Consider the following 226,235-nt stretch of genomic DNA (forward strand, 5'->3'; position numbering starts at 1 on the left):
CCGCACCGAAGAGGTGTCGACAATAGTCCAGTCGCTCACGGAGCGGTTGAACAAACCAATGGAGCATGACGGACGTCTGGTGGATTGCCGCGCAAGCATCGGTTTGGCGATCTATCCCGATCATGCACACACCGCCGAGCTTTTGACCCGATGTAGCGATCTTGCTTTAGCAGAGGCAAAACAGTCGCGCGGCTGTGTCGAGACCTTCCGCCACAGCATGGGTGATGAATTTGAACGCGAAAGCGCGATGTTGCAAATTGCCCGGCAAGGCATCGAGTTGCAGCGGATAACTCCGCACTATCAACCCAAGGTCGCATTGAATTCACGGAAGGTGGTGGGGTTTGAGGCACTGGTGCGCTGCGATTTGAACGATGGCCCCGCCATCTTGCCGGAAATGTTCAACTTGGCCTTTGGCGATCGCGAGCTTGCGGCTGCTATCAGCCAACAGATGATCGGCAGAGTGTTGGATGATGTCCGGAGGTGGGTCGATAGCGGGTTGGAATTCGGGCATATCGCAATCAATACCTGTGCGGCAGACTTCCGTGCCAACGATTTTGCTGAGACCTTGCTAGCCAACATTGAACGCTGCCGGCTCGATCCTCGGCTAATTGAGGTGGAGGTGACCGAAGGCGTCTTTTTGGGGCGCGGCGCACATCACGTGGCCCGCGCATTATCGGTCTTGAGTGACCGCGGCATCCGTATCGCTCTCGATGATTTCGGGACCGGATTTGCATCGCTGACACATCTGAAACAATTTCCAGTCGATGTGCTTAAGATTGATCGATCATTTGTCGCCGGGATTGGCATCAACCCTGATGACACTGCAATTGTCCGCGCACTGATCGGTTTGGGGCAAAGCCTTGGCATAGAGATTGTGGCTGAAGGCATCGAAACAAAGGCTCAAGCGGAATTTGTCGAAACTCACGGCTGTAATGTAGGCCAAGGCTTTTTGTACAGCCACGCGAAGCCTGCCAGCTGCGTACCATCTATGATCCAGCAACTGGGAGATAATCCGGCAGGTTGACCGGTACGCGCGTATTGCCATCTCCATTAATCCGGAAAATGCCACCCCATCAGTTCACTTAAACGCCGTCTGGTAACCCCGCATGATTGTGGGTGCAAGGAATCAGCGCGGCACGGCTCTGACCGCTGTCGATCACCAATACCGACAAATGAAAACGCGCGAGATAAATCGCTGCTGTTAATCCAGCCGGTCCGCGCCGATGACGAGACAGTTCACCGGGACGGGTTGCATCGGCTTGGGAATTCTACCTTGCGCAGAATTAGCCACTTTGTCTTGCCAGCGCTTCAATGGCAGATGCCACGGCTTGAGGATCGGTGTGGTGCACCATGTGGCCCACGCCTTCCATTTCGATCGCTGATGCATGTGGAAGCTGAATTGCAAGTTTTGCTGACTGGTCACCCTGCTTGACCAGCTTATCGCCATCCCCCCACACGATCGAGATGGGCAGCTTCAACTCGCCATATCGCTTTGATAGCCGAGCAGCGGAGGCAGGCATCTGTCCGCTGTCTTTGGCGGTGGCGCGCAACTGCGACGGCCTGAGGATGAGCTCGAACGGCATTTCGCTGAGAAAAGTGTCGGTTGGCGAAGCTGGAGAGAACACCATCTTGTTTCCCAGTGGTCCGGTCAGCCGCGACTGAAGGGGCGCAAGGGTGTTTCCCCATACATCGCCAAAAACGGGCGACCCCAATACCGCCATCAAGGCGGAATCGGGGCGGGATGTCGGATAGTAATAGCCCGATAGCAAGGCCAGCGAGCTAATCCGGTCGGGGTGCTCCAGCGCCCATCCAAGTGCCACGAGTGTGCCCCAGCTGTGTCCCACCACCATGGGCTTTGCAATCCCCAGCGCGGTACAGGCTCCCACCAGCAAATTGGCCTGCTCCTCTGGCGTCCAGTCTGTTTTTCGGGGCCGGGGCGTATAACCGTAGCCGGGACGATCAAAGGCGATGACACGGTGACTTTGCGCCAACATGTCCATGAGACCGCTTGTCACAAAATCCTGAATCAGCGAGCCGACGCCATGAACCAGAACGATCGGGGAACCGCTACCGCGTTCAAGATAATGTACCGGAACGCCGTCGACCCAGACCAACGAGCCGATCTGGGGATGCTTGTGCTCCGCCCGGTCAGCTAGCAATCGATTGAGAACAGCTGTGCCAGCAAGCATGCCAATGGCACCTGCAACTGTGCCGCCACGCGATGAGTTGAATTTTCCAAATGGGCTTTTGCTCATCATGCGATATCCTGACAATGTGCTTGAGGGGGCACGAGGCGCGAACGCACGCGATGCCAGAATCTACCGCGGCTCAACGAAAACGTTCCCGACGTTGGCATTATCGCTGTCAGCGATCGCTGCCCTGCAGTGTCCATCATCCCGCAGTTTCGTCATCTCGACGAGGATGATTGGTACCTCCAGCGAACTAAACACAGCTCATTTTCGGCGTCTATTTTGGTCCCGTTGCTGCGCCTGCAGCTCATAGCGAACCGCAAATTCTGCATGAACTCCGGCAACGACTGGATCGGTCGTGCTACCCTGCAGCTCACGCGCAGCGGCCGCACGTTTCAGGCAATATTCTCGATCGTTGTTTTGCGACATGATGATCTCCGGTGGATCTACTGGGCTAGCTATGCCCCACTGAAAGATTTTAAGCTGGAGGCATCTTAGCCGCTGGCGCAGGATGATTCTTAACTTGGATTGATTGCCTGCGCGATTGTGACCACGATCTGCGTGAACAGCCGCTGGGTTCAGGTGAAAATTTCTGTCGCACCAAATCTCGATCAATGCGTTCATGGTACAATCTGGCATTATGGCGGTCCTGATCGATCCTGCCCAGTTAACTCCTGAAAGCGAAATTCATGACCAATTTCGATGCCAAGGTGGCGCTGGTGCTATCCGGCGGAAACGCTTTGGGGAGCTATCAGGCCGGGGTTTATGAGGCGCTGCACGCAGGCGGGCTCTCCCCCGAATGGATCGTCGGCAGTTCCATCGGTGCGATCAACGGCGCGATCATTGCCGGCAATCCGCCTGCAGATCGGATCGAAAAGTTGAGCAGGTTCTGGCGGGCCGGGACCGCAGGCAGTATCTTCGATCTGCCGTACGCCGACACGATCCGCCGTACCGCTGCGGTCAACGCGACGCTGCTCACGGGTCGTCCCGGTCTGTTTGCACCGATCGGATCGCTGGGTCCGTGGGGCAGCGCGCATCACAATGGCGACACGCCAAGTTTTCTGGACAGCGCGCAGCTAGAATCCACGTTGGAAACATTGGTCGACTTCGACCTGCTCAACGCTGGGCCCGTGCGCTTCTGCGCCTGCGCGGTCGATATCGAGACCGGCGAAGAGGTGGTTTTTGATACCAGCCGCGAACGCGTCAATGCGAGGCATGTTCGCGCAAGTGCCTCGCTCATCCCCATGTTTGCGTCGGTGGGTATTGCCGGGCGGTCCTATGTCGACGGTGGGTTTTCTGCCAACCTGCCGCTCGATCCCGTCCTCGCTGAGCCCGGAGCAGAGCGCCTGCTGTGCATCGCTGCCGATCTGTTGCCAAAACAGGCACGTCCGCCTGCAACGCTGGGTGAATCCATCTCTCGCGCGCAGGACCTCATGTTTGCGTGTCAGTCGCGCCGAACGATCGCACGCTGGCGCTCGCAATACACCCATGATGCGGTCCTGGGTGCGCATCACGTCGCTCTGGCACGACTGGCCTATACCGACCAGGAGGCAGAGGTGGCCGGCAAGGCGATGGATTTCTCGCCGGCCTCCGCGCGCCAGCGGTGGGACGCCGGTATCGCTGACGCAGCCAAGCTGTTGCAAGCACTGCCGACCGCTTCAACTTCGGAGCCTGGTCTGACAATCCTCAACGGCTTCGATTGACCAAGCCAGCAAGCGCCGAGGGGTTACCGAAAATGCGCGGACGTGCGGTGTGAAGTAGGCACATCGTACCGCGCGATCGCCTTTAAATACCGTCGGACAGCAATCCTGCCGACCCGCTAACATGCTTAAGTGCTGGAAACCTGGCGCTGTTTATCCAGAGCCTCACAGACCCATAGGCTAGGGCGACAAACTCAGATTTGTCGCCAAATGGAGTGAGCAGCATGAACGATCAGACCTCTAGCACAGATCAGTTGAGTGGAGCGGCGGCGAAAGTCGGCGATGAGCTTCTTGGCGACGTCAAGTCGTTGAAAGGCATGGCCCAGCAGAAGGCAGGCGAGGCGGTGGACAGCCGCAAGGGTGATGTCAGCGCGCTGGCCCGTTCCACGTCGACGGCAATCGAATCGGCTGCCGACCAGATGAACGAGGATGCACCTGCGTGGTTGTCGACGGGCTTCAAACAGGTCGCCCACAAGGTGTCGGACCTGGCTGACGCGCTCGACAACAAAAGCTCCGGCGAAATCGGCCGCCTGGCCAGCGAATTTGCCCGCAACAATCCGGGCACCTTTCTGGCGGCATCGGCTGCGACAGGCTTTGCCCTTGCGCGGCTGCTGCGTGCCGGTGCCGCACATGTTTCGACGCCTGATGGCGGAACGGCCAGCGCCGTGGATTATCCGTCGCCGCAAACCACGGCCCCGGCTGCAACAAACCCGTACAATGCATCGATGGAGCAGGAGCATGATCTGGCGTCCTCGAGTTCCGGAGCGGCCATATGACGGCGGGAACCCCGGGCCAGCCGCCAGAAGACAGTCTGGTCGATCTTGTCGGCAAGCTTGCGCGCCAGGGATCGCATCTTGCGCAAGAGCAGCTTCATCTGGTGCAGGCCGAGCTGCACGAGACGAGCAACGAGGTCAAAGCGGCGGTGGCAGCGAGCCTCGCTGCAGTCACGGTGGGAGTGGCGGGCTTAGGCGTGCTGCTGATGGGCATCGCCTATTACGTGGGCGATGCTGTCGATAACATCGCGCTCGGCACCGTCATCGTCGGCGGCGTCACCCTTGTCGTCGCGGCGATCTTGTATGCAGGCGCGCGCCGCAAACTCGCCGCGACCGAACTGAAGCCCCGCCTGACCATCGAGACTGCGCAAACCATTCCCGCAGCTGCGACCGGCAGCCTGACGAACACTGGAGCTTAACATGACCGACACCCAAACGCGCGACCCCGAAGCGATCGCCCGCGATATCAAGCAAACGCAGCACGAGATGAGCCAGACCGTCGATGCGATCGGAGATCAGCTCACCCCGCGCAGCATTTTCAACGCCCTGCTCGACAAGTTTGACGAAAACGATGTGGATGCCCGGTCGCTGCTTGACGGCGCTCGGCGCAATCCGGTCGCGCTTGGCATGATCGCCATCGGCGGAATCTGGCTAATGAGCGATAACGATTCCAAGATACCGTCGTTGGGCACCGGCAGCTCCCAGCGGGACGACGGTGGCCGTGACCATCGTGGCTATGGAATGCACCGTGAATATGTGGATCACATGTCGGCTGTCGAACGTGCTGAGGACGAGGATGACCTGGCCTATGGGCGCCGCCGCGATCACGCGCGGGCCAACTATTTCATGCTCGAACGAGAGCATGGCGAGGACGATGGAGCGTTCAGGCAGCGGCTGGATGCGGCCACCGACCGGGTTCGTGAGAGCCGCGACAAGGCATTCGAAATGATCAGCGAGGCCGGCGAAAGTGCGCTCCATATGGGCGGCACGGTGGCTTCCAAAACGAAATCAGCCTATAAGGAAAACCCCATCGTCGCCGGTCTGGCAGCTGCCTTTGCAGGCGCGGTGATCGGTGCCGCACTTCCCACGACCCGGACCGAAGATGAACAGCTTGGCGCGCTGGGCGCCAAGGCGCTTGATCAGGTAGCTGAGCAGACAAAAAACCTGGGGGCGCAAGCCAAGGAAACCAAGGACGAGGTCCTGGACACAGCCGTCGCTGCAATGACACCGACCGGCGGGGCTGAGGGAGCGACTTCGTCGAGCGCTTAGTTCGACCTGGCTTCTCACCCACTGCGTACCTGTGCGCGTTGTCAGCCTGATCGCGCGACGCGATAATGCAGTTACTTGGAGCATTATCGCGTCGCGCGATCAGGAGGGACCCCCATCCTTGCTGGCACGACACCGTCTCGGGAACTGCTGGCTGCCTGGACGTCGATGCTGCACCAAGGCCCTCTCAAGTACGCGGGCCCTGCGCCTCTCGCGGCACTTCGGGCGTGAACAACCCCTCGCAATCGCGAACGACCGCTCAGCATGTATCTATGCCCAGCGTTGAGGTGCCATAGCTCGATGACACCGACCACAATGGTCGTAACCTATGTGCTGTCGGCAGAGCCGCCTTCGCAAGACAGTGCCCGTGTGTAAACAAGCGAGGCCACCGGCAATGCAGGCAAGCGATACTCTGGTGATACCCGCTCCGCTGGTGCGGGCTGGTCCCGAACCCCGCCCCACATTGTGCGGCGAACACCGCAAGCGGCTGCTCGCGATCATGACGGCACTCGATGAGCAGGATTATGATTTCGTGACACCGACACCTGCCACCCACCGCAGGGTGGTGACCCGACCGGGTCGGCAGCTTGCGGAATGTCTGGTCGACGTGCTTGGGTGGAGCCTTCCGACTGCTGCGGGAATGCTTGAACCGGGTATCGAAAGCGCGCTGCTCGATGCAGGCTTGCTGATCCGGCGGACGGATGGGTTGCTCAAGCCACTGTTACGCGCTTCGCGTGTGCAGACGCAGCTTTTCCTGCACTCTGCCTACCCCACGCATGCCAGCAATTCGGTGTTTCTCGGGCCCGACAGCCTGCGCTTCTCGCTGCTGATCAATGCCAATCTGCCGGACGAACTCGAGACCATTCTCGATTATGGCGCAGGAGCAGGGGTCGGCGGCATTCTCGCAGCCCGGCAGGCACCGGGTGCAGTTCTGACGATTGCGGACATCAACCCAAAGGCGCTGTTCCTGGCATCGGTCAACGCCGATCATGCCGGTGTTGAGCATCGCACCATCGCGGCGAACCGCCCGGCAGATGTCGGCGGATCGACCGACCTGATGGTGACCCATCCCCCGTTCCTGATCGACCGCCAGCAGCGAACCTATCGCGATGGCGGCGACCTCTATGGGGCAAGGCTTTCGCTGGAATGGGCGCTGGCAGGCGCAAAGCTGTTAAATCCAGGTGGACGTTTCATCATGCACACCGGTGTCTCGATCGTGCATGGTCACGATGTATTGCTGGGCGCGCTCGAAGAGCAGCTGCCCAAGGAATGGTCGCTTGATTATCACGAACTCGATTCGGATATTTTCGGCGACGAACTGGATACGCCTGCCTATGCAGAGGCCGATCGCATCGCCGCAGTGGCGGTGATCATCGACCGCGGCTCGATATGACCGCGCCGATGCGCGTCGTCGAGCGCAGTATCTATCGCGGGCCGCATCTGTACAGCGCACGGCCGATGATCCGCATCCGTCTGGACCTCGGGGCGCTGGAGGACTGGCCGACCAACCGATTGACGGGGTTTGCCGAGGCATTAATCGAGCAGCTCCCGGGGCTTTCCGCGCACGGCTGCAGCTACGGGCAAGCAGGCGGGCTTGTCCGTCGCATGGCTGACGGCACGTGGCTTGGCCATGTTATCGAGCATGTCGCGATCGAGCTGCAAGCGTGTGCGGGGGCAACCGTCACCCGGGGCAAGACGCGCTCGGTCAAGCACCAGCCCGGCGTTTATGACATCCTCTTTAGCTATGCCGACGAGATCAGCGGCATGGCGGCGGGACGCGCTGCGATCGCGCTGGTCGACACACTCCTGCCGCCAGGCCTGCGGGGGACGACGGGTCTGGACAGGCTGGGCAGCGCGCTGCTGACGCCCCCCACGGATACCGAAACAACGATCGCCGCGCTGCGCAGGCTGGTGATCGCCAACGGCCTGGGCCCCAGCACCGCAGCGATCGTCCGCGAAGCGCAGAGACGTTCCATCCCGGTCATGCGGCTGAACACCGGCAGCCTCGTGCAGCTTGGCACGGGCAGCCGCCAGCGCCGGATCAGGGCAAGTGTGACCGGTTCAACGTCATTGATCGGCGCAGAGCTCGCAGGCAACAAGCACGCTGCCAAGCAATTGCTGTCCGAGATCGGCCTGCCTGTCCCGAAGGGCGAACTGGTCCACAATCGGCAGGAGATCATCGCTGCCGCAATCCGACTTGGCTGGCCCGTTGTCGTCAAGCCGCTGGATGGCAACCAGGGCCGTGGCGTGACCACGCATGTCCTCAACAACGTGCAACTCGGGGCAGCGTTTGATGCCGCTGCAGCGATCAGCCGACGGGTCATTGTCGAACAGATGCTTCTCGGCACAGACCATCGGTTTCTGGTGGTGGCCGGCAGGTTGGTCGCGGTTGCCGAGCGCGTACCGGCACACGTGATTGGAAACGGTCGCGAAACGATCGCCGAGCTGATTGCCCGGATCAATGACGATCCCCGGCGCGGTAACGGTCACGAGGCAGTGCTGACCCGCGTTCGGATCGATGAAGTCTTGCATGGTTTCTTGCGCACCCACGGGCATTCGCTCTCCACCGTGCCGCACGCTGGCGAGAAGATCGTTCTGTGCGGCACGGCGAATCTTTCGACCGGGGGAACCGCTATCGACCGTACGGACCAGGTCCACCCCGAAAACGCAGCAATCGCGGTCCAGGCCGCGCTGGCATTGGGGCTGGATGTCGCCGGCGTGGACATCCTCTCGACCGATATCCGCCAGAGCCTGCGAGCGACCGGTGGCGGGATCGTCGAGGTCAACGCGGCTCCCGGGCTGCGCATGCACATCGCCCCTTCGCAGGGGACGCCACGCGATGTCGCCCGTCCGATCGTTGCGTCGCTGTTCCCCAGGGGCAGTCAGAGCCGTATCCCGATCTTCGCCATCACCGGCACCAACGGCAAGACCACCACCGTGCGCATGGTCGCCAAGATTTTGGGTGCCGCAGGCTACCGGGTGGGCTTCACGTCCACCACCGGGGTGTACATTGATGGCCACCGGCAGATCGAGGGGGATGCCAGCGGCCCGAAGAGCGCGCGCAAGGTGCTGCGCAATCCCGTCATCGATGCTGCCGTGTTCGAAACCGCCCGGGGTGGCATTTTGCGCGAGGGGCTGGGTTTCGATGCCTGCGACGTGGGCGCGGTGCTGAACGTCACCGAAGATCACCTGGGATTGAAGGGGGTGAACAGCACGGGAGATCTGGCGAGGGTCAAATCCGTGGTCGTGGAGAGCGTCAAGCGCCGCGGTCACAGCATCCTCAACGCCGACGATCCGCTGACGGTGGCTATCGCGCGCCATGCACGCGGAACCATTGTCTGGTTTTCGGGCGACAGCAGCGCGGTCGAACGCGGCCCCGTTCAACGGCATATCGCCGATGGGGGCACAGCGGTTGTCCGCTGCGCTGATTCAATCGTCCTGTGCCGCGATGGCGAACGCTTTCCGGTCATCCCGGTCGACCAGATTCCTGCCACGGTTGGGGGTGCTGCGGAGTTCAACGTGCTCAACGCGCTTGCCGCAACGGCGATGACGGCAGCCTATGGTATTCCGGTCCTGGTGATCGCCGCTGGCCTCGCGTCCTTTCATGCCTCGTTCGAGGATTCGCCGGGACGACTGAATATCGTCGAAGCCCATGGGGTTACCATCATCGTCGATTATGCGCACAACCCGGCCGCGCTTGGTGCGCTTGCCAAGCTGCTCGACCATTATCGCGGGCGGGGTCGCTTGATGGGAATGATCGGCCTTCCCGGCGACCGGCGCGACAGTGATCTTCGCGACATAGGTGCGCAGGCGGCGGGGATCTTCGATGAAATCATGTTCCGGGAAGGGCCCGACGGTCGGGGCCGGGAAGCTGGAACGATGAACGCGTTGATGGCGCAAGGTGCCTTGGCAACGGGTAAGGACCCGGCGACGATCCATTTGCTCGTCAACGAGGCTGACGCCACAGACTTCTGCCTCAAGCGCGCAAGACCCGGGGACGTGGTGGTGCTCACCCCGACCGATATCGACGGCATCTGGGCACGGGTTCAGGCTTTCGCATCCGCTCATCCTAATGAGTACTGGGGTGCGACTTTGACGCAGATGGCCAATGGTTGAGACGCGACCAGTGGTCAAAGGACGTTGGACCATCGTCGTGCATGGCGGTGCCAAAACGATCCGTGCTGATCAGGCCCAAGCCCATCGCAGCGGCTGCGCAAAGGCGGCCGCTGCGGGGGCCGAAGTGCTGCGGCGCGGCGGGTCTGCCGTCCATGCCGCCCGGATGGCGGTCTGCGTGCTTGAGGACGATCCGGTGTTCAACGCAGGCCGAGGCTCGGTCCGCAATGCGGCCGGCGGTGTGGAAATGGACGCAGGCATCATGGACGGCACGACGCTCGCGCTCGGCGCTGTCGCCGCCGTCCGGTGCATCGTCCATCCGGTGGAAGCTGCCACTGCGATGCTTGACGCAGAACCGGTGCTGCTCGTGGGACATGGAGCCGAGGTTTTTGCGCTGGATCAGGGGCTGGCGGTCCGCGACACGCCCGATGATTGCAGCGCTATCGACGCAGGGCACGATACGGTCGGGTGCGTTGCATTCGATCAACAAGGCGCCTTTGCCGCAGCGACCTCGACCGGAGGGCTGGAAGGTACATTGCCGGGGCGAGTCGGGGATTCCCCCCTTCCCGGTTGCGGATTCTACGCCGATGACGCGGTGGGAGCCGTCGCCTTGTCAGGCGAAGGCGAGGCCATTGCCCGAACGCTGCTCGCTACGCAGGTCATGCGCGCGATGGAAGCCCGGCCAGCGCCCGAAGCAGCCGGCGCCATCTTTGCTCCATTGCAGCGGCTGGGCGCCCAAGCCGGGGTGGTTGCAATCGATACCGGCGGCCGGATCGGCGTTGCCCACAACAGCGACCATTTCGCGCTCGCTTGCGCATCGAGCGCATTTGCCGGGGTAGTATCGGCGCTTCACCAGACCGAACTGAAAATGGACATTCACGATGAGTGACACCCAAGGCATCCTGATCGCAATCGGCGGTCATGAAGACAAGGATGGCGATCGGACCATCCTTAAAGCTGTCGCCGAGCAAGTGGCCGATGGTTGCCTGGTCATCGCCACAGTGGCCAGCCAGGATCCGGAGCAGTATTTCGAGGCCTATCGCGCTGCATTCGGGGCGCTGGGCGTATCGGATGTTGCCGAACTGTATGTCGACAACCGCGCCCAGGCAGATGATCCGGAACTGCGGGCGCTGATCGCGGGCGCGGGTGGCATCTTCTTCACCGGCGGGGATCAATTGCGGATTGCCAGCCAGATCGGCGATACCCCGCTCGAGGAAGAAATCCGCACGCTGCACAAGCGCGGCGGCGTGATCGCCGGAACCTCGGCGGGCGCTTCGGTGCAAAGCGATGTCATGCTGGTCGATGGCAGCGGCGATGAATCCTACCGCATCGGCGACATGCATATGGCCCCTGGGCTGGGCCTGATCCCGGATGTCATCATCGACCAGCACTTTGCCGAGCGCGGCCGGATCGGACGGCTGCTGGGTGCGATCGCGCATAACCCGCGGTTACTGGGGGTCGGCATCGACGAGGACACCGCGATTGTTATCGAAAGTAACCGCTTCAAGGTGATCGGATCGGGCGCCGTCACGGTTGTCGATGCAGGTCATGTGACCCGGTCGAACATCGCAGAAGCCAAGCCCGATCGGGTGCTGTCGATCCACGATGTGGTCATGCATGTCCTCAGCGCGGGCGACGACTTCGATCTCGGGTCGCGCCGGCCTGGCACGATCAGGAGTGAATGAGATGGTTTGGAAGGGGAGCGCGGCAGCGGAACATGGACAGCCAGCGGCGAGCTTGAGACGTGCGCTTGTGGTGGTTGCGGGGCCTGTAGTCGCGATGTTTGGCGCATCACAGGCGTTTGCCTGCACCCTGTGTCACAGCCGGACCGCGCAGGATGTCCGGGCAGCGGTCTTCGGTCCGGACTTCTGGGATAATGTCGCCGCCATGTCGGCGGTCGTTCCCGCGTTGGTCCTGGCGGTGGTGTTGGTGCGCAGGATTTCGCCATGATGGCCACAAACGTGATCGAAGGCGCAAAGACAACCCGGCACCTGACGACGGCGGGCACCGTCATCGGCATCGGCATGGGCGGGTTTTTTGATGGCATCGTGTTTCATCAGATCCTGCAGATCCACAACATGCTGTCCGCGAGGGTGCCGACCGACACGCTTGTCGGCGCAAAAGTGAACATGGTGTGGGACGGGTTGTTTCACGCGGGCGTGTGGATTGCCACCGCGATCGGCATCGCACTGCTGTGGCATGCCGTGAAGCGAAGCGATGTCCTGCTGTCCGGCAAGGCGCTGTCTGGTTCGATGCTGCTCGGCTTTGGTTTGTTCAACCTGATCGAAGGGCTGATCAACCACCACATTTTGCAGATCCACCATGTTTACGAAATACTTGGCCAATCGGCGTGGGATTATGTGTTCCTGGCATCAGGTGTCGTGCTCATCCTGTCAGGATGGAGGCTCATTCGCAGCGCAGGGTCATGACGGCGCACCCCGAAGAATCGGTCGAGCCGTTGCGCGCGAACACCTGTGTTAGTGCGCGTCTCAGGATTGAAATCGATGGTGCACAAGCAGATCGGACGACCGCTTGCCCCTTGGGCAGCGGGCCGGGATTTGCAGGACCGGCGCGAAGCATCTTTCGTCGGATGCGAAGGACGAACGATATGACCGGGCGCAGACAAAATCCCCCAAGCCTGCCTGGAACGTCGCATGAAAAGTCGTCGGCATCAGTCCCGTTGGCGCTGTCACTGATCGGGATCGCCGCGGGCGCCTGGTGGTGGAGCCAGCGTCAAGAGCCAGCGATCGAGAGCCGGACCGCAGCCCGGCTGCGCATCGGTCATGCCGGCGGGCAGCAGGCATGAAAATCCATCATCTCAACTGCGGAACGTGCTGTCCGGTGGGTGGACGCCTGTTCGACGGCAAAAGCGATAGCGCGTTCGGGCACATTGTCTGTCACTGTCTGCTGATCGAGAGTGATCGCGGCCTGATCCTGGTCGATACCGGCTTTGGCACCCGCGATGTCGATCATCCCGCGCGGCGTATTTCGCCTTTCTTCCTGACCCTCAACAACATCCAGTTGCGTGCCGAAGAGACCGCGCTGGCACAGATCCGCAAGCTTGGTTTCCAGTCGTCCGATGTTCGGCACATCATCGTCACCCATCTCGATTTCGACCATGCCGGCGGGATCGAGGATTTTCCGAACGCCACCGTCCACGTCACCTCGCGCGAAAAAGAGGTGGCCGATGCGCAAAAGGGCGGAGCCTTTGTCGGTACGCGCCGCTACCGGCCGCAGCAATGGGACGAGGTCGCCGATTGGCGTCTCTACCCCTTCGGCGGCGGTGAAAAATGGCTGGGCTTTGACAGCGTTCGCGATCTCGATGGACTGCCGCCCGAAATTCTGCTGGTCCCGCTGGCCGGGCACACCTGGGGTCACGTTGGCGTGGCGATCCGCCAGCCCGAAGGCTGGCTGCTCCACGCAGGCGATGCATATTTCTATCGCGGTGAGATCGGCGCGGAGCATTATGCATGTCCCCCTGCGCTGCGCGGATACCAGCGCATGATGGAGGTCGATCGCACCGCGCGGCTGGGCAATCAGGCAAGGCTGCGGCGGCTCTCGATCGACCAGGCCAATGAGGTGCGGATTTTCTGCGCGCATGATTCGGTGGAGTTCGACCTGCTCGCCTCGCAGGCCCCCGCCACCCACGAAAAGCCGCGATGACCGGACGCAGGCAAGCCATCGATCCTGCTGACGCGACGGCGCCGGCTGCCCCCCAACCCAAGGACGACTTATGCTGGCAATGAACTATCGCGGACCATACCGGATCCGCCTTTCGGAAAAGCCCATGCCCGAAATCCTGCATCCGCGCGACGCGATTGTGCGGGTGACGCGGTCCTGCATCTGCGGTTCGGATCTGCATCTGTATCACGGCATGGTGCCGGATACACGGGTGGGAACGACCTTCGGACACGAGTTCTGCGGGGTGGTTGAACAACTGGGACCCGAGGTCGAAAACCTGAAGGTTGGCGACCATGTGCTGGTGCCGTTCAACATCGCCTGCGGCCAGTGCCATTTCTGCCTGCAGGGGCTGTTCGGCAACTGTCACGAAGTGAACCCCGAGGCGACAGCGCTGGGCGGCATCTTTGGCTATTCGCATACCGCAGGCGGCTATGATGGAGGCCAGGCAGAGTATGTCCGCGTGCCCTACGCCGATGTGGGCCCTGTCGTCATTCCCGACTGGATGGACCTCGACGACGCGGTGATGCTGACCGATGTCGTTCCGACGGGCTATCAGGCCGCCGAGATGGGCGGCATCCAGAAGGGTGACACGGTCGTGGTGTTCGGCGCCGGGCCGGTCGGGCTGATGGCGGCGCGCTGTGCCTGGCTGTTCGGCGCGGGCCGGGTGATCGTCATCGATATGTACGATTATAGGCTCGAGTTTGCGCGAACCTATTGCCCGGCGGAAGTCTACAATTTCAAGGAAATCGACGATGTCGTCGTGTTCCTGAAAAAGGCGACCGACGGGCTCGGCGCGGACGTCGCGATCGATGCGGTCGGCGGTGATGCCAGCGGCAACGCGCTCCACACGCTGTTCGGTACCAAGCTCAAGCTGGAAGCAGGCTCGGCGATCGCGCTTCATTGGGCGATCAATTCGGTCAAGAAGGGCGGCATCGTGTCTATTGTCGGAGTATACGGGCCTACCGGCAACATGATCCCGATCGGCAATGTCGTGAACAAGGGGATCACGATCCGCGCCAATCAGGCGTCGGTCAAGCGCCTGCTGCCCCGGCTGATCGAGCATGTCCGCATGGGCCATATCGACCCCAAGGCGATGATCACCCACCGCGTTCCGCTCGATCACATCGCCGACGCCTATCACATGTTCGCGGCAAAACTGGACGGCTGCATCAAGCCGGTGCTGGTGCCCAATGGCGGATAATCAGGAGTACGACATGACCCTTCCCGTCATCATCCACACCCCCGCCCTCACCTCAGGGGCCATCGACACGTCAACCATCCCCGGCTGGGGGGTCGATGCCGATCCGCTCAACGATCCCACTTATCCGATCCGCGACCGCGCACGCGATCCGGGCCTGACTAGCGACTGGGAGCGGCCCACGATCCAGCACCCCGATGTCGAGATTCTCCAGTCGATCGAGCATATCCGCCAGCCGGCGGTGGTCGGCACTTCCGTTCCGCCCAGCGGGCTCAGCGGGATGATGCGCCGGACGGCGTTTCGCTGGAGCGAATCCAACTGGACCCATTGGCTGCTGCTGATGGGCGCCGACCGGGTCAATGTCATCGAGGGCATCGTCGACGATCTGGCGCATGCGCGCATCCCCAATATCCCGGCCGAAATGGGGATCCGTTCCGAGCTCGCGCATAACAAGCGCGGCTTTGCCAAGAAGCTTGCGGTCGGCGGACTGATCGGCGTGGTTGCAGTTGGCCTGCTCAAGCGACGCCGACAGCAGTAACCGGGCAATGAAAGCACTTATGTTCACACCGGTGATCCAGAGCAAAGGGTCACCAACGGCTTGGTGGGCGCGATGACGATCGCGGCAATGATAGCGAAACAGCCAGTGGATCACATCTGCGGCCATCCCGCTGAGGATCGCATGCCCGGCTTGCGCGGTGATAGCGCTGCCCGAAACGGCCGACGGCGAAATCTCGCCCGATTGTATCGCCATGCTGACGGCAGAGTTGACCGGTTATGACGCAGTCGTTTTCGGACCGGCAATGGTCAAAGAGACGGCCGTGGCGACATTGCTGGCAGCGCTGTAGCCGGTTTTGCCCAACAGCACCGATCAGAGGTATGCAGCGTGAGCCTTATCAGGCAAATCTTTCCATCCAGTGAGAAGGACCCGCGATAATAATACTGGCCATCGCGCCGGCTGAGGTTGGGATCTTTCTTTGACATGGTTCGTGCCACTCGTTCGACCCTGCGACACACGATAGGTCACAGGATGGGTCACACAGTTGGCGGGCGCCAAATGCGGAGCGAGAAGGCGAATTATTGTTTTTCAATAGCTTGCAGCTGAACATGGCTGGGGTGGCAGGATTCGAACCTGCGAATGCCGGTACCAAAAACCGGTGCCTTACCACTTGGCGACACCCCAATGCCGTGCTCGCGGCGCTGCCGGGCGGCATGGGCCGGGGTAGCGCGGAAGCGGCCTATATACGGAAAAGTGCGGGGCCGCCAAGCGCCTTTTTGGGGCGCCGTCCTGGGGACCCGCCCGCGATCAGCCGATGCGGTGGACCCAGCCGTGCGGATCGGCCGCATCGCCGCGCTGGATCGAGACCAAAGCAGAGCGCAGCGCTGCGGTCACCGGGCCCGACTGGTTGCCGCCGATGGTGAAGCTGCCGTCGGGGCTCTTGACCGTGCCCACCGGGGTTACCACCGCCGCGGTGCCGCAGGCGAAGGTCTCGCGCAGCTTTCCGCTGGTGGCATCGGCTTGCCACTGGTCGATTGAATAGGGCTCCTCGCGCACCGTCATGCCCTGCGCGCGCGCCAGCGTGATCAGCGAATTGCGGGTGATTCCGGGCAGGATCGTTCCGGTCAGCGGCGGGGTGATGATCGAGCCATCTTCGAACACGAAGAACAGGTTCATGCCGCCCAGTTCCTCGACCCATTTGTGTTCGGCGGCATCGAGGAACACGACCTGGTCGCAGCCTTGCGCGGTGGCTTCGGCCTGCGCGACTAGGCTGGCGGCATAATTGCCGCCGCACTTGGCAGCGCCGGTGCCGCCGGGGGCGGCGCGGGTGTAATGCTGCGAGACCCAGATCGTCACCGGTGCCGCGCCGCCCTTGAAATAGGCACCGACGGGCGAGGCGATGGTGATGAACAGATATTGTTTCGCCGGACGTACGCCCAGGAACACCTCGCTCGCGAACATGAACGGGCGCAGATACAGCGCGCCGCCATCGACCTTGGGGAACCAGTCCGAATCGATCCGCACCAGTTGCTCGACTGATTCGATGAAGACGTCCTGCGGCACGGCAGGCATCGCCATCCGCGCGGCGGATTGATTGAAGCGGCTTGCATTGGCATCGGGGCGGAACAATGCGGTGCTGCCATCGGCAAGCTTATAGGCCTTCATGCCCTCGAAGATTTCCTGCGCGTAATGCAGCACCGACGAAGCCGGATCCATCGGGATCGGCGCGCGGGCGGTAACGCGGGCATCGTACCAGCCGCCTTTGTCCTCGTCATAGCGCACCACCACCATGTGATCGGTGAACAATTTGCCAAAGCCGGGATCGGCAAGCGCGGCATCGCGCGCGTCGGCAGGCGTGGGGTTGGTGGTGGGCTCAACGGCGAAGGGCAGCATGTCATCCCCTGAAACTGCAAGATTATGGGTGGTCGTCGGGTCCCGTTCGCTGGTCTTGCTGCAACGCGGGGTTGCCAAGACCTAATCGGGCTGGCAATCAAGGTCAACATGCCTGTCCCATCTTCCCCACCTGCTTCCGCCCTGTTTCTGCGCGAGGATGAAGTCCGTCACGGCGTCGAGCTGCTGTTTTTCGGCTATACCCGCCTGACCAAGTCGATCGATGATCAGCTGGCCAAGCAGGGTCTGGGCCGTGCGCACCACCGCGCCTTGTATTTCATCGCGCGCAATCCCGATCTGACAGTGAGCCAGCTGCTGCGCGCGCTGGCGATCACCAAGCAGTCGCTGGGCCGGGTGCTGACCGAACTGCAGCGGCGCGGGCTGATCGAGACCCGCAGCGGCGAGACCGACCGGCGGCAGAAGCTGCTGCGGTTGACGCCCCCCGGAGCGAGCCTGGAGGCCGAACTGTTCGATGCGCTGCGCACCCGGCTGTCGCAGGCGTACAGGCGCGCCGGCCAGGATTCGGTGACCGGCTTCTGGCGGGTGCTCGAGGGGCTGGTTCCCGACGCGGATCGGACCCTGCTGGCCGAACTGGGCAACGAGCGGCGCCCCGGTTGATCTGCAAGGCTGATCCGCGCGCCTGACGTTAGGGCTTACTCGCATTGGCCGGTTCCGTCCGTGGTCCTGCCGACATTTCCGCTTTGCGTCTGGCGCTGCTTCTGCAATTCTGCCGAAAATCAAACAAAAAGCAGGAGCGGACACCCAATGGCCATCATGCGCAGCGTCGTGCTGAAAGCCCCGATCGCAGGCTTGCCCGAGCCGGGTGACTTCACCTTTGCCGACAGCGATATCCCTGCGCTCAAGGACCACCAGTTCCTGATTCAACATGCCATCGTCTCGGTCGATCCCGGCGTGCGCTCGCGGTTGTCGGCCACTGGCGCGAGCTATGCCCCGCCGATCCCGCCGGGGGCGCGGATCGATGGCTTCATCGTCGGGCAGGTGACCGACAGCCGCAACGAGCGTTTTCCGGTCGGCACCTGGGTAACCACGGGTGGCGGCTGGGCCAGCCACAGCATCGGTGATGGCCGCGGCTACATCATGCCCTTGCCCGACAACGGCCTGCCGCGCTCGTTGTGGCTGGGGATCCTGGGCATTCCGGGGATGACCAGCTGGTTCGGCTTGAAGCGCGTCGGTGCGATGCGGGAGGGCGCGCATGTGCTGGTGACGTCGGCGGCCGGCGTGGTCGGCGCCACCGCGGGCCAGCTCGCCAAGGCGTGGGGCGCGGCGAGCGTGGTCGGGATCGCTGGGGGCAAGGACAAATGCGACTGGCTGGTGCGCGAATGCGGTTTTGATGCCGCGATCGATTACAAGGGTACCGATGACCTCGCGGGCGCGATCGCCGCTGCCAGCCCCAAGGGGGTCGACCTGTTGTTCGACAATGTCGGCAACGCGATGATCGACACTGTGCTGCCATTGATGCGCTTCAATGGCCATATTGTCGTCTCGGGTCAGGTCGCGGACTACAGCGTGCCGCACGACCAGCGCGCCGGAATCATCAACACCGCCGAGTTCATCGCCAAAAGGCTGACGATGCGCGGGATGGTGGTGTTCGACGACATTCCGCAGTTTGCCGCCGCGCAGGCCGAGATGGGCGCCATGATCCGCGAGGGCAAGCTCGTGTATCGCGAGGAGCTGTTCGACGGGCTCGATCAGCTTCCTGAGGCGTTCTGCGGGTTGTTCACCGGCGCCAATTTCGGGCGGCGGCTGGTGCGGCTGGGAGACGCGTGATGACACAGCCTTTCCGGATCGAGGACCAGAGCTATTCGCGCTTCACCTTCGCGCGCGAGGGCCGGGTGCTCAGCGCGATCATTACCTCGGATCACCCGGTCAACGGTGTCGATGGCCCCATGCACGATGAGCTGGCGCGGGTGTTCACCGATCTGCAGCGCGATAGCGACAGCGACATCATCGTGCTCACCGCGAAGGGCCGCGCGTTCTGTGCGGGAGGCGATTTCGCCTGGTTTCAGCAGCAGATCGATGATCCGGCCAGCTTTCGCGCGATCGCCTGGGATGCAAAGCGCATCGTCACCAGCCTGCTCGAGATGGAAAAGCCGATCATGTGCCGGTTGAACGGGGCAGCCGCAGGGCTGGGGGCGACGATCGCCTTGCTGTGTGACATCATCGTCGCCGACGAAAAGGCGCTGATCGGCGATCCGCACGTCAAGGTCGGGCTGGTCGCGGGCGATGGCGGCGCGATGATCTGGCCGCAGTTAATTGGCTATGCGCGCGCCAAAGAGCTGCTGATGACCGGCGACATGCTGACCGCTGTCGAAGCCAAGGCGATGGGGCTGATCAACCATGCGGTTCCGGGCGACCAGCTCGACGCCAAGCTGGGCGAGATCATCGCCAAGCTGCAGGCCAACCCCAAATGGGCGGTGCGCTGGACCAAGACGGTGACCAACATCCCGCTGCGCGCACTCGCCGCGCAGATGATGGACGCAGCGATCGGCTGGGAGAGCGTCTCGAACTATCTCGGCGACCGCCGCGAGGCGGTGGCAGCGATGGCGCAGAAGCGCGCGCCGAAATTGACGGGGGAGTGATGGAGATGTTGGTGACCTTGCTCGTCATTCCCGCGAACGCGGGAATCCTGCTTCACTGCTCCACCGACGCGCACAAGCGGGATCCCCGCGTGCGCGGGGGTGACGGGCTGAGGTTTCTATCGCCCGGCTTGCCCCTCCCGTTCTCCGGCGAAAGCCGGAGCCCAGGAGCGAGATTGCATTATTGCCGCCCTGGTTTCCGGCTTTCGCCGGAGAACGGTCATGTGGAGTGCGCACCTAAGTGACCCTGCAAACCTTCACCGACGAACCCGAACACGTCTCCGCTCTGCGCGCGACATTGCAGCGCTTCCTCGCCGAGCACGCCCCGCGCGAGGCGCGGCAGGCCTGGGACAGGGCGGCGCGCTGGCCGCGCGATGTCTACAGCAAACTCAATGCGTTGGGGCTGACGGCTCTTACGGTCCCTGAGGAATTTGGCGGGGCAGGGCAGGACCTTGTCGCCGCGATTGCGGTGATCGAGGAGCTCGCCGCAGGTGGCCCGTGCCTCGCGGGGCCGTTCATCCACACAAGCTTCTATGGCGGCATGAACTTGTCCGAAAACGGCTCGCCCGAACAGAAGGCGCAGTTCCTGCCGCGGCTGGCAAAAGGCGAACTGTTCTTCGCTTATGGCCTTTCCGAACCCAATGTCGGCGGCGACCTTGCCAGTGTCGAGACCCGTGCGGTGCGCGAGGGCAACGATATCGTGATCAACGGGGCGAAACGCTGGTGCACCGGTGCGGACTGGGCGGATTACATCTATTGCCTCGTGCGCTCGGGGCCACCCGAAGATCGCTACAAGAACCTGTCGTTCGTGCTGGTGCCGACCGATGCACCCGGCGTGACGATGCAGGACATCGAGCACGTCAACCTGCGCTACACCCACAGCCAGGACGTCTATTTCGATAATGTCCGCTTGCCGACAAGCGCCATCGTCGGCGGCGAGGCGATGTGGAACCAGGGCTGGAAACTGCTCGCGGGCCGCGCGCTCGATGTCGAGAAGCTCGAGATTTCCGCCGTGGCGTTGGGGATTGCGCGCGCCGCGATCGATGAGGCCTGGGGCTATGCGCAGGAGCGGGTGCAGTTCGGCAAGCCGATCAGCCAGCATCAGGCGATCCGCCACAAGCTCGTCACCGCTCGCACCAAATGGCAGGCGGCGCGGCACATGCTGTACCATGCCGCGTGGCTGGCCAACGAGGGGCGGCCGTGCTCGGTCGAGACCAGCATGGCCAAATTGTTCGTCGCCGATATGGGCGTCGAGATCGCGCTGATCTGCCAGCAGGTGATGGGCTCGTACGCATTGAGCGACGCTTATGAGATGGAGCGCCATGTCCGCGATCTGCTCGGCATGCCGATCGTCGGCGGGTCGAGCGACATGCAGAAGAACAATCTCGCGAGTTTGATGAAACTGTAGGTAACGCCCTCTCCGCTTGAGGGGAGAGGGAAGAGCCGCAGAGCGGCGAAGGGAGAGGGGAAGGACGCGAGGGCACAATGCAGTCCCCTCTCCTAACCTCTCCCCTGAAGGGGAGAGGGACTTTACATGAAACCACTCGAGAGCATCGAACCCCTGGGCCATGCGGTCGCGTTGCAGCTGCCCGGGATCGCCGCGCGCGCCGACGAGATCGAGGAGGCGCGGCGGTTGCCTGCTGATATCGCGCAAAGCCTCGCCCGCGCCGGCGTATTCAACATGGTGCGTCCCAAGAGTCTGGCCGGGCTCGAGATGGCACCGCTCGATCTGGTCAGCGTGCTCCACGCGATCGCGCGCGCCGAGGCGAGCACCGGCTGGTGCGCGATGATCGGCGCGACCACCGCGATCAACGCGGCGTATCTGCCGCCCGATGTCGCGGCGGAAGTCTACGCCGACCCGCACTCGATCACCGGGGGGGTGTTCGCGCCGATGGGCCGCGCCGATGACATGGGCGATCACTACAAGGTCACCGGCCGCTGGCAGTGGGGATCGGGCAGTGCCAATTGCGACTGGCTGTGCGGCGGCGCGATGGTGTTCAAGGACGGCGAGCTTCAGCGGTTCGATAACGGCGCGCCCTACCATCGGATGATGATCTTCCCGGCCAGCGAGGTCGAGCTGCTCGATACCTGGCATGTCATGGGGATGAAGGGCACCGGCTCGGGCGACATTGCGGTCAAGGACGTGCTGGTGCCCAAGGCGCGCAGCGTTTCGTTGATCGCGGACACGCCGGTAGAGCAGGGGCCCCTGTACCAGTTTCCGGTGTTTGGGCTGCTGGCGATGGGTGTTGCCTCGGTGGCTTTGGGCAACGCGGCGGGCGCGATGGACGAGATCAAGGCGCTCGCCCGCGCCAAGAAGCCCCAGGGCGGCCAGCGCACCATGGCCGAACGCGCCGTGGTGCAGACCGACCTGATGCGCGCCGAGGCCAAGCTGGCGTCTGCAGAGGCCTTCTTTCGCGAAAGCATCGCCGAGTGCTGGGAGGGCGCGACGACGCGCGGCGAGCTATCACCCGAAGAACGCGCCAGGCTGCGGCTGGCGGCAACCTACGCCACCGAGACTGCAGCCGATGTCGCAAAGACCGCGTTCACCATCGGCGGCGGCAGCGCGGTCTACATGACCAGTTCGCTCCAGCGCCGCTTCCGCGACGCGCATGTCGCAACGCAGCACATTGCGACGGCAAGCAGCGTGTACGAGCTGGTCGGGCGTATAGCGCTGGGCCTGCCGACGGATACGGGGATGCTGTGAACTAGGCCCGCCTCTGATGGCGTAGCTTGCTTTTAACGCCTCTCCCTTGATGGGAGAGGCAGCGAGACTTGGCAGCTTGCTGCCTTAGTCGCAGCGATGAGGGTGACGGTGCGGCTGGGTGGATGCGGTGCGGTGTCGCTCCGCAAGGTCAATCCGGAGAGATCACCCCCACCCAACCCTCCCCCATCCAGGGGAAGGGCTTTAGGAAGCAGCCTCAATACGCCCCCGCCGACTCCCGCACCACGGCGATCCCCGCCTCGCGCTGGCGCTTGAGTTCCTGCTTCAGCTTGACCGGGTCCTCCGCGATCACGAAGCCGAAGCTGACTCCGCCTTCCTTGCCGATCGTCGCATGGTGCAGCTTGTGCGCCTGGACAATGCGCTTGGCGTAACCGCTTTTGGGCACCCAGCGGAAATAGCGCTGGTGAACAAGGCCATCGTGGATCAGCGTGTAGATCGCGCCGTAGATCATCACCCCGATGCCCATCCATGTCGCGGGCTCCCAAACCCAGGCTCCGATGATGAACAGGCTGATCGAGATCGCCGAGCCGACGATCGCGTATAGGTCGTTCTTCTCGAGCACATTGTCGTGCGGTTCGTGATGGTCGCGGTGCCAGTCCCAGCCCCAGCCGTGCATCACGTATTTATGGCTCCACCAGGCGACAAATTCCATGAACGCGGTGGTGGCAATCACGATGCCAAGATTGATAAGAGCCTGCATGCCCTCAAGAATAGGCGCAATCACCGCCGGTTTGAAGAGGGCATATTGTCCTGGTTGCACAGGCAACCAAATCCGCGCTGGATTTGGGCCCGGGCTTCTGCCAAGCCGCGTCCACAATAGCCGGTGAACAAGGGGTTTTTGCGCAATGGCTCAGGCACAGACGCTGTATGAAAAAATCTGGAACGCCCATGTGGTTGACCAGCGGGATGATGGCACTGCGATCATCTTCATCGACCGGCATCTCGTTCACGAAGTCACCAGCCCGCAGGCGTTCGAGGGTTTGCGCATGGCCGGGCGCAAGGTGCGCCGCCCCGACCTGACGCTCGCGGTGCCCGATCATAACGTGCCGACCACGCCGCGTATCGATGCGCAGGGCAACCGTATCCCGATCGCCGATCCGGAGAGCCGCGCGCAGCTCGACGCGCTCGAGCGCAACGCGCCCGCGTTCGGCGTGCCCTATATCGATGCGACCGACCCGCGGCAGGGAATCGTCCATGTCATCGGGCCCGAGCAGGGCTTCACGCTGCCCGGGTGCACGATGGTGTGCGGCGACAGCCACACCGCCGCGCACGGTGCCTTGGGCGCGCTGGCGTTCGGCATCGGCACTTCCGAGGTCGAGCACGTGCTGGCGACGCAGACGCTGCAGCTCAAGCGCTCGAAATCGATGGAAATCCGCGTCGAGGGCGATCTGCCCCCAAGCGTCAGCCCCAAGGACCTGATCCTGCACATCATCGGCCAGATCGGCGCTGCCGGCGGTACCGGTCATGTCATCGAATATCGCGGCGAGGTTTTCGATCAGATGTCGATCGAAGGCCGACTGACGGTCGCCAACATGTCGATCGAGGCAGGCGCGCGCGCCGGTCTGATCGCGCCGGATGATGCGACCTTCGCGTATCTCAAGGGCCGTCCGATGGCCCCCAAGGGCGCGGACTGGGACGCGGCAGTCGCCTATTGGCGCACGCTCAAGACCGATGACGGCGCGGTGTTCGACAAGAGCGTGGTGATCAAAGCCGCCGATGTCGCACCCTCGGTGACCTGGGGCACCAGTCCCGAGGATGTCGTGCCGATCACCGGCAACGTTCCCGACCCCCAGAGCTTCGCCGATGCATCCAAGCGCGCGGCGGCGGAAAAGTCGCTCGCCTATATGGGGCTGACCGCAGGCATGCCGCTCAATGAGGTTGCGGTCGAACACATCTTCATCGGCAGCTGCACCAACAGCCGGATCGAGGATCTGCGTGCAGCCGCCGCGATCCTCAAAGGGCGGCACAACGCGCCTGGCATCAAGTCGGCCTTGGTCGTACCGGGGTCGGGCCTCGTCAAGCGTCAAGCCGAAGCCGAGGGGCTCGACCGCATCTTCATCGATGCCGGGTTCGAATGGCGCGAACCTGGTTGTTCTGCGTGCCTCGGGATGAACCCCGACAAGGTGCCATCGGGCGAGCGCTGCGCCTCGACCTCGAACCGCAACTTCGTCGGCCGTCAGGGGCCGGGAGCGCGCACGCATCTGGTCAGCCCCGCCATGGCCGCCGCTGCTGCGGTGACGGGTCGGCTGAGCGATGTGCGGACGTTGATTTGACCTGAATTCGAGAGTATTTTGGTCAAAACTCCAGGAGGTCTCTATGGATGGGCGCGTAACCGAGTTTGCAGCGTCCGCAGCGAAGGCTCGCTTTTCGGAATTGCTCGACCGTGCAGAAGCGGGTGAGGAAATAACGATCCTGCGCCACGGACGCGTGGTGGCTCGCCTGGTTGCTCCCGGCCCCGCGATGACGGTAGAGGAGCGGCGGAGACGCGGTCAGGAGTTCCTGAAATGGCGCGAGCTGCACGGGCCGACATTGGGCCCTGGCATGACCGTGAAGCAGCTGATCGAAGAAGGTCGGCGGTATTGAGCGCCTTCGTCGTCGACGCATCCATCGCGCTTTCATGGTATTTCAAGGACGAGCGCTCAGAGCTTGCGTTGGCGGCATTCGAGGCATCCAACAGTCTGCGTCTGCTTGTCCCTCCGCATTGGTACATCGAGGTGGCGAACGGAATGCTGGTGGGTGAACGAAAAAACAGAATGGAGCCTTGAGATGTGGGGCCTTTCGTTTCGCGTCTGTCTGACTTGATGATCGATGTCGATGATACTGCGCGGACCGCGACGATGACGCGCCTGTTGCCGCTGGCGAGGCACTATCAGTTGACGATTTATGACGCGCTGTATCTTGAGCTCGCCGGGCGCAGGTCGGTGCCGCTTGCCACCTTGGACAAGAAGCTTGCTGCCGCTGCGCAGGAGGCTGGTGTGTTGCTTTTTGAAGGAGCGATAGAATGAAGTTTCGCAAGATACTCGCTGCTGCGACCGTGGCTCTCGCTACAACGGCACCCGCCATGGCACAGAACACCGACGTCCAACTCTGGCGGCTCGATTGCGGGACCGTTGCGGCGAACGATCTCAACGCGTTTTCGGATACACAGGCGTATACCGGCCAGTCCAAACAGCTGGTGAGCAGCTGCTATCTTATCCGCCACGGCAGCGATTACCTGTTGTGGGATACGGGCCTTCCGTCGGCCATCAAGGGCAAGCCGCTCGATCCCAAGCAGGCGATGGATGCCACGGTCACATTGACGATCAAGGAGCAATTGGCCCAGCTCAAGATTGATCCGGCGCAGATCACGCATGTGGGCCTCAGCCATTATCACTTCGATCATAGCGGACAGCTTGCCGAATTTCCCGGAGCGACGTTGATCGTGGGCAAGGGTGACTGGACCGTGCTCACCACCGACCCTGGTTCTTATGGGGCTGATCCCAAGCCTTTCACACACTGGATATCGGGCGGCGGCAAGGTCGAGCAGGCGACGACCGACAAGGACGTGTTCGGCGATGGCACGGTGACCATGCTGCGGCTGCCCGGGCACACCCCGGGGCACAGCGGATTGCTGGTCCGGCTGAAGGATACAGGTCCGGTGCTGCTGACCGGAGATCTCGCGCACTTCAGCGAAAACTATGCATCGAACGGGGTGCCGACGTTCAACGTCAACCGCGCCGAAACTCTGGCATCGCTTGACCGGTTCAAGAAACTGGCAGACAATCTCAAGGCAACGGTGATCATTCAACATGAGCCGGCAGATGTGGGCAAGCTGCCCGCATTTCCCCAGGCGGCGGAGTAAATACAGTGAGCAAGGACAAGAAAGACGGCTGGTCGAACAGCGCCATGGCGGGCGCGGCGGTAGGTTCCGCTGCGCTGGCAGCCGCGTTGCTGTATGTCGGCAAGCAGTTCAACAAGCCCAAGACCGGTGCCCCCGCCAAGCCGGAAGAACCCGGCGCCGAAGCGACCGAGGGACCCCATGCAACCGATTGATCGCGTCGAGGGCAAGGCCATCCCCTTCGGCCGCAAGAACGTCGATACCGACATCATTATCCCCTCGCAGTGGCTCAAGACGATCAGCCGCGAAGGGCTGGGCGCAGGCGCATTCGAATCGATCCGCGCAGAGCCGGACAACGTGTTCGATGATCCCGATTATGCGCGCGCGCCGATCCTGATCGCAGGCGACAATTTCGGCTGCGGATCAAGCCGTGAGCACGCCGCCTGGGCGCTGATAGATCTGGGCATCACTGCGGTGATCGCACCCAGCTTTTCGGACATCTTCTCGAGCAACGCGTTCAAGAACGGGATCCTGACGGTGGTGTTGCCGCAGGACGCGGTCGACCGGCTGATGGAGGTCGCCAAGACCGACACCATCCACATCGATCTGGAAAGCCAGACCGTGACCACGCCGTTCCAGGACCGGTTCAGCTTCGAGATCGACCCGTTCCGCAAGACCTGCCTTATGCAGGGTCTCGACGAGATCGGGCTGACCTTGGGCAAGGCCGATGCGATCAGCGCGTATGAGGCCAAGGTCGGCGTCGAGCGTCCCTGGATGGTGCCGGTCGCAGCTTAACCACGCCAGTCCCGGCTTCCCCGTTCTCCGGCGAAAGCCGGAGCCCAGGGGCCGGGTTGCACTGTCATCGCCCTGGATTCCGGCTTTCGCCGGAAAACGAAATCAAACAACAACAAACGGAGAGAGCCACATATGAAAGCCCTATTGTCGATTGCTGCCGGTGGACCCGAAACGCTTGAAATGACCGAGATCGATGCGCCAGTCGCGGGGCCGGGCGAATTGCTGGTCGCGGTCAAGGCCTGCTCGATCAACTTCCCCGACGCGCTGATCATCAAGGATATGTATCAGCTCAAGCCCCAGCGCCCGTTCGCACCTGGCAGCGAGATCGCGGGCACCGTCGAGGCGGTGGGCGAGGGCGTCACCGGCTGGTCGGTGGGGGACCGCGTGATCGCGGGTACCGGCTTTGGCGGGCTGGTCGAAAAGAAGGTCGTGCCTGCGGCAGGCTCGTACAAGCTGCCTGAGCAGTTCAGCTTCGAGCAGGGGGCGTCGTTGCTGATGACCTATGGCACCTCGATCCACGCGCTCAAGGATCGCGGCCATATCAAGCCGGGCGATACGCTGCTGGTCCTGGGTGCAGCCGGCGGTGTCGGCCTGGCTGCAGTCGAACTTGGCAAGGCCTATGGCGCACGCGTCGTCGCGGGTGTTTCGAGCGAAGCCAAGGCAGAGGCTGCACGCGCATCGGGCGCGGACGAGGTCGTGGTCTATGACCGTCAGCCTTTCGACAAGGACCAGTCCAAGGCGCTGGCCAATGCGTTCAAGGATGCGGTCGGCCCCAATGGCGCGGACATCGTCTATGACGCGGTCGGCGGTGATTACAGCGAACCTGCGGTGCGCGCGATGGCCTGGGAAGGGCGCTTCCTGGTCGTGGGCTTCCCCGCCGGGATCGCCAAGCTGCCGCTCAACCTCACCTTGCTCAAGAGTTGCGATGTATGCGGGGTGTTCTGGGGTGCATTTGCTGCCCGCGAACCCAAGCGCAACGCCGCCAACATCGCCGAACTGTTCGATCTGTGGGCGGCCGGCAAGATTTCTCCCCGCATTTCTGAAACCTTCAGCTTCGCAACCGCGCACGAGGCAATCGCACGGCTTGAAAACCGTGAGGCAATCGGCAAACTTGTCGTCACGATGTAACGCATATGCGCCCCGGTCATGCGGTTGACGCTTGCCGCTGACGCGCGCTGTGCGTATGCGCTAGGCAAACCTGCATGACCATAAGGGGCCGACATGACCACTTTCAATGACCGCGAACGCGCGTTCGAAGCCAAGTTTGCAGCGGACGAAGACCTGTTGTTCCGCATCACCGCGCGGCGCAACCGGTTGCTGGGCAATTGGGCGGCAGAGCAGATGGGCCTGACCGCTGCCGAAACCGATTCCTATGCCAAGTCGGTCGTGCAGGCCGACTTCGAGGAAGCCGGCGATGAGGACGTGATCCGCAAGCTGCTGGGTGATCTGGTCTCGGCCGGTATCGAGATCGACGAGTTGGGGGTTCGCAGCGCGCTCGAGGCCAAGATGGCCGAAGCGCGCCGCCAGTATATCGAAGAGGCGAATTGAGCCATGCCGATGGCTGCCGCCGATATCGAGGCGTTGATCAAGGCCGGGATTCCCGACGCCGAGGTGTCGATTACCGATCTGGCGGGCGATGGCGACCATTATGCTGCGCACGTGGTCGCCGAAAGCTTCCGCTTGATGAGCCGCGTCGCTCGTCAGCGCGCGGTCTATGCGGCGCTGGGTGGGCGCATGGGGGGTGAGCTGCATGCCTTGCAACTGACCACCGCACTCCCCAGCTAATTTTCATGACAGTCATTATCACGGAGCTGAACCCATGACCGAAGCCGCACACGCCCGCATCGCCGAAATCGTCCAGTCCAACGACGTCCTGCTGTTCATGAAGGGAACGCCGCTTTTTCCGCAGTGCGGCTTTTCGAGCAAGGCGATCGCGATCCTCGATCACCTTGGTGTCGACTACGAGAGCGTCGATGTGCTGCAGGACATGGAAGTCCGCCAGGGCATCAAGGAATTCTCCGACTGGCCGACCATCCCCCAGCTTTACGTCAAGGGCGAGTTCGTCGGCGGGTCGGACATCATGATGGAAATGTTCGAGGCCGGTGAGCTTCAGGCGATGATGCAGGAAAAGGGCCTCGTCGCGGCGGATTGATATTCCGTTCTTCGTTTTCCGGCGAAAGCCGGAATCCAGAGCGGCTGAAGTACAAAATCGCCTCTGGATTCCGGCCTTCGCCGGAAAACGTTAAGGTTCGTTGGGACGAACTAAGCCGCCGCTACCCGCGGGGCGCGCGATCGTTTGATGCTGTCGAAGCAGAACATCGCCACCGCAGTCCAGATCAGTCCGAAGCAGATCGCATGCGCGCGGGTGAACGGCTCGTCATAGACGAAAACGCCCAGCATGAACTGGATCGTCGGGCCGATGAACTGAATGAAGCCCAGCGTCGACAGCGGCATCTTGCGCGCGGCGCTGGCAAACAGCAGCAGCGGGATGGTGGTGATCGCGCCGCCTGCGATCAAAAAGATATCGGTATAGGTAGAATAGCCGAACCCCGGCGTCGGGTCATAATATGCCGCCCACAAGGCATAGGCCAACGCAAAGGGCAGCAGCAGCGTCGTTTCGCAGGCCAGGCCCGGAAGCGAGCCCACTGGGGCCATCTTGCGGACCATGCCGTACAGCCCGAAGCTGATACCAAGTGCCAGGCTGATCCAGATAGATGCCAGCGATTCGCTCGCCAGGACCATCACGCCGCACGCGGCCAAGGTGATCGCGATGATCTGGATGCGGTTCATGCGTTCCTTGAAGAACAATACGCCCAGCGCAACGTTGATCAGCGGGTTTATGTAATAGCCGAGGCTTCCGGCGAGGATCTGGTTGTTGGTGATCGCCCAGATATAGACCAGCCAGTTCACTGCGATGAACGTTGTGCTCATCACCATGAACCGGCGGGTGCGGCTGTCGGCTAGCGCGGCGCGGAATTCGCCAAGTCGGCTGCGCATCCACAGGATCGCGACGATCAGCACTACCGACCACATCACGCGATGTGCGACGATCTCCACCGGGGACACACCCTGCAGCTGTTTGAAGAACAGCGGCATGAAGCCCCAGATGGTATAGGCACCAACCGCTTCGGGAAGGCCTTTTAGTCGCTCGCTGTCACCGCTCATCGCGGCGGATTAGAAGATGCCGCCGCCCAGCGATAGCCGGATAATGCAGATCACAAGCACAATCAGGCACAGGTTGCGTCCGGTGTTGCTGCTCGACAGAAAGCCCAGCAACACGCCCAGCAGCGCAATCGGTACGATCAGCCAGTTAAGCGCGCCAAGCAGCGGCAGGAACGCGGGAATGGCGAGCAGAAGGGCGAAGATTCCAATGAGGATAGAGAGTATGTTCAGCATGTGTCTTATATGGATAAGACAGTGCAAGGTTGCAAGCTCTAAAACGGTTCGTCGTGTACAAGGCTCGGTTCGGCCAAAGAAAAGCCGGATTCACCTATGTTGTATTCTGTTCATGAAACCGGCAGCGGGGATGAATGTTGTTAGGATTGAGCCGGGACGAACCGCCCGGAGCATTCAGTGGAGATGACATCATGTTGAACCTTGCTCTCGCCAGCGCAGCCGCCTTTCTGAGCCCGGCGCCCGCACCCGCCACCACGCTGGCGTTCCCGACGAGCTTCCACACTCAGGAAGCGGCTGATTTCCAGCGTCGTGACGAGCGCCGCGCCTACAATCAGGGTCGTCGCGACGCCCGCCGGAATGCGCGCTATGAAGGCCGCTACTGGCGCGGAAACGATGGCCGTTATCGCTGCCAGCGCAGCAACGGCACCACCGGGCTTCTGGTTGGCGCAGGTGTCGGCGCGTTGATCGGCGATCAGGTCGCCGGTCGCGGTGACAAGACGCTGGGCGCCGTCGTCGGTGGCCTGGGCGGCGCAGCCGCTGGCCGCGCCATCGATCGCAGCCGGGTCAGCTGCCGCTAAGCTGTAACCCCCAACCCACACGAAAGGGCCTCTTCCGGGAACGGAAGGGGCCTTTTTCGTGCTTGGACGTTCAGGTGGCGAGTTCCTCGGCCAGCCGGTCGATATCGGCGTCCTCGCGCACGATCCGCCAGCTGTCGGGATGGCGGGTATCGATCAGCACCACGCCTTTTTTCGGGCAGATGTCGACGCAGGGGACCTCAAGCACCCCCAATCGCGCCTTGCGGCCCTTGCCGCCGGGCAAGCGTCGCTTGAGCGCCTTGGAGAGCGATGGGGTGCCTTCTGGGCCGAAGCTGGCCTTGGCGCGCTTTTGGCATTTCTTGCATACCAGGATGGCGTGCGACCAGTTGGCGCTGATTTCGGTTTTCATGGGTGGTGAGATAGGGGCGGGAAGGCGCGATTACACGCCCTTCCAGGTCTTTCTTTCCTCGGCGGTCCGCAGCACGGCATAGGCCGCCTGGATCGCCTGGAACCGCAAAGCGGCGTCCTTGTCGTTCTGGTTGGTATCGGGATGGTTGGCCTTGGCGAGGCGGCGATAGGCTTTTTTGATCTCATCAAACTCGACATGGGCATCGCATTCGAGCACATCGAGCGCGCGCATCTCGTCGCGGCTGCGCGATCCATCGCCCGATCCGGTCCAGCCATGGAACGCCGATTCGCGATAGCCCGAAGAATCGCGCTGCTCTTCCGCCGCGCGCGCGGCGGCCTCTTCCTTGTCGAGCCCTGCGAAATAGTCCCAGCCCTGATTGTATTCGGCCGCGTGCTTCTCACAGAAATACCAGCGGTCGGGGCTGTTGGGAGATTTGGGCGCAGGGCAGTTGCCCGCCTCGCCGCAATTGTGCCGGTCACACATCCGCACCGTCTGCGCATCACGCGACGACCCATAGCCCCGCCAGCGTGGGAAACCCCAATCGGAAGATCGTTTACCTGCCATCGGGTGGCATTTAGCTATGATGCGGGTGCAGGGCTAGCCCCTGCTGTGGATCGAGCGTGCCGGACCACTGATCGGGACGAGGAAATCGCAAGCGATCGGCGAGCGCGATCCGACCGCCGCTTTCCCCGGCCGGATAACGAATGCCGACGCTTATCGACTACAGCTGTAGACTGGTCGAAAGCCGGTTCAGCCTTGCGTGCGGATGGACTTGTCTGCTCGAACTTTGAGGAGGCTGATTGTGCGCATACGCCCGATGGTCATGTTGCTTTTTGCAGCCTGGTTTTTAGACGCGCCAGCGTACGCCAAGGACGCGCCTCTGATCGAGGAAATCACGGTCGATCGGGCAGGGATCGCCGCTCGGCTTTATCTGCCGTCGGCCGATGACACAAACGGCGCGGTGGTCCTGATGCTCGGCGGTTCGGATGGGGGCTATCCATCACCAAGGGCGGCGCTCGATCTGGCGCGTTCAGGGCATCCCGTCCTGGCTCTTGCGTACTTCAGTGGATTTTCTGCCAAGATTGATGGCGTGCCCGAACGGCTCGAAACCATCCCCCTCGAATATAGCTACGGTGCGCTCGAGTGGATCAGGCGCCGGTTCGGTGCGAACCGGACAATCGCCGTCATGGGTGAGTCGCGTGGAGCAGAGCTTGCGCTTCTGATTGGCAGTCGACGCGCGGATGTTGACGCAATCGTCGCGTTTTCGCCCTCGTCGCTTGTATGGCCAGCCGTGGGTGACAGAACGGGAAAAATTGCGGCCTGGACCGAGGCAGGCTTACCTGTGCCGTTCGTGGATATTCCGGTCAGCGATCCTTTGCATCAGTTCCGCGATGGCCTGAATGATGAAGTGCGCGCGCGCACGTCCGCGATCCCCGTCGAACAGTCCAAAGCCGCAATCTTGCTGGTTTCAAGTCGCAGTGATCGAATCTGGCCAGCCTCGCAGATGGCCGATCAGATCTCGGCGCGCCTCGTGTCGGCAGGTTTCGGTCCATCGGTGCGGAACCTGCAATATGACGACGCAAGCCATTTGCTGATGGGACCGGGGCCCGGCGTTGTGAGTTTCACGCAAGGGACATTCTCTGTCCACTTCGGCGGCAGCGAAGCAGGGACGCTCAAGGCGAGGGAAGCCGCTTGGAAGGAGACCAAGATATTCCTGGCCGGGCTTTGAGCGTTGGTGGTGCAGCTCAGTAGAGCACTTTGTCCGTACAGATGACGCATCTGCGCTCGCTTCATCGACGGCAAATGTCGTTGGTCGAACGCTAAGGGTCTTGAAAGCATTGTGCGGCTAACTATCTCGCAGCTGCAACATAGATTGCAAATAAAGACGTGTTTTGGGATGTACCGCATGAGCCGCCAGTTGATGTTCTCCGCCATGCTCTCCATCGCCATGATGGCGACATTTGCGCTCGGTTCGCAGGCGTATGCCGGTGATGACGCAGCGCAGGATTTTGCCGAGTGCACGCTGGACCAGATCGAGCAGTCGCCTGCTGCGGGCGAGCGTTTCGTGCCGTCGCACATGGTACTCGCCTCGCTCTAAGCGATGCCGACGATCGCAGATTTCCCAAGATAAAATTGCCAGAGGGTCTGTAAGCCGGGTTCTGTCCTGACCGTTGCCGGTCATGGGCAGCCATTCCTCTAGGCGGGGCATTGCTGCACCGCTCAAGCAACCAACCCGGGCGGCTCGGGGCCGAAACACCCCTGGGACGCGCCTCTGCAAGCAGAAACCGTATCACCATGTCCGCCCCTATTCGGTCTTGCTCCGGATGGGGTTTACCGTGCCGCGAACCATTGCTGGCCGCGCGGTGCGCTCTTACCGCACCCTTTCAATGTTACCTGGCCGAAGCCTTTGGCAACCTGCTTTCTGTTGCACTGTCCCTGGGGTCGCCCCCGCCGGGCGTTACCCGGCATCCTTGTTTCGTGGAGCCCGGACTTTCCTCGCGTCATTGCTGACCCGCGGCTGCCCGACCCTCTGGCAAGCGGTGCCCTAGCGGTGAACCGCACCGAACGCAATCAGCGGTAACGCCCCGCGTCGCGGTCGAGCAGCAGCGAGAACAGCAGCGCGCGGCATTCGCCGTCGATCTGGCCGTCGATGGTGCCCGGGCGCCAGCGCCGCTGGAAGGCTGTCGTCGCCGCGCGCCCGTCGCCGATGTCATAGCCGAAGCGCTCGAGTGCGAGCAGAAACGCGCCATCGCTCCAGTACGGATCGATCAGGCGTCCCTGCGGGATCGGCAATGCCAGCCGCACCCGCGCCAGCCGCTGCCAGTCGAACAGTTCGCCGGGGTCCTGCTTGCGCGCAGGGGCGACATCGCTGTGTCCCACGACGTTGGCGCGCGGAATGCCGTGGCGATCGACGATGTCCGCCACCAGCGGGATCAGCGCCGACATCTGTTCCTCGGGGAAGGGGCGATAGCCGAATTCGTGCCCGGGATTGACGATCTCGATGCCGATGCTGGCGCTGTTGACGTCGGTGATACCGCGCCAGTGCGCGCGGCCGGCATGCCAGGCGCGGTCGGCTTCATCGACCATGCGGATGATCTGGCCGTCCTCGGTGACGACATAATGCGCCGAGACCTTCGATTCCGGATTGGCGAGCCAGTCGATCGCCGATGGCGCATCCTGCATGCCGGTATAGTGCAGCACCAGCATGTTGATGGGCAGCGAACGTTCGTCAAAGTTCGGTGACGGCGTGTCGATCAAGATCCAGTTCCTTGCCTCAAGATCTGGTCCCTTCCTTCAGCAGCCGTGCCTCGGCCAGCATCCGCGATCTTTGCGCGTTGCGGATCGCCACGATAGAGACGCCAAGCAGCGCGATCAATCCACCTGCGATCATCATCGGGGTGAGCGGCGTACCGAACCACCAGGTGGCAAAGGCAACCGAGATCACCGGGGTGGGGATGGTCAGCGGACTGACCGTCGAGACGCTGTGCCGCTGCAGCAGCCACACCATCGCGCCGTGGCCGCCGATGCTCGATCCGATCGCGGCATAAGCGGTCCAGGCATAGGTTTCCATCGACAGGTATGGCAGCAGCGCCATGCCGTTGGGCTCGAGCAATACCGCGAAGGGCAGGATCACCAGCGATCCGATCAGCCCCAGCCAGCCGCTGATGTTGAGCACGCCGATACCGCTCAGATTGCGCTGGATCAGCGTCGCAATCGCCCAGATCAGCGATCCGCAGGCTGAAATCGCGATGGCGGGCATTTCGCCTGCCACCTTGGGATCGAACACCAGCAGCACGACACCGAACAACGCCAGCACGATCCCGATCAGACGCGGAATCCCGATCTTTTCCTTGAGGAAGATCACGGCAAGGATCAGCGAGAAGGGCACGCCCAGTTGCCCTGCGATCGCCAGCGCGCTGACATTGGTGCTGACCTTGAGTGACAGCCCTACCGCAACATAGAACAATCCACCGCTGAGCACGCCCAGCACCCCGATCAGCCGCATCCGGCCCGGCACGATGCGCAGGAAAGGCAGGCAGACCACCGCGACGATCGCCTGGCGCAAGAACGCGCCGGGGAGCGCGCCAGCGGCATCGACCGCAGACTTCATCGCAATGATGTTGAACCCCCACAGCAGCATCATCGCGATCGCGACCGCCCAGTCGAGACGGCCAAAGCCCCGTTCGGGCAGATCAGGCGCGGGCGATTCGTGCGTCATGCGCGGTGGCATAGGGCAATTGCCTCGCCAGAACAGCCTTTATGCTGCGTTTGCGAAGGGATAGCGGCAAAAAGTCAGAGCAACGGCGGCGGGATGATCGACTGGCCGGTGCGTCCGGCGACCGCCTTGCAATACAGCCCGCGCATTTCGCGCGTGGCCGAAAACAGATCGGTATGTCCCATCACAGTTTCGGCTGCGCCCAGCATCAGCATCCCGTCATTGGCGAGCGATCGCTCGAGCTTGGAGTACGCGATGTGGCGGGTTTCGGGGGCAAAATACATCAGCACGTTGCGGCACAGGATGATGTCGAACTGGCCCAGATCAGCGCGCGGCTTGAGCAGATTGTCTTCCTGAAAATGGACCATCGCCTGCAGCCGGGGATCGACAACCCAATCCTCGCCGACCTGCGCAAAATAGCGCAGCATGAAATCGACCGACAGTCCGCGCTGGATCTCGAACTGGCTGTAGCGCCCGGTTTTGGCGCGCGCGATGACCGATGGTGAGATATCCGTGCCGACGATCTCGATCTTCCAGTCGAGCCACTTGTCGCGCTCGGAATCGAACAGCATCGCCACAGAATAGGCTTCCTGGCCGGTCGAACTGCCCGCGCACCAGACGCGAAGCGCCTTGCGCTGCGCGCGCCGTTCACGAAGCACGGGAAACGCCTCGGCGCGCAACCCGGCGAACATCGCGGTATCGCGGAAAAAGAAGCTCTCGTTGTTGAGCATCGCATCAAGCGATTCCTGGAGCAGCTTCTCGTTTTCGGGATCGGAGAGCACTGCGACCAGTGCATCGAGATCAGGGATCCCTTGCGTCTTCAGAATCGGTGCAAGCGCGGTCTGGATACGCCAATAGCGGCTGGGCGCGATCTGCTGCCCGGTGCGGGCTTCAAGCAATCCAGCAAGAATGCGCGTGGCGCTGGCGGCGGGTTGGGAATGAATCATATAGGCTCCAGCCAGCAATCGGCAATGAACCGGGCGATGCCGGCCGGGGGAAGGATGACGCTGGCCAGGCCTGCGCGGGCAACCGCTCCGGGCATGCCCCACACGGTGCTGGTCTGCGGATCCTGAACATAGATCGGTGCGCCTTCTTCGGCGAGCAACTGCGCGCCCGCCAGGCCATCGGAGCCCATGCCGCTGAGCATCACGCCCGCGCCCGAAGCTCCGAAGCAGCGGGCGACAGCGGTGAGCATCGGATCGACCGAGGGTTTGTAGACGGTACCCGGCCAGTCGCCGATCAGTTCGATGCGGGTGACATCACCGCTGCGCTGCAGCCCCAGATGCGCATCGCCCGGTGCACAATAGATGTGCCCGCGCTGCAGCACCGCACCGTCCTTGGCCAGATGCACCGGACGCAGCCCCAGATCGCCGATATGGCGGACGAGGAAGGGAACAAAGTCGGTTGGCAGATGCTGGGTGATCAGGATCGGCGCATCGATCAGCGGATCGAGGTGGCCCAGAAGCTCGTGGATCGCGCTGATCCCGCCGGTCGACGATCCGATCGCGATGCATTCCAGCGTGCTGTGGGTAAGGACCGGGCGGGCGAGCATTGGCGGCATCGCCTGGCGCGAAAACCGCGCGGCATCGCCCAGCACACGCAGTTTGTGGTGCAACGCATCGGTGAAGCTCTGCGGATAGCATTGCCGGTCGGGCTTGGACAAGGTGTCGCTTGCCCCCAGCGCCAGGGCCTTCAAGGTGGTGGGCGCACCTTCGTGGCAGTACGAGGACAGCACGAGGATGCGCGCCTTGTTGCTCGCCGCGATCAGATCAGGAAGCGCATCGAGCCCCGAGCGGCGCGGCATCTCGATATCAAGCAGGATAATATCTGCGGCGTTGACGCCGAGAAAGTCGAGCGCGGCCTGGGCTGATGGCAGGCTGGCGCACACCGAAAAGCCCGGTGCCTGCTCGACGATCCGCTGGATGATCGAGCGCATCACCAGGCTGTCGTCGACGATCAGCACCCGGCTGACCTGCCCTCCATCGAGCACGCCGGGCGAAGCGCGCCGCGCAGCCGCCACTGGCTCAAGGCCGCTCATCTGTCGTTGTTCTCCCGCGCGCTCTCAGGCGCAGCCGACGATCTGGAGCTTGCTGTGCAGCGTCTCGCGGTCGAAGGGCTTCATCACATATTCGTCGGCCCCCGCCTCGATCGCTGCCTGAATGTGCCCGCGACCGTTTTCGGTGGTGCAGAACACGACCTTCGGCTTGCTGCCGCCTTCGACGGTGCGCAGCGCGCACAGAAACTCCATGCCGCTCATCACCGGCATGTTCCAGTCGAGCAGAACCACATCGGGCATCGCGCGACTGCACTGGTCCAGCGCCTCGCTGCCATCGGCAGCTTCGGACACGTTGAAGTCGAGAGTTTCCAGAATGTGCCGTGCGACTTTCCGGATGACCTTGCTATCATCGACTACCAGACAGGTTTTCATAAATGCGCCCTCCTCGCGGCAAGCTTGCCACGGTTCAATATTAGGCGTGATTGGTAATCAGGGTGTTAATAGCCTTGGATCGCGGGATCGGTTCACCGCAAAACACCGCGATCAAGCGGCGCGGCGCAGCGCCGGATTGACCATGTAATCGGGGTCGATCAGCAGGTAGGTCGCACCGTCGATATCGAGCAGCGCACGGCCGATGTCGCTCCATCCAGCCGGCAGTTGCCCAGGCAACGGAGTGGGGACGATACCGGTCTGCACCACATCGATGACCGCATCGACCAGCAGGCCATAATGGCATCCGCCGATGTTGACGACGATCGCAGGCTGGCCCGGGGTCAGTTCGGCAGGCTCGCCGCTGACGAAGAACTGGCAGTCGATCAGCGTCAGCACCCGGCTGCGCAGGGCAAACAGCCCCGCGATGAAGGGTGCGGCCGATGGCACGGGCACCGATTCGCGGACTTTGACCACACTGTCGATCTGTTCAGCAGGGATGGCGACTTTCTCGCCGGCGATGACGGCGATCAGGTAAAGCTCTTTCATGTGCCGCTGGCTCCCGTGCGCCCGTTGATGAGGCGGCCCAGCAGGGCGGCCCGGTCATAGCGATAGATGGTGTCGGCATCCTGGCCGCCGCTCGAAAGCGTATCGCGCAGACGGATGATCTCGCCGCGTAGGCTGGGAGGCGTATCGGCGGCGTCGCCGACGATGATGCTGATCGCCGCATCGATATCCTGGCCGCCATGGGTTCCGGCGAACACCGGACGGTAGCCTGCAGCCGATACAAGAGGCGCCAGGATGTTGCGGGTCCACGGATCGTCGGTGCCGATCAGGCAACAGGCAGGGCGCTCTGCGGACGGCGCAGGGCCGATCATGTGGCTGAACACCCAGTGCGGATCGATCACCTCGATCTGTTCGTCGTCCAGCAGCGCGATTCCTCCGACTAGCCCGGGTTGGCTCGCCGGTTCGACCTTGGCGGGAAGCCGGACGATGTCGATCACGTCGTCGACGGCATACAGCACATGGCGTGTGCCATCGCTCAGGTGCAGCAGCTTGGCGTGGCCCGATTGCGGAAGCTGGTCGAGCCCGAACACCGGGCGGCTCTCGCCATCGATGCTCAGCCTGACCTGACCGCCAGCGAGCGCCAGCCGTACAGCTTCGACATCCTCGACCCGCTCGACCGCGGTCAGCGTTATCAGCCGCAACATGCCTGCGGCCTCGCGGAACATCAGCGCAGATCCGCCATCGATTTCGGCAGCGTCCGGCCCGTCGCCCTGCATTGCTTCTTCGACGCGGGCGAATTCGTTGAGTTGCGCGCGGTTGGCAAGGCCCAAAGGATCGAGCAGCAGCATCGGGCGTCCGTTGTCGGGCAGCGTGGTGCCGGCATAAAGGCCATCGGCCATGATCACCGGTGCGCCCGGGCGAACGACCAGCTCTTCATGATCGATCACCGCCTCGACCGCGAGCGCATAGCGCAGCTCGGACGAGGCGTTGACGGTGATGATCGTGCGGTGACGCGCCGCAGGCTCCGCCGTGGGTTCGAGCCCCAGCAGCGTTTCGAGCGCGACATGCGGCAGGCACTCGCCGCGGATATAGGCAAGGTCGCGGCCGCCAACCTGCTGGATGCGCACCTGATCGTTGTTGTCGAACAGGATCTCGCGGATTGCCGAGCGCGGCATGGCAAATTCCTGGCCGCCGGCGCGCACCGTCAGGCACGGGATGATCGTCAGCGTCAGCGGCACCCGGAGGATGACGCGAAGCCCCTTGCCGGGGTGGTTTTCCAGATCGATCGATCCGCCGATCCGTTCGATGTTCGACCGGACGACATCCATGCCAACGCCACGGCCTGAAATCGCGGTGACCTGGTCCGCGGTCGACAGGCCGGGCGCGAAGATCAGTTCGAGCCGGGCGCGTTCGGATAGCGCGTGGATCTCGGATGCGGTGCGGACCTTGGCAGCCTGTGCGCGCGCCACGAGCTTGTCGACATCGATGCCGCGGCCATCATCGGCGATTTCGATCAGGATCTGGTTGCCCGATTGGCGCGCGGAAATGCTCAACCGTCCGGCGGATGGCTTTCCGGCCAGGCTGCGCGCGACGGGCGATTCAAGACCATGGTCGATCGCATTGCGGATGATATGGGTCAACGGATCGCGGATCATCTCGATCATCTCGCGATCAAGTTCGACATCGCTTCCCGAGGTGCGCAGATCGACCTGTTTGCCCAAGTCGGCGCACAGATCGCGCACCAGCCGGGGCAGGGGGGAGAAGATACGCTCGATCCGCTGCATCCGGGTCTGGCCGATGGCATCGCGCATATCGGCAATGCATGACGAGAGACGGTCGAAGGCGTTTTCGAGAACCGGGCCGTTTTGGTCGTCGCGCAGGCAGCGCGCCACCTCGTTGCGCGCCAGCACCATGTCCGACACACCGTTCATCAGATGATCGATCAGGTCGAGCGGTACACGGATCGAGCGGATCGCGGCCTGGCGACGTGCGGCAGAGCCGGTGTCGTTGGCAGGGTTGGTTGCGACATGCGCAGCAGGTCCCGCGGTGTTTGCCCTGCGGTCGAGCGCGGCGATCAGATCGGCATCCGATCCATCGGGAAGCGGTTCACCCGATTCCATCACCACGATCAACTCGCCGATCCGGTCGATGATGCCGAGCACGGCATCGACCAGCGCGGCAGATGCCTCGCGCTTGCCATCGCGGACCTGGGCCAGCACGTCTTCGGCGGCGTGGCTCAGCCGCTCGAAACGTGGGAGGTTGAGGAAGCCGCAGCTGCCTTTGACGGTGTGGACAAAGCGAAAGATGTTGTCGAGCAGGGCTGTGTCGTGCGGGTTCTGTTCCCACAGCACAAGCTCGCTGGCCAGCGCGTCCAGCGTCTCACGGGTTTCAGCGATAAATTCCTGTATCAGGTCGTCCATATCCACCGTCCGCAAGCGCTTGGGCTACGGTGTGCGCTGCCTATGGTTAAGATCAGGTTGCCAAGACAAGACTTTCAGGACGGGATCAAACCCGCAGCATGGCCCCGATGACCAGCGATTCAGGCGTGGCGGCAAGCTGGATATCGCCGCCAGAGCGGCGTGCGATCTGCTGGATCATATGAGCAGGTGCGGTGCGCGGGCTCAGTGCAGCCTGGCCCGGGTCGCCCGAAAGCGCAGCTGCGACCGCCGGGTCGATCACCACCTTGGGGCCGGTTGCGTTGACCGCGATCTCGCAGGTTCCGGCATTTTCCTCGGCCGCGATGATCAGCTGTCCGCCGCGCACCAGCCCATCAAGGCCGATCAGCGCGAGGTTGAGCAAGACCTTGACCGCAGGCTTGGCGAGCAGATGGGACGTCACATGCCATTGCAGCTCGACCCGGGGCTTGTCCGCCACCAGCCCCTCGATCAGCATCCGGGGCTCGTTGACATCGACCTTGTCGCCAAACCCACCCGCAGCACCAAAGGCCAGGCGGAAGAACTTGAGCTTGTTGGCAGAGGCGCGGGCGCTGTCGGTCAGCAACTCGATGCAGCGGGCGCGCATCTCCGGATCGGTCTCGTCGGCGAGCAGCTCGAGCCCGTTGTTCATCGCCCCGATCGGGCTCAGCAGATCGTGGCACAGCCGCGAACACATCAGGCTGGCAAGGTCGATTTCAGACAGGTCTGCAGAGCTGGACATGGGCTGGGTTTGCCTTCGTGGCGATGAACAGGAAAAGGGCACGTCGACCGGCTGGCCTCGCCTATCGGATGTGGCGAAAATGTCGCACCGGTTCAAGCCTTAATGCGGCAGATCGATCGCCGCACGCCAGCCGGTGCGCCAGATCAGGTGGCCAGATGAAGCGCAACCGGATCGAACCTGTCGAGCAGCACGCCTTGGGCCACAGCGCGCCAGGCTGTGATGATGTCGCCTGCGATGATCAGCCACAGTCGGTCATCGGCAGCAGCATCGGCAGCATCGCGCGGCGAGGGTTCGGCGCGGCCGTTGGGGTGCGAATGATAATGGCCGATTAACCGGTCGCCGCCCTGTCGCATCGCCCGCTCGGCGGCGATCAGCGCTCCGGGCTCAATCTCGAACGCGCGCGATGGATCCTGCGAGACGTTTGGGGTGGGCGCGATGCGGTGCACTGCGGCGTCATCGCCGAACAGCAGTCCGCAGCACTCGTGCGGATGCGCAGCGCGCGCTGCCGCCAGCAACTGCGCATGGAGCGCGCTTGAAAGCGAAACCTGCATCGGCCACAGCATAGCGATGAACCCTGTGCAATCCAACCTGCCTGCATCCGAGCCCCTTAGCGGCACGATCCCTGAAAGCGTCGCAGGCCAGCGGCTCGATGCGGGGCTGGCGGTGATCGAGCCGACGCTGTCGCGCGAGCGGATCAAGGCGCTGATCCTGCAAGGCGCGGTGATGATCGACGGCAAGGCTGCAGCGCGTCCATCGGTCAAGCTGACGCCGGGCGAGCGCTATGCCATTGCGGTGCCAGAAGCGCTGCCGCTCGATGCGCAGACGCAGGATATCGCGCTGGCGGTCGTCTATGAGGACGCGCATCTGCTGGTGATCGACAAGCCCGCCGGGCTGGTGGTGCACCCAGCAGCGGGGCACGCCGACGGCACTTTGGTCAACGCGTTGCTGCACCATTGCGCAGGGCAATTGTCAGGGATCGGCGGGGTGGCGCGGCCGGGGATCGTTCACCGGATCGACAAGGATACCTCGGGGCTGCTGGTGGTTGCCAAGACCGATGCGGCGCATCTGGGTCTGGCTGCGCAGTTTGCCGCGCACACGATCAACCGGCGATACGTCGCGGTCGTGCAGGGGCGACCCAGCACCGCCGACGGCACAGTGACCGGCAATATCGGTCGCAGCGACCACGACCGCAAGAAGATGGCGCTGGTTGGCGAAGGGCGCGGCAAGCATGCCGTCACCCATTACACCACCGAGGAGCGCTTGAGCGGTGCGACCCGGGTCGAGTGTCGGCTGGAGACCGGGCGAACCCATCAGGTGCGGGTGCATATGGCGAGCATCGGGCATGCGCTGCTGGGCGATCCGCTTTATTCCAAGCCGCCAAAGGGGTTGCGAGACCTGCTGAAAGCCGCGGATTTCCGCCGTCAGGCATTGCACGCGCAGCGGCTGGGCTTTATACATCCGGTGACTGGATCTGAATGCGACTTTTTTAGTCCGATTCCGGCCGACATGGCGGAACTTTTGACTATAATAAGGGTTTAGGTTGCAAGTCGAAATGCGATCCCCATGATGGGTGCTCCTTCGAGGCCCGAAATCGGATCGGCAGAAAGGGAATACATGAGCGCGACCAGAAGTGTCCCGGCAACCATCCCCGCCCTTGGCGGAGAGGCTAGCCTGAACCGTTACCTCACCGAAATCCGCAAGTACCCGCTGCTCAAACCCGAGCAGGAATACATGCTGGCCAAGCGCTATCAGGAACATCAGGATTCTGAGGCGGCTGCCCAGCTCGTCACCTCGCACCTGCGTCTCGTCGCCAAGATAGCGATGGGCTATCGCGGTTATGGCCTTCCGGTGAGCGAACTGATCTCCGAAGGCAATATCGGCCTGATGCAGGGCGTGAAGAAATTCGAGCCCGATCGCGGCTTCCGCTTGGCTACCTATGCGATGTGGTGGATCAAGGCATCGATCCAGGAATACATCCTGCGCAGCTGGAGCCTCGTCAAGATGGGCACCACCGCGGCGCAGAAGAAGCTGTTCTTCAACCTTCGCCGGATGAAGAACAACCTGCGCGCGTTCGAGGACGGCGATCTGCATCCCGATGACGTGAAGACGATCGCGACCAAGCTGGGCGTGTCCGAGACCGAAGTCGTCAACATGAACCGCCGGATGGCGATGGGCGGCGATGCGTCGCTCAACGTCTCGATGCGCGAGGATGGTGACGGTCAGTGGATGGATTGGCTGACCGACGATGCGCCTTTGCAGGACGTCGCCGTCGCCGATGCGCAGGAAGCCTCGATGCGCCACGAAATGCTGGGTGAGGCGCTGCAGGCGCTGAACGAGCGCGAGCGGCATATCCTCAACGAGCGGCGTCTGGTCGATGACCCCAAGACGCTCGAGGAACTGAGCCAGGTCTACAACGTCAGCCGCGAACGCGTGCGCCAGATCGAGGTGCGCGCATTCGAAAAGCTGCAAAAGGCGATGCACCGGCTTGTCACCGACAAGCAGATGGCGCTGGTGGGCTGATACGATGATACCGGGAGCAATCGTTCCCACAGACCTTGATTCCCCCGGGTCGCACCAGTGGAAAGAAGCGGGATGGCGATGCCGTCCCGCTTCAACCCTATCTGGTCTGCGCAAATGGACTCGGGGCGTCATCCAGAGCGCGATAAAGCGCATGCCAGCTTCACAAAACCATCTTCCCCTTTGGTCTCCTACGCATTAAGCGGGCCGCCATGGGACTTTTGGGAAAAATCTTCACCTGGTGGGACGGCGCGACCGTCGACACGCTTTTGTTCAGCTCGTTGAACGGCGAGAAAGTCGGCGAGGACCATCAGGGCAATACCTATTTCCGCTCCAAGCCCAAAAAGGGCCGGAAGGAACGCCGCTGGGTGCTGTACAACGGTGCCAATGATGCGAGCCGGGTGCCGTCAGAATGGCACGGCTGGCTGCACAACAGCTATGATGCAATTCCCGAGAGCCATCTGCCGCCGCCGCGAATCTGGGAAAAGGACTATGTTCCCAACCTGACCGGAACCACCGGCGCATACCGCCCCGCAGGCTCGCTCGAGCGTGGCGGTGTTCGCGCTGCCGCTACCGGCGACTATGAAGCGTGGACTCCCGAGGCGTGACGCGCGGGCGAATCATCGCCATCATCATTCTGATTGCCGTGCTCCTGGGGGCAGGGGTGTATGGCTGGACCCAATTCGGTGATCGCCTGATGCAAGGCGGCGAGCCCGAGGTGCAGCCCAAAGTTGCCGCAAGAGCGCCCTTGCGCCCGCCGGTCCAGCTCGTTGCCGGTGAAGCGACCCCGATGGCCGAACGCGTGGCCACGATCTCGTTCCTCAACAAGCGCAACGGCGAGACCCGCGATCTCGAAATGAAACCGGGCGAATCGCGGCGGATTGGCGATGCTATCGTTCGCCTGTCGGCCTGCGAGCGCACCGCGCCGTGGGAGCCGGTACCTGAAACCGGCGCCTTTGTTCAACTGCTGGTCCAGCACCGTGAGACCCGGTCGTCCGATCCAGTCTGGAAGCGGGTGTTCTCGGGCTGGGTTTTCAAGGAATCACCTTCGCTCAACGTTGTCGAGCACCCGATCTACGATGTCTGGGTCAAGAACTGCGCAATGGAGTATCCGGGCGAGGAGGCTCCGGCCGAGGGCGCTGGTGCCCCGGCGGGCGGGCCGACCGCATCGCCACCTGCCAATGCAGCAAATCCCGCGACCAACCCCGAATCGGCTCCGGCACCTGCGCCGGCCCCAACCCCGGCCCCAGGCCCAACCCCAGCGACCCCCTCTACCGACACCGAATAAATTCCTGGCATGACCGGGTGCGGGCGTTGCACTCGCGGCGGGGCGAACGGCGAATCGCGGATCGCATCGGTGAGCAACGCCATGTACTGCGCCTGCGGAATTTCCTGCGCCCCCAGCGACGCGAGATGCGGGGTAATGAACTGGCAGTCGAGCAGGCTCATCCCGCCCTTGCGCATCGCGGCAACCAGCCAGGCGAGCGCGACCTTGCTGGCATCGGTGGCGCGGCTGAACATGCTCTCACCGCAAAACGCGCGCCCGATCTCGACCCCATAAAGCCCGCCGACCAGCGTATCATCAAGCCAGCATTCGATGCTGTGCGCGCGCCCCTGGCGGTTGAGTGCAATGAAACTCGCCTCGATCGTGCGGTTGATCCAGGTCTGCTCGCGCCCATCGGCCGATTCCGCGCACATCGCGATGACCTGGGCAAAGGCGCGGTTGCAGGTGACGGTAAAACGGTCCGACCGGATCACCTTTTTCAGCGACTTGGACAGGTGGAAATTGTCGAGCGGCAGGATCGCGCGCATTTCGGGCTCGACCCAGAAAACGTCGATGTCGTCGCGCGCGTCAGCCATCGGAAAGATACCGATGGCATATGCGCGCATCAGCATTGTCAGGTCGATCGTTACCGGGCCGGGGGTGCCGTGCATTCCTTCAATCTAGGCGCTCGGAGCCCAAGATCAATCACGGATACCGCGCAGGGCTTTGCGATTGCCCGGCAATCAGCTAGAGCGCGACACCAAATACATCAGGAGTAACCCGCATGCGTGCCGAAGGGCAGGCCCATATCGATACCATCAACGCCGCTTTGGCGCTGGTCCGCAAGTTTCTGGATTGGGAACGCGCGCTTCGTCGTCTCGACGAACTCAATGCGCGCGTCGAGGATCCGACACTGTGGAACGACCCCAAGGCCGCCGAAGAGGTGATGCGCGAACGGCGCAGGCTGGAACAGGCGATCGGCACGGTCAACGAGATCGGCGCGGAGATGGCCGATGCGATCGAGTTCGTCGAGTTGGGCGAGGCCGAGGGCGACGACGACACCATCGCCGAGGGGCTGGGCAGCCTCAAGGCGTTGGCCGAGCGGGCCGAACGCGACAAGGTGCAGGCGCTGCTCGCGGGCGAGGCCGACAGCTACGATACCTATCTGGAAGTCCACGCCGGCGCTGGCGGCACCGAAAGCCAGGACTGGGCCGAGATGCTGCAGCGGATGTATTCGCGCTGGGCCGAACGGCGCGGCTACAAGGTCGAGCTCGTCGATTATCACTCGGGCGAGCAGGCTGGTATCAAGTCCGCGACGTTGCTGATCAAGGGCGAGAACGCCTATGGCTTTGCCAAGACCGAAAGCGGCGTTCACCGACTGGTGCGGATTTCGCCCTATGACAGTTCGGCGCGGCGGCACACCAGCTTCTCGAGCGTCTGGGTATACCCGGTGATCGACGATAATATCGATATCGAGATCAAGGAAAGCGATCTCAAGATCGATACCTATCGCGCATCGGGCGCGGGCGGACAGCACGTCAACACCACCGATTCGGCGGTGCGCATCACGCATATTCCCACCGGGATCATCGCCGCCAGCCAGAACGACCGCTCGCAGCACAAGAACCGCGCCACCGCGATGAACATGCTCAAAGCGCGGATGTACGAGGCCGAATTGCAGAAGCGCGAGCTAGAGGCTTCGGGCGAATATGCCGCCAAGACCGATATCGGCTGGGGCCACCAGATCCGATCCTATGTTCTGCAGCCCTATCAGCTGGTGAAGGACCTGCGCACGGGGGTGACCTCGACCGCGCCGGGCGATGTGCTCGATGGCGCGCTCGATCCGTTCATGGCAGCGGCGCTGTCGCAGAAGGTCACCGGCGAGAAGGTGGACGTCGAAGATGTCGACTGACCGGTTGGGTCGTCGCATGGCGGGGTTTGGTTTGACGGCAGCGGCGCTTGCCCTGTTGGGGGCTTGCCAGCTGGGGGCGGATGATGATGCAGACCGGCCCGAGACCGCGCGTGGGTTTCCCCGCGCGGACCGGCCAGTGGCTGGCGTGGTCAGCAACGAGTTTTCCAACGAGGAAGCCCGCGACGACCGCAACGAGGCGACCAAGGTCATGGATCTCGCCGGGATCACGCCGGGGATGACCGTCGCCGATATCGGCGCTGGCAACGGCTATTATACCGTCCGGTTGGCCGAAAGGGTTGGGGCGGGTGGTCGCGTATTGGCGCAGGATATCGATGATGCCGCGCTCAAGCGGCTGGGCACCCGGGTCGAACGCGAGCGGCTCGACAACGTCTCGATCAAGCCCGGCGATATCGATGATCCGCGGCTGCCCGAAAACAGCTTCGACCGGGTCTTCATGGTTCACATGTACCATGAGGTGACCGAGCCTTATGCGTTCATCTCTCGGCTGCGGCCCGCGCTGAAGCCGGGCGGGCAGGTGATCGTGGTCGATGTCGATCGCCCGACCAACCGCCACGGCATACCTCCCAAATTGTTGTTCTGTGAGTTCGAAGCGGTAGGCTACAAGCTGGTCGAATTCATCGAGAAGCCTGATATCGCAGGGTATTTCGCGCGGTTCGAGGCGGTTGGTCCGGCGCTTGATGTAAGCAAGATCAAGGGATGCGATCAAGCCTGACCGGATCAGGCAACGCACCTGACAGCGGGGCGTTTTTATTGGGCAATTGCTGCGCAGCATGTCTATACGGCTGTGCCAATGTGGGAGCTTATGCGTGTTTAAGGGTTTGAAGCCGATCATTTATGGTGGACGCGAAGTCTGGCCGGTCATCGAAGGTGGCAAGGGCGTCTCTGCGACCAACCACGCCAGTTCGGGCGCTTGGGCCGCAGCAGGCGGTATCGGCACGGTGTCGGCGGTAAACGCCGACAGCTATGACGAAAACGGCAACGTTGTTCCCCAGATCTATCACGGCCGCACCCGCGGCGATCGCCATCAGGAGCTGATCCGCTATGCCATCGACGGCGGCGTCGAGCAGGTCCGCCGCGCCTATGAAATCGCAGGCGGCCAGGGTGCGATCAACATCAACGTATTGTGGGAAATGGGCGGCGCTCAGCCGATCCTTCATGGCATTCTCGAGCAGACCCGCGGCATGGTCGCAGGCGTCACCTGCGGCGCGGGCATGCCCTACAAGCTGTCCGAAATCGCGGCGCAGTATAACGTCAACTATCTGCCGATCGTCAGTTCGGCCCGCGCGTTCCGCGCGCTGTGGAAGCGGGCGTATCACAAATACGCCGATCTGATGGCCGCGGTGGTCTATGAAGACCCCTGGCTGGCCGGTGGTCACAATGGCCTGTCCAACGCTGAAGATCCGCGCGTACCGCAAGACCCGTATCCTCGCGTCGCTGCACTGCGCGAGACGATGCGCGCCGAGGGTGTGTCCGAAAGCGTCCAGATCGTGATGGCAGGCGGCGTGTGGTACCTGCGCGATTGGGAAAACTGGATCGACAATCCCGAGCTTGGTGCAATCTCGTTCCAATTCGGCACCCGACCATTGCTGACGCAGGAAAGCCCGATCCCGCAGGGGTGGAAAGACGAATTGACCAAGATCGCTCCGGGCGATGTGCTGTTGCACAAGTTCAGCCCGACCGGTTTCTATTCGAGTGCGGTCCGCAACCCGTTCCTGCGCAGCCTCGAGGCGCGCTCTCAGCGCCAGATCCCGTTCTCGACCGAGATGGCAGGCGAACATACCGCGCAGCTCGATTGCGGCGTGAAGGGCAAGAACTTCTGGGTGACGCCGACCGATCTGCAGCACGCGCGCCGCTGGGATGCGCAAGGCTTTACCACCGCGCTCAAGACTCCCGACAACACCCTGGTGTTCTGCACCCCCGAAGAGCGTGCGGAAATCCGCAAGGACCAGACCGATTGCATGGGTTGTCTGTCGCATTGCGCCTTCTCGGCATGGAAGGACCACGACAATTTCTCCACCGGCTACCTCGCCGATCCGCGCAGCTTCTGCATCCAGAAGGCGCTGCAGAACATCGCGCATGGTGAGGATGTCGACAAGAACCTGATGTTTGCCGGCCACGCGGCCTACAATTTCGGGACCGATCCGTTCTATTCGAACGGCTTCGTTCCGACCGTCAAGCAGCTGGTCGATCGTATCCTCACCGGGGATTGATTCGGGGATTGATCCGCAGACAGGGGCCCTTCGCCTTTGCTGGCATAACTGGTGATTGACCCGGCACGCATTCTCCCGCATCCCTTTGTTAACCGGTCGGTTAAAGGGATGCGGAGATGGATTTCAATCTTTCGGACGAGCAGGTCGCCCTGCGCGAAACGGTCAGGCGATTTGCGCGCACCGAACTTGTGCCGCTGGCGGTCGAGCTGGAGCGCGACAATCGCCCGGTGCCGCGCGCCATGGTACACCGCTATGCTGAAATGGGGCTGCTGGGCATCAACACACCAGAGGCGCTGGGCGGGTTGGGGTTATCAAACCTTGACGCGTTGATCGTGCTCGAAGAGCTGGCCAAAGTCAGCTCGGCCGTCGCCTTCCCGGTGTTCGAAGCGTGTGTCGGGCCGGTGCGCGCGATCCAGCATTTTGCCCCAGCAGCGCTCAAGGAACGGATCGTGCCAAGCGTCTGCGCAGGCGACATGATCGTCGCGGTGTCGATGTCTGAGCCTGCAGCGGGAACCGCGCTCACCGATCTGACGACACGCGGCGTGATGGCCGATGGCTTCGTCATGATCAATGGCACCAAGCGCTGGTGCTCGGGAGGTGGGCATTCGGATGCCTATCTTGTCTATACCCGGCTATCGGATGCACCGGGTGCCAGGGGCATTGGCGCGGTGCTGGTGGAAAAGGGAACGCCGGGCTTCAGCTTCGGTCAGAACGAGACGTTGATGGGATTTCGTGGTGTCCCGTCGGCTGACCTCATTTTTGACGACTGCCGCGTGCCCGAAGGCAATATCGTCGTGCCGGCAGGCGGTTTTGCCAAGCTGATGGAGGCGTTCGATCTGGAACGCTGCGGCAATGCCACGATGGCGCTGGGCCAGGCATCGGGCGCGCTGGAAGACGTGCTCGCCTATGTCCAGGAACGCCAGCAGTTCGGCAAGCCTCTGGTTGATTTCCAGGCGGTGCAGATGAAGCTGGCGGAGATGCAGATCGAGGTAGAGGCGGCGCGGCTGCTGATCTGGCGCGCGGCGGCCAATTCGGACCAGGGCCTGCCGTCGATCCTCGACAGTTCATCAGCCAAGTGTTTCGCCAACCAGATCGCCCGGTCAGTGACCGGCAACGCGGTTCAGCTGATGGGCGGATATGGCTATTCCACGCAATATCCCATGGAGCGACGCATGCGCGATGCCTGGGGCTGGGGCATTGCCGGGGGTGCGATCGATATCCAGAAGGTCAACATCGCCAGCGCCATGATCGGGCGGCGTTTCGACCAAAGGCGGTGAGGCAAATGGCTGTCTCATACCGCAGTCAATCCCGGAAGCGTTGCCGCGCCTTGCGTGCCAGCCGCGACCAGTGCTTGCGCTCGCGATCAGTCAGATTGGCGTCTTTCGACCGGGCATCCAGCACATCGACCGTGGTGTCCCCGTACTTTTTGTGGATCGTGTCGAGTTCGCGATCATCCTTGCGCCGCTGTTCGGCGCTTTCAAACAAGCCCAATACCATAATGACCCCAATGGAAACGGTGCGACCCGCATTCCTTAATCAAGCCACCCCTGAGCCCGACCCGGAGGATACCCCAGTATCGGGGGCATCCGCAATGCTGCAGTTGCGAAATAGAGCCGGATGTGTCTCGATTATGGATGTTTCCCGAGGGTTTGCGGTGAACTGTGGCCATTAAGTGACGCCATTACTGACAATTGACCAAACAGGAGCCTTGCATGGCAGAATCAATCTGGAAAACGAGTGATATCGCAGCGACCGGCCCGCTGGCCGGGGTGCGCGTGCTCGATATGTCGAGCGTCGTCATGGGGCCGCTGGCGACGATGATGCTGGCGGATATGGGCGCCGATGTGATCAAGGTTGAAAACCGCGGCGGCAGCCACAGCGGCGATATGATGCGCTATGCCGGCACATCGCCGACGGGCGACCTGGGGCCGATCTTCATGGCGCTTAATCGCAACAAGAAAGCGGTGACGATCGATGGCCGTGACGAATTGGGCAAGGCGCAGCTCGAGACGCTGCTTGGGCAAGCTGACGTGTTCTTCCACAATGTCCGCATGGCCGGGATGGAACGGCTTGGGCTGGGGTACGAGGCGGTCAAGAAGATCAACCCCCAGATCATCTATATCCACTGCTGCGGCTACGGCGCCGAGGGCCCGTATGGCAAGCGGCAGGCCTATGACGATCTGGTGCAGGCGGCGTCCGGCTGGGCGGATTTGTATGCCAAGCGTTCGGGCGGGGCCCCGGGCTATACCCCCTCGCTGGTGGCGGACAAGACGGTGGGTCTGTTTGCCACCAACGCCACGCTCGCGGCGCTGGTGCACAAGGAAAGGACAGGGCAGGGACAGTTCGTCTCGGTGCCGATGTTCGAGTGCTTCACGTTCTTCAACATGGTCGAAAATCTCTACGGCCAGACTTTCCCCGGCGATGGCAAGTTCGGCTACACCCGCTCGATCAATCCCAGGCGGCGCCCGTATCCCACCAAGGATGGCTACATCGCGATCGTTCCATATGTCGATCGCCAGTGGGAGCGCTTTTTCGAGATCGGCGGACGTCCCGGCGTGTTCCAGGATCCGCGCTTCTCAACTTATGAGGAGCGCACCAAGCACACCGGTGATCTGTACGCGATCATCGAGGAGGTCGCCGCGACCAAGACCACCGACGAGTGGGTCGAATTGCTTGACCGCGAGGACATTCCCGCAATGCGCTTCAACCGGATCGAGGATGTACCCGAGGATCCGCATCTCAAGGCGACCGGGTTCTTTATCGATGCGCAGGCCGACCATATCGGGGCGTACCGGACACTCCGGCATCCGATTGCGTATGGCGGCAGTCCGGTCAACCAGCGGCTCGCTCCGCAAAGCGTCGGCGCACAGAACCACGAACTGCCGGGGGGGGCAAACGATTGAACCGGCAGATCAGACTTCGACCACGCTGGGCGCAATGGCGCTCAGCGCGGGAAGGAGGGGCTGGTTCCCAGAATGGTGCGCAGATAGCGGGGGACCTCGCCGCCTCCGCCGACCGGCTGGCGGGCCTGTTTCGGGTTGATCTCACGGTCGAAGGCAACACCGAAACGCCCGCTGCGTGCCCACGCGATCTGACCGCGCACCGGGCCGATGTTGCGCAGCGTCGCCACCACCTGCTGTCCCTGTGTCACTTCGAGATCGGATTCGATCATCATGCCCCCGGGTGACAGGTTGCGGACCTTCACCTTGTAGACTTCATCCGAGCCCTCGGATGTCATTTCCGCCAGCAGGAACAGGCTGTCGCGGGCGCGTGTCTCTTTGCTTTCAAGAGATTTCGGGCTGACGGGCATATTCATGGCTGTGGCGTCCAGATGCTTGGCGATAACAATCGACGAAGGGATCGCATCGCGTGTGCGGGCGCGAGCGGTGCTGTCGAAGGCATAGCCCAGCGTGTATCGCCAATTGGTTAAGCGATAGGGTAAACAGCTTAAAAAATCAGTCGTCGCGCGATATCTTCTCGCGGCGTTCGTGCGCTTCCTGCGCCTCGACCGTCATCGTCGCGATGGGGCGTGCAACCAGGCGTCCCAGGCCGATCGGCTCGCCGGTGACTTCGCAATAACCGTATTCGCCCTCGTCGATCCGGCGCAGCGCAGAATCGATCTTGGCGATCAGCTTGCGTTGGCGATCGCGGGTGCGCAGTTCGATGCCCCAGTCGGTTTCGCTCGAGGCACGGTCGTTAAGATCGGGCTCGCGCATCGGGCCATCCTGAAGCTGCTGCAAGGTGCCCTTGGAGGCAGCGAGGATTGAGCTTTTCCACTCCTGCAGCAGGGCTCGGAAATATTCCAGCTGTCGTGCGCTCATATAGTCTTCATCAGAAGACGGGAAATAATCCCCTTCTATACTTTTGCGCGCCTTGGCCAACACATCGATATCGTCAATCGCGGTCGAGATGGACGCCATTGGATGCTCCCAGTGGATAGCAGTACCGGCAGCGCGCGCCCAAGGTCGGACACATTCCGTCGGCCTTATGTTGATCGCGCCTATAGCCAGCGTGCAATGGCCACACAAGCTGGAAAGCTTGGGAATCGGGGAGAAATCAACAGGATCGTTGAGCATCCCGTGTTGCCGTAAGGTCAACCGGAGTCGTGGCATTGCATGCACCAATTCCGCAGCACCCTGAGGGCGCCGCTGGGATGATATAGGTTAATCTGGGTTCCGCAGATGGTTCCAATTCGGGACAGGCGGGGGAGTAAGCACAATAGAAGCGTAGTTTTTTGTCGCACAGATTGTCAAATCAAGGTTAACAGCATTGAGATTAACGCTTTGTTCTGGCTTGCCTAGCATATCGGGATGCTGACCCGACCCCGGTTTGGGTACTGGAAGGTCGAAAAGCAGCCTCCCTGCGCTGAAAGAGAAAACACAATGTCTGTACGGATGGCCTTGGCAAAATTGTGCGCCTGTACCTGCGGCGGTGCAATCATCGGCGGTGGTGCGGTGCATGTTGCAGATACGCCTCCTGCTCAGGTGAAGCAGTACCGACAGGCCAAGACCAGCAAGCCGATTCGCGGCCGCCAGGTCGCCAAGGCCCCGGTCCGTCAGATCAAGCGAGCGCGCACGGCTGTTGCGCGCACCACAAGCAGCTGCACGCCCCAGGTCGTGACCGTCAGCACCCAGCCGTCTCCGATCCCGCTGCCCTTGCCTTACCCTGCGCCTCTGCCGCAGGACACCGGCGGATTTGGTGGCGGCGGTGGCGGTTTCCCGGTCGTTGTCGGCGGCAGCGGCGGTTTTGGCGGCGGCATCGGCGGCGGCTTTTTCGGTGGCTTTTTCGGTGGCGGCGGTGGTGGTGGCGGCAGCGTCGTGATCACCTCGACCGGATCGACCAGCACCTCGACCGGCGGGTTCACCAGCACGGGCGGATCGACCAGCACCTCGACGGGCGGCGTTTCGACCGGTGGTATCTCGACATCAACCGGCGGCGTGTCCACGTCAACCGGCGGCGTTTCGACATCAACCGGCGGTGTCAGCACCTCGTCGGGCAATGTATCGACCTCGTCAGGCAACGTATCCACCTCTTCAGGCAACGTATCCACGTCATCGGGTAATGTGAGCACCAGCAGCTCGTCGTCGACCAGCTCGTCGTCTTCGACCTCGTCTTCGTCTTCGACATCTTCATCGACGTCATCGTCCACCTCTACATCGACGTCGACCTCGACTGGTGGATCCTCCAGCTTCGGCGATCCGCATCCGCCGGTCGATCCGCCGCCACCACCACCTCCACCTCCGCCGCCGCCGCCGACCGATGTGCCGGCGCCGCCTGCTGTGCTGCTTTTTGGGGCCGGCGCTCTGGCCCTGGCGGTGCGTCGCCGCTTTGCCAAGCGCAAGGACGTTACAAAGGACCGCGATGCGGATTGATCGTCCGGCAGCGTCCGTCACCGCTGCCTGATCGCCGCATTCAAGGGCGACCCCGCTCCGGCAGGGTCGCCCTTTTTCTGTCGGGCGCTGCTGGTCACCACACGCTTGGCTGCGCACACCGATTTTGCGCAGATTGGCGATTGCATCTGGCCGTCGGGGCAGGGCATAGGCTTGCCCCATGCATGACATCAAATTCATCCGCGAAAACCCCGAGGCTTTTGACGCCGCACTGGCACGCAAGGGCGTTGCTCCCGTTGCCGCCGACATCATCGCGCTCGACGCCCGGCGGCGCGAGGCGCTGAACGGCGCGCAGACCGCCCAGGCCCGACGCAACGAGGCATCGAAGCTGATCGGCCAGGCGATGGCGCAAAAGGACACCGCACGTGCCGACGCGCTCAAGGCCGAGGTTGCCGAGCTTAAGACCCGGCTGGGCGATCTTGAGGAACAGGCCAGGGCAGGCGAGGCGGCGCTGGCCGAGCGGCTGGCGCTGTTGCCCAACCTGCCTGCGGAGGACGTTCCCGACGGGCTGGACGAAGCGGGCAATGTCGAGATCAGCCGTTGGGGCGACATTCCGCAGTTCGATTTCGCTCCGAAGGAGCACGCCGATATCGGCCCGGCGCTGGGCATGGATTTCGAGACCGCTGCCAAGATTTCGGGCGCGCGCTTCACCTTCCTGCGCGGCGGGATCGCGCGGATGAACCGCGCGCTGGGGCAGTTCATGCTCGATGCCCAGGTTGAGGCAGGCTATAACGAATGCGCGACGCCGTATCTGGTGCGTGACGAGGCCGTGTTCGGCGTTGGACAGCTGCCGAAGTTTGCCGAGGACCTGTTCCAGACCACCGATGGCCGCTGGCTGATCTCCACGTCGGAAGTCAGCCTGACCAACAGCGTGCGCGAGCAGATCCTCACTTCGGCCGAACTGCCGATCCGGCTCACCGCGCTGACTCCCTGCTTCCGCTCGGAAGCAGGCTCTGCCGGCCGCGACACCCGCGGGCTGATCCGCCAGCACCAGTTCGAAAAGGTCGAATTGGTGACGATCGCCGCGCCTGAGCATTCCGACATGGAGCATGCGCGGATGTGCGCAGCCTCCGAGGCGATCCTGCAAGCGCTGGGGCTGCCCTATCGCAAGATGCTGCTATGCGCGGGCGACATGGGCCAGGCTAGCGCCAAGACCTTCGATCTTGAGGTGTGGTTGCCCGGGCAGAACGCCTATCGCGAAATCGCCAGCATCTCGAACTGCGGCGATTATCAGGCGCGGCGGATGAACACGCGTTTCCGGCCCGAGGGCGAGAAGAATACAGAGTTCGTCCACACGCTCAACGGCTCGGCGCTCGCGATCGGCCGGACGCTGGTTGCGATCGTCGAGAACTATCAGCAGGCCGATGGCTCGGTCCGCGTGCCCGAGGCTTTGGTGCCGTATATGGGTGGGCTGGACGTGTTACGGCCGGAGGGTTGACTGCGTCCAATCGCCGCTCAGCCTGAGCCAGTCGAAGGCCACGCGAATCCTGTTGCCAGATTGCTGTGCCGTTTTCCGGCGAAAGCCGGAACCCAGGGCGACCACAATACAATCCGGCTGCTGGGCTCCGGCTTTCGCCGGAGAACGGCTTGAAGCTGGGCTGGTGTCTGTGCTGGGCCTTCGACAGGCTCAGGCTGAGCGGGCGGGGTGATCGCGCGTTCGTGATCGATTGACCAATCCGGAGAGATCACCCCCACCCAACCCTCCCCCATCAAGGGGGAGGGCTCATCAGGCTAGTTGTTTCAGATCAGAACTTGGCGCCCACCTGCACGCCGTACAGCCGGGGTTCGCCCGCGATGAAGGTCGCGGTGCCGAATGCGCCGCCGGTGTTGCCGGCGTCGATCAGATATTTCTCGTTGAACAGGTTGCGCGCGAAGGCGGTGATTTCAAACGCGCCGTCGTTGAAGCGGACTCCCGCACGGGCGTGCGCCAGAAAATAGCCGTTCTCGCTGATTTCCTCGCGGTTGGGAATCTCGAAGAACTGCTTGCTGCTGTAGGTGGCCGTGGGCACGAAGAAGATCGCCGCGTTGTCACTGACGGGCAGGTTGAAGTCAATTCCCGCAGCGGCGGTGTGCTTGGACTGCAGGCGGAAGCGGTTGTCGTTGAACAGCGGATTGGGTGACTCGACCTTGGCGTCAATGAACGCATAATTGGCGAACATCCGGAAATTGGGGCTCAGTCGCAGCGCGCCTTCAACCTCGACGCCGAGGTTGCCGGCGCTCCCCGCATTTTCGCTCCTGGTTTCTCCCTGGTCATTGATGAAGCTGGTCTGGAAGTTGGAGTAATCCTGGTAGAACACGCCGACCGAGCCATTGAAGGCTCCGAACGCGCCCTTGATGCCACCTTCATAGTTCCACACCGTTTCCTGTTCGACCGGAGTGAATGCCGCCACTGGACCTGCCGTCGTGGCACGCGCGCTCAGGTTGAGCACAGGAGCACGGCGGCCCTTGGATATGGTGGCATAGACGTTGACGGCGTCGCTGATCCGGTAGAGCGCATTGAAGCGCGGCAACCACGCATCAAAATTGTCGCTCTGGCGGAAGACCTGGCCGCGCGTGTCGACCGTGCCCAGCAGCGAGACCCCGGGTGTGCCGAAGGCTGCCACGATCTGGCTGGCGCCTGCGATGGCGCTATAGGTCGAGGTACGCTCTTCGTACAGATACCGGACGCCTGCGGTCAGCTCGAAACGGTCCGAAACATCGAACGTCATGTCGGCAAAGGCCGAGTAGCTGGTGTTCTTGCCGCCGTTGGTGAACTCGCTCGAATACAGCAGTTGCGAGGCCGCGCCATTGGTCAGCAGCGCGGTGGCGCGATTGGGGAGCGCCGGGTTGTTCAGCGTCTGGCAGCTCTGTGCGGAAGGCACCCCAAGCGCAGCCGCCAGCCCGGCGCGCAACGGAGCCAGCAACGCTGCGGTCGAGCAACCGATATACGTTCCCTCTTCGGTCGCGAACGGGACGCGCTGGGTGCCCTGTTCGTGAAACACGTTGAAGCCGAAGAAGCCGCGCAATCGGTCGCTGTTATAGGCAAAGCGGGTCTCGTAGCTGAACTGCTCGCCCTTGGCGTCTTCCGAAAACTCGAGGAAGAACAGGCCCGAACCATCGGCATCGAATACCTCGAGGCTGTCGAACTTGCGATAGCCGCCGATCGCGGTCAGCGACCAGTTGTCGCTCATTTCGGTCTCGAAGGTGACGTTGGCATCATAGACTTCGCGCTTGAGGCCAAGTTCGGGCAGCCCCAGGATCGCCTCGCTGATCGCGCGGGGTGCGCCGCCGACTTCACCGACGCGGAACGGATCGGTGTCTCCGCCGCTGCGCGGCAACGTGCCCGAGATGAACGCGGTGCCAGGGTTGCGCTGCTGTTCATAGTTGAACACGAAATCCATCGTGCTGCTGTCGGTCGGCCAGATGCGCAGCGAGCCGCGCACCGCGAGCTGGTCGATGCCGTTGAGGTCGTCCTGATCCGAGCGGACGTCGCGCGCCGAGACGGTGCCGGGATTGTTGGCGATGTTGCGGATATAGCCGTCGCGCTTCTTGTACGATGCGGCGATGCGGCCTGCGATCTTGTCGTTGCCCGCGTTGATCATCGCGCGGCCTTCATACAGGTTGAAGTTACCGTAGCTGCCGCGAATGTCGGCCTTGAAACCCGGTTCGGGCTTGGCGGTAATCACCGAGATCGCGCCGATGGTGGCGGCAGTACCGAACAGGGTTGCCTGCGGGCCCTTCACGACTTCGATCCGGTCGATGTCGAACAGATCGAAATAGGAGCCGCGCGAGCGCGAGACGTCGATGCCGTTCAGATAGATGGTAACGCGCGGCGCGACCTGCGCGCTGCCCGAATCCGAGGTGATGCCGCGGATCACGAAGCCGGGGTTGTTGGCGCTCTGCTCCTGGATGTTGAGGCCGGGGATGAACGCCGACAGCTCGTCGAACTCGTCGATGCCGATGCTGTCCATCTGGTCGCCGCTGATCGCCGAGACGGTGATCGGCACGTCCTTGATCGACTGCTCACGCTTCTGCGCGGTGACGATGATCAGATCGTCGTTGGCAGTAGTGGTGTCGGCCTGGTCCTGCGCGATGGCGGGGCTGGCAGCCAGAACGGTGGCGAGCGCCAGGAGCGACGCCCGGGCAGGGCGACGGAAAAGCGATGAGTGCATCGGAGCATATCCTCGGATTGGAGTGAATGCTCGGCCATTGCCCGCGACCAGTGACGATTGTGCGTCGCAACAATTACTGATTTGTGGCGATGTTAATTTAGAACTGTCATAATCCATAAGGATTACGCGGGCCGTAAGGGAAGGGGGCAATCTTGCTGACGGCGAGGCTCGCCAGTGAAGTTCGCCTCTGCCTTGATGGGAGAGGCAGCGAGACTTGGCAGCTTGAGGCGTAGTCGCAGCGGTGAGGGTGATGGTGCGGCTGGGTGATGGTGGCTCGATAACGCACATCTTACGCAATTCGAAGAGATCACCCCCACCCAACCCTCCCCCATCAAGGGGGAGGGCTTTAGTCTGGGTAACGTCTTTTAGCGCGGACGAAACGGCAGTGTCAGCCCTGCAGAACGAGCCGGTGGTTGGTCTCGAAATCGCTGGCGAGCAGATCGGCGATCGCGTCTGCTACGACCTCGGGCTCCTTGACCGTCGACGGATCCTCGCCCGGATAGGCCTTGGCACGCATCGCGGTTCGGGTGCGGGCGGGATCAACGATTGCGGTGCGAACCTTGCCGATGTTGCGCATTTCCTCGCCATAGGATGACAGCAGCACCTCAAGCGCCGCCTTCGAGGCCCCATAGGCGCCCCAATAGGCGCGCGGGGTTGCCGCGACCGAGCTGGTGAGCGCAACGACCCGCGCCTTGCCGCTCTCGCGCAGCATAGCATCGAAATGCGCGATCATCGCCTGTGCGCTCAGCACGTTGAGTGTCATCACCCGGTTGAATTCGCTGCCATCGATCGTCGGAACCGGGCCGAGCGTTCCCAGCATAGCTGCGTTGAGCACCAGCATGTCGAGCGACTTCCAGCGCTGGCCGATCGCGACCGCGAGTCGCGCGATGCTCTCGCCATCGCTCAGATCGAGCGGCGCGATGGTGGCGTTGCCGCCAGCCTCGAAGATCGCGTCCTCGACGGCTTCGAGGTCCCTGGCGGTACGGCCGGTGAGGATGACGTGCGCGCCGCGAGCGGCGAGCGCCTTGGCGGTGGCGGCGCCGATGCCGCGGCTGGCGCCGGTGACAAGGGCAATCTGCCCTTCGAAAATCTTGTCGGTCATATCTGAAAAAGTCCTCAGCCGGCGACCCGTTCGGCCAGCAGGGTCAGCTGGTTGGGCTGCTCGCGCTCGGCCAGATCGGTCAGCGATGTGGGATAATCGCCGGTGAAGCAGGCATCGCAATAGCGCGGTTTGTTGTCCTGACGCTCGGATTCGCCCAGCGCCCGATACAGGCCGTTGATCGAGACGAACGACAGGCTGTCGGCCTGGATGAACTGGCGCATTTCCTCGATCGATTTCTGCGCGGCAAGCAGCTTCGAGCGTTCAGGCGTGTCGACCCCGTAGAAGCAGCTGTGCATCGTCGGCGGGCTGGCGATGCGCATGTGGACCTCGGCAGCACCCGCATCGCGCATCATCTGCACGATCTTGAGGCTGGTTGTGCCACGCACGATCGAATCGTCGATCAGCACGATCTTCTTGCCATCGATCAGCGGACGGTTGGCGTTGTGCTTGAGCTTGACGCCCAGGTGCCGCACGCCATCGCCCGGCTGGATGAAGGTGCGCCCGACATAATGCGAGCGGATGATGCCCAGCTCGAACGGGAGACCCGATTGCTGGGCATAGCCGATCGCAGCAGGAGTGCCGCTGTCGGGGACGGGAACAACCAGATCGGCATCGACCGGGTTTTCCATCGCCAGCTGCGCGCCGATTGCCTTGCGCACGGTGTACACCGACGAGCCATCGACAATAGAGTCGGGCCGCGAGAAATAGACATGCTCGAAGATGCAGGGGCGCGAGTTCTTCTCGGCAAACGGACGATGCGAGCGGATCTCGCCGCCGCTGACCACCACCAGCTCGCCGGGCTCGACGCTGCGCACGAACTCCGCGCCGACGATGTCGAGCGCGACGGTTTCCGAAGCGAAGATCACGGTATCGCCGATCTTGCCCATCACCAATGGGCGGATGCCCAAGGGATCACGGCAGGCGATCATGCCGCTGTCGGTAAGGCAGATCAGCGAATACGCCCCCTCGACCTGCTTGAGCGCATCGATGAACTTGTCGAGCAAAGTGCGGTAGCGCGATGTCGCGACCAGATGGATGATCGTCTCGGTGTCCGATGTCGACTGAAAGATCGATCCGGTGCGGATCAGATCATGCCGCAGCTTCATCGCGTTGGAGATGTTGCCATTGTGCGCGATGGCAAATCCGCCCGACGCCAGCTCTGCATACAGCGGCTGGACGTTGCGCAGCGCGGTTTCGCCGGTGGTCGAATAGCGCACATGGCCGATCGCCCATTCGCCCTTGAGCGAACGCATGATGTCTTCGGAATCGAAGTTGCCTGCGACATGGCCCAGCGCCTTGTGGTTGTGGAACAGGCGGCCGTCGAAGCTGCTGATGCCTGCGGCTTCCTGGCCGCGGTGCTGCAGCGCGTGCAGCCCCAACGCCACCATCGCGGCGGCATCGATGGCCCCGGCTACGCCAAAGACCCCGCATTCTTCGCGGAGTTTGTCATCGTCAAAAGGATTTGTGGTGATCATGTCGCGCGCCCGATTCGGTTGCAGCTGGCTGGTTCGCGACCCCTATAGGGACGCCTTGTGGGTTTGTCTTGCTTTTGTCACAGGTCATTTTTTGTTAACCGTGTTGCACAGGCGGATATGGGGGATTAACCGGGGGTCATGGCAAATCTGCGCGAAACCGGGCTGGTCCTGGATCCCAAATATGATGCCGCAGGGCTGATCACCGCCGCCGTTACCGATGCGGCAAGCGGTGCGCTGCTGATGATCGCGCATATGAATGCCGAAGCTCTGGCGCTGACGATCGAAACCCGCGAGGTCCATTTCTGGTCGCGATCGCGCGCCAGCCTGTGGAAGAAGGGCGAGACCTCGGGCAACGTGCTCAAGCTCGTCGAGCTGCGGATCGATTGCGATCAGGATGCGGTGTGGGTCAGCGCATCGCCTGCCGGGCCGACCTGCCACACCGGCGCGCCTTCGTGCTTTTACCGCAAGGTCGCGTCCGACGGCGCATTGGAGCGGATTGCGTGATCCGGCTCGCTGCGCTTGCCTGCCTGGTGCTGGCCGGGTGCAGCGAAACCCGCGCTGGCGACGACGAGGCTTCGGTTACCCCGCTCGATGCTGCAGCGATCGAGGCGGGAGTCATCGCCGACCCGCAGGCGATCGATCTGGCGGGTAGCTTTGCCGACACCGGCGGGACCGGCAACGATGCGTTTTGCGCGCGCGGCGACCGGCAGGGCGGTTATGCGGTCGGTGTGCTGGTGACCTTTGGCAGTACCACCCAGTGCGAGGCACAGGGCGTCGCCAGCCTGACCGGCGAGCAGGCACGGATCAGTCTCAACCGCAGCGGCAAGGGCAACGCGATTTCGGATTGCAGCTTCGACGCGCACTTTGACGGCAGCGGCCTTGCGCTGCCGGGCAGTCTTCCCGATGGATGCGAGGCGGTGTGCAACAGCCGCGCAAGCCTCGCGGGGGCATCGTTCGCGCTGATCGAACCCGGTGACGATGCTGCCGCCAGGGCGCGCGGGCGATCGATCGAAAGGCTTTGCGATGGCTGATTTTGCTTGACGTTTACGTCAAGGGAATGTAGTCCCTTTCGCCATGCATGACCGTTCGACCCTTGGCCGCATCGACACGCCCGATCTGCAAAATCGGGACAGCTACACCATCTCCGATCTTTCGGACGAATTCGGCGTGACCGCGCGTGCGCTGCGGTTCTACGAGGACGAGGGACTGATCGCGCCCGAGCGAAAAGGCCTCACCCGGGTCTATTCCAAACGCGATCGTGCCCGGCTGGCTTGGATCATGCGCGCCAAGAATGTCGGCTTCAGCCTCGGTGAAATCCGCGAGATGATCGATCTGTATGACGTCGGTGACGGCAGGCGCGAACAGCGCCGGGTGACGCTGCAGCGTTGCAAGGAACGGATCGCGCTGATGCGCAAGCAGAAGAAGGACATCGAAAGCTCGATCCAGGAGCTTTCGCAGTTCGTGAAAATGGTCGAGCGAGTAGAACTCGAAGACCTCGCCTAACAACTTGGGCCTAAGAACTTGGGCCTAAGAGCTTGGGCCTAAGAACTTGGGCCTAAGAACTTGGGCCTGAGAAACCGGGCTTTACCGCCCAACGACTTATGTGGGCTGTTGCCACACGGACCACGCCCCAATCGGGCCCAACTGGCCTGAAACACTGATCGCCATTGTTTAAGAGGACATTGATATGCCCAAGTACACCGCCCCCGTGCGCGACACCCAGTTCATCCTGACCGAGGTGCTCGGTATCGAGAAATATTCCAACCTGCCCGGCTTCGACAATGCCGCCCCCGACGTGCTGTCCGCCGTGCTCGAAGAAGCCGGCAAATTCGTCGAGGAAGTGCTGTTCCCGCTCAACCAGGTCGGTGACCTCCAGGGCTGCACCCGCCACGCGGACGGCACCGTGACCACCCCCGACGGCTTCAAAGCTGCGTACGAGCAGTACTGCGAAGCCGGTTGGGGCACGCTGGCAGCGCCCGAAGAGTTCGGCGGGCAGGGCATGCCGCATGTCGTCGGCATCGCGTTCGAAGAGTTTATGTCGTCGAGCAACATGGCGTTTGCCATGTACCCTGGCCTTACCCATGGCGCGGTCTCGGCGATCCTTGCCAAGGGCAGCCAGGAGCAGAAGGAAAAGTTCGCGCCCAACATGATCAGCGGCAAGTGGAGTGGCACGATGAACCTGACCGAGCCGCAGTGCGGCACGGATCTGGGCCTCATCCGCACCAAGGCTGTTCCGCAACCCGGCGGCGCCTATGCGATTACCGGTACCAAGATCTTCATCTCGTCGGGCGAGCATGACCTGACCGAGAACATCATCCATCTGGTGCTCGCCAAGACCCCCGATGCGCCCGACAGCGTCAAGGGCATCTCGCTGTTCATCGTCCCCAAGTTCATTGTCAACGACGATGGCTCGCTGGGTGAACGCAACGCGGTGTCGTGCGGTTCGATCGAGCACAAGATGGGCATCCACGGCAACTCGACCTGCGTCATGAACTATGACGGGGCGACAGGATATCTGGTGGGTGAAGAAAACAAGGGCCTCGCCGCGATGTTCATCATGATGAACGCAGCGCGCCTCGGCGTCGGCGGGCAGGGCCTGTCGATGGGTGAGGTGTCGTACCAGAACGCGGTGCAATATGCCGGCGATCGCCGCCAGGGCCGTGCGCTCACGGGCGCTGAAGATGCCAATGAAAAAGCTGACACCTTGTTCGTCCACCCCGATGTCCGCCGGATGCTGATGGAAGCCAAGGCGATCAACGAGGGCCTGCGCGCACTCATCCTGTGGGGCGGCTTGCAGGTCGACCTCACCCACAAGGCGCAGACCGAGGAAGAGCGCGTCGCCGCCGACGACATCATCAGCCTGCTGACCCCGGTGATCAAGGGATACGGCACCGACAAGGGCTATGAGATCGCCACCAACATGCAGCAGGTCTATGGCGGCCACGGCTATATCGCCGAATGGGGCATGGAGCAGTATGTCCGCGATGCCCGCATCGCGATGATCTACGAAGGTACCAACGGCGTGCAGGCGATGGATCTGGTCGGCCGCAAGCTGGCGCAGAACGGTGGTCGCGCGGTGCAGACCCTGTTCGGCATTCTCGACAGCGAGTGCGCCGAGGCCAAGGCCGACGAGCGCCTGGCCGATTTCGCGACCCGGCTTGAGAAGGCCGCAGGCGAGCTCAAGGCCGCGACGATGTGGTTCATGCAGAACGGCATGGCCAACCCCAACAACGTCGGCGCAGGCGCACACAGCTATATGCACATAATGGGCATCGTAGCGCTGGGCCTAATGTGGCTGCGGATGATGCGCGCTTCGATCGCTGCGCTGGATGCGGGCACCGGCAACGCGGTGTTCTATGAGACCAAGCTCAAGACCGCGCGCTATTTCGCCGAGCGGATCATGCCCGACGCCGGCGCGCTGCGTCGCAAGATCGAGGCGGGATCCGAGGCGATCATGGCGCTCGAGCCCGAGCTTTTCGTCGCCGCTTAACCTTCAAAACAGCTGCTAGCTGTTCTCAGGGGCGCTTTCGGGAGACCGGAGGCGCCCTTGTCATGTCATGTCATTTGATTTTGCGGTGAGTTGATGACGTTTTTTATCGCCGACAGAAAACCGTTGATCGCAGCTTTGCATAAACGTTGTCGTTAACGCGCTCGGTTTTTGCGGCGGATTGTGGGAACCATCGGGATCTTCACTCCAAGGATGCTGGCGCTAAGGAACACCCGCCGGGGTCCATCGTTAATGCTGCGGAGCGACGATAACCCTCCGCAATTTTATAAGGCCCTGCTGAGGGGTCGCATCACGAGGAGAAGAACTCATGAAAAACACTATTTTTGGAACCCTGATCGCAGCCGGCGCACTCGCGGCAACCCCCGCAATGGCGCAGGAAATGCTTCCCGAAGCACCGGTGACCAACGAATCGCCGGCTCTCGAAGCACCCGCAACTGCTGAGCAGGCTCCGCCAGCCACCATCGATTCGAACGGTGACGGTGTTGCAGACGCTTGGGATCGTAACGGCGACGGCCAGGCCGATGCATGGGATACGAACGGTGACGGCCAGCCCGACAAGGCTGATCCGATGGAAGCCGCAGAATAATCTAAATCCCTACGGGGTCGCAACCGGAGGCCGGGAGAGTAATCTCCCGGCCTTTGGCGTTTTTGCGCTGTATCCTCGTCATTCTCCTAAACGCGCGGATTCCGAAACCGCGAAAGCATCGTTCTGCGGCGTCCGCCGGAAAACGCCTTTGTGAGGCGCCTTATTCGGGCAGGAAATCGGGCACCGACAAATAGCGCTCACCGGTATCGTAGTTGAAGCCAAGTACGCGCGCGTCCTTGCCCAGCTCGGGAAGCTTCTGCGCGATCGCGGCGAGCGTTGCGCCCGAGGAAATGCCAACCAGCATGCCTTCCTCGCTGGCCGAACGCCGCGCCATCACCTTGGCGTCGGCAGGATCGACCTGGATCACCCCGTCAATCAAGCGGGTGTGCAGGTTGCCGGGGATGAAGCCCGCGCCGATGCCCTGGATCGGGTGCGGTCCGGGCTGCCCGCCCGAGATAACCGGCGACAGCGTTGGTTCGACCGCATAGACCTTCAGGCTTGGCCAGTGCTTCTTGAGCTCTTCGGCGCATCCCGTGATGTGGCCGCCGGTGCCCACCCCGGTGATCAGCGCGTCAATCGGCGTGTCGGCGAAATCGGCGAGGATTTCCATTGCGGTGGTGCGGACATGGACCGCAATGTTCGCAGGGTTTTCGAACTGCTGCGGCATCCATGATCCCGGGGTTGCGTCGACCAGTTCCTGTGCGCGTTCGATAGCGCCCTTCATGCCCTTTTCGCGCGGGGTCAGGTCGAAGGTTGCGCCGAACGCCAGCATCAGCCTACGCCGCTCGATCGACATGCTCTCGGGCATCACCAGCACCAGCCTGTAGCCCTTGACCGCCGCGACCATCGCCAGGCCAACCCCGGTGTTGCCCGATGTGGGTTCGATGATCGTGCCGCCCGGCTGCAGCGACCCATCGGCCTCGGCTGCCTCGATCATTGCCAATGCGATGCGGTCTTTGATCGATCCACCGGGGTTGCTGCGCTCGGACTTGATCCAGACCTGCGCGTCTCCGAACAGCCGGTTGATGCGGACGTGCGGGGTTTTGCCGATGGTTTCGAGAATGCTCGATGCGATCATGATGTGGTCTCTCCTGCAGAGGGCGCCGGCGTTTTCGGCGCGGGGGAATGGGCCTGGGATCGAGGGTGCGCTTCTTCCTCCGTAGGATCAAAGCTTCGCGCTGCGCCGATCTGCGGAAACAGCCGGGCCCACAGCGCTGTAATCAATATAGCACCCCCGCCGCCTGCGACAACCGCTGCGACCGGACCGATCAGCCAGGCGAGCATGCCTGAAAATGCATCGCCCAGTTCGTTCGATGCCGACACGGTGAGCAGCGACACCGCAGAAACCCGGCCGCGCTTGTCATCGGGAGTGTTGAGCTGGATCAGCGACTGGCGGACATAGACGCTGAACATGTCGGCGGCGCCTGCGATGAACAGACACGCCATCGAGACGATCAGGATCTTGCTGAACCCGAAAACGATCGTGACAAGCCCGAACAGGAGCACGCTCGCAAGCATCTTGTTGCCGACATTGTAGCGTATCGGGCGGAACGAGAACACCAACGCCACCAAGGCCGCGCCGGCCGCTGGCGCCGATGCCAGCAGCGACAACCCCTGTTCACCGACCTGCAGGATATCGCGCGCGAACACCGGCAGCAACGCGGTGGACCCTGCGAGGAACACCGCAAACAGATCGAGCGTAATCACGCCCAGCACCAATTTGTTCTGGCCGACATAGGCCATGCCGTCGATGATCTGTGCGATCGGGCCCTTGCCCTTGTCCATGATTGTCCGGGGCACCGGGCCGATGGTCATCATCGCCAAGGCCGCCACCGTGTAGAGGCAGGCGCTGACGATATACGGCAGATCGGGGCGGATCGCATAGAGCGGGCCGGCGATGGCGGGGCCCACGAGCATGCCCGACTGCCAAGCGATCGATGACAGAGCGATCGCGGTGGGCAAAGATGCCTTGGGCACCAGATTGGGGGCCAGCGCGCTCAGCGAGGGGCCGAGAAAGGCGCGCGCGGTGCCGAGAAGCGCGGCGATCACATACAGAATCGGCAGGCTGATCAGACCCTGTGCGGTGGTCCACGCCAGAGTCGCGGCGATCGCTGCCTGGCACAGCAGCACGATCCGCGCGACGAAGCGCCGGTCCATCCGGTCCGCAATCCACCCGACCAGCGGGGTCAGCACGAACAAAGGCGCGAACTGCAGCAGCCCGATCATCCCCAGCCGCGCCGAGCTCGAGGCAATGTCCATCGTTTCGCGCGCGATGTTGTAGCCCTGCCACCCGACGATCAGCATCATGCAGTACAAGGCCAGCATCGATGTCAGCCGCGTCAGCCAGTAAGCGCGGTAATTGGGGATGGTAAAGGGGTGAGGGGCGGCTGGATTGTCCATCGCCGTCCGGTAAGCCAGCAAGCGGCGGGCGGCAAGCAAGATGAACTTGCGACCATGCGCGATGTATGTTGTGCGGTTGCGAAAGAATTGCTCTTCCCATGCGAAGGCGATGGTGTCAGCAATGGCGGATAGCTTCAAATCCGCACCCGGAACGGGGAGGATTTCGAGGTGATGGGCAGAGCAAGGGGTCGCGCATGAACTGGTCGAAAAAGCTTCTCGCTGCAGTGTCGCTTGGAGTGCTGGTGACCGCGTGCGGCATGCCGCCGGCAGAGCCTGTCGATCGCACCGAAAAAGCCACCGGTATCGATACAGCGTCGGACTGGGGCAAGTTCGTCGATTCCTTCCTGACCGGTTATTTCGCGCGCAATCCTGATTTTGCGGTCTATCAGGGGCGGCACGAGTTTGATGGCAAGCTTCCCGACTGGTCGGAACAGGGTCTGGCCGATCACACCGCGTTCCTGGAAAAGACGCTCGCCGATGCGCAGGCGATCGATGCTGCGACACTTGATGCCGAACAGAGGTTCGAGCGCGACTATCTGATGGCGGTGGCACGCGGTAAGCTGTTCTGGCTGAAACAGGCCGACTGGCCGCACCGCAACCCTGCGTTCTACACCGGCACGCTCGACCCGTCGGTCTATGTCACCCGGCCCTATGCCGATGTCGATACGCGCGCCAAGGCGTTTATCGCCTATGCGCGCGGCGTGCCCAAGGCGGCCGAGCAGATCCGCAGCAATCTGCGCACCCCGCTTGACCCTTATGCGATCGACTATGGCGTCAACGCATTTGGCGGCTATGCCAGCTTCTTCATCGGCGATGCGCGCGCTGCGTTTGCCGATGTCAGCGATGCGGGGATCAAGGCCGATCTGGAGTCCGCCACCGCCGAAGCCAGCGAGGCGATGCAGGGGTTGGCCGACTGGCTGAGGACCGAAAAGCCCAATGCCAAGGTGGGCTATGCGCTGGGTCCTGAGCTGTTTTCGCAGATGCTGGTAAGCACCGAGATGGTCGATCTGCCGATGGCCGAGCTCAAGGCGATCGGCGAGGCGGATCTCAAGCGCAACCAGCAGGCGCTCACCACCGCGTGCGCGCAGTTCGCGCCGGGTTCGACGATGCCCGAATGCATGGCCAAGCTGTCGCTCGACAAGCCCGAGGATGGACCTGTCGCCGAGGCGCGGCGACAGTTGCCCGAGCTGCGAGCGTTCCTGGTCGACAAGGATTTGGTTTCGATCCCCGGAACCGAAGAGGCCAAGGTCGAGGAATCACCGCCGTACAACCGCCAGAACTCGGCGTATATCGACATCCCCGGCCCGTACGAGAAAGGCCTGCCCTCGATCTATTATATCTCGCCGCCCGATCCGTCCTGGGCGCCTGAAGTGCAGGCCGAGTATATCCCGCCCAAAAAGGACCTGATGTTCACCAGCGTGCACGAGGTCTGGCCCGGGCACTTCCTCAACTTCCTGCATGCCAATCGTGCCAAATCGTTCTTCGGGCGGCTGTTCGTCGGCTATGCCTATGCAGAGGGCTGGGCGCATTATACCGAGGAAATGATGTGGGAAGCGGGCCTGGGCAAGGGCGATCCCGAGGTTCATATCGGCCAGCTGGCCAACGCGCTGCTGCGCAACTGCCGCTATCTTTCGGCGATCGGTCTGCACACCGGCGGGATGAGCGTCGATCAGTCGCTGGCGATGTTCCGCGAGCAGTGCTTCATCGACGAGGGCAATGCCCGCCAGCAGGCGCTGCGCGGCACCTATGATCCGGGCTATCTCAATTACACACTGGGCAAATTGATGATCCGCAAGCTTCGCGCCGACTGGACCGCGGACAAGGGCGGACGCGATGCGTGGAAGGCGTTCCACGACGCGTTCCTGACCTATGGCGGCCCCCCGGTGCCGATGGTGCGCGCCGCGATGATGGAAGAGGGAACGCCCAAGGCGGTGTTCTGACCTTCACGTCACCCCCGCGCAGGCGGGGGTCCCGCTTCTTTCGCTAGCTCTGGCGGACAAGCGGGATTCCCGCGTTCGCGGGAATGACGAAGGTTATTTTTTCAACGCTTCCACGCACGCCGCCCGATCGACCGACTGGCCGTCGCTGCGCCGGGCATCGATATACGTCACCACCTGCGTCCCGCCCGATCCTTCGGGATAGAGGAACGCGTCGAGCACGCAGGCGCTGCCGACGAACTGCAGCTTGCGGGCATCGAATTCGCGCACATCGAGCCGCGGCTGGCCGAACATCCGTTCGAGATCGCGCACCGATTTGCCGATGATCGCCTCCAACCCCTTTTCCGACAGCGTGGTGCTGCGCGAGGGCACGACCGGGCGGGCAGGGGCAGCGACCTGCTGCGGCGCGGCGCAGGCGGCCAGTCCCAGTGTCAGCGTGGCAATCGCGAGTGTGCGGTTCATGATCTAGCCCCTGCGGCCTTGCGCTGGTGAAAAAGGTGCGTGGCCATCGCGGCGGCTATAATCGGTGCGAGCAGATTGACCAAGGGAACGAGCAGCAGCAGGTTGGCGATCAGCCCAAGCACGAAACGGTTGGTCCGCGACGGGCTGGCTTGCGCGAGCCCCGGATGCCGCGCGGATACCATCTCGTCGAGATCGCGTCCGACCAGCACCGCGTTGATTGCCAGAAACAGCATCGGCGCGCCAACGCCAGTGAACAGCAGGATCAGCGCGAAGGGCAGCGCAATCGCGTTGTACAGCAGCGCACGGCCCAGGCTGCGCAGCGCCATCGCCAGCGACGGCCCCAAAGGCAGATCGCGGGCACTGACCGCGGCCTGCGGATAGTGCTTGCGCTCGACCGCGATCACGATGCGGTCGGCGAACAGCTGCAGCACCGCGATCGCGACGACGCGCCACCAGAACCAGAACGCGATGATCGTGGCAATCACCGCGAGCAGCCCGGTCCATTCGGCATAATCGGACAGCGGGCCGCCATGGCGCCCCATCGCCCAGGCCAGACCCTGCCACAGCCCCCAGCCGGTCAGGCCGAAGATCAGCGCCGCGCACAGCAAGGTCCATCCCAGCGCGCTTAATATCGCGCGGTCGCCCAGTTGGCCCAGGCTCTTGAAGAAGGCGGTCAGCATAGGTCCAGCGTGTCGGGCAAATTCCGTGCCGGGTCAATCGTGCCGCGTGCGCCTCAACACCCGACCAGGCGTGTCGGCAATTCCGCTTGAACCCTTCTGCCCAAGCCGATAGGCCGCGCGGCAACCCTACCGCGCCTGCGCGCGCCTTGCGAAAGTCCAGATATCCATGACCAGCCCCCGTTTTGATGTTCTCGCGATCGGCAACGCCATCGTCGATGTGATGGCTCCTGCCGACGATACCCTGCTCGCCAACGAAGGTCTGACCAAGGGCGGCATGATGTTGATCGACGCCGATCGTGCGACCTCGCTGTATGCTGCGATGGGCCCAGCGCAGGAAATCAGCGGTGGCTCTGCTGCCAACACGCTTGCGGGCCTTGCCGGGATGGGCTGCAGCTGCGCGTTCATTGGACAGGTTGCCGATGATCAGCTCGGCGAAGTGTTCGCGCATGACGTGCGCGCGCTCGGCATCGATTATGCCACCCCGGTCCGTGCGGGCGAAACCCCGACCGCGCGCTGCCTGATTCTGGTCACCCCCGATGGCCAGCGTACGATGAACACCTTCCTGGGCGCATCGCAGTTCCTCCCTGCCAGCGCGCTCGACCCCAAGATGATTGCGGACGCCGCCGTGCTGTATCTCGAGGGCTATCTGTGGGACCCTGAAGAGCCCCGCGCCGCGATGCGCGCCGCGATCGACGCCGCCCGTTCGGCAGGCCGCAAGGTTGCCTTCACGCTGTCCGACGCATTCGTGATCGATCGCCACCGCGCCGATTTCCTCGATCTGCTCGACAAGGGCCATATCGACATCCTGTTCGCCAATGAGGCGGAAATCTGCTCGCTGGCGCAGGTCGAAGATTTCGATGCTGCGGTTGCCGCGATCTCGGCGAAGCTGCCGACCTTGGTGGTCACCCGCAGCGAGAACGGCGCGATTGCGATCCACGAAGGTGCACGCTTTGCCGTGCCCGCCGAGCCGATCGACAAGGTCGTAGACACCACCGGTGCGGGCGATCTGTTTGCTGCCGGTTTCCTCGCCGGACAGGCGCAGGGCAAGGACGTCGAAACCAGCCTGCGCATGGGCGCGATTGCCGCAGCCGAGATCATCTCGCACTTCGGCGCACGTTCGAAGGCCGACCTCAAGGCGCTGATCGCGCAGAAATTAGGTTGAGGATTTAGCTCACTTTCATCGTCATTCCCGCGTTCGCGGGAATCCCGCTTATTCGCGGCGGCCGCGCAGTAGCGGGACCCCCGCGTTCGCGGGGGTGACGAAGATGGCTGTTGCGCCAAGTCTGTGCTGAAGTGGGAAGGGATGGTGCCGCGGCGTTCGTAACGCTCACGCTGGCAATCCGCAGAAGTCTGGAAACCTGAAAATATGAGAGGGGCCGCCGGGAGTCGAAGCTCCCCGCGCGGCCCATCACATGGTCAGCGGCCGGAAGTGCCGCCTTCGAAGTGTATCTCGCGCTTAACAAGCGCCCGCCCAAACCATGGGCAGAAGGCTGTTAGCCGCGAACACTCCGAATGGACTTGACCGACCCCTTTGCTGAACCATGAGACATCGGATCACCTCCTTTCGCTATGTTGAAACCAAGTGAAGGGCCATTCGCAAAAAGCGGGAAGTTCCCGGGTTTCTTGCGATCTGTATACCTTGCACCCCCCTTGTGAATCATCGGGGAGGCAACAGCAAGACTTGTAATTCAATTTTTTTGGCGTCACTATCTGTCGCTCGCAAAAGCGCGTCGCAGCCGGTAAGGCACTTCGCCATGGCCGACCATTCCCCCAAGCCCTCGACCGTCAAGACCCCCAAGATGCGGGTCGACCAATTGCTGGTCGAACGCGGGCTGGTGGAGAGCCGCGCGCGGGCGCAGGCGCTGATCCTGGCGGGTCTGGTGTTCGCAGGCGAGCGCAAGGTCGCCAAGGCAGGGGAGACGATTCCGGCCGATGCGCCGCTCGATGTGCGCGGGCGCGATCACCCCTGGGTGTCGCGCGGCGGGATCAAGCTGGCGCACGCGCTCGACCATTTCGGTATCGATGTGACCGGCCTGACCGCGATCGATGTGGGGTCCTCCACCGGCGGCTTTACCGATGTGCTGCTCACCCGCGGCGCGGCGCATGTCTTTGCGGTCGATAGCGGCACCAACCAGCTCGCCTGGAAATTGCGGCAGGATGAGCGGGTGACAGTGCACGAACAGACCAGCGCGCGGATCATCACCGAAGCGCATATCACCCAGCCCATCGATATCGTGGTGTGCGATGCCAGCTTCATCGCGCTCGACAAGGTGCTGCCCGTGCCGATGTCGTTTGCAAGGCCGGGCGCGTGGCTGGCAGCATTGATCAAGCCGCAGTTCGAGGTCGGCCGCGACCAGATCGGCAAGGGCGGGGTGGTGCGTGATTCCACCCTGCACACGGCGGTCTGCGACCGGGTCATGGCGTGGCTCGAGAGTATCGACTGGCCTGTCACGGGGCTGACGCAAAGCCCGATTACCGGTCCCAGTGGCAACGTCGAGTTTCTGGTCGCGGCCCAAAAGGGACGAAGTTGCTGACCCGAAGCGGTACGCTTTGCGATGGTAAACCCTGCTGGCGCGGCGCAATCGAATCCGATATGCCGATGCCGGTAAACCCCTGAAAAGGGCAGGAGACTCCGCTTCGATGAATGAAATCGCCTCGCCCATGCAGCTTCGCCTCAGCTTTTTGCGCTGGGCCCTGTTGTTTGTTCCGCTGGTCGTATTGCTCGGCTTTGGCGTCAGCAATTTTTCCGGATCGGGCGCGGACAATCCCTGGTTCGAGGCGCTGCAGAAACCTGAAGCGCAACCTCCAGGCTGGGCGTTCGGTGCGGCGTGGGCGGTGCTCTACGTGATGATGGGCTTGGCGGTCACCGTGGTGGTGACGGCACGCGGCGCAAGGCTGCGCGGGCTGGCGGTGACCTTGTTCTTCATCCAGCTGGCACTCAACCTTGCCTGGCCGATTTACTTCTTCGGCATGCATCAGGTCACCGGCGGATTCTATCTGTTGGTTGCGGTGTTTGTCGCGGCATTCGCCACCACCATCGTGTTTGGCCGGGTCCGCGCGCTCGCCGCTTGGCTGATGGTGCCGTACCTTGCCTGGCTGTGCTTCGCATCGGTGCTCAACAAGCAGATCGACACGCTGAACCCCGACGCCGAGAATCTCGTGGTTCCGCGCGACTCCCAGCGTATTCAGCTCGCCCCGCCGGCGCCCTGATCGCGCTCATAGGCGCTTGCGATTGGTGCGGGCGGTTCCCACATGCTATGGCAATACAATTGAACCGGGGCGCGTGGCGCCTGCGATGGAGATTATCATGCAGAACAAATCCGAATTTGGCGGCGATTTCGCAAAGTTCATCAACGGCCTCGCCGGAACCGTTGCCGGCATGAGCCGTGAAGCGGGCGAGGGCGCGCGCGAGCGCACCCGCGAGTGGATCGCCGGGCTCGATTTCGTCAGCCGCGAAGAGTTCGACGCGGTCAAGGAAATGGCGGCCAAGGCGCGTGAAGAGAGCGAAATGCTCGGAGGCCGGCTCGATGCGCTGGAAGCGGCCATGGCCGCCAAGGGTGCAGGCCCTGCGGCCTGAACGCGGATTAATCCCCCGTTATCCACAGTTTTTGAACAGACTTCGCCACATCACGCGCTCCGGCTGGGTGCGTAGCCATTGCGCGCAGTCCCGCATCCCGGCAGATTCAAGGCGTGCCACGGGGCGCGAAAGGAAATTCATTTGAACGAACAGCAGCTTGATCTGGACCGCGAAGAAGCCGCGCCGGTCGATATGCTTGCCGCGCTGTTCGAGGCGCGGGGCTGGCCGTGCGAGATGGTCGGCGAAGACGAGCTGCTGACCGAGGTCAAGGGCAGCTGGACCAGCTATCAGCTGCGCGCGATCTGGCGGCATGAAGACAACGTGCTGCAGCTTTTGGCCATGCCCGACATTCGCGTGCCCGACGAAAAGTTCGCGGTGATCTGCGAGGCGCTGGCGCTGATCAACGAACAGCTCTGGCTGGGGCATTTCGATATCTGGTCGAACAGCGGCGTGGTGCTCTACCGCAACGGCATGATGTTGGGCAGCGATGCGATGCTGGGTCTCGACCAGGCGCAGCTCGCGGTCGAGGCTGCGATCGACGAATGCGACCGGTTCTATCCGGTGTTCCAGTTCATCCTGTGGGGCGACAAGACCCCGCAGGAAGCGCTGGCCGCCGCGCTGATCGATACGCAGGGCGAGGCTTGAGGGTTTAGCGGCACAGCCACCCCAGCCGCGTTCCCGAGCGAAGTCGAGGGACGCATGCGCAACCGTTGTTGATGACGTCCCTCGACTTCGCTCGGGACAAACGGAGGTCGGTTTGTCGAACTCGTTCCCCCAATCTTTGCTGGTCATCGGCTCGGGCAACATGGCAGGCGCCATGCTGCGCGGGTGGTTTGCGCGCGGGCTGGACCCGGCCAGCGTCACTGTCGTGGATCCGTCGCCACGCGAATTGCCTGAAGGTGTGCGTCACCTGACCACCATCGATGCCGGCATTTCCGCGCCCGACTGGTTGCTGCTGGGGATCAAGCCGCAAATGCTGCGCGATGTCGCGCCGCACCTCGCCACACTCGATCTTTCGAATACGCTGTTGGTCTCGATGCTTGCAGGCGTCGAGATCGCCGGGCTGCGCGCTGCCGTTCCCGGTGTGGGTGCGATCGCCCGGATCATGCCCAATATGGCGATCGGGATCGGCCAGTCCGTCACCGCGCTGTTTGCCGAAACGCTCGACCAGGCCGAACGTGATCGGATCGAAACGCTGTTTGCGATGCTGGGCACCGCCGAATGGCTTGATGACGAATCGCAGATGCACGTCGTCACCGCGCTCAGCGGTTCGGGGCCTGCCTATCTGTTCCGTTTCCTCGATGCGCTGGCCAAAGGCGCGATTACGCTGGGGATGCCCGAAGACCAGGCTGCGCGCCTGGCTTTGGGTATGGTGCGCGGATCAGCCGAACTGGTACTGCAATCAGCGGAAACGCCTGCACAGCTGGCTGAACGAGTCGCCAGTCCCGCAGGGACCACCCGCGCCGCGCTCCACGTGTTCGATGCCGATGATGCGCTCGACCGGCTGGTGGCCGATGCGATGGCTGCCGCAGCGAAACGCAGCGTCGAACTGGGTCAATAATCGCGCGGCTGCTGGCGATACCAGCCAAGCGCCTGGGCCTCGGTCGCCAGCACGAAGGGTGCCTTGCCCTCGATATAGTCTGCATCATCTGCAATAAGCTGTTGCTTCAATGCCGAATATTGCATCGCTATGTCCGGGTGCGCGCGCAGATAATCGCGAAACGCCAGATGCCGTTCGATCTGCGGTGAACCCGCAGCATAGCCATGCAGATGGTGTGTCCTTCGGCCTGCGGCGTCATCCTTGCGAAAGTACAGACGTCCCTCAATGCCGTAAGCGCCCATCGCCTGATAGCCCAGCGCAGTCAGTGCCGGGGTGGCGGTGTTGAGTGCATCGAGCGAGGGCGAGACCGCCAGCATGTCGATTACCGGCTTGGCTAGAATTCCCGCAATCGCGGTGCTGCCGATATGATGCACCGTGGTCAAGCGAAGGTCCAGGGCGGAGGCAACCGCATTCGCCTCCGCCGCAAAGTCCTGTTTCCATAACGTGTTATGAGCGACGATTTCGATCATGGCTCAACCCGCGATGCAGTTTAGTCGCAGGGCAGTTCGTAGAAAGTACGGATGATTTCCCATGCCTCGTCTGCGGTTTCGACGAAGCTGAACAGCTTGAGGTTGCCTGCCGAAATCACACCCTCTTCGGCGAGGGCCTCGAAATTGACGACCCGGTTCCAGAACTCGCGACCGAACAACACGATCGGGATCGGCGCCATCTTGCCGGTCTGGATCAGGGTGAGAAGCTCGAAGAACTCGTCAAAGGTGCCGAATCCACCGGGGAACACCGCAACTGCGCGCGCTCGCAGCAGGAAGTGCATCTTGCGTAGCGCGAAATAGTGGAATTGGAACGACAGATGCGGGGTGACATACTGATTGGGGGCCTGCTCGAATGGCAGCACGATGTTGAGCCCGACCGAATCCTTGCCGACATCATCCGCGCCGCGGTTGGCGGCTTCCATGATCGAGGGGCCGCCGCCTGAGCATACGACGAACTGGCGCTTGCCGTCCTCTTCAACGCCGCATTCGCTGGCGAGTGCAGCGAGCCTGCGTGCCTCTGCATAATATTTGGCCTTGGCGACCAGCCGTTCGGCGACCTTCTTTTGCTCAGGTGTCTGAGCTGCCTCGACCAGGCCTTCGGTCTTGTCGGGTGCGGGGATCCGCGCCGAGCCATAGATCACCAGCGTCGATCCGATGCCGGCTTCTTCGAGCAGCATCTCGGTCTTGAGCAGTTCGAGTTGGAAGCGCACCGGGCGCAGCTCCTGCCGCAGCAGGAAATCGGTATCGCCAAAGGCCAACCGATAGGCTGGGTCCTGGGTCTGGGGGGTGTCGTGTACCGCGGCGTCGGCAGTACGGGCGTCTTCTGCGGCTTGGCGAAAACGCGGCTCGGTCAGTTCTTTCTTGGTCATCGCCCGCAATTAAGGAGCGTTGGCGTTATCGGCAATAGCCTTGGCCACTCATGTCGACATGGAGATGGTCATGATGCGCCGCATTATAGTCCGGCCCCAGCACCGTGCCAAAGCGCTTGCAGGCGCTGCCATGGATGGTGCGCAGGAAAGCACGTTCCTGGTTGCTGCCGTTCCAGCCCTGCTTGACCGAAATTCGCCGCCCGTCGGCGAGCACGAAAGCTGCGATGTCGATCGCATTGGCGTGCGCATGCTGCGACAGCTTGGACGAACCTGCGATCGTGCGGCAGGAATAGCTGCCCATCGTCTCGATCCGCACCAACGGGCTGCCCAGCATTTGCTCGGCGGCGCGCGCGATGCCGAACTGCGCCCAGCCGGCGAATCGTTGGGCGAGCTCGCAGCGCACCGGGCCGATGTTGGTGATCGCAAGCTCATTGAGACCGCGCGGCGCATCGGTCAGCGCGATGGTCGATAGGCGCACGCTGCCCAGCTGCGAACACCCCGCGCCAAAGGTCTGGTCGGGAACCGGAGTGAAGCGAACCTGTGCCGCCGAAAGCGCGCTGATGCACTGGCGTGTGTCCGCAGCGCGCGGGGCGGGCATCGCAGCAGGCGCACCTGACCTCGCCATCGGCGCGGATGGCCCGCGTGATAGACCGCGCCCGTCGGGAACCATGCTGCACCCGGAGATGAGAACGGAAAGCGCAGCAACCAATGCCAACCGCTGCATCTCGGCTGAGCTGCCCTGAGTGTCGAAGCGGGGATCGGCCTTGCGCGTCAGGCGGCGGCGACTGTGCGCGCGACCGGGTGCGGCGGAGCTGGCCAGATGCACCTGCGCCATTTCGGCGAACAGCGTCGCTTCAGGGCTTTGCGCGTCATTCACAACAGCGGAATTGTCGGCATTTGCGTCATCCACGGCTTGGCACGGCAGCGCGGAGGCCGGCAGGGGCGTCTGGGCGGGGGTGGCGCTGTTGATCATGACGGTAGATATACTGCCCGAACTTTAACCCTGCCGTGCCGACCATGGTTAACAGGCTGGTAACTCTTGCCGCCGCCAGCATTGCATGTCGTTGGCCGGGATGTGGCGGTGTGACAGCTAACCTGTCTCCACGACGAACGCCAGCGACTGGCAACCTGCGATGCGGCGTATCGAAAGGCGATCGCGACGGATGATCGAGGAAGGTATCGCAGGCCGTGCCGGCGCAAGCGCCATGAGGTAATGGCGTGACCCCAAAGGGACAGCATGTCGCGGCCCATCCCCACCCGGTAATCACGGGCAGGCTGCCACTTTCGCCCCTGGGTAAAGTTATTTTCAAGCACTGATCGCCGCATCAGCGGGCGTTTTGTTACACAGGACTGCGACCTTTTGGGTCCATCCGGCAATTGGTGATTGCGCGATGCGGCAAACACCCCTAGTGCCGTCGACGGGCCACGCGGTCCCAACGCCGCGCGTGCTCTCTGTGAGGAGAGACTTTATGACTGATACCGTTGGCGCGGGCACCGCTGTGCTCGCCGCAAAACCTGATACCAAGCCTGCACGTCCGCATTTCTCGTCCGGGCCCTGCGCCAAGCCTCCGGGCTGGTCGCCGCAGCACCTTTCAACCGAATCCATGGGCCGCTCGCACCGTTCGAAGGTCGGCAAGGCGCGTCTGCAATATTGCATCGATCTGATGCGCGAGTTGCTCAAGCTTCCCGACACCCACCGCATCGGTATCGTTCCCGGATCAGACACTGGTGCCTATGAAATGGCGATGTGGACGATGCTGGGCGCCCGCCCGGTCACCGCGATGGCATGGGAAAGCTTCGGTGAGGGCTGGGTCACCGACGCGGTCAAGCAGCTCAAGCTCGATCCCACCATCGTGCGCGCCGATTATGGCCTCGTGCCCGATCTGGACGCGGTCGACTGGTCGAACGACGTGCTGTTCACCTGGAACGGCACGACTTCGGGCGCACGCGTTCCCAATGGTGACTGGATCGCCGACGACCGCGAAGGCTTGAGCTTCGCCGACGCGACCAGCGCGGTGTTCGCTTATGACCTGCCCTGGGACAAGATCGACGTCGCCACCTTTAGCTGGCAGAAGGTGCTCGGCGGTGAGGGCGCACACGGCGTCCTGATCCTGGGCCCCCGTGCGGTCGAACGCCTCGAGACCTATACGCCCGAATGGCCGCTGCCCAAAGTGTTCCGTCTGGTTTCCAAGGGAAAGCTGGCCGAAGGCGTGTTCAAGGGCGAGACGATCAACACCCCCTCGATGCTCGCGGTCGAAGATGCGATCTTCGCGCTCGAATGGGGCAAGTCGATCGGCGGGGCCGAGGGCATGATCGCACGCAGCGACGCCAATGCCGCAGCGTTGGACGCCATAGTGCAATCACGCCCTTGGCTGGGGCACCTCGCGCCTGATCCGGCAACCCGCTCGACCACCAGTGTCTGCCTGACGGTCGAAGGCGCGGATGAAGCGTTCATCAAGGCGTTTGCCGGACTGCTCGAAAAGGAAGGCGCGGCGTTCGACATCGCAGGGTACCGCGATGCGCCTCCGGGGCTTCGCATCTGGTGCGGCGCGACCGTCGACACCGCCGATATCGAGGCGCTCGGCCCCTGGCTCGACTGGGCTTATAGCGAGCTTAAAACCGCCTGAGCCCTCTCCCCTTGAGGGGAGAGGGAAGAGCCGCGCAGCGGCGAAGGGAGAGGGGAGCACCCTCTCGAATTTTCATTCATCAATAGGGCCGGGTATTCAGGGTCATTCCCCTCTCCCCGGCCCTCTCCCCTGAAGGGGAGAGGGAGATAAACATGCCTAAAGTTCTCATTTCCGACAAAATGGACCCCAAAGCCGCGCAGATCTTTCGTGAGCGCGGTTGCGAAGTCGATGTCATCACCGGCCAGACGCCTGAAGAGCTCGCCGGGATCATCGGCCAGTATGATGGCCTCGCCATCCGCTCATCGACCAAGGTGACCAAGGCGATCCTCGATGCCGCGACCAACCTCAAGGTTGTCGGCCGCGCCGGCATCGGTGTCGACAATGTCGACATCCCCTCGGCCTCGGCCAAGGGTGTGGTCGTCATGAACACCCCGTTCGGCAACTCGATCACCACGGCAGAGCACGCCATCGCGCTGATGTTCGCGCTCGCGCGCCAGCTGCCCGAGGCCGATGCCTCGACCCAGGCCGGCAAGTGGGAGAAGAACCGCTTCATGGGGGTCGAACTCACCGCAAAGACGCTGGGCCTGATCGGTGCGGGCAATATCGGTTCGATCGTCGCGGATCGCGCGCTAGGCCTCAAGATGAAGGTCGTCGCGTTCGATCCGTTCCTGACGCCTGAACGTGCCATTGAATTGGGTATTGAGAAGGTGACGCTCGACGATCTGCTCGCACGCGCCGATTTCATCACGCTGCACACCCCCTTGACCGACCAGACCCGCAATATCCTGAGCAAGGAGGCGCTGGCCAAGACCAAGAAGGGCGTGCGCATCATCAACTGCGCGCGTGGCGGACTGATCGATGAGGCCGCGCTCAAGGAGGCGCTCGATTCGGGTCAGGTCGCAGGTGCTGCGCTCGACGTGTTCGCGACCGAGCCCGCCACCGAAAGCCCGTTGTTCGGCACGCCCAATTTCGTCTCGACCCCGCATCTGGGTGCTTCGACCAGCGAAGCGCAGGTCAATGTCGCGATCCAGGTCGCCGAGCAGATGGCCGATTATCTGGTCAAGGGCGGCGTCACCAACGCGCTCAACATGCCCAGCCTTTCGGCCGAACAGGCACCCAAGCTGCGTCCGTATATGGCGCTGGCCACCAATCTGGGTCTGCTCGTCGGCCAGCTGGAAAGCGACCGGGTCAAGAGCATCGCGATCGAGGTCGAGGGCGCTGCAGCAGAACTCGACATGCGCCCGATCACTGCAGCAGTGCTCGCAGGCTTCATGCGCGCGTTCAGCAGCTCGGTGAACATGGTCAACGCGCCGTTCCTCGCAAAGGACCGCGGGCTCGACGTGCGCGAAGTGCGGCATGACCGCGAGGGCGACTATCACACGCTAGTGCGCGTCTCGGTCGAGACCGAAGATGGTGAGCGCTCGGTTGCTGGCACCCTGTTCGGCAACGCTACGCCGCGTCTGGTCGAGATGTATGGCATCAAGATCGAGGCCGATCTGGCGGGCCACATGCTCTACATCGTCAACCGCGATGAGCCTGGCTTCATCGGACGACTGGGATCGACGCTGGGCGAGGCGAACGTCAATATCGCGACCTTCCACCTTGGCCGCCGCGAATCACGCGGCGGGGGCGAGGCAGTGCTGCTGCTGTCGCTCGATGGTGCAGTGGCCGAGCCGGTGCTGTGGAAATTATGCCAGCTCGCAGGCGTAAAGACGGTCAAGAGCCTGCGCTTCGACGGATAAGGATGATGCTGTGATCCTGCCTCCGGCAAGCGCCGGGGGCAGGGGTTCCTCCGCCGTGCTCAGCGGTCGCGGCGGATCGGCGTGATACTGGGGCGGTAGGTGCTCTGCATGGGCCTGAACCGCGTGAATACGTGGTGTTCCAGCGGCTTGTTGACCTGACTGTCCCAGCTGGAGCCGTTCAGCGCGAGGTTTTCGACGGCTTTGGTATCGATCTTGAGATCGGATGTCAGCTGCGCGCCGAATTGTCCGGCTCTCACCCAGCGGATCTCCGCCTCGAACTTGCCAAGGCCAGGCCTGTCGATCTCGACGACATCACCCGGTATCAGCTTGGCCTGGCAGCGGCCCCCCAGACCACCCGATGAGATATCGCGAATAACCGCATCTGCACTGCCGAACCGTTCGTGGAACACCGTGACCTTCATCAAACGGTGGACCCGCGCCTCGCGCACGGGCAGATTTGGGTCAACCTTTGCGGTCGCCGGAACGTCAGATTGTGTCAGTCCCTTTTTACCGAACGCCATGGCGATACCATCCTCATAGTCTCGGGGAATAGCTGCCAACGGTTAAATTGCGGTAAAATCAACCCAGTCCGGGACTATCGGCGTCAGGCCGGATCGGCCTTGTCGATATAGGCTTCAAACTGTGCTTCGGCCATGCTGGTAAGAGACACGCGGGTACGCCTGCGGTCCGAGCGGTCGGGGACCATTTCGGCATAGCCCTTTTCACGCAGTTGGTGGATCAACCGCAGCGCGGTGCTTTCGGGCGCATCGCACATCAGGCACAAATCGCTCATCGAAAGCTGGGTGCCATTGCGCTTGGCAGCGAGCAAGGCGACGAGCATGTCCCAGGTCGGGTTGCGCAGCTTGAGCGTCTTAAAGGCTGAGGACCGCAACCGGCTTGCCTGTTGCTCCTGCAGGATCAACCGCATCTTGCGATCATTCTCCGCCAGTCTTGGATCGGGCTGTACGCCATCCGGCCGGGTTGGCCGGTGCCAGGCCGATGCCGAGCGCGTGGAATTATCTCTCGCTACCGATTTCACGTGCTTCCCCCTGTGTAAAGTCGCGCGACCGCCTGCCTTCTGTCCGGAAACCGACGCCAGACGGCGATCGGTGCCCAGCGAGGGCTTATTCGATCAGATGTTGTCGCAGTAACGAACAAGGTTCGCTACCCCGACTTTTGGGGGAGAACCCTCGGTTTGATTGATGGCAACCGAGTATTCACAACCATTTGTTCGTTCAGGCCATCATCTGTTGGATCGTCTGCAGCTATTGCCTCCCGGCTTCTGAGCTTGCCGTTCCAACAGGCTGCGCTTCGGTCGCCCTGCAATCGGGCGTCGTTGGATGAGTTTGCGCTTAACCGGGCGGCCGAACCACTGGTCCGCTTAATTGCTATTGCGAGTGGATTGCAGTTGGGCTAGGGGCGCGTCAATCCCAGGGAGAATTGAAAATGACTCGCACAAGCTTTAGTGTTCTTTTGGCCGGTTCGGCTCTCGCAGGCCTGGGCTGGATCACACCCGCAGCGGCACAGGAAATAGAAGCTGCAGAGGCTCCGCGTCCCGATATCATCGTAACCGGGGCACGCCAGCAGAATGCCGCCGGGACCAAGACCGATACTCCGGCAATCGAAACGCCGCAGCCGATCACCGTTGTTACCGATGACGTGTTCCTTGCGCAGGGCGCGCTCTCGATCGCCGACACGCTCAATTATGTCGCAGGGGTGCAGGCCAATGCCTACGGCCCCGATGGCCGCGTCGATGCAAGCTTCATCCGCGGCACGACTCCGCTGCAGTTCCGTGACGGTATGCGCGATATCTTCAGTTTCTATGCAAGCATCCGTGCCGACCCGTTCAACTTCTCCCAGGTCGAGGTGGTGCGCGGCCCCGCATCGGTGCTGTTCGGGCAAAGCTCGATCGGCGGGCTGATCAATCTGGTGTCGAAGGTTCCGACGTTCGAAACCCGCGGCGAGATCGCGGTCCGTTATGGCAGCTTCGATCGCAGGGAAATGCTGGCCGATGTTTCCGGTGGCATCACCGATACCGTCGCCGCGCGCATGGTGGCGCGGGTGCGTGATTCGGGCACGCAGACGGACTTTGTCGATGATGACCGGATCATGCTGGCGCCGTCCGTGTCGTGGCAGCCGACCGATGATACCCGGTTGACGCTGATCGGGCTGTATCAGGAGGACGATGGCGGGTCGGTGTCGCAGTTCCTGCCTCTGGTCGGGACGCTGCTGCCCAACCCTAACGGGCGCCTCGCCAACAGCACCTTTATCGGCAAGCCCGGCTGGGACCGCTATGATGGCCGCCTGTTGCAGGGCACCGCACTGCTTGAGCACAGGTTCAGCGATACGGTGAGCTTTTCCGCCAAGGCGCGCAGCATCGACAGCAATCTGACCTATCTGACGCATTATCCCAACAGCTACAGCAACCCGACCAATCCGTATCTCGATGCGAACCAGCGGATCATCGGCAACTATGCCAGCGGCAGCATCGCCCGGCTCGATATCTTCTCGACCGACAACAACCTCAGGTTCGATTTCAACACCGGCGGTGATATCGAGCATGTCGTGCTTGCCGGAGTCGATTACAGCTGGAACCGGGTGCGCAAGACCGGCGGTCTGGCGCTCGAGACCTTCGACATCTACAACCCGAACTACGCCGCATTGTCCGATTTCGGCGGCGGAATTCCGACAGCGGCGTTTCCTGGTTTCCTGGGTGCGTCGGCGGAAGACAACACCCAAAAGCAGCTCGGCTTCTATCTGCAAGATCAGATCCGGCTGTGGGACCGGGTGTCGATTGTGCTCGGCGGCAGGCGCGATACCGTGCGCTCGTCGTCACCGGGCAACCCGACGGTCAAGGTCAGCGCAACCTCGCTGCGGGCAGGGATCATCGGCGAACTGTTCGAGGGCGTCTCGCCGTTCTTCAGCTACACCGAATCGTTCGATCCGATCGCCGGCGATGCGAGCAACGGCAACCCGTTCACCCCCAAGCGCGGGCGGCAGTTCGAAGGCGGGGTCAAGTTCCACCCCGATGAAGCGACTTTGGTGACGCTCACCGCCTATCACATCAAGGAAACCGGGCGTCCGATCGACGACCCGACCACGCCCGATCCGTTCGACCAGATCCAGGCGGGCGCGCTGACATCCAAGGGCTTCGAGGTCGAGGCCAGCCGCCGGCTGCCGGGCAACTGGGAGCTGCTCGCCAACTATAGCTACACCCAGGCCGAGATCGATGGCACTAACCGGCAGCTCGAAAACGTGCCCAAGCACAATGCTTCAATGTGGGGCACCAAGTCGATTGCGCTCAGTGATGATACCAATTTGCGCATCGGTGCCGGGGTGCGGCATACCAGCGCGAACCTTTCGTTCGGTGCAGCCTTCCCCAATGGATTGCGCACGCCGTCCTATACCTTGGTCGATGCGCTGGTCGAGCTCGCGCATGGTCCGTGGTCGCTCGCGGTCAACGCCACCAACCTGTTCGGCAAAAGCTTCTATTCGGCGTGTCTGGCACGCGGAGATTGCTTCATCGGCGCAGAGCGCAACGTCTTCGGCACGGTGAGCTACCGGTTCTGAGGCGATTGCACCCACGGCAATCGGCGGTAAAAGGCACCTGACGGCCATATTGGCCTGCACTGGACAGGATGCCCTTATGCCGCCGATTGCCGATATGCCCCCGTCGTCGTCCCTGTCGTCGTTGGCCATGCGATCCTGGCTGTTCGCGCCGGGCGACAGCGAGAAGAAGATGGCCAAGGCGGCTGACAGCGCGGCCGATATCGCGCTGTTCGATCTGGAAGACGCGGTTGCGACCGAGAACAAGCCGCGCGCGCGCGATCTGGTCCGAGCGATGCTGGCCAGCCGTCCCGAGGGGCGCGAGCGGCTGTGGGTTCGGGTCAATCCGCTCGACGGACCGCACACGCTGGCCGACCTTGCCGCAGTGATGCCCGCGCGCCCTGGGGGCATCATGCTGCCCAAGGCGGGTGGGCGCGGCGATGTCGAGCGGCTCGACCATTATCTCTCGGCGCTCGAAGTGGCCAACGGCATCGATCAGGGATCGACGCCGGTGATTGCGTTGGTCACCGAAACTGCAGCATCGATGTTCCACACCGGCGACTACAGGGGCGCCCCGCGTCTCGTCGCTATGAGCTGGGGCGCCGAGGATCTGGCAGATTCGATTGGCGCAAGCTCGAACCGCAAGCCCGATGGCAGCTACGGCTTCACCTATGAACTCGCGCGCAGCCTGTGCCTGCTTGGCGCAGCGAATGCCGGGGTGGCCGCGATCGAGACGATCCAAGCCGATTTCCGCGATTTGGATGGGCTCAAAGCACGCGCCGAGCAGGTCCGGCGCGATGGCTTTGCTGGGATGTTGGCGATCCACCCCGCGCAGGTCGATGTGATCAACGCCGCGTTCACGCCGAACGCCGAGGAACTGGCGCACGCGCAGATGGTGGTCGATCTGTTCGCTGCGAACCCCGGTGTCGGCACGATCGGCTATCAGGGTGGCATGCTCGATCGTCCGCATCTGTCGCGCGCGCAGCGACTGCTCTGCCAGGTGGGGCAGGGTTGAGCCCAGCGATTTCAGCGCAAGATGCGGCATGTGTTATCTGCACCCCTTGCGTTGCAAAGATGCAACACTATCTCGGATCAGCAAGGGCTTAGATAGGGCGGAGACACTCCCATGAACCTCGAGAAATTTACTGATCGCGCCAAGGGTTTCCTGCAGTCGGCGCAAACCGTTGCCATCCGCATGAATCACCAGCGGATCAGCCCGGAACACATCCTCAAGGCACTGCTCGAAGACACCGAAGGCATGGCCGCGGGGCTGATCAGCCGAGCGGGCGGAAATGCCCCGGTCGCGGTACAAGAAGTCGATGCCTTGCTCGCCAAGGTGCCCGCGGTATCGGGTGGCGGCGCGCAAGCGACACCGGGGCTGGACAACGACGCGGTCCGCCTGCTCGACAGCGCCGAACAGGTCGCGACCAAATCTGGCGACAGCTTTGTGACCGTCGAGCGGCTGTTGCTCGCGGTTGCGCTCGCCAAGGGTACCAAGGCGGGCGAGGCGCTGACCAAGGCCGGCGTGACCCCCGAGGCGCTCAACACCGCGATCAACGATCTCCGCGGTGGGCGCTCGGCCAACTCGGCCAGCGCCGAAGAAAGCTACGAAGCGATGAAGAAGTATGCCCGCGACCTCACCGAGGCCGCGCGCGAGGGCAAGCTCGATCCGGTGATCGGGCGCGACGAGGAAATCCGCCGCACGGTGCAGATCCTCGCCCGGCGGACCAAGAACAATCCGGTGCTGATCGGCGAATCCGGTGTCGGCAAGACCGCGATCGCCGAGGGCCTCGCGCTGCGCATCGCCAATGGTGACGTGCCCGACAGTCTCAAGGACCGCCGCCTGATGGCGCTCGATATGGGTTCGCTGATCGCGGGCGCGAAGTATCGCGGCGAGTTCGAGGAGCGGCTGAAGGCGGTGCTCGACGAGGTCAAGGGCGCCGACGGCGAGATCATCCTTTTCATCGACGAGATGCACACGCTGGTGGGCGCAGGCAAGGGCGAGGGGGCGATGGATGCCTCGAACCTGCTCAAGCCTGCATTGGCGCGCGGCGAACTGCACTGCATCGGCGCGACCACGCTCGATGAATATCAAAAGCATGTCGAAAAGGACCCGGCGCTGCAGCGGCGGTTCCAACCCGTGTTCGTCGGCGAGCCCAATGTCGAGGACACGATCTCGATCTTGCGCGGCCTGAAGGAGAAATACGAGCTGCACCATGGCGTGCGGATCACCGACAACGCTTTGGTCGCGGCCGCCACGCTGTCCAACCGCTATATCTCGGACCGCTTCCTGCCCGACAAGGCGATCGACCTGATGGACGAAGCCGCGAGCCGCATCCGGATGGAGGTCGAAAGCAAGCCCGAGGAAATCGAGGGACTCGACCGCAAGATCATCCAGCTCAAGATCGAAGCGTCGGCGCTGAGCCGCGAAAGCGACGCCGCCTCCAAGGACCGGCTGGTGACGCTGCAGAAGGATCTGGCCGATCTCGAGCAGCAGTCGGCCGAACTCACCACGCGCTGGCAGGGTGAAAAGGACAAGATCAACGCCGAGGCCAAGCTCAAGGAAGAGCTCGATGCCTTGCGCATCGAGCTTGAACAGGCGCAGCGCAATGGCGATCTCGCGCGGGCTGGCGAGCTGTCCTATGGGCGCATCCCCGAGCTCGAGCGCAAGATCGAGGAGGCTGCAACCTTCACCGAAGGCGCGATGCTGCGCGAGGAAGTCACCGAGGACGACATCGCTGCGGTGGTCAGCAAATGGACCGGCATCCCGATGGAGCGGATGCTCGCGGGTGAGCGCGAAAAGCTGCTCAACATGGAACAGAGCATCGGCAAGCGGGTGATCGGCCAGGCTGCTGCGGTCGAGGCCGTCGCCAAGGCGGTGCGGCGTTCGCGCGCCGGTCTGCAGGACCCCAATCGCCCGCTCGGCAGCTTCCTGTTCCTCGGCCCCACGGGTGTCGGCAAGACCGAACTGACGCGTGCGCTCGCGGGCTTCCTGTTCGATGACGACAACGCGATGGTCCGCATCGACATGAGCGAGTTCATGGAGAAGCATGCGGTCGCGCGGCTGATCGGCGCGCCTCCGGGCTATGTCGGCTATGAGGAAGGCGGCGTGCTGACCGAGGCGGTGCGGCGGCGGCCCTATCAGGTCGTGCTGTTCGACGAGGTCGAAAAGGCGCACCCCGATGTGTTCAACGTGCTGCTGCAGGTGCTCGACGATGGCCGCCTGACCGACGGGCAGGGGCGCACGGTCGATTTCTCGAACACCTTGATCATCCTGACGTCGAACCTGGGCAGCCAGTATCTTGCCGGGATGACCGAGGACCAGAAGGTCAAGGATGTCGAACCGCAGGTGATGGAGATCGTTCGCGGGCATTTCCGCCCCGAGTTTCTCAACCGATTGGACGAGATCATCCTGTTCCACCGTCTGGGCGAGGAGCATATGGCGCCGATTGTCGACATCCAAGTCGCACGCGTCGCCAAGCTGCTCAAGGATCGCAAGATCACGATCGATCTGTCCGACAGCGCCAAGAAGTGGCTGGGGCGGGTCGGGTACGATCCGGTTTACGGCGCACGGCCATTGAAGCGCGCGATCCAGCGCTATCTGCAGGATGCACTCGCGGACAAATTGCTGCGCGGCGAGATCCCCGATGGCTCGGTGGTCAAGGTCGAGGATGGCGACGGCGAACTGGTGCTGACGGTGAGCTAGGCTGGTCAGGTCGATTTATTTGCGTTCCCCTCCCTAGGAAGGGAGGGGTTAGGGGTGGGTCAGCGAGATGAAGCTGGGGCGGTTTTGCAAACGCCTACCCACCCCCAGCCCCTCCCTTGCAGGGAGGGGAGCCTTTAGCGTCAACCGCCCGCAATCCCCCGCTTGGTCGTCAGATAGGTCGCAAAGCTGCCCAGCCAGTGGCTTCCTTCGTAGTTTGCATCGCTGACCGCTGCCAGCCCACTGGTCGCGTGCGCCTGTGATGCTGCCAGCAGCGCGGGGACCCGCGTATCGCCTGCGGGAAGCGCGCTGGCGATGCCTTCCATCGCCCATGCGCGGGACAGGTTGACGCCATCGAGATGCACCAATTTGCCATCGGTCGGATCGCGAACCTCGCCGGGTGTCAGCCAGTCGCCCGAACCATCCACCGGGATCTGCGGCAGGAACCGCCCCAGCCACGTGGCGAACTCGGCCTGCGGCATGACACGCCGCATCAGGTCGGCCTCCATCAGGCACGGCGAGAGGAAATCCTCGCCCGAGGGCTCATAGGCCAGCGGGCAGTTCACATCGCCGCGGTGGAATGCGAGCGCCTTGTCGGCGAGCTGCTTTTCAAACGCACTATTGCCCACCTGCCGTGCATAATCGATCATCAGCCCGAAGGCGAAGGCGCTCTGGTTGTGGGTTCCGAGGCGAATGGGATAGGCCAGCTTGGGCAGCCATTCCTGCGTTTCGCTGACGATCCGCTGCTCGAGCGGGCGCAAAATCTCGCGCCAGGCCTTGAGCTTGGGGTCATCGCTTTCGTCGAGTTCGGCGACCAACTGCAACAGCCATGCAGTGCCATAGGGCCGTTCGAACCCCTTGCGGCCTTCGCCATCGAGATAGGCGAGCTCGGCGGCGATGTTTTGCTCGGTAAAGCTGCGGTCGAGCGCGGCGAGGATTGCGGGATTCATCGGCGACCTTGGATCGGTTTTGAGGATGCGCGCCAGCAGCCAGTGGCCGTGGACCGAGGAGTGCCAGTCGAAGCATCCGTAGAACGCAGGCGTCAGCGCGCTCGGCGTTTGCGCATCGCGTGCATCGTTCATCACGTGCGAAATCTTGTTGGGGTATTCCTGATGGACGCAGCTCAGCGCCAGCCGGGCAAACCGGTCGTTGACCGCATCGGGGCGCGCCTCGGGGATCGCCACTGGCGCAGGTTCGCGGGGGGCATCAGCGGTGTCGCAGCCTGCCAGCATCAAGGCGGCAGCTATCGAAAGGGTTGATGAAATCTTCAAGACGGCGGGTCCCCATATGGCGTGTTACGACCGCATACACACCACAAGCCCGCACAAGGCAAGCCAACGGCGGTTGCCGGGCGCAGGAGCACCTCCTGCATTTCGGCCCTTGCGGCAGTGCACAATAGCTGTCACATCTGATGACAATGACAGGGGAAACGCCGCACTTTGACGAAATGCTTCGGGCCGATGGCTCGGTGCGGGACCCCTATGACGAGTTTTGTGCCTGGTACAGTGCGCAGGATGCAGGAAGGTTGCGGATCAAGTCGCGCGATGCGGAAAACTTCTTCCGCCGCACCGGCATCACCTTTGCAGTCTATGGCGAAGAAGAGGCGAGCGAACGCCTGATCCCGTTCGATATCGTGCCGCGCATCATCTCGGGCCGCGAATGGGCACGCCTCAGCCGCGGCATTGAACAGCGGGTGCGCGCGATCAACGCGTTCCTGTATGACATTTATCACCGGCAGGAGATATTGCGCGCGGGCCGGATCCCGATCGAGCTGATCGCCAAGAACGACGCCTATCTGCCGCAGATGATCGGGATGGATCCGCCCGGCGGCATCTATACTCATATTATCGGCGTCGATATCGTGCGCACCGGGCCCGACCAGTTCTATGTGCTGGAAGACAATGCGCGCACGCCTTCGGGCGTCTCGTACATGCTCGAGAACCGCGAGACGATGCTGCACATGTTTCCCGAGCTGTTTCGCAAGAACCGGGTGCGCGAGGTTTCCGATTATCCGCGCAAGCTGCGCCGCTCGCTCGCTGCCAGCGCGCCACGGGCGTGCAACGGCGCGCCCGAGATCGCGGTGCTGACCCCGGGCATCCACAACAGTGCCTATTTCGAGCACAGCTTTCTGGCCGACCAGATGGGCGCCGAACTGGTCGAGGGGCATGACCTGCGCGTCATCGACGGACGCGTGGCGATGCGCACCACGCAAGGCTATCGCGCGATCGACGTATTGTATCGCCGCGTCGATGACGATTATCTCGATCCGTTGACCTTCCGTCCGGAATCGGCTTTGGGCGTTCCCGGAATCATGGATGTCTACCGCGCAGGCGGCATCACCATCGCCAATGCACCGGGCACCGGGATCTCGGATGACAAGGCGCTGTACAGCTACATGCCCGAGATCATCGAATTCTATACCGGCGAGAAGGCGATCCTGGAAAACGTGCCGACCTGGCGCTGCTCGGAAGCGGATTCGCTCGCTTATGTGCTCGAGCATCTTGCCGAGCTGGTGGTCAAGGAAGTCCACGGATCGGGCGGCTATGGCATGCTCGTCGGGCCGGCGGCCAACCGCAAGGAACTTGCCGCTTTCCGCGCGAAGCTGAAGGCCCGGCCCGCCAACTATATCGCGCAGCCCACGCTGTCGCTGTCGACCGTACCGATCATGACCCGCCAGGGGCTCGCGCCGCGCCATGTCGATCTGCGCCCGTTCGTGCTGGTCTCGCCCAAGGGCATCGATATCACGCCGGGCGGGTTGACCCGCGTTGCGCTGAAAAAAGGATCGCTGGTGGTGAATTCAAGCCAAGGCGGCGGTACCAAGGACAGCTGGGTGCTCGACGAATGATCGGTCGCGCCATGCCCGAAGGAGCCCGCTAATGCTGGGCAAGACCGCAGGCGGCCTGTTTTGGATGCAGCGCTATCTTGAGCGCAGCGAAAATATCGCGCGGCTGGTCGATGCGGGCTTTCGCATTGCGCTGACCCGCTCGGAAGCTGCTGAGGACGAATGGGGATCGGTGCTGACCACCGCCGGCGTCAAGCGTGCCTATCTGCAGCGCTACGACAAGGTCGATGGATCGAGCGTCATCAACTTTTTGCTGCGCGACAAGACCAATCCCTCGAGCGTGATTTCGGTGATCGAGAGCGCGCGCAACAACGCACGGCTGGTCCGCACCGCGCTGACCCGCGAAGTGTGGGAAGCGACCAACGAATGCTGGATGACGCTGAAAGAGGCGTTGCGCACCCAGATTTCGGACAACGACCTTCCCGATGTGCTCAGCCTGATCCGCCAGCAAAGCGCGCTGGTACGCGGCGCGCAGAGCGGCACGATGATGCGCAACGACATCTATTTCTTCGCGCAGCTGGGGGCCTTTGTTGAACGCGCGGACAGCACCGCGCGGATCCTCGACGTCAAATATTATGTGCTGCTGCCATCCTTGTCCTATGTCGGATCGAGCCTCGACAATGTGCAGTGGGAGACGATTCTGCGCTCGGTATCGGCCTATCGCGCCTTCCGCTGGCTGAACCCCGGGGAAACCAACCCGCGCAATATTGCCCAGTTCATGATACTGGATCGAGTGATGCCGCGTTCGCTGGCCTTCTGTGCGGGCCGGATGGCAGGTGCGCTCGAGGCGATTGCCCGCGAATATGGCGGTAGCGGCGAAAGTCTGGAACTTGCTTGTGCGTTGCGGCGTGATCTTGAACAGGCCAATATCGATATGATCGTCGATAACGGCCTGCACCAGTTCATCCAGGATTTCATCAAGCGCAACAACGCGATTTCCGCCCGGATCGAGCAGGAATTCCGCTTCTACCTCTAGATCCGCGCCGGATCCCAAGCTTACAAGGATTACGGGTCACTCATGCGTCTGCATATCGTCCACCGAACATCCTATCATTACGACAGCCCGATGCCTTATGCGCTGCAGCGGCTGCGGATGATTCCGAAGGATTCCGCCGGGCAACGTGTCGTTACGTGGAAGACCGAGGTCGAGGGTGGCACCAAGCAGGTCGATTATGTCGATCATCACAACAATCATGTCGAACTGTTCAGCTTCAATCCGCACCAGCACGAGGTTGTGATCCACTGCGAGGGCGAGGTGGAGACGAGCAACCACGCCGGGCTGGTCGGCCAGCACGGCGGATCGACGCCGTTATGGTATTTCCGCAGCGAAACACCGTTCACCAAGCCAGGCCCTGCCATCCGCAAGCTGTTGCGGCAGTTTGACGATCCAGGGGCAGGCGATGGCGATGCGCCGCGGTTGCACGCGCTGTCTGAACAGGTTCGCAGCGCGGTGGCGTATGAAATTGGCCAGACCGGTGCCACCACCACCGCGGAAGAGGCGCTGAACGCCGGGCACGGCGTGTGCCAGGACCACGCGCACCTGTTTATCGCGCTGGCTCGGCTGCTGGGTTACCCTGCGCGCTATGTCAGCGGCTATCTGCTGATGAACGATCGGATCGATCAGGATGCGGGTCATGGCTGGGCCGAAGTGCACGCAGATGGTCTGGGATGGGTTGGCTTTGATGTCTCGAACGGCTATTCGCCTGACGAGCGCTATGTCCGTGTTGCCACCGGGCTCGATTATCGTGAGGCTGCCCCGATCGGCGGAATCACCTTCGGCAAGGGCAACGAGGCCATGAGCGTGACCTTGCAGGTCAAGCAAGTGCAAACGCAGGAACAGCAGCAATAGCCTTTTTTCCACATACAAAAAGTCCCGCGCGCCATTCGCGCTTGACCCTTTGTTGCGCTTGACCCCTTATAAACAGCATGAGAGCAAAGGGGGAGGACGCGCCTATGACATATTGCGTCGGGATGCGCCTGGACAAAGGGCTGGTGTTCATGTCGGACACCCGCACCAACTCCGGTGTCGATAACATCAGTGTTTTCAAGAAGATGTTCACCTGGGAGAAGCCGGGGGACCGCTACATCACGGTGATGACCGCAGGCAATCTGGCGACCACCCAGGGCGTGGTCAGCGCGCTCGAAGAGCGCACCAAGGCGCCGCACGAGCGTAAGCCTTCGATCATGGAGGCGCCCACCATGTTTCAGGTCGCGCGGCTCATCGGCGAGACATTGCGCGATGAAATCCTGCGGACCCGCTCGATCGCGGGCGAAACGGCAACTTCGTCGTTTGGCGCATCGATGATCGTCGGCGGGCAGATCAAGGGCATGGATCCCAAGCTGTTCCTGATCTACCCCGAGGGCAACTTCATCGAGGCAGGCGACGACACGCCCTTCTTCCAGATCGGCGAAACCAAATACGGCCGCCCGATCCTGGTGCGCGCGTATGATCGCGATATGTCGTTCAACGATGCGATCAAGCTGCTGATGGTGTCGTTCGATTCGACGATCAAGGCCAACCTGTCGGTCGATCTTCCGCTGGATCTGCAGATTTACGCCTCTGGCAGCTTTTCCGGTCGCAACCGACGGATCGCGGGCAGCGACCCCTATTACAATCTGATCGCCGACCAGTGGAGCGACGCGCTGAAGAACGCATTTCATTCGCTCCCCGATTATACCGGGTGATCGCGCTTGCGTGCGGTGGCTGGTCCCCCTAATTTGACGGTATGACCAACAAAGCACGCAACATCCTCATTTTTCTGGGCCTCACCACCGCGATTGTCGGCGGGGCAGGCTGGTATTTTCTGAGCGGCGACACCGCCGAGCTTGATATTGCGGCTGTGAGCGGCCCATCGCCGGTGATCACTGCGCCGCGCAAGGAAACCTTCCCGACGATTAACGTCGCCGACATCAAGGTCTGGGCTGAAGGCGAAGCACCGACCGCAGCGCAGGGCCTGTCGGTCGTGCGTTTTGCCGAGGGGCTTGATCACCCGCGCTCGATGCTGGTGCTGCCCAATGGCGACGTTCTGGTCGCCGAAACCAACAGCCCCCCGCGCGAGAACAAGGGCATCGAAGGCTTTATCATGCGGATGCTGATGAACAAGGCAGGCGCGGGCGTGCCCTCGGCCAACCGCATCTCGCTGCTGCGCGATGCCGATGGCGACGGCCGGGCGGAATCGAAGACCGTGCTGCTCGACGGGCTCAACTCACCTTATGGCATGCAGCTGGTGGGTGACACGTTGTATGTCGCCAACACCGATGCGGTCATGGCGTATCCGTACACTGCCGGCCAGGTGAAGGTGACAGGGGCCGGGCGCAAGATCGTCGATCTGCCGGCCTCCAAACCCAACAACCACTGGACGCGCAATCTTCTTGCCAACGAAGACGGCTCGAAGCTCTATGTCGCGATCGGTTCGGCCACCAACGTTGCCGAAAAGGGGCTCGAAGTTGAAAGAGGCCGCGCACGGATCATCGAGATCGATCTGGCGACCGGCAGGAAGCGCGACTTTGCCGTCGGCTTGCGCAACCCGGTCGGTCTGGCGTGGGAGCCCAACTCGGACGCATTGTGGACAGTGGTCAACGAACGCGACATGTTGGGATCGGATCTGGTTCCCGATTACCTCACCCGGGTCGAGGTCGGCCTGCACTTTGGCTGGCCATGGAACTATTGGGGCGGGTATGAGGATTTTCGGGTCGAGCCACGCCGTCAGGATCTGCGCGAATACACACGGCGGCCCGATTACGCGCTGGGCAGCCATGTCGCGCCGCTGGGGCTGACCTTCGCCAGCAACGCTGCGCTGGGCGGCAGCTTTACCAACGGCGCCTTTGTCGCGCTGCATGGATCGTGGAACCGCAAGCCGGCTTCGGGCTACAAGGTGGTGTTCGTGCCGTTCGGTTCGGACGGCCAGCCTGCGGTCACCCGCAATGCCGAGGGCAGGGTCACTGGCGGTCTACCGGTCGATGTTCTGTCGGGTTTTCTGGGTGAGGACGGATCGGCTCGCGGTCGGCCCACCGACGTGACCATCGACAGCCGGGGTGCTTTGCTGGTCACCGATGACGTCGCGGGGATCATCTGGCGAGTGAGCAATCCCGCGATGCGCCCAAGGCCGGTCGAAACCGCTTCGCGTTGAGGGACTTACCCCTTCGCTATGGGGCAGGGGGAGGGAACGAAACCTGGGCATGCGGCGGAACCCGTGGCCTGTCTCAAGCGTAATTGTTGCATGAGCAAGAAGACAGACAAAGCACCACCCGCGCCGGACCAGACCGAGCTTTCAGAAAAGGCGCTGAACCTCAAGCAGGAGGGCGATCCGACTGAAGATGCGGAATATCTGCAGCATCAGACAGATACCGCTGGAGAGGGCCGCATCAGCGAGATGGGCAGTCACAATCCACCGATGGGTGCGTTGGAGGCCGAAGGCCATCGTCCGGTCCTCGAGCGTTCCAGAAAGGTAAGGTGAGCCCGCATGCTGATTCAATTTAACACCGACAATCGCATTACGGGCGACGAGGCCATGGCTGCAGAAGCCGAAGAGATCGTGAAATCGCGTCTCGACCGGTTTTCAAGCCGCCTGAGCAGGGTCGAGATTCATCTGGCCGACATCAATGGCCCGCGCGGGGGCAGCGATGATATCGTCTGCACGCTTGAGGCGCGGCCCGAAGGCGGCAAGCCGCTCACGGTCAAAGGCAATGCCGGACAAAGCGATTCGGCTATTCGCGACGCCGCAGACAAGATGCAGGCCATGCTCGAGACGCATTTCGGCAAGCTCAGAACCCACTGATTTTAACAAGCAGGTCTACTGGCTTCACATGCATGGCCTGAACCAACAAAAGGGGCGCTGTCACGGCAATGACAGCGCCCTTTTTTCGTGGCCCGAAGACGACCGATCCGATTACCAGATGCGGATGCGCTTTTCGGGCGGCAGGTACAAAGCGTCGCCCGGCTTGACGTCGAAGGCCTGGTACCATTCATTGAAATTGCGGACCGTGCCATTGGCGCGATAGTTTGGCGGCGAATGCGAATCGGTCTGCAGCTGCTGGCGCAGATACTCTTCGCGTGATTTGTTGCGCCATACCTGCGCCCACGCCATGAAGAAGCGCTGGTCGCCGGTCATCCCGTCGATCACCTTGTCTTCCTTGCCATCGAGATGGATCTTGTAGGCGCGGTAAGCCATCGACAGGCCGCCGACATCGCCGATATTCTCGCCCAGCGTCAGCGCGCCGTTGACGCAGGTCTTGCCGTCGTCGAGCGGGCACAGTGCGCTGTATTGCGCCACCAGGGCGGTGGTCAGCTTCTTGAAGTTGGCCTGATCTTCAGGCGTCCACCAGTCGCGCAGCACGCCATCGCCATCGGACTTCGATCCCTGATCGTCGAAACCATGGCCCATTTCGTGGCCGATGACTCCGCCGATCGCGCCATAGTTCACTGCCGGGTCCGCCGACAGGTTGAAGAACGGCGGTTGCAGGATCGCGGCTGGGAAGACGATCTCGTTACGCGGCGGCGAATAATACGCGTTCACGGTCTGCGGCAGCATGAACCACTCGGTCTTGTCGATCGGCTTGCCCAGCTTGGAGATGTTGTCCTTGTATCCCCAGGTCGTCGCGGCGATCACGTTGTCGAGCGCCTTGCCCGGCGCGATCGCCAGGCTGTCATAGGTCTCGAACTTTTCGGTATAGCCGATCTTGGGGGTGAACTTGGCGAGCTTGTCACGTGCCTCGACCTTGGTGGCTTCGCCCATCCAGTCGATTTCGACAAGGTTTGCCGCCATTGCCTTGCGCAGATTGCCGACGAGCTCGTCCATCGCCGCCTTGTTCTCGGCAGGGAAATAGCGGTCGGCGTAGATCTTGCCGACAATCTCGCCCATCGTGCCTTCGACAGCTGCGACACCGCGCTGCCAGCGTTCGCGCTGTTTCTGCTGGCCGCCCAGCACGGTGCCATAGAACGCGAAGTTGGCCTCATCGATGTCCGAAGGCAGAACGCTGGCGTTGGTCGAGAGGAAGCCTGCGGTCAGCCATGCCTGCCACGTCGCGATCGGCGCGGTGTTGGCGAGCTTGAACAGCCCGGGAATTCCGCTGCCCAGCTTGGCCGCCTGTTCGGGGGTCAGTTTTTCGGCGGCGAGCTCTTCAGCGGTGGGGGCAAGCTGACGGACGACGAACTCCTGCTGCCCGTCGACTCCGATCGTCTGCATGAAGGCTTCGACCGGGAAGCCACCGCCCAGCGCGACCATCTCGGCCTTGCTCAGCTTGTTGTAGGTAAGGTTGCGATTGCGTCCGACAGCGCGGTCCCAGTGCTCGGCTGCCATCGCCTTTTCGAGATCATAGACCTGTTGCGCGGTTGCTGCAGGGTCGGCGTATCCGGCCTTGCCCATCAGGAACGTCAGATACGTCATGTACCCTTCGCGGATCTTCAGATTGGCTTCGGAATCCACCAGATAATAGTCACGGTCGGGAAGGCCCAGGCCCGCCTGCGTCACCTGGAAGATATACTTATCGGTCTGCTTGCTATCAATATCGACAAAGCCGGCCACCGGGCTCCGGAAGCCGGGCGCGCCGAACAATTTGGCAAGGTCCTCGCGGGTCTTTGCGGCCTTGATCTTGTCGAGATAGGGCTGTGCGGGCGCTAGGCCTGCGGCATCGATCGCGGCAGTATCGAGATAGGCGTTGTAGAACGCGGCAACCTTGCCAGCACCGGTCATCGGATCGGGCTGGGTGGCGGCGAGCTCATCGATGATCTTGCGCACGCGCTGCTCGGACTTTTCTGCGAGCAGGGTGAACGCGCCATAGCGGGTGCGGTCGGCGGGCATCTCGAAGTTGTCGAGCCACTTGCCGTTGACATAAGCATAGAAGTCATCGCCGGGCTTGACCGCAGGGTTCATCAGTGAGGTGTCGATCCCCCAGTTGCCCCAGTAATCGCGCGCGGTGGTGACGATCCCTTCGGCATCGGCGGTGCCGTTCATCGAGGCGTCGCCAGCGGTTTCGGCATCGACCAGCAGGTCGATGTCAGGACCGGCGGCAGACGTGTCTTGCGCATTTGCCGGCGTTGCGGCCAACGCGATGAGCGCTGCCGATGCCAGCAGAATCGATTTTATCATGTGTAGCTCCCCTAAAGTCGGCTGAGCCCGCAGTACGGGCGGCCGCGACGATCCGCATCAGTGCGGGGCGCGGCGCTGCCAACAGTCTAGGGGGCGTCCGACAGGCGAGCAAAGCTTTTCGGCAGGCGACACGGCAGCATCGACCAACGGATGCACCGCCTTGGCGGCAACCGTGGAAGGTCGCCGCCAGAAGCGATGTACCGGATAGCCCGGATCGTCAGGCAGGCGCCATCAGGCAGGCGCCATCAGGCAGGCGCCATCAGGCAGGCGCCATCAGGCAGGCATGGCGATCGTCCGCTTACCGGGCTCAACGCTCAGGCTGGTGCTGCCGGCAAGATCGGTGCTGCGTTCGCGGATCGTGCGCAGTTTGTGCCAGTGCGCGGTGGCGCTGTCCTGGGTCAGCTGCAGTGTCATATAGCCGCGCGAGCTGGTGTCGGCCCATTTGAGCTGCGGGTTGGCGCGGACCAGCGCGCCTGCAACATCCTGGGGTGCGATCGTCGGTGCATAAGCTTCGAAGCCTGGTGAACTGATCGAATGGCCGGCGAACTCGACACCGGCGGGCTTGCCGCCTGCATCCAGATCAAAGCCCCAGCCGTTGTGGCTGTCACCCGATAGCACGACCAGATCGGCATCGGCGGCTTGCGCGGACTTGAGCAATGCCTCGCGCTGGACGGGATAGCCATCCCATGCGTCCATGTTGAACGGCAGGCCCGCCTTGCTTGCGGCCAGGCCCGCTGCCGAGCGGGTCCGCACGATCTGCGGCGCATCCTTGGGAACCCAGTCTGCGGTTTCCTGCGGCAGCTTGAGCGATCCCATCACGCACTGCTGCGCCCAGACCTGCCAGCGGGTGCCCGATGCCTTTGATGCCTTGAACTCGTCGCCCAGCCAGCGTGCCTGATCATCGCCCAGCATCCTGCGGGCAGGGTCGACCCATTTCTCGTCGCGGAACTTGGCAAGCGATGCGGCCATGTCGCCGCCACCGGCAAAGGCTTCGGCCAGTTCGGCGGGCTTGTCGCGACCCGACAGACGGCTTTCGGTGCGGATCAGTGTCGCCAGATTGCCGATCTGATAGCTGCGCCACAGGGTATCGGCAGGTGCCAGATCGGCGACCGGCATCCATTCGCGATAGACCTGCTCGGCAATCCGGCGGCGCGCCATGTAGTCGCCCTCGGTCTCGCTCTGATGGTTCTGCGCGCCCTCGCGCCAGGCGTCGTTGGCGATTTCGTGATCGTCCCACATCGCGATCATCGGCACCACCTGATGCAGCCGCTGCAGATCCGCATCGAGCCGATAGCTGGAATAGCGCAGACGGTAATCGGCGAGCGTCACCATCTCGTGATCGGGCTGCACGCTGCGCCCCGGCAGTGCCTGGCTGCGCGTGGGATACACGTCGAGACCGTATTCATAAAGATAGTCGCCGGTGTGGACGGCCAGATCGATGTCGTTGCGCCCGGCGGCGTGGGCATAGCCGTTGAACCAGCCAAAGGGCAGGTTGGAGCACGAGAACACACCGATGTTGAAGCCTTTGGTTTCACCGACTGGAAGCGTGCGGGTGCGGCCTGTCGGCGATGTGCTGCCGTCCGCAGCAACAAAGCGATAGAAGTACCAGCTGTCAGGCTTCAGCCCCGATACGGTAAGTTTGGCGATGTGATCGCGCGCGCCGCTGACGGTAACCGAACCGCCGCCGATGGGTTTTGCGAAATCGGGGGTAGGGGATATCTCTGCGGTCAACCGGGTGTCGCTATCGCCGACATAGCGGGTCCACAGCAGCACCGAGTCGCCCGAGGGTTCGCCGCTCGCGACGCCATGGGTGAAGCCGCGCCCGGCAAACAAAGCCTGCGCAGCGCCAGGGATCGACAGTGCCGCAAGGCCGAACGTGCCAGCCTTGATCAAGAGTCTGCGATCGATCTTCATGGTCATGGCACGGCATCTCCCTGGGTGTTTTTCCGCCCTCATCGGACGGCGCAGCCGCGTGATGATCAACTCTCGTGTCGTAGGTGTGACAATCCACCGAAATTTCGAAGATTACAGAAATATGACATTTAAATGTATTTCATGTGACATTGATATTGCATCGGTTGTCACACAAGCGTAGCTTTCCTCCTGTCACATCAGGAAAGGACCAATGACATGAACACCAAAGTTATCACATTCGCGGCTCTGGCCGCCCTCGGCATGGCTGCGCCTGGCTTTGCTCAGCCTGTGCAGAACCGGGTGGCGGCGACCGAAATCGGCTATGAAGCAGGATCGCTCGGCTATGCCGCGATGTTGCAGGGCAATTATTCGGCCGCTCTCGACCAGATGCAGGCCGCTGAAAAACAGGTTTCTCCGGCCGCCCGCCGCGATCCCGCACGGTTGATCAACATGGGTCTGGCTTATGCCAAGATGGGCGACACGGCTTCAGCTCGCGCACACTATCAGGCTGCGATCGATGCCCCGGGATCGTTTGATATCATTCTGTCCGACGGACGTGTGATGGACAGCCGCATTGCAGCGCGGCACGCTCTGCGCCGCCTCAATCAGGGCTATGCGCGCCGCTGATTGACGACACTCCTGCACGATCGAACATCACCGCCCGGTCGAACATGGTTCGGCCGGGCTTTTACATGGGCGAAGGCCTTATCGACGGGCAACGACCTCGACAGTTGTAAATTTGTCACCTGCTTACATATTATGCGCTTCATCCGATTGGCCGATTGACCGTCGAAGGCCGCATGCGAGGGGGCATCTGGCTTGGTGTCCAGACTAGAAACATAAATCTTTTAATATGTTAGCCGTCTTGTGCCACGCCCTGACGCGCCACTGTCACATAAGACTCCAAATTGTCATAATCCTGTCTTTGCGGTGTCATCGAAATAGCGCCGCAGGTTCATCTTGCCTGCCTATCTGCCCTCTCGAACGGCGTTCCAGGGGGTGGAATCAGCTCATCTCCGCTTCGTTCCTGAAAAGCCGACAGCAACGCCTGTCAAGATTTGCGGAGATTCCAAGATGCTTAATGCACGTGTTCGTTCGGTTCTGATGGCCTCGGCCGCAGCTTTGGTGGTGACCGCTTGCGGCGCAGACGACATCGCATCGCCCGGCGAGGGCGTTATTATCGTTCCGGCTCCGGCACCCGCCCCGGCCCCGACGCCTACTCCCACGCCCACCCCGACTCCGCCGGCCTTGGCGACGCCCGCAGCGGCATGCCCTTCGTCGGTCTTTACCGATCGTGGCACAATCTCAGGACCGACCGGTACCTATCGCAACTGCGAATTCCCCAGCCGGTTCACCGCGAACACCCAGGTCGCGCGCGCTCCTGGCGTGATCTATTCGATGGGCGGCCGCGTTGACGTGGGCACCGACCAGGGCCCCACCAGCACCGGTACCAACGTGATCCTGACGATCGATCCGGGCGTAGTCGTCTTTGCCAGCGGCGCGGCGTTCCTGGCCGTCAACCGTGGTAACCAGATCGACGCAGTCGGCACTGCAACCCAGCCGATCATCTTCACCGGCCGGCAGAACATCACCGGTGCAGCCACGGATGCGACTTCGCAGCTGTGGGGCGGCATCGTTCTTCTGGGTCGCGCACCGATCACCGATTGCCTGGCATCGGGCGCAACCCCCGGTACCGCTGCATGCGAGCGCGATACCGAAGGCACCAGCAACGCTCTGTACGGCGGTGCGTCGCCCGCAGACAGCAGCGGTCGCATGCGCTATGTGCAGATCCGCTATTCGGGCTTCGTGCTCGAGCGCAACAGCGAGCTGCAGGGCCTGACCCCATCGGGAACGGGCTCGGGAACCGAACTGCAGTACATCCAGGTCCACAACAGCTCGGATGACGGCATCGAAGTTTTTGGTGGACGCGGCAACGCCAAGCACCTGGTCATCACCGGCGCGGAAGATGACAGCTTCGATACCGATGTCGGCTACAAGGGCTTTGTCCAGTACATGATCGCCATCCAGCGTTCGGACATCGGCGACTCGATGCTTGAAATCGACTCGGACAACGCCAACGACGGCCAGACCCCGCGCCAGAACGTGCGGCTTTCCAACTTCACCTTCATCAAGAACGGCGACAACCGCGCTGGCAACAATGGCACAGCCATCCTCCTGCGCGGCGGTGCCGACTATTCGTTCTTCAATGGTGTGATGGTCAGCCCACAGTTGCCCTGCCTGGCCGTCAGCCGCGCCCAGACCGCTTCGACCACTGCCAACGCAGCCATCGATGAAGCTGGTGCTCCTGTGTTCCGGTCGGTGCAGTTCCAGTGCCCATCGGGTAACGCATTCAGCGGCCGCAACGGTGTCACGAACGAACAGGTCGCAGCCCTGTTCAACGCCGGGACGAATGTCAGCTCGACATTCTCGCCAACCCTGTCGGCCATCTACATCAATGGCAGCGCTGAAACCGCAATTACCGCCTTCGATGCCTCGACGATCAATCCGTTCTTCGACCGGACGACCTATATCGGTGCGGTTCGTGACGCGAACGATCGTTGGTTTGCGGGTTGGACCTGCAACTCGAACTTCGCCAACTTTGGGGCAACCAGCGGAAGCTGCACTTCTATCCCTGTGATTTGATCAAGCTAGTCTAAGGGTCGGGCCGGTCGGCTCGACCCCCCGAATTTATGGGGGTTTTTATGCGAATGCCGCTATCGTTTGCGGGCTCATTGTTACTGAGCACTGCACTTGTTGCTCCATCCAGCGCGTGGGCGCAATCAACCGATGCGGGGGCAGGTGTTTCCCCCACCCAGGACTCACAGCCCAGTCCTGATGCTGGTGAGGAAGATGTTGAGATTTCCGGTCCCGGCGCTGGCGGGCAGGAAATCGTCGTTCGCGGTCGGTTCATCCCCAACACGCTGCGCGCGAACACAGAAGTCGTCTCGGTGCTGTCATCGGCGGATATCGCGCGCACCGGCGAAGGCGATATTGCCGGGGCACTCGAGCGTGTCACCGGACTGAGCGTCGTCGGCAACGGTTTCGTGTATGTCCGCGGTCTGGGCGACCGCTATTCGTTGGCTTTGCTCAATGGCTCGCCGTTGCCAAGTCCTGAGCCGCTCAAACGTGTTGTTCCACTGGATATTTTTCCCACGAGCGTGATCGCATCATCGGTTGTCCAGAAGACGTTCTCGGCGAGCTACCCGGGTGAGTTCGGCGGGGGTGCCATCAACCTCACGACGATTGCGACCCCCAGCGAGCCGTTTTTCAACCTTTCGTTCAGCGTTGGTGGCGACACCGAAACCACCGGAAATCTCGGCTACACCTATTTCGGGTCGCGGACTGACTGGACCGGTTTTGACGACGGCACACGCGATATTCCGCCATTGCTGAACGCCGCGCTGAACAGCGGCCGCCCGATTTTGCCGGGCGCCGACTTCTCTCTGGACGAGTTGAAGGCCATCCAGCTCGAACTCGTCAATGCGCCAACCACAGTTTTGCAGCGCAACGACAATATTCCGGTCAACTGGTCGGCAGGGTTTTCGGGTGGGACGACGATCCCGTTCGGGGATTCCGAATTGGGGCTGATCGCTTCGGCCAATATCAGCAACAAGTGGCTGACCCGGCAAACGCTCCAGCAGACTGCGAGTACGCTTGATCTGTCGGGAACCCCTGCATCGGATTTCACCCGCGTCATCACGGATAACCGGATTGTTGTCAGTGGCCTGTTGGGTGCTGCGCTTGAATTTGGCGAGCACAAGCTGCGCTGGACCAACCTGTACATTCGGGACACGTTGAAGCAGGCACGCCTCGGCATCGGTACGAACATCAATACCTTCCAGACCGAACTTCTCGAGCAGGATACCGCTTGGTTCGAGCGCCAGCTGATCAACTCGCAGCTTGTAGGTGAATTCAAGTTCGACGCGCTCTCAGTGAACGCCAGAGGCGGGTACGCCAACTCTCAGCGGGAAGCGCCCTATGAGCGCGGGTTCACTTATGTCCGCTCGACGGTTGATGATCCCAATAACCCGCTTGGCCGCAAGTTCATCAATGACCTTGGCGGATCATCTCAGGGCGCGGCGTCGCTTGCATTTAGCGATCTCAATGAAGACCTGTGGTTCGGTGCGGTTGACCTTGCGTATGAATTGACGCCCGATATTACTGCTTCGGTCGGCTATGCTTACTCCGATGCATCGCGCAGTTCGGTTCGTCGTGCATTCCTGTATCGTGCACCTGGCATTCCAACCACCGTGCAGCAGCTGCGGCCTGACTTCCTGCTGTCTGATGCCAGCATCCAGCTGTATGATATCTTCCTGATCGAAACATCGGCGCAAGATGGAACGGCTGCGTTCCAGGCCGACCTCACGACCAACGCTGGCTATTTCCAGCTGCAGATCAATATGGCAGAGGGCCTGAACCTGAATGCTGGCGTACGTTATGAAGACGCCAAGCAGACTGTCGTGCCCGTCGATCTGTTCTCCAGCGGTGCCTCGGCCATCGTTCCGACGAACATCAACAACGATTATTTCCTGCCAACCGCGACGCTGACCTGGGAATTCCTGCCCGATATGCAGCTTCGCTTTAACGTGTCGAGCACGATTGCTCGTCCGCAGTTCCGTGAACTGATCGCGCAGGTTTTCCAGGACACCGACAGCAACCGTATCTTCCGCGGCAACCCCTCGTTGCAGGACAGCCGGCTGATCAATGCGGAAGCCCGGTATGAATGGTATTTTGATCGGGATCAGCGTTTGTCTGCTGCTGCGTTCTACAAATCGATCGATAATCCCATCGAAACGTTCACCTCCAACTCTGACAACCTTGTCAACTCGAGCTTCGCCAACGCTCCCAAGGCAACGCTGTATGGGGCCGAAATCGAAGCCGTTAAGTACTTCGACATGTCGAACTGGGTCGATGGATCGTTCTTTGCCAGCCGCCGTCTGCTGCTGCTGGCTAACTACACCTACACCCAGTCCGAGCTGAAGGTTGGTCCCAACGACGTGACCGTGGTCAATGGATTGAGTTCGGACGCGTCGAACTTCTTCATCGATGGTGCGCCATTGACGGGGCAGTCGGACCATCTGGTCAATCTGCAAATCGGCCTTGAAGACACTGAACGGTTATCGCAGCAGACGCTTTTGCTGATCTATAACAGCGATCGCGTCACCAGCCGTGGTCCTTCGGGACAGCCCGACATTTTCGAACGTCCAGGTCTCAGGCTTGATTTCGTTGTCCGGCAGGGCATCCGTCTGGCAGGGGTCGACGCCGAGTTGAAATTCGAGGCGCGCAATATCACCAGAACGAAGTATCAGGAATTGCAGGAAGTCGGCGACAACCGGATATTCTACAACCGGTACGATCTGGGTGCTTCCTACAGCATCGGGTTGACTGCAAACTTCTAACCTACCCAAGTTCGGTCGTATCGGATCGACGTCAAAGGGGCCGGCGCAATACCGGCCCCTTTTTTCGTGGGGATTGTGGCAACAGACCTATACTTCGCAATTCAAAATTATGTCATATACCTGTAATCCAACCGTCATGCGCTGCGCCTAGCAGCGTGTCAGGGCCAAGGGGATCGGCCCGCGAAGGGGAATGATTCGTGGCATCAGCGGCCCATTCTGGCGCGCAGACGGGCCTTGGTGCTTCCCTTTCCCGATTCCGGTCGGCAAGGTTTGCGCGCTCAGACAACGGTTTTGCCAGGTTTCTTCCGGTCGGCCTGTATGGCTGGCTGCGGGCGCTGCTGGTTCTGGCGCTGATCATCCAGCTCGCGCGGCTCATCTGGACGGTCGTGACCCCGATTGCACCGCTGGGCGACTGGCAGGCGCGCACCGCCAATGTGATGTCGGCCCCTTCGCGTGCGGCCTTGTTCGCCAGTTTCGATGGATTCGATCGCGCCGCGGCTGCCACAGGCGATGCCAGCGCGGCGGTGACCTCGCTCGATCTGACGCTGTACGGCCTGCGGATGAACGAGGCTTCGGGCGGCGGCTCGGCGATCATCGCCGGATCTGATGGCGTCCAACGCAGCTATGATGTCGGCGAGGAGGTCGCATCGGGCGTGACACTGGTACAGGTGCTGTTCGATCACGTCGTGCTTGAGCGGGGTGGATTGCGCGAGAGCCTGTTCATCGATCAATCGGTCCCGGCAGATACGGTAGGTGACACTGCGGCTGCACCCGCCACCGGCGCGCAGCCGCTGCCCGTGGTGCAGGCAGGCCCGCTGACCGCCGAGGCGATCACTGCCGGGATTAGCTTTGCGCCGCGCACCGAAAACGGTCGCGCGACCGGGTTTGCGGTCACCCCCAAGGCCGATGGTGCGGTGTTCGCGCAGGCCGGGTTCAAACCCGGTGATATCGTCGTTGAAATCAATGGCCGCAAGGTCAGTTCCGTTGCAGATGGCGCGGCGCTGGCAGGGCAGCTTCGCCCCGGAGCCCGGCTGTCGTTGCTTGTCGAGCGCGGCACCGAGACCCTTCCCATCGCGCTGATCATCCCGGAACCATGAAAAAACACATTTCAACTTTGGCGCTCTGCGCCGCGCTCGCCCTTGCACCGATGGTGACAGGGCCTCTGGCCGCGCAGCACAGCCTGAACGTCCGCGATGCCGATGTCCGTGCATTTATCGAGGATGCAGCCTCGGTCACCGGCCGAACGTTCATCATCGATGGCCGGGTGCAGGGCAAGGTTTCGGTGGTTACCGACCGGCCCTTGAGCCGCAGCGAGTATTTCGAGGTATTCCTCTCGACCCTGCGCGCCAACGGGCTGATCGCGGTGCCGACCGCGAATGGCGCGTACCGCATCCAGCCGACCGATGGCGCAGCCTCTGCTCCGGGCCGGGTCGGCAGCCGTGGTGGACAGAACGAGTTCGTCACCGAAGTCTTCCGTCTGCGCGCGATCGATGCCACCACTGCGGTGGAAACGTTGCGGCCATTGGTCAGCCGTGAAGGGTCGATCACCGCCAACCCCAGCGGCAACAGCCTGGTTGTCGCCGATTATGCCGACAACATCCGCCGCATCCGCGCGCTGATCGGCCAGATCGACCGCGACAACGCGACCACGCAGGTGATCACGCTCAACCATGCTGGCGCGCGCGAAATCGCGATGACGCTGCAGCAGCTCAGCCCCGCCCCCGGTGGCGGCGCGGAAGGCGGCGGGGGCGGGGCGCCTCTGGTCTCGGTGGTCGCGGTGGACAGCAGCAACTCGGTCGCCCTGCGCGGTGACGCGCCGACCATCGCCCGGCTGACTGCGATCGCCCGCGAACTGGATGCGCGCGCCGCCAATGGCAGCGAGATCCGCGTGATCTGGCTTGATTATGCCGACGCCCAGCAGTTGGTACCCGTGCTGCAGATGATGGCGGGTGGACAGGCCAATGGCGGCGGGATGCAGCCCTTGTCGGCGGCCTCGGTCGCGCCTCAGATCGCAGCAGCAGGTGGCGCGGCCCCCGCAGCCGCGTCAGGCCCCGTTGGGGGGGCAGTGGCGCTCTCCAATGGTCGTGGTCAGGCGATCATCACGCGCTATGAAGGCGCGAATGCTGTGATTATCGCTGCGCCGGTGGACGTCCAGCGATCTTTGTCCGAGCTGGTACGGCAGCTCGATATCCGCCAGGAACAGGTGCTGGTCGAGGCGATCATCGTCGAGATTTCGGACCGGGTCGCACGCGAGCTGGGTGTACAGTTTCTGATCGGCGGCAAGGACATTCCGTTCCTGGTCACGCCGTTCTCCAACGTCACGCCCAATATCCTGGATATCGCAGGCGGCATCCTCGCCAACGAGCTCGATCAGACGACCACGGTCCTCAACGGCAATGTCGTCACCACCAGCACCAACAGCGCGACCGGGGATTTCCTCCGCCAGAACGCTGCCAACCGCATCCTTGGGGCGCGTGGCGGCTATTCGGGCTTTGCTGCAGATATCGGCAACAACCGCGTGCTTGGTGCGATCATCAACGCGGTCCAGGAGGACAGCGAGTCGAACATCCTGTCGACGCCCTCGCTGACGGTAAACGACAATGTGCAGGGCTCGATCCTGTTCGGTCAGGAAATCCCGATCAGCACCGGCGAGGCACTGTCGGACAATTTCGACAACGCCTTCCGCACCATCCAGCGGCAGAATGTCGGTATCGAGCTCGAGGTGAAGCCGCAGATTAATGCAGGCAATCAGGTCAAGCTCGACATCCGGCAGGAGGTCAGCTCGATCGCCGGGCCGGTGAGCAACGACTTCAACGAGCTGATTATCAACAAGCGCGAGGTCAAGACCACGGTCACGGTCAAGGACCGCGAGATCATCGCCCTTGGTGGCCTGCTCGACGACAACGAGCGTCGGACGATCCAGAAGATCCCGTTGCTGGGCGATATCCCGATCATCGGCGAGCTGTTCAAATCGCGCGGGCGCGAGCGGACCAAGACCAACCTGATGGTGTTCATCCGCCCGACCATCCTGCGCACCGCCGAGGATGCACAGGCGATCGCCGCGCGCCGGTACAACTATGTCCGCGCGGCGCAGGTCGAGTTCAACCCCAAGGTCGAGCCTTCGATCGACGCCATCGTGCGCGATTATCTGGGCGCCAACGTTCCCGTCGCGCCGCCTATCGGCCCGAACGACCAGGTTATCCTGCCGCGCGCGATGCCCAACAGCGGCCCGCTGGATAGTACCACCTTGCCTCCCAGCCAGCCGGGCCAGGGCGCTGTTGATGGTCAGGGCGAGCTGCCACCTTTGCGGGGAGACCAGCCATGAAGATCCGCAAGGGCAATACAGCCGAGGCCGCGCCCGATCTCGCAACAGTCGATGCACCGCTGGACCTGTCGGTCAACCGCAGCCTGGCACGGATGATGCTCGACATCCCTTATGGCTTTGCCCGCGACAACGGCGTGGTGATGCTGGGAGAGGCCGATGGGCGGCTCAAGGTCGCGCTGCGCGAAGGCGCGGACCCGATCGTGCTGCTCGAGGTGCGGCGCTATCTGGCGATATCGTTCGATGTCGAGATGGCTCCGGTGGCGCAGTTCGAACGGTATCTGTCGGATCATTATGCGGTCGAGGGCAATGCCGCGGCGATGGCGAGTTCGATGAACATCGATGGCAGCGATCTGGAGATGCTGGCGAGCGACCTGCCCAGCGCCGAGGATCTGCTCGACAGCGCCGACGATGCGCCCGCGATCCGGCTGATCAACGGCGTGATCGCCGAGGCGGCACGGCAGGGCGTCTCGGATATCCATATCGAGCCTTACGAGACCGGCCTGGTCATCCGCATGCGGATGGACGGCGTGCTGCAGGAAAAGCTGCGGATGCCGCCCAATGTCGCGCCGGTGATCGTCAGCCGCATCAAGGTGATGGCGCGGCTCGACATTGCCGAACGCCGCATCCCGCAGGATGGCCGAATCGGGCTGACCATCGGCGGCAAACTGCTCGACGTGCGCGTCTCGACGCTGCCCAGCAGGGCAGGGGAGCGCGTCGTGCTGCGTCTGCTCGACAAGGAAAACGCCAACATGGATCTGGGGCTGCTGGGCATGAGCCCGCGCACCCACAAGATCCTCGCCGAGGCACTGTCTGAGCCCAACGGCATCGTGCTGGTCACAGGGCCCACCGGGTCGGGCAAGACGACAACGCTGTATTCGTGCCTCAAGCAATTGAACGATGGTTCGCGCAACATGCTCACCGTCGAGGATCCGGTCGAATACGCGATCGAGGGCGTCGGCCAGACCCAGGTCAATCCCAAGGTTGGGCTGACCTTCGCTGCGGGTCTGCGCGCGATTCTGCGCCAGGATCCCGATGTGGTGATGATCGGCGAAATCCGCGATCATGAGACCGCCGAGATTGCGGTGCAGGCCTCGCTGACCGGGCATCTGGTGCTGTCGACCGTCCACACCAACGATGCGATCGGCGCGATCACCCGGATGCGCGACATGAAGATCGAGCCGTTCCTGCTCGCCTCGACGCTGCGCGCGGTGGTGGCGCAGCGGCTGGTGCGGCGGCTGTGCCCCGAATGCCGCGAGCCGGTGCAGGCCGATGGCTCGCTCGCCTCGCTGCTCGGCTTCGACAAGGGCACCGTGGTGTATCGCCCAGTCGGCTGCGATTCGTGCAACCAGACAGGCTTTGCCGGCCGGATCGGCGTGTTCGAGGCGGTGCGGGTCGACGAGACCATCCGCCGCCTGATCAACGATGGCGGCGACGAGGCGATCATCTCGCGGCACGCCTTCCTCAACGCGCCCAACCTGGGTTCCGCAGCGCGTGAACTGGTCCGCACCGGGCAGACGACGGCAGAAGAGGCGATCCGCATATCAAGGCGCGAGGCCGAGCCGGTGCCCGAAACGGCCAATGGCTGACTTTGCCTATAAGGTGATTGATGCGGCCGGGCGCGAACGGCAGGGGCGCATCAGCGCGCCCTCCGATGCGCAGGCGCGCGCTGCGTTGATTCGCAAGGCATTCCACATCATCACCGTGGCGCCTGCGCCGCCGCGCAAGGCGCTGATTTCACAGCGCACCGCACGGCTCAGCCCCAAGCAGTTGACGCTGTTCACCCGGCAGATGTCGTCACTGATGAGCGTCAGCCCGCTCGAAGAGGCGCTGCGCACGATCAGCCGCCAGACCGAAAAGGCCAACGCCCGCGATGTGCTGATCAACGTCCACGCAGGGGTGATGGAGGGCCAGTCGCTCGCCGAATCGATGGCGCGCGAGCCGCGCAGCTTTCCGCCGCTGTTCCGCGCGATGATCAGTGCGGGCGAAAGCTCTGGCTCGCTGCCGGTGATCACCGAGCGGCTCGCCGCCCTGCTCGAGCAGCAGGCCGAGGTGCGCGGCAAGATCATCGGAGCGCTCGCCTATCCGATCATCCTGACCCTTGTGGCGTTCGGCGTGGTCGCGGGCCTGATGATCTCGGTGGTACCGCGCGTGGTCGAGCAGTTCGACAATGCCGCGACCCAGCTGCCGCTGATCACCCGGATCGTCATCGGCATTTCGGATTTCCTGAGCAACTGGTGGTGGGCGCTGTTCATTCTGACCGTGATCGCCGGGATCGCCTTCTGGCGTGCGATGCAGGTGAAGGCGTTCAAATACCGCTTCGATGGCATGCTGCTCAAATTGCCACTGATCGGGCGGCTGATCCGCGACATGAACGCCGCCAAGCTCGCGCGGACGCTGGCGACGATGGTGCACAGCCGGCTGCCGCTGCTCGAAGGCATGAAGCTCACCACGCGTACGGTGCGCAATGCGGTGCTGCGCGAGGCGCTCGAAGAGGCGGTCGAATCGATCCGTTCGGGTGGGTCGCTATCGGGTGCGCTCAGAAACGCGGGCACGTTTCCACCACTTCTGGTATATCTCGTTGCCAGCGGCGAGAGCGCGGGCCAGCTCGATACGATGCTCGAGCGCGCCGCCGATTATCTGGAGCGCGAGTTCCAGAACTTCACTTCCACCGCGATGGCGCTGCTTGAGCCTGCGATCATCGTGGTCATGGGCGGGGTGGTCGCCTTGATCATCTTGTCGATCCTGCTGCCGATCCTGCAGCTTCAGAACCTGACTGGCTTATGAGGAACATCATGTTGAAATCTATGTGGAACCCACTGCTGTTTTCCGGCGAAAGCCGGAATCGAGGGGCGAGATTGCGCCTGGCTGCTCTGGGCTCCGGCTTTCGCCGGAGAACGGGCAAGGACAGCGAACGCGGCTTTACCCTTGTCGAACTGATGGTGGTGATCTTCATCATCGGCCTGCTGGCGACTGTGGTCGTCATCAACGTGCTGCCCAGCCAGGACCGCGCAATGACCGAGAAAGCGCGCAGCGACATCGCGACATTGAGCCAGGCGCTTGAAATGTACCGGCTCGACAACCTCGCTTACCCCGGATCTGCCGAGGGACTGAACGCACTCGTCACCGCACCGCCGACGCTGGCGCAGCCGGGACGCTATCGCAGCGGCGGCTATATCAAGACGCTGCCGCAGGATCCCTGGGGCCGACCGTACCAGTACACCAGCCCCGGCACGACCGGCGCGTTCGATCTGTATTCGCTGGGCGCAGACGGCGCACCGGGCGGCGAGAACGAGAATGCGGATATTACTGCCGATGGGCTTTGACTCCCTAAATCCTCCCCTAGCTTGCTGGGGGAGGGGGACCGTTCGCGCAGCGAATGGTGGAGGGGCAGCAGGATCGTGCCAATGAAAACGATGTGCGCCTCGCTTCCCCTCCACCCCCGACCTTCGGTCGGCGGTCCCCCTCCCCGAGACAAGCTCGGGGAGGATTTGGTTGCGGCATGGGCCCCTGCCTGCGCAGGGGCGCTTCCGCGCAAGCGCGAAAGCGGCTTCACCCTGATCGAGCTGATGGTAACCCTGTTCATCATCGGCCTGGTCGCAGGCGCGGTGGTGCTGTCGCTCCCCGGAGACAGCGCAGCACTGTCCGAGGACGCCGACCGTTTTGCTGCCCGCGTCGCGGCGGCGCGGGATGAAGCCATCGTGAGTGCGCGGCCGATCGCGGTGTGGATCGCGCCTTCGGGCTATGGTTTCGATGCGCGGCAGGACCGGCAATGGGTGCCGCTCAATGCGCGCACGCTCGCCAACCGTGACTGGAAGCCGGGAACGGTTGCGACGATCGAGGGCGACGTTGCGCAGAATGCCGCGCCGCCGGGGACCGACCCCGCCTCTGCGCCGCCCTCGCGGGCCCGCTTCTGGTTCGATGCCACCGGCCTTCCCAACTCCCCGGTGGAGGTGGTGCTGTCACGCGGGGTGAACAGCGACCGGATCATCATCAGCGCGACCGGCGAAGTCGGCCGACCGCAATAATCACCGCCAGCGCAGGTTCTCGCGACCCAGCTGGTCAAGCCGGGTCACCCCCATCAGCTTCATGCCCCGCTCGATCTCACTGCGCAGATTGCCCAATGTCCGCTCGACCCCGCGTTGGCCGCCGGCGGCAAGCGCATAGAGATACAGTCGCCCGCCCGAACACGCCTTCGCGCCGACGCTCAAGGCTTTCAGCACATGCGTGCCGCGGGTAATGCCGCCATCGCAGATCACCTCGATCCGGTCGCCGACCGCATCGACGATCTCGGCCAATTGATCGAACGGCGCGCGGCTGCCATCGAGCTGGCGTCCGCCATGGTTGGAGACCATGATCGCGGTCGCGCCAATGGCCACGGCACGGCGGGCATCCTCGACGCTCATGATCCCCTTGAGGCAGAACGGGCCGCCCCATTGTTTGCGGATGTCTTCGGCCATCGCCCAGTCCATCGACTGGTCGAGCATGGTGTTGAAATAGTCCGCCACCGAGATTGCCGCGTTGGTTCCGGCGGCAATATGGCTTTCGAGGTTGGGCAGCGAGAACCGCTCGCGCCCCATATAATTGAGCGACCAGCCGGGATGCGTCGCAAAGCTCATCGCTGAACCGGGGGTCAGCCGGGGCGGTGAGGTGAAGCCGGTGTGCAGGCAGCGTTCGCGCTTGCCCGAGACGATGGTATCGACGGTGAGCGCCAGCGCATCGAACTTCGCTACCTTCGCCGCTTCGATCAATGCCGCGTTGAGGCCCTTGTCCTTGTGGACATAGAGCTGGAACATTTTGGGGCTGGAAATGCTGTCGCCGATCTCGGCGAGGCTGACCGTGGCGAGCGAGGATATGCCGAAGAAGGTGTTGAACTTCTGCGCAGCCGCACCGACCGCCTTTTCGCCGCGCCAGTGGAACAATCGCTGCAGCGCGGTCGGCGAGAGAAACAGCGGCATGTCGATCGTGCGGCCCATCAAGCTGGTCGACATGTCGATATCGGCCACGCCCGTCAGCACATTGGGGACGAGATCGCAGTCCTCATAGGCCGCCGTGTTGCGGCCTCGGGTCACCTCGTCATCGGCGGCGCCATCAATGTAATGAAACACCGGATAGGGCAGCTTCCTGCGCGCCAGTTCGCGAAAATCATCGACCGTATGGCAATCGGCCAGCCGCCGAACCGGAAAACGTCGCATTCGTATGTGCCCCCAACTGTCAGATCCTCCCCGGAACGGGGAGGGGGACCGCGAAGCGGTGGAGGGGCAGCCGGATTGCGTACCCCGTCGGACACATCACCCGGGCGCTTCCCCTCCGTCTCGCCTGCGGCGAGCCACCTCCCCTAAAGGGAGAGGATTTTGAAGCAAGTTACTTCATGCTCGCAGCGATGGGCGCTGAAGGGTATTTGCAGCCGCGCTGGTGGCCAATCCCCTTGAGGAAGCTGCGGCGAACCACACCTGCATAGACCGCCGAATTGTACCGGCGTTCCTGTGCTGCTGCGCCGGAAATCTCGCGGATCACCTGGCGGAAGGGGATGATCGAGTTGACGATCAGCCCACCGACCTTGCCGGCGGTATCCTTGCGCTTGTCATCGCGGGTGGCTTCATAGGGCGCATCGAGGTCTTCGCCGAGCACTGCATCCATGTCGCCGATCGCGCTGCGGATCTGGGCGCACGTCTTGAGCCCGGCCAGCGAGTAGGGCTTGTCCTGGATGGCGATCAGGTTTTCGGGGATGTCCTTCTTGTCGATGCCGACATCCTGCACCGGCTGACTGACGACGCCTTCGGCCACCCGTTCGGTCGATCGCGGGCCGTTTGCGCCAGGGTTCTGCGCACTGGCGGGCAGAGCGCCGGCAACAAATGCAAGGCTGACAAGAGTGATGACGGTGCGGCTCATGGATCTACCCCTCGTTTCGGCATCAACAGTGGACACCCTTGGCTTCGCAAACGCTTGGCAACGCAAAACGATGCGTGCCCTTATAATCTCGTCGCGCTGAATGTATCGCACTGCGCAGGATCGCCGGTGTTCAACCCTTTTGCCAGCCATGCCATACGCTGCGCCGATGTACCATGGGTGAAGCTTTCAGGCACCGGACGGCGACCGGCGGCCTTCTGCAGCGTATCGTCGCCGATCGCGCTGGCGGCGGTCATTCCCTCCTCGATATCGCCCGGCTCGATCCGGCTCCGGTTGCGCGCCGCCCAGACCCCGGCATAGCAATCCGCCTCAAGCTCCATCCGTACCTGCAGCTCGTTGCCTTTCGCCTCGCTCGCGCGGCTTTGGGCGCGGCGGACATCGGCCGAGCGGCCACTGATCGTCTGGATATGATGGCCGACCTCGTGCGCGATCACATAGGCCTGCGCGAAATCGCCCGACGCCCCGAACCGGGTGGCGAGTTCGTCGAAGAAGCTGGTGTCAAGATAGATGCCGTTGTCGGCGGGGCAATAAAAGGGCCCCATCGCGCTTTGCGCCGCGCCGCAGCCCGACTGGCCGTTGCGATCGTAAAAGGTCAGAGTTGCGGGCTGATAGGTCTGCCCCTGTGTCTTGAACAGCGCGCCCCAGGTGTCCTCGGTGCTCGCCAGAACCTGGCAGCTGAACTTGCTCTTTTCGTCGACCGCGCAACTTTGCGCTGCATTCTGGCCGCCAGCTTGCGTCTGTACCGGAGCACCGTCGGTCATCCCGCCGCCCTGGATCAATTCCATCGGGTTGACCCCGAACACCAGAGCCGCGATCCCCAGGATGATGATCGTTCCAATCCCCATCTTGCCGCCGCCGATAGGGAAGCGCGGGCCACCCCCGCCGCCACCGCGCTGATCGGATATGTTGTCGCTGGTGCGATAATCGTCGAGCTTCATGACCGGTGGGGCTCCTGTCCTGCGGTGGCTGGTTGTTTACGCCGCATCGCTTGATTTGGTAGCACCGTTTTTTTACGCCATTTGCGTTATTGTGCGCTGCGGCATAGGGTTGGTGCCAAAGGGCGTGCACGCACGCGATCAGACAAGGATAGTTTATGCCGGGCACTCAAGAGCCGCTGGATACCCATTCTGCTGCGGTCCCGCTGCCGGAAACCGTGGCTCTGGTGCTGCAGGGCGGGGGCGCACTGGGTTCTTATCAGGCAGGGGTTTTCAGCGAACTGGTGCGGCAGAACGTCCGGATCGACTGGGTTGCGGGGATCTCGATCGGCGCGATCAATTCGGCGATCATCGCGGGCAACGAGCCGCACCTTGCCTGCACAAAGCTGCGGGAGTTCTGGGAGCTTGTAACCTCGGGAACCGTGGACTTCTCCTTTGGAACCAGTGATTACTGGAGCGAGTTCAACCATTTCGCAGGTGCTGCCATGGCAGCGACCGTGGGTGTCCCGGGCTTCTATCGGCCTCACACGCTGCCGCCGTCCCTTGCCTGGCCAGGGACGCCGGCTGCGGTCAGCATGTATGACACCACCCCGATGATCGAGACGCTCAACCGGTTCATCGACTGGGACCGGCTCAACAACGGTCCGGTGCGCTTTTCGGTGGGCGCGGTGAACGTCGAATCGGGTAACTTCTATTATTTCGATACCCGCGATCCTCACGGACGACAGGCTATCGACGCACGCCACATCATGGCATCGGGCGCGCTGCCGCCAGGGTTTGCGCCGATTGAGATCAACGGCAAGCACTACTGGGACGGCGGCTTAGTCAGCAACACGCCGCTTGCCTATGTGCTCGACAACCAGGACAGCGACATGCTCGCCTTTCAGGTCGATCTGTTCCCGGCGCGCGGCGCCTTGCCCACCAAATACGCCGACGTGATGAGCCGCGAAAAGGACATCCGCTATTCCAGCCGCACCCGGCAGGTCACTGATTATTACATGAAGCTGCGCAAGGAGCATGAGGCGCTGCGCAACGTGCTGGCAATGCTGCCCCCCGAAATGGCGTCTTCGCCCGATGTCGAGCGGGTCCGCGCGCTGGTCGAGGACAATGCGGTCAACATCGTTCATCTGATCTATAACGTGCAGAAATGGGAAAGCGGGATGCGCGACTTCGAGTTTTCGCGCTCGACCATGAACATGCACTGGGATCAGGGCATCGAGGCGGTGCAGGCGGTGTTGCGCAAGGGCGATCTGCTCGCGCAGAACATCATGAACGGCAAGACCGCGACCTTCGATCTGGCCCCGCACCGTTGAGGCGATGCGCGGGTCTTCCGCAAACCTTTTATTTCGTCACCCCCGCGAACGCGGGGGTGACGCTTCTGTGCCCCTGTGGCGCGATAAAGCGGGATTCCCGCGTCCGCGGGAATGACGGGCCTGGGGTTGAAACCCGTTGGCCTTCAGCGTTCTAGCCGCTAGCCTCCCCGTCAAACATCTGTCTGGGGAGACACTCATGAAGGTCGCACATCATCTGGCCCGTTCGCTTGCCGCATCCGCGCTGGCGCTTGGCCTGGTCGCAACGGCGCATGCGCAGGATACCATTCGCAGCGATATCGCCGCCGACATGCCCGGGCTGATGGAGATCTACCGCGATCTGCACGCCAACCCCGAACTCAGCTTCCAGGAGGTCAAGACCGCCGCCAAGCTTTCCGCCGAAGCACGCAGGCTGGGCTTCGAGGTGACCGAAGGCGTCGGCAAGACCGGCGTGGTTGCGGTAATGAAGAACGGGCCTGGTCCGGTGGTGATGCTGCGCGCCGATATGGACGGGTTGCCGGTGGTCGAGCAGACGGGCCTTGCCTATGCCAGCAAAGTGCGCGCGATGAGCCCAGCGGGGATCGAGACCGGGGTGATGCACGCCTGCGGGCACGACACCCATATGACCGGCTGGGTCGCTACCGCGCGGCAGCTGGTCAAGCGCAAGGCCGAATGGTCGGGTACCCTGGTGATGATCCTGCAGCCGGCTGAAGAAATCGGCTCGGGCGCGCTGGCGATGCTTGAGGACGGGCTCTACACGCGGTTTCCCAAGCCGCAATATGTGCTGGGCTTCCATGACGCCGCGCAGGCGCCCGCCGGCTTCATCGGCTACACCCCGGGCTTTGCGCTCGCCAATGTCGACAGCGTCGATATCAAGGTGAAGGGGCTGGGCGGACATGGCGCCTATCCGCAATCGACCAAGGACCCGATCGTGCTCGGCGCGCGGATCGTCACCACGCTGCAGACGCTGATCAGCCGCGAGCTTGATCCGCAGGATGCCGCTGTCGTTACCGTCGGCAGCTTCCAGGCGGGTGCCAAGCACAACATCATCTCGGACGAGGCGACCTTGCTGCTGACGGTGCGCAGCTATTCGGACGAGACACGCGCCAAGATCCTCGAGGGGATCAAGCGCATCGCCAGGGGCGAGGCGATCGCCGCCGGGGTTCCCGACGACAAGATGCCCATGGTGACGATGAGCGACACCTTCACGCCTGCGGTCTTCAACAGCCCCGATTTCACGCAGGAGCAGGCCGCATATCTCAAGACGCGTTTTGGCGAGAAGCGCGTCGAGCAGGTTGCGCCATCGATGGGCGGCGAGGATTTCAGCCGCTTCTACCGCGCCGATCCGGACAATATCACCAGCCTGATCTTCTGGGTCGGCGGGGTCCCGGTCGAGGAATACACCAAGGCCAAGAAGGAGGGCATCGAGATGCCCTCGCTGCACAGCCCGTTCTGGGCGCCCGAGGCCGATACCGTGATTGCCACCGCCGCCGAGGCGATGACCGCTATGACGCTCAAGCTGATGGCAAAATAACGCCGGTCAGGGCACCTGGATCAGATCAGCTGCGGCTGGCGCTCGGTGGCCCTGCTGCCGACGCCGGGCAGGTTGAGCGCGGAGACCATCTCGCGCAGTTCCTGCCGCGCGATGATGTGGCTGGTGCCGAGATCCGCCAGATGGCCCTTGTCGAGCAAGGTCAGCCCCGAGGGGAACAGCTCGCGATAAACCACGCGTTCGGACAGGCCCTGAACATAGCGGAAGCCGACCCGCTTGGAGAGTTCGGCGAGCGCGGCATCAAGGCGACGCTTGTTGCGGGCATCGGTCTGCTGGGTGCGGTTGCGCAGTACCACCCAGTCGATCTCGACCCCGTCGGTCTTGGCGCGCGCCTTGCGCGCCTCCCAGATCAGCTCGGCATAGAAGCTCAACCGACGGACCTTGAAGTTTTCCGGATCGACCTGTCCGATGAGGTCGAAATCGACGAAACTGTCGTTGAGCGGGGTCACCAGCGTATCGGCGCGGGTAGCGACGAAGCGGGCGAACTTGTCGTCACGGCCGGGCGTGTCATAGACCAGAAAGTCGCAATCGTCGGCCATGCCTGCGACCATCTTTTCCAGCCGCGCCTGGCTGTCGTCCTGAAACACTTCGAACTTGGGCGTGGGCAGCGTGATGCCCCGACGTTCCTGCGTGGCGGCGCGGTTTTCGAGATAGCGGTGCAGCGTGCGCTGGCGAGGATCAAGATCGATCGCGCTGACCCGGAACCCCAGATAGGACAAAGCGACGGCTACATGCACCGCGCTGGTCGATTTTCCGGTGCCGCCTTTTTCGTTCGCAAACACGATATGGTGGGCGGACGCCTTGCGCGTCATCATGTCCATGGTTTTTCCAGCCTCTTCCAGCAGGCGGGCGAATGTGCCAGTGCTGCCTAGTGAATCGCGTGCGGATCATCCCGCACCCCCAATGCGGCGTTCCCTATCGGAGGCTTTACCAAGGTGCAAATCATACGTCGGGTTGACAGGTTGCGGACGGCGGTCTCGCTGCTCAAGCAGCAGGGCGGGCAGGTGGCGTTGGTCCCGACGATGGGCGCGCTCCATGCCGGGCATATGCAACTGGTCAAGGAAGCAAAGCAGCGCGCCGACCATGTTGTCGCATCGATTTTCGTCAACCCGATGCAGTTCGGCGCGAACGAGGACCTTGATGCCTACCCCCGGCAGGAAGATGCCGATGCCGCGATGCTGAGCGAGGCAGGCGTCGCGATCCTGTGGGCGCCCGATGTCGACCAGGTCTATCCGCCAGGCTTTGCCACCAGCGTCAGCGTGACCGGGATCAGCGATGGCCTGTGCGGGGCGGCGCGCCCCGGGCACTTCGATGGCGTCGCCACCGTGGTCGCCAAGCTGTTCAACCAGGTCCAGCCCGATATCGCGCTGTTCGGCGAGAAGGATTATCAGCAGCTCGCCGTCATCCGGGCGATGGCGCGCGATCTCAACTTCGGGCTCGATATCATCGGGGTACCGACGGTGCGCGATCCCGATGGCCTCGCGCTGTCATCGCGCAACGCCTATCTGAGCGCAGAGCAACGCGCCGCCGCTGCCATGCTTCCGCGCGCGATGCAGGCAGGGATCGCGGTGATCGAGGCGGGCGGGCCGGTGGGCGAAGCGACCCGGGGGATCGAACAGGCGTTGCTGGCGGCCGGATTTGCCTCGGTCGATTATGTCACTTTGGCCGATGCGGTGACGCTCGAGCCGGTCGAAAACGCCGACCGTCCGGGGCGTTTGCTGGTCGCCGCGCGGATCGGCGGCACTCGGCTCATCGATAATATGGCCGTAAACGCGCGGTAATGTAAAACTTCTGGCATGGTTACTGCCGGATTAACCGTTTCTTCATCGCTTTTTTCCACTCTCCGCAATGTCGGATCAACCGGCCATGCAAAGAGGGGCATGAGTGATGGCTAACAGTCTGAAGTCCGCAACGTTTCTGGTCGAAAGCAAGCTGGCTGCCGCCGCGCACGGGGACATCAACGCCTATTTCGATCTGGGGGTGGCGTTTTCCACCGGAGGCAGCGGCGTCAACGTCGATCTGATCGAGGCGCACAAATGGTTCAACCTCGCCGCCGTGAAGGGCCATCAGGAAAGCCAAATGTGCCGCGCGGAGATTTCCGAGGAAATGACCGCACGCCAGATCGCCGAAGCCCAGCGCGAAGCCCGCGCCTGGCTCCAGCAGATCGCAGCCCGCGCCGCCTGACCTATTGCGCTGCCGGTTTGCGGTAGCGCTCGAACCAGGCGATGATCGCCGAGGCCTTGGCCGCGCTTTGCGATGGCCGCGCCGCGATGCCGCCATGGCTGGCGCCCGGAACCTTGACCAACGCGGTCGGCACGCCGACCAGCTTGAGCGCGGTGTAATATTGCTCGGACTCGCTGACCGGTGTGCGGTAATCCTCGCTGCCCACCACCACGAGCGTCGGCGTTTTCACATTGCCCACCAGCGACAGCGGCGAGCGCGCCCAATAGCTTTGCTGATCCTCCCAGGGCATCTTGCCGAACCAGTATTTCGCGAAGAACGCCGGCCCATCCGCAGTGAGCGCCTGGCTGGTCCAGTTGATCACCGGCTTTTGCGTTGCTGCCGCCTTGAAGCGATCGGTCTTGCCGACGATCCAGCTGGTCAGCACCCCGCCGCCCGATCCACCGGTGACGAACAGCTGATCGGGGTCCGCGACCCCATCGGCAATCGCCTTGTCGACCATCGCGATCAGATCATCATAATCATTGCCCGGATAGGCGTGGTGGATGAGGTTTGCGAACTCTGCGCCGTAACTCGTTGATCCGCGAGGATTGACCGAAAGCACCGCATAGCCCGATGCGGCATAAAGTTGGTTGTCGGTCGAAAAGTGCGGACCATAGGCCGCAAACGGTCCGCCATGGATTTCGAGCACCAAGGGCACGCGGGTGCCGGGGACATGCCCCGGCGGCAGCGTCAGCCAGCCTTCGATCTCGCGGCCATCGAAGGTCGAGGCGGTGGTCATCTTGCGGACATCGCCCAGACGCCTGCTCGCCATCAGCGACTGGTTGAACCGGGTCAGTGTGCGGGTCTTGCCGCCGCTCGCCAGCATGACATCGGCAGGCCGGGTCGCATTACCGCCCGAATAGGCGACCGCTCCCGAGCGCGAGACGCTGAACGATCCGCCCGAATAGGGCCGGTCGAACGACGCACCGCTGAGGCCGCGGACGATCTCGCGCACCGATCCGTCCATACCGATGCGGGCGACCAGGGTTTCGCCATGGTCGTCATATTGCGCGATCAGCGATTGGCCGTCGGGGGCCCACACCAACGTATCGATGCTCCGGTCGAGCCCCGGCGCGACAGCGCGCTTGCCTGAGCCATCGCGGTTCATCACATAGGCCTGGGTGTTGTGATAGCCGAGCAATTTGTCATCGAAGCCCAGATACGCGATTTTGCTGCCATCGGGTGAGACCACCGGCTGCGCATCCGGGCCGTCGCGATCGGTCAGCGCGGTGATCGTTCCGGTGGCGATATCGAGCGCATGAATTTCGGCATCCTGCGGGTCATTTTCCCAATCGGCCGAGCGATTACCCGAAAAATAGAGCGTCTGGCCATCGCGGCTCCAGGTCAGGCCGCCACCATCGTGATAGTCGCCAAAGCTCAACTGGCGTGGCGCGCCGCCGGTTGCAGGTACGACAAAGATCTTGTCGAACCCCGGCTTGATATAGCCCGCGCCATCGGCGCGATAGGCGAGCAGGTCATAGGTTTCGAGCGGCGCGGCCCACGTCGCGCCCTCGGGCTTGTCAGGAGCCTTGCCCAGCTTGGGCCCGTCTGACGGCACGAACATGGTGTAGGCGATCTGCGTGCCATCGGGTGACCAGGCGATGTTGCCGGGGCTTTCGGGCAGCCCGGTGATCCGCACCGCTTCTCCCGAGGCCATCCAGCGCACGAACAGCTGCGGCGCGCCGCCTTCTGCGGTCGAGACATAGGCGAGGCGCTTGCCATCGGGCGACCAGCGCGGCTGGCTGTGTCCGCCGGGGCCTGCAGCCACCGGGGTCAGCTCGCCGGTGCCCGCATCGACCAGCCAGATCGACGACACCGCCTTGTCGGCCATGATATCGTTGGCGCGGCGGACGAACGCGATCCTGCCACCATCGGGCGCGATCTGCGGATCGGCGGCGACCTCGAGCGAGAACAGGTCCTTGCCGGTGAGCCGGCTGTCTGGCGCGGCCTGGGCGAGCAGGGCGGTGGGGCTGGTGAAGGCGAGCAACAGGGCAGCGAGGCGGATAGTGCGCATAGGGCGTGGACTTTCTGCTGGAAGGACAAGGACTTGGCTGCTGGAATGAAGGGCTTGGGCGACGTTGCTGATGCCAATCGTGCGCCGCCGTTCCGCCAGCGTCAAGCCGCAGATGGACCGCGCTTGAATGGCAGCATCTCGGTCATCATCTCGCGGTCGGCCTGCACCGCTGCCCGCTCGCGCTTGAGGAAATCGCCCACCGCCCGCCGGAAGCCGGGGTCGGGGATATAGTGCGCCGACCAGGTGATCTCGGGCGCATAGCCGCGCGCCATCTTGTGCCCGCCCTGTGCGCCCGCCTCGACCCGGGTGAGACCGCGCGCCAGCGCCGCGTCGATCGCCTGATAATAGCAAAGCTCGAAATGCAGGAACGGCTTGTCGACGGTGCAGCCCCAATAGCGGCCATACATCGTATCGCTGCCGATAAAGTTGAGCGCGCCTGCGATCGGGCGGCCTTCGTAGAGCGCGAGGATCAGCAGGATGCGGTCGGCCATCGTCTGTCCCATCAGGCTGAACGCCTCGCGGGTGAGGTATGGCTGTCCCCATTTGCGCGCGCCGGTGTCCTGATAAAACACCCAGAACGCGTCCCAGTGGTCCTCGGTAATCATGTCGCCGGTGAGGTGAACGATCTCGATGCCCTCCTGCGCCTTGGCGCGCTCCTTGCGCAGATCCTTGCGCTTTCGCGAGGTCAGCGAGCCGAGAAAGCCCTCGAAGTCGCCATAACCTTCGTCGTGCCAGTGGAACTGGGTGTCGGCGCGCAGCAGCCATCCGGCCTGCTCGAACAGCGGCAGTTGCGCGGGCTCGATAAAGGTCGCGTGGACCGAGGACAGGTTGTTCTGCTCGGCGAGATTTTGCGCGGCGGTAAGGATCGGCAGCGACCATACGGGATCGGCGAGCAGGATACGCGGCCCGGTTGCGGGCGTGAACGGAACCGAAATCTGAAGCTTGGGGTAATAGCTGCCCCCCGCATTCTCCCAAGCGTGCGCCCAGCTGTGATCGAAGACGTATTCGCCCTGGCTGTGGCTCTTGAGATACGCGGGCAGCGCGGCAACCAGCGTGCCGTCCTCGCCCTTGATCGTGATCGGGGCAGGGGTCCAGCCGGTGCCGCGCCCAACGCTGCCCGATGTTTCGAGCAGGCTGAGGAAGGCGTGGCTCACGAACGGATTGTCGGGTCCCGCCAGCGCGTCCCATTGCCCCGCATCCAGCGCGGCGATGCTGCGGCCAACCTCGGCGGTGATCGCGCGCTCGCTCATTCGGGAGCTGTCGCCCGTTCGTAGATCGGCGCATCGGCATGTTCGGCAGCGATCGCGTGCTGCTCGTGGCTACGCACCGTCCAGGTCAGCACCGGAAACCCGCGTGCCCGCTGGGCGGCTGCAAAGCGGCTGGGCAGATCGCGGATGTCATAGGCCAGGAAATCGGGCTTGGCCTTCCAAAGGTCGCGGTGGCGCTGCAGCGTGCCCTTCCAGTTGCGACTTCCCTCCTCGGTCACCACCAGTCCGCGCACCACATGCGGCGCTTGCCGCCGGAACCATGCCGACACCGCCGGGTGGAAGCTCATGATCGCGGCCTTGCCGCCATAGCCCTCGAGCGCGCGGCGTACCGCGAGGCACAAGGGTGCGACATGATCGCTCTCGGTCTTGATCTCGATCAGGATCGGCGCGCGCCCGCGCACCACGCCCAGCACCGCGCCGAGCTCGGCAATCGCGCCGTTCTGGCCCGTCAGCCGGATCTGGGTGAGTTCGGCGGCGGTCTTGCCGTCGACCCGGCCCTGCGCCAGCGTCAGCCGGCTCAGCGAGAAATCGTGGAAGACGACCGCGCGGTTGTCGCCGCTGCGCTGGACATCGCATTCGATGCCATGTCCCGCCGCGATCGCTGCGGTGAACGCGGGCAGGCCGTTCTCGAGCACCGGCCCGCTCCACATGCCATCATGCAGCCCGCGATGCGCGTACGGCTGCTCTCCCAGCCAGGCGGTGCGGCGGGAATCGGGGGGCGGCGCGAGCCAGCCGTCAAGCAGGCCGAATGGCGACAATTGCATCAATTTCCACGGCTGCGCCCAGCGGCAGCACCGGAACGCCGACGGCGCTGCGGGCATGCTGGCCAGTGGAGCCAAAAACCTGGACCATCAGGTCGGACGCGCCATTGGCGACCTTGGGCTGGGCGGTGAATTCGGGCGTGCTCGCAATGAACGCGCCCAGTTTGACGATCCGCTCGACCCGGTCGAGCGATCCCAGCGCCGCCTTCATTTGCGCGATCAGCATGATGCCGCAGGCACGCGCCGCCGCTTCGCCGGCTTCGGGCGAGACATTTTCGCCTAGGCGCCCGGTGACCACCTTGCCATCGATAAAGGGCAGCTGGCCCGAGATATACAGCAGGCCGCCGACTTCGACCGCGGGCACATAGGATGCCACGGGAGCGGCAGGCTGGGGCAGTTCGAGGCCCAGCTCGGCGAGTTTTTGTTCAATCGTATCAGTCATATATCCATTCTCTCCAATGCGGAGGCACGGTCAAGCCGCAGCCTCGATACCGGGGGCGGGAGCGCCAATCGCAAACCGTTCAAGCACCCATTCAAGCGCCTGATGCCAGCTGTCGATCCGCGCATGCGCATGGCCGGCATTGGCAGCGCAGACGATGTGCGGCGCCAATTCGGTTTCTCCCACCATATGCAGCCGCCAGACAGACGGCGCATGCTCGGCAGCGGATTCGTGATGCTGCGGCAGGTCGTCGACGAAGATCGCCACCGACGGCGCGTGCTCATCGACGATCCGCTGCAAAGGCTCGCCCTTGGGGCCCTGGTTGCAGACGACGCGGTGATGGACGCCAAAGCGGGCAAGCTGCTCAGTGCGCGCCTGCTGGCGGTGGTCATTAAGGTTGGTCAGTACCACGATATCGGCATGCTCGCCAATCGCCTTTAGTGCTTCGATCGCGCCGGGTATCGGCATCTGGCGGTGCATCTCGGTATCGAAGAACGCGTTGAGCAAAGGCCAGATATCGCCGGGCTTTACCGCCTCACGGGATTTGCGATCGATTAGCGCCTTGGCGAAATCACCGCCCGAAAAGTCGAACTCGATATCGTGCACCTCGTCGAGCCATTCGCGGAACGGGGCGACCATGTACAGCAGCACCTCGTCGCAATCGGTGATCAGCAGCGGGCGCGGGGCGCGGGTTTGGCCGGTTTCAAGGTTCATATCGGGTCCGTTCGGGTTCAAGTCTGGCGTTCGAGCTGGATGCGGGCGTTGACCAGTGCCACGGGGCTTGTGCCTGTGGCCTCTGCGGCAGCGATCAGGTCGGCCTCGTGCCCCTCCAGATAGCGGATGAATTCCGCGAGGATTGCGGGGTTGGAGGCCCCCTGACGCAGATCGTCCACGGTCATTCCGGTGAGCGACAGCAGCCGCTCGGCGCGCTCGCGATCGCCGAGCAGCCACGACAGTGCCAGCAGCGCCATGACGGCCGGATCATTCGACGAACCTGTGTCTGGCCTGCCAGCATTTGGCCTGATTGTGTCGGTCACGGCTTTGGCCTACATCCGCGTAATAAGGGTAACCACCGGTGCCTTGCGGCACGGCAATTTGGATAAGCGGTTCAGTGGCAAAAAGAGTGCTGGTTGTCGAGGATAACGACCTTAATCGCAAACTTTTCTGCGATCTCCTCACCGCGCATGGCTTTGCCGTCGAGGGGCTGGCCGATGGCCGCGAGGTGATGGAGCGCGCGCGGCAGTTCGTGCCCGGGCTGATCATCATGGATATTCAGCTGCCGCATATCAGCGGGCTGGAACTGATCGAGGCGATCAAGGCCGATCGCGACCTGCGGCTGATCCCGATCATGGCGGTGACCGCGTATGCGGGCAAGGGCGACGAGGACCGGATTCGCGACGCCGGGGCCGAAGGCTATGTCTCCAAGCCGGTATCGATCGGCCCGTTCATGGCGGCGGTGAACGCGCTCGTTTAGAGCGCGCTCACCGGGCCGTAGTTCAGTTTCAGACGCGTTCGATGATGATCGCAGGGGCCATGCCGCCTGCTGCGCACATCGTGATGAGGCCATAACGGCCGCCTGACCGTTCGAGTTCGTCGAGCGCGGTGCCGATGAGCATCGACCCGGTCGCGCCGATCGGATGACCCAGCGCCATCGCGCCGCCGTTGATGTTGACCTTCTCTCGGTCGAGTTCGAGATCGCGGATGAACTTTTCTGCGACCACCGAAAACGCCTCGTTGATCTCCCAGACGTCGATGTCGTCCTTGGTCAGGCCTGCGCGCTCGAGCGCCTTCTTGGCGGCGGGGACGGGGGCGTTGAGCATCAGCGTCGGGTCATCGCCCATGTTGACATAGGTGACGATCCGCGCGCGGGGCTTGAGGCCATGCCTGTCGGCATAATCCTTCGAGGTGATCAGCACCGCAGCGGCGCCATCGACCACGCCCGAGCTGTTGCCCGCGTGGTGGACGTGCTCGATAGTCAGATCGGGATAGCGGCGGTTGATCTGCTTGCGGAAGGTCGTTCCGCCAATCTCGAAATCGGCCAGGCCCGTGAACGCGGGCTTGAGCCCCGCCAGGCTCTCGGCAGTGGTTTCAGGACGCGGGAACTCTTCATGATCGAGCGCGACCGAGCCATCGGGATTGTGCACGGGAACCAGCGACTTGTCGAAGCGGCACTCGGCGATTGCGCGCGCGGCGCGCTGCTGGCTGACCAGCGCCAGCGCGTCGAGGTCCTCACGTGAAATGCCTTCGAGCGAGGCAATCGCATCGCCGCACACGCCCTGGTGCGACTGCGGGTGGAGCTCGTCGAGCGCGGGGTTGTGCGATCCCATCAGCGGTGGCGGCAGCCCGGCGCTGGCTTCGGCTGCGCCCACCTGCTGGGTGTAGCTCATCATTTCGGTGCCGCCGGCAATCACGCAGTCTTCCATGCCCGACATCACCGATGCCGTCGCCATGTTGACCGAGGTGATGCCGCCACCACAAAACCGGTCCAGCGTTACGCCGCTGGCCTTGACGTCATAGCCCGCCGCGAGCGCGGACATCCGGCCAAGGTCGCCGCCCTGCTTGCCCTTCTGGGTAGATGTAGACCAGACGATGTCATCGACGGTCGCGGTGTCGAGATGGTTGCGCTCCTTGAGCGCCTTGAGCACGGTCGCGGCCAGATCCTGCGGGTGCAGGTGCGACAATGCGCCCTTGCCGGGCTTGCCGACCCCGCGCGGGGTGCGGACGGCATCGATGATATAGGCGTCGGCCATGCAGAAATCCTCTCGATCGTTGGTATTTAACCGATCAGTTAAACCAACGCGAGCCGGCCTTCAAGCGTCAATTGAGCGCTTCGAGCTTCTCGTTGCATTCCAGCCAGGTCGCCTCGGCTGCGGCCAGCTCGTCGCCGAGCCGCGTGCGCTGGCGCGCGAGTTCGCTCATCGTCAGCTTGGCAAGCTCGGGCTTGGCGGTGGTGGGATCGAACATGGCGCGGTCGATGTCCGAGCACTGCGCCTGCAGTTCGGCCACGGCCTTTTCCGCCGCCTTGACCCTGTTCTCGACCTTGCGGATCTGGTCGCGGTTGAAGGCTTCGGCTTTCTTGTCCTTCTTGGACATCTTGGGCTTGGGCTCGCCCTTGGGCTGGTTGATGCCGAGCACGAAGTCCATGTAGTCGCGCATCGAGCCGTTATATTCGGTCGCGGTCCCGGCATCGACCAGCACCAGCCGGTCGGCGGTCAGTTCGACCATATGCCGGTCATGGCTGATCAGGATCACCGCGCCGTCATATTCGTTGAGCGCCTGGACCAGGGCTTCGCGCGCGTCGACATCAAGGTGGTTGGTCGGCTCATCGAGGATTAGCAGATGCGGCGCATCGCGGGTGATCAGTGCTAGTGCCAGACGGGCGCGTTCGCCGCCTGAAAGCGTGCCGACACTCGACATCGCGCGGTTGCCCGAAAAGCCGAACCGGCCCAGCTGCGCGCGGACCGCACCGGGCGTCTTGCCCTGCATTGCGCGGGTCATCTGCTCGAGCGGGGTGCTGTCGCTCTCGAGCTCTTCGACCTGATACTGGGTGAAATAGCCGATCTGCATTTTGCCGGCGGTTTCCATCGCGCCTTCGAGCGCGGGGAGCTGCGCGGCGAGCAGCCGCGCCAGCGTGGTCTTGCCGTTGCCGTTGCGCCCCAACAGCGCGATCCGGTCATCGGGATCGATCCGCAGATTCAGCCGCCGCAGGATCGGGGTGTCCGCGCTATAGCCGACCGCCGCCAGATCGAGCGTGATCAGCGGGGGCTTGAGCTCGGACGGGCTGGGGAAGTCGAAGGTCAGGCTCGGATCTTCCATCAGCGCGGTGATCGGCTGCATCTTGGCGAGCATCTTGGCGCGCGACTGCGCCTGCTTGGCGGTCGACGCGCGCGCGCTGTTACGCGCGACATAATCCTGCAATTTGGCGCGCTGGGCATCCTGCGACGCCTTGGCGGCGGCAAGCTGCGCGGCGCGCTCGGCGCGTTGGCGCTCGAAGCTGTCATAGCCGCCGGGATACAGCGTCACCTTGCCGCCCTGCAGGTGCAGGATGTGATCGACGACGTTGTTGAGCAGATCGCGTTCATGGCTGATCACGATCAGCGTCGCAGGGTACGCCTTGAGGAAGTTCTCAAGCCACAAGGTCGCTTCAAGATCGAGGTGGTTCGAAGGCTCGTCGAGCAGCAGTACATCGGGTTGCGAGAACAGCAGCGCGCCCAGGGCGACGCGCATCTTCCAGCCGCCCGAAAAGCTGTCGAGCGCGCGGTTCTGCATCTCGTCATCGAAGCCCAGGCCGGTGAGGATGATCGCGGCGCGCGAAGGCGCGCTGTACGCGTCGATCGCCAGCAGCCGTTCGTGCACATCACCCAGCCGGTCGGGATCGGTGCAGGTCTCGGCCTCTTCGAGCAGCTGCATCCGCTCGACATCGGCGGCGAGCACGGTCTCGAGCGGGGTCATCGCGCCGTGCGGGGCTTCCTGCGCGATATAGCCGAGTTTTGCGAGGCGCGGCATCTCGATCTCGCCGTCGTCAGGCTCGAGCTCGCCGATCATCACCTTCATCAGCGTGGACTTGCCCGCACCATTGCGCCCGATTAGGCCGATGCGGCCGCCGGGGGGAATCGACGCGGTTGCGCCGTCGAGGATCGTGCGGCCACCCAGCCGGACGGTGATGTTGTTCATTGCGAGCATGCCCGCGCGCCTACCAGCAAGCGACGCATTAGCCAAGCGGGGCGTTGCTGCAACGCAGCGAAAGCCGCCAAAAGCCCCCGATCAGATTGCGCCCCGATGAATGCAAGGCTTCAATTGATACACTTTGCGACACTTTTGCCAGTGATCCGGCATAGCTGTGCGACATTGGACCCCTAGAACGGTTCTCAAGGAAGTCGTCCCGGCCCCACCTCATCCCCCTGTGCAGGAGGGGTCGGGGCGATCTCCTCCTCCAAGGAAACACAAAGGAAATCCCCATGAAGAAGACCCTTATAGCAGGTGCCGCTCTCGCCGCGATGCTCACCGGCAGCATCGCCATTGCCCAGCCCGCTGGCGGCAAGATGCGCGGTCCCGATGCCAACCAGGACGGCGTGATCACCGAAGCTGAAGTCCGTGCCCATGCCCGTGAACGCTTTGCCAAGATGGACGTCAACAACGACGGCAAGATCGACAAGGCCGACCGCGAAGCTCGCCAGGCCGAGCGCTTCAGGAAGCTCGACACCGATGGCAATGGCCAGATCAGCCAGGCCGAAATGACCGCAGCCCGCGAAGCCCGTGAGGCCAAGCGCGGCGAACGCATGGCCAAGCGCGCCGAAGCCGGCAAGGGTGAGCCCGGTGCTCGCCAGGGTGGCAAATGGCGTGGCAAGCGTGCTGGTGGCGGCGAAGCCATGCAGCGCGGCATGATGCGGATGGACACCAACAACGACGGCGCCATCTCGCTGGCCGAGTTCGAAGCAGCCGCAGTCGAGCGTTTCAAGCGCCAGGACACCAACAATGACGGCCAGGTGACCAAGGCCGAGCGTAACGCTGCGCGCGAAGCGATGAAGCAGCGCTGGCAGGAAAAGCGCGCCAATCCCGCTGGCTGATCGCCGACTTTCGACATTCTTCCGGCCCCGGTGCAGGTTCCCCGCTGCACTGGGGCTGGTTGCCTTTGATTACTACAACCGGCACACGCTGAACTGATATGAACGAACCGCCCCACATCTTGCTCGTCGATGACGAACCGTCCTTGCGCGAACCGCTGGCCGAATATCTCGTCGGGCAGGGCTTTGACGTGACCGAGGCGGGCGATGCGGCCAAGGCGCGCACCTTGATGCGTGACCAGCGCTTTTCAATCCTGCTGCTCGATATCATGATGCCGGGCGAGGATGGTCTGAGCCTGTGCCGCCATGTCGCGGCGCAATCCGAGATTCCGGTCATCCTGCTCACCGCCAAGGGCGAGGCGATGGACCGGATCATCGGGCTGGAAATCGGCGCAGACGATTATGTCGTCAAACCCTTCGACCCGCGCGAACTTGTGGCGCGGATCAAGACTGTTCTGCGGCGGGTCGGACGCTCGCCGCAAGCGCTCGAGGAGGAAGTTCAGGGCTTCGAGTTCGAGGGCTGGACGCTCGACACCGTCAAGCGCCGCCTGATCGATCCCGATGGCGCGCTCGTCCCCATTTCCACCGCCGAGTTCAAGCTGCTGCAGGTGTTCTGTGAGCATGCCGGGCATGTGCTCAACCGCGACCAGCTGCTCGATCTGGCGCATGGCCGCGAGGCGCATCTGTTCGATCGCGCGATCGACAACCAGATCAGCCGGCTGCGCAAGAAGGTCGAAACCGACAACCGCACCCCGAGGCTGATCAAGACCGTGTGGGGCGGGGGCTATACGCTTGCCGCCAAAGTCCGCCGTCTGTCGGTGCCGGAGGCCTCATGACAGCGCTCAAAAGGCTGTGGCCGTCCAGCCTTGCAGGCCGCCTGCTGCTGACGATCGCATTGGCCTTGCTTGCCGGTCAGCTGCTCAACGGCGCGCTGCTGGTGCGTGCCCAGCGTGGCCAGGCGATGGACCGGGTCGCGGCGGAAGCTGCGGTGCGGCTGATCGCTGCGACCGACCGGATCGAGCAGGGTCGCCCGCTGCGCGAGCGCAATTTCGGCAGGATGGGCCGTGCACCCGGCCTGAGGATGCGCCGGACCGAGCTCGATGCTGCCAGCCCCGTTGCACCGGACATGCGGCCGATGCCCGAGCTTGAGCAGCGGTTGAACGCGATCCTGCCGACCTATGGCGTGGCCTACGCCCAAATCGATGCCGCTGCGATGCCCGCGCCGCCGCGTCCCCGACGAATGGCCCGGCTGGCCGCCGAGATCGGTGGCCAAAACAATGAACGCGTCAGCCAGCTTGCACTGATTGCGATCGAGCGGCCCGATAGCCAGTGGCTCAGCGTCCGCGTACCCGTTCCCGAGGCATCGAACCGCATCGGCGCGACGATCATCCTGCAGACCGTGGTGCTGTATCTGGTGATGCTGGTGCCTCTGGTGTGGCTCACCCGGCGGATTGCGCGGTCGATGGGGACGCTGCGCGACGGCGTGGCGCAGTTCGAGCAAACCCAGCAGGCGCAGCCGATCGAACCGTCGGGGCCAAGTGACCTTGCCGATCTCACTCGATCGTTCAATGCGATGACCGCGCGGATATCGGCAATGCTCAACGAAAAGGACGTGATGCTCGGCGCGATCGGGCATGATCTCAAGACGCCCTTGGCGGCGCTCAGGGTCCGCGTCGAATCGGTGCCCGACGATCGTCAGCGGGAGCGCATGGTCGCGAGCATCGACGACATCACCCGCACGCTCGACGACATCCTGTCGCTGGCGCGGATCGGGCGGACCGGCGAAGCCCCCGAGCCGGTCAATCTGGGTGCGCTGGTCGAGATGATCGCCGACGAGTACCGCGATCTGGAGCAGGATGTCGAGCTGGCCGATTGCGAGCGGATCGTCGCGCCGTTGCAGCTCACCTGGATCCGCCGTGCGCTGCGCAACGTCATCGGCAATGCGGTGCGCTATGGCGAGCGGGCACGGATCAGCGTCGCGCGGCAGGCGAAGAGTGTCGCGATCACCATCGATGATGACGGTCCGGGCATTGCCGAAGATCAGATCGAACGGATGTTCGAACCGTTCACCCGGCTCGAGGCTTCGCGCAACATGGCCACCGGCGGCACCGGGCTGGGTCTCACGCTCGCCCGCGCAGTGGCGCACCAGCATGGCGGCTCGCTGACGGTACAGAACCGGCGCGGGGCCGGCGGGGCGATCGAAGGCCTGCGCGCGGTACTGACGCTGCCGGTGGGGTGAGGTCATTATCTGTTTTCCGGCGCACGCCGGAATCCAGAGCGACTGCAGCGCAACCTCGCTCCTGGGCTCTGGCTTTCGCTAGAGAACGAGTGGGGAATAGAGGGACGGACTTTCCAGCATCACACCTTCCCCTTGGCTTCACCACCCGCTAAAGCTTTGTCTATGACGCACAATTCACCCCCGACCGCCTATCCCGCCACCCGCCTGCGCCGCACCCGTGCGACCCGCTGGAGCCGCGACATGGTCCGCGAGACCAGCCTGTCGCCGGCCAACCTGATCTGGCCGCTGTTCGTGACCGAAGGCGAGGGTGTCGAGGATCCGATCGGCTCGCTTCCCGGCGTGTCGCGCTGGTCGGTCGATGGCATCGTCGCGCGCGCCAGCGAAGCTGCCGACCTCGGCATCGCGTGCATCGCCCTGTTCCCCAACACCCAGGCCGAACGCCGCAGCCAGGACGGCGCCGAGGCGCTCAATCCCGACAACCTGATGTGCCGCGCGATCCGCGCGATCAAGGCCGAGCTTGGCGACCAGATTGGCGTGCTCACCGATGTCGCGCTCGACCCCTATACCGCGCACGGCCAGGACGGGCTGGTCGATGACGAGGGCTATGTGCTCAACGACGCGACGGTCGAGGTGCTGGTCGGCCAGGCGCTCAACCAGGCGGCAGCGGGTGCGGACATCATCGCGCCTTCGGACATGATGGACGGGCGCATCGGCGCGATCCGCGCGGCGCTCGAAGCGCATGGCTATCACAACGTCCAGATCATGAGCTACGCCGCCAAATACGCCAGCGCGTTCTACGGCCCGTTCCGCGATGCGGTGGGCTCGTCGGGGCTGCTCAAGGGCGACAAGAAGAGCTATCAGATGGACCCCGCCAATGGCGACGAGGCGTTGCGCGAGGTCGCGATGGATATCGCCGAGGGTGCCGACAGCGTGATGGTCAAGCCCGGGATGCCGTATCTGGATATCGCAGCGAGGGTGAAGCAGACCTTCGGGCTGCCTGTCTATGCGTATATGGTCTCGGGTGAATATGCGATGATCGAGGCTATGGCGGCGGCAGGCGCAGGCGACCGCGATGCGGTGGTGCTCGAAAGCTTGCTCGCCTTCCGCCGCGCGGGGTGCAGCGGTATCCTGACGTATCACGCGCTCCACGCCGCCAAGCTGCTGGCCAGGGGATGAGGCGAATGCACGACATTTCGATCATCAGCCTGCACGGCAAGACCCCGCGAATCCACGACAGCGCGTTCATCGCGCCGGGATGCCGTATCATCGGCGATGTCGAGATCGGCCCCGATGCGAGCATCTGGTACAACTGCGTGATCCGCGCCGACGTCAACCGCATCGTCATCGGCGCGCGCACCAATGTGCAGGATGGCAGCATCATCCATTGCGACAGCCCGCGCCCGGGCCTGGAAGATGGGTATCCCACGCTGATCGGCGAGGATGTGCTGATCGGTCATCTGGCGATGGTGCACGGCTGCGTGCTTGAGGACCGCGCGTTCGTCGGGCTGGGCTCGATCGTGATGGACGGTTGCCGGATCGGCAGCGATGCGATGCTGGCAGCCGGTGCGATGCTGACGCCTGGCAAGGCAATCCCCGGCGGTCAGCTCTGGGGCGGACGTCCAGCCCAGTTCATGCGCGACCTGCCCCAGCCTGCGATCGCCGGAATGCGGATGGGCGTTGCGCATTATGTCGAAAACGCGCGGGCGCATAAAGCGGCCGTTGACACGGCATAGGCCAAGGCGCGGACCATGTTGCCTGCCTTGATCCAGCATCTGCCATGGATATGCGCGCTTGTTGCAACGCTTGCAGCATTGGAGATGCTGCGTCGGCTGCGCGCCATACAGCGCGAAAATCTGGCGCTGCTGCAGGACCGTAACCGCGCTACCCTGTCGCTTGATCTGGCGCTGGGTATCGGTCGCATGGGCAATTGGCAGTTCGAACGGTCGGAAACATCGCTGTTCTGGTCGGACGAAGTGTTCGCCATTCACCAGCGTGACCGGCGGCGCGGCCAGCCCGGGGTGCATGAGGCGATATCCTATTATCATCCCGATGACCGGCTGAAAGTTGCCGATGCGGTGAAGCGCTCGCTCGACAATGGCGAGGATTATGATTTTCGTGCGCGTATTATCACCGACAGCGGGCAAGTGCGCGAGGTCATGTCACGCGGAACCTGTCGTTTTGGCCGTGATGGAACCGCGATCGGCATGATCGGGTTCATCATCGATCTCTCGGCGGGGCCGGTCAGCCAGGCCTGACGGGCCATATCGAGCCAGCCGGTTCGCTCAGCGCCTGAAATCCTGCGGCGGGACGAAACGTTCACCTCGCGCACGCGCCTTCATCGCTTCATCGGCGATTGCGGTCTTGCGCTCCACGGCTGCGACGCGGGTTGCCTTGCGCCGGGTCAACCCTCCGCTTTCCTCGGATATCGCCATCGCTACCTTGCGGATCTGCTCGCCCCGCGTGCCAATCAGCAGTGCAAGAAACACCGATGCGAGCGAAATCGAAAGGAACGAAATGAACACACTGTCTGGTGACATGCTGACCCCCTTTTGTGAGCAACTTCAACAAGATGTGCGCATTTCTGGTTTAGCAAACCTTGGCAGAAAGGGTTAAGGATGCGTTGACGACAGATTTATGTTCCCTTTACCTCTCGCGCTGTCGCCGACAGAGGGTTTTGAGCGCTTTAGCCCGATACGAAGGACCGCCATGCCCACTCAGATCGCGCCCACCGTCCTGCTGCTCGCCATCTCGAACATCTTCATGACCACGGCCTGGTACTGGCACCTGAAGGGCGGGACGGAGGCGGCCGCAGCCCGCCCGATTTTCTGGGTGATCGCTATCAGTTGGGCCATCGCTCTGGTCGAATACTGTTTCGCGGTGCCCGCCAACCGAATCGGCTTTGCGCATGGCTGGAGCCCGGGCCAGCTCAAGATCGTGCAGGAGGCCCTCGCGCTGACGGTGTTCGGCGTGTTCATGGTCGTGGTGCTGGGCGAGGCGCTCAACTGGCGGCACCTCGCGGCGTTCACGTGCATCATGGCCGGGGTGGGGTTTCTGTTCGTCGGCAAATGAGCCGAACCGAAGACTGAAGGTAAGGTTTGATTTACCTCTCGGGCTGATGCTCGCTCCATGGCTGTACACCTTCATTCGCGGCAACCGGTCGGGGCAGAACGCGACACCCGCCTCACCATCGGGCTGTCGCTTGCCATTGCCGCGTTGGTCGGCTGGAATGCGCCCGACTGGCTTGGCCTATCGCCCGCTGCGCCCACGTCGATCCAGTCCGCCAGCCCCACAAGCCAGCCCGCAGCCAACCTGGTGTCAGCATCGTTTTCGGTCTGCAGTGGCGGCAAGCGCTACACTTGCGTGGTGGATGGCGACACGATCTGGCTGCGCAGCCAGAAGATCCGCATTTCCGATATCGATACGCCCGAGGTGTCGACGCCCCGCTGCGAGCAGGAACTGCAACGCGGCATGCGCGCGACGCACCGGATGGTCGAACTGCTCAACACCGGGCCGTTCGCGCTAGAGCCCGCCGATCGCGCGCAGGATCGCTATGGCCGGGCGCTGTTTCGGCTGACCCGTGATGGCACCAGCCTGGGCACGGCGCTGGTCGATGAAGGGCTGGCAGTTTGGTACGGCAACGGCCGTCGCGACTGGTGCTGATGCACAGTTAGATCCGCGCCCCGACAGGCTTGCGCTTGGCGTTGCTCGGCATGTCGAACAACACCCGGCGTTGCTTGAAATCGATCATCATCCGGCTGAACTGGCGCAATGTTCCCATGCCGAGCAACAGGGCAGGGGTATTGTCGAGCCCCAGCACGCGAAACGCATCGGTATCGGTGAAGACGATCGGCACCTGGTCGAACTGCGCCCGGCCGATACGGAAATCCGCCGCCAATCCGGAATCGGCGACCACCGACTGGCCGGTCACCGATTGCAGGCTGGTCTGCTCGATTCGCAACCGGTTGCCATTGCCCAGCCGCCGCTGCAGCGCCAGATTGCCGATGTTCGACTGGGCGCCAGTGTCGATGACCACGCTGATGCGGTTTCCGCCCAGTGTCGCATCGGTGAAGATCAGCTGGCCCGACCTGCGCCTGGCGGTAACGACGATCTCGAAATCGCCAAGGGGTGCGCGCTTGGTGACGTCCTCGATGCTGATCGCGTTGCTGGTGAAATCGAACAGGATGCGCTGGTCCTGCAGGCCGTCGAGCCCCAGGATGCCGTCGGCTCCGATATGCCGCGCTTCTAGGATCGGCGCGACCACCTCGCCATAATTCTGCTGGCCAAGCGTGAGCTCGGGCACATAGACGGTCTCGACCATCATGCTGCCTGCGATGCTAACCAGATGGGCGATTTCGGCGAATTCGAGCGCAAGGGTGCCCGCGATATCGCGCGAGACAACCGTGCGCTCGGATCCTGTGTCGATCAGGAACGAAAACGGCCCGCGGCCATCGATGCTCACCGGAACGGTCATCCTGTCGGCAAGGTCCTGATTCAGCCCGATGATTTCCGCTGCGCTGCTGACCGCATTGGCCTCCAAGACCCCAACGGTGGCGGTCGCCATGTCGGCAGGCGGCGCATTATCCTGCGCGCTGCTGGCGGGCGCTACCGCGGCCATGGTCAGCGCGAGTGCGCCATACAGGATACGGCGACCGGGAAGGCGGCCAGATAAGCGCGAATATGCCATTGCTGCGATCCTCTCGTGCGTCCGCCGGTTCCGGTCTCTATGGTCGCGCTGCCAAACTACCACTGCCCACCTTTCCTGACAATCAATCGCCGCGCATCGCGGTGGCGGCGAGGCTCTCGGCTTCGACCAGCAGCGCATCGTCGGTCGATCCCTGCGCCACGCTTTCGCGCCCGATCATCACCAGCACCGGCACCGCCAGCGGGCTGACGCGGTCGAGATCGACATGCAGCATCGTGCCGACTGCGCGGTCGAGCAGATCGCCCAGCCGCCCGACATCGGTCATCCGCGCGCGCGCATCGGCCCACGCGGCCTCGAGCAGCACATGATCGGGCTCGTATTTGCGCAGCACATCGTAGATCAGATCGGTCGAAAAGGTGACCTGCCGCCCCGACTTCTTCTTGCCCGGGTGCTGCCGCTCGACCAGCCCGCTGATCACCGCGACCTCGCGGAAGGCACGCTTGAGCAGATACGAATTCTGCACCCAGTCGGTAAACTCGTCGGCGAGGATGTCGGCAGACAGCAAGGCGCCCGGGTCTGGGATCGGTTTCAGCCCCCAGACCGCGAGCGCATAATCATTGGCGACGAAGCCCATCGGCTGCAGCCCGCGATCCTCCATCCGCCGCGTGAGCAGCATGCCGAGCGACTGGTGCGCATTCCAGCCCTCGAACGGATAGCAGACCATGTAATGCCGGCCATGGTGCGGGAAGGTCTCGACCAGCAGCTGATCGGGCTCGGGCATCGCCGAGCGCCAGTCCTGCATCTCGAGCCATTCGCGCACATCATCGGGGAAGCGCGACCAACTTGCCCGGTCGGTGAGGAAGTTTCGCACCCGCTGCGACAGGTGCGTGGTCAGCGGCATCCGCGCGCCGCCATAGCTGGGGATCTGCGAGGCCTTGGACGATGCCTTGACCAGCAGGTCCATGTCGTTGATCCGCTCGACCTCGAGCCCCATTCCGGCAAATATGAAGGTATCGCCTGGAGCGAGCTGCGCGGCGAAATTCTCCTCGACCTTGCCCAGCGAACGCCCGTTCTTGAACCGCACCTCGAGCATCGCAGCATCGACGATGATCCCGGCGTTGAGGCGATATTGCGCAGCAAATTTGGGGTGTGCCAGCCGCCAGGTGCCATCGGCCAGCCGCACCAGCCGCTTGAACTTGTCATAGGCCCTGAGCGAATAGCCGCCGTTCTCGACAAAGCCGAGTACCCGCTCGAACGCGGCGCGGTCGATACCGCTATAGGGTAAAGCGGATTGCACTTCGTCGAGCAGCGCATCCTCGTGGAACGGCCCAGCGCAGGCTGCGCCCATGATGTGCTGTGCCAATACGTCGAGCCCGCCGGGGCGGAAGCTCTCGCCATCGCGCTGGCCTTCCGTGACCGCATCGAACGCGGCCTGCGCCTCCAGAAATTCGAAGCGGTTCCCGGGGACGAGGATCGCGCGGCTGGGGCTGTCGAGCCGGTGGTTGGCGCGGCCGATCCGCTGCAGCAGCCGCGACGATCCCTTGGGCGCGCCCATCTGGATCACACAATCGACATTGCCCCAGTCGACGCCGAGATCGAGGCTGGCGGTGGCGACCAGCGCGCGCAGCTCGCCCCGCGCCATCGCGCCCTCAACCTTGCGCCGCGCCTCGACTGAGAGCGAGCCGTGGTGAATGCCGATCGGCAGATGCGCCTCGTTCAGCTCCCACAGCTTCTGGAAAATGAACTCGGCGAGGAAGCGTGTGTTGCAGAAGACCAATGTGGTCTGGTTGCGACCGATTTCCTCGAGCACCTGCGGCACGGCGTAGTTGCCGCTGTGCCCGGCCCAGGGGACGCGGTCGTCGGTGATCAGGATCGACAGATCGGGCTCGGCGCCGGGCTCGCCCTCGACCAACGCCACGGTATCGATATCACCATAAGGCGCGAGCCAGGCGCGATAGGCATCGGCATCGGCCACCGTCGCCGACAGCGCCACCCGGCGCAGCGCAGGCGCGATCGCCTGCAACCGCGCCAGCGAGAGGTTGAGCAGGTCGCCGCGCTTGCCCGTGGCAAAGGCATGCACCTCGTCGACGATCACGGTCTTGAGCCCCGCGAACATCTCGAAGCTCTCAGGGTAGGAGAGCAGCAGGCTGAGCGATTCGGGCGTGGTCAGCAGGATGTTCGGTGGGCGCGCGCGCTGGCGCGCCTTGCGGTCCGATGGCGTATCGCCGCTGCGAGTCTCGATGGTGATGCCCAGCCCCATCTCGGTCACCGGGGTCAGCAGATTGCGCTGGATGTCGTGCGCCAGTGCCTTCAGCGGCGAGATATACAGCGTGTGCAGCCCGTCATGACTGCCGCCATCGGCAAAGTCGGCGAGCGTGGGCAGAAACCCCGCGAGCGTCTTGCCCGCACCGGTCGATGCGACGAGCAGCGCATGGCGCCCGGCGTCTGCCTGTTCGAGCATCTCGAGCTGATGCTGCCGTGGTGCCCAACCGCGCTGCGCGAACCAGTCGGTGATGATTTCGGGCAGCGCCATGGCTGCGGATATAGGGGGAGAGGGGGGCGAACAGAAGGGGGCGGCCTTCTGCATCGATCGTCATGCACAACACCGTTCAGCCTGAGCTCGTCGAAGGCCCCGCACCAAGGCCGCGTTGATTACGCATCGTTTTCCGGCGAACGCCGGAATCCAGAGCGATGGCAGTGCAATCTGACTCCTGGGCTCCGGCTTTCGCCGGAGAACGGTGAAGCGCAAGCGGGCGTGGACGCGGGGCCTTCGACAGGCTCAGGCTGAGCGGGGTGAGTGCAGTTTGGCGCTCACTCCAGCGCTGTGATGATTGCCGAGAAGTCCAGCCCCTGCGCGTCGGCTTCCACGAACGCCGCGTAGATCGCTTCTGCCCGCTCACCCATTGGTACCTGTGCGCCGTTGGCCTTGGACGCCTCGAGCGCGAGCCGCATGTCCTTGAGCATCAGCGCGGCGGCAAAGCCTCCGGCATAGCCATTATCCGCCGGGCTTGTCGGCCCGACGCCGGGGACGGGGCAATAGCTTGTCATCGACCAGCTCTGGCCAGAGGCCTTGGACGAGATGTCATAGAAGGTCTGCAGGTCGAGCCCCAGCTTCTTGGCCAGCGCAAAGGTCTCGCAGGTCGCGGCCATCGTCGCGCCGAGCAGCATGTTGTTGCAGATCTTGGCCGCCTGGCCTGCGCCATTGTCGCCTGCATGGATCACCGCCTTGCCCATGTCATTGAGGATCGGCGCGGCGCGCGAAAAACCGCCCGAGCTGCCGCCGACCATGAAGGTGAGCGTGCCGCCATTGGCCGCCGCGATTCCGCCCGAAACCGGCGCATCGACCGCCTCGAGCCCGCGTTCCTTGGCCGCTGCTGCGACGTGCCGCGCGGTGTCGACGTCGATGGTCGAGCAATCGATCAGCAAGGTGCCCGGCCGCGCCGCGCCGAACACGCTGTCGTTATAGACCGATGCGACATGCTTGCCCGCAGGCAGCATGGTGACGATGACATCGGCATCGCTGACTGCCTGCACCGGATCGGACACCGGATGGCATCCCGCCGAACCCGCGCGGGCCAGTGCCTCGCCCGACAGATCGAACGCAATGACCTTGTGCCCGGCCTTGGCAAGGTTTGCCGCCATGCCGCCGCCCATGTTGCCCAGGCCGATAAATCCAATGGTCGCCATTCAAATCTCTCCATTGTCCGGAACCGCGTTGTCACGCGATTCGATCAAATCCCACCTGTTGCCATACAGGTCGGCGAATACCACGACCCGGCCATAGGCTTCGGTCCGCGGGGTTTCGGCAAACGTCACGCCTGCCGCGAGCATCCGCGCGTAATCGCGGTCGAAATCGCGCGTGTGCACGAAGAACGCGACACGCCCGCCCGCCGCTTTGCCCACGGCGGCGTTCTGGTCGGGCGAGGTGGCGCGTGCCAGCAGCAGCTCGCCGCCATCGCGCGCACCGACCCTGACCCAGCGTTTGCCGCCGCCCAGGTCGGTGTCTTCGAGCAGCGCCCAGTCCAGCGCTGTGACGAACCATTCGATGGCCTCGTCATACTCGCGGACCAGAAAAGCGGTGTAGGCCAGCCTCACCCGTTCAGTCCCCAATCAACCCATCGTCGGGATGACGAAGGCGTTGCCGCCATCGACCGCGCCATCGGGCCAGCGCGAGGTGATCGTCTTGACCTTGGTCCAGAACTTGACGCCTTCCATGCCGTGCTGGTTGGTGTCGCCAAACGCGCTGCGCTTCCAGCCGCCGAAGGTGTGATAGGCGACCGGCACCGGGATCGGCACGTTGATGCCGACCATGCCGACATTGACCCGCGCGGCAAATTCACGCGCGGCGTGGCCGTTGCGGGTAAAGATCGCAACGCCATTGCCATACTGGTGCTTGCTGGGCAGGGCGACGGCTTCCTCGAAATCGGCAGCGCGGACGATCTGCAGCACGGGGCCGAAGATCTCTTCCTTGTAGCTGCTCATCTCGGTGGTGACGTGGTCGAACAGCGTCGGGCCGACAAAGAACCCGTTCTCGTGCCCCTGCAGCGTGAAGCCGCGGCCATCGACGACCAATTCTGCGCCTTCATCGATGCAGGTCTGGATCCAGCCTTCGACCTTGGCCTTGTGCGCGGCGGTGACGACGGGTCCGTAATCGGCATCGGGATCGGACGAGACGCCGAGGCGGAGCTTCTCGATCGCAGGGATCAGCTTGGCGCGCAGACGGTCTGCGGTCTCGTCACCCACGGGGACGACCACCGGCAACGCCATGCAGCGCTCGCCCGCCGAGCCGAAGGCGGCGCCCGCGAGATCCTTGACCACCTGGTCGAGATCGGCATCGGGCATGACGATGCCATGGTTCTTCGCGCCGCCCATCGCCTGGACGCGCTTGCCCGCAGCGACGCCGCGCTGATACAGATAATGCGCGACATCGGACGATCCGACGAACGACACGCCGGCGATGGCCGGGTGATCGAGGATCGCGTCGACCATTTCCTTGTCGCCGTGGACGACCTGCAGGATGCCATCGGGCAGGCCCGCTTCGCTCATCAGTTCGGCGAGACGGACGGGGACCGAGGGGTCACGCTCGGAGGGCTTGAGGATGAAGGCGTTGCCGGTGGCGATGGCGGGGCCGAACATCCACATCGGGATCATCGCGGGGAAGTTGAACGGCGTGATGCCAGCGCCGATGCCGATCGGCAGCCGCATCGAATAGACGTCGATTCCGGGGCCCGCGCCATGGGTGTATTCGCCCTTCGAGGCGTGCGGGATGCCGCAGCAGAATTCGATGACTTCCAGACCGCGCTGGATATCGCCCTTGGAATCGGCGTGGACCTTGCCATGCTCGCTCGAGAGCAAGGCGGCGAGTTCGTCGATATTGGCTTCGACCAGCGCCTTGAAGTTGAACATCACGCGCGAACGGCGCTGCGGGTTCGTCGCGGCCCAGGCGGGTTGGGCAGCGAGCGCGGCATCGACCGCAGCATCGAGCACGGCCTTGTCGCCCAGATCGACCTTGGCCTGAACCGTGCCGCTGTTGGGATCGAAGATGTCGGACTGGCGGGGGCTGGCGGGGGCGGTGGTGCCGCCGGCCAGGCGGTGGGTGACGATGCGCATGGTCGCTCTCCTGTGACAGTTCTGTTCGTTGGCCGCCGCTTTAGCCTCTGGCATAACTGCAAGCAATTGCGTAAAAACGTCACAACAGGCTGCATAAAAGCCATGGTCGGGAGCGGATGCGACATGAACGGACCAGTACCATGAACTGGGATGACCTGCGCATCTTCCTGATGCTGGCGCGCGCCGGATCGGTGGCGGAGGCGGCGCGGCGGCTCGAGATCGACCCCACCACGGTCGCGCGCAGGCTGGCGCGGCTGTCGGGCGATCTGCAATCGACATTGTTCGAGGCGAGCGGCAAGGGCATCGCGCTGACCGAACATGGCCGCAAGCTGCTGATCTATGCCGAGAATGCCGAACAGGCGCTGGTCGATGCGCGCACCGAGCTGACCGGCGAGCAGACGGTGTTTGCGGGCACCATCCGGGTCAGCGTCGCCGAGGGGCTCGCCGCCTGGGTCATCAGTCGCAAGCTCCCCGATTTCCACCGCCGCCACCCTGCGATCCGCATCGAGCTGGTCGCCACCAACGGGTTCTTGAACCCGAGCAAGCGCGAGGCGGACCTGGCGATCATGCTCTCGCGGCCCACCGCGGGGCCACTGAAGGTGCGCAAGCTGGTCGACTATCAGCTCGGCGTTTACGCGGAGCGCGACTATCTCGCCGCCGCCGGGCCTATCCAGAGCGTGGACGACCTGCGCCGCCACCCGCTGATCGGCTATATCCCCGATTTCATCTATGCCGACGAACTGCGCTATCTCGACGAGATCGGCCCCGGGCTCGAACCGGTACTGACCAGCTCGAGCATCAACGTCCAGCAAAGCCTGATCGCCAGCGGGGCAGGCGTGGGCATCCTGCCGTGCTTCATGGGCGAGCAGAACGCGCGGTTGGAGCGGGTGCTGGAAGGCAGCGTGACGATCCACCGCAGCTTCTGGCTGGTGGTGCACCGCGACATGCGCAAGTTGGCGCGGGTGGATGCGTTCATCGGGTGGCTGGATGATGTCGCGCGGAAGATCGCGCCGGGGGTGGGAGAGACCCCTACCACTTAGGGATTGCGCCAACCTCCCTCTCTCCCCTCGCGGGAGAGATACGAAGCCTTGCCAGCTCGCTGGCTAGGCGCAGTTGAGAGGGGGCGCGATCCTGGAGCTGACGCTCCAGACCCCTCTCCCAACCCTCTCCCGCAAGGGGAGAGGGCTATGGTTGTTCGAGCCTCAGGTATGGCAAACACGTCTCTTCGATGGCTTTAACCGATTGCTCGATGGCATCCGACACCTCGTTAACTTCATCAGCAGAGCGCGTCTTGCTTGCAAATAGTGCTCGACGGATCTTCAAAGTGAAATCTCTGTCGGTCCCGTTATGGTCGTCGATATAAGCATCCGCATATGTGAGCACGATATGAAACTGATGATGCAGAGTTTCGACAGCCTCTTCTAAATTTGGTCCGAAGAGCGCGCGGGCCATTGGCAGGCATTCCTCTAATTTTATCCGTTCATTCAGCGATCGGTCGGCTCGCATGTAATACGCTTGTGCAGTGATTATTCTCTTTTGTTCTTCACCAAGAGAGTGTTGCTTCCAAGATGGCGAATCGAGATTTAATTTTGCTTCGGCGGCAGCGCTCTCGCTACCTGGCATCCATGGCTATCGCAGGTAGGTAAGCGCCCGCCTCGCATTGTATGCAGCGTGCAGGATAACCTCGGCTTGGTCTCTATTGCGCTCAGCGAGTTTCTGATGCTTCCAAGCTGCGAGTCCGAGTTTGGCGGCGGCATAGACAGCAATCGCTCCTCCGAGCGTTCCTACGCCTTGGATCATTGTGCCAGTTGCGGCCCAATCTATTCCAGCGAGTGAAATCCCGACGCACATTGTATGTTACCTCTCGTCCCATCTGCACAGGTCGTTTGATACCGCGCTTTCTGCAATCCCGGGTTACCCCCTCAAGGCACCACCACCTGCCGGATCGCCGTCCCGCTCGCCAGTTCATCGAACAGCGCGTTGATCTCTGACAGCGGGCGCACCGAGCTCAGCAGTTTCTCCACCGGCATCCGTCCGGCGCGCCAGAGGGCGATGTAGCGGGGGATGTCGCGTGAGGGGATGGCGTTGCCCATGTAGCTGCCCATCAGCGTCTTGCCGTCGCCGACCAAGGAGACCGCGGGGATCGAGAGCATGTCCGCCGGGTTGGGAAGTCCCACGGTGACGACCCGCCCGCCGCGCCGCGCCAGGCCATACGCTTTCGCCAGCACCGCGGCCTTGCCGACGGTTTCGATCACCAGATCGGGCTTGCGGCCCAATGCTGCGATCACCGCGTCCTCGCCGTCCTCGGGCGGAACGGCAGCGACCGCGCCCAATTCCAAAGCCAACGCACGCTTGGCGGGGACGGGATCGATCGCGATCACCGGATGCGCGCCGCCTGCAATCGCCGCCATCAGCGCGGCGAGGCCGACGCCGCCCAGGCCGTAGACCACCACGCTTTCGCCCGCGCGCATGGCTCCGCCGTTGAGAACCGCGCCCGCGCCGGTCAGCACTGCACAACCGAACAGCGCGGCGATCTCGACCGGAATGTCGCCATCGATCTTCACCGCCGAGCGCCGGTCGACTACCGCGTGCGTCGCGAACGCCGAGGAGCCCAGATGATGCTGCACCTCGCACCCGTTCTCGGACAAGCGCCGATCGCCGCCCAGCAGCGTGCCCGCGCCGTTCGCCGCCGCGCCGTTGCCGCACAGATAGCCTTCGCCCGAATGGCAGCTTGGGCAATATCCGCACAGCGGAAGAAAGCTCAGCACCACGCGGTCGCCTACGCCAAAATGCTGCGCAGCAATTGCGCCTGGTTCGAGCACCGTCGCCACCGCCTCGTGCCCCAGCGCCATCGGCATCGGGCGCGGGCGGTCGCCGTTGATGACGGAGAGGTCGCTATGGCACAGCCCCGCCGCCTCGATCTTCACCAGCATCTCGTCCGCCCCCGGCGGAGCGAGGTCGATCTCGGCGAGGCGAAGCGGGTGGGAGTCGGCAAACGGCCCGGTGTGGCCGATGCTATCGAGAATGGCTGCGGTGATCTTCATCGGCGGGTCCTGACAGATCGCCCGCTCAGCGGACAGCCGCCATCTGGTAGAGCATCTCGACAAAGCCCATTGTCGCATCAGTGATCCCGGCGACCTTGGGGTTGGTCGAATCCACCACGAAATACTCGTCGGGGGCGTGCGCGCCGCTGCCATGGCCGATGCCGAAATGCCCGGCGGGGATGCTGACCGGCGGGGCGGTGAACACCGCGCCCGGCCAGGAGCCTGCAAGGCGCGGGTTGAGGTTGGCCTTGACCCCCATCTTGGCATAAGTGGCGAGCTCGGCCTTGATCAGCAGGCTGTCCTCGCTGACCTCGGTGGGGTCGTACCCGCCCGACACGATCGCCTCGACATCGGTGAAACCGTTCCTGTCGAGATGCGCGCGCAACTTGGCTTCGGCTTCCGCGCGGGTCTGGTTGGGGACGAGGCGGAAATCCATCTTGGCGACCGCGCGGCCGGGCAGAACGGTCTTGCCGCCCTGGCCGGTGTAGCCCGCGACCAGGCCTTCGATGTTGGCGGTCGGCTCTTGTTGCAACCGCACCAGCGCCTGTTCGAGCGGCAGGTCGTCGATCCAGTGGGTGACGCCGAAGCCGGCCTTCATCTGCGCCTCGTCCATGCCCTTGGCGGCCTCGGCGATCAGCGCCTTTTCGCGCGCCGTGAGCGGCCGCACATTGTCCGACCAGCCGCCGATCACGACATTGTTGCCGTCGGGCGAGACCAGGGTCTGCAGCGCCTGCACCAGTCGCCAAGTCGGCGAATCGATCATCGCCTTGTAGCTCGAGTGCACATCGCCCTTGGGTCCGCGACCCCATTTTTCGCCGCTGGCGATCAATTCGAGTTCGATCATCCCCTTCGATCCCAGATTGACCTGGACCTCGCCGTTCGCTCCCTGCCAGCATGCGGGGATGAAGATGCCTGCGCATTGGCGGAGCGCGGCGAGCACGTTGGGCTTTGTCGCGATCTGCTTGAAGTTGGGCGATCCGATCTCTTCCTCGCCTTCGGCAATCAGCACGATGTTGACCGGCAGCTTGACTCCCGCATCCTTCATTGCGTGCAACGCGGCGAGGAAGGTCGCCTGTGGGCCCTTCTGGTTGATCGCGCCGCGCCCGACGATCGCCTTGCCCCAGCCAGGCTTGTCGACGATCCGCGCCTCAAGCGGCGGCGAGGACCATTCGGCCGGATCGAACTGCTTGACGTCGTACATGAAATAGATGCCCAGCGTGCGTGGCGCGCCGACGTCGATGGTGCCGAACACGCCGGGGTAACCGTCGGACGGCACGGTCTCGATCCCGGTGAAGCCTGCGGCCTTCATCAGCTCGGCCATGTACGCCGCGCCTTCGGGCATATTGAGGTTTTCCGCAGCGATCGAGGGCAGAGCGATCCAGTCCTGGATTCGCTTGATATCGCCCGCGCGGTTGGCCTGCGCTGCCTTGCGGATCCGCGCGATATCGCCGTCCGCCGCGATCGCAGCGCCGCTGCCGCCGGCTGTCAACGCGAGCCCTCCGCCGACCAAGGCTGCCGACCGCAGAAAATCGCGCCGTTCGAATGCGGGGGTTGGGCTGGTGGTCATGCGGTGGTGCTCCCTGGCTTGGTATCGGCAGGGACGATGGCGAAATGCGCCGGACCGGGCAAGTGATTAACCAGTTCGTAACCACGCTACGTTTAGCCAGAATAAAGATGTAAAATCACGCTTCCGCCAGTTCAAGCGGCGCACAAGGTAACGATTAATCCCATGAAGTTTCGGATGTTTTGTGCACAGCATGATGAGATGGCGCAGGTCACACGGGCAATCGTGGAGCATGTCACGGACCTCACGCGGGGCAGGGCGCTGGAGGCTGACGATCCCCTGCCGGGCCTGAGGTGGACCCTGTCGCGGACGGTCGCCAACCATTGTTCGGCAGAGGTCGAGCTGCTGCGCGACCACTTGCAGCGCAATCCACAGATCGGCATCGACAGGGCTGACATGGTGCGTAGATATCACGATGAGTTGCTGGCATGGCGCAGCGCATTGATGGAGTGCAATGCCGATTGGCCCCCAAAGCGGGTCACGCAGGAACCGTCAGGATTTCTCGATGTCTTCAGGCCTTTGGCCGATGCGCTGTATCAGCGTATTCGCTGGGAGGAGCATGAGTTCTATCCCAAGGTGCTGGGCCGCACCTGACGGTCGTCCAAACCTGCAATGCTTCGTAAAGGGGTCAATCTGCTGCGGCAGTACCGCTGCGGGTCACCCGGAATATCGGCTGCATCGGTTGCGCTGCCACGTTGGCTAGCGGGATCGCGGTCTCGCAGGTCGCGCACTCGGCGCTCATCCGCCCGACATGCCAGCTTTTGCCGCCACAGCCCGGGCAATGGTTGACGTCGCCGCTATGATACAACGGCATGAACCCACGTTGCACGATACGACGTGAAAAGGCATGCCCCGCTGCCAGCGACTGGCCTGGGGCAAAAGCGTGCCTGGAGAGTTGCATCGTCATGTCCTGTTTCCTCAAGTGCATCGCTGGAAGTACGCACTAACGGCGAATCGGTTTCCTGCAGCGACGATCCGTTTTTCACGAAGCACCCATGCGGCGGCGGGTGCTCGACTGCCGGATCGAACCCATGGCAACGATATCTCGCATTCTGTCGGGTAGGCTGCTATCACGTCGGCATCCGTTCGCCGGGATGAACGCCGATGATGCGCACATCCGCGTCCGTCGCAGCCTGATCGCGGGAACACCAACCTCAAAGGAGGGCCTAGCGTGCGCGTAACCGAAAAATTCTGCCGCGAGCAGGAAACCCTGCAGATCGCCAAGGCAGCCGCCGAACCTTTGAAGAACCGCCAGGATATCGCACTCAGCGCCGCCAAGGCATGGGATGCCGCCGCGCAGCTCGCGCACAAGCAGGAATCCAAGGAAGAACCGCTCGACAAGCTCGACGCTGCGATCACGCGCGAGTTCGCAGACGAAGAGGCGGCTGGCGACACGGGTGATGACGTTGACCTGGATCCGGAACTGAATTGATCGTCAGGGACTGGGGCGCGATTCACCAGGCGATATTGGGGATGGCAGGACAGGCTGGCTGACGAGTTCCACCGGCTCAGTGGAGTTCGACTCGGACTTCAACCCGAACGGTTGCAGCAGGTGGCTGAGATAACGCTGTGCGATTGCTCCGCCGGTACCATAACGAACAGGCAGGCTGCGTTCTCCGGGAACGTAATGCGTGCCAAACAGGCGGTCGAAGATCGTCAGCTGACCCCCAAAGTTGTGATCGTGAGCCTCAATCTGGTCAGCATGGTGCCAATGATGAAATCGCGGGGTGGTAACCAGCCACCCCAGCGCCCCCAGGCTGATCCGCACATTCGAATGCAGCATTGGTGAATGCACGCGATAGATAAGCGCGTAAATCAGCAACGGCAATGGCGAGAACCCCAGCACCAAGGCAGGCAGCGCGATCAGTGTTGAATTGAAGATTTGGTCGATGGGATGGACGCGAAAAGTGGCAAGCCAATCGAGATGCTCGCTCGAATGGTGCACAGCATGAAACCGCCAGAGTGCCGGAACAGCATGGCACAGCCGGTGCGCGACGTAGAAACACAGATCCGACAGCACCAGCAACTCGACGAACTCCAGCCAATCGGGCTGCGCGCGGATCGCTTCGCGAACCGGTTCGGGCACGACTGAGATAGCCAAAACACTCGCAACCACCAAAGCAAGGACCATGCCCAACCGGATTACCATCCCGGTAAGGAATACGTGCATCAGATCGATTCTCCATCCCGGACGGAAGATTTTCTGACCGGGATGAAGCGGGAGCAGCCGTTCAAGCACTATCAACGCGATACCAGCGCCTAGCAGGAACAGCAGCTCATGGAGGCTGAACATCAGTACACAAACGGCATCAGCCGGAACCGCACCTTTTGCGCGTGGACCCGGTACGCGGCGTCTTGTAGGAGCACCAGTTCTTCAGCCCGAATGCGAGCAACCTGACACACGGTCCAGACCACTATAAGCGCCGCATTGAACAGCGAAGGGTTGAGTATCAACATACCGGCATATGTCAGGAAATAGCCGAGATACATCGGATGGCGCACTGCGCTGTACAGGCCGGTGCTCTTGATGCCACGATTGGCGGCAACGACTCCAAAACTACGGCGAAGCGAGAGCTTTGCACCCAACGAAATGACGGTACCGAATATCAGGAGCGCTGCGCCGCCAATCCAGCCGTTGCCCGATGGAATCAGTAGCATTGGAAGCATGGTACCGGAGATTCCGACAGCCCAGTCATAAGGCTTGACGCTGATCGCATCTGTCGACCGCCGCAGCAGCACGAACATCGCCACCGCGCCTTCAGACAGCAGAAAGAAAAGATTGAACGGCGTATCTTGCAGGCTGCCAACAATGCGATAGCACAGCCAAGCGAACAGCAGGACGATCACCGCCCGTTCAAACAGGTCGAGCAAGAGTCGGAATTTGCGTGCGGGATCAAGATCGGTCATGTGCGAAGCGTAATCCTGCAGGCTTACGGCTTGGTTAAATTTCAAGGGTCCGGGTGGATTTCTGCATGTTCCCAGAGCATTCTATCAAAACAGGTGCGCCCGCCAATCGCTGAACACCGCATCCATCTCGGGCCTCGGTCGCTCCTCGAGCGGCTGGCTGGCTGTGCCGAGGAACAGGAACCCTGCAATTGTCTCGGGCGCGGTCCCGAAATGGTTGCGGACGGCATCGCTATAAGATGGCCAGCCGGTGATCCAGCCGCCGACAAAACCCGAAGCATGCGTGGCGTGGAGCAGGTTCATGATGAATGCGCCCACTGAAAGCTCCTGCTCCCACAGCGGGATCTTGCTCGCTTCGCGTGGGGAATACAGCACCACCAGCAACTCGGGTGCCTGGCGTGCGAAGGTCTCCATCGCCTCGATCTCGAGCCTGCCTGCCTCGGGCTTTTCGGCGCGATAGGCGGTGGTTAGCACATCGGCGAGAGCATCGCGCTGGTGGCCGGCAATATGCACCACTCGCCAGGGGTTGAGCTTGCCATGATCGGGCGTCCGCGACGCCGTGGCGACGATGGCGCGCAACTGGGCGGCATCGGGCCCGGGCGCTATCATGTCGCGCGGACGGCCAGACCGGCGGCTCGCGAGATAGGCGGTCACGGATGAGAGGTCGTTGAACTGGTTCACAATGGGCTCCGGTGGCGAACAGGAAAACGGCAATGCGGTAACATGTGCAACAAGGCGCTTCACAGCCGCGCATTTTTGTCTAGGTTGACGCCCACGCTATGGCGGACCCGGGGACAGGCCGCCATTATAAAAATCGACGGGAGCAAAGCGATTATGGCCAGCGGTTATGCCGTCAGCGGCGATTCCAAAGGCACGTTTCTGGGCCACCCCAAGGGTCTGTACGTGCTGTTCTTCGCAGAAATGTGGGAACGGTTTTCCTATTACGGCATGCGCGCGCTGCTGATTTTCTACCTCACCAAGCACTGGCTGTTTTCGGACGAGCAATCGGGAGTCATCTACGGCGCTTACACCGCGTTGGTATACATTACCCCCGTTCTGGGCGGGTATCTGGCCGACCGCTATCTCGGCCAGCGCAAGGCGGTGACCTTCGGCGCGGTGTTGCTGACCTTCGGCCATGCGCTGATGGGTTTTGAAGGCACCGGCGGTCAGGATCCGACTTCGCTGACCATTTTCTGGCTCGCGCTGGCGTTCATCATCGTCGGCTCGGGCTTCCTCAAGGCCAACATCTCGGTGATCGTCGGTCAGCTTTATCCGCGCACCGATGTCCGCCGCGATGGCGCGTACACCATCTTTTATATGGGCATCAATCTCGGCGCATTCCTGGGTTCGCTGGCCTGCGGCTATCTGGGTGAAGTCTATGGATGGTCCTATGGTTTCGGTGCAGCTGGCATCGGCATGCTGCTGGGCCTGGTCGTCTTCATCCTCGGCAAGCCTTTGCTATGCGGCCGCGGCGAGGCCCCCGATCCGGCAGCGCTGGCCGCGCCGGTGATGGGCATCAAGAAGGAATGGCTGATCTATGGCGTCGGTGTTGCTGCGGTGCTCGGCATCTGGGCGCTGATCCAGTACCAGTCGGTTGTCGGCTGGCTGCTTCTGGTGTCTGGCATCGTGCTGGTCGGCTATGTGCTGATCACCGCGGTGACCAAGCTGGAGCCGCATGACCGCGACCGGATTTTTGCCGCAATGTTCCTGATCCTGGGATCGATCCTGTTCTGGGCGCTGTTCGAACAGGCAGGCTCCTCGCTCAACCTCTACACCGATCGCTATGTCGATCGCGGCGGGGTTCCGGCGTCAGTGTTCCAGTCGGTCAACGCGATGTATATCGTGCTGCTGGCGCCGTTCTTCGCCGCGATCTGGACCTGGCTCGGCCGCAAGGGGCTCGAGCCCTCGGCGCCCGCCAAGTTCGGTTTGGCGATGGTCCAGCTGGGCGCGGGCTTTCTGGTGCTGGTTGCAGGCGCGGCAGCCACCGGAGCGGGTGTGCCGACCCCGGTGCTGTTCATCTTCCTGATATACCTGCTGCACACCACCGGCGAACTGTGCCTGTCGCCTGTCGGCCTCAGCGCGATGAACCGGCTGGCGCCGGCGCATATGGCATCGCTGATCATGGGAACCTGGTTCTTCGCTTCGGCTTCGGGCAATTTCGTCGCCGGGCTGATCGCTGCGGCAACCGGCTCTGAAGCGGCCAGTGGCGAAGGTGCAGGCCAGCAGACGGTGCTCGACGTCTATTCGAACATCGGCTGGATCGCGATCGGCGTGGGCGTCGCGGTGATGGTGGTGTCTCCGCTGATCAAGAAGCTGATGCACCTCGATACGCTCAAGGACGCAGAGCCGCTCGCGGGCGAAGCCGAACTGGCGGAGAACCAGGCCGCTGGCATCCATCCGGCGACGCGCGGAGCCTGACTTCTCTCCACGACAAAACACAAAGTGCGACACAACAAAGTGCGACAGGGAAAATACACATGAAATACGGGTTCACCGCGCCGCTGGCGGCCATATTGGTCGTCGGTTGCGCCAACACTGCAACGGCCGAACGGCCCGTATCGTCGGGGAGCACCACCTCCAGAGAGCGGGTCAGCTTCAACGAAAACCCGTATCCCAGCACCTACAAGCCCTATGGCGGCGCGGCGACCGCGATCCGCAATGTCACGGTGTTCGATGGCGAAGGCGGCCAGATCGACAACGGCGTGGTGTTCTTCTCGGATGGCAAGATCACTGCGGTGGGCGGCGCGGATACGCCGATCCCGGCCGATGTCACCGTTATCGATGGCACCGGCAAGTTCGTGACCCCCGGCATCATCGATATTCACAGCCATCTGGGCAATTATCCCTCGCCCGGCGTGCAGGCGCATGCGGATGGCAACGAGGTGACCAGCCCGGTCACCGCCGATGTGTGGGCCGAGCACGCGGTTTGGCCGCAGGACCCCGGCTTCAGCCGTGCGCTCGCCAATGGCGGCATCACGTCCCTGCAGATCCTGCCGGGATCGGCAAACCTGTTCGGTGGCCGCTCGGTCACGCTCAAGAACGTGCCTGCGCGCACTATGCAGGCGATGAAGTTTCCCGATGCGCCCTATGGCCTCAAGATGGCGTGCGGCGAAAACCCCAAGCGGGTGTACGGCAGCCGCAACCAGAAGCCCGGCAGCCGCATGGGCAACCTGGCGCTCAACCGCCAGACCTGGGCGCGTGCCGTAGAGTACAAGGCACGCTGGGATGAATATGACCGCAAGGGCGGCACGCCGCCTGCGCGCGACATCGGGCTGGATACCCTCAAGGGTGCGCTCGAAGGCAGGATCCAGATCCACAACCACTGCTATCGTGCCGATGAAATGGCGATCGTGGTCGATATGGCCAAGGAGTTCGGCTACACCGTCGCTGCCTTCCACCACGCGGTGGAAAGCTACAAGATTGCCGACCTGCTCAAGGATAACGGCATCTGTTCGGCGGTATGGGCCGACTGGTGGGGCTTCAAGATGGAATCCTATGACGGCATCCCGGAAAACGCCGCGATCATCCAGAACGCGGGCGCTTGCACCATCATCCATTCGGACGATCAGGACCAGATCCAGCGGCTGAACCAGGAAGCCGCCAAGGCTTTGGGCGATGGCCGGCGGATGGGATTCAACATTTCGGACGCCACCGCGATCAGCTGGCTGACCTACAACCCCGCCAAAGCGATGGGCATCGCTGACAGGACCGGTAGCCTGAAACCGGGCAAGATGGCCGATGTCGTGCTATGGAACGCCAATCCGCTGTCGGTCTATGCCCGGCCCGAAAAGGTTTGGGTCGATGGCGCGATGCTGTATGACGCCAACGACCCCACCCGCCGCCCGGTGAGCGACTTCGAATTGGGCCAGCCAGGTTCGGGAGACACCAAATGAGCCGTACCATGAACCCGATGGGGAAAAAGGCGCTGCTGTTCGTTTCCGCTGCAGCCACGCTGTTTGCAGCCCCCGTCGCTGCCCAGACGATCGCGATCACCGGCGGCAAGGTCGTCATCGGTGATGGCAGCGCGCCGATCGAGAGCGGCACCGTGGTGCTACGCGATGGCAAGGTCGTTGCTGCTGGAGCCGGCGTTGCCGTTCCTGCAGGTGCGCAGGTGGTCGATGCTGCCGGACGCTGGGTCACCCCCGGCCTGTTCGCGGGCTTCAGCCGGTTGGGGCTGATCGAGGTCGAAGCCGTCCGCGAAACCAACGACAGCAGCGCGAGCTCGGGTGAATTTTCGGCTGCTATCGATGTGGTCCCCGCAATCAACCCCAAGGTCACGCCGATCGCGGTCAACCGGGCGGCGGGCATCACCCGCGCGGTGGTGGCTCCCGCAGCGCCTGCTTCGATCTTCGCGGGAATGGGCGCGCTGATCGATCTGGGCGATGACTACGACGCCGTCACCAAGCCGCGCGCCTTCCAGTTCGTCGAGCTGGGCGAGGCGGGGTCGTCCAAGGCAGGCGGCAGCCGCGCCTCGGCGTTCCTCGAGTTCCGCAATGGCCTGATCGAGGCCAAAGCGCTTGCAAGTGGCCAGCGCGGTGTCGCCGCGCACCCGCACGATGCGCTGCTCAACCGCCAGGATGCTGCCGCGCTCGTACCCGTGGTCAATGGCGACATCCGGCTGATGGTGCATGTCGAACGCGCGGCCGATATCCTCAATGTGCTCAAGCTGCGCGAGGAGTTCCCTGCGCTCAAGCTGGTGCTGGTCGGAGTATCGGAAGGCTGGCTGGTCGCCAATGAGATCGCAGCAGCCGGTGTGCCGGTGATCGCCTCGGCGCTCAACGATCTGCCGTCCGAGTTCGAGAAGACTGCCGCGACCCAATCGAACATCGGCCGCATGAAGCGCGCCGGGGTCACCGTCGCGATCGGCATGATCAACGACAGCGATGCGCACAAGCTGCATTACTCGCCGCAATATGCGGGCAATCTGGTGGCGCTGCAGCGCGTGCCGGGTGCTGCCGGGCTGACATGGGATGAGGCGTTCGCCACGATCTCGTCGGGCCCTGCACAGGCGATGGGGGTCGATGCGATGCTCGGCAGCCTCAGGCCCGGCCGCCAGGGCGATGTCGTGATCTGGGATGGCGATCCGCTCGAGCTTTCGTCGGCACCGGTCGCGGTGATGATCGATGGCGTCCAGCAGCCGCTCGACAACCGTCAGGCGCGTTTGCGCGATCGCTATCGTACACCGCAGGAAGGGGCTTTGCCCAAGGCCTACGAACGGTAATATAACGCTGATACAGGCGGGCTGCTGCTTGATGTGGCGCGCAAGGGGGAGAGCGGCTGATGCAGGGCTATGCGATGCTGGTGGCAGGGGCCATCGGGTTTGTCGGAAGTCACTTTGCGATGTCGCACCCGCTGCGCGCACCATTGGTGGCCCGGCTGGGTGAAAAAGGCTTCCAGCTGGCCTATATCGTGGTCTCGTTCGCCACCTTGTATCTGATGGTACAGGGCTTCCAGCGGGCGCCGGTCAGCGCGCCATTCTGGCCTGCAGGCGATATAGTGTGGGGGCTGAGCACCGTCTTGATGCTGGTCGCCGCAATCCTGTTTGCCGGATCGTTGATCGGCAACCCGGCGCTTCCGGTGCCCGAGGCAGCCGCGCGCAAGATCGCGGTGAAGGAGCCTGGCGGCGTCTTTCGCATCACGCGACACCCGATGATGTGGAGCTTTGCGCTGTGGGGCATCAGCCATATCCTCGTCGCGCCGCGCATCGATACCTTCATCCTGTGCGGAGCGATCATCATCTTGGCGCTGGTCGGATCGCGGCTGCAGGACCGCAAGAAGTTCATCGTGATGGGCGATGCCTGGCTTCACTGGCAATCCCATACCAGCTTCGTCCCGTTCGGGCGGGGGATCGTGTTCCCGGGCTGGGTGCCGCTGATCGGCGGAACAGTGATCTGGCTCGCCGCACAATGGGCGCACATGCCGCTGGGCGTGGGCGTCGCGGGGATTTTCCGGTGGTGGTGATATGTAAAACCTGCTCTCTTCCCTTCAGGGGAGAGAAGCGAGACTTGGCGGCTTGCCGCTTAGTCGCAGCAGAGAGGGGCCGTACGGCCGAGCATCCCCCTCTCTGCTTCACCTAGCGGGCAAGCCCGCAAGGTTCCGTATCTCTCCCCTAAAGGGGAGAGAGCATTCCGCAGTCAGATCCGCACCATCTTCATCCCCACCTCGCCATACCGCTCCCCTGCCGTCGCATCCCTCGGCGCGGCAGCGTCGAGCGCGTCGAGATCGGCGCTGGTCAGCTTGACCGTCACCGCCGCCATCGAATCCTCGAGTGTCGCGCGGCGCTTGGATCCGGGGATCGGCACCACGTCTTCGCCCTGTGCCAGCAGCCAGGCGAGCGCGATCTGCGCGGGCGAGACGCTGTGCGCGGCAGCGACCGATCGGACCACATCGACGATCGACATGTTGCTGGCGAAATTCTCTTCCGAATATCGCGGATCGTTGAGCCGGTAATCGCCCTCGGGAAGATCGGACCGCTGAGTGATCTGCCCGGTCAGAAATCCGCGCCCCAGCGGGCTGTAGGGGACGAAGCCGATCCCCAGATCCTGGCACATCGGCAGGATCTCGTTCTCGACGCCGCGTTCCCAAAGCGAGTACTCCGATTGCAGCGCGGCGATCGGATGGGTGGCATGCGCGCGGCGGATATTGTCAGCTCCTGCCTCCGACAGGCCCAGAAAGCGCACCTTGCCCTCTTCGACCAGCCGCGCCATCGCGCCGACGGTTTCCTCGATCGGCACGGCAGGATCGACGCGGTGCTGGTAATACAGATCGATGGTGTCGACCCCGAGCCGCTTCAAGGAGCCTTCGCAGGCACGGCGGATGTTGTCGGGCGAAGAATCGACGCCGGTCACCTTGCCGTCCTCAAAGCGGAAGCCGAACTTGGTCGCAATGACCAGCCGTTCGCGGCGGCCGCGGATCGCCTGGCCGAGCAGCTCTTCGTTGACATACGGGCCATAGACCTCGGCGGTGTCGAAGAAGGTGACTCCCAGCTCCATCGCGCGTTCAAGCGTGGCGATGGACTCGCGATGGTCGGCCTTGCCGTACATGTTGCTGCCGATGCCGGCCATCGGCATGCAGCCGAGGCCTAGGGCGGAAACTTCCAGTCCGCCGAGCTTGCGATAGATCATTGCGTATCTCCTTCGGCGCGGGCGATCGTGGTGGTGACCGCCATGTCCATCGTTACGTTGCCCAACGTGCGCATGATATCGGGAAACACCTCGATCGCCAACAAAAGCGCCAGCGGTTCGATCGGCACGCCCATCGCAAAGCAGATCGGGGCGATGGCGCTGATGAAGCTGATCGATCCGGGGAGCGAGACCGATCCCATCGTGGTGATGGCCGCAGCTGCAAACCCGGCGGCGAGCGCGACAGGCCCCAGTTCGATCCCCATCAGATGGGCAACGTACACCGCGACCGCCATGTTCATCGCAGGGCCGGTGGCGCGGAACAAGGCGACCGCGATGGGCAGGACGACATCTGCGGTGCGTTCGCCCACCCCCAGGCTGCGAACGCCGGTCAGCATCGTTGGCAGCGAGGCGAGCGAGGATTGCGTCGAGATCGCTACCGCCTGCGCGGGAATAGACGCGCGCAGGAACGAAGGCGGGCTGATCCGACCGCCAATGGCGGCAAGCGCGAAAGCACTGAACCAGATTACCGATCCGACACTGATCACGATCAGAACATAATGTCCCAGTGCGCCGAACGCCGCGCCGCCTGCGCGCGATCCGACCACCAGCCCAAGCGCGAACACGCCGATCGGGGCGAGCAACAGGACCCAGCCAATCAGGATGATCATCGCATCGCCAACCGCGCCAAAAAAGCCCTGCACCGGCATCCGACGGTCGGCGGGCAGGCGCGTCAACGCAAACGCGAAGGCGAGCGTGAAGATGATCAGCGGCAGGATGGCATCGTTGGCAGCGGCTGCGACCGGGTTGGTCGGCACCAGCGCCCGCAGGAACTCGGTGAACGGCGGCACGTCGCCCGGAGGCTCTGCGCTCGACAGTGCGCCCTGCAGCGCGATGCGCGCGGCTTCGGGCAGCGGAAACGCGCTGAGCAAGGCAGGGGTGAGCAGCGCTGCCATGGCCGCAGAGGCCCAGAGCAGCACGATCATCGTGCCGATCGCACGGACGGTCAGCCGCCCCGCGCTCGCCATCTCGGCGGTGCGCAGGATGCCGGTGATCAGCAGCGCAACCACCAGCGGGATCACCGTCATCTGCAAGCCGCGCAGCCACAGCGATCCGATGACATCGGCCGCATCGACCACGCCTGGCGCGCCGTTGCCGATCGCGATCCCGATCGAGATGCCGATGATGAGGGCACCCAGCACCAGCAGTGTTTTGAGCATGTTTCAGCGGTTCCTTCGGATGAAAAATCTGCTCACAGGGGCATGATTATCATCGGTGCAGTTCGTAATGTGTTTAGTGTCTGTCGGTAAACGCTCGCAACCATAGATGCGCGGGGATGGCTGGCGAGTGGCAACGCAATAGGGTACTTGCCAAACGCTGCAAACGGAGAAAAGCATTCGTGACACGCAAGTTTTTCGGCACCGACGGTATCCGCGGACGCACCAACACCGGTTATATGACCGCAGCAATGGCGATGGCTGTCGGCCAGGCGGCAGGCGAACATTTCCTGCGAGGCACGCACAAGCACCGCGTTGTCATCGGCAAGGACACAAGGCTGTCGGGCTATATGATGGAAAACGCGCTGGTCGCGGGCTTCACCAGCGTGGGCATGGATGTGGTGCTGGTCGGCCCGATGCCGACGCCCGCGGTCGCCATGCTGGCGCGATCGATGCGCGCGGACCTTGGCGTAATGATCTCTGCCAGCCACAACCCTTACGAGGACAACGGCATCAAGCTGTTCGGCCCCGATGGCTTCAAGCTGTCGGATGAGGATGAACTGCGGATCGAGGCGCTGCTCGAAGCCGGCGCGCCCAAGCTCGCCGCGTCCGCCGCGATCGGCCGTGCCCGCCGGATCGAGGATGCGCGCGGACGATACATCCACGCGGTCAAGGAATCGCTGCCCGACCGGGTGCGGCTCGATGGCCTCAAGATCGTGATCGATTGCGCCAATGGCGCAGCCTATCAGGTCGCACCATCGGCGTTCTGGGAGCTGGGCGCGGAGGTGATCGCGATTGGCGTGACCCCCAATGGCCTCAACATCAACGACCGTGTCGGCTCGACCCATGTCGAGACGTTGCAGGAGCGCGTCGTCGCCTCGGGCGCGGATATCGGCATCGCGCTCGATGGCGATGCCGACCGGCTGATCGTGGTCGATGAAAAGGGCCGGGTTGTCGATGGCGACCAGATCATGGCGCTGATCGGCGCAAGCTGGGCGCGGCAGGGTCGGCTGCGCGGCGGCGGCGTGGTCGCCACGGTGATGTCCAACCTGGGGCTGGAACGCTATCTGCAGGCGCAGGGGCTCGAGCTGATCCGTACCAAGGTCGGCGACCGCTATGTGCTGGGCGCAATGCGCGCAGGGGGATACAATGTCGGCGGCGAGCAATCGGGCCACATGATCCTGCTCGACCATGCCACCACCGGCGATGGCACGGTCGCCGCGCTGCAGGTGCTGGCCGAACTGGTCCGCGAGGGCAAGCCGGCAAGCGAGCTGCTGCATCTGTTCGATCCGGTTCCGCAACTGCTCAAGAATGTGCGCTTTTCCGGCGGCAAGCCTTTGGAAAACCCGCGCGTGCAGCAAGTGATTGCCGATGCCGATGCGGAGCTTGTCGGGCGCGGGCGGCTGGTCATCCGGCCTTCGGGTACCGAGCCGGTGATCCGGGTGATGGCGGAGGGCGATGATGCCGCACAGGTCGAGGCGGTAGTCGATCGCATCTGCGCGGTGATTGGCGAGGTAACCGCCTGATGCTCGAGATGCGCCCCGATTGCGAACGCTGCGGCGCGGACACCCCGCCTGAGGCCCCCGGCGCGTTCATTTGCTCGTTCGAATGCACATTCTGCGCCGAATGCAGCGAGGAGCTCGACGACCGATGCCCCAATTGCGGCGGTGAACTGGTCGACCGTCCGGTGCGGGCAAAGAAGTTGCTCGCGAAGTTTCCGGGATCGAGCGTGCGGAAATTTACCCAGCATGGGTAAGGTGTTGGTCACCCCCTTCCGTTTTCCGGCGAAAGCCGGAATCCAGAGGCGAGATGGCATAATCCGACTCCTGGACTCCGGCTTTCGCCGGAGAACGAAAGAGGGAGTGGTATGAATATGGCCGCGCGTATCCTCACCATCGCAGGCTCGGACTCCGGGGGAGGCGCGGGGATCCAAGCGGACATCAAGACCATCACCATGCTGGGCGGCCATGCGATGACCGCTATCACCGCGATCACCGCACAGAACTCGCGCGGGGTCGATGCGGTGCAGGTGCTCAGCGCCGACATGGTGATCGCTCAGATCGACGCGGTGGCGCACGACTTCGGGCTCGATGCAATCAAGATCGGCATGCTCGGCTCGCCGCAGATCGCCGAGGCGCTGGCCGACTGGCTGACCGATCCTTCATCGTCATTCCCGCGAACGCGGGAATCCCGCTTTGGCGCCGAGGCCGAGCAGGAGCGGGATGCCCGCGTTCGCGGGAATGACGGAATACCTGTCATCTTCGATCCCGTGATGATTGCATCGAGCGGCGCGGTGCTTGCTGATCAGGCCACCATCGCGGCATTCAAGCGGTTGATGGCGTGTGCCACGCTCGTCACGCCGAACCTTCCCGAGCTGGAAGCGCTGGGCGGGGAAGGGGCGGTGCTGGAACTGGCCCCCGCATTGCTGATCAAGGGTGGGCACGCAGGCGGCGACACGGTCACCGACCGGCTGGTCACTCGCAAGGCCGAGCCCATGCACTGGAGCGATCCGCGCATCGCCAGCCCGCACAGCCACGGCACCGGCTGCACGCTATCGAGCGCGATCGCGACGTTGCTGGGGCAGGGCGTGCCGCTCGATCAGGCGGTCGAGCGCGCGCGTGTCTTCGTCCGGCTCGCACTGCGCGATGCGCCCCCGATCGTCGCCAGCAACGGCCCGATGGGGCACCAGAACGTCCGCAATGATGCGATTGCGCCGGGCTGGCACCTCAACCAGATCACATTGGCCGCGATCGATTATGCCGCCTCGGTGACCTTCTACCGCACGCTGGGCCTGACCCAGATCGTCGACAGCCCGGCCAACGGCTATGCCCGGTTCGAAGCGGACAACGGCGCGACGCTTTCGATCCATGTCGGCGAAGGCTCCGGCGGCACGGTCACCTATCTCGAATGCGCCGATCTCGACGCGCGCGTCTCCGCGCTGGCATCCGAAGGCTTGGCATTCGACCAGGTGCCGCAGGATGAGAGCTGGGGCTGGCGCGAGGCAAGGCTGTGCGACCCGGCTGGCAACGTCATCTGCCTCTATTTCGGCGGCGAGAACCGGCGCTACCCACCCTGGCGGATCGCAACCGAATGATCCGCACCCCCTAAATGCTGCAACCCCGCATGCATTGACCCTTTACCAACGCAGGCAATTGCCCATATGCGTTGCGGCAACAGACCACATGTTCCCAAACAGGAGATACTTATGGCTTTCGTCCTTCCCGCACTTCCCTTCGACAAGACCGCATTTGGCGATATCATGTCAGCTGAAACCTTCGATTATCACCACGGCAAGCACCACAATGCCTATGTCGGCAAGGCGAACGACATGGTGAAGGGCACCGACCTCGAAGGCGCGAGCCTCTCGAAGGTCATCGTCGCCGCGAAAGACAAGGGCAATAAGGGCCTGTTCAACAACGCTGCGCAGATCTGGAACCACACCTTCTTCTGGCATTGCCTCAGCCCCGATCAACAGACCATCCCCGGCTCGCTCGAAGAGCGCATCAATGCTGACTTCGGTTCGGTTGCCGAAATGAAGGACAAGTTGAAGACCGAAGCCGTCGGCCATTTCGGCAGCGGCTGGGCATGGCTGGTGCTCAACGGCGACAAGCTGGAAATCACCTCGCTGCACGATGCAGATTCACCCGTCGCGCACGATGGCATGAAGCCGCTGCTGACGCTCGATGTGTGGGAACACGCCTATTACATCGACTATCGCAACGCGCGTCCTGACTATCTTTCGACTGTGCTCGACAAGGCGATCAACTGGGAATTCGTCGCGCAGAACCTCGACGGCAAGGGCACTGATCGGGCTGATCAGGAAGGCTGATTCTGAACAGTTTTGCGCCCCGTTCTCTGGTTAGCGCCGGGGAACGGGGTGTTCCTCAATAATGGTGCTCCTGCCCGCCAGAAGTTTGCGCCTGCAGCCGGCAGTTTGCGAGGCTCGCATCGGCGCAATGGCCGAGCGTCGCGATGGATGCCCGCTCGCCATCGGCCATCGCTTGTCCGATGATCACCTCGACGGCTGCGTTTCCAATACGTTTGGCGGTCTCCAGCGCAGCACTGGGGGTCAGCATGACATCCATGTCGGATGATGGTCCATAGACATGGACCGCCATACCTTCTGGATCTGCTTGGCAAGGCTGTTCGTGCACTTCGGTGGACAGCCCGGTTGGATCTGCCATACGCAGGATCCACTCGCGCGCATATTTCATTGAAGCGAATATCTGCGTGTCAGGCTCTTTGAGGTGACGGGCGTGCAGGCGGGATGCGCCGAACGACGAGACCACGGCTATCCGTTCGGGCCGCAAATCGCCCAGACGCGCTTCCATTCGGCGCAATGCCCATGCCACGTTGCGTTCCTGCGGCCAGGTTGCGCCGATATCGACGATCAGTCCCCTGGGTTTGCCGGAGAGCTGCAACTGGTAGAGTTCCTGGCGAAATACGATTTCGTGCGCGGCGACGGTGGCCAGAGACCATTCGCCCGTCCGCGTCACGGTTAGCATCGGGATTTCGGGCTCGGTGGTGAAGCTGAACATGGCGGCTCTCCTCTTATCGCGGGAGCACTCCACAGTCTCTCAGCCAGCGCTTAGCAAGTCGGGGCGCGGTGGTACCTTTGCATAACCTAACCTGGGTTAAGAAACGATGTGCATCGGGCCCAGTTGATTTGGCGGGGGGCGTCCATTCATAGCCAACCGTCCAGCCGGTCCCCTGCCTGCGCAGGGGACCGGGGAATAGCTGTACGGCGGAGTATTACTGCCCCTTCGCCCCCTCAATCGCAAGGCCGTGCTTCATCAGCATCGGGATCTGGCTCATCGCGAAGAGGAACGACAGCGCGGTGACGCCCCAAACCTTGACGGTCAGCCATGTCTCGAACGTCAGGCCATAGCGCAGGCCTTCGTTGATCAGCGCCATCACGGCGAAGAACAGCCCCCAGTTGCGTGACAGTTTCATCCAGCCGGTCTCGTTGAGGCCGTCATACGCCGCTTGCAGCAGATAGCGCAGCAGCGGGCGGCCGGTGGACCAGCCACCCAGCAGCAGGACGGCGAACGCGGTGTAGATGATCGTCGGCTTAATCTGGATGAAGCTTTCGTCGTTGAAATACACCGTCAGCGCGCCGAAGCCGACGACGAGCACCGCAGACAGCCAAAGCATCGGCGAGACGCGGCCCAGTTTCCATTTCGATACCGCGACCGCAATAAGGATTGCCGCCATGAACGCCAGCGTGCCGTTGATCGCGGCGCGGGTGGAGGCAAGCGCTGCGCCGTCGCTCTGGGTCAGCTTGAACACCGCAAAGAAGATCAGCAGCGGACCAAAATCGAGCAGCAGCGGCAGCAGGCTGCCTTCCGATTTCTTGGGGGCGACGACTTCGTTCGCGCCGGGCATTTCTTCGCTCATTTTGCTCCTCCGGCGATCACATGCGCCAGATATTCGGGGTCAAAGGGACGCAGGTCGTCGATGGTTTCACCCACGCCGATCGCATGAATGGGCAGACCGAACTTTTCTGCAGCCGCGACAAGAATGCCGCCGCGGGCGGTCCCGTCGAGCTTGGTCATCACAAGACCTGTAACGCCTGCCACCTCCTTGAAGGTTTCGATCTGCGACAGGGCGTTCTGTCCGTTGGTTGCATCGAGCACCAGCACGACATCGTGCGGCGATGCAGGGTTGAGGCGGCCAAGGACGCGGCGGATCTTGGAGAGCTCGTCCATCAGCTCGCGCTTGTTCTGCAGGCGGCCTGCGGTGTCGACGATCAGCACGTCGATGCCGGTCGCGGTCGCCTGCTTGACCGCATCGAACACGATTCCCGCCGCATCGCCGCCTTCCTTGCCGCTGATGATCGGGATGCCGAGACGCTCGGCCCAGATCTTGAGCTGGCCGATCGCGGCAGCACGGAAGGTATCGCCTGCTGCCAGCATCACACCGTAATCCTGCTCCTGGAACAGATGCGCCAGCTTGGCGATGGTGGTGGTCTTGCCCGATCCGTTGACGCCGATCACCAGAATTACCTGCGGTCGGGGGAAGGCAATGATGTCGAGCGGTTCGGCGACGGTGCGCAGCGACTTGGCGATTTCTTCGCCGACGATTTCGCGCAAACCGTCTTCGTCAAGCCCGCGCTCGAAACGTCCTTCGGAAAGGCGCGCGCGCACCTTGCCCGCCATCTGCGGGCCAAGGTCGCTGACGATCAGCGCTTCCTCGATCTCGTCGAGCTGGTCCTCGTCAAGCCGCGACTTGGTGACCAGCCCGGTGATGTTCTGGGTCAGCTTGTCCGACGTCTTGCGAAAGCCGCCCATCAGCCGCTCGCTCCAGCTGCCCTCGCTCATGTATCAATCTCCGCTGTCAGCGTATCGCCGTCCTGGCCCGTGATGGTCACTGGCACGATCTTGCCGATATGGGAAGGATCGGGCCCGTGACTATCCGGCGGCAAAGCGATGCGCACAAAATTTTCGCCATGGCCGGTACGCCCGTCGCGCTCGACCAGCAGGTTCTGCCGGGTGCCGACCAGCGATTGCCGCCAGCGTGTGGCGCGCGACTGCGCTGCGCTGCGCATCTCGGCGGCGCGGGCCTTGACCAACGCGCGGTCGAGCTGCGGCATGCGTGCGGCAGGGGTGCCGGTGCGGGGCGAGAAGGGGAAGATATGGCCGTGCACGACATCGCAGGCATCGAGGATCGAAAGGTTCTGCGCGTGCATGGCGGCATCCTCGGTCGGAAAGCCCGCGATCAGGTCCGCACCGATCGCGATCTCCGGCCGCTTCGCCTTCATCCGGTCGACCAGTGCGATAGCCTGCGCGCGGGAATGGCGACGCTTCATCCGCTTGAGGATCATGTCGTCGCCCGATTGCAGCGAGAGGTGCACGTGCGGCATGATCCGCGGCTCGCCGGTGATCAGATCGAACAAGCGGTCGTCCACCTCGACCCCATCGAGCGAGGACAGGCGCAGCCGCCGGAGCGCCGGTGCGAACTTCAGGATGCGTTCGATCAGCATGCCCAGCGTGGGTGCTCCGGGCAGGTCGGGGCCATAGCTGGTGACATCGACCCCGGTCAGAACGACCTCCTGATAGCCGCGATCGACCAGCGCGCGCACCGCATCGACCACCGCGCCAGCGGGCACCGAGCGGCTGTTTCCGCGACCATAAGGGATGATGCAGAAGGTGCAGCGATGGTCGCAGCCGTTCTGCACCTCGACAAACGCACGGGCATGTTCGGCAAAGCTGGTGACCATGTGCGGCGCGGTCTGACGCACGGCCATGATGTCGGAGACGTGGACCTTCTGGATTTCGCGCTCAAATCCACCCCCGTTTGTCCCGAGCCCTTCGACTGGCTGGAAAGCCAGCCACTCAGGGTAAACTTCCCGGCTCTGCCGGGAAGTCGAGGGACGTGTTGTGCAAGGTCCCTCGACTTCGCTCGGGACAAACGGAGGGGGCGTACCCAGATCATTGAGGGGAGTATGCAGGAATGATCCCGCCCTCAACTTCTCGACATTCCCCAGCACCCGGTCCACCTCGGGCATGGCGGCGAACATCGCAGGGTCGGTCTGCGCCGCGCACCCGGTGACGATCACCTGCGCGTCTGGCCTCGCCTTGCGCGCCTTGCGGATCGCCTGCCGGGTCTGGCGCACCGCCTCGTTGGTGACCGCGCAGCTGTTGATCACGATCACGTCGTCACGCCCAGCGAGCAGCCCGCGCATCGCCTCGCCCTCGGCAATGTTGAGGCGGCAGCCCATCGAGACGATCTCGGGGCCGGTCGCTGGCGGTTCAGTTGCGGGCATCGGCGTCAGAAGTCGATCTCACCGGTAAAGACATGCGTGGTCGGCCCGGTCATCGACACGTTGCTGCCGGGCTGCCAGTCGATCGTGAGCGTCCCGCCGGGAAGATGGACCGGCACCGGTCCGCTGACCAGCTTGCGGCGGATTGCGGCGACGGCTGTCGCGCAGGCTCCGGTGCCGCAGGCGAGCGTCAGACCCGCACCGCGTTCCCAGACGCGCAGATGCAGGCCATCATCGGCCATATGCGCAATGTTGACGTTGACGCGTTCGGGGAACAGCGGGTCATGCTCGATCAACGGTCCAAGCCGTTCGAGATCGACCGCTGCGCCATCGTCGACAAAAAAGATCACGTGCGGATTGCCCATGCTCACTGCGGCAGGATCGGTCAGATCCTCCCAGCCGACAGGCAGATGCACGGTGTCCATCGGGTAGGCAAGCGGGAGCGCATCCCACTCCAACCCCGGCAGCCCCATGTCGATGGTCACCGCGCCATCACCCAGCGTGCCGCGCAGCAGCCCCGCGCCGGTTTCAATCAGCACATCGCGCCCTGCGAGCGCGACAACGCACCGTGTCGCATTGCCACACGCGCTGACTTCGCTGCCATCGTGGTTGAAGATCTGCATCGCCATGTCGGCAGTGCTTGAGGCGGGGGCAGGCCGCATCACGATCAACTGATCGCAGCCGATGCCCAGATGCCGGTCGGCCAGCGCGCGGACCTGCTCTGCGCTCAGCGACAGATCGTGCTCGCGGCAATCGAAAATGACGAAGTCATTGCCGAGACCGTGCATCTTGTGAAAACGGTGGTGCGCCATGGCCGCGCTTTAGACGCTGAGCGCTGGCTTGAGAAGAGCCAACGGGCCAAGAGCAGCAACCGCGCGGCGCTTATTCGCCCAGCGCGACGCGACGCTGCGGCTCGGTGAGCCCGAACAGATCGTCATGCGGCTCGCTGTTGTCTTCAATGCGTGGTTGGACCGGGTGATTCAGCATGTTGCGATCAGCCAGCAGACGGCGTGCCTGTTCGACCGAGAGCGGCTGGCCAAAATGGAAGCCCTGACCCTTGGCACAGCCGATCGCGGTCAGATGCGCGATTAGATCGCCATCCTCGATGCCCTCGGCAGTGATCGGCAGTCCCATGGACTCGCCCAGCATCGCGATGGTCTGGACGATGGCGCGGCTTTCCTTGCTCTCGTTCATCGAGGTGATGAAGCTGCGGTCGATCTTGATCCGGTCGAACGGCAGCGCGCGCAGATGCGCGAGCGAGCTGTAGCCGGTGCCGAAATCGTCGAGCGCGACACGCACGCCCTGGTTCTTCAGGCTGCCGATGATCGATTGGGCAAGGCCGATATTTTCGAACAGGCAGCTTTCGGTGATCTCGATTTCCAGCCGGCTGGCGGGAAATCCGGTTTCGACGAGCAGTTTGACGATCTTTTGCGCCAGCCAGGGATCGCGCAACTGCACCGGCGAGATGTTGACTGAGATCGTCAGGCTCGGGTCCCAGTTGCGCGCATCTTCCATTGCCTGGCGGATGACACAGGCAGACAGGTCGCCGATCATGCCGGTGTCTTCGGCAATGGGGATGAAGACATCGGGCGCGATCTGGCCCAGCTCGGGAGAATTCCAGCGCGCGAGCACTTCAAAACCGATCAAGGTTCCCGATGCCAGATCGATCTGCTGCTCGTAATAGGGCACGAATTCGCCGCGACTGATGCCGACGCGCATTCCCGATTCGATCTTGTTGCGGAACTGAACTTCGCTTTCCATCCGCGGATCGAACCAGCAATAGCGGTTGCGGCCGTGTTTCTTGCTCGCATACATTGCAATGTCGGCGCGGCGCATCAGCACATCAAGGCTGTTGTCGCACAGGTCGGCGCGGGCAACGCCGATCGAGGCGGTGACGGTGAGCTCAGCATCACCGTTGATCGCGGGGCCGATAATCGGATGGCTGACCTGCTCGATCATGTCCTCGGCTACGCGTTGCACGGTCTCGGGGAAGTCGGCGTCGAAAATGAATGTGCAGGCAAACTCGTCGCCACCCAGCCGCGCAACATGGCTGTTGGGGGGCATCGTCGCCTTCAGTCGGCGGGCGACCTCAACCAGCACCTTGTCGCCAGCATCATGGCCCTGAATGTCGTTGATGTTCTTGAAGTTGTCGAGATCGAGCATCAGGTACGCCACCGTCATCTCGCGACGCGCAGCTTGCGCGATGAGGCTGGCGGTCGCCTCGCCGATCGCGCGGCGGTTGAGGCATCCGGTCAGCGGGTCGGTGACGGCAAGCGTCTTGGCCTGTTCTTCGGCCTGCTTGTGATGCGCGATCTCCTCGTTGAGTTCGCTGTAGCGCCGCCATGCAAAGATGATCAGTGCGATATTGAGCAGCAATGCGGTGACTGCGACGTTATCGGGGGACACCGCAAGCCCGTTGAACCGCCTCATCACGTTCGGCATCACGCTGCCGGCGGTGCCGACGAACATCAGAATGGCTGCGGTCATGATGCCGCCAGCAATGAAATCACGACCCTGCACCGCTCGGTCAGCCAAGGCCTCCGTGCGGCTTGCAATCGCGGGATCGGTTTTGAAGTTTCGCACCAGCAGTCCCCCCAACCGGCTTGGAGCATCCGGTTGAATACGGAAGGAAGGTAGGTTGCGAGCGTTAAAAGAACGTTTACGCGTCGGGGGGGTGGCAATCGGGGTCACCAGCAATTCCGCGGGACACGATGGTAAATGTCAACTTAAGCGTGCCGCCAGGGTTTGAAAGCTGGGAAGGGGATATCAGGGCAGGGGTTGCAACCGGCCGATGGTTGCGCTAATGGCCTGGCCAGCTTTGCACACCCGATTGTGCGACGGCACCCAGTCCAGCCGCTGAAACCGCTTTGCCGGTCCATGCGCGCGCCGGTCGGCGAGGTTTCGCCCACCGGCGTTTTGTGCATTTTTGCACAAGGCCGGAGCGAGGGCAACTTGATCGGGGCAGAACTTGATCGGGACGGTTTGGCGAGCCATGTGGGCGGGCAGAAGGAGAAGCGGATATGTTCGATAATCTGACTGATCGCCTTGGCGGCGTGTTCGACAAGCTGCGTGGCCGTGGCGCGCTGAAGGAAGAGGACGTCCGCGCCGCGATGCGCGAGGTTCGCATCGCGTTGCTCGAAGCCGATGTCGCGCTGCCCGTTGTCCGCGATTTCGTCAATACCGTCACCGAAAAGGCCGTGGGCCAGTCGGTGCTCAGATCGGTGGCGCCGGGCCAGCAGGTCGTCAAGATCGTCAACGACGCGCTCACCGAGATGCTGGGCTCCGAAGCCAGCGACCTCGATCTGGCCGTAGCCCCGCCTGCCGTCATCATGATGGTCGGTCTGCAGGGCTCGGGCAAGACCACCAGCACCGCCAAGATCGCCAAGCTGCTCAAGGAAAAGCACGGCAAGAAGGTCATGATGGCCTCGCTCGACGTGCAGCGTCCAGCCGCTCAAGAGCAGCTCAAGGTGCTCGGTGAGCAGATAAGCGTCGCCACGCTGCCGATCGTCGCGGGCCAGATGCCCGTCGATATCGCGCGGCGTGCGCTGCAATCGGCCAAGCTGCAGTCGTTCGACGTCGTAATGCTCGATACTGCAGGTCGTCTGCATGTTGACCAGCAGCTGATGGAAGAGATGAAGGCGGTCGCCACCGAGGCGACTCCGCGCGAAATCCTGCTCGTCGTCGATTCGCTGACCGGTCAGGACGCGGTCAACGTCGCGCAGAACTTCTCCGAGCAGGTGCCGCTCACCGGCGTCGTGCTGACCCGCATGGATGGCGATGCGCGCGGCGGCGCCGCGCTTTCGATGCGTGCGGTCACCGGCCGCCCGATCAAGTTCGTCGGCATGGGCGAGAAGATGGACGCGATCGAGCCGTTCCATCCCGGCCGTGTCGCAGGCCGCATCCTGGGCATGGGCGATGTCGTCAGCCTGGTCGAAAAGGCCGCGGCGACGGTCGAGAAGGAAGACGCCGACAAGCTTGCCGCCAAGATGTCCAAGGGTCAGTTCGACATGAACGACCTGCGCACCCAGCTTCGTCAGATGACCAAGATGGGCGGCATCGGCGCGCTGGCAGGCATGATGCCGGGCATGAAAAAGGCCAAGGCCGCGATGAGCGCCAGCGGCGTCGAGGACAAGGTCCTCGTGCACATGGATGCCATCATCGGCTCGATGACCCCCAAGGAACGCGAAAAGCCTGCGCTGCTCAACGCCAAGCGCAAGATCCGCGTCGCCAAGGGATCGGGCACCACCGTTCAGGACGTCAACCGGGTGCTCAAGATGCACCAGGAGATGGAAGGCGCGATGAAGAAGATCCGCAAGATGGGCGGTCTCAAGGGGCTGGCCGCAATGTTCGGCGGCGGCGGTGGTGCTGGCGGAATGGGTGGTCTGGGCGGCGGCAAGATGCCCAGCGAGGACGATATCGCAGGGCTCTTGGGCGGCGGTGGCGGCAAGGGCATCGGCGGCGGGCTTTCGGGCCTGCCCAACGGGCTTCCGCCGGGCTTTCAGAATTTCAAGAAAAAGTAATTTAATTTCAATTATATAAGACTATATATTCTCAGAAAGGTAAGGTTCAAATGTCTATTTCAATGCGTCTGTCGCGCGGCGGTTCCAAGAAGCGCCCGTATTACAAGATCGTCGTCGCCAACAGCCGCGCGCCGCGCGATGGCAAGTATCTTGAGCAGATCGGCATCTACAACCCGCTGCTCGCCAAGGATTCGGGCGAGCGCGTCAAGATCAACGAAGAGCGCGCCAAGCACTGGCTGTCGGTCGGCGCACAGCCCACCGATCGCGTTGCCCGTTTCCTCGACGTTGCCGGCATCAAGGAGCGCAAGGCTTCGGTAAACCCCAAGAAGGGCGAACCCGGCGAAAAGGCCAAGGAACGCGCTGAAGAAAAGGCAACCAAGATCGCTGAAGCTGAAGAAGCTGCCCGCGCTGCCGAAGAAGCCAAGAACGCACCGGCCGAAGAGCCTGCTGCCGAAGAAGCACCCGCTGAAGAAGCCGCTGCTGAACCGGCCGAAGGCTGAATTGTTGCACCTCACCCCTCCCGCTTGCGGGAGGGGCAGGTTCAGCAACGCTGAACCGGGGTGGGCACGAATGAACGCTCTGTCGAAGGCGCCTTTATGTCTGACCGCCCGATAACCCTCGCCGTCATCGTCGGCGCGCATGGCATCACCGGCGAAGTGCGCCTCAAGCTGTTCGGCTCGGGCCTCGACGGGGTAAAAGCGCACAAGAGCTTCAACAACGGCGCACTGACGCTCAAGACGTTGCGCCCGCAAAAGGACCTCGGCATCGCGCGCTTTGCCGAGATCGCCGACCGCAACGCCGCTGAAGCTGCACGCGGCACCGAACTCACCGTGCCCAGGTCCGCACTCCCGCCCCTGGGCGAGGGCGAATACTACCACGCCGACGTGGTGGGGCTTCCGGTGGTCTCCGAAACCGGCGAACCGCTCGGCACCGTGCGCGCCATCGAGGATTTCAACGCAGGCGACCTGCTCGATATCGTCAAGCCTGACGGCAAGGCCTTCATGGTTCCCGTCGCCGCCGCCGATATCGGTGAGGACCGCATTGCGATTGACCCTGTCTGGGCCGAATAGTATATACATCGCGTATATACGGAGGCTGATATGGGCAAGGAATACCGCGCAAAGAGCTTCAAGTCGGGCAACTCAGTCGCCATCCGCATGCCCGCGGCGCTGGGAATAGAGCCGGATCGCGAATGGACCATCGTCGAGCAGAACGGCGAGTATGTCGTTCGCGAAATTGGTGCGCCAAGGCGCAAGTTCAATATCGAAAAGGTCGCAGGGTCGGCGACGAACCTAAAGCCGATCAAGCCCGAGGACAGGCTGTTTGAAGAGCGACCACTACGGTGGGATTTGCTGAGCAGCAAAGACGACGCATGAAATACCTGCTCGACAGTAACATCATCATCGCCCTTACCATGAACGCAGATGATCGTGTGGTTCGTCGTGCCGGAGAGTGTTTTGAGGGTGACATCGTCACTTCCGCCATCGCCATCGCGGAGGTTGCGCTTGGTTCGGTGCGGGGGAAGCCCCCTGGATTTGCTCAGCTGGAAGCATTTCTGGAGGAAGTGCCGCTTTTGGATTTCGATCTCGCTGCTGCTCGCGTCTATGCGGATCTGCCGTTCAAGCGTCGTAGCTATGACCGCCTGATTGCTGCACAGGCATTGTCCCAGAATCTGATCATGGTCACCGACAATGAGAAGGATTTCGCTGACATCCCCGGCCTCAAGGTCGAGAACTGGACCCAATGACCTTCGCAGCCCAGATCCTTACCCTCTACCCCGAGATGTTCCCCGGACCGCTTGGCCACAGCATTGCCGGGCGTGCGCTGGCCGAGGGGCGCTGGTCGCTCGAGGCTATCCAGATCCGCGATTTTGCCACCGACAAGCACCGCAGCGTCGATGACACGCCCGCAGGCGGTGGGGCGGGAATGGTGCTCCGCGCCGATGTGCTGGCGAGCGCGGTCGATCATGCGCTCGAACGCTCGCCGAACGCGCCCGTCATCGCGATGACACCGCGCGGCGCTCCGCTGACCCAGGGTCGCGTGCGGCAGCTTGCCGACGGTCCCGGTGTCACCATCCTGTGCGGGCGATTCGAGGGGTTCGACGAGCGGCTGTTCGAGGCGCGGCCGATCGAGGAGATTTCGATCGGCGATTACGTGCTTTCGGGCGGAGAAACCGGGGCTTTGGTGATGCTTGATGCTTGCGTTCGGCTGCTCCCCGATGTAATGGGCGCCTCTTCCAGCGGAGACGAAGAATCGTTCGAGAACGGTTTGCTCGAATATCCGCACTACACCCGACCTCAAATCTGGGAAGGGCGTGCGATCCCCGAAGTGCTGCGATCGGGGGATCACGCGAGAATCCGGGCATGGCGTGACAGCCAGGCTGCGGAGATAACACGGCTAAGGCGGCCGGATCTTTGGGAGCGCCATGGGGGCACTCCGGATCAGTCGCCCTCTGGTGCGCGGCGAAAAAGATAGGACAAAGGTCACATGAACCTCATCCAGACGCTCGAAGCAGAAGCTATCGAGGCATTCAAGGCTACCAAGACCATCCCCGAATTCCGCGCTGGCGATACCCTGCGGGTCGGCGTTCGCGTCGTCGAAGGCGACCGTACCCGTATTCAGAATTACGAAGGCGTGTGCATTGCACGTTCGAACCGGGGCCTCGGCTCCAACTTCACCGTGCGCAAGATTTCGTTCGGTGAAGGCGTCGAGCGCGTATTCCCGCTCTATTCGCCCAACATCGATTCGATCACCGTGGTGCGCCGCGGCGTGGTGCGTCGTGCGAAGCTCTATTACCTGCGTGGCCTGACCGGCAAACGCGCACGTATTGCAGAGCGCCGCGACAACCGTCCCGCCAAGGGCAGCACCGAAGCCTGATCGTTCGCGACAGACTTTGATCTAGCAAAAGGGCGGTCTGCAAAGGCCGCCCTTTTTCGTTGTTGTCCGGTCCATTCGCAGATCCGGCGCTCGCTGCCCGGGTCGCGACGGGCGGAATATTCTGCGAACTCTTTGCATTCATATGGGTGCTTTGTTTCGTAAGCTGCAGCTGATGCGCAACAATGTCTTCACACTGCCGCATCATCGCCACTCGCAGCTTGTATTGCCGGGGCTGAGCCGCTAGGCGCCCCGGTGCATTGCACTGAAGGAATTGATCCGTGGGTTATCGAGTAGTCGTTGTCGGCGCGACCGGAAATGTCGGTCGCGAAATGCTGGCCATCCTGGCGGAGCGCGAATTCCCGATTGATGAAATCGCTGCTGTCGCGTCTTCGCGCTCGACCGGCACCACGGTCGAGTTCGGCGACACCGGCAAGATGATCAAGGTGCAGAACATCGAGCACTTCGATTTCACCGGCTGGGACATGGCGCTGTTTGCCGCAGGGTCTGCCGCGACCAAGATCTACGCCCCCAAAGCGGCCTCTCAGGGCTGCGTGGTGATTGATAACAGCTCGCTCTATCGCATGGAGCCCGATGTTCCGCTGATCGTTCCCGAAGTGAACCCCGATGCGATCGACGGCTACAAGGCGCGCAACATCATCGCCAACCCCAATTGCTCGACCGCGCAGCTGGTCGTAGCGCTCAAGCCGCTGCACGATGCCGCGACGATCAAGCGCGTCGTCGTTTCGACCTACCAGTCGGTATCGGGTGCAGGCAAGGAAGGCATGGACGAGCTTTTCGAGCAGTCGCGCAACATCTTCGTCGGCGACAGCGCCGAGGCGAAGAAGTTCACCAAGCAGATCGCCTTCAACGTCATTCCGCATATCGATGTCTTCCTCGACGATGGTTCGACCAAGGAAGAGTGGAAGATGGTGGTCGAGACCAAGAAGATCCTCGACCCCAAGATCAAGCTGACTGCGACCTGCGTGCGCGTGCCGGTGTTCGTCGGCCATTCCGAGGCGGTGAATATCGAGTTCGAGAATGAGCTGAGCGCCGAAGACGCGCAGAAGATCCTGCGCGAGGCGCCTGGCATCATGCTGGTCGACAAGCGCGAGGACGGCGGATACGTGACGCCGGTCGAATGCGTCGGCGATGGCGCGACCTATATCAGCCGGGTGCGTGATGACAGCACGGTCGAGAACGGCATCTCCTTGTGGTGCGTGTCTGACAACCTGCGTAAGGGCGCTGCCCTGAACGCGGTGCAGATCGCCGAACTGCTGGGCAGAAGGCATTTGAAAAAGGGCTGACCTTATGTCACTGTCAATGTCATGACATTGACAGCCGACATCTTCTGGTCGTTTCGATCGCCCTACAGCTATCTGGCGACCCGCCGGTATCGTGCGCTCGCCGAGCGGTATGATCTGACGCTCAATCTGCGTCCGGTCTATCCGCTCGCTGTGCGTCAGCCGGATTTCTTCGAGAAGAACCATCCCAGCTGGCTGCGTTACACGCTGACCGATGTGTTCCGGCTGGCCCAGTATCTGGATATTCCGTTCGGATCACCGCGCCCCGATCCGATCGTTCAGGACATGGCGACCCGCACGATCGCGGCGGAACAGCCCTATATCTTTCGGATCACCCGGATGGGGCAGGCGGCGTCACGCGCCGGCAAAAGCCTTGCCTTTTGCGACGAGGTTTCGCGGTTGATCTGGGGCGGGGCCACCAACTGGCATGAGGGCGACCACCTGGCACAAGCCGCCGAGCGAGCCGGACTGGATCTCGCCGTGCTCGATGCCATCGCATTGGCAGAAGCCGGAACGCTGGATGCGGAGATCGCCGCCAACCAGGAAGCGCTCGAGATGGCGGGCCATTGGGGCGTGCCGACCCTGGTGTTCGAGGGTGAGCCGTTTTTCGGTCAGGATCGGATCGATCTTGCCATCTGGCGCATGGAGCAGGCTGGCCTTAAAGAGCGGGGATGACCGCAACAGCCCCCAGCATCACCACGACCCGCATCCGCTCGTTCGACGGCACGCAGTTGGCCGTCCACGAAACCGGCGAGGGCAGGGCGCTGTTGCTGCTGCACGGGCTGTTTTCGAGCGCAGAGACCAACTGGATCAAGTTCGGCCATGCTGCAAAGTTGGCGCAGGCAGGTTTCCGCGTGATCATGCCCGATCTGCGCGCGCATGGGCAGAGCGCCGCGCCGCATGATCCGGCCGCCTATCCGCGCGATGTGCTGGTTGATGATGCACTGTCGCTGATCGAGACCTTGGGGCTCGATGATTTCGATCTTGGCGGATTCTCGCTGGGCGCAAGGACCACGGCCAAGCTGCTGGGTGCAGGCGCGACGCCGCGCAAGGCGATCCTGGCCGGCATGGGCTGGGAAGGGTTGACCGGCTGGGGGCGGCGGCGCGATTTCTTCGTCACCGCGATCCACCGGCGCGACGAGGTCAAGCGCGGCGACCCGCATTTCATGGCGGTGGCTTTCATGAAAACGCAGGGGATCGATCCGGTGGCGGCCAGGCTGCTGCTCGACAGCTTTGGCGATGTCGATACCGATGCGCTGGTGGCACGCGATGTCCCGGTGCTGGTGGTCTGCGGCGCCGACGATTCCGACAACGGTTCGGCGCCCGAACTCGCGCGGCAGCTCGGCAATGCCACCTATCGCGAGATCAAGGGCACCCACATGTCGAGCGTGCTAGAACCCTCTCTGGCCGAAGAGATGGTTTCATTTCTCACGGCTTGACCGGGAGCCAGCCAGGCCACATCATCCCCGCCATAAGAACGCGCCGAAACGTTGCGCAAATTAGGGGTTAGCCTGACATGAAACGTCTCCCATCCATCGTCTCGATCATCGCGCTCGCCGGGGCAGCATGCTCGGTGCCCGCCTTTGCCGACGACGCTGTGCAGCAGAGCGTACCGGCCAAGCCGACCGCTGCGGACGCCGAGGCTTTCGTGACTGCGGCCGAGAAGGAGATGTACGATTACATCATCTCCGCCAGCCGGGTGTTCTGGGTCAACGCGACCTACCTGACCGATGATACCAATGCGCTGGCTGCCGAAACCGGCGCCAAGGGCACCGAGATGCAGGTACGGTTCGCGCTCGAGGCAGCCAAGTACACCAATGTCGCAGGCCTCAGCGATGAGACCCGGCGCAAGCTCGACAAATTGCGCGGCGGGATCGTTCTGCCTGCGCCAACCACTGAAGGCGCGGCGACCGAGCTCAACACCATCGCGACCAACCTGCAGTCGATCTACGGCAAGGGCAGGGGTACGCTCGCTGGCAAGCCGGTCAACGGATCGGACATCGAAGCCGCGATGGGAGACAGCCGCGACCCTGATCAGCTCAAGGAGATGTGGGCCAGCTGGCACGACAATGTCGGCGCGCCAATGAAGGATGACTACGCGCGAATGGTCGAGATCGCCAACCAAGGCGCACGTGAGCTGGGATTCAAGAATGTCGGCGCGATGTGGCGCTCGCAATATGACATGAGCGCGGACGAGTTCGCCGCACTGACCGAAAAGCTCTGGCAGCAGGTCAAGCCGCTGTACGATGATCTGCACTGCTACACCCGCACCAAGCTCAACGAGAAGTACGGCGATGCGGTGCAGGCCAAGACCGGTCCGATCCGCGCCGATCTGCTCGGCAACATGTGGGCGCAGGAATGGGGCAATATCTATGAGGTCGTCGCGCCCGAGGGGGCGGGCGATATCGGTTATGATGTCACCGAGCTGCTCAAGGCCAACCAATATGATCCGCTGAAGATGGTCAAGGGCGGCGAGGCATTCTTCTCCTCGCTGGGCTTCGCGCCATTGCCCGAGACGTTCTGGCAGCGCTCGCAGTTCGTCAAGCCCGCCGATCGCGAAGTGATCTGCCACGCGTCGGCCTGGGATGTCGATAACAAGGACGATATCCGCATCAAGATGTGCATCAAGGTGAATGCCGACGACTTCACCACGATCCATCACGAACTGGGGCACAATTATTACCAGCGTGCCTACAATAAGCAGGATACGCTGCATCTCGATGGCGCCAATGATGGCTTCCACGAGGCGATCGGCGACATGGTGGCGCTGTCGATCACCCCTGATTATCTCGTCGAGATCGGTCTGCTCGACAAGGCCAAGGTGCCCGGTGCCGACAAGGATCTGGGTCTGCTGCTGCGGCAGGGGATGGACAAGCTTGCGTTCCTGCCGTTCGGCCTGCTCGTTGATCGCTGGCGTTGGGGGGTGTTCGATGGCAGCATTAAGCCTTCCGGCTACAACGACGCGTGGACCGTGCTGCGCTTGCAGTATCAGGGCATTACTCCGCCGGTCGAGCGCCCGGACGATGCTTTTGACGCAGGCGCCAAATATCATATTCCGGGGAACACGCCTTACACACGCTATTTCCTCGCGCGCATTCTGCAGTTCCAGTTCTACAAGGCGGCGTGCGATATCGCGGGATGGACCGGACCGCTCCACCGCTGCACATTCTATGGCAACAAAGAGGTCGGCAACCGGCTCAATGCGATGCTGGAGATGGGGGCATCCAAGCCTTGGCCCGATGCGCTCGAGGCCTTCACCGGATCGCGCGAGATGGACGGAACCGCAATGGTCGAATATTTTGCGCCGCTTCAGACCTGGCTCAAGGAACAGAACAAGGGCAAGCAGTGCGGCTGGTGAGCGGCGCTGCTTGCCCTTGGTGAAGATCTGCGAGACCGTTTAAAGGCCCCGAACATGATGGGGCCTGCTTTCCTGAAGCGGGGGGCGCCTCTTGCTGGAAAACAGGCCCCGAGGCACCACGCATGAGGGAATCGCACGCGGTACCTATCTTGGGACGTTGATCAACGCGGGGTTGATCAAAGCGTATCGTATGGCTCTCCCGCTGCTCCGGTGGTCGATGGGACGACAGTCGGATCGACGTAGTCGCTGTTTTCATCAGCGGGGGGCACAGTGTCGGTCGTGGTCTTGCGGCTCAACGCGATCGCAGCGGCGATAAGCGCAACGCCACCAACCGCAAGGCCGATCGCAATCGCAGGGTGCGCACGTGCCTGTTCGGCCGCGTACTTGCCATTCTGGTTGACCTTCTCGGAAAGCTCGCGCGCAGCGATGCTCAGCCGTTCGGATGCATCATGCGCAAATTCTTCCGCCTTTTCACGCAACGGGCCCATTTCAGTGGTCAGCGCCTTGGCGTTGTCCGAGAGCATCGATGCAGCGGCATTGGCGTTGCGGCGCGCGAGATCCGATGCGATACGCGCATTTTCCGAAAGCACTTCGCCTGCCAGCTTGGCGGTTTCAGTGGCCTTCGCACGCAGTTCTTCGCGGTTCTCGTTGACCGTTGCAAAGGCGCTCGACGCTTCGGTGCGGGCACGTTCGGCGAGGTTCAGCGCATCTTCCTTGATGCGGGCAGCAGCAGTTTTGATGGCGTCGCTCATAATAATCTCCTTGGGTTCATCGGATGGGTTACCAATCCGTTGATGGAGGCATTACGCTGCCACTCGGCAAATGTTCCCTGGCGAACGACATAACCACCGCAGATTTCGATGGCGGGATACGAAAAGGCCGCCGGATTGCTCCGACGGCCTTTTTCACTTGGGTTGATCGGGTTCGATCAGGCAGCCGGCTCAAGCACCGGCGGGGCTTTTTTTGGCCCGTCTCCCGGTTGATCGGGGCCGTTGCTGCCCTCGTCCTGCATCTTCTGATAAGGCGAGGCGTAACGGTCGCGCAGGTCCTTCCATTCCATGACCATCGTTCCGCCGGTCGCATTGTGCTGCTTTTCCCAGGCGCCCAGCATGTCGAGGCATGCGTGGTCGATATGGTCGAGATGTTCGACGTGCACATGCACCGCCCGACCCGACTTCACCGTCTCGAGCACGCTAGCGAGGCGAGGGATCGAGAAGAACGTTGCCGATCCGTGGAGGAACACATCGGTGCGGTTGGCCATTTCGTTGTCTTCAAGATCCACCCGAACGTGGGTGAAGGTGTAGACGACCTTGGCCGTCGCCAGCACGAACCCGATGATCACGCCGGTCAGCAGATCGAAAACCACGATGCCCAGCAGCGTCGAGAAATAGATGACCAGTTCGACACGGCCATAGGTGGCGATTTTCTTGATCTGCGCAATGTTGACCAGCTTGTAACCGGTATAGACCAGGATCGCGGCGAGCGCGGAGGTTGGGATCAACGCCAGCAGCCAGGGCAGTGCAACCACAGTCCCCAGGATCCAGACGCCGTGCATGATGGCCGAAAGCCGCGTCTTGCCGCCAGCCTGAACGTTGGCAGACGAACGCACGATCACGCCGGTCATCGGCAGCGCGCCAACCGAACCGCACAGCATGTTGCCGATGCCCTGTGCCCGCAGTTCTTTGTCGTACTTGGTACGGGGCCCGGTGTGCATCTGATCGACCGCCGTGGCGCAAAGCAATGTTTCGGCACTGGCTACAAAGGCGAAGACAACGCCAAGCAGGATGATGTCCATCGCCAGACCACGCTGCAGCGCTTCCATCGTGGGGATGTTGAGCGAGGCAACGATGTTGTCGGGAACGACCACGCGGTTGATGTCGAACCCGGCAAGACCGGCGACTAACGTTCCGACGATCACCGCAATCAGCGGGGCAGGGACCATGGCCAGCGACTTGGGCTTGAACTGGTTCCAGATCAGGATCGCAGCGATCGTCGCGACGCCCACCATGGCGGCGAGATGATGGCTGTCCATCGCCATCGGGAACACCGCCTTGTAGATCGCTTCAGGGATCGAAAGCAGATTTTCAAGACCGCTGCCGCGCGGGCTGTCGTCGATCATCACATGGAACTGCGACCCGAGGATCAGCACGCCGATGCCAGCGAGCATCCCGTGGATGACCGAAGGCGAAATCGCGCGGAACCACTGGCCCAGACGGGCAACGCCTGCGAGCAGCTGGAGTGCACCAGCGATGAAGCCGACAACACCCATCATGATCAGCCCGTGTTCGCTGACCAGCTGGTAGCACAACACGGCAAGGCCAGCGGCAGGGCCGCTGACCTGCAGCGGTGACCCTGCCAGCGAACCAACGACGAGGCCGCCGATGATGCCGGTGATCAGACCCAGGGCAGGTGGCGCTCCCGACGCGATGGCAACGCCAAGGCACAGCGGCAATGCCACCAGAAACACGACGACAGAGGCGAGCAGGTCTTGCGGCCAGCTCTTCTTCATCGTCTCGAATTCGCCCAACGGGGCTGTAGTCGCAGTCATCTTCATGCTCCTGGGGACAGGGAGGTTATGCTTAAATTATCAGGCAGGACATTCGTGCTTGGCAAGCGCGATCGCGGCCATCTCGCTGGCATAATGTTCATGGACGGGGATGAACGTCTCGCTGGCCGCGTCATACGCCTTCACATCGCCGGTACGGATGTCATACACCCAGCCGTGCAGCTGAAGTTCGCCTGCTGCCATGCGCGCGGCGACCGAAGGGTGGGTCTTGAGGTGGTTGAGCTGCAGGATGACATTCTGTTCGAGCAGCAGGTTCATCTTGTCGGCATCGTCAAGATCGGCACCGATCTGGTTGACCACCTCGACCGCGGCGCGGGTATAGCCCAGCCATTCGCGGACATGGGGCAGTCCGTCGAGCCCGGCAAGGTTCATCGCGCCCTTCATTGCACCGCATTCGGTATGGCCGCACACGACAATGTGCGGGACCTTGAGCGCTGCGACGGCAAATTCGATCGAAGCGGTCATGCCGCCGGTCTGCTGGGTGTGCGGGGGAACGATGTTTCCGGCATTGCGGCAGATGAACAGCTCGCCCGGTTCGGTCTGGGTAATCATCGCGGTTTCAATGCGCGAATCCGAGCAGGTGATGAACAGGGCTTCGGGCGATTGGCCCTTGGCGAGGCTTTCGAACAGCTCCTGCTTCTCGGGGAAGACTTCGGTTTGAAAGCGGACGACGCCGGCGGCGAAATGGGGCATGGGGAGGCTCCTTTGAATGGGGGGAAGGATAGGGAATGTCAGGACCAGAGTTCGCGCACCTCGCGCAATTCTCCAGCCAAGGCTGCGGGGGCTCTGGCCTCGACAAAGGCCAAGCCGTCGGTGATCCAGCCCGCGATCTGCGGCTGGGAAAGGCTGTAGAGATGCTGCCTGCCGCAACGCCGCTCCTCAACCATGCGCGCGGTGCGCAACAGGCTGAGATGCTGGGAAAGCCGGGCAGGCGGCAGGTTGAGCCTCTCGGCCAACGTATTGACGTCACACTCGCCCGTACGCAGTTCCTCGATCAGACGGATCCGGTCGGGGTGCGCGACGAGCTTGAAGAATTCGGCCAGCTCTCGGGCGATATGGACACGGTGTGGCATCTTCGCATAGCTGACGGAAGTGATGGAATGCGTCAACTCATATCTGCAAATATATGCAGATGTAACGGTAACCGGGCTTAGCGGAACGGCGGTTCGTTGAACGCACGCAGCTTGCGGCTGTGCAACGAATTGCTCTCCTTGCGCAGCATTTCGCAGGTGCGGATGCCGATCTGCATATGCGCCGCGATCGCTTCTTCGTAGAAGCGATTCGCCTGGCCGGGCAGCTTCAGTTCGCCGTGCAGCGGCTTGTCCGATACGCACAGCAACGTTCCGTAAGGCACGCGAAAGCGATAGCCCTGCGCGGCGATGGTGGCGCTCTCCATGTCGATCGCCACCGCGCGTGATTGCGAGAATCGCAGCGCGCTCGCCGAATAGCGCAGCTCCCAGTTGCGGTCGTCGGTGGTCACCACGGTACCGGTGCGCATCCGCCGCTTGAGATCGGCACCGCTGGTGCCCGAGATTTCCTCTGCCGCGCCTGCCAGCGCCTGCTGGATCTCGGCAATCGGCGGGATCGGGATCTCGGGCGGGAGCACATCGTCCATGATGTGGTCATCGCGCAGGTAGGCGTGGGCGAGCACATAATCGCCGATCCGCTGGGTGGGGCGCAGGCCGCCGCAATGGCCGATCATCAGCCACACTTCGGGACGCAGCACCGCGAGGTGATCGGTGATCGTCTTGGCGTTGGATGGCCCGACACCGATGTTCACCAACGTAATGCCACCAAAATCGGGCGCAATCAGGTGATAAGCGGGCATCTGGTGCCGCCGCCAGGCGCTGTCGGCGACCAACTGGCTGGGGTCCGAGCCTGGCTGGTCGGTGTAGAGCCCGCCCGCGCCCGACAGTGCCGTATAATGCCCCTTGCCGATCTGGCTGCAGGCCCATCTCACGAATTCATCGACATAGCGGTGATAGTTGGTGAACAGGATGAACCGCTGGACGTGCTCCGGCGGTGTCCCGGTGTAATGCCGCAACCGCGCTAGCGAGAAATCGGTCCGCAGTCCGTCGAACAGCGACAGCGGCCTGTCCATGCCCGGCCCGAGCGACAAAAAGCCATCTGCGATCTCGTCGCCGATATCGGCCAGCTCGGTTGTCGGGAAGTGGCGCGCCAGCTCCAGTGGCGTAATTCCGCCCAGATCCATCCCGGCGATGCCATCGAGCACGTAAGGGAAGGGGATCTCCTGCGTGCTGGCCTCGACCGACATATTGACGTCGTAATTCTCGCGCAGCAGGGTGAGCTGCTCGGTCAGATAATCGGCGAAAAGCTGCGGCCGGGTGACGGTGGTGGTGTAAAGACCCTGCGCGTTAAGCCTGCCAAACGACAGGGTGGTCGAGGACAGGCGATCTCCGCCATCATACTCGATCCTGAGCAAGGGATAGCTGAAACCACCACTGCGGCGGATCGCGGGATCGGGAGGAGTGCCATGTTCGACATAGGCGCGGATGGCGTTCTGGAGATTGGCAACGGACCGCTCATAATGGTCGGTCAGGGTGGCGATGATCTGGTCTACACTGTTCATGTTCGACGCTTAACGACTTTGCGCGACACTGTCATTACCGGAAAATGACACTCCCGTCGCGCAATTTCAGAAGGTTGCAAGCTGCGGCGGGCAGGGCTTATGATGTCGGCGACAATGAACCCCATAAGGGGGGCAGGAGATGACCATGCACAGTCGAAGTACACTGCGATCCTTGACGTCGGGGTTCGTTGGCGGGCTGCTGCTGTCTGTCGCTCAGGTGCCCGCGCACGCGCAGCAGCCCGGCAATCCCGATGACCTGACCGAGGTGAACGCGTTCACGCCCGGCACGGTCCGTGAAATCCTGTCGGCTTTCGGCACGGCGGTCGCCATCGCCGATCGTCAGACACCCGAAGGGCGGCAGTTCGTCGAGGCGAGCTTCGGCCAGCTCAAGATCAACATGTTTTTCACCGCGTGTCCGCCCGACCAGCCGACCCAATGCCAGGGGCTTTACCTGCTGGCGTTCTGGCCCAAGCCTGCCGAGCGCAACCTTGGCAACCTCACCCAGGCAGCAGGCGACTTCAACCGGTTGTACGAGTTCAGCAAGGCAGGCGTATCGGTTGCAGGCGAACCCTTTGTGGCGCGGTACCTGATCAGCGATTTCGGCGTCAAACGCGGAACGCTGCGGCGCGAGGTCACCAATTTCGTGGTGCTCGCTCAACGCTTCAACACAGAGGTCGTCGCGCCGCCGGCGCGGTGACCGGACACAGGTTGTGCTGCCGTTCGTACCATTCAGATAACAAAAAAGCCGGGCTCCCCTGCAGGAACCCGGCTTTTTGTTGGATGATCTCAACCCGATCAGGCGGTGGCGTCTTCGCCTTCGCCTTCATCTTCTTCGGGCTCGTCCTGCGGGATCAGGCCGGGTTCGGCGTTGGGGTCGAACTTTTCGACGAAGCCAGCAGGCTGCTGATCTTCTTCGAACATCTGACGCATCACGTCGACACCGGCCTTCTGCAGTTCAGCTTCGTCATCGCTGCGCGCAACGTTGACGGTGACGCTGACCGAGACTTCCGGGTGCAGCGCGATCTTGACCGGGAATACGCCCAGCGTCTTGATCGGGCGTTCCAGGATGATCATCGCCTTGGTGACGGCAGTGGCGCCGTCGGCGACGAGTGCATCGGCGATATCGCGAACCGAGACCGAACCGTAAAGCTGGCCGCTGTTCGACGATGCGCGGATCAGCACGACCTGCATGCCATCGACGGTTTCGGCGCGCTTGGCGGCTTCATCACGCTTGGTGACGTTTTCGGTTTCGATGCGCTCGCGGTTGGCTTCGAAGACCTTGCGGTTGGCTTCGTTGGCGCGCAGGGCCTTCTTGTTGGGCAACAGGAAGTTGCGGGCATAGCCGTCCTTCACGGTGACGACGTCACCGATCGAGCCGAGCTTCTCGATCCGTTCGAGCAAAATGATCTGCATGTCTCTTGCTCCTTACTTCACGATGTACGGCAGCAGGCCAACGTGGCGTGCGCGCTTGATGGCCTTGGAAAGTTCGCGCTGCTTCTTGCCGGAAACGGCAGTGATGCGGCTGGGAACGATCTTGCCCCGCTCGGACATGAAGCCCTGCAGCAGGCGCACATCTTTGTAATCGATGGCAGGAGCGTTCTTGCCCGAGAACGGGCAGGACTTGCGGCGGCGGAAAAATGGGCGTGCCATGTGTCTTTATCCTTCCTGGCTCAAGCGTCGCGGTCGCGGCGGGGGCGACGTTCGCGGTCCTGCTTGCGCATCATGACCGACGGGCCTTCTTCCAGCGCGTCGACGCGGACGGTCAGATAGCGGATGACGTCTTCGTTGATCGATGTCTGGCGTTCCAGCTCGGCGACGACGCCGGCGGGTGCCTCGATGTTCAACATCACGAAGTGAGCCTTGCGGTTCTTCTGAATCTTGTAGGCGAGGTTGCGCAGGCCCCAGGTCTCGGTCTTGGTAACCTTGCCTGCGTTCTGTTCGACAATCTCGGTGGCTGTTGCTGCCAGCGCATCTACTTGGGCCTGTGAAAGGTCCTGACGCGCCAGAAAAACATGCTCGTACATCGGCATGTGTGGCTTCCTTTACTCATCTGCCGATCGCTGACGCGCGCACCATGCACGCACCCCTCCGGCTTTCTTCTATCGCCTTCGGACGATCAGTCGTCCGAAGGCAAGCGCGGGCTAATACCCAAAGCCTTGAAGAAAGCAAGCGTGGTGACGAGAAAAAGGGGCATTTGACGAAGAATCCTGCTCAGTTCGAAGATGAGTCGGCGCAATAGATCAGCACCTTGTTGCGGCCAGAGTGCTTGGCCTCGTACAGCGCCGCATCGGCATTGCGCAGCACCTGCCTGCTGGGCTCGCCCGGATTGAACGGTGCGACACCTGCGGAAAAAGTGATCCGGCCAATGTTCTGGCCATTGTCTTTGTTGACTAGCGACCTTTCGGCCAGATCCTCACGTACCGCGTCGATCTGCTGCTTGGCTTCCTGCGTCGTGGTGTTTTCCAGCACGATGACAAATTCCTCGCCGCCATGCCGCGCCAGATGGCAGTTGCCGCGCCCGAACCCGTCGAGCGTCCTGGCAACCAGTTGCAGCACCCTGTCGCCGGCCTCATGGCCGTGGGTATCGTTGACCGCCTTGAAATGGTCGATATCGATAAACGCGACCGAAAGCGGCTCGAACCGGTCCTTGGCACGAATGATGGCGGCGGAGAACTGCTGCTCGAACGCCCAGCGGTTGGGCAGGCCGGTCAGCTGGTCGCGCTGTGCCTTGTCGTTAGCCTCGTCGAGGCGGTTGCGCATCTGGCCTAGCTTCTTGGTGCTCTGGTCCAGGCTCTCGCTCGCCTTCTTGGTCGATTGGAGCATTTGCGATGTGATCTTGAGCAGCGCCTTGAATTGCGCCTCGATCGGCATGTCGGCCTGATCGGCGGGATCGAGATCGCGCATCCAGTCGAGCCGCGACTGCAGCACATCGGCATAGGCCTGGCTTTCCTTGCCGCTCTTGCTCAGCGTCTTGAAACCACTGGCGAGCAGTGTTTCGCTTTCGGCGACCAGCGCATTGAGGTCCTTGACCTTCATCTGGCCTTCGCACTCATCGAGAATTTCCGCCACCATTTCCGCCGAAAGCCGGCCATTGACGTCCAGCTTGCGATTGACCGCTTCGCGCAGCATCATGCTGCCGCCGTTCAGATATTCCCACGCCAGCCGATAATGATCAGGCACCGGATCGAGCTGGACCTGTTCGAGGAATGAAAAAACCTTCAGGTATTGAAGCTTGCTGACGTTTTCATGGACCGAGCCCTCGTAGGGAGCCTCGTTTGCGGTAGGTGCCTGGCCGGTCAGGATCGAAGCTGCTAGCTTCATCCGGTCCTTGAAATTTCCCCGCTGCACTTGGTGTTCCGCCATCGGTTGTGCCCAATCGTCCTTAATCAGCTGTTCACCAGCATTAACGACCGCGTGAGGCAGCGCTTAAGCGGAATATCGTCAAAGTGAAGTTTTAGTTGGCCAGGAAGGGATAGGGGCGTGGGGTCTCATCAGCTCCATGCCGCGCGCGCGGCAGCCAGGCCCGCATAGCGTGGCTGGTCGATCAGGCAGTTTTCGATTGCGAGCCGCCGCAGATGATCGTGGATCGCAGCCGTCATCGTGGCAGGGTCGCGGCGCAAATCCGCCACCAGCATCTCGCGGGTCGTCCCGATGGCAGCGAGCCGTTGCTGCTGCAGCCGGTCGAACATCGGGCCGGATGAAGCATCGCGCGCTGCCATGCCCAAGGCATTGACGGCGACCTTTGCCTCGAACCGGGCGTGACCACTGGACTGGCCCACGATCGCATTGTCGAGCCAGCCGCTGACCGCATCGATCAACGCTGCGCCGCTGGGAACGCCGGTTTCATTGGGGTGCTCCATAGGCGGCCATGGCATTGGAGCATCCGGCGCCGGAAGATCGTCCGCTAGCATCAGCAGCAGATCGACCTCGACCTCGGACACCCGCCGGCCGATCACCAGCCGCTCGGGCCCTTCGCGCTCGCTGCGCCGCCAGATATCGGCCATCACCAGGCAGCACACCCCCCACCAGAGGCACGAATAGACCAGCCAGAAGCGAAACCGCGCAGGATCGACGACCGTTCCGGTCAACGCTTCGTATTGCACCAGCATCTCTTCGGGCTCGGCAAAACCGCCGAGCACCTTGTCGTACCGGCCAAAGCGCCAGCTGGGGATGCAGCCGAAAGCTAGGTCCTGTACCGGGTCCCCCAGATGCGCGAGCTCCCAGTCGAGCACGGCGGACAGGCCATCGGGCGTGATCAGAAGATTGCCCATCCTAAAATCGCCATGGCACAGCCTGGGCGTGACCGGCTCGGGCATCGCGCGCTCGAGCCAGCCGAACGCGAGGGCATAGACCGGCGACACACCGCGCAGCGTGCGCCAGCGTTCCTCAAGTTCGGCGACCATTTCGGCAGGGCTGCGATAGGGCAGTTCGGCAGGCAGCCGGTCGAGCGGGATGTCATGCATCGCCGCCAGCTGCTCGGCCCATTGCTGCGGAAGACCGGCCAGCGCGTCGGTGTAGGCGGGATCTCGCAGCAGCACCTGCGGCAGCGCCTCGCCAGCAGCGCAGGTCATCACAAACCCTTCGCCAAGCCCGTCATCTGGCCTCAGCCGGGCGCGCACCGCAGGCACCATCACGCCATAGGACCCGGCGCGCTCGATGACATCGGCCTGGCCGTCGAGCGACAGGCTGGCAGACTCGATCGCAGCCTCGTCGCCGCTCAAACCTTCGGGCATCCGGCGCAAGATCAGCGCCTCATCGCTCCAGACGAACCGCCAGCTTTGCATGCTCGCCCCGCCCGAAAGCCGTTGCAGCCCGGTCATTGGCCCGGTGCCGCCGAGCCGCTCGCGGCAAACCGTTTCCAGCGATGCTGCAAAAAGTGTATCGTCCATGCTTGGGTGTTAAGTGATCGATTAACCGCCCGCAAGCACCTTGCAACGCTGCGGCAACGGGGATAACGGGCGGCGCTCGGCGCGCGAGACCCAGGCAGGTCCTGGCGGCGCCGGACCAAAGCGGGGCGAGGGACTACAGGATCATGACACGCGCATTCATTTTTCCCGGACAAGGCAGCCAGAAGGTCGGGATGGGCAAGGAGCTTGCCGCCAGCAGCTTTCAGGCCCGCGAAGTCTTCCAGGAGGTTGACGACGCGCTGGGGCAGAACCTGTTCCGGCTGATGTGCGAAGGCGATGCGGACGAGCTGCAGCTCACCGAGAACGCGCAACCTGCGATCATGGCCAACGCCATCGCCACGCTGCGCGCGCTGCAGCACGAGGCGGGATCGGGAAGCCCGGTGAACTTCGCCTATGTCGCAGGCCACAGCCTGGGCGAGTATACGGCGTTGTGCGCGGCGGGATCGTTTGACCTTGCGACCACCGCGCGGTTGCTGAAGATTCGCGGACAGGCAATGCAGGCAGCGGTGCCTGTCGGCGTGGGCGCGATGGCTGCTCTGCTCGGCATTGAGTTCGAGGAAGCCGTGAAGGCCGCCGAGCAGGCGGCGCAGGGCGAAGTGTGCGCAGTCGCCAACGACAACGCGTTCGGCCAGGCGGTGATTTCGGGCCATGCCAGCGCGGTCGAGCGTTGCCTGCCGATCGCCAAGGAACTGGGCGCGCGCAAGGCCATGATGCTGCCGGTGTCGGCACCGTTCCATTGCGCATTGATGCAGCCCGCCGCCGACCGCATGGCAGGCGCGCTATCTGAAACCGAGCTTCGCGCACCGATCGTGCCGCTGTTTGCCAATGTCACCGCCGCTGCGGTCAGCGATCCGGCAGAGATCGGCGCGCTTCTGGTCGAGCAGGTCACCGGCATGGTCCGCTGGCGCGAATCCGTCATCGCGATGCACGCGGCCGGGGTCGATCATTTCATCGAACTGGGCGGCAAGGTGCTGGTGCCGATGATCAAGCGAATCGTCGAGGACGTCGCGAGCGAAAGCCTTGTCGACATGCACACGATCGAAAGCCTGCTGGAGGCGGTGTAATACTTGCTCCTCCCCCTTGACGGGGGAAGATACAAAGGCTTGGCAGCTTGCTGCCTAGCCGGTGTTGGAGAGGGTGGGGCGGTCGTGTATCCCCCTCTCGCGCTGCGACTAGGCGGCAAAGCCGCCAAGTCTCGCGGCCTCTCCCGCCAGGGGAGAGGCGTTTACAGTCAGGAGACTTCAATGTTCGATCTTACAGGCATGACCGCGCTCGTTACCGGCGCCAGTGGTGGCATCGGCTCCGCGATTGCGCGCGGACTGGCCGGCCATGGCGCGCGGTTGGCGCTTTCGGGCAGCAACGAGGCGAAGCTAGCCGAGTTCGCAGCCACGCTGGAGGGCGACCATGTGACGCTTGCGTGCAACCTATCCGATGGTGCGGCGGTCGATGCGCTCGTGCCGCGCGCGGTCGAAGCGCTGGGCGGGCTCGACATTCTGGTCAACAACGCCGGGATCACCCGCGATAACCTGGCGATGCGGATGAAGGACGACGAGTGGTCCGATGTGCTTCGCGTTAACCTGGAAGCCGCGTTCCGCCTGTGCCGCGCGGCTGCCAAGCCGATGATGAAAGCGCGGTTCGGCCGGATGATCTCGATCACCAGCGTCGTCGGAGCCACCGGCAACCCCGGCCAGGCCAATTACGCCGCCTCAAAGGCGGGGCTTGTCGGCATGTCCAAGGCGCTGGCGGCAGAGCTCGCCAGCCGCAACATCACAGTCAATTGCGTCGCGCCCGGTTTCATCGCGTCGGCGATGACCGAGGTGCTGCCCGAGGGACAGAAAACCGCGCTGCTGAGCCGTATCCCTGCAGGCAAATTGGGCGAGGGAGATGACGTCGCTGCCGCAGTCGTCTATCTCGCCAGCCGCGAGAGCGGCTATGTCACCGGTCAGACGTTGCACGTCAACGGCGGCATGGCCATGTTGTAACCAGCAGGTTGCAGGCAACAGCGTATCGCAAGCACCATGTTTGCCTGCGCCCGCCTCTTGCCAGCGGCCAAAAGCAGCAGTAGGGCGGGCAGGTATTACCGTTCGCACATCCATTTTACACATAATTGAAGGAACTCTGAATGAGTGAGACTGGGGACCGCGTTAAAAAGATCGTGATCGAGCATCTCGGCGTGGAAGCGGAGAAGGTCACCGAGGACGCAAGCTTCATCGACGATCTGGGCGCTGACAGCCTGGATATCGTCGAGCTGGTGATGGCTTTCGAGGAAGAGTTCGGAGTTGAAATTCCTGACGACGCCGCCGAAAAAATCAGCACCGTCAACGATGCCATCGAATACATCGACAGCCACAAGGGCTGATCTGCAGCTGACGCAGGAGCTTGGCCCGTTGTGCCTGCACAAGCCGCATGCGCGGCAGCAGACGGGCAGCGTCGTCACGGTGCAGTTGACGACCACGTGAAATAGGATGGCTTCCCTGACTGTCGCACCGCGACCGGGGAAGCCATTTTCGTTCCGGTCACTGGCCCCTGGCAACCCGGGCCGGCTGACCGCACAGAAGAAATGCAGGAGTGAAGGCGTATGCGCCGCGTAGTCATAACGGGTTTGGGACTGGTCACGCCGCTGGGGGCGGATGTCGGGACGGCATGGGCCAACCTCATTGCGGCAAAGTCCGGTGCCGGGCCGATCACCCGTTTCGACGCGACCGATTACAAATGCCGCATCGCCTGCGAGGTCAAGCCCACCGACCATCCTTATGGGTTCGATCCCAATCTGCGTGTCGACCACAAGGTCCAGCGCCAGGTCGATCCGTTCATCATTTATGGTATCGATGCCGCCGGCCAGGCTCTGGAAGATGCCGGTCTCACCGAGATGACCGAGCAGCAGCAGTATCGCGCAGGTTGTTCGATCGGGTCTGGCATCGGCGGCCTGCCGGGTATCGAGAGTGAATCGTTGCTGCTCGCCGAAAAAGGCCCCGGCCGCGTCTCGCCGCACTTTGTTCACGGACGCCTGATCAATCTGATCTCGGGCCAGGTCTCGATTAAATACGGGCTGAAGGGCCCCAACCATGCCGTCGTGACCGCGTGCTCGACCGGCGCGCACTCGATTGGCGATGCGGCGCGGATGATCGCGCTCGATGATGCCGACATCATGCTCGCAGGCGGCGCCGAAGCGACGATCTGCCCGATCGGGATCGCCGGTTTCGCACAGGCCCGCGCGCTCAACATGAGCTATAACGACCGCCCCGAACAGGCCAGCCGCCCCTATGACCGGGATCGCGATGGCTTTGTCATGGGCGAAGGCGCAGGCGTCGTGGTGCTTGAGGAATACGAACATGCCAAGGCGCGCGGCGCCAAGATCTATGCCGAGGTCGTCGGTTATGGCCTGTCGGGCGACGCGTATCATGTGACCGCGCCGCACCCCGATGGCGATGGCGCCTATCGCGCGATGGAAATGGCGCTGAAGCGTGCGAACATGACCCCGGCCGATATCGATTACATCAACGCGCACGGCACCTCGACGATGGCCGACACCATCGAGTTGGCCGCAGTCAAGCGGTTGTTCGGCGATGCCATTTCGGGCGTTTCGATGAGCTCGACCAAATCGGCGATCGGCCATCTGCTCGGCGGCGCGGGCGCGGTCGAGGCGATCTTCTGCATTCTGGCGATCCGCGACCAGATCGTGCCGCCAACGCTCAACCTCGATAATCCGAGCGAGGGATGCGAGGGTGTCGACCTCGTTCCCCACACCGCCAGAAAGCGTGAGGTCAAGGCGGTGCTCAATAACAGCTTCGGCTTTGGCGGCACCAATGCCAGCCTGATCATGAAGGCGGTCTGAGGCGATCATGCTGCGCCGTCTGGGATGCATCGTTCTGGCCGGGGCAGCGGCCCTGGTGCTGCTGATCGGCGGCAATTTCTATTGGGGCTGGACCAGCAACGGCCCGGCACAACAGGAACTGTCAATCGTCATCCCCGGCGGCAGCTCGCTCGCCCGGGCAGCGCAGGTGCTCGAAGATGAAGGCGCGATCAGCTCGGCAGGGTCGTTCCTCAACCGCGCCAGGGTGTTTGGCAGCGATGATCCGATCAAGGCAGGCGAGTTCATCATTCCCGCAGGCGCCAGCAATGCTCAGATCCTGAGCATCCTGCAGGGCAGCGATGTCGTGCTGCGCATGGTCACGGTGCCCGAGGGCATGCCCAGCATCCTGGTGCAGGAAAAGCTGATGCGCGAGCCTTTGCTGACCGGCGAGGTTCCGGTGCCCGAAGAAGGCTCGCTGCTGCCCGAAAGCTACAGCTTCGAGCGCGGTGAAAAGCGGATCGCGGTGATGCTGCGGATGCAGAAGGCGATGCAGGACACGATCGCCGAATTGTGGCCCCAGCGCTCGCCCGATACCGTGGTCAATACGCCCCAAGAGGCGATCACGCTGGCGGCGATCGTCGAGAAGGAAACCGGCAAGGCATCCGAAAGGCGGATGATCGCAGGCGTCTATTCCAACCGCATTCGCAAGGGCATGATGCTGCAGGCGGACCCGACGATCATCTATCCGATCACCCGCGGCAAGCCGCTGGGTCGGCGCATCCGCCAGTCCGAGATCGCTGACGTCAATGACTACAACACCTATGCGATGACCGGGCTGCCCAAGGGCCCGATCACCAACCCGGGGCGCGCTTCGATCGAGGCGGTGCTCAACCCTGCACGTACCGAGGCGCTGTATTTCGTCGCCGATGGCACCGGCGGCCATGTGTTCGCCAACACGCTGGCCGATCACAACCGAAATGTCGAAAAGTGGTTTGCGCTGCGCCGCGCGCGCGGAGAAATGTAAGCCCCTTCAGCGGATGATCAAACCGCGCTGTAAGCCCGGCTCTGCGAGCGTCAGCGGCTCCAGCGGCGCTTTTTTGCTGTCAGCGCCAGCCAGATGGCCAGCGCGATCGATCCTGCGACCAGCGCCTGGTAGCCCAACACTTCGGTGGTCAGGTTCGACGGGTCACGAAACAGCCATGCGTTTTGCATAACCAATCCCGCCGCCGATGCCATGAACAGCCATAGCGCAAAATGGCGGCGCATCAGCAGCGCGATGACGCCTGCGGTTCCGGCAAATGTCGCCAACACGAAACCATAAAATGCAATCGCCGGCCGGGATGCGTAAACCCCCTGCTGCTCGGGTGCCAGTTTGCTGACATCACCCAGACCGATCACCGGATCGAACAACAATGCGACCAAGCCGATGATATTCCACGCGAGCAGGGCAATCGCCAGCAACCAGAACCAGCCTAGCGGGCGCGACATCAGCATTCGAGTATCTCCAGAACCATTCAAAAACGAGGCTTTGCGCCTCTTTCGGCAACCATGTCACGTAACCATGCCCGCGGTCCAACCGGACTGTCTTCGCATATACGTTCAATTCATCGAAAAAAGCGATCAGGTCAGCCCAATCAATTCATTTCACACAGCGCGGTGTGCTAGCTATATGCTGCACCGCAAAACAATTTTCCATCGTTCAAAGGAATTTCCATTATGATCGGACGTCACGTTCCCAATGTATGCCTGAAAACGCGCGTGCGCGACGACAGCATCGAAGGTCCCAACCCGTTCCGCTGGCAGGACCAGTTGACCGGCGATCTGCTGGATGGCAAGCGCGTGATCATTTTCTCGCTCCCTGGCGCGTTTACGCCGACCTGCTCGACGTCGCAGGTCCCCGGTTTTGAGGCCTTGTACGATGATTTCCTCGCTGAAGGCATCGACGAGATCTATTGCGTGTCGGTCAATGACGCGTTCGTGATGTACCAGTGGGGCAAGTCGCTTGGCGTGCAGAAGGTCAAGCTGCTTCCCGATGGTTCGGCAGACTTTACCCGTCGCATGGGCATGCTGATCCGCAAGGACCATGTCGGCTTTGGCGAACGCAGCTGGCGTTATGCGATGGTCGTTGAAAACGGCGTTGTGACCGATTGGTTCGAAGAGCCGGGAATCAACGATCAGGGCCTCGACAGCGATCCTTATGGCGAAACCGCACCTGAAAACGTGCTCGCCAAGATCAAGGCAAAGCAGCACGAGCCCGCATAAGGCGGCTGCACCACACTATCCCTAACGGGTCGCAAGCGGGGGCGCGGAGCATTTATGTTCCGCGCCCCCTTTGTGTGTTCGGGCTGCCGGGCTAAGGCGTGTTGATGCGACGCGAGCCGATCATCATGACCGCGAGTATGGGTGCGGCCGATCGGGCCTGGGCCAACGCGCTGCGCCGCGCGCATTTTCCGCCAGAGCGCAACGTCCTCGACGCTCACATCACTTTGTTTCACCATCTGCCCGGAGCCTATGAGGCCGAGGCCGTCACTCGCACCAAGGCACTGGTGGCAGAATTCGCGGCGCCCGATGCGACGTTGTCCGAGCTGATGAATCTGGGGCGCGGGGTAGCCTATCGCATCCATTCACCCGCTCTTCTGGCGATTCGCGACGCGATGGCCAATGGCATGCACGGCCTGCTCACCGCGCAGGATCAGGGCCAGCCCAAGCTCCACATCACCGTGCAGAACAAGGCAGAACCGGCAGCGGCAAAAGCGTTGCTGCAGCAGTTAACCGCCGAGTTCGCCCCGCGGCCATTGGTGATCACCGGGCTGGCATTGCACCGGTACATGGGCGGGCCGTGGGAGCCGATCGGCGAATGGCGGTTCCGGGGTCGCCAGCGAGCATAGCCACCAGCGAGCATAGCCAATAGCCAGCTGTTTATAGCCGCAAAGCCCGCAGCCCTGCACGCGCGGCGATCATCAGTGTCGAAAGGATCGCGGCCCCGGTCAGCGCGAACTTGAGCGGGGTCAGCACCGTCTTGGTGCCGAGCAGATCACCCCGACCACTCAGGGCCAGCAGCTGAACGATGTTCTCGGCGTAATCCGTGAGCATTCCCGCCAGCATGACAAACGCAACCCACCGTGCAGAACCTCCCCCCAGCCGGATCGCCAGCCCGGCAAAGAACGCACCATAAGCCAGCGGGTAAAGCCCGTCATAGATCAGCGTGGCATGCGCATGCACATCGCGCTGCCAGGGCGAATATTGCGCTAGCAATGCGCGCGCCGACGCATCGGTCATCGTCAGGTCGAGCAACCCGCCGATCGCCTCCCCGGTCTGCCGCAGCAGCCCGGCGAGCAGCACCATCGCGGCAAAGCTGATTGCAAGCACAGAGGTGCGGGCAAGGCGCGGCATTGCGGACGGCACGGGTTCGGGCAACTGCAACCTCTCCTGAAGCTGGCACGGTCGACCCGGGCGATTGCGATCCCGGCATCATGCCTGTGCCGACCGTCAGGGGCAATCGCGATGATGCATCCGCCGGTCTGGCCGCGCGGCAGGGCCTCGCTGGCGATGGAAGAGACGTATACCGGCAACTGACGGGTCACTCGCCAGCCCTGCGACCGGCGGGCCAGAGCGTCAATTCTCGGATGCTTTTGCGAGGGAGAGTGCCGTTGCGGCAGGGTGACTGGCGGAGCGGGTGGTTTTCTCAAGTTAAGTGTATGTATATGATATCATTTTTTAATTATAGAGCCACAGAAATCGGTCCCACATAGCGTACCCTGGATGCCTTATACGCCATTAAAACCGTACCGGGACTATGCCAAATTACGATATCGTTGTCTAATGCTTTCGAGCATTTCGCGAACAGTCTCAACTGTTGCGGAAACAACTGCGATTGGCGAGGAACCGATTTTCAACGATGCGCAAATGCGTAGCTCTTGGCCGCGATGGGGCCGACAACAAAATTTCTCGTCTTGGTGGCCAGGTTGCTGAAGCCGCATGTCAGGTTTCGAGAGGGCTCCAAGCGGCAGCAGATGACCGGAGATGGGTGGTTAGCTGCCGACCCCGTGAACCCTGCAAGATACCTGCGCGCAAGTCGCGACCAAGTCCGCTCCGATGGCAGGGCTCATCTCTACGAAGACCAATTCGCCCGAGATAACGGCGTCGACCTTCCGGTCGAGCAGGCCTGCATGTGCCTCATGATACTCTGCCGCGGCGCTCGGGTGTGGGGGTGTATACAGCCTGGCTAGGTCATTCAGTCTCCCGGGATGCTGCCGCGTAGTGGTGCCGAAATAGACGACGATGTTGCCTTCACGGAAGTCATCCATTTGCAGCGCATCGACACCGTTTAAGAGCACTTCGCAGCCACTGCCGTCCGACCTGCTAAAGAACATTCGGCAGTTTTTCCCTTGCATCACAAGGCCGTCGAAGGTGGCATCATGCAGTGGAAGTTCTTCAACCATCACTCGAGATTAACCGCTGATCTGTCGGTCGGCTACGGGGTCGTTTCAAGAATTTCGGGTTCTGGCCGCGCTCAAGCGATAGCTGCCGCATCGATCCCGGGAGCGGACCGATACGTCGGGCACAACCGTTTGTGGCTGGGATAGCGAACCTAGGCCGACCACAGTCGGTCGAAGTCCGCCAGTTCCATTTCAGGATTTTCGGATTGCGCGATGTTTGCGAGGTCGAAGACGCCCCGGCCGAACTTTGTTGGCTGGCCGGGATGCCGGTGAACAATACTCCCGTTCAAATCGAAGCCGAGTTCGCGTGTGACGGCACCATGCTCATCAACCTCGGTAAGAATGCGGGACAGGCCCCACACGTCGGCAAGGCCGCTGAGGTCCGCCTCTGCCCATATCAGGATGCGCTGCATGGTATCGAGCATAACTCCGCTGCAAATGGCCGCAATTGATATCGTGGACGGCTCTCCACCCCGCGGGATAATTTCTGCGGATCAGTCGGAGAGGAGAGTGACGATGGAGCAAGTATCAGTTGTTGGGCTGGATCTGGCAAAGTCTGTTTTCCAGGTTCACGGTGTCAATGCGCAGGGCGAGGCTGTCCTGCGGCGCAAGCTTTCCCGCGGTCAGCTACTGAAGCTGTTCGAGAAGCTGCCGCCCTGCCTTGTCGGTATGGAGGCGTGCGCCTCGGCGCATCATTGGGCGCGGGAGCTGGCTGCACTGGGGCATCAGGTGAAGCTGATGCCGCCGCAATACGTGAAGCCCTATGTGAAGCGCGGCAAGAACGATGCTGCCGATGCCGAGGCGATCTGCGAGGCGGTGACGCGGCCGACGATGCGGTTCGTCGGCGTGAAGTCGCCGGACCAGCAGGCGACCATAATGCTGCACCGGGTGCGCAAGATCCTGACCCGCCAGCGCACCCAGCTCAGCAATGCCCTGCGCGCCCACATGGCCGAGTTCGGCGTCACCGCAGCAATCGGGCGTGGGGGACTGGATCGGCTGATCGCAGTCATCGCCGGTCAGCATGATGCGCGGTTGCCTGACGAGGCACGAGCCTGCCTTTTTGTGCTGAGCACGCAGCTCGAGATGGTCAAGAACCAGATCCTCGACAATGACCGGCGTATCCTGGCCGATGCCCGCAGGACCGAGGCAGGCCGGAGGCTCATGAAGATACCAGGCATCGGCCCGTTGCTGGCCAGTGCGATCGTGGCATGCGTCCCCGACCCTTCCACCTTCGGCGGCGGGCGAAGCCTGTCGGCATGGATCGGCCTCACACCGCGCCAGAACTCGAGCGGCGGCAAGGAGCGGCTTGGCAGTATCACCAAGGCGGGCAACACCTATCTGCGCGAGCTGCTCGTGGTCGGCGCTATGGCGGTGGTCCGGCGCGCCAAGCAGGGCAGCGCGAAGTGGCCATGGGTGGCGCAGCTGCTCGAGCGCAAGAAGCCCAAAGTCGCCGCTGTCGCGCTGGCAAACAAGAATGCTCGGATCATCTGGGCGATGATGGCGACAGGCGAGCCTTACCGCGAACCGGAGTTGGCGGCAGCCTAAGAGATCGCGCCCCAAGGCGCTAATCAAGTTGGAGAGGGCAGACTGAACTGACGCAAAAAGCCGGTTGAAACCGCCGGAGCAGGAAAACCCGTCCGACCCCAGCACTTCGAGTGCGTGCAATTGGGAGGGACCTGAACCGCGCGAATGGCATCAGGGCCAGCGGCCACACAAAGCCGCGCAGATAGGCCGGACACATGGGCGCCTCGACCAGCCAGCGCAGTGCAGAATACCCCTTGCCAACGGAGAGCCGTCCACACAGGGGTCGGCAAAAGAATTTCCGGTTTTGGAAAAGCCGCTGCGATAGCTGCCTGACCGATCTTGGGTGCGCACCCAGCAGCTGCCGATGGCCGTTTATGGGGTGGATTGCTGCCGTTCTAGGCTGCTGCCGCCTGCTCCATGCTCTTGCGGTGCAAAAATGTTGCGGGACCGATCTGTTCAGCTTCAAGCTCTCCGTGCTCTGCTGCTAGCGAGGCAAGAATGGACCAGCGATCTGACGGGCGTCCGCCATAAGCTTGAAGCTTGCGAGCATTTAGGGGAGCGGTTCGTCGAACAAGATCGCCCACAGTTACGATGCCACTCGGCAATTCGCCGCGATCAGCATAAACTGGAAGCAGGCCGATAAGGCTTATCACAAACGCAAGAAAAGCGACTTCCCAGCGCCCGATAAGCAGCAGCACAACCGCAGCAATCAGACCACCGCTAAAAATGAAGCCGCCAACCATACCGATAGGAGTCATTCTGGTGGATGGAAGGCGAAGATCAGTTTCCCGGCTTAGCCTTTTAAATAGCTGATGAGGGTTGTCGCTACATTCTAACGATGTGCGGGGAGTGATGGACCGCTGTCTGTCAGCATCGAGCGACCGCCTGAAACGGTAGAAAGTCATAGATGAAGCGCATTTTCCGCTTTGTGCATCCCAATCGGGGGCATGGGCACAAATAACCGAATATAGATCGCCGACAGTAGCGCAGCGTTCGGCTTCATCCTTCGAGACGGTGAACTCGAATACCTTCTCGACCTCTTCGATGAGATCGATTGCTCCCCACTCCGGGTCGAGATCGAGCGTGTTCTGCATGCTGCGATGATGCCATGGCGACGAAACTTGATCAATGTCCGCAAGGGGTCGGAAAAAGAATTTCGGGTTTGGCGCAATCGCTGCGATAGTTACCTGACCGGTCTTGGGTGCGCACCCACCGGCTGCCGATGGCCGTTTATGGGTGGAAGCGGTCACTCTCCGTCGATCAAATCCGCCCCACCATGACGCTCTGGAGCGCCCCGTCGTGTCCGTCTGTCAAAAACGATATGCAGCACCACAACAACTGCAAAAACACCGAATGCGGATAAGGCCTCCAGGCTCTTCAAATTCCCTGTTACAATGCAGTAAACAATGAAAAGCCAAGCAGGAAAAGCGACCAGCGTGGTTGCTGCCTTTACCCACGCGGGAAGCGGCCGCCACCAGTTTCGATAGGATTGCTTCACTGCCATACGGGTTAAATTAAACCGGCAAGCATTGACCGCGAAGGGGTCTGGAAAAGAATTTCCGGTTCTCGCGGAATCGTGGCGATAGCTGCTTGACAGGTTTTGGCCCCGCGCCGTTCCGGCGTGAACGACCGGTTGTGGGTGGGTAATTGCCGTCGGTGTGTGATGCCAGAGATCACCACCGTCCCCGTCATCGTAGATAGGTTGTCAACTGCGGAACAGCGCGTAAGCGGTCAATCATACAATTCCGAGCGGTCGCACTATTCTCACCAACGAAGTGAAAGGTATGGACAGAGAAGCCAGGCGGAACCACACCATGGTTGGCAACGCTGCCGTCTACTTTTGCGCCGCAACTCGTGGCGACTTTTGAGATGGCTGCGGGTTCTGTGTCACTGGCAACCCAATATCGACCGGTGGTAGGGTTATCCCAATAAACCGCTTCCCGAGAAGGGTAGGCGTCTGGGGTGGTGCATCCTGCCAGTAATACGCTCAACACAATCACTCGCATGTAAACCTCCGTCACGCTTCATATCCGATATGGGTGGGCCCGCAATACCCGCGTCTGAAATGGGGTCGCTTGCTGGACGGCAGGAGTTTTCGAGAAGCGAGGCAAAGCCGCCATGTCGCTTTCGGGATCGCACATCAGCCATCCTCATGGCCGCTCGTGGGTGGCAAGCTAACATTGATCGCCTCGCACAACTGTGACTCCGTTACCGCCTATGCGGCCGCGGGGCACCTGTGGCATTACCATGAAAGAACTGGATCCATAGGACACAGAAACCATGAGTCTGACAAAGGCAATCATCTCGGGATTTGTGGCGTTGATCGCCGTTACGCCCGCTGCCGCCTGCTCTGTGGCAGAAACCTACATCCGGCCGTCCAATTTCGAGCTTGTGCAAATTGCGGACGCCATCGTGGTCGCGCGAGCCGAGAATGAGATTCAGAACGGCTCGGTAGATCGATCGGTCGCATTTCGCATTGAAGCGATCCTAAAAGGCGACGCACCGGACAGAGTCGTCCTCCCCTTTGCGTCAATCGGCAAACCCATTGCGAGCGACCTGTCTGACCTGTCGGGGTCCAACCCGGAAGGTCATATGGGTCCCTGCAACCGCACGACCTTTGCCCAAGCCTCACGCTATCTGATGTTTCTGGAGCGCAGCGCAGATGGGGGATGGCGACAGCTTGACTTCCCATTTTCGAGGATCAACGAAGATTACTTCGGCGAGGACAATGCATGGATGCGCACCGTTCGCCTCTATTTGCGTCTCCAGAGAAGCAGGCAGCCGATGGAGCAAATCGGGGCGCTAACACGGATGGCCGAGACGAGACTCGATGATGAGGGCCGCTCGTTGGCTGATGCCGAACGTGCGGACATTGCAGATCACCTACGCTCAATCTCGCCATGGAAGCCGACCGCTCACCTACTGGATTTACATGCAAGGGTCGAGCGGGGCGAAACCATGACGCCGCGCCCGGCCGAGGCCAACGGCGAGTCCGGGAATCTTGATGAAGTGGCCCGTCAATTGATGGGCGAAACCGGAACTGTCTCGCCGCAAGGCCCACAAGAGGCTAGGAGACTCATTCTGGCCGCTCTCGCCGAAGGCGACCATCCCGACGCGTTGCCACTGTTTGAGTCTCTATCGGCGCGCACGGATTTGGACGTCGATCAACGCGGCCTTACGCTCCGGTATTTTGCTCGCAACGGACAATATCCTCGCGCCTACAAATGGATCGAAGAACGGTTGTTGCCCGAACTAGGCCGCATGTCGTCCCAAGATGCGGGACGCTTGCTGGCACATGTCGGCGATGTTCAGATGGGTGACCACTACGGAGATGGCAGGGAGCGCTGGCGGCAAGATCCTCACGCGAAAGTGACGTGGCCCGAACTGGCCTTCGCACTATACCGCTATGTCACCGCGACGGTCGGCAAGGATAGAGTCGGCGGCTGGCTCACGGACGCGCTTTCGGACATTTCAGTCTCAGATTATCGCGCGCGGCCCGAGTTGACTGTCGCTCTTGCTGGCGCTTTCGATGACGGGGTAATGCGTTGGGCGAACCAAGAGCTGTCGCGCCCTCAAAGCGCGCGAAGCCTGGACCAGTCCGCGCTCGAACCACAGAAGCACCACGACATGCTGCCGCTTCGAGTACTTGCAAGCGCCTGGAGCGACGAAAGCATCTCGGCCCTTCGCCGCGCCTTTTGTGATGGTGGCGAGCGCCGGAAACTGGCCATTCTGGCGCTCGGGCAAGAAGGTGACGAACTCTACGAGAGCTTGTTGGAAAAAATGGCCGGTGCATCCAACCTGTCCGGAGACGAGCGCGACTGGCTCCTGCGTGCGGCGATCGCCTTTCAAGCGCGCCGCGTTAAAAGCGAGCCAGCTTGGATGGCCGATGATCCGAAAAGCTGGCTCGTAACCAGGCTAGCGCAGAGCGACTGGCCCAAGTCGAGTATGATTTGCTCGTCGCCGAAATCGACGCGCCAATAGCGTTTACCCGATTGGAAATGTCTTAAAAGGGGGCGCAAGCCGGAAGGTGGATTTTATCCTTCCGCCGCTAATTCCTGTCATGCATCGACCGCATCGTGCAGCCCCGCCCAAGGGCGGCTGAGGGCGGGCAATGACGCTGGTCGCTCCTGGAGGGAGCGGCCTCCATTTATCGGGGCTGTGCCCGGTCAGAACGCGAATGCGCCCTGACCGGTGGCGGTGGTGAATATGTCAGCCTCCCCGGCGGCGTAACGATCGCGGCCCTGCTCGGTCCAGTGCAGGAAGCCGGAACGATCATTGGCGAACCATCCGTCTTCGATGCCATGTATCAATGCCCATGCGACATCGTTGGCGGGCAGGGCGGGGTGGTTGATTGGCCAATGGACCGCGCCTGTGTCGGGCTTGCAGGCGGACGGGATGTTGAATGCCAGCATGCCGCATCGGCTGGCAGGCTCGGGAGCGTTGATCGCGGCCATGAGGGCGCGGGCCTCCAGCGAGGTGAGGTAGCCGATGGGTTTTCCGTCATGGCGGGAATAGGTGAGACCGTAAGCCACGGCGCGGGCAATGTCTTCTGCTGTGGTGTACTCCCGAGTGTCGAGCAAGGCACGCCACTGCCCGGCACTGACAAGATCCACGGCATGCCACCATTGGCCGGTGCGGGCTTCGCTGACGCCACAGGCATTGGGTGCGCCGTCAGCGTCCAGCGTGAGGCCTAAGGCGACTTCGACATGCTGCACAAAGGGATGCGCGGCCAGCAGCGGATGTATCAGGCCGATGCGGCGCGTGCCGTCGCCCTCGGCGGCACTGACCTCGACCGGGAACTGATACAGCCGGGAGGGCAGGTTCCAAGGATAGGAAAGTGGGAAGTCATGCGGCACAGCGAGGCTGCGGTTGATGTCCAGAAGGAAGGTGGAGGCGGCAAGGCCGCGCTCCACGATCTGCGTTGCTAGGCTGTCCATTACGCGGCCTCCTGCATGTTGGCAGGGGTGGCCAGCTGATGAAGATAGGCCACGGCTCGCTCGGCATGGGCTGCGGCCTGCACGATGGCGCGTTTGTAGTTCCTGAGTACCTGCAGCCAGCTGGCGATGTAGCTTGCGTGATCGGCGCGCGGCTCCAGTGCCAGCCCAAGGTCGGCGGCAAGGAATGCTGCTCCGATCTCTGCGACCAGCTCCTCGCGGGCATAACCTTCGTCGCCCCATGACTTGCGACCAAAGGAACGATCAAGGCGGGTCGCGTGGCTTGTCCAGTGGACAGTCTCATGGCCGCGCGTGGTGTAGTAACCGTGGCTGTCCTCGAATGCTTCGAACGGTGGAAGCTGGATGCGATCCTCGCCGATCATGTAATATGCACGATCGCCGCCATGGCGCACATCTGCCGGGATACCGGCAAAGAATGCCTCGGCGCGTGCATCGCGCTCGAAGCCGGGAAGGACAGGGGCTGGTGCCTCGATGGCAGCAAAGCGCTCGGGCAGGCCCTCGATCTGCTCCGCGTTGAACACGGTGTAGGATTTCAGGAAGCGGAAACCTGCCTCGCGCTCTTCGCCGTTCTGCTCGTCGGTGCGGATTTTGCTGCTGCTGCCGTAATAGACGATCGGCGCGCCTTTCTCGCCCTTGCGCACTTGTGCGCCAAGGGTCTGCGCCTGCCGGTAGGTCATCCACGTAGGGCTGGCATAGCCCGAGGCGATGGCCTCCAGCCACAGCAACAGGACGTTGATGCCGCGATAGGGCTCGCCGGTCGCCCGCAGGGGACGGGTCACGCGCCCCGCGAGCTTGTCCATGCTCCATGGCTTGGTCCACGGTCGGATGCCCTGCTCCAGTTCGGCGATAATGCGGTCGGTGATCCGGCTATGGGGGTCGATGGTGGTGGTCTTGGTCATGATGCTGTCTCCTTCCTGATCCGCGCAGCGGGTCATGCGCCACGCATGACCCCTGCCGACCCGGCGAGGGGCGGAGAGGGAGGGGGGCAAGTTCTGCCGCCGGGGGTGGTGCGGGCGCAGCCGCAGGCGAGCCTCGGCCCCAAGGCAGGACTTGCGGGGGAGGGAGAGGCAGAGCCCCTTCCTCCCCACTTGCCATCGAGGAAAAGCTGCGCCGGCATTGCCGGCGATCATCATGGGGCAGGGAGCAGCCCTGCCCAGGACCGGTCAGGGATCGTCACCCGCATGGGCGTAAACCGGTGCAACCGGGTTACGGGCGCACGCCTAGAGCCTGGCCCGAAGGGGACCGCCAAGGAAGGAAAATTCACTTGGTGTTTCGCAACGAGGGTCGGCCGCCAATCCGGATTGCGACTCTTGCTTTTGGCGGCATTACCCGGCGATCTGACAAGAGCATTCATCGGGCTGCGTCTTCTGGCCCAACTGAATCTGCCAGCACGGCGGAAGTTGGGGGAGACAAATTAGGTCTGCAAGCCTTACCTTAGGTTCAAGGCCGCCTTGCGGCGAGTCTGGATATTCTACGCGGTAGTTCCTTGCTTCGAACTCGCTTAATAGCGAAGCGCCCCCGGAAGGGGCTGCAACTCGCGCTCGGCAGCCATACCCGCGAAAGTGGAATGGGGATGAAGCGGAGGGCGGGAACTAGATAGAGCGTCCAGTGCGGCAAATGTGGATCAGGCATGTCTCAATTATTGATTGGGTCCAAGCCAACTCTGGATTTATTTTCCGCTCTTTTGTATATGAGTAATATGGATCAGGGGGAATTGACAGATCATTTCGTTGCGAGACCACAAGCTTTTTGTTGGTTCCTTGGTGCCGGCGCGTCGCGAATGTCCGGTCTACCCACCGCTACCGATATAATCTGGGATATGAAACGGCGCTACTACTGCCGCGAGGAAAACCAGGATGTGAGCCGCCAGGACATGCAGCTCCCGTCGGTGGCAGCACGGATCCAGGCCTTCATGAATTCACGCGGCTTTCCGCCACTGTGGGCTGACGATGAATATACCACATATTTCGAGAAGATCTTTGGTACCGATCGCGAGCGCCAGCGCGCCTATCTTCGCGGTATCCTTGCAGAAGACAAAGTCATGCTTACCGCCGGAAATCGCGTCATGGGTGCGCTACTCGCGAGCGGGCTGACGCGGATGATGTTCACGACGAACTTCGACAGCGTCGTGGAACGCGCCGTTGCGGAGGTAAGCGGCCGGTCGATTAGCGCTTTCCACCTCGAAGGTACAACGGCGGCCAACCAAGCCTTGGCCAATGAGGAATGGCCAATCTATTGCAAGCTTCATGGCGACTTTCGCTTCGACAGCGTTAAGAACCTTTCCGCCGATCTTGCGCAGCAGGATGCGGCGCTTGCCGAGTGCATGCTGACGTCTGCGGGTCGGTTTGGCTTTATCGTCGCCGGTTACAGCGGCAGGGACGATAGCGTGATGAACCTGTTTCGGCAGGCGCTTTTGCGGCCTAACCCTTTCCCTCACGGCCTCTTCTGGACGGGGATGCGTGGCGCGCCTGTCCTGCCCGCCGTCAGCAAACTGATCGATGCGGCGGTCTCCGCAGGCACGCGCGCCGCTTATGTCGAGATTGATACCTTTGATGCGCTGATGCTGCGCATGTGGCGAAACCTGCCCTCGCGGCCTTCCGATCTCGATGCCAAGGTTCGCAAGTCACTCCCGGCTGCCGTCAGCATCCCTCTGCCCTGTCATGGGACTGCCTCACCGTTGCTCCGTCTGAATGCACTTCCGATCGCGACGCTGCCGAGTCGCGCGCTCATTGTGACGCCGCGCGAAGATATCGATTGGGCGTCTTTGCGTACCATCCAGGCGGAAGCTGAAAGTAGGATCCTTGTCACCAAGGCGCCGAACATCCTCTGCTGGGGCGCCCCCGACACGATCGCAAAGGCGTTCCAGGGACATGCCGCGAAAATCGAAGGAGTGGATGTTCCTTCCGACCTAAGCGCAGGCGATGCGTTGGCTCTCAAGGGTTTCGTGGAGGAAGCGATCGCGACCGCGCTCGCGCGAGACCGTCCATTGCTCATCCGCCGGCGCGGCAATTCACCGATCCTGATCGTCGACGCGCATGCGCAGGATATGGGCCCGCTGCAGCCCCTGTCATCTGCGCTCGGCAAGCTGACCGGGCCAATCACAGGTCTCTTTGCGCCTGTTGATGACGAGCATCCCACGCCGGTGAAGGTGTTCTGGGCAGAGGCGGTTCGCATTTCGATCACCCAGAAGAACGGTGCCGCCTGGCTGCTGGTCGATCCCGACATATGGATTTGGCCGCCTCGCGCAAGGGACGCGGCGCGTGAGTTTCTTGGCGAGCGCCGCAAGGATCGCCTGAATGCCAAGTTCGACGGTATTTTGACCGCATGGATTCGCGTGCTCGCTGGAACGGAGCAGCGAGGAGCGGTCGTCGAGCTCTCGTCATTCCAGGTTCAGGAGGCGGATGCTAACCCTAGCTTCACCTTCTGTAGCCGGACGGCATTCTCGATGGGCCTCGAGGGATGACGGCAGTCGCAAGTCGTCTGGCAGGCTATTCGCAGCTACCGGAACCTGATCTGCTCTTCGCTGGCGGCCGAACGCACAGGCATCCTCTGGCTGGGCTCATCGCGCATGGCCCTTTCAGCCTCAAGCTGAACATTCCCAGTCGAGTCAGATTAGCCGTCGTCGCCCGGCAGCGCGATATGGCGCAGGTCGGCCGCGTGATCTCCGAACTTGGCAACACCGCAAGGGCTCGTCAGGCGACCAACTATTATCCCGACTATCCCGGCTTCCAGCAGGTGTTTCGCACCCCACTCGTCAGGCCCACCGACCGCACGACAATCGCGCTTCCGGATTCGCTCGACGCGTACGCGAGCGTTGGCGCAAAGGTCGAGCTTGCGCGCGAGCTGTTTCAGTCGCTTGCGCTGCTGCGGGGACTAAGGACGGAATTCGACGTCGTACTGCTCTACCTTCCTCCGAATTGGGCGGAGTGCTTCGAGGGCGAGAATTTCAACTTCCACGATTATCTAAAAGCTTTCTGCGCACCGTCGAACATACCGATCCAGATTCTGCGCCAGTCGAGCTTCCAGCGCACTTGCCGTGCAAATGTAATGTGGGGCCTGAGCGTCGCCCTGTTCGCAAAGGCGGGCGGTGCGCCGTGGAAATTGACCGGGCTTACTCCCGATGAGGCATTTATCGGCATCAGCTACGCCATGAAGACAACCACCGATGGAACAAGCTTCACCACCTGTTGCAGCCAGATCTTCGATCCAGACGGCACGGGCTTCAACTTCGTTGCCTACGACGTCGATGCAAATGGCTTTGAGCAGGATGCCCGTAACAATCCCTATCTCTCCTACTTCGAGATGCAGTCGGTCCTCTCACGCAGCCTGAATATCTACCAGAGCGGCCATACGGGCCGACTGCCGCGCAAGGTCACCATCCACAAGAACACGCCCTTTCGCGAAGAAGAGATACTGGGCGCGCTCGATAGCTTCCGCGACGGCACCGAGGTCGAGCTCGTCCAGATCGTCAAGGACATCGAGTGGAAAGGCATCTGGTACAATAACCAGCAGCGACCGTCCGCCCACGGATATCCCGTGGAGCGGGGCACATACATTCCTATCGCGAGGGATGAGGCGCTGTTGTGGACGCAGGGCAACGTCAAGGGCGTGCACCTGAAAAAGGCTGATGGCGACGTCTACAAGGAAGGTTCGCTAAAGCCGGTACCCTCACCGATACTCATCCGGCGCTTTTCGGGAAGCGGGGGATGGCACGACACCTGTGCCGGAGTTCTTGGGCTTACCAAGATGGATTGGAACAACAATACGCTGTATAAAAAGCTTCCAGTATCGCTGGTCTATTCCAGCAAATTCGCATCGATCCTCCAGCAGAACCCTAGCATAGTCGACAATGTCTACGACTTCCGGAATTTCATGTGATGCGTTGGGTTTGATCACCAAGCCGTTGCATGTTGGATGGGGCATCTGTCCGCACAGTCGACTTTGGTTGCCGCAGAATTCCTAGTCTTTGCGTCAAAGCTCAAGCCGCGTGTCAGGCTCCGGCGAGGCTCCAGGCGGCGGCAGGCAGCCGAGCATGGGGCTGATAGCTGTCATCGAATGTTGCCTATCGAGCGCGCCACGGTTGGTATGAAGTGTTGCTTTGGTATTCCAAAAACGGAAATGGAGAATGAGGGGCCGCAGAGCCGGAAGGCGTTGCCTTGGGCGATCTTGGCAACCCCGCTTCTACTTGCTCAAATTATATCTTGGGGCCTACGCATCATCCGCGGCTTTAACGGTGAGCTGCTACAAGGCTCAAGCTGGTGGGCTGGCTGTGATATTGACCAGCGAGCCCCAGCTCGCGCTGTATCCAAACCGAGCGAGCTAGTCGTATAAGCTGCAATTTTTGCCATTTAGAGCCTCCGCCTCAGGCTATGCGTGCTGGCACGAAGCACCGTGACACCTGTATGATTCAATTGATCAATCGGGCAAATGTTGCTATTCAGTAAATTGTGTAAGGCATGAGGCAAGCTTTGAAAGCCGATAGAAATATTCACGTTGTTGTTGGCTTAATTGCACTTATAGCTGCAATTGCACTTTTAATATTTATACCGGATTTGTCTAAAGATTACGCTGCTGTATTCGCGACATTGACTGGCGTTGCTACGCTTTATGGCGTTTTGTTCACTATTATTGAAGTATTGAGAACGAAGGCTGCTGCTGATTTAGCAGCCGCTGCTGCAAAAGATGCAACCTCACGAGTTCGAGCAATGTATGCCAGCCGTGACGCCGCTGAGTGCCAAGCGTGTATCGAATCCGCTCTTCGAATTGTGGACGAAGGTGGAGTAGTTCCACTATCAGTATTATCTAGAATATCGAAGATATATGCCGGTGAGTTCGCAGATCAGTACGAAATTCATGCATCGGACGTGCGCCAAAGAATCCTTTTAATCGAGTCATACGGTGCCATGCCCCCGAAGGCTCGAACTAACTCTACTAAAATAAAAACTACACTCGTTGCAATGAACGGGCATCTTGCCGCTCATATTAGTAGAAATCTATCTTCGGAGAAGGTTTGATGATACCAAAGCCTCTTAGGGAGTTTATGCGTGAACTGCATGAAGCAACCGATGCCGGAAATGTATCGTGGTCTGAAGGCGCATCACAAGACTCGTTCATTTGCTCGCGGAAATCTTTTAATCTTCACATAAGCTTATATTTCGACCCAGAGGAAGGAGTGACGTATTATAACTTTTCAATAAACGGAAAAAAGAGCGCCTCGTTCTCAGTATCGAGCTTAGAAAATGACTTTAAGTTTATGAATGATTTTCATTCTTCTATTCAAATCAATGCAAATGGGCTTGATGGCATTGCAAAGGAATTTTTCGGAGATTAATGTTGTAAAATTGAACAGTAGAATTGCTGGGAATTGTAATTTGAGTCATCCTCTAATTGTATTTGCAAAGACATATAGCAATCCTTCAATGGATTATCTCAACGCATTGGTTGCTCTTCGGCGGGTGGAGGTGCTGTTAGATGATTTCGAAAATGTTGCTGGAACGCTTGAGGCGGCCTGCCCAGAAGAACAGCGCTGGGCACCCTGGTTCGGGGCTGAGGCAATTTCGTATTACTCGGTAGGCTATGTGACCTGTCTCGAATGGCACGCAAAATCTCGACTTGTCGATCTGCTGAATTTCAAACCTGAAGCCATACGCATCTCCGACGTGCAGAAAACGGTCTCGGACAAGTTGATTGTGCAAATGGTTTCTGAGCGTGCGTCAGTCTCGCAACTCGTTGGCGCAGCGGTTAAGGTCAGCAGCCTAGAGGCCTATCTCTCTGTTGTCTCGAGAGCATTCGATGAACTCGATTTTCCATGTTGCCTGACTGACTGGCTGACCGGGGTCGCCGAGGCGTCCGCAGCCTGTTGGTTGAAATCAGATGACTTCGCAGAATTGTCTCGTGTTTTCGAGTTTCGCCACGCCTTGGTGCATGAGCTCGGAGTTCGAATTACCGGGCACCCTAATGTTCGGGATAGCTGGTCACCCGGAGAGGCTCGACGCCAGGGCCGCCTTGTTGCTTCGCTAATAACTGGCATTGAAGCGGCCTTTACTCAATTTGCACCAGAGACGTTTCCAAATTTACTCGATGAAAATCGAACTCCTATAAACAAGCTGGATAGACTTCGGGCAGAGTTTGTAAGACTTGATCGTATAGTTACAAATGAAATGCAGAAACTTTCTCCCAAAGACACATCAACGCTCGAAGCATGGATCCAGGCGCAAGGGTGTTTTGCTACCTATGCAGATGCAGAGGAGAATTTCATAAGTATCGGAGCCATCCTTCATTGGAGATATCATGATGCTCGAACCCCACTTGTGGAAATGATGCTTCAGTACAGGATAAATTTTTTAAAGGAATTGTTGTCTAATTTTTCAGAATTAAATTGAAGCGATTTTAGAACGAACTGGGTCCAAATATCATTTGGTAATTCACTTGTCCAATTGTCAGGCGATTAATGCTAATGACGGCAACGTCCCCGCGATCGATCGGTCGTCCAAATAGTGCCAGATTACCGATAACCTTAGATTGCTCGTACGCATTTGCTTGGCCATAACGTCGGGTAGATAGACCATAGACTGTCTCAAAAGGGTTGCCTCCGGTTCGAAGCGTACTGAAAAACGATGGATAGATAATTCCGTCGAAGCCGTGTTCCCTGACAACTGCCGCAATCTCTCGTAAAATTGGATACGCATGCGATTTCGCGAGAAATAGCATTAGGACCGCTAGGTCTAGGCTTTCAAATTCGGTGCAATCTTCCTGCAGTATTGCTGAGAGGTCAATCAACTTGAGAGGACGAGCGGGTCGCAGGGTGGCGATATATAGTTCATCTCCTGCAATAAATCGCGCCTCATGCACACAAATTTCGGCATCTTGCGATCCGTACAGGACTGGAAAGCCTGGCGCGTCTAAACGGCCATCGCCGTAACAGCCCTCAGGAGGCGCATCGTATTCGCCTGGATCGGTTGGGGATTTTGGAGCTTTGCGGACGCGATAAAATTCTTCATCGGTTAATATGACACTAGGGTAAGCCGCTACAATTTTTGCTATCACGTTTGGTCGGGAGGCTTCGTCCTGGAGGTCCTCAAGTGGGGTGATGTATCCAATCATCCACAGCCTTGGTCCGTAATGAAAAAATCCAATTCCAAGGGTGCGCTGAATCAATTCAACGTCTGCTGATAACCGCCAATTCGTAGAAAGTGAGCCCGGTTGAGCATCGTTAAATTGGATCGCAGGTGCTCCGCCGTACCGTGTGGGGACGGTGCTTCCTTTTACGAAAAACAAATCTGACAACCGGAGCAGTTGATCTCGAGTTAAGGCATTTGTTGATACTGCCCCACAATTTGGGCACATCGATTCGTTAACATTGACTGACTTCGCGAGAAGCCGAAGTCCACGGTCTTGAAAACACTCTGCGCATAGAAGAATGACATCATCATCCTTACGTGCGGATTGTTCTTTCATGATAGCCTCTCAATCGATCTCACTTGGACAATTGGCTGCGATGTTAAATTCTGGTGCGGATACTGGATGGTACAGTAGATGCGGAGCTGCAACATGGGATCTCAACGAGCTGTCACGAGCCGCGATCAGCCTAGTGAAGCCTGATAGCACTTTTGTTGGATGGACACCGGTTTCCGGCTTATTCGACGAAACGCCGCCGCTCGATCAACTGACGCAAGCTTTCGGTCAGCACAAGCGTGGCTGCTCCCATTTTGACCACCTCAACCTCACCCCGTGCGATAAGCAGGTACAGCGTGCTGCGGCTGATGCCGGTGTACCGGCAGGCATCGGGAACCCGCATGCTGATTGGCTCGATCGATAATGGCGAAGATGACGGGAAAGGCGTTCCAGGCATAGAGGCACCAATGGTTTGAGAACCAGATGGCTGGATGGGCCGGTCGCGCCATCTGCCAGACACCGGTAATTATCCCCTCTCAGCGCTCTGCGTGCCACAAGACATTTTCGCGCCAGGCTATCCGTTTCCACGATTGCTGGAGTGGCATCCATCAAACCTCACCTCGGCGAACGGACTAGAATTGGTCCACGGCTACCGGGGTAGCTCTACCATGCCTTGGCCGGTCGGCAGGTTGCTACCTGCGCCGAAAAAGGGGGGTAACATTGGCTGACGACAGGGCCAAATCTGGTCCACCCGTTAGTTGCTTTTGTCCGCCATTATCCCGTCCGATGAGGCTGCTATGCGCTGCCTCGAAATTCCGCAGAGAACCGCCACTTTCGATAAAGGCGACGTCACGAGGCAGCGGTTTGGCACCTCGAAAAGTGGCAGAAAACCGTTATTCACGTGTGCGTGAGGTGTGTGACTATAAATTGTGGGTCCGATGCGAAGCATCGCGGCCCCTGCTACCCCTCCGGATTTGATGCCGGTGAGGTGGCAGAAAATGGGTGCCGGTGGGCTGGCGAACGGACGGTCCGAACGGTCATCAAGCGGTGAGATTTGGTTGCTGATGGCAGCAGTGATGTAGCCAAAGGTTTTTGCCCGGGTCCTGCTCCCGAAGCGGCGATCTCAACCTTCCCCGAGAGCCTTTGCCTGAAGGTCTGCGATCCGTTCCGAACAAATAGCGTGGACAGCCCGTCCAAGCTCCTCCACGCACCCGCCAAGCCACAAAAGCTCCTCTTCGGTGATCCGATAGTGCTTCGAGTAGCGGGCCTTCACATAGGCCTCTTTCAGCTTTTCGAAGCGGGCACGATCAAGCCGGGTGTCACGAGGCCAGGCATCAACCAGCCGCATATCGATCCGCTCCGCCTGAGTGCGAAGGAAACCCAGGTTGTGAATGTGGGGGGTGTAGAAGGTGCAGACTAACAGCACCGTGTGATACAGCCTCTCTGTGGCTTGATGGAGCTGGAAAGCAGCATTGTTGAGCCTGCGCTGCTTCAGATTGAAGGTGAAATTGTCGAAGAACTCTCCGCCAGTTGGGAACCACTCGTCAAAGTACTCCCGCGCCATGGCCAGCGCCTGCTCAGGCGTCTTGGGCTTGGGCGTGTGTAGGGCCCTCTCATCAGCCTCGTGCAGGGCAATGCCGTCCTTGGCCACGTCCATGAAAAAGTAGCGCCCATGCGCCAGCCCGTCGTTCACCTCTTGAAGCGTGTGCACGATGAAGTTTACCGGGGTGTGCAGCGTCCGGTCGATGGCAAGCTCGCGGATAAGCCGGTCCTCAAGCTTCAGCCAGTAATCGACACGCTCGGTCAGCCGCTTGTCGTTGACGATGATCAGCACATCGAAATCGGAGCGATAACCTTTGGCTGTGTGCGGCTCATCGACCCAGCCGCCACGGGCATAGCTGCCATAGAGAATCAGCTTCTCGATCCTGCCCTTCTTCTTCCACTGGTGGGTGGCAAGCGCCAGAGCATCCTCGAACTCTTCGAAAATGATCTGCTTCACGCGCTCAAGCTCGCGCTGCTTGTTGGCAGGAAGATGGTCTAGATCGGTTCGCATGGGCAGGGGCACCCTGTAGGCATGGGTTACGATTGGCAAGGTCGAAGCAGCATCACCAGCGCCAGAACTGCCACCAGTCTGGCGGCTTCTCTGTCGGCATCTGAATCAGCACGAACAGGGCATTGGCAAAATGCTGCTCGACCTGTTGCAGTGTCATGCCGTGTTTGGCTGCGAGCTGGCGGTAGCTCAGCTCATCGACGCGGATGCCAAGGAAGATCTCCCGGTCGAGCGGCTCCATCCGCTCGACCGCTCTCTCGAACTTCCGCAAGCGCCTGCGCTCTGCGCGCGAAAGGCTGGACACCTCAACTGTCCTTGTCGCAATAGGCGGCCCACTCGGCCATCATGACGCGCCGCTTCTCCAACAGATTGCCACGCCGGTAAGCGGCTTCGGTCTTGTTGGCGACCGTATGGGCGAGGGCTGCCTCCGCCACATCGCTAGGATGATTGGTTTCCTCGCTGACCCAGTCGCGGAACGATGATCGGAACCCGTGTGGGGTGTAGGGCTGACCCATTTCCTTCATCAGCATCGACAATGTCATGTCTGACAGCGGCTTGCTGCTGCGAATGCCGGGAAACACATACTGGCAGTCGCGCAATCGCAATTGAGCGCAGCGGCGCAGGATACGCAGCGGACGTGGGGTAAGGGGCACAACATGCTCGCGGAATGCCTTCATACGCTCCTTAGGAAGCGTCCAGAGGGCTTCCTCCATATCAACCTCATCCCAGGTCATGCCGCGCACCTCGCCCGATCTGGCGGCGGTGTAGATCGCAAATTCAAGGGCAAGGCGGCTGAACGATTCCCGAGCACGCAGCTTCTGGATGAACTTTGACACTTTCTCGTATGGCATGGCAGGAAAATGCCCGTCCTTGCGCGGCTGACGCGGCAGGCCTTTCGAGATGGCGCGCATTGGAGCCTCGGTCTCGCGGTAGCCAGACGCATAGGCCCAGTCGAGGACGGCCCCGATGCGCTGGCGGACCCGCCGAGCCGTTTCGGGCTTCGCCAGCCAGATTTCAGCGAGAACGTCGCGGATCATCGGGCCGGTGATCTTGTCGACCTTGTGCTTCCCGATGGATGGAAAGACATACATTTCGAGCGTGCGCATCCATTGGGCGTGGTGCTTGCCATTGCGCCAGGTCTTCGAATGAATGTCGAAGACCTTATGGGCCGCGTCCTTGAAGGTCGGCACCGCTTCGAGCTTGCGCCGCTCAAACTGAGGGTCGAGGCCCATTTCCATCTGGCTGCGGACCTCACGTGCCCGCTCGCGAGCCTCAGCAAGGCTTACCTTGCTACAGCTGCCCAAGCCGAAATCGCGGCGGTGGCCCTGTTTCTGAACCCGGCAAACCCAACTGCTACTCCCTCCCGGCCTTTCGTAGCGAAAAAGGCCGTCACCAAAACTCACCCGGCGGGTGGTCGAGGTCTTGGTCTTCGGGTCGGTGTTCGAAGTCGTTTTCATAGAGGTGATCATGATCATCTGTCCCACATTTGCAAAAATGTCGGCTTGGACGACGTGGGACACACAGGGATCCGAATCACCAGCGCACCCCGCAGGGGAGCTGGACTTTTGGAGTTGATCAGGGATGATGTGGGATTCGAATGTGGCGGAGCGGGTGGGATTCGAACCCACGATAGGCTTTTGACCTATACACACTTTCCAGGCGTGCGCCTTCGACCACTCGGCCACCGCTCCGCTTGTCCTGGGAAGCGATCCCCTAGAGGCAAGTGCCTGGTTGCGCAAGGGGCGGTTTGCGTGCGCGCAGGCGGGGACTTCGCAGCGCAGTTTCGCAAGCCCGCACGGCATGTTAGCGTGAGATCCATGAAACCATTCCGATTCCGCTCCACCGCGCTCCGCGCCGTCGCCGCGCTTGCTCCATTGGCGCTGCTCACCGCCGCCGCGCCGCCGCCCGCCAATGTCAGCCCCAGTCCCAGCCCCAGTCCCAGTCCGGGCCAGATCGTCGAGGAAGCGCCACCGGCGCACTGGACGGCGATTGCGGCATCGGACCTGCTGGTTATGGAGCTTGCGCCGGATGCGGCGGGCAAGCCGCGTCGCGTCTTGATCCAGCTTATGCCCGCGCCGTTCAGCACCGGCTGGATCGGAAATATCCGCAAGCTCGCCGCAGCGAAATGGTGGGACGGGACAGCCATCGTTCGCGTGCAGGACAATTACGTCGTGCAATGGGGCGATCCCGATGCCGAGGACGAAGCCAGCGCCAAGCCGCTGCCGGGCGGCATCGCGCGGGTTCCGGAGAGCGGCTATGTCGTCGGGCTGGATGCCTTTGACGCGGCCGTAAAGGAGTGGTTTTCGGCGGACGACAGTGCCGGGGCGGCCGCTGCACCCGCGGTAGTAGTTGCAAATGACTACCGGGCTCCCTGGGCCGGGCCTGATATCTACGCCAAGACTCTGGATTTTTTCCGGGGCTGGCCGGTGGCCGGCAATGACGACGGTGTGTGGCCGGTGCACTGCTATGGCATGGTCGGTGTCGGCCGCAACCTGTCGCCCGACACCGGTAGCGGGGCGGAGCTGTACACCGTCATCGGCCATGCCCCGCGTCACCTCGACCGCAACATCGCGCTGGTCGGGCGCGTGGTCGAGGGGATCGAGCATCTCTCCAGCCTGCCACGCGGGACAGGCGAACTTGGTTTCTACGAAATGGCCTCCGAACGCACGGTCATCCGGTCGGTTCGCCCGGCTTCCGATCTGCCCGAAGCCGAGCGCCCAAAGCTTGAATATCTTGAGAGCAGCAGCGAATCGTTTATCCGCTATGCCGTTGCACGCGCCAATCGGAAGGATGCATTCTTCAACATCCCCGCCGGCGGCACGGATATTTGCAACATTCCGGTGCCGATTCGGAAAATTACGCAATAATGTAATAAAGTAACAAATTGATGTCGCGCAGGGCAGGCGGGGTGAGTAAGCAACGGGCAAAATAATCCAGCAGGAGAAGTCTGTCATGCGCGTCGGAACCGTCAAGGAAATCAAGAACCACGAATATCGCGTCGGCCTGACGCCCGAGAGTGCGCGCGAACTGGTGCAGCACGGGCACGAAGTCTGGGTGCAGAAAGGCGCAGGCCTGGGCATTGGCGAGAGCGATAACGACTATCAGCGCGTGGGCGCAAAGTTGATCGATACTGCTGCGGAAATCTTCGCCGAGTGCGAGATGGTGGTGAAGGTCAAGGAGCCGCAGGCGGTCGAGCGCGCGATGCTGCGCGAAGGCCAGATCCTGTTCACCTATCTGCACCTGGCTCCGGACCCCGAGCAGACCAAGGATCTTGTCGCCTCCAAGGCGGTGTGCATCGCCTATGAGACCGTGACCGACGCGAGCGGCGGCCTGCCGCTGCTCAAGCCTATGAGCCAGGTCGCAGGTCGCATGTCGATCCAAGCCGGCGCGACCGCGCTTGAAAAGGCGCATGGTGGTCGCGGTATCCTGCTTGGCGGGGTGCCCGGGGTGGCGCCGGGCAAGGTCTGCGTGATCGGTGGCGGCGTGGTCGGCTTCAACGCGGCGCAGATGGCAGCCGGGCTTGGCGCGGATGTGACCATTCTCGATCGCAGCCCCGAAGTGCTCGAGCGGCTGGGCTATTATTTTGAATCGCGCGCCAAGACGCGCTTTGCCAACGCCGCCAATGTCGCCGAATGCGTCGCGACCGCAGACCTGGTGATCGGCGCGGTGCTGATCCCGGGCGCCGCAGCCCCCAAGCTCGTCAACCGCGAGATGCTGGCCACGATGCGCCCCGGCGCGGTGCTGGTCGATGTCGCGATCGACCAGGGTGGCTGCTTCGAGACCAGCCACGCAACCACGCATGCCGAGCCGACCTATATCGTCGATGGCATCGTGCATTACTGCGTCGCCAACATGCCCGGAGCGGTCGCGCGCACCAGCACCTATGCGCTCAACAACGTCACGCTGCCGCATATGCTGCGGATGGCCGACAAGGGCTGGAAGGATGCGATGCGCTCCGACTCGCATCTGGCAGCGGGCCTCAACGTGTGGAACGGCAAGGTTACTTACAAGGCGGTGGCGGACGACCTTGGCTATGACTATTGTCCGATGGAAGAGGCGCTCGCCTGAGGCGCCACACGCGCACCAGGAGAGCCCAATGATCGTACAGCACCAAAAGCCAATTGATTCCCCGTTCGGTCGCCACAGCGAACCGCATGAGGTGCTCGCCGGGCTCGATCTGACCGGCCGCAACGCGATCGTCACGGGGGGCTATTCGGGCATCGGGCTGGAGACGGTGCGCGCGCTGGCAGCCGCGGGCGCATCGGTCACCGTGCCTGCGCGCGATACCGCCAAGGCGAATGCCGCGCTGGCGGGGATGAACGGCGATATCCGCATTGCGCCGATGGATCTTGCCGATATTGCTTCGGTGCGGCGCTTTGCACAGGACTATGCCTCAAACGTCACGCAGCTCGATCTGCTGATCAATAATGCCGGCGTCATGGCGTGCCCGGAATCGCGGGTAGGCGCGGGCTGGGAGCTGCAGTTCGGCACCAACCATATGGGGCATTTTGCGCTGGTTGACGCCCTGTTGCCGTTGCTCCAGCGCAGCGGCAACTGCCGTGTTGTGGCGCTGTCATCGACCGGGCACAAACTGTCCGACATCCGCTGGGATGACCCCAACTGGACCGATGGCAGCTATGACAAATGGAAGGCATACGGCCAGTCGAAGACCGCCAACGCGCTGTTTGCGGTGGCGCTGAATGCGCGGCTGGCGGGCAGCGGCGGGATGGCGTTTGCCGTCCACCCCGGCGGCATCTTCACCCCGCTGCAGCGGCATCTTCCGACCGAAGAGATGGTCGCGCTCGGCTGGCTCAACGAACAGGGCGAGATATCGGACGGCGCACGCGCGATGTTCAAGACGCCGACCCAGGGCTGCACGACAACCCTGTGGGCGGCAACCAGCCCGCTGCTCGAAGGCAAAGGCGGGGTGTATTGCGAGGACTGCAACATCGCTGCGATCTCGGACGGCGAGCCGGTGCGTTATCGTAATGTTGAACCGCATGCAGTCGACAGCGACAGCGCCGAGCGGTTGTGGGGCTTGAGCGAGACACTGCTGGCCGGCGGCTGAGCACGCTCTAGCCGAACTCGGCAAAGGCGATGAGCTTGCGAAAACCTGCTCTGCAACGCTGCACCCCATCGACCATGTGGTTCTCCACCCATATATCGCCCGAATGATACCCCCACTGCGTCAGGGTTTTGCCGGGGTTCGCCATCATCTGGGTGCCCAGCCACTGGGCGACTGCCGGCTTCAGCGCGGAGCGGGCCAGCCTGGCAGAGGCGCACGTGCGCGAGGCCTGCCAGCTTTCTACCCGGCGGGCGAGATCGGCCTGAAGCCGCACATGCCTGCCAGAGCCGCTTGCGTGGTCGGTTGATCGAAATGAGAGCGTCTGGGCGTGAAGCTGCAATGCCGGACCAGCGAGTGCGACCAGCAGCGCGAACGCGAACATCGCAACGCCTGTTCCCAATCGTGTCATTGCCATACCCGACTGCCATCCCCGCCCTGTGACGGATTGAGTCTGACCGCCGGAACCGGGGAACGAAGGGTGGCCAGCAGCCATTTGGGTCGACGAAAACCCCCAGCCCCGACGATCAGACCATCGTCTATCTAGCGAAAGCGCTGGCAATTAGGCTGTGGCAAATTGTCGCAAACCAGGGGAAATGGCGGATTAGCGCCAATGCCTGAATGTTACCCCGATCAGGAGAGGTCCACCTTGGGGGTTGCGACGACGACCTTGTTCAGCAACGCCTGCACTTCAGAGTCGCCGCGCCACTTCTGCGCGATGCGCTTGTTCAGAGTCGCCGAATACCAGCGCTCTCCGAGCGTGTCGGCCTGGCGCAGCAGGGTAATCAGTGTCGCGCGATCACCCATGCAGGAGGCATGGAACGCCGGGGTCATGCGCGTCTTGCGCTCACCCTCGGCAAACTCGCGCCGCGCATCGGCCACCAGCACCAGATGCGCGGTGGTCTCGTCGCGGGCCACTGCCGCATCAAGTGCTGCAGACAGCCTGACCATTTCAGGGACTGCGCGCAAACGGGCCAGGTCGCGATATTCGCGGGCGTAAGCCTTGATGTCGCCGCGCGAAATATGCGCCCAGGCGAGGCAATTGCGGATCGTCGCGTCATCGGGATACTGGGATTTGAGCTGGGTCAGCGCCATCAAGGCCCGCCGGTCGCGTCCTGCCTGCCAATGCGCGCATGCGCGCTCCACCGCGATGGCGGGTGTTCCCGGTAGCAGCAGTTGCGCGGTGTCATATTCGCGTTGCGCAATTGCATCCTGCCCCAGATCGGACAGGATATTGGCGTACCAGAAATGGGTGAGACCATCGCGAGGGTCGAGCTCCAGTGATCGCTGGAACGAATCGGCCGCGCGTTGTGCATCATAACTCCACCAATACTGGATGAAGCCGTTGGCGCGATGGGCGGCCGGCAGCGTATCATCCAGCGCCAGCGCCTGCTCGATGGCGGATTTCGCGGCGCTGTAGGCGCGGCTCTCGGTTGCTGCGCCATATTCGCGGATGATCAGCCAGGCCTCTGCCAGGCCCGCATAGGCCGGGGCGAATTCAGGGTCAGCGGCAATGACCTTTTCGTAAAGATCGATCGCATGCTCGAGATCGGCAGGCGTGCGGCGTGCCCACAGATCGCGCGCGGTGACATAGTCGTCCGCCACCGCCGGATCATGCGGCAGTTCGGCGATCCTGTCCGGACGGGTTTCAGCGGATGTGAACGCGCCGCCGATGATGGGCACGGCAAGCGCAATCGCGCTCCCGACCGCCGCGGCGACCAAAATGGGCCAGAGCCAGCGGCGCTGCGCTGCAGGGGGTGGCACAGCTCGTGCGGGTTGCCCATGATCATCGGCCGCAGGTGACGGAATGGGTATCGCCGTTTGCTCTGGGCCCTGCGCGCCTGGTGCCGGGAGCTCAGCGATGGCCAATTGCTTTTCGCCGGCAAGATCGCGTTGCTCGGCCCTGCCGGACCACGCTGCCAGTTCGAGCTCATAGGCGAAGACCGACCCCTGTTTGCCACCGGGCAGCCGGTGTACGGGAAGCGCACGCTCACGGGCCCAACGCATCACGGTGGTTCGATCGCGGCGGAAATATCCGGCAATCGCCTTCCAACCATCCAGTCTACGAGAGGGAGATTCCGATTGGTTCAACGGATCTTTCCACAGATTGCCAAAACGCGAAGGTGACAGGGCCCGGCAATGCACGATAGCACCCCAGGTCGCGCCGCGACATTATCGGCAAGCCCCTGGCTAAGTCTAGGCAATATATTGAAAACCAATGAGAACGCTGGCGGGAAAAACCCGACCAGCGAGATGAGACATTGAGCGGTAGAAAGGGCTCGGCTCAATCTGTGAGTTGGTAGCGCAGAGGGACTTGAACCCCCGACCTACGGATCATCATTCCTATGGATAGACGCGGCAAAGTCTAAGGCGAAATCATCGGCCGCGATGTCAACGGGGGAGGGTGCTGCTGGTCGGGGACACCGCAAAAACCCAGGGCAGATCTAGGCAGAAATGGCCGACAGTTGCGACTGGATAGCGTTAAGGTTCGTTCGGGCGAGGTAACTACCTCGCCCGTGAACGCTCCCCTCGAGCGAGGGCCGCTCTCCAATCTCGAGGCATCGTTCCCACGCCGCGACGGCCAAAGGAATCCACTCGCGCAGAGCGTTCGCCGGATCGGATGCTGCTTTGTCGAGCGCGAGATTGCCGATGACGAAGAAGAAGTCGGGTGATTGGTCCCAACGCTGCATATTCTGGTTGATATAGGTGAACGCTGTATCGAGATCGCCGCTCTGTCCCAGACAATGAAGATAGCGAATGGCAAGACTGTGCATCCAGTTCGCCGTGCTTGACGCGCCCGCCAACGACTGCCGGTAATGTCCACACGCAGCACTGAACTCATTGAGCCGTTCAGCTTCCTTGCCGAGTTGGTAAAGAATGTACGGATCGCCAGGGCGATCTTGCAGATCGAGCAGCAGCAACGGGCGGTTGCGGTCGCGCTTGGTCTCCATCTGCGCGTCGAGGTATCCATCGTGACCAAGGTGAAGGTCGATTTTGACCCGGGGAAGCGCCGAAGCGACCTGTTCGTGGACCCGTCCTTCAAAGCCGATGCCGCGTGAGAGCACTCTGGTGATCCAGTTTCGGCTGTCGGCGAGCGGCCTGTCCACTTTCTGCGTGTGCGCGACCTGAAACGAACTGTGCACGCACACCGCGCCCAACCGCTCGGTTGCGTCGCACCAGGAGCGCAGTTGCTCGCCTCCGGACGCGATCCACTCATCGGCATCGATGACGATGTTCCAATCCGCGTCGGCGAGCTCCAGCGATCGATTGCGGGCCTCTGAAAAGCTGCCCGGCCAAGCCATTTCGTGCACGATCGCCCCGGCCTGCTGCGCCAATTTCTGAGTATCGTCGGTTGAACCCGTGTCGAGGACGATCATCCTGTCGACCCACGGTCGAACGCTTTCCAGGCACCGGCTGATGCAGCGAGCCTCGTTGCGGACAATCATTGCGACAGCAAGGCTGCGATGCGGGGTTTTGCCACGCGATTTGGCTGGCTTCACCAAGGCAGATTACTCCCGCAGGCCGAGTTTCAATCCGGTCTAGCTTATGGGGGAATGGTTAACGAGACGTAGACATATGATTGGTGTGCGTCGCTATCGGACAGTCAGCAGGCTTGTTGCCGCCATCACGCCACCGGTGATCAGGCGTGCGATCACCAGCAGGGCTGCGGTGCGCAAGCTCGAATGCCTGGCGGGGAGGGATGGTAGCGGAGGAGGGACTTGAACCCCCGACCTACGGATTATGATTCCGCCGCTCTAACCAGCTGAGCTACTCCGCCATCCCGGCGTGCACGGCGCGATAGTGCCGGTGCAGGCCGCGCGCTATAGTTGGCGTATCGGTCCCGGTCAAACCAAAATGTGCGCAACCGCAGCAATGAACGGTTTGCACAGCGTCCAGGGTTGTCTTCCGCAGCGTCAACCGGCAAATGGCTGGCATCGTCGTGGCAGCAAAGGCCATAATCAAGGAGACGGACGCGGTGCAGGAAAGCTATGACATTGTCATCGTAGGGGCAGGCCATGCCGGCGCCCAGGCCGCGATCTGCCTGCGCCAGATGGGGTTTGCTGGCACGATTGCGCTGATCGGCGATGAGCAGTTTCCGCCATATGAGCGTCCTCCTTTGTCGAAGGAATATCTGGCAGGCGACAAGCCCTTCGAACGAATCCTGCTTCGTCCTGAAGCATTCTGGGGCGAGCGCCAGGTCGATATGCAGCTCGGCAAGCGTGTTACTGCCGTCGATCCCGCGGCCAAGCTGCTCACAATCAGCGGCGGCGCGCAAACCAGCTATGGCCAGTTGATCTGGGCGACCGGGGGCACCCCGCGGATGATGGATTGCAAGGGCAGCAACGCGCGCAATGTGTTTGCGGTGCGTACCCGCGCTGATGTCGACCGCATCATGGCTCGGCTGGCAACCACGCAGAGCGTTGCGATCATCGGTGGCGGCTATATCGGTCTCGAGGCTGCAGCCGTGATGCGCAAGCTGGGCAAGCAGGTGACGCTGATCGAGGCGCTCGACCGCGTGCTGTCGCGGGTGGCGGGCCCGTCGCTCTCGGCGTTCTTCGAAAAAGAGCACCGCGATCAAGGTGTCGATCTGCGGACCGGTTATACCGTCGACCACATCGAGACCGACGAGGCCGGACATGCCGTAGCGGTGCGCTGCGGCAATGGCGATAGCATCGCTGCGGACATGGTGATCATAGGCATCGGCATCATCGCGCAAACCGGCCCGCTGATCGCAGCGGGCGCTGCGGGGGGCAACGGGGTCGATGTCGATGAGTTCTGCCGAACCAGCCTGCCCGATATCTACGCGATCGGCGATTGCGCCGCGCATGCCAACCCTTTCGCCAATGATCGCGTGATCCGGCTCGAGTCGGTCCAGAATGCCAATGATCAGGCCAAGGTCGCTGCCAGTCACATCGTCGGCAATGCACAGGCCTATCACGCGATCCCGTGGTTCTGGTCGAACCAGTATGATCTCAGGCTGCAGACGGTGGGGCTTTCGCTCGATTACGATCAGGAGCTGGTGCGCGGCGATCCTGCCTCCCGCAGCTTCTCGGTGATCTATCTGCGGGCGGGCAAGGTGATCGCGCTCGACTGCGTCAATGCCACAAAGGATTACGTCCAGGGCCGCAAGGCGGTGACTGACGGCATTCCGCTCGATCTGGAGGAACTGGCAAATCCGGCGATCCCGATCAAGGAAGTCAGCCACGCCTGACGAATCGGGCGTCACAGGCTGGCGGCGGGCAATCGGTTGGTCGCGAATATTGATGCGTGGCCCAAAACCGGCTTGCCCTTACAGGGGGTTAACGCATAGTGTCAGGCTTGCATCGTATACGGTGTCCCCAATTCTGCGAGTTAGTCATTCCCTCTTCCGTTCGCCAGACACGAACGATCGTGCAACGCTATGCCCTGACGGGCCTGGCAACGATCCTGCTTGCCAGCTGCTCTGGCGCAGCCGAGGACGAAGGACGTGAACGACCCGTTCCCGAAGTTGGATTCGTTTCGGTCCAGGCCAGTTCGGTCCCGGTCTCGGTGGAGCTCGCCGGGCGGGTCGCAGCCTTCGAGATGTCCGAGGTCCGTCCGCAGGTGACAGGGATTGTCCGTCG

228 protein-coding genes, 3 tRNA genes, 1 other RNA gene and 2 pseudogenes (2 of these 234 only partly in view) are annotated in these 226,235 nt (G+C 62.4%); 134 read left to right on the forward strand and 100 right to left on the reverse strand.

The features are described from left to right. On the forward strand, nt 1–1,024 hold the 3' end of the coding sequence (locus tag IEW00_RS04765) for an EAL domain-containing protein (RefSeq protein WP_188513252.1). It extends 1,316 nt beyond the left edge of the window; only the last 1,024 of its 2,340 coding nucleotides appear in the window; its start codon lies beyond the left edge, outside the window; the stop codon is at nt 1,022–1,024. Between the two features lie 61 nt (nt 1,025–1,085). Here the strand turns inward: IEW00_RS04765 and IEW00_RS17475 are convergent. The 3 genes and pseudogenes from IEW00_RS17475 to IEW00_RS04775 form a co-directional block, all read right to left on the reverse strand. After that, nucleotides 1,086–1,255 (reverse strand): annotated as a pseudogene (locus IEW00_RS17475) (FAD-dependent oxidoreductase); the annotation flags it as partial. Nucleotides 1,256–1,283: 28 nt separating this feature from the next. Beyond that, nucleotides 1,284–2,258 carry an alpha/beta fold hydrolase gene (locus tag IEW00_RS04770; RefSeq protein ID WP_188513253.1) on the reverse strand — a complete coding sequence of 325 codons (975 nt, stop codon included), beginning with the start codon at nt 2,256–2,258 and terminating at the stop codon, nt 1,284–1,286. Between the two features lie 195 nt (nt 2,259–2,453). Next, on the reverse strand, nt 2,454–2,813 hold the full coding sequence (locus IEW00_RS04775) for a hypothetical protein (protein ID WP_188513254.1): 360 nt from the start codon (nt 2,811–2,813) through the stop codon (nt 2,454–2,456). Between the two features lie 65 nt (nt 2,814–2,878). On the opposite strand from IEW00_RS04775, the gene IEW00_RS04780 reads away from it, so the two are divergent. The 15 genes from IEW00_RS04780 (at nt 2,879) to IEW00_RS04850 (ending at nt 15,765) form a co-directional block, all read left to right on the forward strand. Next, a complete protein-coding gene (locus tag IEW00_RS04780) occupies nt 2,879–3,892 on the forward strand; it encodes a patatin-like phospholipase family protein (RefSeq protein ID WP_188513255.1) in 1,014 nt (337 codons plus the stop codon). Nucleotides 3,893–4,113: 221 nt separating this feature from the next. After that, the gene (locus tag IEW00_RS04785) at nt 4,114–4,665 is read left to right on the forward strand and encodes a hypothetical protein (RefSeq protein WP_188513256.1); all 552 of its coding nucleotides are present in this window, start codon (nt 4,114–4,116) and stop codon (nt 4,663–4,665) included. Beyond that, nucleotides 4,662–5,081: a phage holin family protein gene (locus IEW00_RS04790; RefSeq protein ID WP_188513257.1), complete on the forward strand. Its 420-nt coding sequence runs from the start codon at nt 4,662–4,664 to the stop codon at nt 5,079–5,081. Before IEW00_RS04785 ends, IEW00_RS04790 begins: the two co-directional genes overlap by 4 nt. Before the next feature lies 1 nt (nt 5,082). Beyond that, a complete protein-coding gene (locus tag IEW00_RS04795; protein WP_188513258.1) occupies nt 5,083–5,931 on the forward strand; it encodes a DUF3618 domain-containing protein in 849 nt (282 codons plus the stop codon). A gap of 391 nt (nt 5,932–6,322) precedes the next feature. Then, the gene (locus IEW00_RS04800) at nt 6,323–7,321 is read left to right on the forward strand and encodes a methyltransferase (RefSeq protein ID WP_188513259.1); all 999 of its coding nucleotides are present in this window, start codon (nt 6,323–6,325) and stop codon (nt 7,319–7,321) included. Continuing rightward, on the forward strand, nt 7,318–10,044 hold the full coding sequence (cphA, locus tag IEW00_RS04805; protein WP_188513260.1) for a cyanophycin synthetase: 2,727 nt from the start codon (nt 7,318–7,320) through the stop codon (nt 10,042–10,044). Before IEW00_RS04800 ends, cphA begins: the two co-directional genes overlap by 4 nt. Before the next feature lie 10 nt (nt 10,045–10,054). Beyond that, nucleotides 10,055–10,930, forward strand: a complete 876-nt coding sequence (locus IEW00_RS04810; RefSeq protein WP_229736823.1) for an isoaspartyl peptidase/L-asparaginase family protein — start codon at nt 10,055–10,057, stop codon at nt 10,928–10,930. Beyond that, nucleotides 10,923–11,726: a cyanophycinase gene (locus IEW00_RS04815; protein WP_188513262.1), complete on the forward strand. Its 804-nt coding sequence runs from the start codon at nt 10,923–10,925 to the stop codon at nt 11,724–11,726. Before IEW00_RS04810 ends, IEW00_RS04815 begins: the two co-directional genes overlap by 8 nt. A gap of 52 nt (nt 11,727–11,778) precedes the next feature. Next, complete coding sequence (locus IEW00_RS04820; RefSeq protein ID WP_229736824.1) at nt 11,779–11,991, forward strand: hypothetical protein; 213 nt, start codon at nt 11,779–11,781, stop codon at nt 11,989–11,991. Then, on the forward strand, nt 11,988–12,470 hold the full coding sequence (locus tag IEW00_RS04825; protein WP_229736825.1) for a DUF2243 domain-containing protein: 483 nt from the start codon (nt 11,988–11,990) through the stop codon (nt 12,468–12,470). The genes IEW00_RS04820 and IEW00_RS04825 overlap by 4 nt, the downstream gene beginning before the upstream one ends. A 179-nt stretch (nt 12,471–12,649) precedes the next feature. Continuing rightward, the gene (locus tag IEW00_RS04830; RefSeq protein ID WP_188513264.1) at nt 12,650–12,847 is read left to right on the forward strand and encodes a hypothetical protein; all 198 of its coding nucleotides are present in this window, start codon (nt 12,650–12,652) and stop codon (nt 12,845–12,847) included. Continuing rightward, the gene (locus IEW00_RS04835; protein ID WP_188513265.1) at nt 12,844–13,704 is read left to right on the forward strand and encodes an MBL fold metallo-hydrolase; all 861 of its coding nucleotides are present in this window, start codon (nt 12,844–12,846) and stop codon (nt 13,702–13,704) included. The genes IEW00_RS04830 and IEW00_RS04835 overlap by 4 nt, the downstream gene beginning before the upstream one ends. A 70-nt stretch (nt 13,705–13,774) precedes the next feature. Then, complete coding sequence (locus IEW00_RS04840; protein ID WP_188513266.1) at nt 13,775–14,923, forward strand: zinc-dependent alcohol dehydrogenase; 1,149 nt, start codon at nt 13,775–13,777, stop codon at nt 14,921–14,923. A gap of 13 nt (nt 14,924–14,936) precedes the next feature. Then, the gene (locus IEW00_RS04845; RefSeq protein ID WP_188513267.1) at nt 14,937–15,458 is read left to right on the forward strand and encodes a hypothetical protein; all 522 of its coding nucleotides are present in this window, start codon (nt 14,937–14,939) and stop codon (nt 15,456–15,458) included. A gap of 157 nt (nt 15,459–15,615) precedes the next feature. After that, nucleotides 15,616–15,765 carry a hypothetical protein gene (locus tag IEW00_RS04850; protein ID WP_188513268.1) on the forward strand — a complete coding sequence of 50 codons (150 nt, stop codon included), beginning with the start codon at nt 15,616–15,618 and terminating at the stop codon, nt 15,763–15,765. Nucleotides 15,766–16,025: 260 nt separating this feature from the next. Here IEW00_RS04850 and IEW00_RS04855 read toward each other — a convergent pair. Then, nucleotides 16,026–16,100, reverse strand: a tRNA-Gln gene (locus IEW00_RS04855). Nucleotides 16,101–16,223: 123 nt separating this feature from the next. After that, entirely contained in the window at nt 16,224–17,309 is a 1,086-nt protein-coding gene (locus IEW00_RS04860) for a branched-chain amino acid aminotransferase (protein ID WP_188513269.1), read from the reverse strand. 108 nt (nt 17,310–17,417) lie between these two features. On the opposite strand from IEW00_RS04860, the gene IEW00_RS04865 reads away from it, so the two are divergent. The 5 genes from IEW00_RS04865 (at nt 17,418) to IEW00_RS04885 (ending at nt 22,607) form a co-directional block, all read left to right on the forward strand. Beyond that, nucleotides 17,418–17,924 (forward strand): MarR family winged helix-turn-helix transcriptional regulator, encoded by a 507-nt coding sequence (locus tag IEW00_RS04865; protein WP_188513270.1) that lies wholly within the window; start codon nt 17,418–17,420, stop codon nt 17,922–17,924. 147 nt (nt 17,925–18,071) lie between these two features. Then, complete coding sequence (locus IEW00_RS04870; protein WP_229736826.1) at nt 18,072–19,094, forward strand: NADP-dependent oxidoreductase; 1,023 nt, start codon at nt 18,072–18,074, stop codon at nt 19,092–19,094. After that, complete coding sequence (locus IEW00_RS04875; protein ID WP_188513271.1) at nt 19,094–19,906, forward strand: enoyl-CoA hydratase/isomerase family protein; 813 nt, start codon at nt 19,094–19,096, stop codon at nt 19,904–19,906. The genes IEW00_RS04870 and IEW00_RS04875 overlap by 1 nt, the downstream gene beginning before the upstream one ends. A 238-nt stretch (nt 19,907–20,144) precedes the next feature. After that, entirely contained in the window at nt 20,145–21,311 is a 1,167-nt protein-coding gene (locus IEW00_RS04880; protein ID WP_188513272.1) for an acyl-CoA dehydrogenase family protein, read from the forward strand. 126 nt (nt 21,312–21,437) lie between these two features. After that, complete coding sequence (locus IEW00_RS04885; protein WP_188513273.1) at nt 21,438–22,607, forward strand: acyl-CoA dehydrogenase family protein; 1,170 nt, start codon at nt 21,438–21,440, stop codon at nt 22,605–22,607. A gap of 214 nt (nt 22,608–22,821) precedes the next feature. On the opposite strand, the gene IEW00_RS04890 is transcribed toward IEW00_RS04885, so the two are convergent. Then, on the reverse strand, nt 22,822–23,325 hold the full coding sequence (locus IEW00_RS04890; protein ID WP_188513274.1) for a sterol desaturase family protein: 504 nt from the start codon (nt 23,323–23,325) through the stop codon (nt 22,822–22,824). A gap of 145 nt (nt 23,326–23,470) precedes the next feature. On the opposite strand from IEW00_RS04890, the gene leuC reads away from it, so the two are divergent. From leuC to grxD, 11 genes are all read left to right on the forward strand, one after another. Further along, on the forward strand, nt 23,471–24,898 hold the full coding sequence (gene leuC / locus IEW00_RS04895; RefSeq protein ID WP_188513275.1) for a 3-isopropylmalate dehydratase large subunit: 1,428 nt from the start codon (nt 23,471–23,473) through the stop codon (nt 24,896–24,898). Between the two features lie 43 nt (nt 24,899–24,941). Then, nucleotides 24,942–25,208: a type II toxin-antitoxin system Phd/YefM family antitoxin gene (locus IEW00_RS04900; RefSeq protein ID WP_188513276.1), complete on the forward strand. Its 267-nt coding sequence runs from the start codon at nt 24,942–24,944 to the stop codon at nt 25,206–25,208. Continuing rightward, on the forward strand, nt 25,205–25,390 hold the full coding sequence (locus IEW00_RS04905; protein ID WP_188513277.1) for a type II toxin-antitoxin system VapC family toxin: 186 nt from the start codon (nt 25,205–25,207) through the stop codon (nt 25,388–25,390). Before IEW00_RS04900 ends, IEW00_RS04905 begins: the two co-directional genes overlap by 4 nt. A gap of 3 nt (nt 25,391–25,393) precedes the next feature. Further along, nucleotides 25,394–25,630, forward strand: coding sequence for a type II toxin-antitoxin system VapC family toxin (locus IEW00_RS04910; RefSeq protein ID WP_188513278.1), 237 nt, complete (start codon nt 25,394–25,396; stop codon nt 25,628–25,630). After that, nucleotides 25,627–26,466 (forward strand): N-acyl homoserine lactonase family protein, encoded by an 840-nt coding sequence (locus IEW00_RS04915; protein WP_188513279.1) that lies wholly within the window; start codon nt 25,627–25,629, stop codon nt 26,464–26,466. The genes IEW00_RS04910 and IEW00_RS04915 overlap by 4 nt, the downstream gene beginning before the upstream one ends. A gap of 5 nt (nt 26,467–26,471) precedes the next feature. After that, nucleotides 26,472–26,657: a hypothetical protein gene (locus IEW00_RS04920; protein WP_188513902.1), complete on the forward strand. Its 186-nt coding sequence runs from the start codon at nt 26,472–26,474 to the stop codon at nt 26,655–26,657. Next, nucleotides 26,644–27,237, forward strand: a complete 594-nt coding sequence (leuD, locus tag IEW00_RS04925; RefSeq protein ID WP_188513280.1) for a 3-isopropylmalate dehydratase small subunit — start codon at nt 26,644–26,646, stop codon at nt 27,235–27,237. Before IEW00_RS04920 ends, leuD begins: the two co-directional genes overlap by 14 nt. 132 nt (nt 27,238–27,369) lie before the next feature. Beyond that, complete coding sequence (locus IEW00_RS04930; RefSeq protein ID WP_188513281.1) at nt 27,370–28,365, forward strand: NADPH:quinone oxidoreductase family protein; 996 nt, start codon at nt 27,370–27,372, stop codon at nt 28,363–28,365. Nucleotides 28,366–28,458: 93 nt separating this feature from the next. Beyond that, nucleotides 28,459–28,785, forward strand: a complete 327-nt coding sequence (locus IEW00_RS04935) for a DUF1476 domain-containing protein (protein WP_188513282.1) — start codon at nt 28,459–28,461, stop codon at nt 28,783–28,785. A gap of 3 nt (nt 28,786–28,788) precedes the next feature. Beyond that, entirely contained in the window at nt 28,789–29,022 is a 234-nt protein-coding gene (locus IEW00_RS04940; protein ID WP_188513283.1) for a BolA/IbaG family iron-sulfur metabolism protein, read from the forward strand. 34 nt (nt 29,023–29,056) lie between these two features. Beyond that, nucleotides 29,057–29,389 carry a Grx4 family monothiol glutaredoxin gene (gene grxD / locus IEW00_RS04945; RefSeq protein WP_188513284.1) on the forward strand — a complete coding sequence of 111 codons (333 nt, stop codon included), beginning with the start codon at nt 29,057–29,059 and terminating at the stop codon, nt 29,387–29,389. 110 nt (nt 29,390–29,499) lie between these two features. Here grxD and rarD read toward each other — a convergent pair whose 3' ends face one another. Beyond that, a complete protein-coding gene (gene rarD, locus IEW00_RS04950) occupies nt 29,500–30,402 on the reverse strand; it encodes an EamA family transporter RarD (protein WP_188513285.1) in 903 nt (300 codons plus the stop codon). Between the two features lie 9 nt (nt 30,403–30,411). Beyond that, on the reverse strand, nt 30,412–30,633 hold the full coding sequence (locus tag IEW00_RS04955; RefSeq protein ID WP_188513286.1) for a hypothetical protein: 222 nt from the start codon (nt 30,631–30,633) through the stop codon (nt 30,412–30,414). A 191-nt stretch (nt 30,634–30,824) separates the two neighbouring features. Between IEW00_RS04955 and IEW00_RS04960 the strand changes: the two genes are divergently transcribed. Next, nucleotides 30,825–31,211 carry a glycine zipper 2TM domain-containing protein gene (locus tag IEW00_RS04960; protein ID WP_188513287.1) on the forward strand — a complete coding sequence of 129 codons (387 nt, stop codon included), beginning with the start codon at nt 30,825–30,827 and terminating at the stop codon, nt 31,209–31,211. A gap of 70 nt (nt 31,212–31,281) precedes the next feature. Here IEW00_RS04960 and IEW00_RS04965 read toward each other — a convergent pair whose 3' ends face one another. Further along, nucleotides 31,282–31,578 (reverse strand): (2Fe-2S) ferredoxin domain-containing protein, encoded by a 297-nt coding sequence (locus tag IEW00_RS04965; protein WP_188513288.1) that lies wholly within the window; start codon nt 31,576–31,578, stop codon nt 31,282–31,284. 30 nt (nt 31,579–31,608) lie between these two features. Then, nucleotides 31,609–32,142, reverse strand: coding sequence for a J domain-containing protein (locus IEW00_RS04970; RefSeq protein WP_188513289.1), 534 nt, complete (start codon nt 32,140–32,142; stop codon nt 31,609–31,611). A 202-nt stretch (nt 32,143–32,344) separates the two neighbouring features. Between IEW00_RS04970 and IEW00_RS04975 the strand changes: the two genes are divergently transcribed. Together IEW00_RS04975 and IEW00_RS04980 are read left to right on the forward strand one after the other, a co-directional pair. Further along, nucleotides 32,345–33,307, forward strand: a complete 963-nt coding sequence (locus IEW00_RS04975) for an acyl-CoA thioester hydrolase/BAAT C-terminal domain-containing protein (protein WP_188513290.1) — start codon at nt 32,345–32,347, stop codon at nt 33,305–33,307. A gap of 177 nt (nt 33,308–33,484) precedes the next feature. Beyond that, on the forward strand, nt 33,485–33,676 hold the full coding sequence (locus tag IEW00_RS04980; RefSeq protein ID WP_188513291.1) for a hypothetical protein: 192 nt from the start codon (nt 33,485–33,487) through the stop codon (nt 33,674–33,676). A 34-nt stretch (nt 33,677–33,710) separates the two neighbouring features. On the opposite strand, the gene rnpB is transcribed toward IEW00_RS04980, so the two are convergent. The 10 genes from rnpB to IEW00_RS05030 form a co-directional block, all read right to left on the reverse strand. Then, nucleotides 33,711–34,112, reverse strand: an RNA gene (rnpB, locus tag IEW00_RS04985) — RNase P RNA component class A. A 37-nt stretch (nt 34,113–34,149) separates the two neighbouring features. Then, a complete protein-coding gene (locus IEW00_RS04990) occupies nt 34,150–34,785 on the reverse strand; it encodes an N-acetylmuramoyl-L-alanine amidase (RefSeq protein ID WP_229736891.1) in 636 nt (211 codons plus the stop codon). A 67-nt stretch (nt 34,786–34,852) separates the two neighbouring features. Beyond that, the gene (locus IEW00_RS04995; RefSeq protein ID WP_188513293.1) at nt 34,853–35,797 is read right to left on the reverse strand and encodes a DMT family transporter; all 945 of its coding nucleotides are present in this window, start codon (nt 35,795–35,797) and stop codon (nt 34,853–34,855) included. A 74-nt stretch (nt 35,798–35,871) separates the two neighbouring features. Further along, entirely contained in the window at nt 35,872–36,741 is an 870-nt protein-coding gene (locus IEW00_RS05000) for a CheR family methyltransferase (RefSeq protein ID WP_188513294.1), read from the reverse strand. Continuing rightward, entirely contained in the window at nt 36,738–37,832 is a 1,095-nt protein-coding gene (locus IEW00_RS05005; protein WP_188513295.1) for a chemotaxis protein CheB, read from the reverse strand. Before IEW00_RS05005 ends, IEW00_RS05000 begins: the two co-directional genes overlap by 4 nt. Nucleotides 37,833–37,856: 24 nt before the next feature. Then, entirely contained in the window at nt 37,857–38,222 is a 366-nt protein-coding gene (locus IEW00_RS05010; protein ID WP_188513296.1) for a response regulator, read from the reverse strand. Nucleotides 38,223–38,333: 111 nt separating this feature from the next. Beyond that, nucleotides 38,334–38,768 carry a chemotaxis protein CheW gene (locus IEW00_RS05015; protein ID WP_188513297.1) on the reverse strand — a complete coding sequence of 145 codons (435 nt, stop codon included), beginning with the start codon at nt 38,766–38,768 and terminating at the stop codon, nt 38,334–38,336. Continuing rightward, the gene (locus IEW00_RS05020; protein WP_188513298.1) at nt 38,765–41,146 is read right to left on the reverse strand and encodes a chemotaxis protein CheA; all 2,382 of its coding nucleotides are present in this window, start codon (nt 41,144–41,146) and stop codon (nt 38,765–38,767) included. The genes IEW00_RS05015 and IEW00_RS05020 overlap by 4 nt, the downstream gene beginning before the upstream one ends. An 85-nt stretch (nt 41,147–41,231) precedes the next feature. After that, on the reverse strand, nt 41,232–41,882 hold the full coding sequence (locus IEW00_RS05025; RefSeq protein WP_188513299.1) for a histidine phosphotransferase family protein: 651 nt from the start codon (nt 41,880–41,882) through the stop codon (nt 41,232–41,234). A gap of 143 nt (nt 41,883–42,025) precedes the next feature. After that, the gene (locus IEW00_RS05030) at nt 42,026–42,433 is read right to left on the reverse strand and encodes a M67 family metallopeptidase (RefSeq protein ID WP_188513847.1); all 408 of its coding nucleotides are present in this window, start codon (nt 42,431–42,433) and stop codon (nt 42,026–42,028) included. A 16-nt stretch (nt 42,434–42,449) separates the two neighbouring features. Between IEW00_RS05030 and IEW00_RS05035 the strand changes: the two genes are divergently transcribed. The 4 genes and pseudogenes from IEW00_RS05035 to IEW00_RS17630 form a co-directional block, all read left to right on the forward strand. Then, entirely contained in the window at nt 42,450–43,421 is a 972-nt protein-coding gene (locus tag IEW00_RS05035; RefSeq protein WP_188513300.1) for an RluA family pseudouridine synthase, read from the forward strand. 75 nt (nt 43,422–43,496) lie between these two features. Further along, the gene (rpoH, locus tag IEW00_RS05040; protein ID WP_188513301.1) at nt 43,497–44,402 is read left to right on the forward strand and encodes an RNA polymerase sigma factor RpoH; all 906 of its coding nucleotides are present in this window, start codon (nt 43,497–43,499) and stop codon (nt 44,400–44,402) included. A 209-nt stretch (nt 44,403–44,611) separates the two neighbouring features. After that, on the forward strand, nt 44,612–45,007 hold the full coding sequence (locus IEW00_RS05045; RefSeq protein ID WP_188513302.1) for an NADH:ubiquinone oxidoreductase subunit NDUFA12: 396 nt from the start codon (nt 44,612–44,614) through the stop codon (nt 45,005–45,007). A 248-nt stretch (nt 45,008–45,255) separates the two neighbouring features. After that, nucleotides 45,256–45,438, forward strand: a pseudogene (locus IEW00_RS17630) (DUF2155 domain-containing protein); the annotation flags it as partial. A 35-nt stretch (nt 45,439–45,473) separates the two neighbouring features. On the opposite strand, the gene aat reads toward IEW00_RS17630, so the two are convergent. Further along, the gene (gene aat, locus IEW00_RS05055; protein ID WP_188513303.1) at nt 45,474–46,334 is read right to left on the reverse strand and encodes a leucyl/phenylalanyl-tRNA--protein transferase; all 861 of its coding nucleotides are present in this window, start codon (nt 46,332–46,334) and stop codon (nt 45,474–45,476) included. A 113-nt stretch (nt 46,335–46,447) separates the two neighbouring features. Here aat and prfB point away from each other — a divergent pair, with 113 nt between their 5' ends. The 4 genes from prfB (at nt 46,448) to IEW00_RS05075 (ending at nt 51,083) form a co-directional block, all read left to right on the forward strand. After that, nucleotides 46,448–47,575 carry a peptide chain release factor 2 gene (gene prfB / locus IEW00_RS05060; protein ID WP_188513304.1) on the forward strand — a complete coding sequence of 376 codons (1,128 nt, stop codon included), beginning with the start codon at nt 46,448–46,450 and terminating at the stop codon, nt 47,573–47,575. Continuing rightward, the gene (locus IEW00_RS05065; RefSeq protein WP_229736827.1) at nt 47,565–48,308 is read left to right on the forward strand and encodes a class I SAM-dependent methyltransferase; all 744 of its coding nucleotides are present in this window, start codon (nt 47,565–47,567) and stop codon (nt 48,306–48,308) included. The genes prfB and IEW00_RS05065 overlap by 11 nt, the downstream gene beginning before the upstream one ends. A 94-nt stretch (nt 48,309–48,402) precedes the next feature. Continuing rightward, the gene (locus IEW00_RS05070; protein ID WP_188513305.1) at nt 48,403–49,806 is read left to right on the forward strand and encodes an NAD(P)H-dependent flavin oxidoreductase; all 1,404 of its coding nucleotides are present in this window, start codon (nt 48,403–48,405) and stop codon (nt 49,804–49,806) included. 116 nt (nt 49,807–49,922) lie between these two features. Next, nucleotides 49,923–51,083 carry an acyl-CoA dehydrogenase family protein gene (locus IEW00_RS05075; protein WP_188513306.1) on the forward strand — a complete coding sequence of 387 codons (1,161 nt, stop codon included), beginning with the start codon at nt 49,923–49,925 and terminating at the stop codon, nt 51,081–51,083. A gap of 25 nt (nt 51,084–51,108) precedes the next feature. Here IEW00_RS05075 and IEW00_RS05080 read toward each other — a convergent pair whose 3' ends face one another. After that, complete coding sequence (locus tag IEW00_RS05080; protein WP_188513307.1) at nt 51,109–51,303, reverse strand: hypothetical protein; 195 nt, start codon at nt 51,301–51,303, stop codon at nt 51,109–51,111. A gap of 215 nt (nt 51,304–51,518) precedes the next feature. Here IEW00_RS05080 and IEW00_RS05085 point away from each other — a divergent pair, with 215 nt between their 5' ends. After that, entirely contained in the window at nt 51,519–52,709 is a 1,191-nt protein-coding gene (locus IEW00_RS05085) for a CaiB/BaiF CoA transferase family protein (RefSeq protein ID WP_188513308.1), read from the forward strand. Between the two features lie 41 nt (nt 52,710–52,750). On the opposite strand, the gene IEW00_RS05090 is transcribed toward IEW00_RS05085, so the two are convergent. Both IEW00_RS05090 and dksA read right to left on the reverse strand, forming a co-directional pair. Further along, nucleotides 52,751–53,122, reverse strand: coding sequence for a PilZ domain-containing protein (locus tag IEW00_RS05090; protein ID WP_188513309.1), 372 nt, complete (start codon nt 53,120–53,122; stop codon nt 52,751–52,753). Nucleotides 53,123–53,261: 139 nt separating this feature from the next. Beyond that, nucleotides 53,262–53,726, reverse strand: coding sequence for an RNA polymerase-binding protein DksA (gene dksA, locus IEW00_RS05095; RefSeq protein WP_188513310.1), 465 nt, complete (start codon nt 53,724–53,726; stop codon nt 53,262–53,264). Nucleotides 53,727–54,188: 462 nt separating this feature from the next. Between dksA and IEW00_RS05100 the strand changes: the two genes are divergently transcribed. Both IEW00_RS05100 and serS read left to right on the forward strand, forming a co-directional pair. After that, a complete protein-coding gene (locus tag IEW00_RS05100) occupies nt 54,189–55,178 on the forward strand; it encodes a PEP-CTERM sorting domain-containing protein (RefSeq protein WP_188513311.1) in 990 nt (329 codons plus the stop codon). Between the two features lie 178 nt (nt 55,179–55,356). Then, complete coding sequence (gene serS, locus IEW00_RS05105; protein ID WP_188513312.1) at nt 55,357–56,634, forward strand: serine--tRNA ligase; 1,278 nt, start codon at nt 55,357–55,359, stop codon at nt 56,632–56,634. Nucleotides 56,635–56,941: 307 nt separating this feature from the next. On the opposite strand, the gene IEW00_RS05110 is transcribed toward serS, so the two are convergent. The 3 genes from IEW00_RS05110 to purF form a co-directional block, all read right to left on the reverse strand. Next, nucleotides 56,942–59,347: a TonB-dependent receptor gene (locus IEW00_RS05110; RefSeq protein ID WP_188513313.1), complete on the reverse strand. Its 2,406-nt coding sequence runs from the start codon at nt 59,345–59,347 to the stop codon at nt 56,942–56,944. 388 nt (nt 59,348–59,735) lie between these two features. Next, a complete protein-coding gene (locus IEW00_RS05115; protein WP_188513314.1) occupies nt 59,736–60,449 on the reverse strand; it encodes an SDR family NAD(P)-dependent oxidoreductase in 714 nt (237 codons plus the stop codon). 14 nt (nt 60,450–60,463) lie between these two features. After that, nucleotides 60,464–61,924: an amidophosphoribosyltransferase gene (purF, locus tag IEW00_RS05120; RefSeq protein ID WP_188513315.1), complete on the reverse strand. Its 1,461-nt coding sequence runs from the start codon at nt 61,922–61,924 to the stop codon at nt 60,464–60,466. A 138-nt stretch (nt 61,925–62,062) separates the two neighbouring features. Here purF and hisI point away from each other — a divergent pair, with 138 nt between their 5' ends. From hisI to IEW00_RS05145, 5 genes are all read left to right on the forward strand, one after another. Beyond that, nucleotides 62,063–62,428: a phosphoribosyl-AMP cyclohydrolase gene (gene hisI / locus IEW00_RS05125; protein ID WP_188513316.1), complete on the forward strand. Its 366-nt coding sequence runs from the start codon at nt 62,063–62,065 to the stop codon at nt 62,426–62,428. Continuing rightward, on the forward strand, nt 62,425–62,955 hold the full coding sequence (locus IEW00_RS05130) for a hypothetical protein (RefSeq protein WP_188513317.1): 531 nt from the start codon (nt 62,425–62,427) through the stop codon (nt 62,953–62,955). Before hisI ends, IEW00_RS05130 begins: the two co-directional genes overlap by 4 nt. A gap of 43 nt (nt 62,956–62,998) precedes the next feature. After that, nucleotides 62,999–63,427: a MerR family transcriptional regulator gene (locus IEW00_RS05135; RefSeq protein WP_188513318.1), complete on the forward strand. Its 429-nt coding sequence runs from the start codon at nt 62,999–63,001 to the stop codon at nt 63,425–63,427. A 184-nt stretch (nt 63,428–63,611) separates the two neighbouring features. Further along, a complete protein-coding gene (locus IEW00_RS05140) occupies nt 63,612–65,414 on the forward strand; it encodes an acyl-CoA dehydrogenase C-terminal domain-containing protein (RefSeq protein WP_188513319.1) in 1,803 nt (600 codons plus the stop codon). Between the two features lie 325 nt (nt 65,415–65,739). Further along, entirely contained in the window at nt 65,740–66,018 is a 279-nt protein-coding gene (locus IEW00_RS05145; RefSeq protein ID WP_188513320.1) for a hypothetical protein, read from the forward strand. Between the two features lie 160 nt (nt 66,019–66,178). On the opposite strand, the gene cysK is transcribed toward IEW00_RS05145, so the two are convergent. Next, nucleotides 66,179–67,096, reverse strand: a complete 918-nt coding sequence (gene cysK, locus IEW00_RS05150; RefSeq protein WP_188513321.1) for a cysteine synthase A — start codon at nt 67,094–67,096, stop codon at nt 66,179–66,181. Further along, nucleotides 67,093–68,418, reverse strand: coding sequence for an MFS transporter (locus IEW00_RS05155; RefSeq protein WP_188513849.1), 1,326 nt, complete (start codon nt 68,416–68,418; stop codon nt 67,093–67,095). The genes cysK and IEW00_RS05155 overlap by 4 nt, the downstream gene beginning before the upstream one ends. Nucleotides 68,419–68,612: 194 nt before the next feature. Here IEW00_RS05155 and IEW00_RS05160 point away from each other — a divergent pair, with 194 nt between their 5' ends. Beyond that, the gene (locus IEW00_RS05160; protein WP_188513322.1) at nt 68,613–70,358 is read left to right on the forward strand and encodes a DUF885 domain-containing protein; all 1,746 of its coding nucleotides are present in this window, start codon (nt 68,613–68,615) and stop codon (nt 70,356–70,358) included. A 93-nt stretch (nt 70,359–70,451) separates the two neighbouring features. Here IEW00_RS05160 and IEW00_RS05165 read toward each other — a convergent pair whose 3' ends face one another. Continuing rightward, nucleotides 70,452–70,817, reverse strand: coding sequence for a hypothetical protein (locus IEW00_RS05165; RefSeq protein WP_188513323.1), 366 nt, complete (start codon nt 70,815–70,817; stop codon nt 70,452–70,454). After that, on the reverse strand, nt 70,814–71,497 hold the full coding sequence (locus IEW00_RS05170) for an EI24 domain-containing protein (protein WP_188513324.1): 684 nt from the start codon (nt 71,495–71,497) through the stop codon (nt 70,814–70,816). Before IEW00_RS05170 ends, IEW00_RS05165 begins: the two co-directional genes overlap by 4 nt. Before the next feature lie 166 nt (nt 71,498–71,663). Between IEW00_RS05170 and IEW00_RS05175 the strand changes: the two genes are divergently transcribed. The 6 genes from IEW00_RS05175 (at nt 71,664) to proC (ending at nt 76,635) form a co-directional block, all read left to right on the forward strand. Then, a complete protein-coding gene (locus IEW00_RS05175; RefSeq protein WP_188513325.1) occupies nt 71,664–72,659 on the forward strand; it encodes an adenosine kinase in 996 nt (331 codons plus the stop codon). A gap of 592 nt (nt 72,660–73,251) precedes the next feature. Further along, nucleotides 73,252–74,031 (forward strand): TlyA family RNA methyltransferase, encoded by a 780-nt coding sequence (locus tag IEW00_RS05180; protein ID WP_188513326.1) that lies wholly within the window; start codon nt 73,252–73,254, stop codon nt 74,029–74,031. Nucleotides 74,032–74,137: 106 nt separating this feature from the next. Then, nucleotides 74,138–74,707 carry a TspO/MBR family protein gene (locus tag IEW00_RS05185; RefSeq protein WP_188513327.1) on the forward strand — a complete coding sequence of 190 codons (570 nt, stop codon included), beginning with the start codon at nt 74,138–74,140 and terminating at the stop codon, nt 74,705–74,707. A gap of 97 nt (nt 74,708–74,804) precedes the next feature. Beyond that, nucleotides 74,805–75,074 carry an accessory factor UbiK family protein gene (locus IEW00_RS05190; RefSeq protein WP_188513328.1) on the forward strand — a complete coding sequence of 90 codons (270 nt, stop codon included), beginning with the start codon at nt 74,805–74,807 and terminating at the stop codon, nt 75,072–75,074. Between the two features lie 192 nt (nt 75,075–75,266). After that, the gene (locus IEW00_RS05195) at nt 75,267–75,719 is read left to right on the forward strand and encodes a type III secretion system chaperone family protein (protein ID WP_188513850.1); all 453 of its coding nucleotides are present in this window, start codon (nt 75,267–75,269) and stop codon (nt 75,717–75,719) included. Nucleotides 75,720–75,831: 112 nt separating this feature from the next. Beyond that, entirely contained in the window at nt 75,832–76,635 is an 804-nt protein-coding gene (gene proC / locus IEW00_RS05200) for a pyrroline-5-carboxylate reductase (RefSeq protein WP_188513329.1), read from the forward strand. Here the strand turns inward: proC and IEW00_RS05205 are convergent. Genes IEW00_RS05205 through IEW00_RS05215 form a run of 3 tightly spaced genes read right to left on the reverse strand, consistent with a single transcriptional unit; the run spans nt 76,629 to nt 79,007 of the window. Next, nucleotides 76,629–77,144, reverse strand: coding sequence for a GrpB family protein (locus IEW00_RS05205; protein ID WP_188513330.1), 516 nt, complete (start codon nt 77,142–77,144; stop codon nt 76,629–76,631). The two genes, proC and IEW00_RS05205, sit on opposite strands and share 7 nt — an antisense overlap. A gap of 20 nt (nt 77,145–77,164) precedes the next feature. Beyond that, nucleotides 77,165–78,034, reverse strand: coding sequence for an LOG family protein (locus tag IEW00_RS05210; protein ID WP_188513331.1), 870 nt, complete (start codon nt 78,032–78,034; stop codon nt 77,165–77,167). 25 nt (nt 78,035–78,059) lie between these two features. After that, nucleotides 78,060–79,007 carry an extensin-like domain-containing protein gene (locus tag IEW00_RS05215; protein ID WP_308419311.1) on the reverse strand — a complete coding sequence of 316 codons (948 nt, stop codon included), beginning with the start codon at nt 79,005–79,007 and terminating at the stop codon, nt 78,060–78,062. Nucleotides 79,008–79,503: 496 nt separating this feature from the next. Between IEW00_RS05215 and IEW00_RS05220 the strand changes: the two genes are divergently transcribed. Continuing rightward, on the forward strand, nt 79,504–80,661 hold the full coding sequence (locus IEW00_RS05220) for a phosphoserine transaminase (RefSeq protein ID WP_188513332.1): 1,158 nt from the start codon (nt 79,504–79,506) through the stop codon (nt 80,659–80,661). Nucleotides 80,662–80,813: 152 nt separating this feature from the next. Then, on the forward strand, nt 80,814–82,403 hold the full coding sequence (gene serA, locus IEW00_RS05225) for a phosphoglycerate dehydrogenase (RefSeq protein ID WP_188513333.1): 1,590 nt from the start codon (nt 80,814–80,816) through the stop codon (nt 82,401–82,403). Nucleotides 82,404–82,462: 59 nt separating this feature from the next. On the opposite strand, the gene IEW00_RS05230 is transcribed toward serA, so the two are convergent. Further along, on the reverse strand, nt 82,463–82,924 hold the full coding sequence (locus IEW00_RS05230) for a PilZ domain-containing protein (RefSeq protein ID WP_188513334.1): 462 nt from the start codon (nt 82,922–82,924) through the stop codon (nt 82,463–82,465). Between the two features lie 83 nt (nt 82,925–83,007). Beyond that, nucleotides 83,008–83,442: a winged helix DNA-binding protein gene (locus tag IEW00_RS05235; protein ID WP_188513335.1), complete on the reverse strand. Its 435-nt coding sequence runs from the start codon at nt 83,440–83,442 to the stop codon at nt 83,008–83,010. Nucleotides 83,443–83,849: 407 nt separating this feature from the next. Here IEW00_RS05235 and IEW00_RS05240 point away from each other — a divergent pair, with 407 nt between their 5' ends. The 3 genes from IEW00_RS05240 to clpB all read left to right on the forward strand — a co-directional run bounded on the left by IEW00_RS05240 (nt 83,850) and on the right by clpB (nt 89,655). Further along, entirely contained in the window at nt 83,850–85,973 is a 2,124-nt protein-coding gene (locus tag IEW00_RS05240; RefSeq protein ID WP_188513336.1) for a TonB-dependent siderophore receptor, read from the forward strand. A 127-nt stretch (nt 85,974–86,100) separates the two neighbouring features. Beyond that, nucleotides 86,101–86,964, forward strand: coding sequence for an HpcH/HpaI aldolase/citrate lyase family protein (locus IEW00_RS05245; protein WP_373282605.1), 864 nt, complete (start codon nt 86,101–86,103; stop codon nt 86,962–86,964). A gap of 111 nt (nt 86,965–87,075) precedes the next feature. Next, a complete protein-coding gene (gene clpB / locus IEW00_RS05250) occupies nt 87,076–89,655 on the forward strand; it encodes an ATP-dependent chaperone ClpB (protein ID WP_188513337.1) in 2,580 nt (859 codons plus the stop codon). A 140-nt stretch (nt 89,656–89,795) separates the two neighbouring features. On the opposite strand, the gene IEW00_RS05255 is transcribed toward clpB, so the two are convergent. After that, nucleotides 89,796–90,923, reverse strand: coding sequence for a DUF2891 domain-containing protein (locus IEW00_RS05255; RefSeq protein WP_229736828.1), 1,128 nt, complete (start codon nt 90,921–90,923; stop codon nt 89,796–89,798). 146 nt (nt 90,924–91,069) lie between these two features. Between IEW00_RS05255 and IEW00_RS05260 the strand changes: the two genes are divergently transcribed. From IEW00_RS05260 to IEW00_RS05290, 7 genes are all read left to right on the forward strand, one after another. Continuing rightward, nucleotides 91,070–92,497, forward strand: coding sequence for a circularly permuted type 2 ATP-grasp protein (locus IEW00_RS05260; protein ID WP_188513854.1), 1,428 nt, complete (start codon nt 91,070–91,072; stop codon nt 92,495–92,497). Between the two features lie 31 nt (nt 92,498–92,528). Continuing rightward, nucleotides 92,529–93,470, forward strand: coding sequence for an alpha-E domain-containing protein (locus IEW00_RS05265; RefSeq protein WP_188513338.1), 942 nt, complete (start codon nt 92,529–92,531; stop codon nt 93,468–93,470). 42 nt (nt 93,471–93,512) lie between these two features. Next, nucleotides 93,513–94,343, forward strand: coding sequence for a transglutaminase family protein (locus tag IEW00_RS05270; RefSeq protein ID WP_188513339.1), 831 nt, complete (start codon nt 93,513–93,515; stop codon nt 94,341–94,343). 104 nt (nt 94,344–94,447) lie between these two features. Continuing rightward, a complete protein-coding gene (locus tag IEW00_RS05275; protein ID WP_188513340.1) occupies nt 94,448–95,179 on the forward strand; it encodes a proteasome-type protease in 732 nt (243 codons plus the stop codon). 41 nt (nt 95,180–95,220) lie between these two features. Beyond that, a complete protein-coding gene (locus IEW00_RS05280) occupies nt 95,221–96,624 on the forward strand; it encodes a PQQ-dependent sugar dehydrogenase (RefSeq protein ID WP_188513341.1) in 1,404 nt (467 codons plus the stop codon). A 90-nt stretch (nt 96,625–96,714) separates the two neighbouring features. Further along, the gene (locus IEW00_RS05285) at nt 96,715–96,951 is read left to right on the forward strand and encodes a hypothetical protein (protein WP_188513342.1); all 237 of its coding nucleotides are present in this window, start codon (nt 96,715–96,717) and stop codon (nt 96,949–96,951) included. 6 nt (nt 96,952–96,957) lie between these two features. Beyond that, nucleotides 96,958–97,272 (forward strand): HPF/RaiA family ribosome-associated protein, encoded by a 315-nt coding sequence (locus tag IEW00_RS05290; RefSeq protein WP_188513343.1) that lies wholly within the window; start codon nt 96,958–96,960, stop codon nt 97,270–97,272. A 111-nt stretch (nt 97,273–97,383) separates the two neighbouring features. Here the strand turns inward: IEW00_RS05290 and IEW00_RS05295 are convergent, their stop codons facing one another. After that, nucleotides 97,384–99,582, reverse strand: coding sequence for a M13 family metallopeptidase (locus tag IEW00_RS05295; RefSeq protein WP_188513344.1), 2,199 nt, complete (start codon nt 99,580–99,582; stop codon nt 97,384–97,386). A 273-nt stretch (nt 99,583–99,855) separates the two neighbouring features. After that, nucleotides 99,856–101,502, reverse strand: a complete 1,647-nt coding sequence (locus IEW00_RS05300; RefSeq protein WP_188513345.1) for an alkaline phosphatase D family protein — start codon at nt 101,500–101,502, stop codon at nt 99,856–99,858. Between the two features lie 210 nt (nt 101,503–101,712). On the opposite strand from IEW00_RS05300, the gene IEW00_RS05305 reads away from it, so the two are divergent. The 9 genes from IEW00_RS05305 to IEW00_RS05345 all read left to right on the forward strand — a co-directional run bounded on the left by IEW00_RS05305 (nt 101,713) and on the right by IEW00_RS05345 (nt 114,245). Beyond that, nucleotides 101,713–102,123: a hypothetical protein gene (locus IEW00_RS05305; RefSeq protein WP_188513346.1), complete on the forward strand. Its 411-nt coding sequence runs from the start codon at nt 101,713–101,715 to the stop codon at nt 102,121–102,123. Nucleotides 102,124–102,570: 447 nt separating this feature from the next. After that, complete coding sequence (locus IEW00_RS05310; RefSeq protein ID WP_188513347.1) at nt 102,571–104,139, forward strand: beta-helix domain-containing protein; 1,569 nt, start codon at nt 102,571–102,573, stop codon at nt 104,137–104,139. Nucleotides 104,140–104,198: 59 nt separating this feature from the next. Continuing rightward, nucleotides 104,199–106,895, forward strand: coding sequence for a TonB-dependent receptor domain-containing protein (locus IEW00_RS05315; protein ID WP_188513348.1), 2,697 nt, complete (start codon nt 104,199–104,201; stop codon nt 106,893–106,895). Nucleotides 106,896–107,092: 197 nt separating this feature from the next. Beyond that, complete coding sequence (locus IEW00_RS05320) at nt 107,093–107,992, forward strand: type II secretion system protein N (RefSeq protein WP_188513349.1); 900 nt, start codon at nt 107,093–107,095, stop codon at nt 107,990–107,992. After that, on the forward strand, nt 107,989–110,220 hold the full coding sequence (gene gspD / locus IEW00_RS05325) for a type II secretion system secretin GspD (protein WP_188513350.1): 2,232 nt from the start codon (nt 107,989–107,991) through the stop codon (nt 110,218–110,220). Before IEW00_RS05320 ends, gspD begins: the two co-directional genes overlap by 4 nt. A 92-nt stretch (nt 110,221–110,312) precedes the next feature. Next, complete coding sequence (gspE, locus tag IEW00_RS05330; protein ID WP_229736892.1) at nt 110,313–111,806, forward strand: type II secretion system ATPase GspE; 1,494 nt, start codon at nt 110,313–110,315, stop codon at nt 111,804–111,806. After that, nucleotides 111,799–113,004, forward strand: coding sequence for a type II secretion system inner membrane protein GspF (gene gspF, locus IEW00_RS05335; protein WP_188513352.1), 1,206 nt, complete (start codon nt 111,799–111,801; stop codon nt 113,002–113,004). The genes gspE and gspF overlap by 8 nt, the downstream gene beginning before the upstream one ends. Before the next feature lie 71 nt (nt 113,005–113,075). Then, nucleotides 113,076–113,543: a type II secretion system major pseudopilin GspG gene (gene gspG, locus IEW00_RS05340; RefSeq protein ID WP_308419312.1), complete on the forward strand. Its 468-nt coding sequence runs from the start codon at nt 113,076–113,078 to the stop codon at nt 113,541–113,543. Nucleotides 113,544–113,624: 81 nt separating this feature from the next. After that, nucleotides 113,625–114,245 (forward strand): GspH/FimT family pseudopilin, encoded by a 621-nt coding sequence (locus IEW00_RS05345; protein ID WP_229736829.1) that lies wholly within the window; start codon nt 113,625–113,627, stop codon nt 114,243–114,245. Here the strand turns inward: IEW00_RS05345 and IEW00_RS05350 are convergent, their stop codons facing one another. The 3 genes from IEW00_RS05350 to ypfJ form a co-directional block, all read right to left on the reverse strand. Then, on the reverse strand, nt 114,246–115,412 hold the full coding sequence (locus tag IEW00_RS05350) for an alpha-hydroxy acid oxidase (protein WP_188513353.1): 1,167 nt from the start codon (nt 115,410–115,412) through the stop codon (nt 114,246–114,248). Nucleotides 115,413–115,581: 169 nt separating this feature from the next. Next, complete coding sequence (locus IEW00_RS05355; RefSeq protein ID WP_188513354.1) at nt 115,582–116,109, reverse strand: hypothetical protein; 528 nt, start codon at nt 116,107–116,109, stop codon at nt 115,582–115,584. A gap of 80 nt (nt 116,110–116,189) precedes the next feature. Then, entirely contained in the window at nt 116,190–117,065 is an 876-nt protein-coding gene (gene ypfJ / locus IEW00_RS05360) for a KPN_02809 family neutral zinc metallopeptidase (protein ID WP_188513355.1), read from the reverse strand. Between the two features lie 155 nt (nt 117,066–117,220). Between ypfJ and IEW00_RS05365 the strand changes: the two genes are divergently transcribed. Both IEW00_RS05365 and IEW00_RS05370 read left to right on the forward strand, forming a co-directional pair. Further along, a complete protein-coding gene (locus IEW00_RS05365; RefSeq protein ID WP_188513356.1) occupies nt 117,221–118,375 on the forward strand; it encodes a patatin-like phospholipase family protein in 1,155 nt (384 codons plus the stop codon). A 196-nt stretch (nt 118,376–118,571) separates the two neighbouring features. Beyond that, a complete protein-coding gene (locus IEW00_RS05370; RefSeq protein ID WP_188513357.1) occupies nt 118,572–119,906 on the forward strand; it encodes an amidohydrolase in 1,335 nt (444 codons plus the stop codon). Nucleotides 119,907–119,926: 20 nt separating this feature from the next. Here IEW00_RS05370 and IEW00_RS05375 read toward each other — a convergent pair whose 3' ends face one another. Continuing rightward, complete coding sequence (locus tag IEW00_RS05375; RefSeq protein WP_188513358.1) at nt 119,927–120,745, reverse strand: division plane positioning ATPase MipZ; 819 nt, start codon at nt 120,743–120,745, stop codon at nt 119,927–119,929. Between the two features lie 114 nt (nt 120,746–120,859). On the opposite strand from IEW00_RS05375, the gene panC reads away from it, so the two are divergent. Both panC and IEW00_RS05385 read left to right on the forward strand, forming a co-directional pair. Further along, nucleotides 120,860–121,705: a pantoate--beta-alanine ligase gene (gene panC, locus IEW00_RS05380; RefSeq protein WP_188513359.1), complete on the forward strand. Its 846-nt coding sequence runs from the start codon at nt 120,860–120,862 to the stop codon at nt 121,703–121,705. Between the two features lie 106 nt (nt 121,706–121,811). Further along, nucleotides 121,812–122,108 carry an SEL1-like repeat protein gene (locus IEW00_RS05385; RefSeq protein ID WP_188513360.1) on the forward strand — a complete coding sequence of 99 codons (297 nt, stop codon included), beginning with the start codon at nt 121,812–121,814 and terminating at the stop codon, nt 122,106–122,108. Nucleotide 122,109: 1 nt separating this feature from the next. Here the strand turns inward: IEW00_RS05385 and IEW00_RS05390 are convergent, their stop codons facing one another. From IEW00_RS05390 to IEW00_RS05415, 6 genes are all read right to left on the reverse strand, one after another. After that, nucleotides 122,110–124,161: a S9 family peptidase gene (locus tag IEW00_RS05390; RefSeq protein ID WP_188513361.1), complete on the reverse strand. Its 2,052-nt coding sequence runs from the start codon at nt 124,159–124,161 to the stop codon at nt 122,110–122,112. Nucleotides 124,162–124,262: 101 nt separating this feature from the next. After that, nucleotides 124,263–125,411 carry a GNAT family N-acetyltransferase gene (locus IEW00_RS05395; protein ID WP_188513362.1) on the reverse strand — a complete coding sequence of 383 codons (1,149 nt, stop codon included), beginning with the start codon at nt 125,409–125,411 and terminating at the stop codon, nt 124,263–124,265. Continuing rightward, nucleotides 125,408–126,193, reverse strand: coding sequence for a glycerophosphodiester phosphodiesterase family protein (locus IEW00_RS05400; protein WP_188513363.1), 786 nt, complete (start codon nt 126,191–126,193; stop codon nt 125,408–125,410). Before IEW00_RS05400 ends, IEW00_RS05395 begins: the two co-directional genes overlap by 4 nt. Next, nucleotides 126,165–126,632, reverse strand: coding sequence for a RidA family protein (locus IEW00_RS05405; RefSeq protein WP_188513364.1), 468 nt, complete (start codon nt 126,630–126,632; stop codon nt 126,165–126,167). The genes IEW00_RS05400 and IEW00_RS05405 overlap by 29 nt, the downstream gene beginning before the upstream one ends. 30 nt (nt 126,633–126,662) lie before the next feature. Then, nucleotides 126,663–127,343 carry an HAD family hydrolase gene (locus IEW00_RS05410; RefSeq protein ID WP_188513365.1) on the reverse strand — a complete coding sequence of 227 codons (681 nt, stop codon included), beginning with the start codon at nt 127,341–127,343 and terminating at the stop codon, nt 126,663–126,665. Nucleotides 127,344–127,360: 17 nt separating this feature from the next. Then, nucleotides 127,361–127,666 (reverse strand): DUF3572 family protein, encoded by a 306-nt coding sequence (locus IEW00_RS05415; RefSeq protein ID WP_229736830.1) that lies wholly within the window; start codon nt 127,664–127,666, stop codon nt 127,361–127,363. Nucleotides 127,667–127,740: 74 nt separating this feature from the next. Between IEW00_RS05415 and IEW00_RS05420 the strand changes: the two genes are divergently transcribed. Next, on the forward strand, nt 127,741–128,103 hold the full coding sequence (locus tag IEW00_RS05420; protein ID WP_188513366.1) for a response regulator: 363 nt from the start codon (nt 127,741–127,743) through the stop codon (nt 128,101–128,103). 28 nt (nt 128,104–128,131) lie between these two features. On the opposite strand, the gene IEW00_RS05425 is transcribed toward IEW00_RS05420, so the two are convergent. Next, entirely contained in the window at nt 128,132–129,379 is a 1,248-nt protein-coding gene (locus IEW00_RS05425; RefSeq protein WP_188513367.1) for an acetyl-CoA C-acetyltransferase, read from the reverse strand. Between the two features lie 67 nt (nt 129,380–129,446). After that, nucleotides 129,447–131,312 carry an ABC-F family ATP-binding cassette domain-containing protein gene (locus tag IEW00_RS05430; RefSeq protein ID WP_188513368.1) on the reverse strand — a complete coding sequence of 622 codons (1,866 nt, stop codon included), beginning with the start codon at nt 131,310–131,312 and terminating at the stop codon, nt 129,447–129,449. A gap of 275 nt (nt 131,313–131,587) precedes the next feature. Between IEW00_RS05430 and IEW00_RS05435 the strand changes: the two genes are divergently transcribed. The 6 genes from IEW00_RS05435 to IEW00_RS05460 all read left to right on the forward strand — a co-directional run bounded on the left by IEW00_RS05435 (nt 131,588) and on the right by IEW00_RS05460 (nt 136,687). Beyond that, complete coding sequence (locus tag IEW00_RS05435; protein ID WP_188513369.1) at nt 131,588–132,196, forward strand: EF-hand domain-containing protein; 609 nt, start codon at nt 131,588–131,590, stop codon at nt 132,194–132,196. Nucleotides 132,197–132,294: 98 nt separating this feature from the next. Next, complete coding sequence (locus IEW00_RS05440) at nt 132,295–133,029, forward strand: response regulator (protein WP_188513370.1); 735 nt, start codon at nt 132,295–132,297, stop codon at nt 133,027–133,029. Further along, nucleotides 133,026–134,432, forward strand: coding sequence for a sensor histidine kinase (locus IEW00_RS05445; RefSeq protein WP_188513371.1), 1,407 nt, complete (start codon nt 133,026–133,028; stop codon nt 134,430–134,432). The genes IEW00_RS05440 and IEW00_RS05445 overlap by 4 nt, the downstream gene beginning before the upstream one ends. Before the next feature lie 162 nt (nt 134,433–134,594). Beyond that, the gene (hemB, locus tag IEW00_RS05450; protein ID WP_188513372.1) at nt 134,595–135,608 is read left to right on the forward strand and encodes a porphobilinogen synthase; all 1,014 of its coding nucleotides are present in this window, start codon (nt 134,595–134,597) and stop codon (nt 135,606–135,608) included. 5 nt (nt 135,609–135,613) lie between these two features. Beyond that, the gene (locus tag IEW00_RS05455) at nt 135,614–136,165 is read left to right on the forward strand and encodes a gamma carbonic anhydrase family protein (protein WP_188513373.1); all 552 of its coding nucleotides are present in this window, start codon (nt 135,614–135,616) and stop codon (nt 136,163–136,165) included. A gap of 15 nt (nt 136,166–136,180) precedes the next feature. Further along, on the forward strand, nt 136,181–136,687 hold the full coding sequence (locus IEW00_RS05460) for a PAS domain-containing protein (RefSeq protein ID WP_188513374.1): 507 nt from the start codon (nt 136,181–136,183) through the stop codon (nt 136,685–136,687). Nucleotides 136,688–136,714: 27 nt separating this feature from the next. Here the strand turns inward: IEW00_RS05460 and IEW00_RS05465 are convergent, their stop codons facing one another. Continuing rightward, the gene (locus IEW00_RS05465) at nt 136,715–136,969 is read right to left on the reverse strand and encodes a hypothetical protein (protein ID WP_188513375.1); all 255 of its coding nucleotides are present in this window, start codon (nt 136,967–136,969) and stop codon (nt 136,715–136,717) included. A gap of 169 nt (nt 136,970–137,138) precedes the next feature. Between IEW00_RS05465 and IEW00_RS05470 the strand changes: the two genes are divergently transcribed. Next, nucleotides 137,139–137,501, forward strand: a complete 363-nt coding sequence (locus IEW00_RS05470) for a DMT family protein (RefSeq protein WP_188513376.1) — start codon at nt 137,139–137,141, stop codon at nt 137,499–137,501. Nucleotides 137,502–137,558: 57 nt separating this feature from the next. Then, nucleotides 137,559–138,092, forward strand: coding sequence for a thermonuclease family protein (locus tag IEW00_RS05475; protein ID WP_188513377.1), 534 nt, complete (start codon nt 137,559–137,561; stop codon nt 138,090–138,092). A gap of 7 nt (nt 138,093–138,099) precedes the next feature. Here the strand turns inward: IEW00_RS05475 and IEW00_RS05480 are convergent, their stop codons facing one another. The 5 genes from IEW00_RS05480 to IEW00_RS05500 all read right to left on the reverse strand — a co-directional run bounded on the left by IEW00_RS05480 (nt 138,100) and on the right by IEW00_RS05500 (nt 144,684). Next, on the reverse strand, nt 138,100–139,116 hold the full coding sequence (locus tag IEW00_RS05480) for an aspartyl protease family protein (RefSeq protein ID WP_188513378.1): 1,017 nt from the start codon (nt 139,114–139,116) through the stop codon (nt 138,100–138,102). Between the two features lie 82 nt (nt 139,117–139,198). Further along, nucleotides 139,199–141,607: a ligase-associated DNA damage response DEXH box helicase gene (locus IEW00_RS05485; RefSeq protein ID WP_188513379.1), complete on the reverse strand. Its 2,409-nt coding sequence runs from the start codon at nt 141,605–141,607 to the stop codon at nt 139,199–139,201. A 278-nt stretch (nt 141,608–141,885) separates the two neighbouring features. After that, nucleotides 141,886–142,761: a 3-hydroxyisobutyrate dehydrogenase gene (gene mmsB / locus IEW00_RS05490; RefSeq protein WP_188513380.1), complete on the reverse strand. Its 876-nt coding sequence runs from the start codon at nt 142,759–142,761 to the stop codon at nt 141,886–141,888. Beyond that, a complete protein-coding gene (locus IEW00_RS05495; protein ID WP_229736831.1) occupies nt 142,762–143,169 on the reverse strand; it encodes a VOC family protein in 408 nt (135 codons plus the stop codon). 15 nt (nt 143,170–143,184) lie between these two features. Next, nucleotides 143,185–144,684, reverse strand: coding sequence for a CoA-acylating methylmalonate-semialdehyde dehydrogenase (locus tag IEW00_RS05500; RefSeq protein ID WP_188513382.1), 1,500 nt, complete (start codon nt 144,682–144,684; stop codon nt 143,185–143,187). Nucleotides 144,685–144,824: 140 nt separating this feature from the next. On the opposite strand from IEW00_RS05500, the gene IEW00_RS05505 reads away from it, so the two are divergent. After that, nucleotides 144,825–145,724 carry a LysR family transcriptional regulator gene (locus IEW00_RS05505; RefSeq protein WP_188513383.1) on the forward strand — a complete coding sequence of 300 codons (900 nt, stop codon included), beginning with the start codon at nt 144,825–144,827 and terminating at the stop codon, nt 145,722–145,724. 145 nt (nt 145,725–145,869) lie between these two features. Here IEW00_RS05505 and IEW00_RS05510 read toward each other — a convergent pair whose 3' ends face one another. The 3 genes from IEW00_RS05510 to IEW00_RS05520 form a co-directional block, all read right to left on the reverse strand. Beyond that, nucleotides 145,870–146,307: a hypothetical protein gene (locus tag IEW00_RS05510; RefSeq protein ID WP_188513384.1), complete on the reverse strand. Its 438-nt coding sequence runs from the start codon at nt 146,305–146,307 to the stop codon at nt 145,870–145,872. A 299-nt stretch (nt 146,308–146,606) separates the two neighbouring features. Next, nucleotides 146,607–147,728 carry a zinc-binding dehydrogenase gene (locus IEW00_RS05515; protein WP_188513385.1) on the reverse strand — a complete coding sequence of 374 codons (1,122 nt, stop codon included), beginning with the start codon at nt 147,726–147,728 and terminating at the stop codon, nt 146,607–146,609. Between the two features lie 25 nt (nt 147,729–147,753). Next, the gene (locus IEW00_RS05520) at nt 147,754–149,295 is read right to left on the reverse strand and encodes a M20/M25/M40 family metallo-hydrolase (RefSeq protein WP_188513386.1); all 1,542 of its coding nucleotides are present in this window, start codon (nt 149,293–149,295) and stop codon (nt 147,754–147,756) included. 162 nt (nt 149,296–149,457) lie between these two features. On the opposite strand from IEW00_RS05520, the gene IEW00_RS05525 reads away from it, so the two are divergent. After that, complete coding sequence (locus IEW00_RS05525) at nt 149,458–149,886, forward strand: hypothetical protein (protein ID WP_188513387.1); 429 nt, start codon at nt 149,458–149,460, stop codon at nt 149,884–149,886. Between the two features lie 34 nt (nt 149,887–149,920). On the opposite strand, the gene IEW00_RS05530 is transcribed toward IEW00_RS05525, so the two are convergent. Further along, nucleotides 149,921–150,199 (reverse strand): hypothetical protein, encoded by a 279-nt coding sequence (locus IEW00_RS05530; protein WP_188513388.1) that lies wholly within the window; start codon nt 150,197–150,199, stop codon nt 149,921–149,923. A gap of 264 nt (nt 150,200–150,463) precedes the next feature. Here IEW00_RS05530 and IEW00_RS05535 point away from each other — a divergent pair, with 264 nt between their 5' ends. Next, nucleotides 150,464–150,724 carry a hypothetical protein gene (locus IEW00_RS05535; RefSeq protein WP_188513389.1) on the forward strand — a complete coding sequence of 87 codons (261 nt, stop codon included), beginning with the start codon at nt 150,464–150,466 and terminating at the stop codon, nt 150,722–150,724. 3 nt (nt 150,725–150,727) lie between these two features. Here the strand turns inward: IEW00_RS05535 and IEW00_RS05540 are convergent, their stop codons facing one another. The 3 genes from IEW00_RS05540 to IEW00_RS05550 form a co-directional block, all read right to left on the reverse strand. Then, a complete protein-coding gene (locus IEW00_RS05540; RefSeq protein ID WP_188513390.1) occupies nt 150,728–151,462 on the reverse strand; it encodes a sterol desaturase family protein in 735 nt (244 codons plus the stop codon). A 122-nt stretch (nt 151,463–151,584) separates the two neighbouring features. After that, on the reverse strand, nt 151,585–152,199 hold the full coding sequence (locus IEW00_RS05545; RefSeq protein WP_188513391.1) for a methyltransferase family protein: 615 nt from the start codon (nt 152,197–152,199) through the stop codon (nt 151,585–151,587). A gap of 84 nt (nt 152,200–152,283) precedes the next feature. Next, nucleotides 152,284–152,877: a nitroreductase family protein gene (locus IEW00_RS05550; RefSeq protein WP_188513392.1), complete on the reverse strand. Its 594-nt coding sequence runs from the start codon at nt 152,875–152,877 to the stop codon at nt 152,284–152,286. Between the two features lie 153 nt (nt 152,878–153,030). Between IEW00_RS05550 and IEW00_RS05555 the strand changes: the two genes are divergently transcribed. The 4 genes from IEW00_RS05555 to IEW00_RS05570 are packed head-to-tail and all read left to right on the forward strand — an operon-like array spanning nt 153,031 to nt 158,157. Next, entirely contained in the window at nt 153,031–154,614 is a 1,584-nt protein-coding gene (locus IEW00_RS05555; protein ID WP_188513393.1) for a peptide MFS transporter, read from the forward strand. Between the two features lie 59 nt (nt 154,615–154,673). Further along, nucleotides 154,674–156,089, forward strand: a complete 1,416-nt coding sequence (locus tag IEW00_RS05560; protein WP_188513394.1) for an amidohydrolase — start codon at nt 154,674–154,676, stop codon at nt 156,087–156,089. Next, entirely contained in the window at nt 156,086–157,417 is a 1,332-nt protein-coding gene (locus tag IEW00_RS05565; RefSeq protein WP_373282589.1) for an amidohydrolase family protein, read from the forward strand. The genes IEW00_RS05560 and IEW00_RS05565 overlap by 4 nt, the downstream gene beginning before the upstream one ends. A 59-nt stretch (nt 157,418–157,476) precedes the next feature. Next, complete coding sequence (locus IEW00_RS05570) at nt 157,477–158,157, forward strand: NnrU family protein (RefSeq protein WP_188513395.1); 681 nt, start codon at nt 157,477–157,479, stop codon at nt 158,155–158,157. A 173-nt stretch (nt 158,158–158,330) separates the two neighbouring features. Here the strand turns inward: IEW00_RS05570 and IEW00_RS05575 are convergent, their stop codons facing one another. Both IEW00_RS05575 and IEW00_RS05580 read right to left on the reverse strand, forming a co-directional pair. Continuing rightward, a complete protein-coding gene (locus tag IEW00_RS05575; RefSeq protein WP_188513396.1) occupies nt 158,331–159,320 on the reverse strand; it encodes an aldo/keto reductase in 990 nt (329 codons plus the stop codon). Continuing rightward, nucleotides 159,317–160,537 (reverse strand): dicarboxylate/amino acid:cation symporter, encoded by a 1,221-nt coding sequence (locus IEW00_RS05580; protein WP_188513397.1) that lies wholly within the window; start codon nt 160,535–160,537, stop codon nt 159,317–159,319. The genes IEW00_RS05575 and IEW00_RS05580 overlap by 4 nt, the downstream gene beginning before the upstream one ends. Before the next feature lie 179 nt (nt 160,538–160,716). Here IEW00_RS05580 and glmM point away from each other — a divergent pair, with 179 nt between their 5' ends. From glmM to IEW00_RS05600, 4 genes are all read left to right on the forward strand, one after another. Next, nucleotides 160,717–162,060, forward strand: a complete 1,344-nt coding sequence (glmM, locus tag IEW00_RS05585) for a phosphoglucosamine mutase (protein ID WP_188513398.1) — start codon at nt 160,717–160,719, stop codon at nt 162,058–162,060. Further along, nucleotides 162,060–162,290: a DUF1272 domain-containing protein gene (locus tag IEW00_RS05590; RefSeq protein ID WP_188513399.1), complete on the forward strand. Its 231-nt coding sequence runs from the start codon at nt 162,060–162,062 to the stop codon at nt 162,288–162,290. The genes glmM and IEW00_RS05590 overlap by 1 nt, the downstream gene beginning before the upstream one ends. Before the next feature lie 117 nt (nt 162,291–162,407). Beyond that, nucleotides 162,408–163,628, forward strand: coding sequence for a bifunctional hydroxymethylpyrimidine kinase/phosphomethylpyrimidine kinase (locus IEW00_RS05595; RefSeq protein WP_188513400.1), 1,221 nt, complete (start codon nt 162,408–162,410; stop codon nt 163,626–163,628). A gap of 111 nt (nt 163,629–163,739) precedes the next feature. Beyond that, a complete protein-coding gene (locus IEW00_RS05600) occupies nt 163,740–164,363 on the forward strand; it encodes a superoxide dismutase (RefSeq protein WP_188513401.1) in 624 nt (207 codons plus the stop codon). A gap of 55 nt (nt 164,364–164,418) precedes the next feature. On the opposite strand, the gene IEW00_RS05605 is transcribed toward IEW00_RS05600, so the two are convergent. The 6 genes from IEW00_RS05605 to IEW00_RS05630 form a co-directional block, all read right to left on the reverse strand. Continuing rightward, the gene (locus IEW00_RS05605) at nt 164,419–165,072 is read right to left on the reverse strand and encodes a hypothetical protein (RefSeq protein ID WP_188513402.1); all 654 of its coding nucleotides are present in this window, start codon (nt 165,070–165,072) and stop codon (nt 164,419–164,421) included. Between the two features lie 214 nt (nt 165,073–165,286). Then, nucleotides 165,287–165,931, reverse strand: a complete 645-nt coding sequence (locus IEW00_RS05610; RefSeq protein WP_229736832.1) for an inner membrane-spanning protein YciB — start codon at nt 165,929–165,931, stop codon at nt 165,287–165,289. Next, nucleotides 165,928–166,854: a signal recognition particle-docking protein FtsY gene (gene ftsY / locus IEW00_RS05615; RefSeq protein WP_188513403.1), complete on the reverse strand. Its 927-nt coding sequence runs from the start codon at nt 166,852–166,854 to the stop codon at nt 165,928–165,930. The genes IEW00_RS05610 and ftsY overlap by 4 nt, the downstream gene beginning before the upstream one ends. Further along, complete coding sequence (mtaB, locus tag IEW00_RS05620; RefSeq protein ID WP_188513404.1) at nt 166,851–168,299, reverse strand: tRNA (N(6)-L-threonylcarbamoyladenosine(37)-C(2))-methylthiotransferase MtaB; 1,449 nt, start codon at nt 168,297–168,299, stop codon at nt 166,851–166,853. Before mtaB ends, ftsY begins: the two co-directional genes overlap by 4 nt. 5 nt (nt 168,300–168,304) lie before the next feature. Next, nucleotides 168,305–169,108, reverse strand: a complete 804-nt coding sequence (gene dapF / locus IEW00_RS05625) for a diaminopimelate epimerase (protein WP_188513405.1) — start codon at nt 169,106–169,108, stop codon at nt 168,305–168,307. 70 nt (nt 169,109–169,178) lie between these two features. Continuing rightward, the gene (locus IEW00_RS05630) at nt 169,179–170,783 is read right to left on the reverse strand and encodes a putative bifunctional diguanylate cyclase/phosphodiesterase (RefSeq protein WP_373282606.1); all 1,605 of its coding nucleotides are present in this window, start codon (nt 170,781–170,783) and stop codon (nt 169,179–169,181) included. 533 nt (nt 170,784–171,316) lie between these two features. Here IEW00_RS05630 and ffh point away from each other — a divergent pair. From ffh to IEW00_RS05685, 11 genes are all read left to right on the forward strand, one after another. Further along, nucleotides 171,317–172,816: a signal recognition particle protein gene (ffh, locus tag IEW00_RS05635; protein ID WP_188513406.1), complete on the forward strand. Its 1,500-nt coding sequence runs from the start codon at nt 171,317–171,319 to the stop codon at nt 172,814–172,816. 50 nt (nt 172,817–172,866) lie between these two features. Continuing rightward, nucleotides 172,867–173,316, forward strand: a complete 450-nt coding sequence (rpsP, locus tag IEW00_RS05640; protein WP_188513407.1) for a 30S ribosomal protein S16 — start codon at nt 172,867–172,869, stop codon at nt 173,314–173,316. A gap of 96 nt (nt 173,317–173,412) precedes the next feature. Further along, the gene (gene rimM / locus IEW00_RS05645; protein ID WP_188513408.1) at nt 173,413–173,886 is read left to right on the forward strand and encodes a ribosome maturation factor RimM; all 474 of its coding nucleotides are present in this window, start codon (nt 173,413–173,415) and stop codon (nt 173,884–173,886) included. Between the two features lie 30 nt (nt 173,887–173,916). After that, complete coding sequence (locus tag IEW00_RS05650) at nt 173,917–174,192, forward strand: hypothetical protein (RefSeq protein ID WP_188513409.1); 276 nt, start codon at nt 173,917–173,919, stop codon at nt 174,190–174,192. After that, a complete protein-coding gene (locus IEW00_RS05655; protein ID WP_188513410.1) occupies nt 174,189–174,563 on the forward strand; it encodes a type II toxin-antitoxin system VapC family toxin in 375 nt (124 codons plus the stop codon). The genes IEW00_RS05650 and IEW00_RS05655 overlap by 4 nt, the downstream gene beginning before the upstream one ends. Next, entirely contained in the window at nt 174,560–175,291 is a 732-nt protein-coding gene (gene trmD, locus IEW00_RS05660; RefSeq protein WP_188513411.1) for a tRNA (guanosine(37)-N1)-methyltransferase TrmD, read from the forward strand. Before IEW00_RS05655 ends, trmD begins: the two co-directional genes overlap by 4 nt. A 12-nt stretch (nt 175,292–175,303) precedes the next feature. Further along, nucleotides 175,304–175,693: a 50S ribosomal protein L19 gene (rplS, locus tag IEW00_RS05665; protein ID WP_188513412.1), complete on the forward strand. Its 390-nt coding sequence runs from the start codon at nt 175,304–175,306 to the stop codon at nt 175,691–175,693. Between the two features lie 278 nt (nt 175,694–175,971). Next, the gene (locus IEW00_RS05670) at nt 175,972–176,997 is read left to right on the forward strand and encodes an aspartate-semialdehyde dehydrogenase (protein ID WP_188513413.1); all 1,026 of its coding nucleotides are present in this window, start codon (nt 175,972–175,974) and stop codon (nt 176,995–176,997) included. Nucleotides 176,998–177,018: 21 nt separating this feature from the next. Next, a complete protein-coding gene (locus tag IEW00_RS05675) occupies nt 177,019–177,669 on the forward strand; it encodes a 2-hydroxychromene-2-carboxylate isomerase (protein WP_188513414.1) in 651 nt (216 codons plus the stop codon). Then, nucleotides 177,666–178,433 carry an alpha/beta fold hydrolase gene (locus IEW00_RS05680; protein WP_188513415.1) on the forward strand — a complete coding sequence of 256 codons (768 nt, stop codon included), beginning with the start codon at nt 177,666–177,668 and terminating at the stop codon, nt 178,431–178,433. Before IEW00_RS05675 ends, IEW00_RS05680 begins: the two co-directional genes overlap by 4 nt. Nucleotides 178,434–178,510: 77 nt before the next feature. Continuing rightward, nucleotides 178,511–180,352, forward strand: coding sequence for a M2 family metallopeptidase (locus IEW00_RS05685; RefSeq protein WP_188513416.1), 1,842 nt, complete (start codon nt 178,511–178,513; stop codon nt 180,350–180,352). 176 nt (nt 180,353–180,528) lie between these two features. Here IEW00_RS05685 and IEW00_RS05690 read toward each other — a convergent pair whose 3' ends face one another. The 5 genes from IEW00_RS05690 to IEW00_RS05710 all read right to left on the reverse strand — a co-directional run bounded on the left by IEW00_RS05690 (nt 180,529) and on the right by IEW00_RS05710 (nt 185,508). Continuing rightward, on the reverse strand, nt 180,529–181,104 hold the full coding sequence (locus tag IEW00_RS05690) for a hypothetical protein (RefSeq protein ID WP_188513417.1): 576 nt from the start codon (nt 181,102–181,104) through the stop codon (nt 180,529–180,531). Between the two features lie 176 nt (nt 181,105–181,280). Further along, complete coding sequence (locus IEW00_RS05695) at nt 181,281–182,906, reverse strand: SulP family inorganic anion transporter (RefSeq protein WP_188513418.1); 1,626 nt, start codon at nt 182,904–182,906, stop codon at nt 181,281–181,283. A 33-nt stretch (nt 182,907–182,939) separates the two neighbouring features. Beyond that, nucleotides 182,940–183,611, reverse strand: a complete 672-nt coding sequence (locus IEW00_RS05700) for a carbonic anhydrase (protein WP_188513419.1) — start codon at nt 183,609–183,611, stop codon at nt 182,940–182,942. 38 nt (nt 183,612–183,649) lie between these two features. After that, nucleotides 183,650–184,027, reverse strand: a complete 378-nt coding sequence (locus tag IEW00_RS05705; protein WP_229736835.1) for an ArsR/SmtB family transcription factor — start codon at nt 184,025–184,027, stop codon at nt 183,650–183,652. 41 nt (nt 184,028–184,068) lie between these two features. Then, a complete protein-coding gene (locus tag IEW00_RS05710; protein WP_188513421.1) occupies nt 184,069–185,508 on the reverse strand; it encodes an AMP nucleosidase in 1,440 nt (479 codons plus the stop codon). 139 nt (nt 185,509–185,647) lie between these two features. Between IEW00_RS05710 and IEW00_RS05715 the strand changes: the two genes are divergently transcribed. Further along, entirely contained in the window at nt 185,648–186,205 is a 558-nt protein-coding gene (locus IEW00_RS05715; RefSeq protein ID WP_188513422.1) for a YbjN domain-containing protein, read from the forward strand. Between the two features lie 98 nt (nt 186,206–186,303). Here IEW00_RS05715 and rplI read toward each other — a convergent pair whose 3' ends face one another. From rplI to IEW00_RS05740, 5 genes are all read right to left on the reverse strand, one after another. Continuing rightward, nucleotides 186,304–186,921 carry a 50S ribosomal protein L9 gene (rplI, locus tag IEW00_RS05720; RefSeq protein WP_188513423.1) on the reverse strand — a complete coding sequence of 206 codons (618 nt, stop codon included), beginning with the start codon at nt 186,919–186,921 and terminating at the stop codon, nt 186,304–186,306. A gap of 12 nt (nt 186,922–186,933) precedes the next feature. Then, complete coding sequence (gene rpsR, locus IEW00_RS05725; protein WP_017670246.1) at nt 186,934–187,158, reverse strand: 30S ribosomal protein S18; 225 nt, start codon at nt 187,156–187,158, stop codon at nt 186,934–186,936. A 20-nt stretch (nt 187,159–187,178) separates the two neighbouring features. Further along, nucleotides 187,179–187,538 carry a 30S ribosomal protein S6 gene (gene rpsF / locus IEW00_RS05730; protein ID WP_188513424.1) on the reverse strand — a complete coding sequence of 120 codons (360 nt, stop codon included), beginning with the start codon at nt 187,536–187,538 and terminating at the stop codon, nt 187,179–187,181. Nucleotides 187,539–187,719: 181 nt separating this feature from the next. Then, entirely contained in the window at nt 187,720–188,829 is a 1,110-nt protein-coding gene (locus IEW00_RS05735) for a GGDEF domain-containing protein (protein WP_188513425.1), read from the reverse strand. 170 nt (nt 188,830–188,999) lie between these two features. After that, a complete protein-coding gene (locus IEW00_RS05740) occupies nt 189,000–190,397 on the reverse strand; it encodes a phosphotransferase family protein (RefSeq protein ID WP_188513426.1) in 1,398 nt (465 codons plus the stop codon). 143 nt (nt 190,398–190,540) lie between these two features. On the opposite strand from IEW00_RS05740, the gene fabD reads away from it, so the two are divergent. The 5 genes from fabD (at nt 190,541) to mltG (ending at nt 195,232) form a co-directional block, all read left to right on the forward strand. Next, a complete protein-coding gene (gene fabD / locus IEW00_RS05745) occupies nt 190,541–191,479 on the forward strand; it encodes an ACP S-malonyltransferase (protein WP_188513427.1) in 939 nt (312 codons plus the stop codon). 180 nt (nt 191,480–191,659) lie between these two features. Next, on the forward strand, nt 191,660–192,397 hold the full coding sequence (fabG, locus tag IEW00_RS05750) for a 3-oxoacyl-[acyl-carrier-protein] reductase (RefSeq protein WP_188513428.1): 738 nt from the start codon (nt 191,660–191,662) through the stop codon (nt 192,395–192,397). A gap of 140 nt (nt 192,398–192,537) precedes the next feature. Then, nucleotides 192,538–192,774 (forward strand): acyl carrier protein, encoded by a 237-nt coding sequence (locus IEW00_RS05755; RefSeq protein WP_023836488.1) that lies wholly within the window; start codon nt 192,538–192,540, stop codon nt 192,772–192,774. 219 nt (nt 192,775–192,993) lie between these two features. Next, nucleotides 192,994–194,250: a beta-ketoacyl-ACP synthase II gene (gene fabF, locus IEW00_RS05760; RefSeq protein ID WP_188513429.1), complete on the forward strand. Its 1,257-nt coding sequence runs from the start codon at nt 192,994–192,996 to the stop codon at nt 194,248–194,250. A gap of 7 nt (nt 194,251–194,257) precedes the next feature. After that, nucleotides 194,258–195,232: an endolytic transglycosylase MltG gene (gene mltG, locus IEW00_RS05765; RefSeq protein ID WP_188513430.1), complete on the forward strand. Its 975-nt coding sequence runs from the start codon at nt 194,258–194,260 to the stop codon at nt 195,230–195,232. A gap of 50 nt (nt 195,233–195,282) precedes the next feature. On the opposite strand, the gene IEW00_RS05770 is transcribed toward mltG, so the two are convergent. Then, nucleotides 195,283–195,702, reverse strand: a complete 420-nt coding sequence (locus IEW00_RS05770) for a hypothetical protein (RefSeq protein ID WP_188513431.1) — start codon at nt 195,700–195,702, stop codon at nt 195,283–195,285. Nucleotides 195,703–195,924: 222 nt separating this feature from the next. On the opposite strand from IEW00_RS05770, the gene IEW00_RS05775 reads away from it, so the two are divergent. Further along, nucleotides 195,925–196,470: a peroxiredoxin gene (locus IEW00_RS05775; RefSeq protein ID WP_188513432.1), complete on the forward strand. Its 546-nt coding sequence runs from the start codon at nt 195,925–195,927 to the stop codon at nt 196,468–196,470. A gap of 104 nt (nt 196,471–196,574) precedes the next feature. Next, complete coding sequence (locus IEW00_RS05780; RefSeq protein ID WP_188513433.1) at nt 196,575–197,096, forward strand: 2'-5' RNA ligase family protein; 522 nt, start codon at nt 196,575–196,577, stop codon at nt 197,094–197,096. 31 nt (nt 197,097–197,127) lie between these two features. Here IEW00_RS05780 and IEW00_RS05785 read toward each other — a convergent pair whose 3' ends face one another. From IEW00_RS05785 to IEW00_RS05795, 3 genes are all read right to left on the reverse strand, one after another. Beyond that, nucleotides 197,128–197,625: a hypothetical protein gene (locus tag IEW00_RS05785; protein ID WP_229736836.1), complete on the reverse strand. Its 498-nt coding sequence runs from the start codon at nt 197,623–197,625 to the stop codon at nt 197,128–197,130. Between the two features lie 614 nt (nt 197,626–198,239). Further along, nucleotides 198,240–198,650, reverse strand: a complete 411-nt coding sequence (locus IEW00_RS05790; protein ID WP_188513435.1) for a hypothetical protein — start codon at nt 198,648–198,650, stop codon at nt 198,240–198,242. A 149-nt stretch (nt 198,651–198,799) separates the two neighbouring features. Beyond that, nucleotides 198,800–199,072: a hypothetical protein gene (locus IEW00_RS05795; protein ID WP_229736837.1), complete on the reverse strand. Its 273-nt coding sequence runs from the start codon at nt 199,070–199,072 to the stop codon at nt 198,800–198,802. Nucleotides 199,073–199,163: 91 nt separating this feature from the next. Between IEW00_RS05795 and IEW00_RS05800 the strand changes: the two genes are divergently transcribed. Next, entirely contained in the window at nt 199,164–200,192 is a 1,029-nt protein-coding gene (locus IEW00_RS05800; RefSeq protein WP_188513437.1) for an IS110 family RNA-guided transposase, read from the forward strand. Nucleotides 200,193–200,566: 374 nt separating this feature from the next. On the opposite strand, the gene IEW00_RS05805 is transcribed toward IEW00_RS05800, so the two are convergent. Both IEW00_RS05805 and IEW00_RS05810 read right to left on the reverse strand, forming a co-directional pair. Continuing rightward, the gene (locus IEW00_RS05805; RefSeq protein WP_188513438.1) at nt 200,567–201,265 is read right to left on the reverse strand and encodes a DUF3817 domain-containing protein; all 699 of its coding nucleotides are present in this window, start codon (nt 201,263–201,265) and stop codon (nt 200,567–200,569) included. 152 nt (nt 201,266–201,417) lie between these two features. Next, the gene (locus IEW00_RS05810; protein WP_188513439.1) at nt 201,418–201,675 is read right to left on the reverse strand and encodes a hypothetical protein; all 258 of its coding nucleotides are present in this window, start codon (nt 201,673–201,675) and stop codon (nt 201,418–201,420) included. Between the two features lie 776 nt (nt 201,676–202,451). On the opposite strand from IEW00_RS05810, the gene IEW00_RS05815 reads away from it, so the two are divergent. Further along, nucleotides 202,452–204,152 carry a hypothetical protein gene (locus IEW00_RS05815; RefSeq protein ID WP_188513440.1) on the forward strand — a complete coding sequence of 567 codons (1,701 nt, stop codon included), beginning with the start codon at nt 202,452–202,454 and terminating at the stop codon, nt 204,150–204,152. A gap of 185 nt (nt 204,153–204,337) precedes the next feature. Here IEW00_RS05815 and IEW00_RS05820 read toward each other — a convergent pair whose 3' ends face one another. Then, entirely contained in the window at nt 204,338–205,108 is a 771-nt protein-coding gene (locus IEW00_RS05820; protein ID WP_188513441.1) for a hypothetical protein, read from the reverse strand. Then, nucleotides 205,108–206,025 (reverse strand): ArdC family protein, encoded by a 918-nt coding sequence (locus tag IEW00_RS05825; RefSeq protein WP_188513442.1) that lies wholly within the window; start codon nt 206,023–206,025, stop codon nt 205,108–205,110. The genes IEW00_RS05820 and IEW00_RS05825 overlap by 1 nt, the downstream gene beginning before the upstream one ends. A gap of 731 nt (nt 206,026–206,756) precedes the next feature. On the opposite strand from IEW00_RS05825, the gene IEW00_RS05830 reads away from it, so the two are divergent. The 5 genes from IEW00_RS05830 to IEW00_RS05850 all read left to right on the forward strand — a co-directional run bounded on the left by IEW00_RS05830 (nt 206,757) and on the right by IEW00_RS05850 (nt 212,508). Then, a complete protein-coding gene (locus IEW00_RS05830) occupies nt 206,757–208,589 on the forward strand; it encodes an SIR2 family protein (RefSeq protein ID WP_229736838.1) in 1,833 nt (610 codons plus the stop codon). Beyond that, nucleotides 208,586–210,004 carry an argonaute/piwi family protein gene (locus IEW00_RS05835; protein ID WP_188513443.1) on the forward strand — a complete coding sequence of 473 codons (1,419 nt, stop codon included), beginning with the start codon at nt 208,586–208,588 and terminating at the stop codon, nt 210,002–210,004. Before IEW00_RS05830 ends, IEW00_RS05835 begins: the two co-directional genes overlap by 4 nt. 578 nt (nt 210,005–210,582) lie before the next feature. Further along, on the forward strand, nt 210,583–211,140 hold the full coding sequence (locus IEW00_RS05840) for a hypothetical protein (RefSeq protein WP_188513444.1): 558 nt from the start codon (nt 210,583–210,585) through the stop codon (nt 211,138–211,140). Between the two features lie 26 nt (nt 211,141–211,166). After that, on the forward strand, nt 211,167–211,457 hold the full coding sequence (locus tag IEW00_RS05845) for a hypothetical protein (protein WP_188513445.1): 291 nt from the start codon (nt 211,167–211,169) through the stop codon (nt 211,455–211,457). An 88-nt stretch (nt 211,458–211,545) separates the two neighbouring features. Continuing rightward, the gene (locus IEW00_RS05850) at nt 211,546–212,508 is read left to right on the forward strand and encodes a hypothetical protein (RefSeq protein WP_188513446.1); all 963 of its coding nucleotides are present in this window, start codon (nt 211,546–211,548) and stop codon (nt 212,506–212,508) included. Nucleotides 212,509–212,515: 7 nt separating this feature from the next. On the opposite strand, the gene IEW00_RS05855 is transcribed toward IEW00_RS05850, so the two are convergent. From IEW00_RS05855 to IEW00_RS05880, 6 genes are all read right to left on the reverse strand, one after another. Then, nucleotides 212,516–213,583, reverse strand: a complete 1,068-nt coding sequence (locus IEW00_RS05855) for an RES family NAD+ phosphorylase (protein WP_229736839.1) — start codon at nt 213,581–213,583, stop codon at nt 212,516–212,518. A 178-nt stretch (nt 213,584–213,761) separates the two neighbouring features. After that, nucleotides 213,762–213,923, reverse strand: a complete 162-nt coding sequence (locus IEW00_RS05860) for a helix-turn-helix transcriptional regulator (protein WP_308419313.1) — start codon at nt 213,921–213,923, stop codon at nt 213,762–213,764. 720 nt (nt 213,924–214,643) lie between these two features. Continuing rightward, complete coding sequence (locus tag IEW00_RS05865) at nt 214,644–215,573, reverse strand: HEPN domain-containing protein (protein WP_188513448.1); 930 nt, start codon at nt 215,571–215,573, stop codon at nt 214,644–214,646. Between the two features lie 52 nt (nt 215,574–215,625). Beyond that, nucleotides 215,626–215,874, reverse strand: a complete 249-nt coding sequence (locus IEW00_RS05870; protein ID WP_188513449.1) for a sigma-70 region 4 domain-containing protein — start codon at nt 215,872–215,874, stop codon at nt 215,626–215,628. Nucleotide 215,875: 1 nt separating this feature from the next. After that, a complete protein-coding gene (locus IEW00_RS05875; RefSeq protein ID WP_229736840.1) occupies nt 215,876–217,045 on the reverse strand; it encodes a tyrosine-type recombinase/integrase in 1,170 nt (389 codons plus the stop codon). Between the two features lie 125 nt (nt 217,046–217,170). Continuing rightward, nucleotides 217,171–217,261, reverse strand: a tRNA-Ser gene (locus IEW00_RS05880). Nucleotides 217,262–217,387: 126 nt separating this feature from the next. On the opposite strand from IEW00_RS05880, the gene IEW00_RS05885 reads away from it, so the two are divergent. The 3 genes from IEW00_RS05885 to IEW00_RS05895 all read left to right on the forward strand — a co-directional run bounded on the left by IEW00_RS05885 (nt 217,388) and on the right by IEW00_RS05895 (nt 220,638). Beyond that, the gene (locus IEW00_RS05885) at nt 217,388–218,437 is read left to right on the forward strand and encodes a peptidylprolyl isomerase (RefSeq protein WP_188513450.1); all 1,050 of its coding nucleotides are present in this window, start codon (nt 217,388–217,390) and stop codon (nt 218,435–218,437) included. Between the two features lie 85 nt (nt 218,438–218,522). Further along, entirely contained in the window at nt 218,523–219,638 is a 1,116-nt protein-coding gene (gene ald / locus IEW00_RS05890) for an alanine dehydrogenase (protein ID WP_188513451.1), read from the forward strand. A gap of 28 nt (nt 219,639–219,666) precedes the next feature. Further along, complete coding sequence (locus IEW00_RS05895) at nt 219,667–220,638, forward strand: oxidoreductase (protein ID WP_188513452.1); 972 nt, start codon at nt 219,667–219,669, stop codon at nt 220,636–220,638. 7 nt (nt 220,639–220,645) lie between these two features. Here the strand turns inward: IEW00_RS05895 and IEW00_RS05900 are convergent, their stop codons facing one another. The 4 genes from IEW00_RS05900 to IEW00_RS05915 form a co-directional block, all read right to left on the reverse strand. Next, a complete protein-coding gene (locus tag IEW00_RS05900; protein ID WP_188513453.1) occupies nt 220,646–221,017 on the reverse strand; it encodes a hypothetical protein in 372 nt (123 codons plus the stop codon). Nucleotides 221,018–221,265: 248 nt separating this feature from the next. Further along, nucleotides 221,266–222,639 (reverse strand): tetratricopeptide repeat protein, encoded by a 1,374-nt coding sequence (locus IEW00_RS05905; RefSeq protein WP_229736841.1) that lies wholly within the window; start codon nt 222,637–222,639, stop codon nt 221,266–221,268. A gap of 437 nt (nt 222,640–223,076) precedes the next feature. Next, entirely contained in the window at nt 223,077–224,078 is a 1,002-nt protein-coding gene (locus tag IEW00_RS05910) for a tetratricopeptide repeat-containing glycosyltransferase family 2 protein (protein ID WP_188513863.1), read from the reverse strand. Between the two features lie 255 nt (nt 224,079–224,333). Beyond that, nucleotides 224,334–224,410, reverse strand: a tRNA-Met gene (locus IEW00_RS05915). Nucleotides 224,411–224,557: 147 nt separating this feature from the next. On the opposite strand from IEW00_RS05915, the gene IEW00_RS05920 reads away from it, so the two are divergent. Together IEW00_RS05920 and IEW00_RS05925 are read left to right on the forward strand one after the other, a co-directional pair. Further along, nucleotides 224,558–225,844 carry an NAD(P)/FAD-dependent oxidoreductase gene (locus IEW00_RS05920; RefSeq protein WP_188513455.1) on the forward strand — a complete coding sequence of 429 codons (1,287 nt, stop codon included), beginning with the start codon at nt 224,558–224,560 and terminating at the stop codon, nt 225,842–225,844. Nucleotides 225,845–226,023: 179 nt separating this feature from the next. Then, nucleotides 226,024–226,235, forward strand: partial view of an efflux RND transporter periplasmic adaptor subunit gene (locus IEW00_RS05925; RefSeq protein WP_373282590.1) — the start only. The gene runs 943 nt beyond the window's last position; only the first 212 of its 1,155 coding nucleotides appear in the window; the start codon lies at nt 226,024–226,026; the stop codon falls past the right edge of the window.

It is taken from the genome of Blastomonas aquatica (assembly GCF_014639875.1).
In the GTDB taxonomy this organism is placed as follows: Bacteria; Pseudomonadota; Alphaproteobacteria; order Sphingomonadales; family Sphingomonadaceae; genus Blastomonas; species Blastomonas aquatica.

Coding starts and splice junctions, on each gene's coding strand:
- hisI (WP_188513316.1), top strand. CDS start 62,063: ATGGCAAATCTGCGCGAAACCGGGCTGGTCCTGGATCCCAAATATGAT.
- IEW00_RS05470 (WP_188513376.1), top strand. CDS start 137,139: ATGCCCACTCAGATCGCGCCCACCGTCCTGCTGCTCGCCATCTCGAAC.
- IEW00_RS05655 (WP_188513410.1), top strand. CDS start 174,189: ATGAAATACCTGCTCGACAGTAACATCATCATCGCCCTTACCATGAAC.
- rplS (WP_188513412.1), top strand. CDS start 175,304: ATGAACCTCATCCAGACGCTCGAAGCAGAAGCTATCGAGGCATTCAAG.
- IEW00_RS05630 (WP_373282606.1), bottom strand. CDS start 170,783: ATGACCGCAGCCATTCTGATGTTCGTCGGCACCGCCGGCAGCGTGATG.
- IEW00_RS05565 (WP_373282589.1), top strand. CDS start 156,086: ATGAGCCGTACCATGAACCCGATGGGGAAAAAGGCGCTGCTGTTCGTT.
- IEW00_RS05600 (WP_188513401.1), top strand. CDS start 163,740: ATGGCTTTCGTCCTTCCCGCACTTCCCTTCGACAAGACCGCATTTGGC.
- IEW00_RS05395 (WP_188513362.1), bottom strand. CDS start 125,411: ATGAGCGAGCGCGCGATCACCGCCGAGGTTGGCCGCAGCATCGCCGCG.
- IEW00_RS04960 (WP_188513287.1), top strand. CDS start 30,825: ATGTTGAACCTTGCTCTCGCCAGCGCAGCCGCCTTTCTGAGCCCGGCG.
- leuC (WP_188513275.1), top strand. CDS start 23,471: ATGGCTCAGGCACAGACGCTGTATGAAAAAATCTGGAACGCCCATGTG.
- IEW00_RS05845 (WP_188513445.1), top strand. CDS start 211,167: ATGCGTGAACTGCATGAAGCAACCGATGCCGGAAATGTATCGTGGTCT.
- ftsY (WP_188513403.1), bottom strand. CDS start 166,854: ATGAGCGAGGGCAGCTGGAGCGAGCGGCTGATGGGCGGCTTTCGCAAG.
- IEW00_RS05410 (WP_188513365.1), bottom strand. CDS start 127,343: ATGAACCTTGAAACCGGCCAAACCCGCGCCCCGCGCCCGCTGCTGATC.
- IEW00_RS05355 (WP_188513354.1), bottom strand. CDS start 116,109: ATGAGCCGCACCGTCATCACTCTTGTCAGCCTTGCATTTGTTGCCGGC.
- IEW00_RS05800 (WP_188513437.1), top strand. CDS start 199,164: ATGGAGCAAGTATCAGTTGTTGGGCTGGATCTGGCAAAGTCTGTTTTC.
- IEW00_RS04790 (WP_188513257.1), top strand. CDS start 4,662: ATGACGGCGGGAACCCCGGGCCAGCCGCCAGAAGACAGTCTGGTCGAT.
- dksA (WP_188513310.1), bottom strand. CDS start 53,726: ATGGCGTCCATCTCGACCGCGATTGACGATATCGATGTGTTGGCCAAG.
- IEW00_RS05675 (WP_188513414.1), top strand. CDS start 177,019: ATGACATTGACAGCCGACATCTTCTGGTCGTTTCGATCGCCCTACAGC.
- rpsR (WP_017670246.1), bottom strand. CDS start 187,158: ATGGCACGCCCATTTTTCCGCCGCCGCAAGTCCTGCCCGTTCTCGGGC.
- IEW00_RS05545 (WP_188513391.1), bottom strand. CDS start 152,199: ATGACCGATCTTGATCCCGCACGCAAATTCCGACTCTTGCTCGACCTG.
- IEW00_RS05045 (WP_188513302.1), top strand. CDS start 44,612: ATGGGACTTTTGGGAAAAATCTTCACCTGGTGGGACGGCGCGACCGTC.
- grxD (WP_188513284.1), top strand. CDS start 29,057: ATGACCGAAGCCGCACACGCCCGCATCGCCGAAATCGTCCAGTCCAAC.
- IEW00_RS05140 (WP_188513319.1), top strand. CDS start 63,612: ATGCCCAAGTACACCGCCCCCGTGCGCGACACCCAGTTCATCCTGACC.
- IEW00_RS05480 (WP_188513378.1), bottom strand. CDS start 139,116: ATGGCATATTCGCGCTTATCTGGCCGCCTTCCCGGTCGCCGTATCCTG.
- serA (WP_188513333.1), top strand. CDS start 80,814: ATGCCTAAAGTTCTCATTTCCGACAAAATGGACCCCAAAGCCGCGCAG.
- IEW00_RS05350 (WP_188513353.1), bottom strand. CDS start 115,412: ATGCGACGTTTTCCGGTTCGGCGGCTGGCCGATTGCCATACGGTCGAT.
- IEW00_RS05065 (WP_229736827.1), top strand. CDS start 47,565: ATGTCGACTGACCGGTTGGGTCGTCGCATGGCGGGGTTTGGTTTGACG.
- IEW00_RS05520 (WP_188513386.1), bottom strand. CDS start 149,295: ATGACCACCAGCCCAACCCCCGCATTCGAACGGCGCGATTTTCTGCGG.
- IEW00_RS04845 (WP_188513267.1), top strand. CDS start 14,937: ATGACCCTTCCCGTCATCATCCACACCCCCGCCCTCACCTCAGGGGCC.
- ypfJ (WP_188513355.1), bottom strand. CDS start 117,065: ATGAAGCTCGACGATTATCGCACCAGCGACAACATATCCGATCAGCGC.
- IEW00_RS05115 (WP_188513314.1), bottom strand. CDS start 60,449: ATGACCGACAAGATTTTCGAAGGGCAGATTGCCCTTGTCACCGGCGCC.
- IEW00_RS04775 (WP_188513254.1), bottom strand. CDS start 2,813: ATGAACGCATTGATCGAGATTTGGTGCGACAGAAATTTTCACCTGAAC.
- IEW00_RS05245 (WP_373282605.1), top strand. CDS start 86,101: ATGCGATCCTGGCTGTTCGCGCCGGGCGACAGCGAGAAGAAGATGGCC.
- IEW00_RS05030 (WP_188513847.1), bottom strand. CDS start 42,433: ATGCAGGTTTCGCTTTCAAGCGCGCTCCATGCGCAGTTGCTGGCGGCA.
- IEW00_RS05455 (WP_188513373.1), top strand. CDS start 135,614: ATGCACGACATTTCGATCATCAGCCTGCACGGCAAGACCCCGCGAATC.
- IEW00_RS04865 (WP_188513270.1), top strand. CDS start 17,418: ATGCCTGTCCCATCTTCCCCACCTGCTTCCGCCCTGTTTCTGCGCGAG.
- IEW00_RS05405 (WP_188513364.1), bottom strand. CDS start 126,632: ATGACTGATACGATTGAACAAAAACTCGCCGAGCTGGGCCTCGAACTG.
- IEW00_RS05525 (WP_188513387.1), top strand. CDS start 149,458: ATGAAGTTTCGGATGTTTTGTGCACAGCATGATGAGATGGCGCAGGTC.
- IEW00_RS05180 (WP_188513326.1), top strand. CDS start 73,252: ATGGCCGACCATTCCCCCAAGCCCTCGACCGTCAAGACCCCCAAGATG.
- IEW00_RS04975 (WP_188513290.1), top strand. CDS start 32,345: ATGGACTTGTCTGCTCGAACTTTGAGGAGGCTGATTGTGCGCATACGC.
- IEW00_RS05790 (WP_188513435.1), bottom strand. CDS start 198,650: ATGGTTGAAGAACTTCCACTGCATGATGCCACCTTCGACGGCCTTGTG.
- IEW00_RS05290 (WP_188513343.1), top strand. CDS start 96,958: ATGCTGATTCAATTTAACACCGACAATCGCATTACGGGCGACGAGGCC.
- prfB (WP_188513304.1), top strand. CDS start 46,448: ATGCGTGCCGAAGGGCAGGCCCATATCGATACCATCAACGCCGCTTTG.
- IEW00_RS04885 (WP_188513273.1), top strand. CDS start 21,438: ATGAAACCACTCGAGAGCATCGAACCCCTGGGCCATGCGGTCGCGTTG.
- IEW00_RS04970 (WP_188513289.1), bottom strand. CDS start 32,142: ATGGCAGGTAAACGATCTTCCGATTGGGGTTTCCCACGCTGGCGGGGC.
- IEW00_RS05075 (WP_188513306.1), top strand. CDS start 49,923: ATGGATTTCAATCTTTCGGACGAGCAGGTCGCCCTGCGCGAAACGGTC.
- IEW00_RS05530 (WP_188513388.1), bottom strand. CDS start 150,199: ATGACGATGCAACTCTCCAGGCACGCTTTTGCCCCAGGCCAGTCGCTG.
- IEW00_RS05780 (WP_188513433.1), top strand. CDS start 196,575: ATGCGACGCGAGCCGATCATCATGACCGCGAGTATGGGTGCGGCCGAT.
- IEW00_RS04780 (WP_188513255.1), top strand. CDS start 2,879: ATGACCAATTTCGATGCCAAGGTGGCGCTGGTGCTATCCGGCGGAAAC.
- IEW00_RS05430 (WP_188513368.1), bottom strand. CDS start 131,312: ATGCTCGCAATGAACAACATCACCGTCCGGCTGGGTGGCCGCACGATC.
- IEW00_RS04785 (WP_188513256.1), top strand. CDS start 4,114: ATGAACGATCAGACCTCTAGCACAGATCAGTTGAGTGGAGCGGCGGCG.
- gspD (WP_188513350.1), top strand. CDS start 107,989: ATGAAAAAACACATTTCAACTTTGGCGCTCTGCGCCGCGCTCGCCCTT.
- IEW00_RS05425 (WP_188513367.1), bottom strand. CDS start 129,379: ATGGCCGACGCCTATATCATCGATGCCGTCCGCACCCCGCGCGGGGTC.
- IEW00_RS05685 (WP_188513416.1), top strand. CDS start 178,511: ATGAAACGTCTCCCATCCATCGTCTCGATCATCGCGCTCGCCGGGGCA.
- IEW00_RS04900 (WP_188513276.1), top strand. CDS start 24,942: ATGGATGGGCGCGTAACCGAGTTTGCAGCGTCCGCAGCGAAGGCTCGC.
- IEW00_RS05850 (WP_188513446.1), top strand. CDS start 211,546: ATGGATTATCTCAACGCATTGGTTGCTCTTCGGCGGGTGGAGGTGCTG.
- IEW00_RS05735 (WP_188513425.1), bottom strand. CDS start 188,829: ATGAAGCTAGCAGCTTCGATCCTGACCGGCCAGGCACCTACCGCAAAC.
- IEW00_RS05280 (WP_188513341.1), top strand. CDS start 95,221: ATGACCAACAAAGCACGCAACATCCTCATTTTTCTGGGCCTCACCACC.
- rplI (WP_188513423.1), bottom strand. CDS start 186,921: ATGCAGATCATTTTGCTCGAACGGATCGAGAAGCTCGGCTCGATCGGT.
- IEW00_RS05905 (WP_229736841.1), bottom strand. CDS start 222,639: ATGCGTTGGGCCCGTGAGCGTGCGCTTCCCGTACACCGGCTGCCCGGT.
- IEW00_RS05000 (WP_188513294.1), bottom strand. CDS start 36,741: ATGATTCATTCCCAACCCGCCGCCAGCGCCACGCGCATTCTTGCTGGA.
- IEW00_RS05825 (WP_188513442.1), bottom strand. CDS start 206,025: ATGACCAAGACCACCACCATCGACCCCCATAGCCGGATCACCGACCGC.
- IEW00_RS05895 (WP_188513452.1), top strand. CDS start 219,667: ATGATCGTACAGCACCAAAAGCCAATTGATTCCCCGTTCGGTCGCCAC.
- IEW00_RS05190 (WP_188513328.1), top strand. CDS start 74,805: ATGCAGAACAAATCCGAATTTGGCGGCGATTTCGCAAAGTTCATCAAC.
- IEW00_RS05205 (WP_188513330.1), bottom strand. CDS start 77,144: ATGATCGAAATCGTCGCTCATAACACGTTATGGAAACAGGACTTTGCG.
- IEW00_RS04795 (WP_188513258.1), top strand. CDS start 5,083: ATGACCGACACCCAAACGCGCGACCCCGAAGCGATCGCCCGCGATATC.
- mltG (WP_188513430.1), top strand. CDS start 194,258: ATGCTGCGCCGTCTGGGATGCATCGTTCTGGCCGGGGCAGCGGCCCTG.
- IEW00_RS05830 (WP_229736838.1), top strand. CDS start 206,757: ATGTCTCAATTATTGATTGGGTCCAAGCCAACTCTGGATTTATTTTCC.
- IEW00_RS04830 (WP_188513264.1), top strand. CDS start 12,650: ATGACCGGGCGCAGACAAAATCCCCCAAGCCTGCCTGGAACGTCGCAT.
- IEW00_RS05085 (WP_188513308.1), top strand. CDS start 51,519: ATGGCAGAATCAATCTGGAAAACGAGTGATATCGCAGCGACCGGCCCG.
- IEW00_RS05590 (WP_188513399.1), top strand. CDS start 162,060: ATGCTCGAGATGCGCCCCGATTGCGAACGCTGCGGCGCGGACACCCCG.
- IEW00_RS05460 (WP_188513374.1), top strand. CDS start 136,181: ATGTTGCCTGCCTTGATCCAGCATCTGCCATGGATATGCGCGCTTGTT.
- IEW00_RS04870 (WP_229736826.1), top strand. CDS start 18,072: ATGGCCATCATGCGCAGCGTCGTGCTGAAAGCCCCGATCGCAGGCTTG.
- dapF (WP_188513405.1), bottom strand. CDS start 169,108: ATGGCGCACCACCGTTTTCACAAGATGCACGGTCTCGGCAATGACTTC.
- IEW00_RS04940 (WP_188513283.1), top strand. CDS start 28,789: ATGCCGATGGCTGCCGCCGATATCGAGGCGTTGATCAAGGCCGGGATT.
- IEW00_RS05310 (WP_188513347.1), top strand. CDS start 102,571: ATGCTTAATGCACGTGTTCGTTCGGTTCTGATGGCCTCGGCCGCAGCT.
- mtaB (WP_188513404.1), bottom strand. CDS start 168,299: ATGCCCGCAACTGAACCGCCAGCGACCGGCCCCGAGATCGTCTCGATG.
- IEW00_RS05220 (WP_188513332.1), top strand. CDS start 79,504: ATGACTGATACCGTTGGCGCGGGCACCGCTGTGCTCGCCGCAAAACCT.
- IEW00_RS05610 (WP_229736832.1), bottom strand. CDS start 165,931: ATGAGCGAAGAAATGCCCGGCGCGAACGAAGTCGTCGCCCCCAAGAAA.
- IEW00_RS05835 (WP_188513443.1), top strand. CDS start 208,586: ATGACGGCAGTCGCAAGTCGTCTGGCAGGCTATTCGCAGCTACCGGAA.
- IEW00_RS04860 (WP_188513269.1), bottom strand. CDS start 17,309: ATGCTGCCCTTCGCCGTTGAGCCCACCACCAACCCCACGCCTGCCGAC.
- IEW00_RS05080 (WP_188513307.1), bottom strand. CDS start 51,303: ATGGTATTGGGCTTGTTTGAAAGCGCCGAACAGCGGCGCAAGGATGAT.
- IEW00_RS04995 (WP_188513293.1), bottom strand. CDS start 35,797: ATGACGCACGAATCGCCCGCGCCTGATCTGCCCGAACGGGGCTTTGGC.
- IEW00_RS05020 (WP_188513298.1), bottom strand. CDS start 41,146: ATGGACGACCTGATACAGGAATTTATCGCTGAAACCCGTGAGACGCTG.
- IEW00_RS05810 (WP_188513439.1), bottom strand. CDS start 201,675: ATGGCAGTGAAGCAATCCTATCGAAACTGGTGGCGGCCGCTTCCCGCG.
- IEW00_RS05755 (WP_023836488.1), top strand. CDS start 192,538: ATGAGTGAGACTGGGGACCGCGTTAAAAAGATCGTGATCGAGCATCTC.
- trmD (WP_188513411.1), top strand. CDS start 174,560: ATGACCTTCGCAGCCCAGATCCTTACCCTCTACCCCGAGATGTTCCCC.
- IEW00_RS05650 (WP_188513409.1), top strand. CDS start 173,917: ATGGGCAAGGAATACCGCGCAAAGAGCTTCAAGTCGGGCAACTCAGTC.
- IEW00_RS05820 (WP_188513441.1), bottom strand. CDS start 205,108: ATGGACAGCCTAGCAACGCAGATCGTGGAGCGCGGCCTTGCCGCCTCC.
- mmsB (WP_188513380.1), bottom strand. CDS start 142,761: ATGGCGACCATTGGATTTATCGGCCTGGGCAACATGGGCGGCGGCATG.
- IEW00_RS05840 (WP_188513444.1), top strand. CDS start 210,583: ATGAGGCAAGCTTTGAAAGCCGATAGAAATATTCACGTTGTTGTTGGC.
- IEW00_RS04955 (WP_188513286.1), bottom strand. CDS start 30,633: ATGCTGAACATACTCTCTATCCTCATTGGAATCTTCGCCCTTCTGCTC.
- IEW00_RS05015 (WP_188513297.1), bottom strand. CDS start 38,768: ATGAAAGAGCTTTACCTGATCGCCGTCATCGCCGGCGAGAAAGTCGCC.
- IEW00_RS05175 (WP_188513325.1), top strand. CDS start 71,664: ATGACCAGCCCCCGTTTTGATGTTCTCGCGATCGGCAACGCCATCGTC.
- IEW00_RS04930 (WP_188513281.1), top strand. CDS start 27,370: ATGAAAGCCCTATTGTCGATTGCTGCCGGTGGACCCGAAACGCTTGAA.
- IEW00_RS05740 (WP_188513426.1), bottom strand. CDS start 190,397: ATGGACGATACACTTTTTGCAGCATCGCTGGAAACGGTTTGCCGCGAG.
- IEW00_RS05465 (WP_188513375.1), bottom strand. CDS start 136,969: ATGTCACCAGACAGTGTGTTCATTTCGTTCCTTTCGATTTCGCTCGCA.
- IEW00_RS05875 (WP_229736840.1), bottom strand. CDS start 217,045: ATGATCATGATCACCTCTATGAAAACGACTTCGAACACCGACCCGAAG.
- ffh (WP_188513406.1), top strand. CDS start 171,317: ATGTTCGATAATCTGACTGATCGCCTTGGCGGCGTGTTCGACAAGCTG.
- IEW00_RS05270 (WP_188513339.1), top strand. CDS start 93,513: ATGCGTCTGCATATCGTCCACCGAACATCCTATCATTACGACAGCCCG.
- IEW00_RS05445 (WP_188513371.1), top strand. CDS start 133,026: ATGACAGCGCTCAAAAGGCTGTGGCCGTCCAGCCTTGCAGGCCGCCTG.
- IEW00_RS05215 (WP_308419311.1), bottom strand. CDS start 79,007: ATGATCAACAGCGCCACCCCCGCCCAGACGCCCCTGCCGGCCTCCGCG.
- IEW00_RS05365 (WP_188513356.1), top strand. CDS start 117,221: ATGCCGGGCACTCAAGAGCCGCTGGATACCCATTCTGCTGCGGTCCCG.
- rarD (WP_188513285.1), bottom strand. CDS start 30,402: ATGAGCGGTGACAGCGAGCGACTAAAAGGCCTTCCCGAAGCGGTTGGT.
- purF (WP_188513315.1), bottom strand. CDS start 61,924: ATGATCACCACAAATCCTTTTGACGATGACAAACTCCGCGAAGAATGC.
- IEW00_RS04890 (WP_188513274.1), bottom strand. CDS start 23,325: ATGCAGGCTCTTATCAATCTTGGCATCGTGATTGCCACCACCGCGTTC.
- IEW00_RS05390 (WP_188513361.1), bottom strand. CDS start 124,161: ATGCGCACTATCCGCCTCGCTGCCCTGTTGCTCGCCTTCACCAGCCCC.
- IEW00_RS05680 (WP_188513415.1), top strand. CDS start 177,666: ATGACCGCAACAGCCCCCAGCATCACCACGACCCGCATCCGCTCGTTC.
- rpsF (WP_188513424.1), bottom strand. CDS start 187,538: ATGCCGATGTACGAGCATGTTTTTCTGGCGCGTCAGGACCTTTCACAG.
- IEW00_RS05160 (WP_188513322.1), top strand. CDS start 68,613: ATGAACTGGTCGAAAAAGCTTCTCGCTGCAGTGTCGCTTGGAGTGCTG.
- IEW00_RS05300 (WP_188513345.1), bottom strand. CDS start 101,502: ATGACCATGAAGATCGATCGCAGACTCTTGATCAAGGCTGGCACGTTC.
- IEW00_RS05885 (WP_188513450.1), top strand. CDS start 217,388: ATGAAACCATTCCGATTCCGCTCCACCGCGCTCCGCGCCGTCGCCGCG.
- IEW00_RS05440 (WP_188513370.1), top strand. CDS start 132,295: ATGAACGAACCGCCCCACATCTTGCTCGTCGATGACGAACCGTCCTTG.
- fabF (WP_188513429.1), top strand. CDS start 192,994: ATGCGCCGCGTAGTCATAACGGGTTTGGGACTGGTCACGCCGCTGGGG.
- IEW00_RS05315 (WP_188513348.1), top strand. CDS start 104,199: ATGCGAATGCCGCTATCGTTTGCGGGCTCATTGTTACTGAGCACTGCA.
- IEW00_RS05485 (WP_188513379.1), bottom strand. CDS start 141,607: ATGGCGCTGCCCGAAATCATCACCGACTGGTTCGCGCAGCGCGGTTGG.
- IEW00_RS05285 (WP_188513342.1), top strand. CDS start 96,715: ATGAGCAAGAAGACAGACAAAGCACCACCCGCGCCGGACCAGACCGAG.
- clpB (WP_188513337.1), top strand. CDS start 87,076: ATGAACCTCGAGAAATTTACTGATCGCGCCAAGGGTTTCCTGCAGTCG.
- IEW00_RS05165 (WP_188513323.1), bottom strand. CDS start 70,817: ATGAACCGCACACTCGCGATTGCCACGCTGACACTGGGACTGGCCGCC.
- IEW00_RS05295 (WP_188513344.1), bottom strand. CDS start 99,582: ATGATAAAATCGATTCTGCTGGCATCGGCAGCGCTCATCGCGTTGGCC.
- IEW00_RS05230 (WP_188513334.1), bottom strand. CDS start 82,924: ATGGCGTTCGGTAAAAAGGGACTGACACAATCTGACGTTCCGGCGACC.
- IEW00_RS05110 (WP_188513313.1), bottom strand. CDS start 59,347: ATGCACTCATCGCTTTTCCGTCGCCCTGCCCGGGCGTCGCTCCTGGCG.
- IEW00_RS05570 (WP_188513395.1), top strand. CDS start 157,477: ATGCAGGGCTATGCGATGCTGGTGGCAGGGGCCATCGGGTTTGTCGGA.
- IEW00_RS05540 (WP_188513390.1), bottom strand. CDS start 151,462: ATGCACGTATTCCTTACCGGGATGGTAATCCGGTTGGGCATGGTCCTT.
- IEW00_RS04815 (WP_188513262.1), top strand. CDS start 10,923: ATGAGTGACACCCAAGGCATCCTGATCGCAATCGGCGGTCATGAAGAC.
- IEW00_RS05860 (WP_308419313.1), bottom strand. CDS start 213,923: ATGCGGGTTCCCGATGCCTGCCGGTACACCGGCATCAGCCGCAGCACG.
- IEW00_RS05505 (WP_188513383.1), top strand. CDS start 144,825: ATGAACTGGGATGACCTGCGCATCTTCCTGATGCTGGCGCGCGCCGGA.
- fabG (WP_188513428.1), top strand. CDS start 191,660: ATGTTCGATCTTACAGGCATGACCGCGCTCGTTACCGGCGCCAGTGGT.
- IEW00_RS05865 (WP_188513448.1), bottom strand. CDS start 215,573: ATGCGAACCGATCTAGACCATCTTCCTGCCAACAAGCAGCGCGAGCTT.
- IEW00_RS05025 (WP_188513299.1), bottom strand. CDS start 41,882: ATGTCCAGCTCTGCAGACCTGTCTGAAATCGACCTTGCCAGCCTGATG.
- IEW00_RS05775 (WP_188513432.1), top strand. CDS start 195,925: ATGATCGGACGTCACGTTCCCAATGTATGCCTGAAAACGCGCGTGCGC.
- IEW00_RS05805 (WP_188513438.1), bottom strand. CDS start 201,265: ATGCAGAACACGCTCGATCTCGACCCGGAGTGGGGAGCAATCGATCTC.
- ald (WP_188513451.1), top strand. CDS start 218,523: ATGCGCGTCGGAACCGTCAAGGAAATCAAGAACCACGAATATCGCGTC.
- IEW00_RS05855 (WP_229736839.1), bottom strand. CDS start 213,583: ATGAAAGAACAATCCGCACGTAAGGATGATGATGTCATTCTTCTATGC.
- IEW00_RS05185 (WP_188513327.1), top strand. CDS start 74,138: ATGAATGAAATCGCCTCGCCCATGCAGCTTCGCCTCAGCTTTTTGCGC.
- cysK (WP_188513321.1), bottom strand. CDS start 67,096: ATGATCGCATCGAGCATTCTCGAAACCATCGGCAAAACCCCGCACGTC.
- IEW00_RS05555 (WP_188513393.1), top strand. CDS start 153,031: ATGGCCAGCGGTTATGCCGTCAGCGGCGATTCCAAAGGCACGTTTCTG.
- IEW00_RS04875 (WP_188513271.1), top strand. CDS start 19,094: ATGACACAGCCTTTCCGGATCGAGGACCAGAGCTATTCGCGCTTCACC.
- IEW00_RS04980 (WP_188513291.1), top strand. CDS start 33,485: ATGAGCCGCCAGTTGATGTTCTCCGCCATGCTCTCCATCGCCATGATG.
- IEW00_RS05695 (WP_188513418.1), bottom strand. CDS start 182,906: ATGAAGATGACTGCGACTACAGCCCCGTTGGGCGAATTCGAGACGATG.
- IEW00_RS05210 (WP_188513331.1), bottom strand. CDS start 78,034: ATGACCAAGAAAGAACTGACCGAGCCGCGTTTTCGCCAAGCCGCAGAA.
- IEW00_RS05700 (WP_188513419.1), bottom strand. CDS start 183,611: ATGCCCCATTTCGCCGCCGGCGTCGTCCGCTTTCAAACCGAAGTCTTC.
- cphA (WP_188513260.1), top strand. CDS start 7,318: ATGACCGCGCCGATGCGCGTCGTCGAGCGCAGTATCTATCGCGGGCCG.
- hemB (WP_188513372.1), top strand. CDS start 134,595: ATGACGCACAATTCACCCCCGACCGCCTATCCCGCCACCCGCCTGCGC.
- IEW00_RS04990 (WP_229736891.1), bottom strand. CDS start 34,785: ATGCTGGTGCTGCACTATACCGGCATGCAGGATGCGCCATCGGCGATC.
- IEW00_RS05815 (WP_188513440.1), top strand. CDS start 202,452: ATGAGTCTGACAAAGGCAATCATCTCGGGATTTGTGGCGTTGATCGCC.
- IEW00_RS04965 (WP_188513288.1), bottom strand. CDS start 31,578: ATGAAAACCGAAATCAGCGCCAACTGGTCGCACGCCATCCTGGTATGC.
- IEW00_RS05920 (WP_188513455.1), top strand. CDS start 224,558: ATGGCTGGCATCGTCGTGGCAGCAAAGGCCATAATCAAGGAGACGGAC.
- IEW00_RS05260 (WP_188513854.1), top strand. CDS start 91,070: ATGACAGGGGAAACGCCGCACTTTGACGAAATGCTTCGGGCCGATGGC.
- IEW00_RS05135 (WP_188513318.1), top strand. CDS start 62,999: ATGCATGACCGTTCGACCCTTGGCCGCATCGACACGCCCGATCTGCAA.
- rpsP (WP_188513407.1), top strand. CDS start 172,867: ATGTCTATTTCAATGCGTCTGTCGCGCGGCGGTTCCAAGAAGCGCCCG.
- IEW00_RS05690 (WP_188513417.1), bottom strand. CDS start 181,104: ATGAGCGACGCCATCAAAACTGCTGCTGCCCGCATCAAGGAAGATGCG.
- IEW00_RS05510 (WP_188513384.1), bottom strand. CDS start 146,307: ATGCCAGGTAGCGAGAGCGCTGCCGCCGAAGCAAAATTAAATCTCGAT.
- IEW00_RS05275 (WP_188513340.1), top strand. CDS start 94,448: ATGACATATTGCGTCGGGATGCGCCTGGACAAAGGGCTGGTGTTCATG.
- IEW00_RS05385 (WP_188513360.1), top strand. CDS start 121,812: ATGGCTAACAGTCTGAAGTCCGCAACGTTTCTGGTCGAAAGCAAGCTG.
- IEW00_RS05900 (WP_188513453.1), bottom strand. CDS start 221,017: ATGTTCGCGTTCGCGCTGCTGGTCGCACTCGCTGGTCCGGCATTGCAG.
- IEW00_RS05715 (WP_188513422.1), top strand. CDS start 185,648: ATGACCATGCACAGTCGAAGTACACTGCGATCCTTGACGTCGGGGTTC.
- IEW00_RS04825 (WP_229736825.1), top strand. CDS start 11,988: ATGATGGCCACAAACGTGATCGAAGGCGCAAAGACAACCCGGCACCTG.
- IEW00_RS05145 (WP_188513320.1), top strand. CDS start 65,740: ATGAAAAACACTATTTTTGGAACCCTGATCGCAGCCGGCGCACTCGCG.
- IEW00_RS05005 (WP_188513295.1), bottom strand. CDS start 37,832: ATGAGCGGCCTTGAGCCAGTGGCGGCTGCGCGGCGCGCTTCGCCCGGC.
- IEW00_RS04835 (WP_188513265.1), top strand. CDS start 12,844: ATGAAAATCCATCATCTCAACTGCGGAACGTGCTGTCCGGTGGGTGGA.
- IEW00_RS05400 (WP_188513363.1), bottom strand. CDS start 126,193: ATGCAATTGTCGCCATTCGGCCTGCTTGACGGCTGGCTCGCGCCGCCC.
- IEW00_RS05580 (WP_188513397.1), bottom strand. CDS start 160,537: ATGCTCAAAACACTGCTGGTGCTGGGTGCCCTCATCATCGGCATCTCG.
- IEW00_RS04935 (WP_188513282.1), top strand. CDS start 28,459: ATGACCACTTTCAATGACCGCGAACGCGCGTTCGAAGCCAAGTTTGCA.
- IEW00_RS05090 (WP_188513309.1), bottom strand. CDS start 53,122: ATGAATATGCCCGTCAGCCCGAAATCTCTTGAAAGCAAAGAGACACGC.
- rpoH (WP_188513301.1), top strand. CDS start 43,497: ATGAGCGCGACCAGAAGTGTCCCGGCAACCATCCCCGCCCTTGGCGGA.
- IEW00_RS04915 (WP_188513279.1), top strand. CDS start 25,627: ATGAAGTTTCGCAAGATACTCGCTGCTGCGACCGTGGCTCTCGCTACA.
- IEW00_RS05345 (WP_229736829.1), top strand. CDS start 113,625: ATGAAAACGATGTGCGCCTCGCTTCCCCTCCACCCCCGACCTTCGGTC.
- gspE (WP_229736892.1), top strand. CDS start 110,313: ATGATGCTCGACATCCCTTATGGCTTTGCCCGCGACAACGGCGTGGTG.
- IEW00_RS05605 (WP_188513402.1), bottom strand. CDS start 165,072: ATGTTCAGCTTCACCACCGAGCCCGAAATCCCGATGCTAACCGTGACG.
- IEW00_RS05240 (WP_188513336.1), top strand. CDS start 83,850: ATGACTCGCACAAGCTTTAGTGTTCTTTTGGCCGGTTCGGCTCTCGCA.
- IEW00_RS05035 (WP_188513300.1), top strand. CDS start 42,450: ATGAACCCTGTGCAATCCAACCTGCCTGCATCCGAGCCCCTTAGCGGC.
- serS (WP_188513312.1), top strand. CDS start 55,357: ATGCATGACATCAAATTCATCCGCGAAAACCCCGAGGCTTTTGACGCC.
- IEW00_RS05155 (WP_188513849.1), bottom strand. CDS start 68,418: ATGGACAATCCAGCCGCCCCTCACCCCTTTACCATCCCCAATTACCGC.
- IEW00_RS05305 (WP_188513346.1), top strand. CDS start 101,713: ATGAACACCAAAGTTATCACATTCGCGGCTCTGGCCGCCCTCGGCATG.
- IEW00_RS05795 (WP_229736837.1), bottom strand. CDS start 199,072: ATGCTCGATACCATGCAGCGCATCCTGATATGGGCAGAGGCGGACCTC.
- IEW00_RS05375 (WP_188513358.1), bottom strand. CDS start 120,745: ATGGACATGATGACGCGCAAGGCGTCCGCCCACCATATCGTGTTTGCG.
- IEW00_RS04770 (WP_188513253.1), bottom strand. CDS start 2,258: ATGATGAGCAAAAGCCCATTTGGAAAATTCAACTCATCGCGTGGCGGC.
- rimM (WP_188513408.1), top strand. CDS start 173,413: ATGTCTGACCGCCCGATAACCCTCGCCGTCATCGTCGGCGCGCATGGC.
- IEW00_RS05435 (WP_188513369.1), top strand. CDS start 131,588: ATGAAGAAGACCCTTATAGCAGGTGCCGCTCTCGCCGCGATGCTCACC.
- gspF (WP_188513352.1), top strand. CDS start 111,799: ATGGCTGACTTTGCCTATAAGGTGATTGATGCGGCCGGGCGCGAACGG.
- IEW00_RS05370 (WP_188513357.1), top strand. CDS start 118,572: ATGAAGGTCGCACATCATCTGGCCCGTTCGCTTGCCGCATCCGCGCTG.
- IEW00_RS05010 (WP_188513296.1), bottom strand. CDS start 38,222: ATGAAAACCTGTCTGGTAGTCGATGATAGCAAGGTCATCCGGAAAGTC.
- IEW00_RS04840 (WP_188513266.1), top strand. CDS start 13,775: ATGCTGGCAATGAACTATCGCGGACCATACCGGATCCGCCTTTCGGAA.
- aat (WP_188513303.1), bottom strand. CDS start 46,334: ATGCACGGCACCCCCGGCCCGGTAACGATCGACCTGACAATGCTGATG.
- IEW00_RS05100 (WP_188513311.1), top strand. CDS start 54,189: ATGTCTGTACGGATGGCCTTGGCAAAATTGTGCGCCTGTACCTGCGGC.
- leuD (WP_188513280.1), top strand. CDS start 26,644: ATGCAACCGATTGATCGCGTCGAGGGCAAGGCCATCCCCTTCGGCCGC.
- IEW00_RS05195 (WP_188513850.1), top strand. CDS start 75,267: ATGCTTGCCGCGCTGTTCGAGGCGCGGGGCTGGCCGTGCGAGATGGTC.
- IEW00_RS05560 (WP_188513394.1), top strand. CDS start 154,674: ATGAAATACGGGTTCACCGCGCCGCTGGCGGCCATATTGGTCGTCGGT.
- fabD (WP_188513427.1), top strand. CDS start 190,541: ATGACACGCGCATTCATTTTTCCCGGACAAGGCAGCCAGAAGGTCGGG.
- IEW00_RS05170 (WP_188513324.1), bottom strand. CDS start 71,497: ATGCTGACCGCCTTCTTCAAGAGCCTGGGCCAACTGGGCGACCGCGCG.
- IEW00_RS05475 (WP_188513377.1), top strand. CDS start 137,559: ATGGCTGTACACCTTCATTCGCGGCAACCGGTCGGGGCAGAACGCGAC.
- IEW00_RS05515 (WP_188513385.1), bottom strand. CDS start 147,728: ATGAAGATCACCGCAGCCATTCTCGATAGCATCGGCCACACCGGGCCG.
- IEW00_RS05595 (WP_188513400.1), top strand. CDS start 162,408: ATGGCCGCGCGTATCCTCACCATCGCAGGCTCGGACTCCGGGGGAGGC.
- IEW00_RS05575 (WP_188513396.1), bottom strand. CDS start 159,320: ATGATCTATCGCAAGCTCGGCGGACTGGAAGTTTCCGCCCTAGGCCTC.
- IEW00_RS05265 (WP_188513338.1), top strand. CDS start 92,529: ATGCTGGGCAAGACCGCAGGCGGCCTGTTTTGGATGCAGCGCTATCTT.
- IEW00_RS05910 (WP_188513863.1), bottom strand. CDS start 224,078: ATGATTGTCCGCAACGAGGCTCGCTGCATCAGCCGGTGCCTGGAAAGC.
- IEW00_RS05500 (WP_188513382.1), bottom strand. CDS start 144,684: ATGCGCATCGTCACCCACCGCCTGGCCGGCGGCACCACCGCCCCCGCC.
- IEW00_RS05770 (WP_188513431.1), bottom strand. CDS start 195,702: ATGCTGATGTCGCGCCCGCTAGGCTGGTTCTGGTTGCTGGCGATTGCC.
- IEW00_RS05710 (WP_188513421.1), bottom strand. CDS start 185,508: ATGAACAGTGTAGACCAGATCATCGCCACCCTGACCGACCATTATGAG.
- IEW00_RS04800 (WP_188513259.1), top strand. CDS start 6,323: ATGCAGGCAAGCGATACTCTGGTGATACCCGCTCCGCTGGTGCGGGCT.